Origin of the sequence: Pseudomonas hygromyciniae (assembly GCF_016925675.1) — a bacterium.
In the GTDB taxonomy this organism is placed as follows: domain Bacteria; phylum Pseudomonadota; class Gammaproteobacteria; order Pseudomonadales; family Pseudomonadaceae; genus Aquipseudomonas; species Aquipseudomonas hygromyciniae.
The window spans coordinates 4,652,688-4,883,373 of the sequence record NZ_CP070506.1 but is presented as its reverse complement, the minus strand read 5'-3'; the positions used below and the strand labels follow the sequence as shown (position 1 = coordinate 4,883,373).

200 protein-coding genes and 5 pseudogenes (2 of these 205 only partly in view) are annotated in these 230,686 nt (G+C 61.1%); 104 read left to right on the top strand and 101 right to left on the bottom strand.

What is annotated here, in order from left to right:
- From murC to lpxC, 6 genes are all read left to right on the top strand, one after another.
- On the top strand, nt 1–686 hold the 3' portion of the coding sequence (murC, locus tag JTY93_RS21815; protein WP_169994574.1) for a UDP-N-acetylmuramate--L-alanine ligase. It extends 766 nt beyond the left edge of the window; 686 of the gene's 1,452 nt are visible here — the last part of the coding sequence; its start codon lies off the left edge, out of view; the stop codon is at nt 684–686.
- Nucleotides 683–1,654, top strand: a complete 972-nt coding sequence (locus tag JTY93_RS21810; RefSeq protein WP_169994572.1) for a D-alanine--D-alanine ligase — start codon at nt 683–685, stop codon at nt 1,652–1,654. Before murC ends, JTY93_RS21810 begins: the two co-directional genes overlap by 4 nt.
- 4 nt (nt 1,655–1,658) lie before the next feature.
- A complete protein-coding gene (locus tag JTY93_RS21805) occupies nt 1,659–2,525 on the top strand; it encodes a cell division protein FtsQ/DivIB (RefSeq protein ID WP_029297835.1) in 867 nt (288 codons plus the stop codon).
- 15 nt (nt 2,526–2,540) lie between these two features.
- On the top strand, nt 2,541–3,800 hold the full coding sequence (ftsA, locus tag JTY93_RS21800) for a cell division protein FtsA (protein ID WP_029297837.1): 1,260 nt from the start codon (nt 2,541–2,543) through the stop codon (nt 3,798–3,800).
- Between the two features lie 65 nt (nt 3,801–3,865).
- Nucleotides 3,866–5,056, top strand: coding sequence for a cell division protein FtsZ (ftsZ, locus tag JTY93_RS21795; protein WP_169994570.1), 1,191 nt, complete (start codon nt 3,866–3,868; stop codon nt 5,054–5,056).
- A gap of 112 nt (nt 5,057–5,168) precedes the next feature.
- Nucleotides 5,169–6,080 (top strand): UDP-3-O-acyl-N-acetylglucosamine deacetylase, encoded by a 912-nt coding sequence (gene lpxC / locus JTY93_RS21790; RefSeq protein WP_029297841.1) that lies wholly within the window; start codon nt 5,169–5,171, stop codon nt 6,078–6,080.
- Between the two features lie 52 nt (nt 6,081–6,132).
- On the opposite strand, the gene JTY93_RS21785 is transcribed toward lpxC, so the two are convergent.
- The 6 genes from JTY93_RS21785 to JTY93_RS21760 all read right to left on the bottom strand — a co-directional run bounded on the left by JTY93_RS21785 (nt 6,133) and on the right by JTY93_RS21760 (nt 15,659).
- Complete coding sequence (locus JTY93_RS21785) at nt 6,133–7,644, bottom strand: sensor domain-containing diguanylate cyclase (RefSeq protein WP_205476913.1); 1,512 nt, start codon at nt 7,642–7,644, stop codon at nt 6,133–6,135.
- An 84-nt stretch (nt 7,645–7,728) separates the two neighbouring features.
- The gene (locus tag JTY93_RS21780) at nt 7,729–9,051 is read right to left on the bottom strand and encodes an OprD family porin (RefSeq protein WP_205476912.1); all 1,323 of its coding nucleotides are present in this window, start codon (nt 9,049–9,051) and stop codon (nt 7,729–7,731) included.
- A gap of 308 nt (nt 9,052–9,359) precedes the next feature.
- Nucleotides 9,360–10,724: a heavy metal sensor histidine kinase gene (locus tag JTY93_RS21775; RefSeq protein WP_205476911.1), complete on the bottom strand. Its 1,365-nt coding sequence runs from the start codon at nt 10,722–10,724 to the stop codon at nt 9,360–9,362.
- Nucleotides 10,714–11,391, bottom strand: a complete 678-nt coding sequence (locus tag JTY93_RS21770; protein ID WP_205476910.1) for a heavy metal response regulator transcription factor — start codon at nt 11,389–11,391, stop codon at nt 10,714–10,716. The genes JTY93_RS21775 and JTY93_RS21770 overlap by 11 nt, the downstream gene beginning before the upstream one ends.
- 9 nt (nt 11,392–11,400) lie before the next feature.
- On the bottom strand, nt 11,401–14,496 hold the full coding sequence (locus JTY93_RS21765) for a multidrug efflux RND transporter permease subunit (RefSeq protein ID WP_205476909.1): 3,096 nt from the start codon (nt 14,494–14,496) through the stop codon (nt 11,401–11,403).
- A complete protein-coding gene (locus tag JTY93_RS21760; protein WP_205476908.1) occupies nt 14,493–15,659 on the bottom strand; it encodes an efflux RND transporter periplasmic adaptor subunit in 1,167 nt (388 codons plus the stop codon). Before JTY93_RS21760 ends, JTY93_RS21765 begins: the two co-directional genes overlap by 4 nt.
- Nucleotides 15,660–15,874: 215 nt before the next feature.
- On the opposite strand from JTY93_RS21760, the gene JTY93_RS21755 reads away from it, so the two are divergent.
- The 4 genes and pseudogenes from JTY93_RS21755 to JTY93_RS30075 form a co-directional block, all read left to right on the top strand.
- The gene (locus JTY93_RS21755; RefSeq protein ID WP_029297855.1) at nt 15,875–16,108 is read left to right on the top strand and encodes a hypothetical protein; all 234 of its coding nucleotides are present in this window, start codon (nt 15,875–15,877) and stop codon (nt 16,106–16,108) included.
- A gap of 146 nt (nt 16,109–16,254) precedes the next feature.
- Nucleotides 16,255–17,466 carry a transporter substrate-binding domain-containing protein gene (locus JTY93_RS21750; RefSeq protein ID WP_205476907.1) on the top strand — a complete coding sequence of 404 codons (1,212 nt, stop codon included), beginning with the start codon at nt 16,255–16,257 and terminating at the stop codon, nt 17,464–17,466.
- A gap of 96 nt (nt 17,467–17,562) precedes the next feature.
- Nucleotides 17,563–17,844 (top strand): annotated as a pseudogene (locus JTY93_RS30080) (PAS domain-containing protein); the annotation flags it as partial.
- A gap of 300 nt (nt 17,845–18,144) precedes the next feature.
- Nucleotides 18,145–19,137 (top strand): annotated as a pseudogene (locus tag JTY93_RS30075) (methyl-accepting chemotaxis protein); the annotation flags it as partial.
- A 599-nt stretch (nt 19,138–19,736) separates the two neighbouring features.
- Here JTY93_RS30075 and JTY93_RS21740 read toward each other — a convergent pair.
- The 5 genes from JTY93_RS21740 to JTY93_RS21720 all read right to left on the bottom strand — a co-directional run bounded on the left by JTY93_RS21740 (nt 19,737) and on the right by JTY93_RS21720 (nt 24,563).
- Nucleotides 19,737–20,480, bottom strand: a complete 744-nt coding sequence (locus JTY93_RS21740) for a YkgJ family cysteine cluster protein (RefSeq protein ID WP_205476905.1) — start codon at nt 20,478–20,480, stop codon at nt 19,737–19,739.
- Nucleotides 20,481–20,588: 108 nt separating this feature from the next.
- A complete protein-coding gene (locus tag JTY93_RS21735; protein ID WP_205476904.1) occupies nt 20,589–21,071 on the bottom strand; it encodes a GNAT family N-acetyltransferase in 483 nt (160 codons plus the stop codon).
- 3 nt (nt 21,072–21,074) lie between these two features.
- Nucleotides 21,075–21,977, bottom strand: a complete 903-nt coding sequence (locus JTY93_RS21730; protein WP_169994550.1) for a chemotaxis protein CheV — start codon at nt 21,975–21,977, stop codon at nt 21,075–21,077.
- A 178-nt stretch (nt 21,978–22,155) separates the two neighbouring features.
- Nucleotides 22,156–23,130 (bottom strand): 2-hydroxyacid dehydrogenase, encoded by a 975-nt coding sequence (locus tag JTY93_RS21725; protein ID WP_205476903.1) that lies wholly within the window; start codon nt 23,128–23,130, stop codon nt 22,156–22,158.
- A gap of 464 nt (nt 23,131–23,594) precedes the next feature.
- Nucleotides 23,595–24,563, bottom strand: a complete 969-nt coding sequence (locus tag JTY93_RS21720) for a LysR family transcriptional regulator (RefSeq protein ID WP_029297870.1) — start codon at nt 24,561–24,563, stop codon at nt 23,595–23,597.
- Between the two features lie 181 nt (nt 24,564–24,744).
- Between JTY93_RS21720 and JTY93_RS21715 the strand changes: the two genes are divergently transcribed.
- Genes JTY93_RS21715 through JTY93_RS21700 form a run of 4 tightly spaced genes read left to right on the top strand, consistent with a single transcriptional unit; the run spans nt 24,745 to nt 29,513 of the window.
- The gene (locus tag JTY93_RS21715; RefSeq protein ID WP_205476758.1) at nt 24,745–26,256 is read left to right on the top strand and encodes an efflux transporter outer membrane subunit; all 1,512 of its coding nucleotides are present in this window, start codon (nt 24,745–24,747) and stop codon (nt 26,254–26,256) included.
- Nucleotides 26,257–26,267: 11 nt separating this feature from the next.
- A complete protein-coding gene (locus JTY93_RS21710; protein WP_205476757.1) occupies nt 26,268–28,451 on the top strand; it encodes an FUSC family protein in 2,184 nt (727 codons plus the stop codon).
- Entirely contained in the window at nt 28,441–28,641 is a 201-nt protein-coding gene (locus JTY93_RS21705; RefSeq protein WP_029297878.1) for a DUF1656 domain-containing protein, read from the top strand. Before JTY93_RS21710 ends, JTY93_RS21705 begins: the two co-directional genes overlap by 11 nt.
- Nucleotides 28,642–28,652: 11 nt before the next feature.
- On the top strand, nt 28,653–29,513 hold the full coding sequence (locus JTY93_RS21700; protein WP_029297880.1) for an efflux RND transporter periplasmic adaptor subunit: 861 nt from the start codon (nt 28,653–28,655) through the stop codon (nt 29,511–29,513).
- 146 nt (nt 29,514–29,659) lie between these two features.
- On the opposite strand, the gene JTY93_RS21695 is transcribed toward JTY93_RS21700, so the two are convergent.
- Nucleotides 29,660–30,064, bottom strand: a complete 405-nt coding sequence (locus tag JTY93_RS21695; RefSeq protein WP_205476761.1) for a DUF4440 domain-containing protein — start codon at nt 30,062–30,064, stop codon at nt 29,660–29,662.
- Nucleotides 30,064–31,245, bottom strand: coding sequence for an MFS transporter (locus tag JTY93_RS21690; protein ID WP_205476756.1), 1,182 nt, complete (start codon nt 31,243–31,245; stop codon nt 30,064–30,066). Before JTY93_RS21690 ends, JTY93_RS21695 begins: the two co-directional genes overlap by 1 nt.
- A 110-nt stretch (nt 31,246–31,355) precedes the next feature.
- Between JTY93_RS21690 and JTY93_RS21685 the strand changes: the two genes are divergently transcribed.
- On the top strand, nt 31,356–32,213 hold the full coding sequence (locus JTY93_RS21685) for a LysR family transcriptional regulator (protein ID WP_205476755.1): 858 nt from the start codon (nt 31,356–31,358) through the stop codon (nt 32,211–32,213).
- Here JTY93_RS21685 and JTY93_RS21680 read toward each other — a convergent pair.
- The 15 genes from JTY93_RS21680 to yaaA all read right to left on the bottom strand — a co-directional run bounded on the left by JTY93_RS21680 (nt 32,210) and on the right by yaaA (nt 51,981).
- Nucleotides 32,210–33,022 carry an SDR family oxidoreductase gene (locus JTY93_RS21680; protein ID WP_205476754.1) on the bottom strand — a complete coding sequence of 271 codons (813 nt, stop codon included), beginning with the start codon at nt 33,020–33,022 and terminating at the stop codon, nt 32,210–32,212. The two genes, JTY93_RS21685 and JTY93_RS21680, sit on opposite strands and share 4 nt — an antisense overlap.
- Before the next feature lie 19 nt (nt 33,023–33,041).
- The gene (locus JTY93_RS21675; protein WP_205476753.1) at nt 33,042–33,506 is read right to left on the bottom strand and encodes a multidrug transporter; all 465 of its coding nucleotides are present in this window, start codon (nt 33,504–33,506) and stop codon (nt 33,042–33,044) included.
- 272 nt (nt 33,507–33,778) lie between these two features.
- Nucleotides 33,779–35,230 carry a mannose-1-phosphate guanylyltransferase/mannose-6-phosphate isomerase gene (locus JTY93_RS21670; RefSeq protein ID WP_169994534.1) on the bottom strand — a complete coding sequence of 484 codons (1,452 nt, stop codon included), beginning with the start codon at nt 35,228–35,230 and terminating at the stop codon, nt 33,779–33,781.
- 220 nt (nt 35,231–35,450) lie between these two features.
- Nucleotides 35,451–36,104: an alginate O-acetyltransferase AlgF gene (locus JTY93_RS21665; RefSeq protein ID WP_205476752.1), complete on the bottom strand. Its 654-nt coding sequence runs from the start codon at nt 36,102–36,104 to the stop codon at nt 35,451–35,453.
- A 16-nt stretch (nt 36,105–36,120) separates the two neighbouring features.
- Entirely contained in the window at nt 36,121–37,311 is a 1,191-nt protein-coding gene (locus JTY93_RS21660; RefSeq protein WP_205476751.1) for an alginate O-acetyltransferase, read from the bottom strand.
- A gap of 11 nt (nt 37,312–37,322) precedes the next feature.
- The gene (locus JTY93_RS21655; protein ID WP_205476750.1) at nt 37,323–38,855 is read right to left on the bottom strand and encodes an MBOAT family O-acyltransferase; all 1,533 of its coding nucleotides are present in this window, start codon (nt 38,853–38,855) and stop codon (nt 37,323–37,325) included.
- A gap of 216 nt (nt 38,856–39,071) precedes the next feature.
- The gene (locus tag JTY93_RS21650) at nt 39,072–40,172 is read right to left on the bottom strand and encodes a mannuronate-specific alginate lyase (protein ID WP_275899055.1); all 1,101 of its coding nucleotides are present in this window, start codon (nt 40,170–40,172) and stop codon (nt 39,072–39,074) included.
- Nucleotides 40,173–40,180: 8 nt separating this feature from the next.
- On the bottom strand, nt 40,181–41,629 hold the full coding sequence (locus JTY93_RS21645) for an alginate O-acetyltransferase (RefSeq protein ID WP_205476748.1): 1,449 nt from the start codon (nt 41,627–41,629) through the stop codon (nt 40,181–40,183).
- A gap of 11 nt (nt 41,630–41,640) precedes the next feature.
- Nucleotides 41,641–43,230: a mannuronan 5-epimerase AlgG gene (gene algG, locus JTY93_RS21640; RefSeq protein WP_205476747.1), complete on the bottom strand. Its 1,590-nt coding sequence runs from the start codon at nt 43,228–43,230 to the stop codon at nt 41,641–41,643.
- Nucleotides 43,230–44,717, bottom strand: coding sequence for an alginate export family protein (locus JTY93_RS21635; RefSeq protein ID WP_205476746.1), 1,488 nt, complete (start codon nt 44,715–44,717; stop codon nt 43,230–43,232). The genes algG and JTY93_RS21635 overlap by 1 nt, the downstream gene beginning before the upstream one ends.
- Nucleotides 44,714–46,159 (bottom strand): alginate biosynthesis TPR repeat lipoprotein AlgK, encoded by a 1,446-nt coding sequence (algK, locus tag JTY93_RS21630; RefSeq protein WP_240344287.1) that lies wholly within the window; start codon nt 46,157–46,159, stop codon nt 44,714–44,716. Before algK ends, JTY93_RS21635 begins: the two co-directional genes overlap by 4 nt.
- Before the next feature lie 83 nt (nt 46,160–46,242).
- The gene (locus JTY93_RS21625) at nt 46,243–47,412 is read right to left on the bottom strand and encodes an alginate biosynthesis protein Alg44 (protein ID WP_029297907.1); all 1,170 of its coding nucleotides are present in this window, start codon (nt 47,410–47,412) and stop codon (nt 46,243–46,245) included.
- 37 nt (nt 47,413–47,449) lie between these two features.
- The gene (gene alg8, locus JTY93_RS21620; protein WP_178120295.1) at nt 47,450–48,931 is read right to left on the bottom strand and encodes a mannuronan synthase; all 1,482 of its coding nucleotides are present in this window, start codon (nt 48,929–48,931) and stop codon (nt 47,450–47,452) included.
- Nucleotides 48,932–49,014: 83 nt separating this feature from the next.
- Nucleotides 49,015–50,331: a nucleotide sugar dehydrogenase gene (locus tag JTY93_RS21615; RefSeq protein WP_205476745.1), complete on the bottom strand. Its 1,317-nt coding sequence runs from the start codon at nt 50,329–50,331 to the stop codon at nt 49,015–49,017.
- An 870-nt stretch (nt 50,332–51,201) separates the two neighbouring features.
- Nucleotides 51,202–51,981 carry a peroxide stress protein YaaA gene (yaaA, locus tag JTY93_RS21610; protein ID WP_205476744.1) on the bottom strand — a complete coding sequence of 260 codons (780 nt, stop codon included), beginning with the start codon at nt 51,979–51,981 and terminating at the stop codon, nt 51,202–51,204.
- 196 nt (nt 51,982–52,177) lie between these two features.
- Between yaaA and JTY93_RS21605 the strand changes: the two genes are divergently transcribed.
- From JTY93_RS21605 to moaE, 5 genes are all read left to right on the top strand, one after another.
- On the top strand, nt 52,178–53,302 hold the full coding sequence (locus JTY93_RS21605) for a polysaccharide deacetylase family protein (RefSeq protein ID WP_205476743.1): 1,125 nt from the start codon (nt 52,178–52,180) through the stop codon (nt 53,300–53,302).
- 347 nt (nt 53,303–53,649) lie between these two features.
- On the top strand, nt 53,650–55,044 hold the full coding sequence (locus JTY93_RS21600; RefSeq protein WP_029297919.1) for a PhoH family protein: 1,395 nt from the start codon (nt 53,650–53,652) through the stop codon (nt 55,042–55,044).
- Between the two features lie 150 nt (nt 55,045–55,194).
- Nucleotides 55,195–55,668, top strand: a complete 474-nt coding sequence (moaC, locus tag JTY93_RS21595) for a cyclic pyranopterin monophosphate synthase MoaC (RefSeq protein WP_169994509.1) — start codon at nt 55,195–55,197, stop codon at nt 55,666–55,668.
- Complete coding sequence (moaD, locus tag JTY93_RS21590; protein ID WP_205476742.1) at nt 55,665–55,907, top strand: molybdopterin converting factor subunit 1; 243 nt, start codon at nt 55,665–55,667, stop codon at nt 55,905–55,907. Before moaC ends, moaD begins: the two co-directional genes overlap by 4 nt.
- A 2-nt stretch (nt 55,908–55,909) precedes the next feature.
- Nucleotides 55,910–56,362 (top strand): molybdopterin synthase catalytic subunit MoaE, encoded by a 453-nt coding sequence (gene moaE, locus JTY93_RS21585; protein WP_092238136.1) that lies wholly within the window; start codon nt 55,910–55,912, stop codon nt 56,360–56,362.
- 68 nt (nt 56,363–56,430) lie between these two features.
- On the opposite strand, the gene JTY93_RS21580 is transcribed toward moaE, so the two are convergent.
- The 3 genes from JTY93_RS21580 to JTY93_RS21570 form a co-directional block, all read right to left on the bottom strand.
- Nucleotides 56,431–57,558 (bottom strand): NAD(P)/FAD-dependent oxidoreductase, encoded by a 1,128-nt coding sequence (locus tag JTY93_RS21580; RefSeq protein WP_205476741.1) that lies wholly within the window; start codon nt 57,556–57,558, stop codon nt 56,431–56,433.
- A gap of 145 nt (nt 57,559–57,703) precedes the next feature.
- Nucleotides 57,704–59,179 carry an ATP-dependent RNA helicase RhlB gene (gene rhlB / locus JTY93_RS21575; protein ID WP_205476740.1) on the bottom strand — a complete coding sequence of 492 codons (1,476 nt, stop codon included), beginning with the start codon at nt 59,177–59,179 and terminating at the stop codon, nt 57,704–57,706.
- 96 nt (nt 59,180–59,275) lie between these two features.
- Entirely contained in the window at nt 59,276–59,932 is a 657-nt protein-coding gene (locus tag JTY93_RS21570) for an alpha/beta hydrolase (protein ID WP_205476739.1), read from the bottom strand.
- A 344-nt stretch (nt 59,933–60,276) separates the two neighbouring features.
- On the opposite strand from JTY93_RS21570, the gene JTY93_RS21565 reads away from it, so the two are divergent.
- From JTY93_RS21565 to JTY93_RS21545, 5 genes are all read left to right on the top strand, one after another.
- Complete coding sequence (locus tag JTY93_RS21565; RefSeq protein WP_205476738.1) at nt 60,277–61,308, top strand: amino acid ABC transporter substrate-binding protein; 1,032 nt, start codon at nt 60,277–60,279, stop codon at nt 61,306–61,308.
- Nucleotides 61,309–61,380: 72 nt separating this feature from the next.
- The gene (locus tag JTY93_RS21560; protein ID WP_092238124.1) at nt 61,381–62,562 is read left to right on the top strand and encodes an amino acid ABC transporter permease; all 1,182 of its coding nucleotides are present in this window, start codon (nt 61,381–61,383) and stop codon (nt 62,560–62,562) included.
- Nucleotides 62,563–62,572: 10 nt separating this feature from the next.
- Complete coding sequence (locus JTY93_RS21555; RefSeq protein WP_205476737.1) at nt 62,573–63,670, top strand: amino acid ABC transporter permease; 1,098 nt, start codon at nt 62,573–62,575, stop codon at nt 63,668–63,670.
- A gap of 11 nt (nt 63,671–63,681) precedes the next feature.
- Nucleotides 63,682–64,446, top strand: coding sequence for an amino acid ABC transporter ATP-binding protein (locus JTY93_RS21550; RefSeq protein WP_169851116.1), 765 nt, complete (start codon nt 63,682–63,684; stop codon nt 64,444–64,446).
- A 489-nt stretch (nt 64,447–64,935) separates the two neighbouring features.
- A complete protein-coding gene (locus JTY93_RS21545; RefSeq protein ID WP_205476736.1) occupies nt 64,936–66,192 on the top strand; it encodes a CynX/NimT family MFS transporter in 1,257 nt (418 codons plus the stop codon).
- Here the strand turns inward: JTY93_RS21545 and JTY93_RS21540 are convergent.
- The 8 genes from JTY93_RS21540 to JTY93_RS21505 form a co-directional block, all read right to left on the bottom strand.
- Nucleotides 66,189–66,833, bottom strand: coding sequence for a DUF1120 domain-containing protein (locus JTY93_RS21540; protein WP_205476735.1), 645 nt, complete (start codon nt 66,831–66,833; stop codon nt 66,189–66,191). The two genes, JTY93_RS21545 and JTY93_RS21540, sit on opposite strands and share 4 nt — an antisense overlap.
- Nucleotides 66,834–66,856: 23 nt before the next feature.
- On the bottom strand, nt 66,857–67,993 hold the full coding sequence (locus tag JTY93_RS21535; RefSeq protein WP_205476734.1) for a DUF1120 domain-containing protein: 1,137 nt from the start codon (nt 67,991–67,993) through the stop codon (nt 66,857–66,859).
- Nucleotides 67,994–68,004: 11 nt separating this feature from the next.
- Nucleotides 68,005–70,425: a fimbria/pilus outer membrane usher protein gene (locus tag JTY93_RS21530; protein WP_240357233.1), complete on the bottom strand. Its 2,421-nt coding sequence runs from the start codon at nt 70,423–70,425 to the stop codon at nt 68,005–68,007.
- A 129-nt stretch (nt 70,426–70,554) separates the two neighbouring features.
- Nucleotides 70,555–71,259, bottom strand: coding sequence for a fimbria/pilus chaperone family protein (locus tag JTY93_RS21525; protein ID WP_205476733.1), 705 nt, complete (start codon nt 71,257–71,259; stop codon nt 70,555–70,557).
- 40 nt (nt 71,260–71,299) lie between these two features.
- A complete protein-coding gene (locus tag JTY93_RS21520; protein ID WP_205476732.1) occupies nt 71,300–71,923 on the bottom strand; it encodes a DUF1120 domain-containing protein in 624 nt (207 codons plus the stop codon).
- Nucleotides 71,924–71,990: 67 nt separating this feature from the next.
- On the bottom strand, nt 71,991–72,614 hold the full coding sequence (locus tag JTY93_RS21515) for a DUF1120 domain-containing protein (RefSeq protein WP_205476731.1): 624 nt from the start codon (nt 72,612–72,614) through the stop codon (nt 71,991–71,993).
- A gap of 37 nt (nt 72,615–72,651) precedes the next feature.
- The gene (locus JTY93_RS21510; protein ID WP_205518910.1) at nt 72,652–73,272 is read right to left on the bottom strand and encodes a DUF1120 domain-containing protein; all 621 of its coding nucleotides are present in this window, start codon (nt 73,270–73,272) and stop codon (nt 72,652–72,654) included.
- 32 nt (nt 73,273–73,304) lie between these two features.
- Entirely contained in the window at nt 73,305–73,919 is a 615-nt protein-coding gene (locus JTY93_RS21505; protein ID WP_205476729.1) for a DUF1120 domain-containing protein, read from the bottom strand.
- 502 nt (nt 73,920–74,421) lie between these two features.
- Between JTY93_RS21505 and JTY93_RS21500 the strand changes: the two genes are divergently transcribed.
- From JTY93_RS21500 to JTY93_RS21480, 5 genes are all read left to right on the top strand, one after another.
- Complete coding sequence (locus tag JTY93_RS21500; RefSeq protein WP_205476728.1) at nt 74,422–75,213, top strand: response regulator; 792 nt, start codon at nt 74,422–74,424, stop codon at nt 75,211–75,213.
- A 210-nt stretch (nt 75,214–75,423) separates the two neighbouring features.
- Nucleotides 75,424–76,059, top strand: a complete 636-nt coding sequence (locus JTY93_RS21495; protein ID WP_092238093.1) for a response regulator — start codon at nt 75,424–75,426, stop codon at nt 76,057–76,059.
- 228 nt (nt 76,060–76,287) lie between these two features.
- On the top strand, nt 76,288–76,758 hold the full coding sequence (locus tag JTY93_RS21490; RefSeq protein WP_205476727.1) for a nuclear transport factor 2 family protein: 471 nt from the start codon (nt 76,288–76,290) through the stop codon (nt 76,756–76,758).
- Between the two features lie 34 nt (nt 76,759–76,792).
- Nucleotides 76,793–77,077 carry a GIY-YIG nuclease family protein gene (locus JTY93_RS21485; RefSeq protein ID WP_205476726.1) on the top strand — a complete coding sequence of 95 codons (285 nt, stop codon included), beginning with the start codon at nt 76,793–76,795 and terminating at the stop codon, nt 77,075–77,077.
- An 81-nt stretch (nt 77,078–77,158) separates the two neighbouring features.
- Nucleotides 77,159–78,094 carry a glutathione S-transferase family protein gene (locus tag JTY93_RS21480; protein ID WP_205476725.1) on the top strand — a complete coding sequence of 312 codons (936 nt, stop codon included), beginning with the start codon at nt 77,159–77,161 and terminating at the stop codon, nt 78,092–78,094.
- Nucleotides 78,095–78,268: 174 nt separating this feature from the next.
- Here JTY93_RS21480 and JTY93_RS21475 read toward each other — a convergent pair whose 3' ends face one another.
- Nucleotides 78,269–78,619 (bottom strand): glutaredoxin family protein, encoded by a 351-nt coding sequence (locus JTY93_RS21475; RefSeq protein WP_092238083.1) that lies wholly within the window; start codon nt 78,617–78,619, stop codon nt 78,269–78,271.
- Nucleotides 78,619–79,623, bottom strand: coding sequence for a nucleoid-associated protein YejK (gene yejK, locus JTY93_RS21470; protein WP_029297499.1), 1,005 nt, complete (start codon nt 79,621–79,623; stop codon nt 78,619–78,621). The genes JTY93_RS21475 and yejK overlap by 1 nt, the downstream gene beginning before the upstream one ends.
- A 396-nt stretch (nt 79,624–80,019) precedes the next feature.
- Between yejK and JTY93_RS21465 the strand changes: the two genes are divergently transcribed.
- A complete protein-coding gene (locus tag JTY93_RS21465) occupies nt 80,020–80,301 on the top strand; it encodes an HU family DNA-binding protein (protein WP_122427998.1) in 282 nt (93 codons plus the stop codon).
- Nucleotides 80,302–80,411: 110 nt separating this feature from the next.
- Here the strand turns inward: JTY93_RS21465 and rlmF are convergent, their stop codons facing one another.
- From rlmF to JTY93_RS21440, 5 genes are all read right to left on the bottom strand, one after another.
- Nucleotides 80,412–81,428: a 23S rRNA (adenine(1618)-N(6))-methyltransferase RlmF gene (gene rlmF, locus JTY93_RS21460; protein WP_169994471.1), complete on the bottom strand. Its 1,017-nt coding sequence runs from the start codon at nt 81,426–81,428 to the stop codon at nt 80,412–80,414.
- 228 nt (nt 81,429–81,656) lie between these two features.
- Nucleotides 81,657–84,503, bottom strand: a complete 2,847-nt coding sequence (locus tag JTY93_RS21455; RefSeq protein ID WP_205476724.1) for a valine--tRNA ligase — start codon at nt 84,501–84,503, stop codon at nt 81,657–81,659.
- Between the two features lie 213 nt (nt 84,504–84,716).
- A complete protein-coding gene (locus JTY93_RS21450; RefSeq protein WP_038443104.1) occupies nt 84,717–85,100 on the bottom strand; it encodes a hypothetical protein in 384 nt (127 codons plus the stop codon).
- Between the two features lie 7 nt (nt 85,101–85,107).
- Nucleotides 85,108–85,536, bottom strand: a complete 429-nt coding sequence (locus JTY93_RS21445) for a DNA polymerase III subunit chi (protein ID WP_029297488.1) — start codon at nt 85,534–85,536, stop codon at nt 85,108–85,110.
- An 80-nt stretch (nt 85,537–85,616) separates the two neighbouring features.
- Nucleotides 85,617–87,107: a leucyl aminopeptidase gene (locus JTY93_RS21440; protein ID WP_205476723.1), complete on the bottom strand. Its 1,491-nt coding sequence runs from the start codon at nt 87,105–87,107 to the stop codon at nt 85,617–85,619.
- 282 nt (nt 87,108–87,389) lie between these two features.
- Between JTY93_RS21440 and lptF the strand changes: the two genes are divergently transcribed.
- The 10 genes from lptF to tadA all read left to right on the top strand — a co-directional run bounded on the left by lptF (nt 87,390) and on the right by tadA (nt 97,879).
- Nucleotides 87,390–88,508: an LPS export ABC transporter permease LptF gene (lptF, locus tag JTY93_RS21435; protein WP_169994464.1), complete on the top strand. Its 1,119-nt coding sequence runs from the start codon at nt 87,390–87,392 to the stop codon at nt 88,506–88,508.
- Entirely contained in the window at nt 88,501–89,580 is a 1,080-nt protein-coding gene (gene lptG, locus JTY93_RS21430) for an LPS export ABC transporter permease LptG (RefSeq protein ID WP_205476722.1), read from the top strand. The genes lptF and lptG overlap by 8 nt, the downstream gene beginning before the upstream one ends.
- Nucleotides 89,581–89,732: 152 nt before the next feature.
- A complete protein-coding gene (gene lepA, locus JTY93_RS21425; RefSeq protein WP_029297480.1) occupies nt 89,733–91,532 on the top strand; it encodes a translation elongation factor 4 in 1,800 nt (599 codons plus the stop codon).
- Nucleotides 91,533–91,537: 5 nt separating this feature from the next.
- Nucleotides 91,538–92,392: a signal peptidase I gene (lepB, locus tag JTY93_RS21420; protein ID WP_032859965.1), complete on the top strand. Its 855-nt coding sequence runs from the start codon at nt 91,538–91,540 to the stop codon at nt 92,390–92,392.
- Nucleotides 92,393–92,546: 154 nt separating this feature from the next.
- Entirely contained in the window at nt 92,547–93,236 is a 690-nt protein-coding gene (rnc, locus tag JTY93_RS21415; RefSeq protein ID WP_029297476.1) for a ribonuclease III, read from the top strand.
- Complete coding sequence (gene era / locus JTY93_RS21410; RefSeq protein ID WP_029297473.1) at nt 93,229–94,131, top strand: GTPase Era; 903 nt, start codon at nt 93,229–93,231, stop codon at nt 94,129–94,131. The genes rnc and era overlap by 8 nt, the downstream gene beginning before the upstream one ends.
- Before the next feature lie 206 nt (nt 94,132–94,337).
- Nucleotides 94,338–94,991, top strand: coding sequence for a DNA repair protein RecO (gene recO, locus JTY93_RS21405; RefSeq protein WP_205518909.1), 654 nt, complete (start codon nt 94,338–94,340; stop codon nt 94,989–94,991).
- Nucleotides 94,992–95,042: 51 nt separating this feature from the next.
- Complete coding sequence (pdxJ, locus tag JTY93_RS21400; protein ID WP_169994460.1) at nt 95,043–95,786, top strand: pyridoxine 5'-phosphate synthase; 744 nt, start codon at nt 95,043–95,045, stop codon at nt 95,784–95,786.
- Nucleotides 95,787–95,999: 213 nt separating this feature from the next.
- Nucleotides 96,000–97,379, top strand: coding sequence for a multicopper oxidase family protein (locus JTY93_RS21395; RefSeq protein WP_029297467.1), 1,380 nt, complete (start codon nt 96,000–96,002; stop codon nt 97,377–97,379).
- Entirely contained in the window at nt 97,379–97,879 is a 501-nt protein-coding gene (gene tadA, locus JTY93_RS21390) for a tRNA adenosine(34) deaminase TadA (RefSeq protein ID WP_169906201.1), read from the top strand. Before JTY93_RS21395 ends, tadA begins: the two co-directional genes overlap by 1 nt.
- 154 nt (nt 97,880–98,033) lie before the next feature.
- Here tadA and cmoB read toward each other — a convergent pair whose 3' ends face one another.
- The 5 genes from cmoB to lon all read right to left on the bottom strand — a co-directional run bounded on the left by cmoB (nt 98,034) and on the right by lon (nt 103,421).
- Nucleotides 98,034–98,990, bottom strand: coding sequence for a tRNA 5-methoxyuridine(34)/uridine 5-oxyacetic acid(34) synthase CmoB (gene cmoB, locus JTY93_RS21385; protein ID WP_205478980.1), 957 nt, complete (start codon nt 98,988–98,990; stop codon nt 98,034–98,036).
- Nucleotides 98,987–99,730, bottom strand: coding sequence for a carboxy-S-adenosyl-L-methionine synthase CmoA (cmoA, locus tag JTY93_RS21380; RefSeq protein ID WP_029297461.1), 744 nt, complete (start codon nt 99,728–99,730; stop codon nt 98,987–98,989). The genes cmoB and cmoA overlap by 4 nt, the downstream gene beginning before the upstream one ends.
- A 36-nt stretch (nt 99,731–99,766) precedes the next feature.
- On the bottom strand, nt 99,767–100,423 hold the full coding sequence (locus JTY93_RS21375) for a lysoplasmalogenase (protein ID WP_205478982.1): 657 nt from the start codon (nt 100,421–100,423) through the stop codon (nt 99,767–99,769).
- 1 nt (nt 100,424) lies between these two features.
- Nucleotides 100,425–100,817, bottom strand: a complete 393-nt coding sequence (locus JTY93_RS21370) for a protease inhibitor I42 family protein (protein ID WP_205478984.1) — start codon at nt 100,815–100,817, stop codon at nt 100,425–100,427.
- Nucleotides 100,818–101,000: 183 nt separating this feature from the next.
- Nucleotides 101,001–103,421, bottom strand: a complete 2,421-nt coding sequence (gene lon / locus JTY93_RS21365; protein ID WP_240344581.1) for an endopeptidase La — start codon at nt 103,419–103,421, stop codon at nt 101,001–101,003.
- Nucleotides 103,422–103,820: 399 nt separating this feature from the next.
- Between lon and JTY93_RS21360 the strand changes: the two genes are divergently transcribed.
- Complete coding sequence (locus JTY93_RS21360) at nt 103,821–106,157, top strand: putative bifunctional diguanylate cyclase/phosphodiesterase (protein ID WP_205478994.1); 2,337 nt, start codon at nt 103,821–103,823, stop codon at nt 106,155–106,157.
- A 375-nt stretch (nt 106,158–106,532) separates the two neighbouring features.
- On the opposite strand, the gene JTY93_RS21355 is transcribed toward JTY93_RS21360, so the two are convergent.
- The 3 genes from JTY93_RS21355 to JTY93_RS21345 all read right to left on the bottom strand — a co-directional run bounded on the left by JTY93_RS21355 (nt 106,533) and on the right by JTY93_RS21345 (nt 112,713).
- Entirely contained in the window at nt 106,533–108,944 is a 2,412-nt protein-coding gene (locus tag JTY93_RS21355; protein ID WP_205478996.1) for a glucose/quinate/shikimate family membrane-bound PQQ-dependent dehydrogenase, read from the bottom strand.
- A gap of 100 nt (nt 108,945–109,044) precedes the next feature.
- Nucleotides 109,045–110,382 (bottom strand): carbohydrate porin, encoded by a 1,338-nt coding sequence (locus JTY93_RS21350; RefSeq protein ID WP_205479000.1) that lies wholly within the window; start codon nt 110,380–110,382, stop codon nt 109,045–109,047.
- A gap of 312 nt (nt 110,383–110,694) precedes the next feature.
- Nucleotides 110,695–112,713 (bottom strand): TonB-dependent receptor, encoded by a 2,019-nt coding sequence (locus tag JTY93_RS21345; RefSeq protein ID WP_205518908.1) that lies wholly within the window; start codon nt 112,711–112,713, stop codon nt 110,695–110,697.
- A gap of 296 nt (nt 112,714–113,009) precedes the next feature.
- On the opposite strand from JTY93_RS21345, the gene JTY93_RS21340 reads away from it, so the two are divergent.
- Both JTY93_RS21340 and JTY93_RS21335 read left to right on the top strand, forming a co-directional pair.
- A complete protein-coding gene (locus JTY93_RS21340; protein ID WP_169994039.1) occupies nt 113,010–113,243 on the top strand; it encodes a VF530 family protein in 234 nt (77 codons plus the stop codon).
- Entirely contained in the window at nt 113,240–113,863 is a 624-nt protein-coding gene (locus JTY93_RS21335; protein ID WP_205480368.1) for a Pr6Pr family membrane protein, read from the top strand. Before JTY93_RS21340 ends, JTY93_RS21335 begins: the two co-directional genes overlap by 4 nt.
- A gap of 114 nt (nt 113,864–113,977) precedes the next feature.
- On the opposite strand, the gene JTY93_RS21330 is transcribed toward JTY93_RS21335, so the two are convergent.
- Nucleotides 113,978–114,745: a siderophore-interacting protein gene (locus JTY93_RS21330; RefSeq protein WP_169994033.1), complete on the bottom strand. Its 768-nt coding sequence runs from the start codon at nt 114,743–114,745 to the stop codon at nt 113,978–113,980.
- Nucleotides 114,742–115,314, bottom strand: a complete 573-nt coding sequence (locus JTY93_RS21325; RefSeq protein WP_169994030.1) for a PadR family transcriptional regulator — start codon at nt 115,312–115,314, stop codon at nt 114,742–114,744. Before JTY93_RS21325 ends, JTY93_RS21330 begins: the two co-directional genes overlap by 4 nt.
- Before the next feature lie 499 nt (nt 115,315–115,813).
- Here JTY93_RS21325 and JTY93_RS21320 point away from each other — a divergent pair, with 499 nt between their 5' ends.
- The 6 genes and pseudogenes from JTY93_RS21320 to JTY93_RS30070 all read left to right on the top strand — a co-directional run bounded on the left by JTY93_RS21320 (nt 115,814) and on the right by JTY93_RS30070 (nt 123,190).
- Complete coding sequence (locus JTY93_RS21320; protein ID WP_205480366.1) at nt 115,814–116,314, top strand: CS1 type fimbrial major subunit; 501 nt, start codon at nt 115,814–115,816, stop codon at nt 116,312–116,314.
- 122 nt (nt 116,315–116,436) lie between these two features.
- Nucleotides 116,437–118,956, top strand: a complete 2,520-nt coding sequence (locus JTY93_RS21315) for a TcfC E-set like domain-containing protein (RefSeq protein WP_205480364.1) — start codon at nt 116,437–116,439, stop codon at nt 118,954–118,956.
- Between the two features lie 216 nt (nt 118,957–119,172).
- Entirely contained in the window at nt 119,173–120,204 is a 1,032-nt protein-coding gene (locus JTY93_RS21310) for a hypothetical protein (protein WP_311136235.1), read from the top strand.
- A gap of 57 nt (nt 120,205–120,261) precedes the next feature.
- Nucleotides 120,262–121,023 (top strand): molecular chaperone, encoded by a 762-nt coding sequence (locus JTY93_RS21305; protein WP_205480349.1) that lies wholly within the window; start codon nt 120,262–120,264, stop codon nt 121,021–121,023.
- Between the two features lie 5 nt (nt 121,024–121,028).
- Nucleotides 121,029–121,511 (top strand): CS1 type fimbrial major subunit, encoded by a 483-nt coding sequence (locus JTY93_RS21300; protein ID WP_205480347.1) that lies wholly within the window; start codon nt 121,029–121,031, stop codon nt 121,509–121,511.
- A 528-nt stretch (nt 121,512–122,039) separates the two neighbouring features.
- A pseudogene (locus tag JTY93_RS30070) lies at nt 122,040–123,190 on the top strand (integrase core domain-containing protein).
- 178 nt (nt 123,191–123,368) lie between these two features.
- Here JTY93_RS30070 and JTY93_RS21290 read toward each other — a convergent pair.
- The 3 genes from JTY93_RS21290 to JTY93_RS21280 form a co-directional block, all read right to left on the bottom strand.
- Nucleotides 123,369–128,468 (bottom strand): NEL-type E3 ubiquitin ligase domain-containing protein, encoded by a 5,100-nt coding sequence (locus tag JTY93_RS21290; protein ID WP_205478034.1) that lies wholly within the window; start codon nt 128,466–128,468, stop codon nt 123,369–123,371.
- A gap of 108 nt (nt 128,469–128,576) precedes the next feature.
- Nucleotides 128,577–131,735: a transglycosylase domain-containing protein gene (locus JTY93_RS21285; RefSeq protein WP_205478033.1), complete on the bottom strand. Its 3,159-nt coding sequence runs from the start codon at nt 131,733–131,735 to the stop codon at nt 128,577–128,579.
- Between the two features lie 386 nt (nt 131,736–132,121).
- Nucleotides 132,122–132,580: an REP-associated tyrosine transposase gene (locus tag JTY93_RS21280; protein WP_205480976.1), complete on the bottom strand. Its 459-nt coding sequence runs from the start codon at nt 132,578–132,580 to the stop codon at nt 132,122–132,124.
- Nucleotides 132,581–133,435: 855 nt separating this feature from the next.
- Here JTY93_RS21280 and JTY93_RS21275 point away from each other — a divergent pair.
- The gene (locus tag JTY93_RS21275; protein WP_205478032.1) at nt 133,436–134,854 is read left to right on the top strand and encodes an amino acid permease; all 1,419 of its coding nucleotides are present in this window, start codon (nt 133,436–133,438) and stop codon (nt 134,852–134,854) included.
- A 36-nt stretch (nt 134,855–134,890) separates the two neighbouring features.
- Here JTY93_RS21275 and JTY93_RS21270 read toward each other — a convergent pair whose 3' ends face one another.
- Entirely contained in the window at nt 134,891–141,385 is a 6,495-nt protein-coding gene (locus JTY93_RS21270) for an NEL-type E3 ubiquitin ligase domain-containing protein (RefSeq protein ID WP_205478031.1), read from the bottom strand.
- A gap of 70 nt (nt 141,386–141,455) precedes the next feature.
- Nucleotides 141,456–142,589 carry an OpgC domain-containing protein gene (locus tag JTY93_RS21265; RefSeq protein ID WP_205478030.1) on the bottom strand — a complete coding sequence of 378 codons (1,134 nt, stop codon included), beginning with the start codon at nt 142,587–142,589 and terminating at the stop codon, nt 141,456–141,458.
- A 247-nt stretch (nt 142,590–142,836) separates the two neighbouring features.
- On the opposite strand from JTY93_RS21265, the gene JTY93_RS21260 reads away from it, so the two are divergent.
- Together JTY93_RS21260 and JTY93_RS29230 are read left to right on the top strand one after the other, a co-directional pair.
- Nucleotides 142,837–143,211 carry a GtrA family protein gene (locus JTY93_RS21260; RefSeq protein ID WP_169994060.1) on the top strand — a complete coding sequence of 125 codons (375 nt, stop codon included), beginning with the start codon at nt 142,837–142,839 and terminating at the stop codon, nt 143,209–143,211.
- Nucleotides 143,208–143,390: pseudogene (locus JTY93_RS29230) on the top strand (hypothetical protein); the annotation flags it as partial. The gene JTY93_RS21260 and the pseudogene JTY93_RS29230, both read left to right, overlap by 4 nt.
- A gap of 107 nt (nt 143,391–143,497) precedes the next feature.
- On the opposite strand, the gene JTY93_RS21255 reads toward JTY93_RS29230, so the two are convergent.
- Nucleotides 143,498–145,117: an FMN-binding glutamate synthase family protein gene (locus JTY93_RS21255; protein ID WP_169993992.1), complete on the bottom strand. Its 1,620-nt coding sequence runs from the start codon at nt 145,115–145,117 to the stop codon at nt 143,498–143,500.
- Between the two features lie 235 nt (nt 145,118–145,352).
- Here JTY93_RS21255 and JTY93_RS21250 point away from each other — a divergent pair, with 235 nt between their 5' ends.
- From JTY93_RS21250 to JTY93_RS21235, 4 genes are all read left to right on the top strand, one after another.
- Nucleotides 145,353–145,625, top strand: coding sequence for a type B 50S ribosomal protein L31 (locus tag JTY93_RS21250; protein ID WP_205478029.1), 273 nt, complete (start codon nt 145,353–145,355; stop codon nt 145,623–145,625).
- Nucleotides 145,626–145,775: 150 nt separating this feature from the next.
- Nucleotides 145,776–147,107, top strand: coding sequence for a response regulator c-di-GMP phosphodiesterase, NosR family (nosR, locus tag JTY93_RS21245; RefSeq protein WP_159908714.1), 1,332 nt, complete (start codon nt 145,776–145,778; stop codon nt 147,105–147,107).
- Between the two features lie 294 nt (nt 147,108–147,401).
- Complete coding sequence (locus JTY93_RS21240) at nt 147,402–147,815, top strand: NUDIX hydrolase (protein ID WP_205478028.1); 414 nt, start codon at nt 147,402–147,404, stop codon at nt 147,813–147,815.
- A 25-nt stretch (nt 147,816–147,840) separates the two neighbouring features.
- On the top strand, nt 147,841–148,479 hold the full coding sequence (locus tag JTY93_RS21235) for a LysE family translocator (protein ID WP_205478027.1): 639 nt from the start codon (nt 147,841–147,843) through the stop codon (nt 148,477–148,479).
- A 3-nt stretch (nt 148,480–148,482) separates the two neighbouring features.
- Here the strand turns inward: JTY93_RS21235 and metR are convergent, their stop codons facing one another.
- Nucleotides 148,483–149,400: a transcriptional regulator MetR gene (gene metR / locus JTY93_RS21230; protein ID WP_032859924.1), complete on the bottom strand. Its 918-nt coding sequence runs from the start codon at nt 149,398–149,400 to the stop codon at nt 148,483–148,485.
- A 182-nt stretch (nt 149,401–149,582) separates the two neighbouring features.
- On the opposite strand from metR, the gene JTY93_RS21225 reads away from it, so the two are divergent.
- From JTY93_RS21225 to JTY93_RS21205, 5 genes are all read left to right on the top strand, one after another.
- Nucleotides 149,583–150,602, top strand: coding sequence for an alpha/beta fold hydrolase (locus tag JTY93_RS21225; protein WP_205478026.1), 1,020 nt, complete (start codon nt 149,583–149,585; stop codon nt 150,600–150,602).
- A gap of 61 nt (nt 150,603–150,663) precedes the next feature.
- Nucleotides 150,664–151,317 (top strand): DsbA family oxidoreductase, encoded by a 654-nt coding sequence (locus JTY93_RS21220; protein ID WP_205478025.1) that lies wholly within the window; start codon nt 150,664–150,666, stop codon nt 151,315–151,317.
- Between the two features lie 219 nt (nt 151,318–151,536).
- Nucleotides 151,537–152,457 carry an arginase family protein gene (locus JTY93_RS21215; protein WP_205478024.1) on the top strand — a complete coding sequence of 307 codons (921 nt, stop codon included), beginning with the start codon at nt 151,537–151,539 and terminating at the stop codon, nt 152,455–152,457.
- Nucleotides 152,454–152,834, top strand: coding sequence for a DMT family transporter (locus JTY93_RS21210; RefSeq protein ID WP_205478023.1), 381 nt, complete (start codon nt 152,454–152,456; stop codon nt 152,832–152,834). The genes JTY93_RS21215 and JTY93_RS21210 overlap by 4 nt, the downstream gene beginning before the upstream one ends.
- 11 nt (nt 152,835–152,845) lie before the next feature.
- A complete protein-coding gene (locus JTY93_RS21205; RefSeq protein ID WP_205478035.1) occupies nt 152,846–153,244 on the top strand; it encodes an EamA family transporter in 399 nt (132 codons plus the stop codon).
- A 171-nt stretch (nt 153,245–153,415) separates the two neighbouring features.
- On the opposite strand, the gene JTY93_RS21200 is transcribed toward JTY93_RS21205, so the two are convergent.
- On the bottom strand, nt 153,416–154,180 hold the full coding sequence (locus tag JTY93_RS21200) for a MipA/OmpV family protein (protein ID WP_205478022.1): 765 nt from the start codon (nt 154,178–154,180) through the stop codon (nt 153,416–153,418).
- Nucleotides 154,181–154,410: 230 nt separating this feature from the next.
- On the opposite strand from JTY93_RS21200, the gene JTY93_RS21195 reads away from it, so the two are divergent.
- From JTY93_RS21195 to JTY93_RS21170, 6 genes are all read left to right on the top strand, one after another.
- Nucleotides 154,411–155,109: an MtnX-like HAD-IB family phosphatase gene (locus JTY93_RS21195; protein ID WP_205478021.1), complete on the top strand. Its 699-nt coding sequence runs from the start codon at nt 154,411–154,413 to the stop codon at nt 155,107–155,109.
- A complete protein-coding gene (locus JTY93_RS21190; RefSeq protein WP_029295153.1) occupies nt 155,102–156,496 on the top strand; it encodes an aspartate aminotransferase family protein in 1,395 nt (464 codons plus the stop codon). Before JTY93_RS21195 ends, JTY93_RS21190 begins: the two co-directional genes overlap by 8 nt.
- Entirely contained in the window at nt 156,493–157,347 is an 855-nt protein-coding gene (locus tag JTY93_RS21185; protein ID WP_092238001.1) for an alpha/beta hydrolase, read from the top strand. The genes JTY93_RS21190 and JTY93_RS21185 overlap by 4 nt, the downstream gene beginning before the upstream one ends.
- 138 nt (nt 157,348–157,485) lie before the next feature.
- Nucleotides 157,486–158,613 carry a GNAT family N-acetyltransferase gene (locus JTY93_RS21180; RefSeq protein WP_205478020.1) on the top strand — a complete coding sequence of 376 codons (1,128 nt, stop codon included), beginning with the start codon at nt 157,486–157,488 and terminating at the stop codon, nt 158,611–158,613.
- Nucleotides 158,610–160,388, top strand: coding sequence for a sensor histidine kinase (locus tag JTY93_RS21175; RefSeq protein ID WP_205478019.1), 1,779 nt, complete (start codon nt 158,610–158,612; stop codon nt 160,386–160,388). The genes JTY93_RS21180 and JTY93_RS21175 overlap by 4 nt, the downstream gene beginning before the upstream one ends.
- Nucleotides 160,378–161,775, top strand: a complete 1,398-nt coding sequence (locus JTY93_RS21170; RefSeq protein WP_205478018.1) for a sigma-54-dependent transcriptional regulator — start codon at nt 160,378–160,380, stop codon at nt 161,773–161,775. Before JTY93_RS21175 ends, JTY93_RS21170 begins: the two co-directional genes overlap by 11 nt.
- Before the next feature lie 119 nt (nt 161,776–161,894).
- Here the strand turns inward: JTY93_RS21170 and JTY93_RS21165 are convergent, their stop codons facing one another.
- The 11 genes from JTY93_RS21165 to JTY93_RS21115 form a co-directional block, all read right to left on the bottom strand.
- Nucleotides 161,895–162,224, bottom strand: coding sequence for a GlpM family protein (locus JTY93_RS21165; protein ID WP_205476539.1), 330 nt, complete (start codon nt 162,222–162,224; stop codon nt 161,895–161,897).
- 19 nt (nt 162,225–162,243) lie between these two features.
- Nucleotides 162,244–163,584 (bottom strand): two-component response regulator AauR, encoded by a 1,341-nt coding sequence (gene aauR / locus JTY93_RS21160; protein ID WP_169993947.1) that lies wholly within the window; start codon nt 163,582–163,584, stop codon nt 162,244–162,246.
- On the bottom strand, nt 163,581–165,482 hold the full coding sequence (gene aauS / locus JTY93_RS21155) for a two-component sensor histidine kinase AauS (RefSeq protein WP_205476490.1): 1,902 nt from the start codon (nt 165,480–165,482) through the stop codon (nt 163,581–163,583). The genes aauR and aauS overlap by 4 nt, the downstream gene beginning before the upstream one ends.
- 60 nt (nt 165,483–165,542) lie before the next feature.
- Nucleotides 165,543–166,277 carry an amino acid ABC transporter ATP-binding protein gene (locus JTY93_RS21150; RefSeq protein WP_205476491.1) on the bottom strand — a complete coding sequence of 245 codons (735 nt, stop codon included), beginning with the start codon at nt 166,275–166,277 and terminating at the stop codon, nt 165,543–165,545.
- Entirely contained in the window at nt 166,274–166,945 is a 672-nt protein-coding gene (locus tag JTY93_RS21145; protein WP_032859909.1) for an amino acid ABC transporter permease, read from the bottom strand. Before JTY93_RS21145 ends, JTY93_RS21150 begins: the two co-directional genes overlap by 4 nt.
- Complete coding sequence (locus JTY93_RS21140) at nt 166,945–167,691, bottom strand: amino acid ABC transporter permease (protein ID WP_205476492.1); 747 nt, start codon at nt 167,689–167,691, stop codon at nt 166,945–166,947. Before JTY93_RS21140 ends, JTY93_RS21145 begins: the two co-directional genes overlap by 1 nt.
- 192 nt (nt 167,692–167,883) lie before the next feature.
- Entirely contained in the window at nt 167,884–168,810 is a 927-nt protein-coding gene (locus JTY93_RS21135) for a glutamate/aspartate ABC transporter substrate-binding protein (RefSeq protein ID WP_205476493.1), read from the bottom strand.
- 316 nt (nt 168,811–169,126) lie between these two features.
- The gene (glpD, locus tag JTY93_RS21130) at nt 169,127–170,665 is read right to left on the bottom strand and encodes a glycerol-3-phosphate dehydrogenase (protein ID WP_205476494.1); all 1,539 of its coding nucleotides are present in this window, start codon (nt 170,663–170,665) and stop codon (nt 169,127–169,129) included.
- 294 nt (nt 170,666–170,959) lie between these two features.
- Nucleotides 170,960–171,715: a DeoR/GlpR family transcriptional regulator gene (locus JTY93_RS21125; protein WP_169993932.1), complete on the bottom strand. Its 756-nt coding sequence runs from the start codon at nt 171,713–171,715 to the stop codon at nt 170,960–170,962.
- 97 nt (nt 171,716–171,812) lie between these two features.
- The gene (gene glpK, locus JTY93_RS21120) at nt 171,813–173,318 is read right to left on the bottom strand and encodes a glycerol kinase GlpK (protein WP_205476495.1); all 1,506 of its coding nucleotides are present in this window, start codon (nt 173,316–173,318) and stop codon (nt 171,813–171,815) included.
- A 78-nt stretch (nt 173,319–173,396) separates the two neighbouring features.
- On the bottom strand, nt 173,397–174,251 hold the full coding sequence (locus tag JTY93_RS21115; protein ID WP_205476496.1) for an MIP/aquaporin family protein: 855 nt from the start codon (nt 174,249–174,251) through the stop codon (nt 173,397–173,399).
- 371 nt (nt 174,252–174,622) lie between these two features.
- On the opposite strand from JTY93_RS21115, the gene ybaK reads away from it, so the two are divergent.
- Nucleotides 174,623–175,093: a Cys-tRNA(Pro) deacylase gene (gene ybaK, locus JTY93_RS21110; protein ID WP_169993926.1), complete on the top strand. Its 471-nt coding sequence runs from the start codon at nt 174,623–174,625 to the stop codon at nt 175,091–175,093.
- 157 nt (nt 175,094–175,250) lie between these two features.
- Here ybaK and JTY93_RS21105 read toward each other — a convergent pair whose 3' ends face one another.
- Together JTY93_RS21105 and argF are read right to left on the bottom strand one after the other, a co-directional pair.
- On the bottom strand, nt 175,251–176,360 hold the full coding sequence (locus JTY93_RS21105; protein ID WP_205476497.1) for an ABC transporter ATP-binding protein: 1,110 nt from the start codon (nt 176,358–176,360) through the stop codon (nt 175,251–175,253).
- Nucleotides 176,357–177,277 (bottom strand): ornithine carbamoyltransferase, encoded by a 921-nt coding sequence (argF, locus tag JTY93_RS21100; RefSeq protein WP_205476498.1) that lies wholly within the window; start codon nt 177,275–177,277, stop codon nt 176,357–176,359. Before argF ends, JTY93_RS21105 begins: the two co-directional genes overlap by 4 nt.
- Nucleotides 177,278–177,712: 435 nt before the next feature.
- Between argF and JTY93_RS21095 the strand changes: the two genes are divergently transcribed.
- Together JTY93_RS21095 and grxD are read left to right on the top strand one after the other, a co-directional pair.
- Nucleotides 177,713–179,821 (top strand): molybdopterin oxidoreductase family protein, encoded by a 2,109-nt coding sequence (locus JTY93_RS21095; RefSeq protein ID WP_205476499.1) that lies wholly within the window; start codon nt 177,713–177,715, stop codon nt 179,819–179,821.
- A 103-nt stretch (nt 179,822–179,924) separates the two neighbouring features.
- Entirely contained in the window at nt 179,925–180,263 is a 339-nt protein-coding gene (grxD, locus tag JTY93_RS21090) for a Grx4 family monothiol glutaredoxin (RefSeq protein WP_032858447.1), read from the top strand.
- Between the two features lie 166 nt (nt 180,264–180,429).
- Here the strand turns inward: grxD and bfr are convergent, their stop codons facing one another.
- Together bfr and JTY93_RS21080 are read right to left on the bottom strand one after the other, a co-directional pair.
- Entirely contained in the window at nt 180,430–180,900 is a 471-nt protein-coding gene (bfr, locus tag JTY93_RS21085; protein ID WP_038442996.1) for a bacterioferritin, read from the bottom strand.
- 201 nt (nt 180,901–181,101) lie between these two features.
- A complete protein-coding gene (locus JTY93_RS21080; RefSeq protein ID WP_038442994.1) occupies nt 181,102–181,320 on the bottom strand; it encodes a bacterioferritin-associated ferredoxin in 219 nt (72 codons plus the stop codon).
- Between the two features lie 234 nt (nt 181,321–181,554).
- On the opposite strand from JTY93_RS21080, the gene JTY93_RS21075 reads away from it, so the two are divergent.
- Nucleotides 181,555–182,157, top strand: coding sequence for a peroxiredoxin (locus tag JTY93_RS21075; protein ID WP_032858443.1), 603 nt, complete (start codon nt 181,555–181,557; stop codon nt 182,155–182,157).
- A 71-nt stretch (nt 182,158–182,228) separates the two neighbouring features.
- Here JTY93_RS21075 and rnt read toward each other — a convergent pair whose 3' ends face one another.
- Both rnt and pyrC read right to left on the bottom strand, forming a co-directional pair.
- A complete protein-coding gene (gene rnt / locus JTY93_RS21070; protein WP_057958607.1) occupies nt 182,229–182,900 on the bottom strand; it encodes a ribonuclease T in 672 nt (223 codons plus the stop codon).
- Complete coding sequence (pyrC, locus tag JTY93_RS21065) at nt 182,897–183,943, bottom strand: dihydroorotase (RefSeq protein WP_205476500.1); 1,047 nt, start codon at nt 183,941–183,943, stop codon at nt 182,897–182,899. The genes rnt and pyrC overlap by 4 nt, the downstream gene beginning before the upstream one ends.
- A gap of 156 nt (nt 183,944–184,099) precedes the next feature.
- Here pyrC and JTY93_RS21060 point away from each other — a divergent pair, with 156 nt between their 5' ends.
- The 3 genes from JTY93_RS21060 (at nt 184,100) to JTY93_RS21050 (ending at nt 187,693) form a co-directional block, all read left to right on the top strand.
- Nucleotides 184,100–185,008: a flagellar protein MotY gene (locus JTY93_RS21060; protein ID WP_205476501.1), complete on the top strand. Its 909-nt coding sequence runs from the start codon at nt 184,100–184,102 to the stop codon at nt 185,006–185,008.
- Nucleotides 185,009–185,222: 214 nt separating this feature from the next.
- Nucleotides 185,223–186,440 (top strand): argininosuccinate synthase, encoded by a 1,218-nt coding sequence (locus JTY93_RS21055; protein ID WP_029295244.1) that lies wholly within the window; start codon nt 185,223–185,225, stop codon nt 186,438–186,440.
- 620 nt (nt 186,441–187,060) lie between these two features.
- On the top strand, nt 187,061–187,693 hold the full coding sequence (locus tag JTY93_RS21050) for a response regulator transcription factor (RefSeq protein WP_032858436.1): 633 nt from the start codon (nt 187,061–187,063) through the stop codon (nt 187,691–187,693).
- Between the two features lie 61 nt (nt 187,694–187,754).
- Here the strand turns inward: JTY93_RS21050 and JTY93_RS21045 are convergent, their stop codons facing one another.
- The 8 genes from JTY93_RS21045 to metG form a co-directional block, all read right to left on the bottom strand.
- Nucleotides 187,755–187,937: a PA3496 family putative envelope integrity protein gene (locus JTY93_RS21045; protein ID WP_169993893.1), complete on the bottom strand. Its 183-nt coding sequence runs from the start codon at nt 187,935–187,937 to the stop codon at nt 187,755–187,757.
- Between the two features lie 107 nt (nt 187,938–188,044).
- Nucleotides 188,045–188,683, bottom strand: a complete 639-nt coding sequence (gene nth, locus JTY93_RS21040; protein ID WP_205476502.1) for an endonuclease III — start codon at nt 188,681–188,683, stop codon at nt 188,045–188,047.
- A gap of 16 nt (nt 188,684–188,699) precedes the next feature.
- Entirely contained in the window at nt 188,700–189,200 is a 501-nt protein-coding gene (locus JTY93_RS21035) for an Rnf-Nqr domain containing protein (RefSeq protein WP_205476503.1), read from the bottom strand.
- A complete protein-coding gene (locus JTY93_RS21030) occupies nt 189,193–189,798 on the bottom strand; it encodes an RnfABCDGE type electron transport complex subunit G (protein WP_205476504.1) in 606 nt (201 codons plus the stop codon). The genes JTY93_RS21035 and JTY93_RS21030 overlap by 8 nt, the downstream gene beginning before the upstream one ends.
- The gene (locus tag JTY93_RS21025) at nt 189,795–190,787 is read right to left on the bottom strand and encodes an RnfABCDGE type electron transport complex subunit D (RefSeq protein WP_375373140.1); all 993 of its coding nucleotides are present in this window, start codon (nt 190,785–190,787) and stop codon (nt 189,795–189,797) included. Before JTY93_RS21025 ends, JTY93_RS21030 begins: the two co-directional genes overlap by 4 nt.
- Entirely contained in the window at nt 190,747–191,955 is a 1,209-nt protein-coding gene (gene rsxB / locus JTY93_RS21020) for an electron transport complex subunit RsxB (protein ID WP_205476506.1), read from the bottom strand. Before rsxB ends, JTY93_RS21025 begins: the two co-directional genes overlap by 41 nt.
- On the bottom strand, nt 191,952–192,503 hold the full coding sequence (locus tag JTY93_RS21015; RefSeq protein ID WP_205476507.1) for an Rnf-Nqr domain containing protein: 552 nt from the start codon (nt 192,501–192,503) through the stop codon (nt 191,952–191,954). Before JTY93_RS21015 ends, rsxB begins: the two co-directional genes overlap by 4 nt.
- Before the next feature lie 106 nt (nt 192,504–192,609).
- Entirely contained in the window at nt 192,610–194,661 is a 2,052-nt protein-coding gene (gene metG, locus JTY93_RS21010; protein ID WP_205476508.1) for a methionine--tRNA ligase, read from the bottom strand.
- Nucleotides 194,662–194,832: 171 nt separating this feature from the next.
- Here metG and apbC point away from each other — a divergent pair, with 171 nt between their 5' ends.
- The gene (gene apbC, locus JTY93_RS21005) at nt 194,833–195,927 is read left to right on the top strand and encodes an iron-sulfur cluster carrier protein ApbC (RefSeq protein ID WP_205476509.1); all 1,095 of its coding nucleotides are present in this window, start codon (nt 194,833–194,835) and stop codon (nt 195,925–195,927) included.
- 498 nt (nt 195,928–196,425) lie between these two features.
- Here the strand turns inward: apbC and fdxA are convergent, their stop codons facing one another.
- Both fdxA and mutS read right to left on the bottom strand, forming a co-directional pair.
- Nucleotides 196,426–196,749, bottom strand: coding sequence for a ferredoxin FdxA (gene fdxA, locus JTY93_RS21000; RefSeq protein WP_017738276.1), 324 nt, complete (start codon nt 196,747–196,749; stop codon nt 196,426–196,428).
- Between the two features lie 142 nt (nt 196,750–196,891).
- Nucleotides 196,892–199,483, bottom strand: a complete 2,592-nt coding sequence (gene mutS / locus JTY93_RS20995) for a DNA mismatch repair protein MutS (RefSeq protein ID WP_205518907.1) — start codon at nt 199,481–199,483, stop codon at nt 196,892–196,894.
- A 391-nt stretch (nt 199,484–199,874) separates the two neighbouring features.
- Between mutS and JTY93_RS20990 the strand changes: the two genes are divergently transcribed.
- The 23 genes and pseudogenes from JTY93_RS20990 to recX all read left to right on the top strand — a co-directional run bounded on the left by JTY93_RS20990 (nt 199,875) and on the right by recX (nt 215,414).
- On the top strand, nt 199,875–200,603 hold the full coding sequence (locus JTY93_RS20990; RefSeq protein WP_071610020.1) for a LexA family transcriptional regulator: 729 nt from the start codon (nt 199,875–199,877) through the stop codon (nt 200,601–200,603).
- Nucleotides 200,604–201,204: 601 nt separating this feature from the next.
- Complete coding sequence (locus JTY93_RS20985; RefSeq protein ID WP_032858418.1) at nt 201,205–201,537, top strand: phage holin family protein; 333 nt, start codon at nt 201,205–201,207, stop codon at nt 201,535–201,537.
- 21 nt (nt 201,538–201,558) lie between these two features.
- Entirely contained in the window at nt 201,559–202,071 is a 513-nt protein-coding gene (locus JTY93_RS20980) for a hypothetical protein (RefSeq protein ID WP_205476511.1), read from the top strand.
- Nucleotides 202,072–202,074: 3 nt separating this feature from the next.
- The gene (locus tag JTY93_RS20975) at nt 202,075–202,686 is read left to right on the top strand and encodes a phage baseplate assembly protein V (RefSeq protein ID WP_205476512.1); all 612 of its coding nucleotides are present in this window, start codon (nt 202,075–202,077) and stop codon (nt 202,684–202,686) included.
- 9 nt (nt 202,687–202,695) lie between these two features.
- The gene (locus JTY93_RS20970) at nt 202,696–203,028 is read left to right on the top strand and encodes a GPW/gp25 family protein (protein ID WP_205476513.1); all 333 of its coding nucleotides are present in this window, start codon (nt 202,696–202,698) and stop codon (nt 203,026–203,028) included.
- Nucleotides 203,025–204,020 (top strand): baseplate J/gp47 family protein, encoded by a 996-nt coding sequence (locus JTY93_RS20965; RefSeq protein WP_205476514.1) that lies wholly within the window; start codon nt 203,025–203,027, stop codon nt 204,018–204,020. Before JTY93_RS20970 ends, JTY93_RS20965 begins: the two co-directional genes overlap by 4 nt.
- Entirely contained in the window at nt 204,017–204,655 is a 639-nt protein-coding gene (locus JTY93_RS20960; protein WP_205476515.1) for a phage tail protein I, read from the top strand. Before JTY93_RS20965 ends, JTY93_RS20960 begins: the two co-directional genes overlap by 4 nt.
- Entirely contained in the window at nt 204,652–205,182 is a 531-nt protein-coding gene (locus JTY93_RS20955) for a phage tail-collar fiber domain-containing protein (protein WP_205476516.1), read from the top strand. Before JTY93_RS20960 ends, JTY93_RS20955 begins: the two co-directional genes overlap by 4 nt.
- 39 nt (nt 205,183–205,221) lie before the next feature.
- On the top strand, nt 205,222–206,067 hold the full coding sequence (locus JTY93_RS20950) for a hypothetical protein (RefSeq protein WP_205476517.1): 846 nt from the start codon (nt 205,222–205,224) through the stop codon (nt 206,065–206,067).
- Entirely contained in the window at nt 206,067–206,339 is a 273-nt protein-coding gene (locus tag JTY93_RS20945; protein ID WP_205476518.1) for a UBA domain-containing protein, read from the top strand. Before JTY93_RS20950 ends, JTY93_RS20945 begins: the two co-directional genes overlap by 1 nt.
- Nucleotides 206,340–206,430: 91 nt before the next feature.
- Complete coding sequence (locus tag JTY93_RS20940) at nt 206,431–206,634, top strand: hypothetical protein (protein WP_057444703.1); 204 nt, start codon at nt 206,431–206,433, stop codon at nt 206,632–206,634.
- A gap of 2 nt (nt 206,635–206,636) precedes the next feature.
- Nucleotides 206,637–207,803: a phage tail sheath protein gene (locus JTY93_RS20935; RefSeq protein WP_205476519.1), complete on the top strand. Its 1,167-nt coding sequence runs from the start codon at nt 206,637–206,639 to the stop codon at nt 207,801–207,803.
- Nucleotides 207,803–208,309, top strand: a complete 507-nt coding sequence (locus tag JTY93_RS20930) for a phage major tail tube protein (RefSeq protein WP_205476520.1) — start codon at nt 207,803–207,805, stop codon at nt 208,307–208,309. Before JTY93_RS20935 ends, JTY93_RS20930 begins: the two co-directional genes overlap by 1 nt.
- A 170-nt stretch (nt 208,310–208,479) precedes the next feature.
- The gene (locus tag JTY93_RS20925; protein WP_029295295.1) at nt 208,480–209,046 is read left to right on the top strand and encodes a phage tail assembly protein; all 567 of its coding nucleotides are present in this window, start codon (nt 208,480–208,482) and stop codon (nt 209,044–209,046) included.
- 128 nt (nt 209,047–209,174) lie between these two features.
- Nucleotides 209,175–210,539: a glycine zipper domain-containing protein gene (locus tag JTY93_RS20920; protein ID WP_205476521.1), complete on the top strand. Its 1,365-nt coding sequence runs from the start codon at nt 209,175–209,177 to the stop codon at nt 210,537–210,539.
- Nucleotides 210,539–210,922, top strand: a complete 384-nt coding sequence (locus JTY93_RS20915; protein WP_205476522.1) for a phage tail protein — start codon at nt 210,539–210,541, stop codon at nt 210,920–210,922. The genes JTY93_RS20920 and JTY93_RS20915 overlap by 1 nt, the downstream gene beginning before the upstream one ends.
- Nucleotides 210,915–211,127, top strand: a complete 213-nt coding sequence (locus JTY93_RS20910; protein ID WP_205476523.1) for a tail protein X — start codon at nt 210,915–210,917, stop codon at nt 211,125–211,127. The genes JTY93_RS20915 and JTY93_RS20910 overlap by 8 nt, the downstream gene beginning before the upstream one ends.
- Nucleotides 211,128–211,136: 9 nt before the next feature.
- Nucleotides 211,137–212,148: pseudogene (locus tag JTY93_RS20905) on the top strand (phage late control D family protein).
- Between the two features lie 20 nt (nt 212,149–212,168).
- Nucleotides 212,169–212,717: a glycoside hydrolase family 19 protein gene (locus tag JTY93_RS20900; protein WP_205476540.1), complete on the top strand. Its 549-nt coding sequence runs from the start codon at nt 212,169–212,171 to the stop codon at nt 212,715–212,717.
- Nucleotides 212,708–213,214, top strand: coding sequence for a lysis system i-spanin subunit Rz (locus JTY93_RS20895; RefSeq protein WP_205476525.1), 507 nt, complete (start codon nt 212,708–212,710; stop codon nt 213,212–213,214). The genes JTY93_RS20900 and JTY93_RS20895 overlap by 10 nt, the downstream gene beginning before the upstream one ends.
- Nucleotides 213,215–213,295: 81 nt before the next feature.
- A complete protein-coding gene (locus tag JTY93_RS20890; RefSeq protein ID WP_169954590.1) occupies nt 213,296–213,796 on the top strand; it encodes a CinA family protein in 501 nt (166 codons plus the stop codon).
- Between the two features lie 83 nt (nt 213,797–213,879).
- A complete protein-coding gene (gene recA / locus JTY93_RS20885; protein ID WP_029295312.1) occupies nt 213,880–214,938 on the top strand; it encodes a recombinase RecA in 1,059 nt (352 codons plus the stop codon).
- Between the two features lie 8 nt (nt 214,939–214,946).
- The gene (gene recX / locus JTY93_RS20880) at nt 214,947–215,414 is read left to right on the top strand and encodes a recombination regulator RecX (RefSeq protein ID WP_032858392.1); all 468 of its coding nucleotides are present in this window, start codon (nt 214,947–214,949) and stop codon (nt 215,412–215,414) included.
- Between the two features lie 163 nt (nt 215,415–215,577).
- Here the strand turns inward: recX and JTY93_RS20875 are convergent, their stop codons facing one another.
- Nucleotides 215,578–216,690: an LOG family protein gene (locus JTY93_RS20875; RefSeq protein ID WP_205476526.1), complete on the bottom strand. Its 1,113-nt coding sequence runs from the start codon at nt 216,688–216,690 to the stop codon at nt 215,578–215,580.
- Between the two features lie 269 nt (nt 216,691–216,959).
- Nucleotides 216,960–217,394: a PA3611 family quorum-sensing-regulated virulence factor gene (locus JTY93_RS20870; protein WP_070994807.1), complete on the bottom strand. Its 435-nt coding sequence runs from the start codon at nt 217,392–217,394 to the stop codon at nt 216,960–216,962.
- 193 nt (nt 217,395–217,587) lie between these two features.
- Between JTY93_RS20870 and JTY93_RS20865 the strand changes: the two genes are divergently transcribed.
- The 3 genes from JTY93_RS20865 to JTY93_RS20855 all read left to right on the top strand — a co-directional run bounded on the left by JTY93_RS20865 (nt 217,588) and on the right by JTY93_RS20855 (nt 219,547).
- A complete protein-coding gene (locus tag JTY93_RS20865) occupies nt 217,588–218,298 on the top strand; it encodes a tRNA-uridine aminocarboxypropyltransferase (RefSeq protein WP_205476527.1) in 711 nt (236 codons plus the stop codon).
- Between the two features lie 161 nt (nt 218,299–218,459).
- Complete coding sequence (erdR, locus tag JTY93_RS20860; protein WP_029295324.1) at nt 218,460–219,110, top strand: response regulator transcription factor ErdR; 651 nt, start codon at nt 218,460–218,462, stop codon at nt 219,108–219,110.
- Nucleotides 219,111–219,184: 74 nt separating this feature from the next.
- On the top strand, nt 219,185–219,547 hold the full coding sequence (locus tag JTY93_RS20855; RefSeq protein ID WP_029295326.1) for a diacylglycerol kinase: 363 nt from the start codon (nt 219,185–219,187) through the stop codon (nt 219,545–219,547).
- On the opposite strand, the gene JTY93_RS20850 is transcribed toward JTY93_RS20855, so the two are convergent.
- Nucleotides 219,544–220,470: a LysR family transcriptional regulator gene (locus JTY93_RS20850; protein ID WP_029295328.1), complete on the bottom strand. Its 927-nt coding sequence runs from the start codon at nt 220,468–220,470 to the stop codon at nt 219,544–219,546. The two genes, JTY93_RS20855 and JTY93_RS20850, sit on opposite strands and share 4 nt — an antisense overlap.
- A gap of 125 nt (nt 220,471–220,595) precedes the next feature.
- Here JTY93_RS20850 and fpr point away from each other — a divergent pair, with 125 nt between their 5' ends.
- Complete coding sequence (gene fpr / locus JTY93_RS20845; RefSeq protein ID WP_003172178.1) at nt 220,596–221,375, top strand: ferredoxin-NADP reductase; 780 nt, start codon at nt 220,596–220,598, stop codon at nt 221,373–221,375.
- A 182-nt stretch (nt 221,376–221,557) separates the two neighbouring features.
- Here the strand turns inward: fpr and tsaA are convergent, their stop codons facing one another.
- The 5 genes from tsaA to rimO form a co-directional block, all read right to left on the bottom strand.
- Entirely contained in the window at nt 221,558–222,253 is a 696-nt protein-coding gene (gene tsaA / locus JTY93_RS20840; protein ID WP_205476528.1) for a tRNA (N6-threonylcarbamoyladenosine(37)-N6)-methyltransferase TrmO, read from the bottom strand.
- A gap of 3 nt (nt 222,254–222,256) precedes the next feature.
- Nucleotides 222,257–222,718 (bottom strand): YehS family protein, encoded by a 462-nt coding sequence (locus tag JTY93_RS20835; protein WP_029295331.1) that lies wholly within the window; start codon nt 222,716–222,718, stop codon nt 222,257–222,259.
- A 66-nt stretch (nt 222,719–222,784) separates the two neighbouring features.
- Nucleotides 222,785–223,495, bottom strand: a complete 711-nt coding sequence (locus tag JTY93_RS20830; RefSeq protein WP_169993802.1) for an rRNA pseudouridine synthase — start codon at nt 223,493–223,495, stop codon at nt 222,785–222,787.
- Between the two features lie 187 nt (nt 223,496–223,682).
- Nucleotides 223,683–224,153: a GNAT family N-acetyltransferase gene (locus JTY93_RS20825; RefSeq protein WP_205476529.1), complete on the bottom strand. Its 471-nt coding sequence runs from the start codon at nt 224,151–224,153 to the stop codon at nt 223,683–223,685.
- Between the two features lie 102 nt (nt 224,154–224,255).
- Nucleotides 224,256–225,596 (bottom strand): 30S ribosomal protein S12 methylthiotransferase RimO, encoded by a 1,341-nt coding sequence (gene rimO / locus JTY93_RS20820; RefSeq protein ID WP_076961824.1) that lies wholly within the window; start codon nt 225,594–225,596, stop codon nt 224,256–224,258.
- A 303-nt stretch (nt 225,597–225,899) separates the two neighbouring features.
- Between rimO and JTY93_RS20815 the strand changes: the two genes are divergently transcribed.
- A complete protein-coding gene (locus JTY93_RS20815) occupies nt 225,900–227,801 on the top strand; it encodes a potassium transporter Kup (RefSeq protein ID WP_205476530.1) in 1,902 nt (633 codons plus the stop codon).
- An 80-nt stretch (nt 227,802–227,881) separates the two neighbouring features.
- Here JTY93_RS20815 and JTY93_RS20810 read toward each other — a convergent pair whose 3' ends face one another.
- Nucleotides 227,882–229,162 carry a virulence factor family protein gene (locus tag JTY93_RS20810; RefSeq protein ID WP_205476531.1) on the bottom strand — a complete coding sequence of 427 codons (1,281 nt, stop codon included), beginning with the start codon at nt 229,160–229,162 and terminating at the stop codon, nt 227,882–227,884.
- A protein-coding gene (gene mprF / locus JTY93_RS20805; protein WP_169993792.1) for a bifunctional lysylphosphatidylglycerol flippase/synthetase MprF crosses the window boundary here: on the bottom strand, nt 229,162–230,686 show its 3' portion. The gene runs 1,118 nt beyond the window's last position; the window shows 1,525 of its 2,643 coding nt (coding positions 1,119–2,643); its start codon lies off the right edge, out of view; the stop codon is at nt 229,162–229,164. Before mprF ends, JTY93_RS20810 begins: the two co-directional genes overlap by 1 nt.

The window sequence follows — 230,686 nt, the reverse complement described above, 5'->3', positions numbered from 1 at the left end:
GTGCGATCAATGTACGTCAGCAAGGCATGCAGACCTTCTTCACCGTGCTGCGTCCGGATCGCGAACCTTTGGATGTGTCGGTGAACATGCCGGGCAACCACAATGTGCTCAATTCCCTGGCGACCATCTGCATCGCCACCGATGAGGGTGTCAGCGATGAAGCCATCGTCGAAGGCCTGTCGGGTTTTGCCGGTGTGGGCCGGCGCTTCCAGGTCTACGGCCAGTTGCCGGTAGACGGTGGCGACGTGATGCTGGTGGACGACTACGGTCACCACCCGACCGAAGTTGCCGCCGTGATCAAGGCCGTGCGCGGTGGCTGGCCGGAGCGCCGCCTGGTGATGGTCTACCAGCCGCACCGCTACAGCCGCACCCGCGACCTGTACGACGATTTCGTCAATGTATTGGCCGATGCCAACGTATTGCTGCTGATGGAAGTCTACCCGGCCGGTGAAGAACCGATTCCGGGCGCTGACAGCCGCAAGCTGTGCAACAGCATCCGCCAGCGCGGGCAACTGGACCCAATCTATATCGAGCGTGGAGTCGACCTCGCGCCGATCGTCAAGCCGCTGCTGCGTGCCGGCGACATCCTGCTGTGCCAGGGTGCCGGTGATATCGGCGGCCTTGCCCCTAAATTGCTGGCGAGCCCGCTGTTTGCTGGCGCTGCTGCCCAGGGGAAGTCGAAATGACTACGAACTACGGCTCCCTGTTCTCCACCATCGCGCCTGCCGACTTCGGCCGCGTAGCCGTGCTGTTCGGCGGCAAGAGCGCTGAGCGCGAAGTGTCGCTCAAGTCTGGCAATGCCGTGCTCCAGGCACTGCAAAGCGCCGGTGTGAACGCCTTCGGCATCGATGTGGGCGATGATTTCCTCGCCCGTCTGCAGGCCGAGAAGATCGACCGCGCCTTTATCATTCTTCACGGCCGTGGCGGTGAAGACGGCAGCATGCAGGGCCTGCTCGAATGCGCCGGTATTCCTTACACCGGCAGCGGCATCCTCGCCTCGGCACTGGCCATGGACAAGTTGCGCACCAAGCAGGTGTGGCACAGCCTGGGCATTCCGACGCCGCGTCACAGTGTGCTGTGCAGCGAAGACGATTGTATTTCTGCGGCCAAGGAACTGGGCCTGCCTTTGATCGTCAAACCAGCCCATGAAGGCTCCAGTATCGGCATGGCTAAAGTGAACTCGGCCGCCGAATTGATCGACGCATGGAAAGCGGCAAGTACCTACGATTCGCAAGTGTTGGTGGAACAGTGGATCCAGGGTCCCGAGTACACCATCGCCACCCTGCGTGGCCAGGTATTGCCGCCCATCGCATTGGGCACGCCCCACACCTTTTACGACTACGACGCCAAGTATGTGGCCTCCGATACCCAGTACCGGATCCCATGCGGCCTCGATGCAACCAAAGAGCAGGAATTGATGGACCTCACGGCGAAAGCCTGTGAGGCGTTGGGTATCGCCGGTTGGGCGCGGGCAGACGTGATGCAGGATGACCAGGGGAACTTCTGGTTCCTTGAAGTCAACACGGCACCGGGTATGACCGACCATAGCCTGGTACCCATGGCTGCACGCGCAGCCGGCCTGGACTTCCAGCAGTTGGTGCTGGCGATCCTGGCGGCCAGTTATGTGGCCGGTAATGAAGAGGCACGAGGTTAAGACCATGCAAGGCGCATCGCTTCGTCATCAGCAACCCGCTCCCGGCCGCAAGCCGGTGCCGCGTGGTGCCAGTCGAATGGTGGCTAAAGAGCCGATGTCGGCGCGCCTGCCGAAAGCCAACTTTGGTTTTCTCAAGGCCCTGTTCTGGCCGGTGCTGTTGGTGGCGTTGGGCTTTGGTACCTATGAAGGTGCGCAGCGCCTGTTGCCGTATGCCGACCGCCCGATCACCAAGATCAGCGTGCAGGGCGACTTGAGCTACATCAGCCAGCAAGCGGTGCAGCAGCGGATCGCGCCTTTTGTGGCCGCGAGCTTCTTCACCATCGACCTGGCAGGCATGCGTGCCGAACTGGAACAGATGCCGTGGATTGCCCACGCCGAAGTACGGCGCGTGTGGCCGGATCAAGTGACGATCCGCCTGGAAGAACAACTGCCTGTAGCCCGTTGGGGCGACGAGGCGCTGTTGAACAACCAGGGCCAGGCGTTCAACCCGCGTGAGCTGGCCAACTACGAGCATTTGCCGCAGTTGTTCGGGCCACAACGGGCACAGCAGCAAGTGATGCAGCAGTACCAGGCTTTGAGCCAGATGCTGCGGCCACTGGGCTTCTCCATTGCGCGCCTGGAATTGCGCGAGCGGGGCAGCTGGTTCCTGACCACCGGGGCAGGCAGTTCCGGCCCGGGCATCGAGTTGTTGCTGGGACGCGACCACTTGGTGGAGAAGATGCGCCGCTTTATCGCCATCTACGACAAAACCCTGAAAGAACAGATTACGAACATTGCGAGCATCGACCTGCGTTACGCCAACGGCCTGGCCGTTAGCTGGCGCGAACCGGCTGCGCCCACGGCAGCGCAACCCGCTGTCGCGAAGAATTAAGAAGAGGCAGGACCCATGGCAAACGTGCAAAGCGGCAAAATGATCGTCGGTCTCGATATCGGCACCTCCAAGGTGGTGGCGCTGGTAGGCGAGGTCGCGGACGACGGCACGCTGGAAATCGTCGGTATCGGCACGCATCCGTCCCGGGGCCTGAAGAAGGGCGTGGTGGTCAACATCGAATCCACTGTGCAATCGATCCAGCGCGCCATCGAAGAAGCGCAACTGATGGCCGGCTGCCGGATCCACTCGGCGTTCGTCGGCGTGGCGGGCAATCACATCCGCAGCTTGAACTCCCACGGCATCGTGGCGATCCGCGACCGTGAAGTCAGCTCGGCCGACCTTGAGCGCGTCCTTGACGCCGCCCAGGCCGTGGCGATCCCGGCTGACCAGCGCGTGTTGCACACCCTGCCGCAGGACTACGTGATCGATAACCAGGAAGGCGTACGTGAGCCCCTGGGTATGTCGGGCGTACGTCTGGAAGCCAAGGTCCACGTGGTGACCTGCGCCGTGAATGCCGCACAGAACATTGAAAAATGCGTGCGCCGCTGCGGCCTGGAAATCGACGACATCATTCTTGAGCAACTGGCCTCGGCCTACTCGGTCCTGACCGACGACGAAAAAGAACTGGGCGTGTGCCTGGTGGACATCGGCGGCGGCACCACCGACATCGCGATCTTCACCGAGGGTGCGATCCGTCACACCGCCGTGATCCCGATTGCCGGCGACCAGGTGACCAACGACATCGCCATGGCGTTGCGTACACCGACCCAGTACGCCGAAGAAATCAAGATCCGCTACGCCTGCGCCCTGGCCAAGCTGGCCGGTGCCGGTGAAACCATCAAGGTGCCAAGCGTGGGCGATCGTCCACCGCGCGAACTGTCGCGCCAGGCCCTGGCCGAAGTGGTCGAGCCGCGCTACGACGAACTGTTCACCCTGATCCAGGCTGAACTGCGCCGCAGTGGCTACGAAGATTTGATCCCGGCCGGCATCGTGCTGACCGGTGGCACCTCGAAGATGGAAGGCGCGGTCGAACTGGCCGAGGAAATCTTCCACATGCCGGTCCGCCTGGGCGTGCCCCATGGCGTCAAGGGCCTGGGCGACGTGGTGCGCAACCCGATTTATTCCACCGGTGTGGGCTTGCTGTTGTACGGCCTGCAAAAGCAGACCGACGGCATTTCCCTGTCGGGCATTGGCAGCCGCGAAAGCTACAGCAGTGACGAGCCTAAAGCGCCGTTGCTGGAGCGCCTGCAAGCCTGGGTGAAAGGCAATTTCTAAAGATTTACCGCAACACCGTTTCAAGCAGTAGGCGAAAAAACTAGAGAAATGAAAGGAGAGGGAAAATGTTCGAACTCGTAGACAACATCCCCGCAAGCCCGGTTATCAAAGTAATCGGTGTCGGCGGTGGCGGCGGCAACGCTGTCAACCATATGGTCAAGAGCAACATTGAAGGCGTTGAATTCATCTGCGCCAACACTGATGCCCAGGCGCTGAAGAGCATCGGCGCGCGGACCATCCTGCAATTGGGCACTGCGGTGACCAAGGGCCTGGGCGCTGGCGCCAATCCGGAAGTCGGCCGTCAAGCCGCCCTGGAAGACCGCGAGCGTATTGCTGAAGTGCTGCAAGGCACCAACATGGTGTTCATCACCACCGGCATGGGCGGCGGTACCGGTACCGGTGCGGCACCAATCATTGCCGAAGTGGCCAAGGAAATGGGGATCCTGACAGTCGCGGTCGTGACCCGTCCGTTCCCGTTCGAAGGCCGCAAGCGCATGCAGATCGCCGACGAAGGTATCCGTCTGCTGTCTGAAAGCGTGGACTCGTTGATCACCATCCCCAACGAGAAACTGCTGACCATCCTCGGTAAAGACGCAAGCCTGCTGTCGGCTTTCGCCAAGGCTGACGACGTACTGGCCGGTGCCGTTCGCGGTATCTCCGACATCATCAAGCGCCCGGGCATGATCAACGTCGACTTTGCCGACGTACGTACTGTCATGAGCGAAATGGGCATGGCGATGATGGGCACTGGCTGCGCCAGCGGTCCTAACCGTGCACGTGAAGCGACCGAAGCGGCCATCCGCAACCCGTTGCTCGAAGACGTGAACCTGCAAGGCGCACGCGGCATCCTGGTGAACATCACCGCCGGTCCCGACCTGTCCCTGGGTGAGTACTCCGACGTGGGTAGCATCATTGAAGCCTTCGCTTCCGAGCACGCGATGGTCAAGGTCGGTACCGTTATCGATCCAGACATGCGCGACGAACTGCATGTGACCGTGGTTGCCACTGGTCTGGGCGCAAAAATCGAGAAGCCTGTGAAGGTTATCGACAATACCGTGCACACCAGCCAGGCCACAGCCGCCGCTCCAGCACCTGCTCGCCAGGAACTGCCGTCGGTGAACTACCGTGACCTGGATCGTCCGACCGTGATGCGCAACCAGGCTCAGGCCGGTGCTGCGGCGTCCCGTAGCCCGAATCCGCAAGATGATCTGGATTACCTGGACATCCCGGCTTTCTTGCGTCGTCAGGCCGATTAATGGAATGTATCAGGGCTATGAAGGTGATTGGTGTTCAGCAAAGGTCTGGTCTGTTATTATCGCCAGCCTTTGTTGATACCAGTTCGCAATTTGCGCTGAAGCGGTCCAAGCCATGATTAAACAACGCACCCTGAAGAATATTATCCGTGCCACAGGTGTAGGTCTGCACTCCGGGGAGAAGGTATACCTGACCCTCAAGCCCGCACCTGTCGACACCGGCATCGTGTTTGTTCGTGCCGACCTGGACCCTGTGGTGCAGATTCCTGCTCGCGCGGAAAACGTTGGCGAAACCACCATGTCGACCACATTGGTCAACGGTGACGTCAAAGTGGACACGGTGGAGCACTTGCTCTCGGCCATGGCTGGCCTGGGCATCGATAACGCCTACGTCGAGCTCTCCGCGTCTGAAGTCCCGATCATGGATGGTAGCGCTGGACCTTTCGTATTCCTGATTCAATCTGCCGGCCTGGAAGAACAGGACGCAGCCAAGAAGTTCATTCGCATTCTGCGGGAAGTGACAGTAGAAGACGGCGACAAGCGCGCCACCTTCGTCCCGTTCGAAGGCTTTAAAGTGAGCTTTGAGATCGATTTCGATCACCCGGTATTCCGTGACCGCACCCAAAGTGCAAGCGTGGATTTTTCCAGCACTTCGTTCGTAAAAGAAGTCAGCCGCGCCCGTACCTTTGGTTTCATGAGTGACATCGAGTACCTGCGCAAGCACAACCTCGCACTCGGCGGCAGCGTGGAAAACGCCATCGTGGTCGACGCGGATGGTGTACTGAACGAAGACGGCCTTCGCTATGAAGACGAGTTCGTGAAGCACAAGATCCTCGATGCAATTGGTGACCTCTACCTGCTGGGCAATAGCCTGATAGGCGAGTTCAAAGGCTTCAAGTCGGGCCATGCACTGAACAACCAGCTCCTGCGCAAGTTGATTGAGCAGAAAGATGCTTGGGAAGTTGTGACCTTCGAAGATGCCAGCACCGCACCGATCTCTTACATGCGTCCCGTTGCGGCGGTGTAAGTAACAACTCTCTTTCTTTAGTTTTTAAAGGCTGCCTTCGGGTGGCCTTTTTTTATTGGCAAACTGTAGGAGCCGGCAGTGTGGCCGCGTCGACGACGCGGTTGCGTCCGCTGTTTTTCGCTTCATACAAGGCCCGATCCGCACTGAGCAACAATTGTTCCAATGACGCGCTGCTGCGTTTGTCCCAGGTGTTGAGGCCGATACTCACGGTAATCGGCTGGCTATCGCCGGCAACCGGCGGCAGGAGCTGGATGCCCTGACGGATATGTTCGGCAATTACCCTGGCGCCGTTGGCATCAGTGTGCGGCAGGATCACCGCAAATTCTTCGCCGCCATAACGCGCCGCCAGGTCCGCCGGGCGACGGATGTGGCTGCTGATCACCTGCGCCACGCTGCGTAGCGCTTCGTCGCCGCCCAGGTGACCATGGCGATCGTTGAAGGCTTTGAAGTGGTCGACATCGATCATCAGCAGCGCCAAGGGCTCGGCCGAGCGGCGGGCACGGTCCCATTCCAGGCTCAGGCGCTGGTCGAGGATACGGCGGTTGGCCAGGCCAGTCAGGCCGTCGGTGGCTGCCAGTTCTGACAGCACCTTCTCGGCGCGGTAACGTCGCCGTAGTTCCAGGCGCAACATCCAGCTCAGCCACAACAGGCCCACACACAATACCCCGGTGGCGCCCGCCGTCAGCCATGCGGCGCGTTGCCAGGCGGCGAATACATCGTCGCTGGCCAAGGCCACCACTACAATCAATGGCAACTGGCCGACATTGGTAAAGGTGTAGAGCCGTGGGATGCCGCTGATCGCAGAGATGGCCCGGAAGCTGCCGCTGCCCTCTTGCAGCATGCGCTTGAAGTTGGGGCGCGAGCTCAGGTCCTTGTCGATCATGTCCCGTTCGAGCAGGGGCTGCTGGGCCAGCAGGATCCCCTGGTTGTTCAGCAGGTTGATGGTGTTGCCGCTACCAATGGTCAGGCTGCTGAACAACTGGTCGAAATACGCCAGGCGCATGGTCGCCACCGCTACCCCGGCAAACTCGCCATTGGGGCCGGTCACGCGGCGGCTGAAAGCGATGCGCCAGATTTGCTCGCAGTCACAGCGGATCTTGAATGGACGGCTGATAAACAGGCCGGCCTCGGGGTTTTGCAGATGGACCTGGAAGTAGTCGCGGTTGGCGAAGTTGCGCCGGGTGGGGGTCTGCGTCGACGAGTCGGCCAGCACTGCGCCCTGGGCATCCAGCAGCAGTACTTCGCCTTTGTAGGGCGCCGCGGTGGACTGGTCGAATTGCAGTTGGTGGCGCACATCGCTCGGCAGGCCCGACAAGTCCTTGCCTGCCGCCGTAATCAGACCTTGCAGTGCCAGGTCATAGAGCTCGACGTTGCGCAGCACATCGGCATTGATCAACTGGGTGATATTGCTGGTGGAGCGCTGGGCGGTCTGCAGCGTGCTGGCATGCTCGCGGATCAGCAGCACAGCGACGATGATCAGAATCAGCACAGCGGTGAGGCCACTGCCCAGAATCAGCAAAAGCTCCGGGCGTGCAGGCAGGTTAAGGACGCGGCGTTGACTCATCGGACTGACTTCGGCGGTGACGATAATGGCAGTTTAATTCCGCGCGCCTGAAATTAAGTCATCGCCGAAAAAGATAATTCGCCGTCAGAACACATTGATCGGGTAGTCGACGATCACCCGGTACTCATCCACATCACGGTCCACCGCCGAGTAGCCATTGCTGCCACGGTTGGTCGCCCATTGCAGGCGCACCGCCAGGTCCTTGGCCTTGCCACCCTGCACGACGTACTTGAGGTCGATGTCCCGCTCCCAGTGCTTGGCGTTCTTACCGTCGGCGCTGTACCAGGCCGAGTAGCCGCGGCTGTTGGGGTCGACCTTGGTCAAGTCGGTCTTGCCGCTGATGTACGACACCGCCGACGTCAGGCCGGGTACGCCGAGGCCTGCGAAGTCATAGGCGTACTTGAGCTTCCACGAGCGCTCGTTGGGACCGTTGAAGTCCGAGTATTGCTGGGAGTTGTCCAGGTACACGCTGTCGCCCTGGGCAATGTAGTCGAACGGGGTGTTGCCATTGACCCGCTGATACGCGGCCGTGATGGCGTGATTGCCCACGCCCACGGTGAAATGCAGGCTGTAGGTGTTGTTGTCGATATCCCCCAGCAGGGCATTGCCGGTTTCTTGGGTGTGGTAGAAGTGCAGGCCGGGGTTGAGGCTGACCAGGTCATTGAGCGCGTAGGTGTAGTCCAGGTCGTAGTAGTACTGGTTCCACACATCTTTGAGTTCGGAGGCGTACAGGTTGCTGGTCAATCCTGGCAGGCCACTCCAGGCCACGCCGGCCCAGTTCATGTGCTGGCTGTCCTGGCCCTTGGGCAGCGCGCCATAGCTGGTGCCGATACGCCCGTGGCCGCTCTGGTTATAGAGCTTGGCAAAACTCGCCTGGCCGCCTTCGAACATCCAGCCATCAAGGCTGTGATTAGTCAGGCTGACGCCACGAAAGGTCTCGGGCAGCATGCGGGTCATGCCACCGGCAATCACCGGGTTGTTGAGAAATAGGTCACCGGCTTTGAGTTCGGTGTCGAAGGCGCGCATTTTCAGGGTGCCGCCACCGCTAGAAAACGAGCCCGGCGCTTTGCCGTTGCCGCTGCCGTACGGCAGGATGCTGGAGCCGTCGGTACCGCCGCCACCGTCCAGTTTCAGGCCGAGCATGGCATGGACGTCCAGGCCAAAACCCACGGTGCCTTGGGTGTAGCCGGACTCGAAGATCCCGAGAAAGCCTTGGCCCCACTCTTTGCTGTCATCAGTGTGGATGTCGCGGCGGTCGCGGTTCATGTAGTAGTTGCGGGTGTTGATTGTGAGGCTGGAGCCTTCGACGAATCCGTCGGTGGGAGGGGCATCTGCGGCATGGGCGAGAGGGGAGATAGTTGCTGCAATCGCGAGGAATAACGGGGTGAATGTCAGCGCGGTTTTCACCGGGGGAGCTCCTTTGGGTAAGTCTAAATGGCCAATGTTGTGGGGTGTTCCTGGCCTTTTTTACGGCAAAAAAAAGCCGCTGAAGTCAGCGGCTTTAAGACAGATTCCCAGTGTAGAGCCCTGGAAATAAGTCGAGGGAAATAGCAGGGCGGGTCGGCTGTCTTTGCCGTCTCGCTCGTCGATGCGACATATTGGCGCAGGCGAGCGGTACGGTACAGAGTGTAACAAGATAATGACTGTTGCCCAAATCGCAACAGTCGAGACGGCGATCTACCTATGGGTATGGGCTTGTGTGGTGGTTTAAAAAATCACATGGGCAGGGTGATACCAAAGGTATTGCCACCGTGTTCACTGCGCACGAACACATCCCCGCCATGCATCAATGCAATCGCCTTGACGATGGCCAGCCCCAACCCATGATTGGCCCCGCTGTTACTGCGCGAGGCGTCGACGCGGTAGAAACGCTCGAACAACCGGGGCAGATGTTCGCTGGCAATCAGCTCCCCTGGATTGGTCACGCCGATCAGCACCTGTTGCTCCTGCACTTCAATCCGCACCTCGATCACCTGCCCCGGCGAGGTGTGTTGCACGGCATTGTTCAGCAGGTTGATCAGGGCCCGGCGCAAATGGGCCTTTTCGATCTGGACCTGGGCATCGCCGATCACTGCAACCCGCACCTGGGCGTCTTCGAGGATGAAGTCCAGGTAGTCGAGGGTCGTCGCCACTTCATCGGCCAGGGAGCATTCAATCAGTTTGGTGGCCTTGCTGCCTTGGTCGGCGCTGGCCAGGAACAGCATGTCGTTGATGATCGAGCGCAGGCGCTCCAACTCTTCCAGGTTCGATTGCAGCACTTCGAAGTAATGCTCGGCCGAGCGGCCACGGGTCAGCGCCACCTGGGTCTGGCCGATCAGGTTGGTCAGTGGCGAGCGCAGTTCGTGGGCCACGTCGGCATTGAAGGACTCCAGGCGTGAGTAGGCGGTTTCCACCCGCTCCAGGGTTGAGTTGAAGGCGTTGACGAACTGCTTGAGCTCCGGTGGCAATGGCGACAACTGCAAGCGCCCCGAGAGTTTTGGCGGTGCCAGTTTTTGCGCCTCATCCGACAGTTTGATCAGCGGTTTGAGACCGATGCGCGCGACCCAGAAGCCCAGCAGCGAAGCCAGCACGACGCCGACAAACGCCAGGCTGATCAGCGCCATCAGCAGATGGTGCTGGGTGGCGCGGAAGTTGGCGGTGTCGATGGCGATCATAAAGCGCAGCGGCGGGCGCTGGTCCTTGGCCGGGAACTGACTGACCAGCACCTTGAACGGATAGGCGTGGCCCGGCAGGTACAAATCTCGTTTGCCCGTGGGGCCGGCGGCGAATTCGCGGATGCGTGCGTCGGGTTTGCCGTATTCGTAGGTCGGGTCACTGCTCACCACCCAGAAACGAATGCGTGTGTCCTCTTCCCCCAGCAGCTTGAGTTTGCTGGCCATCTTCACCCAATGATCCGGCGTGCCGAAACGCGTGATCGACGATTCCAGCACGCTGTAGCGCGCATCCAGTTCGGCCCCCGGCAACAAGCCCAGGCCACGGTCCACCTGCTGGTACAGCGCGCCACCGATCAACAGGAAAATCACCAGCGCCACCAGGGTGAACATGCCGCTCAGGCGCAGGGCAATGGAGTTACTCGACACTGCGATTCTCCAGCACATAGCCCATGCCGCGGATGGTGTGCAGTAGCTTGTGCTCAAATGGCCCGTCGAGCTTGGCCCGCAGGCGCTTGATCGCCACTTCGACCACATTGGCATCGCTGTCGAAATTGATGTCCCAGACCATTTCCGCAATCGCTGTCTTCGACAGGATTTCGCCCTGGCGCCGGGCCAGGACGCTGAGCAGCGAGAACTCCTTGGCCGTCAGGTCCAGGCGCAAGCCGGCGCGGCTGGCCTTGCGGCTGATCAGGTCGATCCACAGGTCGGCGATGCTCACCTGTACCGGCTCATGCCCACCGCTGCGCCGGGTCAGGGCTTGCAGGCGCGCCACCAGTTCGAGGAAGGAAAACGGCTTGCCCAGATAATCGTCGGCACCTTCGCGCAGGCCGCGAATACGGTCTTCCACACGCTCGCGGGCGGTGAGCATGATCACCGGGGTCTGCTTGCGGGCCCGCAGTGCGCGCAGCACGCCAAAGCCGTCGAGGCCGGGCAGCATCACATCGAGCACGATCACCGCGTAGTCGCTTTCCAGGGCCAGGTGCAGGCCTTCGATGCCGTCGCGGGCCACGTCTACCGTGTAGCCTTGTTCCGTCAGCCCGCGATGCAGGTAGTCGGCGGTTTTTTCTTCGTCTTCAATAATCAGGACGCGCATGACCCCGCCTCAATGTGTGGTCGCCAGCCCGAGGGCCGGTTTGGGTCTGTGGAAAAGTTTCTCAAGGTACAAGTATATGACCGGCGTGGTGAACAACGTCAGCGCCTGGCTCACCAGCAACCCGCCGACCACCGCGATCCCCAGGGGCTGGCGCAGTTCCGCGCCGGGGCCTGCGCCGAGCATCAGCGGCACCGCGCCCAGCAGGGCGGCGAGGGTGGTCATGATGATCGGCCGAAAACGCGTGACACAGGCTTCATAAATCGCGTCGCTAGGCGCCAGCCCACGCACGCGCTGGGCTTCCAGGGCAAAGTCGATCATCAGGATGCCGTTTTTCTTGACGATGCCGATCAACAGCACCAGGCCGATCAACGCCATGATGGAAAAGTCCTGGCCCAGCAGCCATAGCATGATCAGCGCGCCCAGGCCGGCCGAGGGCAGGGTCGAGATGATCGTCAGCGGATGCACGAAGCTCTCATACAGCACGCCGAGGATGATATAGACCGCCACCAGCGCCGCGAGGATCAGCCATGGCTGGCTGGCCAATGAACTCTGGAACGCCTGGGCCGCGCCCTGGAAGTTACCGATGATGGTGCTTGGCATGCCGATCTCGTTCTTGGCCTGGTCGAGCATGATCACCGCATCGCCCAGGGCCACGCCCGGCGCCAGGTTGAACGACAGGTTGGCCGCCGGGAACATCCCGTCATGGCTGATGGACAACGGCCCGACGGTCGGCGGATCGACCTTGGCCAGGGCCGACAGCGGCACCATCTCGCCACTGAGCGGCGAGCGCAGATAGAAATAATTCAGGCTCTCGGCCTTGCCCCGTTGCTGGCTGTCCAGTTCCAGCACCACCTGGTACTGGTTGGTCTCGGTCTGGAATTCATTGACCTGACGTTGGCCGAACGCATCGTACAGCGCCTGATCCACATCGGTGGCGGTCAGGCCGAAACGCGCGGCGGCCTGGCGGTCGATGCTGATGTGGGTGATGCTGCCGCCCAGTTGCAGGTCGTTGGACAGATCGCGAAAGGCCGGGTTGGCGCGCAGTTTTTCGGTCAGGCGCTGGGTCCAGGTGTTCAGGGTCGCGCCGTCGTTGCTCTTGAGCACGTACTGGTACTGGCTGCGGCTGGGCCCGGAACTGAGGTTGATGTCTTGGCCGGCGCGCAGGTACAGCACGATCCCCGGGACCTGGGCCAGTTTGGCGCGGATCCGGTCGATAAACTGGCTGGCCGACACGTCACGCTCGCCACGATCCTTCAAGGCAATCCAGAAGCGGCCATTGGCGATGGTCTGGTTGCTGCCGGTGACACCCACGGAGTGGGAGAAGTTTTCCACCGCCGGGTCAGCCTTGATGATCTCGGCCAGGGCTTGGTGCTTGGCCACCATATCCGGGTAGGACACATCGGCCGCCGCCTCGCTGGTGCCAAGAATAAAGCCGGTGTCTTGTACCGGGAAAAATCCCTTGGGAATAAACACATAACCGGCCACGGCCAGGCCCAGGGTTACGGTGAAAATACCGAGCATCGTGCGCGGATGGGCCAGTGCCCGGCGCAGGTTGCGCGCATAGCCGGCCAGCAGGCGCTCGCCAAAACCCGGCTTGTCATGGGGATGGTGGGTGGGGGCGCGCATAAACTGCCCGGCCAGCATCGGCGCCAGGGTCAGGGACACCACCACCGAAATCAGGATGGTCGAAGTTGCGGTCAGGGCAAATTCCTTGAACAGACGCCCGACCACACCGCCCATGAACAGCAACGGGATAAACGCTGCCACCAGCGAGAAGCTGATGGACACCACGGTAAACCCGATCTCGCCGGCGCCCTTGATCGCGGCTTCGCGCTTGTCCAGGCCGGCCTCAAGGTGACGGTGGATGTTCTCCACCACCACAATCGCATCGTCCACCACAAAACCCACGGCGATGACGATGGCCACCAGGGTCAGGTTGTTCAAGCTGAAACCCATCACGTACATCAAGGCAAAAGTGGCCACCAGCGATACTCCCAGCACGCTGGAAACAATCAGGGTTGCCGACCACTGGCGCAGGAACAGCGCCATCACCGCCACCACCAGCAACACGGCGATCAACAGGGTGATTTCCACTTCATGCAGCGAGGCGCGAATGGTCTTGGTGCGATCCGACAGCGAACTGACTTCTACCGACGCCGGCAGCATCGCCTGCAAGTGCGGTAACTGGGCCTGGATGCGGTCCACGGTGTCGACGATGTTGGCCCCCGGCTGGCGGAAAATCACCAGGTTGACCCCCGGCGTATCACCGGACCAGGCCTGCACGTAGGCGTTCTCCGAACCATTGATCACCCGGGCCACATCGCGCAATTGCACCGGCGCGCCGTCCTTGTAGGAAACGATCAGGTCGCCGTATTCCTCGGGGTGAAACAGTTGATCGTTGGTCGACAGCGTCGACACGCTGTCGCGCCCATACAGCGCGCCCTTGGCCAGGTTCAGGCTCGATTGCTGGAGCACCAGGCGGATGTCGGCCAGGGTCAGGCCGATGGCGGCGAGCTTGTCCGGCGAGGCCTGTACGCGGATCGCCGGGCGTTGCTGGCCGGTGATGCTGATCTGGCCGACCCCGTCGATCTGGCTGATCTGCCGGGCCAGCAGGGTTTCCACATAGTCGCTCAGTTCGGTGCCGGGCATGTTGTTGGAGCTGATGCTAAGGATCAGCACCGGGCTGTCCGCCGGGTTGACCTTGCGCCAGGTTGGCAGGTTGGGCATATCGCTGGGCAACTTGCCGGCCGCGGTGTTGATCGCCGCCTGTACTTCCTGGGCGGCGGTATCGATGCTCTTATCGAGGGTGAATTGCAGGGTCAGGAGGCTGGAACCCAGGGCGCTGCTGGACGTCATCTGGGTCATGCCGGGGATGGCGCTGAATTGCACTTCCAGGGGCGTTGCCACCGAGGACGCCATGGTGTCGGGGCTGGCACCGGGCAGTTGGGCGGTGACCTGGATCGTCGGGAACTCCGCCTCCGGCAAGGGCGCGACTGGCAGGCGCGGGAAGGCGATCAACCCCAGCAGCACCAGGGCAAAAGTCAGCAGCAGGGTGGCGACTGGATGGTCGACGCACCAGGCCGAAACCGAGCCACGGCCCTTCATGGCTGGGCCTGCGCTTGGGCGGTCTGGATCACTTGCGGCGGCTCCTTGAGCACCTCCACCTGGGCGCCGGCCTTGAGGCGTGACTGGCCGTCACTGACCAGCACATCACCGGGCTGCACGCCGGTGACAATCGTCAGGTCGCTGTTCTGGTAGGTCACCTGCACGGGCACCACGTCCACCTTGTTGCCATTGAGGCGGTACACGAAGTGCGAGTCCATGCCGCGCTGGACCACCGTCGGCGGCACCACCAGGGCGGCCTGGTCGAGGGCGGTCTGAATCTTCACCGTGACCAATTGCCCCGGCCACAGTGTTTGCGCGGTATTGCTGAACTCGGCCTTGGCGCGGATGGTGCCGGTGCTGGCGCTGATCTGGTTATCGATCAGGCTCAGGCGGCCCTCGCCGAGCAGGACCGCCGCCGGGCTATCGGTGTCGGCACCCAGGAACGCATCGACACTGGCCGGGTGTGGCGCGGCGATCAGGCCTTGCAGGGTGGGCAGCATCTGCTGTGGCAGGGAAAACTCCACTGCGATCGGGTCGATCTGCGTCACCGAGAACAGGCCTTGGGTGTCGCTGGTACGCAGGAAATTGCCTTCATCCACATTGCGAATCCCTACCCGACCGCTGACGGGGGAGCGAATCTGTGTGTAGGAAAGCTGGACCTGGGCCGCATCAATCGCCGCCTGGTTGCCCTGGGCCGTGGCCTTGAGCTGGTTGACCAGGGCTTGCTGCTGGTCGTAAGTCTGCTTCGACACACCATCGTCGATGCTCAACGCCTTGTAGCGCTTGAGATTGACCTGCGCCACCTGCAACTGCGCCTGGCTTTCGCCCAACTGGGCCTTGGCCTGGTCGAGGCTGGCGCGGATCGCCCGGTCATCGATGCTCGCCAACAGGTCGCCGGCTTTGACCAGTTGCCCTTCCTTGACCCGCAATTGGGTGAGGATGCCGTCGACTTGCGGGCGAATCACCACACTGTGCAGCGACAGCACCGAGCCGATGCCGCTGACAAACCGCGGAACGTCCTGCTGAGCGACACTGACCACCCGCACCGGGATCGCGGTGGCGGCGGACAGCTTGGTCTTGGCCGGCCGGGTCGCGACCCAGGCCACGACCGCCAGGGCCACGACGGCGAGCACAATCAAGGTGGTTTTGCGTTGAATGTGCATGGGCTCGCGACGTCCGGACAGAGAATGGGAAGAGTGAAGGCTCTTTATAGCCGGCAAACCCGGTCAGCAGAGTGACCGTTAACTGACAGCGCTGTCAGCAAAGGTCGACCATTCGTACGGGCAGAGGTTAAAGAACCAGGGCGCGCAGGTATACTGCGCGCCAGTGTGGCCCGCAAGTCGGGCCCGCGTCATTTTTTGCACGTTCCGGAGCTTCCATGAATTGCCCCACACAACCGCCTGTTGAAAGCGCCGAACTGGCTGATCCAGACAGCCTCGACAGTGAAGCCAAACCGGTGATCCCGGCCTTCAAATTCCCTTTCAAACCGGGTGAACTGGCCGGGGCGAAAGACAGCAATCAGCCGTGGTACAAAAACGGCGCGAAGAACGGTCACACTAAAACCCCGGGTATGGCGCCGCCAGGCACCCGTCGCTCGATGGGTAAACGCTGACGGCGGTTGTGCCTACAGCCATTGCTGACTTTTCGTCTTGTCGGTCCACGACCTTTTCTTGAAAGCTTGCCTGATACCCCTTTGCCGCGCCTGGTTGGCAGCAGTACCGGTTGAAGGCGTTGATCTTTCAAGAAAGGGATGTCTGCATGGCTTTGGCAAAGATCTTTGTATTGTCTGTTGGGTCGCTGCTGTCGAGCGGCTTTTTTGTGGGGGCGGTGGCTGATACTGCGCCGCGCAGCGAGATCCGCTTCGCAATCTCCCCGCAGTTCCCGCCCTATGAAAGCCGCAATGCCCAAGGGCAGTTGGTGGGCTTGAACATCGAACTGGGCGATGCCCTATGCGCCCAGCTCGATGTGCGCTGCACCTGGGTCGACCAGGTATTTACCCGCAGCATCGATGCCCTGGAAAGCCGGCGTTTCGATGCAATCATGGGCATGGCATCCACTCCCCAGCGCCGGCAGTTGATCGACTTCACCGACGACCTCTATCCCCTCACCACCCACCTGGTGGCCCGCAAGTACTCTGGGCTGCTGCCCACGGTGCGCGCCCTCAAGGGCAAGCGCATCGGGGTGCTGACCGGCAGCAATCGTGAAGCCTTCGCCCTGGCGCAATGGGCGCCCGCCGGGGTGATCATCAAGAGCTTCTGGCTCAACGACCAGTTGATCCGCAGCCTGGTAGCCGGTGATATCGACGCCACGTTGCAAGGCAAGGCCGAAATCCGCCAGGAGTTGCTCGACACTGAGCGGGGCCAGACTTTTGATTTCGTCGGCCCACCGGTGACCGGCCAGCAGATGGGCACCGCCGTGGCCATCGGCGTGCGCAAGTCCGACCCCGAGTTGCGCAGCGAGCTGAACCGCGCACTGGAGCAGCTCAAGCAGAGTGGCGAGTATCAGCGCATTCTCCAGGGTTATCCACAGGAGGAACCTGACGCCGCCAACGCCCAGGACCAGGACGGGCCGCAGTTTTACCCCGGGGACCTGGACCTGCCGTTTTCCGAGGCCGTGCGGGTCGGTAGCATGCTGTACACCTCCAGCATTGCGGGGGTGGATGCCAGGCTCAACCTCGTGAAGGGCGGCACGGGCGCGCAGATGAGGCAGGTGATGAACACGCTGCGCGAACTATTGTCGCGTCATCAGTCCTCGCTGGACCGGGTGGTCAAGTGCACCTTGATGCTGGTCGAGCTGGAGGACCTGAACCTGGTCAACGACGTGTACCTGGGTTATTTCGCCCGAGGTCGGCTGCCCGCCCGCAGTGTGCTGACCGTGCGCCGGCTGCCGCACGGCGCACGGGTGGCGGTCGAGTGCGTGGCCATGGTCGAGGATCCTCCCGGATCCATGGCCGGGGCACCGGGCAACTAAATGCGTGGAACATGAGCTGGATCAGTATTTGCTCAACCGGTGCGCTTAGAGTCGGTGCCCCTGCCGACTCCTCCAATAATCCCGAGCGCGCTTTCCATGAAGATCAATCTCCCGGTCACGGGTCGAAGTGTGGACATTGCCCAAGACGCCAACATCCTTTCGACCACTGACCTAGGCAGTTCGATTACTTACGCCAACCAGGACTTTATCGACGTCAGTGGCTACAGCCGTGAGGAGCTGCTGGGCGCGCCACATAATCTGCTACGCCATCCGGACATGCCGTCGGCGGCTTTTGCCCACATGTGGCAGACCCTCAAAAGTGGCCGCTCGTGGATGGGCATGGTGAAAAATCGCTGTAAGAACGGTGATCACTATTGGGTCAGCGCCTATGCCTCGCCGGTCACACGTGACGGTGTGGCGGTGGAATACCAGTCGGTGCGCACCAAGCCCGATGCGCGGCGGGTGTTGGCTGCGGAGCGCGCCTATGCGCGTTTGCGCGCAGGTTCCCGGCGCTTGCGGCCAGTGCTGGAAATGCCTATGAAGTTGTCGCTGGTCACTGGCGCGACGTGCGCGCTGACCTGGGGCGTGGGGGCCGGGTTGGCCAGTTATTCATGGGCGTTGCAGGTGCTGGGCCTGGCTGCGGTGGGCGCGGCAGGCGTCTTGGGCATCAATCTTTTGTTGCGGCCCCTGAGGCAATTGAGCGAGCGGGCGCGGCAGATTGCCGACAACCCCGTCAGCCAGGCGATCTACACCGGACGCGCGGACGAGCTGGGGCAAATCGAATTTGCCATGCAAATGCTCGAAGCCCAGGTGGGCGCAGTGGTTGGGCGGATTGGCGATGCGTCGCAGCGTTTATCAGGGCACGCCGCCGCCCTGGCCCAGCAACTGGACAGCAGCCACACCAGCAGCCTGGGCCAGCAGAGCCAGACCGACCAAGTGGCGACCGCCATCCAACAGATGGCGGCCAGCGTGGCGCAAGTCGCCAACCACGCCCAACAAGCCTCGAAAGCGGCAGACCAGGCCGGCAGCGAGACCCGTGAAGGCCATCAGCGCGTGGACGAAAGCCGCGATGCGGTACTGCGCCTGTCCCAGGAACTGGCCAGGGCCACCAGCGTGATCCATCAACTGGAAAGCCACAGCGGGGATATCTCCAGCGTGCTGGAAGTGATCCGGGCGATTGCCGAACAGACCAACCTGTTGGCCCTCAACGCGGCCATCGAGGCGGCGCGGGCTGGCGAGCAGGGCCGTGGCTTTGCGGTGGTGGCCGACGAAGTGCGTGGCCTGGCGCAACGTACCCAGCAATCGACCAATGAAATCCAACGCATGATCAGCACCTTGCAGGGCGGCGCCCGTGATGCGGTGATGGCCATGGAACAAAGCAGCCAGCATGTCGAAGTCAGCGTCGACCATGCCCAGCGCGCCGCGTCGGCCCTGGATGGCATCAGTCAGCGGGTCAACCAGATCACGGCCATGAGTGTGCAGATTGCGGCGGCGGTGGAAGAACAGAGCGCGGTGAGCGAGGACATCAATCGCAATATCGTCGGCATCCGCAATGCGGGCGAGGCGACCGTCAGCGCCGGTCAGCAGAGCCAGCTCAGCTCCGGCGACGTGGCGGCGCTTGCGGAAGACCTGCGGCGCTTGGCGGAAGAGTTCTGGGGCAAACGCCGCTAACCTGTGGCAGTGGCGAGCAAGCGCTCTGGTTGTGGCGAGCGGGCTTGCCCCGCGCTGGGTGGCGAAGCCGCCCCAAAACCTGCTGGCTCGGTGTATCTGCAACAACGGCGGTGCTTGGATTGGGTCTGCTACGCAGCCCAGCGCGGGGCAAGCCCGCTCGCCACAGGAAATCTACAGTCCAAAAAAACTGTTGTGCTGCAGCTATCCCCAAAAAAATCTCGACCTGCCGCAAGCGCTTGTTGTGGCGAGCGGGCTTGCCCCCGCGTTGGGTGGCGGAGCCGCCCCAAAACCTGCTGGCTCGGTGTATCTGAAACAACGGCGGTGCCTGGGGAGGGGCTGCTACGCAGCCCAGCGCGGGGCAAGCCCGCTCGCCACAGGAAATCTACAGTCCAAAAAACTGCTGTGCTGCAGCCCCCCCAAAATCTCGACCTGCCGCAAGCGCTTGTTGTGGCGAGCGGGCTTGCCCCGCGTTGGGTGGCGAAGCCGCCCCAAAACCTGCTGGCTCGGTGTATCTGCAACAACCGCGGAGCCTGGAGTGGGTCTGCTACGCAGCCCAGCGCGGGGCAAGCCCGCTCGCCACAATGACAGGTTGACGACCCTCAGGCAGCGCGTAGCGAGATAAACGCATAGTTGGCGGGTACTTCAGTGGCTATCTGCGCGCCGGCGTCCAGCAACTGTTCGGCAATATCCATCCCGGATACATGAAACACCCATTCGTGGGCCATGGCCGGTTGTTCTGCGGCCAACTCAATGGCCTGGGCGAAGGCGCTCATATCCGGCAGGTAGGCGGTAAACCCATCGCCCTTGAGCGCTGTCGTCCGAATACCCAACAGGGCGCACACCGCCTCCTTGGTCTGCACATCATCACGGTCGGCCTGGCGCGAGCGGCGGATCAATTGCGCCAGTTCCTGATCTATCAGTTCACCGCCGACGATCAGCGCCGGGCCCTGTTCCCAGGATTGCGGCGGGCAATCCTTGGCGGCCGGGTTCAGCGGGATATGCGGGTTGATCTCCATCGGGTAGATGCGACAGACCAGCGGCCTGCGCTCATAGATGCCACAGCGGTTGTCTTCGTCAAGATTCCGGCAGCGCCCGGCGTTGTAGGCGGCAAAGGTGATCGCCACGAACGCCTGGGTGTTACCGCTGGGCACTACCACCGAACGCCGTTCGGCATGCTCGCGTTGCTGCAGTGGCAGGCCCAGGCCATTGCCCAGGAAACCTTCCACCAACACGATGACATTGCCGCCATCCGCCGCCCACTGGCGGGCTTCGTCAAGGGTCAGGGGGACATGATGGTCGGTGCAGCATTTGCCGCAACCAACGCAGGAAAACTGGGTATTCATGGAGGATCTGCTACCAGGCCAGGTCAGAGGGCGCTCTTGCGCGGTGACGGGTTTTTACCTCTATCCGCCGCTCGCAGACTCTGGAAGCAAGTTATGCGCCAGCGCCGCTCAGTCTTCGCTGACCACGTCGCGCAGCACCAAGACCATGCCGGCGCTCTCATACAGTTGGCGTGCGCGCTGATTGCTTTCCAGCACCTTGAGGTCCACGTAGGGTTCGCCACGCTGCTTGAACACCTGGAAGCTATGGAGCAACAAGGCGCGCCCCAGGCCCTGGCCCTGGGCGCAAGGGTGGATGCAAAGGTGCTCGATAAAGGCACTGGTCCAGCATTGGGCTACGCCGAGTATGCCGTCGGCATTGCTCGCCACCAGGCACAGCGTGGGGTCGAACTCTGCATCAGTGATGAACTGCTGCTGCCAGGTGTCCAGGTTGGCTACGTGGCCGCCGCCCTGTGCCTGGGTCATGCGCAATACTGCATGGATCGCCGGGGCCAGCTCATTGCGGTAATGATCCAGACGGGTGTCGGCTGGCCACTGCGGCGCGGGCAGGCTGCCGGTGAGGTCGCGGCGCAGCAGTTGGTAATACGCTGTCACTATTTACAGGCCTTTTTTCGCCACGGTCTGGGCCGCGACCACCAGGCATTTGGTCAGCTCGGGCGACGAAAACTTGGTCAGCACCGAGTCGGCCCCGGCCAGGCGCGCTTTTTCGCTGTTCATCGCGCTGTCCAGGGAGGTGTGCAACAGCACGTAGAGGTCCTGGAAGTCTGGGGTTTCACGCAGGGTGCGGGTGAGGGCGTAACCGTCCATTTCCGACATTTCGATGTCAGACACCACCACATTGATCTGCCCGGCGGTACCTTGCAGCTCCAGCAGCACATCAATGGCTTCCTTGGCACTGCGTGCGGTGTGGCAGGTCAGGCCGAGGTTGCGCAGGGTGTGCACCGATTGCTGCAGGGCCACTTGGCTGTCGTCCACCACCAGAATGCGCGCATGGCCGAGCACTTCGGCTTCTTCCATGGTCAGGTCGGTGGGCGCGACTTCGATTTGCGCGGGGGCAATGGCGTGGATGACTTTTTCGATGTCCAGCACTTGCACCAGCACGCCGTCCACCTGGGTCACGCCGGTGATAAACGAGCGCGTGCCGCCGGAGCCAAAGGGCGGCGGGCGGATGTCCGTGGTCAGGCAATGCACGATCCGGCTCACTGCCTGCACATGCAGGCCCTGCTTGGAGCGGCTGACATCGGTAACAATCAGGCAGCCGCCGTCGGGGTCTTGCAGGGGCATCTCGCCCAGGGCACGGCTGAGGTCGATCACCGACAGGGCCGCGCCACGCAGGGTGGCGATGCCTTTGACGTGGGGGTGGGACTCCGGCAGCTTGGTCAGCGGCGGGCAGGGAATGATCTCGCTGACTTTCAGCAGGTTGATGGCCATCAGCTTGCCGCTGCGCAAGGTAAAGAGCAGAAGCGAGAGTGAATCTGCGCGGGCTTTGGTGGTGGACATAAAAACCTTCTGTGGATCGGCGATAACAATCTTCTATGGCAGGTTATCGACGCCGGCCCAAAAAACTGTAGGAGCGAGCTTGCTCGCGAAAAACCCGAGTACGCTGCGTTTGTTCAGGATAGACGCGTTATCGTTAATGTTTTTCGCGAGCAAGCTCGCTCCTACAGTGGGTTGTGTCTTAGCCCTTCCACACCTGCGGGTTCACCAGATCCTGCGGGCGTTGGCCCAACAGGGCGCTGCGCAGGTTGTCCAGGGCGCGGTTGGCCATGGCTTCGCGGGTTTCATGGGTGGCCGAACCGATATGCGGCAAGGTCACGGCATTGCTCAGTTGGAACAGCGGCGACTCAGCCAGGGGCTCGCGCTCATACACATCCAGCCCGGCGCCGCGAATGCGCTGGGTTTGCAGGGCCTCGATCAGCGCCGGCTCGTCCACCACCGGGCCACGGGAAATATTCACCAGGATCGCACTGGATTTCATCAGGCCCAACTCGCGATGGCTGATCAGGTGCTTGGTCTTTTCACTCAAGGGCACCACCAGGCACACGAAATCCGCTTCGGCCAGCAACTGGTCCAGGCTACGAAACTGCGCGCCCAGTTCCTGTTCCAGCGCAGTCTTGCGGCTGTTGCCGCTGTAGAGGACCGGCATGTTGAAGCCCAGGCGCCCACGGCGAGCAATGGCTGCGCCGATATTGCCCATGCCGACGATGCCCAGGGTCTTGCCGTGCACATCACAGCCGAACAACGGCGCACCGACGCTGGCTTTCCACTGCCCGGCCTTGGTCCACGCATCCAGTTCGGCCACCCGGCGGGCGCTGCTCATCAACAGGGCGAAGGCCAGGTCGGCGGTGCTTTCGGTCAACACATCGGGGGTATTGGTGAGCATGATCCCGCGTTCGTTGAAGTAGTCCACGTCGTAGTTGTCATAACCCACCGAGACGCTGGACACCACCTCAAGCCTGCTCGCCCCTTCGAGCTGCGCACGGCCCAGCTTGCGGCCCACCCCGATCAAACCGTGGGCGTGGGGCAGGGCTTCATTGAACTGCGCGTTGATATCGCCTTGCTTGGGATTGGGGACGATGACCTCGAAGTCCTGTTGCAGGCGTTCGATCATCTGGGGGGTGACACGGCTGAAGGCGAGGACAGTCTTTTTCATCGCAAGTGGGGCTCATCGACAGGGAAGAATGCCAAGCAAGCTAACATTCCTGCACCCACTTGTCAGGACACCGCATCACCAATGTGGGAGTGGGCTAGCCCGCGATGGTGGTGTGTCCGTGGATAGATTGCGTACTGATCCTCCGCTATCGCGGCATGCCCGCAGTCAGGCATTGCTCCGTGGGCCCGCCGCGATCGGCCATCCATGGCCGTGTCGCGGCTACCCCGGCATCCTGCCGGGGTGCCCACTGCGCAATACCTGCCTGCGGCCAGCGTGGTTTAACGGGGCGCTTAAGATCAAAAGCAACAGCAACGCAAGAGTGCGGAGCTGGCTGCTTACTTGTGGGAGCGGGCTTGCTCGCGAAGACGTCGGCCCAACAAACATTGATGTTGACTGACCCACTGCTTTCGCGAGCAAGCCCGCTCCCACAGGGGACTTTCAATATTGGGGGGCTGTGTTCCAAATCAGGTTGTAAGGCGCACCGCCCCCAAACTGCCACTTAGCTCATACGCCGCGAGTTCCGCCTGGTGCGCCGCGAGGATCTCCGGCAGCGAGCCACGCAGGTATTCCACCCAGGTTTTGATCTTCGCATCCAGGTACTGACGCGATGGGTAGATGGCGTACAGGTTCAGTTCCTGGGAGCGGTAAGTCGGCATCATCCGCACCAGGGTGCCATTGCGCAGGCCTTCGATGGCCGCGTAGACCGGCAGCAGGCCAACGCCCATGCCGCTGATGATCGCGGTCTTCATCGCGTCGGCGGAGTTCACCAAAAATGGTGAGCTGTTGATGCTCACGCTTTCCTGGCCATCGGGGCCGTTGAACACCCATTTGTCCAATTGGATCACCGGGCTGACCAGGCGCAGGCACGCATGGTTGAGCAAATCACTGGGCCGCTGCGCGCAGCCGTTGGCTTTGACGTAGGCCGGCGAGGCACAGACGATGCTGTAGGTGATCCCCAGGCGCTGGGAGACAAACCCCGAATCCGGCAACTCGCTGGCGAGCACGATGGACACGTCGTAGCCCTCGTCCAGCAGGTCCGGCACGCGGTTGGCCAGGGTCAGGTCGAAGGTCACATCGGGATGGGTGCGGCGGTAGCGGGCAATCGCATCGATCACGAAATGCTGGCCGATGCCGGTCATGGTATGCACTTTGAGCTGCCCGGCGGGGCGCGCATGGGCGTCGCTGGCCTCGGCCTCGGCTTCCTCGACATAGGCCAGGATTTGCTCGCAACGCAATAAATAGCGCTTGCCAGCCTCGGTCAGGGCGATGCGGCGGGTCGTGCGGTTGAGCAAGCGGGTTTGCAGATGGGCCTCCAGGTTGGAGACCGCGCGCGAGACGTTGGCTGTGGTGGTGTCCAGTTGCACCGCGGCGGCGGTGAAGCTGCCGGCTTCGGCGACACAACTGAAGGCGCGCATATTTTGCAAAGTGTCCATGGGGTGCTCTCAAGGGAGATGGCAAATTGTGACACGAAGTTACGGTGGCCAGTGACCCCGACCAATGGATTATCGCCTGAACGGTAACAAAGATTCACAGGAATCCCACCTTATCGCCATTCCTCGCGCCCCCTAGAATTGCCGCACCGTCCCCGCAACACCACCTCAGGAATTCGCAGCAGTGCCGCGTCGCATCAGCAGAGAGCTGAAGACTCTCAGTGTTTGGGCTTTATCGTTAGCAATCAGCGGCTGCATCGGAACCGGAGCAATTGCCCCCCAAGGCAAGAGTCTCGCCGCCAATACCTTGGCCACCGACGACGCAATCCAGAGCGCCGCCAGGGATGCGAACTGGCCGACCACCCAGTGGTGGCAAGCCTACGGTGATCCGCAACTCAACCATTGGATCGACCTCGCCGTTCAAGGCAGCCCCAGCATGGCCGAAGCCGCCGCCCGGGTGCGCGAAGCGCGGGCCATGGCCGGGCTTGCCGAGTCCGCCGAGGCCGTGCAGATCAACGGCGATGCCACGCTCAAGCGCCACAACTGGCCCAGCGATCAATTCTACGGCCCCGGCAAACTGGACAACGCCACCACCTGGGACAACAACGCCGCCCTGGGCCTGAGCTACGCCCTCGACCTGTGGGGACGCGAGCGCAATGCCAGCGAGCGGGCGGTGGACCTGGCCCATATGAGTGTGGCCCAAGCGCGCCAGGCCCAGTTGGAACTGCAGAACAACGTGGTACACGCCTACATCCAACTGTCGCTGCATTACGCCCAGCGCGATATCGTCGCCGCCACCCTGGCCCAGCAACAGCAGATCCTCGACCTGGCGCAAAAGCGCCTGGATGGCGGCATCGGCACCCACTTTGAAGTCAGCCAGGCCCAGACCCCATTGCCCGAAACCCATCGGCAACTGGACGCCCTCGACGAAGAAATCGCCCTGACCCGCAACCAACTGGCGGCCTTGGCCGGCAAGGGCCCGGGGGAGGGCGCGAAATTGCAGCGGCCGACCCTGGCCCTCGGCGCGCCGCTGAAATTGCCATCGGCACTGCCCGCGCAACTGCTCGGCCAGCGCCCGGATGTGGTCGCCAGCCGCTGGCAAGTGGCGGCCCAGGCCCGGGGCATCGACGTGGCCCATGCCGGTTTCTATCCCAATGTCGACCTGGTGGGCAGTCTCGGCTACGTCGCCACCGGCGGCGGCATGCTGGGCTTTCTCACCGGCAAGAAACTCAACTACAGCGTTGGCCCGGCGATCACCCTGCCGATCTTCGACGGTGGCCGCCTGCGCGCGCAATTGGGCGAAGCCAGCGCCGGCTACGACATTGCCGTGGCCCGCTACAACCAGACCCTGGTCAATGCGCTCAAGGGCATCAGCGAACAACTGATCCGCCGTGAATCCATGGCCAAGCAGCAGACCTTCGCCGCCGAATCGGTGGCCTCGGCGCAGAAAACCTATGACATCGCGATGATCGCCTACCAGCGTGGCCTGACCGATTACCTCAATGTGCTCAATGCCCAGACCTTGCTGTTTCGCCAGCAACAGGTCGAGCAGCAGGTCCAGGCCGCGCGCCTGAGTGCCCATGCCGAACTGGTCACTGCCCTGGGCGGCGGCCTCGGCGCAGGCAACGATGCGCCGGCGGCAGGCACCACCGTCGCGAACAAGACCCCGGCGGCGTTGGCCGTGTTCGATCACTGATCAGGTTTCCCATGACTCCCTTGCCTGCACCGCTGCGTTGGCTGCATTCCCTGGAATGGCGCCGTGGCTTTTTCGACTGGGCGCGCAGTGATGGCGTGACCTGGGTCTACATCTTCAAAGTGCTGATCGCCGCGTTCCTCACCCTGTGGCTGGCCATGCGCCTGGAACTGCCGCAACCGCGCACCGCCATGATCACCGTGTTTATCGTGATGCAACCGCAAAGCGGCCAGGTCTTTGCCAAGAGCTTCTACCGCTTCCTCGGCACCCTGGCGGGGTCGGCGGTGATGGTGTTGTTGATCGCGCTGTTTGCGCAAAACACCGAGTTGTTTTTGGGTGCGCTGGCGATCTGGGTGGGCGTGTGCACGGCCGGCGCCACGCGCAACCGCAACTTCCGCGCCTATGGTTTTGTACTGGCCGGCTACACGGCGGCGATGGTGGGCCTGCCGGCGCTGGCCCACCCGGACGGCGCGTTTATGGCGGCGGTATGGCGGGTGCTGGAAATCTCCCTGGGGATTCTCTGCGCGACCCTGGTCAGCGCCGCGATCCTCCCGCAGACCAGCAGCGCGGCCATGCGCAACGCCTTGTACCAGCGTTTCGGCACCTTCGCCCTGTTCGTCACCGACGGCCTGCGTGGCCGCAGCCAGCGCGAAGGTTTTGAAAGTAGCAACGTGCGCTTTATCGCCGAAGCCGTGGGCCTTGAAGGGCTGCGCAGTGTCACCGTGTTCGAAGACCCGCATATGCGTCGGCGCAATGGTCGGCTCAGCCGCTTGAACAGCGAATTCATGGGCATCACCACGCGCTTCAACGCCCTGCACCAGTTGCTTGAACGCCTGCGCAGCGATGCTGCCGACCATGTGGTGGCCGCGATCAAGCCCGGTTTGCAGGACCTGGCCGAACTGCTCGATGGCTTCAGCGGGCGCGCCTTGACCAGCCCCGATGCCACGCGCCTGGTGAGCCAACTGACGGCCTATAAAGAGAGCCTGCCCGCCAAGGTCCGCAGCCTGCGGGCGCAGTTCCAGGAGAGCGGTCCGAGCGATGCCGAGCAGTTGGATTTCCACACCGCTTATGAGCTGCTGTACCGCTTTGTCGACGACCTGCACAACTACGCGCAGACCCACGCCTCCCTGGCCGAACACAGCCACGAACGTGAGCACTGGGACGAGCCCTACACGCCGAAAACCAACTGGCTGGCCTGCGCCGCGTCGGGGATTCGTGCCTCATTCATTCTGGTGGTGCTGGGCAGTTACTGGGTGGCCACCGCCTGGCCCAGTGGCGCCACCATGACCCTGATCGCAGCGGCCACCGTGGGCCTGTCGGCTGCCACGCCGAACCCCAAGCGCATGGCCTTTCAAATGGCCTGCGGCACCTTGATCGGCGCCCTGGTGGGGTTCGTCGAGATGTTCTTCGTGTTTCCCTGGATCGACGGGTTCCCTTTGCTCTGCGTGATGCTCGCCCCGGTAATCGTGCTCGGCGCGTTCCTCTCCTCGCGTGCGCAATACGCTGGGGTCGGCCTGGGCCTGCTGATTTTCTTCAGCACCGGCTCCGTGCCGGATAACCTGACGGTCTACAACCCCTACACCTTTATCAACGACTACATCGCCATGATCATCGGCATGCTGGTGTGCGCAGCGGCGGGGGCGATCATCCTGCCGCCCAACAGCCCCTGGCTGTGGCGCCGCCTGGAGCGCGACCTGCGTGAGCAAGTGGTGTTTGCCATCAGCGGCAAGCTCAAGGGCCTGGCCTCGGGGTTCGAGAGCCGCACCCGTGACCTGCTGCACCAGGCTTATGGCCTGGCCGCCGGCCAACCACAGGTGCAACGCAACCTGCTGCGCTGGATGTTTGTGGTGCTGGAAGTCGGTCACGCGATCATTGAGCTGCGCAAGGAGCAGGCGATCCTGCCGGTGCATCCGGCGTATGCCGAGTCCCAACCGTGGCGCCAGGCGATCCGGGTCATGGGGCGTTCGCTGGTGCGGCTGTTCCTGCAACCGAGCCAGAGCAACCTGGAACGCGCCCTGATCGCGGTCGATCACGCCATCAGCCGCGTGCAAGCCACCGACGAACCCTTCGCCCCACACTTCGACACCTCGGCCCTGCGCCGGGTCAAAAGCTACCTGCACTTTATCCGCACATCCCTGCTGGATCCGCAATCGCCCCTGGCTGCCCTCAAGCTTGAAGGAACCGTTCATGCCGCGTGAAATCGCCTTCCATGGCATCTACATGCCGACCATGACCCTGATGTTTTTCATCGCCGCGGGACTGGCCTGGGCCCTGGATCGCTTCCTGGCCGGCTTTGACCTGTACCGTTTTTTCTGGCACCCGGCGTTGCTGCGCCTGAGCCTGTTCACCTGTCTTTTCGGCGCCATGGCGCTGACCGTCTACCGTTGAGAATGCCCCCGATGAAAAAGTTTTTCAGCCTGCTCGCAACTCTACTGGTGTTGGCCCTGGCGATCTGGATTGGCCGCACCCTGTGGGTGCATTACATGCAGACGCCATGGACCCGCGATGGCCGGGTGCGTGCCGATATCATCAACGTCGCCGCCGACGTCACCGGCGAAGTGGTCGACGTGCCGGTGCGCGATAACCAGTTGGTGAAAAAGGGCGACCTGCTGATGCAGATCGACCCCGAGCACTACCGCATTGCGGTCAAACAGGCGCAGTCCCTGGTCGCCTCACGCAAAGCCACCTGGGAAATGCGCAAGGTCAACGCCCACCGCCGCGCCGACCTTGATGCTTTGGTGATCTCCAAGGAAAACCGCGACGACGCGAGCAACATCGCCGATTCCGCGCTGGCTGATTACCAACACGCGCTGGCGCAACTGGAAGCCGCCGAGCTGAATTTGAAACGCACGCAAGTGCTGGCGGCAGTGGATGGTTATGTCACCAACCTCAACGTGCATCGCGGCGACTACGCGCGTATAGGCGAAGCCAAGATGGCCGTGGTCGATATGCACTCGTTCTGGGTGTATGGCTTCTTCGAAGAAACCAAGCTGCCCCACGTCAAAGTCGGCGACAAAGCCGATATGCAACTGATGAGCGGCGAGACGTTAAAAGGCCACGTAGAAAGCATCTCCCGGGGCATCTACGACCGCGACAACCCCGAGAGCCGCGAACTGATTGCCGATGTGAACCCGACGTTCAACTGGGTGCGTTTGGCCCAGCGGGTGCCGGTGCGCATTCATATCGATGAAGTGCCGGAGGGGGTGTTGTTGGCGGCGGGGATTACCTGCACCGTGATCGTCAACCAGGCACAGAACTAAACAAAGGGCATCAGGCACATCGCCTATCGGTTCGCCGATTCCTGTAGGAGCCGGCTTGCCGGCGAAGAACCTGAGCGCAACGCGAGGTACTTGGTGCCCCGTGTTAGCGTTGACGATTTTCGCCGGCAAGCCGGCTCCTACAGGGGTTAATGGCCTTGGATGTAGGTCTCGTGCAGATGCCGCCACAGCAACGCGCCGCTTGCCTGTTTCTCGAACACCACGGTGGCGCGGCGGTCTGTTTGGGTGCCGCTGTCATCGATCTGGTGTTCACGGTAGGTCACCGTGGCGCCCCGTGCATGTCGGTCAATGCCGGTCAGTTCGCTCAAGGTGATTTTCAACCCCGGACGCATGCCGCCCAGGCGGGTGAACAGGGCGTTGACCCCGGCTGTATTGACCCGTGCGCCGGTGGCGGGAGCGATCATGCTGAACTCGGGGGAGAAGCGCGCCAGCAGATTCTGCAGGGTGCCTTCGGGGGCTGTGCCGGCAAACCATTGCTCGATCTCGATGTGGGTCTGGATCACTTCTTCAAAAAAGTCGCTGTAATCAATCATCATTGAGGCTCGCTGGCTGGGTGAAGCAGTGCGCGAACCCTGGAGGTATCCAGGCTCAGCACTGCCAAGAGCGGCAGCAGTGTCAGGGCTGCCGCGATCAAGAAGGTCATGGTGAAGGAATCCGAGGCCGATAGCACGGCGCTGAGTGCCGCTGCACCGAGGCAAAAGCTCAACTGCCGATTGATATTCCATAGCGCACTGGCGTAGCCCATGCGCTGGGCGGGGATATCGAGAAAGGCCAGGGTCTGTGCAGTGCTGCTGCACAGGCTGCCGCCCAGGCCCATCAGGCCGTAGGCGAGAATGATCAGGGACGGCTCGTTGAGCAACAGGATACCGCCGCATTGCAGGCCCATGCCCGCCAGCAACAAGGGCTTGGGGCCGCAGCGGTTGAACAGCTGCTTGCTGAGGAAGATGGCCAGTGCCGATGCCAATGCCCACGGCAGCATCAGTGCGCCGGTGCGCGTGGCGTCATAGCCCAGGCCGCGCAGGTAGAGGATGGCGATCAGGCTGGTGCCGATAAATACACCGGGGATGCACACGTAGACCAGCATCGCGATGCGCAGCATCGGGTTGCCGATCTGTTTGAACAGGTTGCCCATCTCCAGGGTGGGGCGCGCAGTCGCCGGCGCGTCCGGTTTTATCCACAGCCACGCCAGCAGCAGGGTGAACAACGCCAACGGCAAGTTGGCGTAGAAGATCCAGCGCCAGGACACCATATCGACCAGCAACCCGCCCAACGCCGGTGACAGCGCCGGCACCAGCAGTGCCACCGACATCACCCGGGCGGTGAGTTGGCTGCGTTCTGCGGCGGGAAAGTGTCGATAAGCCAAGGCCTGCCCCACCGGGATCAGCAGACCACCGCCCAAACCTTGCAGCAAGCGCCAACCGATCAGCGCCTCGATCGAGCCGGCCTGACCAACCATCACTGAAGCGCCCGCGAACAGCAGCAGGCTGGCGGCAATCAAACGTCTTTCTCCGAGCATTGCCGCCAGCCATACACTGAAGGGAATGATCACGGTCAACCCGAGCAGGTAGGCATTGCTGACCCACGCCAATTGCGTGACCGAAGCCTGTAGCTCGCGGGCGATATCCGGGTAGGCGACGGTGGCGACAAACATGTTCACCAGGTCGAGGGCGAAGCCCAGCAAAAAGATCCAGGCGATTTTCGAGCGGTAGGTCATGAACATGATCCTGCGAGTGAGGCGCGCAGGGTAGGCGTGCTGCAGGGCTTGGGATACCTCGGTTTGCCTGCTAGTTTGTCAAATTCATTTTGACAAAGGGGCCGGTGACCATGGTCAGCCTGGACCGATTCGATACATTCAAGGCCGTGGTCGAGGCCGGCTCGTTGACGGCTGCTGCCGAGCTGCTGGGCCAGACCCGCGCGGTGGTCAGTTTCAACCTCAAGCGCCTGGAGGCCGAGCTGGGCGTTACCCTGTTGACCCGCAGCACCCGTCAACTGGCGCTCACCGACGCCGGCGAACGCTTTTATTCACGCTGTACGCGCATGCTCGAAGAAGCGCGGCTGGCGGTGGAAGAGGCCCGCAGCGAACACGCCCAACTCAAGGGCACGCTGCGTATCACCACCACCGTGGAATATGCGCTGGCGGTGGTTGCACCGAAAGTGGAAGCCTTTCGGCGTCTGCATCCGGACCTGCATGTTCACTTATCCACATCCTCCACCCATGCCGATTTGATTTCGGAGCGTTTTGACGTGGCGATTCGGCTGGGACGATTGCTCGACTCCAACCATCGTGCGGTGCAGTTGTCGACGTTCGAGGTGTTTGCGGTGGCAGCGCCTGCATTTGCCGGGATTCGCACGCTCGATGAGCTGGAACAAGTGCCCAAGCTGGGCCATGGCCGCCTGACCGAGCTAAGCCTGAGCGACCCGGCCGGTGGCGAGCATCAATATCGCCCCGGCCCCACTGCACTGACGGCCGACAGTGCGTCTGTGCTTCAGGCGTTTGCCCTGCGCGGCCATGGCGTAGCAGTGCTGCCACAATGGCTGGTGCAGGAGGATCTTGAGGCGGGCAGGTTGGTGCGCCTGCTGGCGGACCATCGCTTCGCCCCCCAGGGGATTTACGCCATGTACCCGGATACGCGGCATTTGCCCCTGAAGGTGCGGGCGTTTATTGATTTTATGAAGGGCTAGAGTGAACCCGAGAGCCCGAAGCGCTTCTTCAAGACTTTCTCCAGTAACGCTTTAGGCAACAACGCTGACATCAACGGCAACGCTGTGCTGCCATTGCCCGCACGCAGCAGCCGTGGCGGTTTGGGTTGTTGCACCGCCCTCAGCACTTGAGCGGCAAATTGCTCGGCCGAAGTCGGGTTGTTCTGTGAAGCCTGGGAGCGCGCCCGAATACCGTCACGCAACGGCCACCACGGCGATTTTTCGTTGATCAACAATTCAGCCTGGGCCCCGGCGTTTTTCGCAAAGCTTGTATCAATGGCCCCCGGCTGCACTTCCATCACCCGCACGCCAAATGGCGCCAGCTCCATGCGCAATGCGTCGCTCAAGGCATGCACGGCGGCCTTGGAGGCGCAGTAGGCGCCGGCGAATGGCGTGACCAGCACCCCGGAAACACTGCCGATATTCACCACTAGGCCTTTGCGGGCGCGCAGTGCGGGGAACAGGGCCTGGGTCACGCCGACGATGGAAAACACGTTGGTCTCGAACTGGCGCTGCATCGCCTCGGTGCCGCCGTCGAGCAACGGGCCCATGGCGCCGTAGCCGGCGTTGTTGATCAGCACATCCAGCTCGCCCCACTGTTCGGCCAGGTGTTGCAGGGCGGCGCTGTCGTTGACGTCCAGGTTCACCGCATTAAAACCTGCAGCGGCGAGGGCGGCGACGTCGTCTTCACGACGGGCGCTGGCCCACACCTCGAAGCCGGCGGACTTGAACGCGTCAGCCAGGGCACGGCCAATGCCGCTGGAGCAACCGGTGATAAGCACGTTGGGCATGGATCAATCCTTTGTCGGGTCAGTCGGCGAAGCTGCCTTGCAGGTGCTCGGCGCGAAATTCCAGGGTTTGCGGGCGATAGCCGGGACGCAGCGGCGGTACGGGCAGGCAGTCTTCCCAATCGGCACCGGCCTGCAACTCGCCGGGGCCGCGGTAGCGGGGGGCCGCATAGACGTTATCGGCCAGGTTCACCGTGTCACCCGGCGCGTAGGCGGCGACGCGCCAGCGCAATTCGGTCAGGGGCACGTCGTTGCCGTTGTTGAGCTTGAGCTGCAAGGGGCGGTCGGCGGGGCACTGCTCGGGGGCGTAGCTGATGCGCAGCTCCAGGCGCGATAGCTGCGAGGCTTCGCGGTTGTCCAGCCACACCACCCACATCGCCACGAACCCCAGGCCCACGGCGGCCGCCAGGGAAACCGGCAAGGCCTTGGCGGGGTAGCGCAGCAGCAGGATCAGCCAGGTGATGATCAGTAGAACGCCGAAGAACATGGAGACCACCTCAAATAAGGAACGAGCATCCTAACTGAAGCGTAGGCGTGATTGGCTACCTTAAGAGGTGTGTTGGCTGGGCTGACGCCTTCGCGAGCAAGCCCGCTCCCACAGGTTGACCGTATTCCAAGGATGGACACGGCCCAACTGTGGGAGCGGGCTTGCTCGCGAAAAGGCCCTCAGCATCACCCAAAACCCCAAAAAAGCCCCCACCCAGCCCACTGCGGATAGGGGACGCAATGGGCTGGATAGGGGCTTCTCGTACGACTGTTTTACTGCGCGATGGTTTTCACCGACACGCCACGCTCAACCGGCGTCGAGCGCCCGTAGATATCTTCAAACCGCTCGATATCGTCCTCGCCCAGATAGCTGCCCGATTGCACTTCGATAATCTCCAACGGGATCTTGCCCGGGTTGCGCAGGCGATGCACCGAGGCAATCGGGATGTAGGTGGACTGGTTCTCGCACAGCAGGAACACGTTCTCGTCGCAGGTCACTTCAGCGGTGCCACTGACCACGATCCAGTGTTCGGCGCGGTGATGGTGCATCTGCAGCGACAGGCACGCGCCCGGCTTGACCGAGATGTGCTTGACCTGGAAGCGCCCACCCATGTCCACCGAGTCGTAGGAACCCCACGGGCGGTAGACCTCGCAGTGGTTCTGGGTCTCGCTGCGCCCCTGTTCGTTGAGGGTGTTGACCATCTGCTTGACGCCCTGGACCTTGTCCTTGTGGGCAATCATCATCGCGTCCTTGGTTTCCACCACCACGATGTTTTCCAGGCCGATCACCGACACCAGCTTGCCGTTGCCGTGGATCATGCAGTTCTTGCTGTCCTGGATCACCACGTCGCCCTTGGTCACGTTGCCGTTGGCGTCTTTGTCATTGACCGCCCACAGCGAGGCCCAGCAGCCCACGTCGCTCCAGCCGGCACTGAGCGGCACCACGCAGGCGCGCTGGGTTTTTTCCATTACCGCGTAGTCGATGGAATTGTCCGGACAGCAGGCGAAGGTGGCTTCGTCGAAGGTCACGGTGTCGGCGGTGTGTTCGCTACGCTCCAGGGTCAGCACGCAGGTGTCGTAGATGTCCGGGTCGTGCTTTTTCAGCTCTTCGAGGAAGCGGCTGGCGCGGAACAGGAACATGCCGCTGTTCCAGAAATAACCGCCGCTTTTGACGAACTCCACCGCACGTTTTTCATCCGGCTTCTCGACGAACTGCTGCACCCGGCTGACGCCTTCGGGCAGCAGTGAGTCGTTGGTGGACTTGATGTAGCCGTAGCCGGTCTCCGGGCGGGTGGCCGGCACGCCGAACAGCACCATTTCGCCACGCTCGGCGGCCACGGTGGCCAGGGCCAGGGCGCGTTGCAGGGCTTTCTGGTCGTCCAGTACATGGTCGGCGGGCAGGACCAGCATCAGCTCGTCACGGCCTTCATTGACCAGCATCATCGCGGTCAGGGCCACGGCCGGCGCGGTGTTGCGGCCAAAGGGCTCCATCAGGATGCGCTGGCTCTCCAGCTTGCGCGTGCTCAACTGCTCGTTGACGATGAAGCGGTGGTCTTTGTTGCAGACAATGATCGGTGCGTCCATGCCTTCAAACACCAGGCGCTCCAGGGTTTGTTGGAACAGCGTGTGTTCGCCGGTCAGGGCCAGGAACTGCTTAGGGAACTGTTTGCGGGAAAGCGGCCAAAGACGTGAGCCGCTACCACCGGAAAGGATTACTGGGATCATGGGTTTCTCCTTGAATCTGTATGGGTTAGAGCAACGAAATTCAGTCGTTTCACTCTTGTTTTTGTCTCGGTCCGAACTGCCACTTTGATCCCCTGTAGGAGCGAGCTTGCTCGCGAAGCACTTCCAGACACCGCGTTCATGCAGACTGCCCGCGTTATCGTTGGCGATTTTCGCGAGCAAGCTCGCTCCTACAGTGGGTAGCCGTCAATTCAGGAAATCATCAGCGGGTCGACACGGGGCGCTTGACCCACACCGGCGACAGGCTGCTGCCGGAACCGGTGACATACAGCACCGCCGCCTCACCACGCTCCAGCGCCACCGGCTTCACGTCGCCGACTTTTTTATCGCCGTCATACAGCGCCAGGCTGACCTTCACCGGGTTGATCTCGCGCTCGCCACGGCCTTTGGCGGCCACGGCCTTGACCACGTCGGTCTTGCCGTCGGCGGTCTTCAGGGTCAGGGCTTTGTCGCTGAGGTTCTGCACGCGCACCAGGGATTTCTGCTTGTTCTTGAACGGTGGTTCTTCGATCAGTTGCGGCTGGCCAGTGCCGCTGTTGACCAGGGTGTAGTAATGATCGGCGGCCAGCTTGACCGTGACGTTCTGGCTGCCGACCTTGGCGCTGTAGTCACCGCCCGGCAGGAAGCTGAAGTCGCTGCTGGCCAGGGGCGCCACATCGCTCAACGCGGTGTTGCCGACGCTGGCGCTGACTTCCTGGTTGCTGGCGTTGAACAGGCGCACGAAGCTCGAGCCTTTTGGCGCGATGGGTCCGTAGAGGGCGGCGTCGCCGGCGAAGGCGGACATCGACACGAAGCTCAAGCCGGCGGCCAGGGCCAGGGTCTTGGCGAGACGACGCGGAGTAGTAGTGAAAGTCATGTGAGTTACCTCTCTTTCAGTTTTGCGCCCGGTCGGGCGTCTCGGATTTCTGGGTTTTAACGGGTGTGTTGATTGCCATGTTCTGTTGGCGTGTACCGGCTTGCTTGAGTTGCGCAACCCACTTGGGGTCGGCGTCGCCGATTTCGTTGTTCACCGGCAGATAGCGTTCCGGGAACTCCCAGATCAGCACTTGTGGCGGGCTGTTCTTGAAGTCATCGCTTTTCAGGTAACTGAGCATCGGCAGGATCGGGCCGTGGCCGTCTTCGGAGTAGTTCACCACTTCGCTGCCCAGGGCTTGCTTGAGGGCACCGACGAAGTTCCAGTTGGGGTTGGCGCTGTAGCTGGTGCCCACCAGGGCCACCGGCATTTCGCTGTCGGCGAACAGTGCGTCATCGCCGGCTGCCTGGGCTTGCACCGCGTGGGTCACGCGTTTTTGCAGGGGCTCCTTGGGCGGCATCAGGTTTTCGAACAACGGGTCCAGTGGCAGGAACAGGCGCAGGTCACCGCTGTGGGGGGCGATGCTTTCGGCGTCGGTGACAAACCGCTGGGGCTCGCCGCTGAGCAGGGTCTTGGCGTTGATCACGCTGGCCAGTTGCTTGGCGGCGACTTCGGCGCCATCCGGGGTCCAGTGGGTGTCGGTGCGCAGGAACACTTGCTGGCCGTGGAGCTTGGCTTGTTGCAGCGGGCCCAGCAGGTCGGGGGCGATGATCTTGTCGGCGGCAACCCGGGCATGGAAGTCCTGGTAGAGCCCGGCGTGAATGCTCGCCGGTTGTACTTCACCCAGGTGCTCGGGGTACAGGCGCACCTTGGCCGGGACAATTGCCATCACCAACTGCACGCCCTTGGCCTTGAGGGTCTGGCGCACGCCTTCGACCAGGGCGTAGTTGTCTTGCAGGTTCTGCTCTTCGTTGACGGCGGGGTTGAATTCCTCGTCGCTGTACAACCAGTGATCGCGGCCCAGCACCACGCCTGGGCGGCCTTCGTTGAACAGCTTGTAGTCCAGCGCCGCCCAGAGGTTGGTGCCCAGGCGCTTGATCGGGAACTCATCGTCGTAATGGGTCTCGACCGCCTTGGCCCAGCGCCCGTTGAGCACGGTGGCGTCGGCGTTGGTATTGAAACCGAAGAAACTGCGCACCGACCACGCGCCCAGGGCCATAAGCAGGGCCATGAACAGCGCGGTGTAGAGGATGCGGAATGAACGGGTCATGGTCGGCTCCCTCAGAATTGGAAGTAAAGGAACGGCGAGAAGCTTTGCGCCGAGAGTTTCAGAATCGACGCCACGAACAGCAGCAGAATCAGGGCGCGCATGGCATAGCGTGGCCAGTCGGCAGTCCAGTAGGCCGGTTGCACGGCGGCGTTGCTGCCGACGCTGAAACCCGGTTCCTGGATGCTGCCGGGGTTATCCCCAGGCACCGCCTTGATCAGGCTCGGGTCAGCCGGCTTGGCCTTGTCGGCCGGGCGATTGCGGTAGAAGTCGCGCAGGCCGAAGAACGCCAGCGTGGCGTAGGCCACCACCATGGTTGCCACTTGCAGGCCGGTGAGGTTGGCGCGGTTGAGTTCCGACAGCGACCACTCGCCAAAGCTGAACATCGCGCCGTACATGCGCCCGGCAACGTGCAGGTTTTCGGCGCGGAAGATCACCCAGCCCATCACCACCAGCAGGAAGGTGAAGGCCCAGCGCACCGGGTTGAAGCTGCGTGGCGAAGTGTTGAGGCCGATGGCTTTTTCAATCGCCAGCCACATGCCGTGCCAGGCGCCCCACACGATGTAAGTGATGTTCGCACCGTGCCACAGGCCGCCGAGCAACATGGTCAGGAACAGGTTGCGATAGGTGGTCAGCGTGCCTTTGCGGTTGCCACCCAGGGTGATGTACAGGTAGTCGCGCAACCAGGTAGACAGGCTGATATGCCAGCGCCGCCAGAACTCGGTGATCGACTGGCTGATATACGGCTGCTTGAAGTTTTCCATAAAGCGGAAACCCATCATCAAGCCCAGGCCGATGGCCATGTCGCTGTAGCCGGAGAAGTCGAAATACAGCTGCGCGGTATACGCCAGCGCGCCGAGCCAGGCATCGCCCGTGGTGGGGTTTTGCAGGGCGAAGCAATGGTCGGCCACCACCGCCAGGGTGTCGGCGATAAACACCTTCTTGATAAAGCCCTGCATGAACCGCGTGCAGCCCTCGGAGAATTTATCCAGGGTGTGGGTGCGGTTGTTGAACTGGTCGGCCAGGTCGCGAAAGCGCAGCACGGGGCCGGCGATCAGGTGTGGGAAGATCGCCACGAACGCCGCAAAGTCGATGAGGTTGCGGGTCGCCGGGGTGTCGCCGCGGTACACGTCGATGATGTAGCTGATGGACTCGAAGATGTAGAACGAGATCCCGATCGGCAACAGCACGTGGGTGAGGATAAACGGCTCCAGGCCCGCCGATTTCATCATCAGGTTGATGCTGTCGACACCGAAGTTGGCGTACTTGAAGTAGCCCAGGATGCACAGGTCAACCGCCACCCCGAGCAACAGCCAGCGCTGCGCCGGCTTGGTGCGCACGCCAGCGGCACCGACCTTGAGGCCGATCCAGTAGTTCCACAGGGTCACGGCGGCGAACAGCGCCAGGAAGTCCACCCGCCACCAGGCGTAGAACACGTAGCTGGCAATCAGCAGCAGCAGATTGCGATAGCGTTGCCCGCTCAAATAGTACAAGCCGAGAAAGATCGGCAAGAACAGAAACAGGAACACATTGGACGAGAAAACCATCCCGATCTCTCCATGTTTAACCAACAGTCAAGGGCCAACGGCCCCCCAAACCCCCCACGAAAAACCGGGGAGGGCGGTACTACTTTTTCACTGTCGAAACCGGCCCAAAATGTGGGAGCTGGCTTGCCTGCGATAACGGTGTGTCAGGTGACATCAATGCTGAATGTCAGACCGCTATCGCGGGCAAGCCCGCTCCCACATTGGGAGCCCGTTCCATCAACGGCCTTTTTCGTGCGCCGGGTCGTAGACCTTGGTCAGGTCGCCGCCCAGGCGGAAGGTCTTGAACGGTTGCATGTCGTGCTTGCGTTCGATCACTTCCGGGGCGCAGGTGTAGAGGGTGCAGAAGGGTTCGAGCCAGGCGAATTTCATGTCCTGCTTCAAGTCCTTCATGTCCTGCTCTTTGCCGTTCTTCTGCTCGAAGATGTCCGGGTCCTTCACCCCGGCCAGCACTTTGTCGCCCAGGCGCTTGAGCGCGCCGTTGTTCTCACCGCGCACATCCACGCCATTGACCAGGGCAAAACTGGCGATCATCGCCAGCGGCGGCAGGGCGTAGTTGTGGTAGGCCAAGGCCCGTTGCTGGCGCTTCAATTCGTTGGGCAGGTAGCCCTGGGCGTCGACCTGGTTGGCGCCGACCTTGTATTCCTTGACGGCCCAATCGAACAGGTCGCGACGGTTGGTGGCGACGGACGTGGCCATCACCGACCAGGCGGCCCAGTACGAGTGGTTGTTGGTTTTTTCCAGGGGCAGGTTGTCCCAGTCGCTGACCACTTGCTCGGCCAGTTTGTTGAACCAGGCTTCGATCAGTTGCGACTCCTGCGGGTACTTGGCCAGCGGTTGCGACTCGGAGAACTTCAGGCGCACATAGGCCGAAGCCATGCTGCCCAGCGCCCATTTGCGCATGGATTTGCCGGTGTGGTTGAAGTCCTTGGACATCAACGCATCGGCCTTGGCCCAGCTCACCAGCCAGTTCAGAGTGCATTGCAATTGCTCCGGGCGACCGTCGCGCATGAACTGCATCACCCGCTTGCTGGTGTCCTTTTCCAGTTTGGTGATATCGGCGGTGCTGTCGCGAAAGGCTTTTTCCGACTGCACGTTCAGGGTCGAACGGGCTTTATCGGAGCCTTCATATTTGCTGCGAAACTGCAGCGAGCCGGTGTAGGGCGCCGGCATGGCGTCGCAGTCGTTCTTGAAGTCGCCGGTCTTGAACGCTTCAATCGGCGCGAAATAGCCCTGGGGCGGGCGCAGCGGCGCGGCGGCGTTGACTTGGCCTGCAAACATCGCCAGGCCCAGCAGCGTTGGAATCAGTAACTTGTGCATAGGTAACCTCATTGCCCAAGTTGCGCGGTCTGCTGACCGCCGCTTGGGAACACGTTGCGTGTGCAAATTTTCGCTTCGACTTTCTGCGCGGCAGCGCCCGCTTCGGGGCCCTGCACTTCCACGGCCAGCAGGTTCTGCGAGGCCCAGTCTTCATCGGTGCGCAGTTCAAAGGCGAAACGCCCGTCTGTCTCGGATGTTTCGGGTTTGTCGATCTTGATGTCCTCGTGGCGACCGTTCATGTACCAGAGGGTGGCTTGCAGGGTTTTCACCGAAGGATCGGCGAAGCGAATGTCGACCTGATGGCGGCTATTGCGCAGGTCCATGTTCTTGCTGTTGACCATCAGCTCGTTCTTGCCGGGCTTGAGGGTGGTGCTGGCGCTCATCTGCGCCGGCTTGCCTTCGCAGCCGTTGTCGAGCAGGGCCATCATCTGGCGGTAGATGGTTTCCTGGTCGAGGCGATACAGCGGCGAGAACTCCCAGATCAGAATCTTCGGTGGGCTTTTCTGGAACTCTTCGCTGCCCAGGTACTGGATCATCGAGCCTTCCAGGCCACCGCCGGGGAAGGCGACGTTAAGGATGTCGGCGCCGATTTCCTGTTCCAGGAAGCCGGCGAAGTTGTAGTTTTTGCCGCTGTGGCTGGTGCCCACCAGGGTGATCTGCGGGTTGCCGGAATCGCCGAACAGGTCGCCGTCCGCCGCCTCGCCCTTGGGCTCGGTGCTGAACTGGTCCATGTACTGGATCGCGTAGCTGGTGCCGCACAACTGCCCGGCCATGTTGTGCAGGGTGCCGGTCTTGCCCATGCGCCCGGATTTCTTGGTCTCGAATTCACGCTGGGGGATCCCGGCGAATTCAGGCATGGCCCGCACCTTGGCCCCGACGATTTTCGCGGTGCGCTGGGCGCCATACGGCGTCCAGTGCTGGTCGCCACGGAAGTAGAAGTCGTGGGCCGGCATCGCGTCGGGCAACTGCTCGTTGGTCAGCGGCGACAGGTCCGGCACCACGTAGCCCATCTTGGCAAAACGCCCAAGCATGGTTTTGTAGTTGCCCAGGGCCTTGTCGAAATCAAAGCGCGCTTTTTCTGCCGGGTTGAGCTTGTTGCGGTTTACCAGGCCACGGGTCGGCTGGTAGACCACCACCAACTCCACGCCTTTGCTCTTGAACGCATCGTGCAGTTGCTGCATGCGCTTGTAGCCGGCCGGGGTGGTGTCGAATTCGGTGCGCAGGTCTTCCTGGGTACGGAACAGCCAGTCGCCCTGGGCCTGTACCAGGGTGGTGAAGTTCTGCTGGTAGCGGGTGGTGTAGTTTTTTGCGTCGTGAGCCTCGGGGCACAGGTTGCAGCACGGCTCGGCGGTAAAGTTCGGCGCCTTGATTTCATCGGCGCGCACGCCGCTGCTGGCGGCCAGGATGCCGAGGGTCAAACCCGAGAGGCTGAGCAGCTTGATCATGTGTGGGTGCATAAAGGTCATCCTCAGTCCTGCAATGGGGTCTGGCGTTCGACAGGGTCGATCAGCACGGCTTTTTTCTGGCGTACCAGCAAGTCGAGAATCTCTTCCTGGCGCTCACCAAGAACGCCGGAGAAGCTGATGCCACTGGATTTGGTCGGCGCGAGCATCGACACGCGGTACAGCTCGATGCTCAACGGCGAGTCGATGGACAGCGGCCCGCTGCCATTGGCCGCCAGCTCGCCGCCGACCACGATCAGCGAGACCTGGGCGTCGAACGGGTCGAGCTCAATGTCGCGGTCGGTATCGGTCAGGTCCTTGATATGGCCGTAGACGCCGGTCAGGCCGTTGGCCATGGCGAGGTTCTCGTACAGGCGGATATTCACGCTGTTACGGATCCGAATGCCGTGGCGACGGTTGCTGATCACCTTGTTGCCCCACAACAGGTTGTCGCCGCTCTCATAGAGGGTGATGCCGTCGGTGTGGTTGCGGTAGATCTCGTTGTCGGCGATCAGGTTGTTCACGCTGTTACGGTCGATCACCAGGCCCGACAGCTTGTTGTCGTAGCTGCGGTTGTTGAAGATGAAGCTGTCGTTGACCTCACGGGAAATAATGATGCCGTGCTTTTTCTTGGTGCCGTAGACGGTGTTGTCGGCAATGATCAGGCCGTGGGAACGGTCATGGGGGTCGATGCCGTAGACGATGTTGTCTTTGTAGGTGCTGCCCTTGATCACAAAACCGGTGGTCTCGTAGCAGTAGAACCCGTACCACATGTCCGAGAACTCGGAATCGACGATCCAGCCGGTGGGTTCCGGGCGCTTGAGGACCTTGGCCATGTTCGGCGTGTACTGGGAAATACTCACGCCGTAGGACTTACTGTTGGCGTAGCCGAAGCTGGCCATCTTGCTGTTGACGATATAGGTCTGGGTGCCGCCCCAGGCCAGCAGGAACGGGCGGAATTCCTTGGGCGAGCGAAAGGTCGCCGGGCCGTTGGCCTTCTCGCGCCAGCCGGTGATCTTGGTGTCGCGCACAAACAGCTGGCCGTCGTTGACCAGGAACGAACCGGCCTCCTGGGACAGGCGCAATTCCTGGGTCTGGTTATCGATCTCGAGGATGCCCTTTTCGCCGACCACAATCGGCAGCCTGGCCAGGAATACCCCGGGCGAGGTTTCGCTCAGGTATTGCTTGGGCACCTTGTTGAGCAGGTCCTTGAGGTTCATGTAGCCGTCGTCGATAAAGATCGCCTGGGGGATGCCGTGCTGGCGCACCACCCATTCGGCCATCTTGTTGTCGCCGCCGATAAAGTCCTTGAGGGCGTTTTCCTGCATCATCCGGCGCACGCTGACCTTGCCGGCCTTGCTGCGCACGATTTTCTTCGCCACGGCTTGTGCGGTGTAGCCCGAGAGGTCCGGCAGCTCAGGCTTGGCCATTTCCAGCGGCGCGGTGGGCGGGCTGGTGATGGTGTAGGTCTTGGCCTGTTGCAGTTCTTTGGCGATGGTGGGCGCCTTGACCTGCGGCTCGACATTGGCAAAGGCCGGGGCGCACGCCAGCAGCATTGCCGCAGCGAGCAGGGCCGAGCCTTTGAGGGCGTGAGGATTCATTGCGCAGGCTCCCATCAGAAACGCCAGATCACATCGACAAAGGCGCGGTGCATGTACGAGTCGACTTGCTTGCCATAGGCGTCGCCCGGTTTGAACACGCCGCCACGAAAGCGCACCAGGGCCGACGGTTCGTCGATCGACTGGCTCAGGGCTGCGGGCAGCAGGCCTTTCTTGAAGTACTTGGTGACCACCAGGTCCATCTCCTGGCCAAGGTCTTTGTTGCCGTCTTGCAGCGGCAGGGATGCGCTGGACAGTACGGCGCCGGTGACGTCGTCGTAGTTGTTGTGCAGCGCATCGATGCCATTGCTGCCCACCGGCTTGTTGCCGTCCACGCGCCAGAACTTGTGGTAGACCAGGCTGGCGTCGTAGTCATCGCGCAACTGCCAGGAGCCGAACAGGCTCATGGACTGCATGTTGTTCATCTCGCCGCGAAACGCCTCGCCAAAACGATGCACCCGCGACTGGGTGCCGGTGAAGTTCGAGCGGTTGCTTTGCAGGCCGTTCTGTTCGTAGTCGGCGCTGGCGCGGGCATAGGCCGCGCCCACTTGCCACTGCGGGTCGAGGCGCAGGCGCACGCCGAGGTCGGTGGCCCAGCCATCCACATCGGTGTTGCGCTTGGCGGCGGCCGGGCGGCTGCCGTCGTTGTTCAGGGCGTTGATGTTGCTGCGCTCGCCCTGCATACCGGTGACGCTGGCCCAGTAGTTGACGGTGTTGGTGTTGCGCCAGTTATAGGCGTCGCTGTTGGCCTCGATACCGAGCCAGCTCAGGTCGCCATTTTGGCGCTTGTCCAGGGAGTCGGCGGCCACACCCGGTTGCGGGTAGTCGAGCTTGCCGTCGTCATGGGTGTGATGCCCGCGCAGGCCGACCCAATGGCCGGGAGTCCACTGATAGGCCGCATCGGCATAGAAGTGCTGGCGGTCCTTGTCTTCGGGAGACAGTTCCTTGAGGTCGGTGCGGTACTCGCTGAAGCGTTCGGCAGCGCCGACATTGGCCTTGAGCAGGGTGGTGTCGAAGGTCCAGTTCAGCGCTTCGATATTGGTGTCGCGCCATTGCCCATCGTTATTGCGCAGGCGCTGGCGGCCGAGCTTGAGGATCTCGCCAGGGTAGGGCGTGAAACCGCTGTAGCCGACCCAGAACTCGCGCAGGGCCAGGTAGTTCTTCTTGGTCTTGCGGTCGTTGTTGCTCGACTGCTCGGTGGTGTCGCCATCGGACTGTTGCAGGGTGTCGGTCTCGATGATGTCGCTGGAGGCCACCGCCTGGCCCATGGCGTAGGCGCTCCAGGCGCCGCGTTCACCGTAGATCCACGGGCGTACATCCAGGCCGATGCCGTTGACGTCGCCGCCTTTTTGCGTGCCCAGGTCGCGGTCATCTTCGGACTGGCCGGTGACTTTCACTTCCAGGCCAAAGTTCTTGTCTTCGGTCAGCGCGGCCAGGGTCGGGCACGACCACAGCAGGGCGAAGGTCAGGCCAATGCCGGCCTTGACGAATGGATTGAGTTTCATAGGGATTCCTCGCCGTCTTCTTCTTGCAGGGCGTGCAGTTGCAGCGTGCTTTGGCTCAAGGCGCCACGGGCGGCCAGTTCTTGTTGCAGCAGGCGCTGGGCTTCGGCGCGCTGGGCAGGCGGCAGTTGTTGTTCCAGTTGCGCGGCCAGTTCATTGGCCTGCGGGGTGTCCTGGATCTTTGCCAGTTGGCTGAACACATAGGCGTTCAGTGGGTCGGGCCGGGTGCCCTTGCCTTGGGAAAATAATTGGGCGATAGCGAAGTCGGCGCTGTTCTGGCCGTTGCGCGCGGCGGTCAGCAAGTGGTCCAGGGCCTTTTGCGAGTAGACCTGGCCCAGGTAGCCCCGGCGGTAGATCTGGCCGAGGTAGTAATCGGCAGCCACTTCCTGGCCCTGGGCTTTCTGGAAGTGCGCTTCGGCGGCCTTGGCATCGGCCGGTACCCACTTGCCTTCGTAGTACAGCTTGCCCAGCAACAATTCGGCGCGGGGCTGGTCGGCGGCACGGCCGTTGTCCAGGTACTTCATCATCTGCTCGACATCGCCCAGTTCCGGGAAGTCGTAGAGCAACTGCGCGAGGCTGACCCAGGACGCCGGGTAGCCCGGGGCGATTTTTTCCAGCAGGGCCTGGGCGGTTTTTTCGTCAGTCTTGCCCAGCGAAGCATCGCCCAGCACACGGGCCACACTGTCGACCCGCTGGGCGGTGACGGTGCCACGGCTATAGCCGGCTTCCATCTGCTTGAGCAGTTCGGCCTGTTGCTCCGGTTGCTCGCGTTTCTGGTAGACGGTGGCCAGTTCGACGTAGCAGATATCGGTGCTGCTGAGCGCGGCCTTGCAGATTTTCTCGATGTCATCCAGGTGCTGGTCGTAAGTGCCCTGGGTGCGATACAACAGCACCTGCGCCAGGCCCGCTTCGGGGTAGCCGGCGGTGCGCCAGGTATCGATCTGCTGCTGCGCGTTGACGCTGGGAAAATCGTGGGGGTATTGCAGGTACAGCATGGCCAGGGGGATCAGGGTGTTGCCTTCGCCATTGGCAAAGGCTTTTTTCAGCAGGTTTTCGGCTTCATGGTGTTCGGCTTCGGTGGCACCGGGCTTGGCTACCAGCAGGCGGCCGAGACGGGCCTGGGCACGTGATGATGTATCCGCTGCTGCACGGTAGGTGGCTTCGGCCTGCTTGATCTGCGCCGGGTCGCGGCTGCCGACCTGGATATCGGCCAGACCGACCTGGGCCTCGCTGTAACCCAGGTCTGCCAGTTGCTGGTAGTTCTGCGCAGCGGTGGCGGTATCGCCACGCTTGAGGGCTTCATTGGCCAGGCGCTGGTCGGGCAGGCCGGCGCAACCGGCCAGGCTGACCGCCAATGCCAGCAGCGCCACAGGGCGGATGTGGGAGCGCGCTTTTGTGGGAGCTGGCTTGCCTGCGATGGCATCGCCGCGGTTTGTCTGATGCATCGCGTCGCCTGCATCGCGGGCAAGCCCGGCTCCCACAAAAGGCGGTTCCCACAGCAATTGCGGTGTTTTTAGAGTCTTCATAGTTACAGACCAGCAGCCATGGCTTTATCGATCAGCCAGTTCAGGGACGGGCCACGGTCGCTGGTCACTTCCACCGGGCGGCCGGCGTAGGCGCTGTCCAGCGGGGCATCGGGCTTGATCTGCACGCGGATATCCGAGGACAGGTCGGCGCTGTTGAGGCTGGTGCTGCTGACGATGGTGCCGGTGCGGGTCTGTTCTTCGTCGGCGACCTGGAAGCTCACCGGGGTGCCTGGGCGCACATCACCGAACTGGCGATAGGAGAAACGCGCCTCGACGTTGGCCTGGCTGCCACGCGGCACCAGTTGGAAGATCACATCACCCTTGCTTGCATATTGACCGTCGGCCACCAACTGCTGGGCGACGATGCAGTCGCAAGGCGAGGTCAGGGTGCCGGTCATTTGCTTGCCGAACAGCTCTTCGACCTTGGCCGGTTGCAGTTGGTCTTCGTCCAGGTGGCCTTTGAGCACATCAAGCATGCTGGTGCTGAAGGTCGCCAGTGGCGCGCCTTTGGCGGCCACGCCGTTGTCCTTGATCAGGCTTTGCACGGTGCCGTCGCGGGGCATTGTGACGTTCATCCCCGGCACGCTGACCAGGCCGGCCTGGGCATGGCTGACGAAGTACATGCCGTACACCGACTTGAACACAAACCCGAACGCGGCCAGGCCTACCAGGAAGATTGCCAGGCTGAAGGTCACGGCGCGCAGGCGGCCAAAGGCGCTCATGCCGCTGCCGCTGTCCTTGACCTTGCGCGCCTTGGTGAAGTTGTCGCGCTGCAGGGTCGCCAGTACGTCGCCCATGGTCACGATATCGCCGGAGAGGTGCGAAGTGATCAAGTGCCGCAGGGTGGAAATATCCTGGGCATCCAGGTTCTGGAACTGGCAGCCGGTGCGGCCGGTCTGGCGGTCGTGGGAGCGGATCAACAGCTCCACGTCCATCGCCAGGCCGAGGTTGTCGATGACAAACTGCAGGCGCGCTTTATGCACATCGCCGACCTTCAGCGGTTGCTGGGCGGCATTGAAAGCCAGGCCGCCGGCGGAGAGGTCGATGACCCGCACTTCCATGGGCGTGCGGTCGGCACCGAAGAAGCGCAGCTTGGCCGGGATTTTCACCCGGGCATGTTGGCGCTGGGCTTCGGATTCGTGGACAACGTTGGCGTTTACTTGACTGTTCATCAGGGCATTTCCTTAAGTTAATTCAGGCTTGGCAGGGTCAGACCATCATCAGCAACACGGCGACGAAAATGCTGCCGGCGGAGAAGGTCATGGTCCGAGACGACCAGGTGTTGAACCAACGTTGAAAGCTGGCCAAATCGCGGGTCAGTTTGGTGTCCTGGCGGGTCCAGGACTGTTGATCAAGGCGGAAGAACACGTAGATCTTCACCAGCGCGCCCATGATCTGGTTGTAATAGAGAATCGCCGGGTAGGCGGGGCCGATCCTGTGGCCGGAGCACGACAACAACAGGGTCAGGATCAGGCGCGTGATGCCAATCCACAAAAGGTAAGCGAGGATGAACGCGCCGCCGTACTTGAAGGTGGCGATGATCGCCACGGTCAGGCCCAGCAGCGAGGTCCACATCGACACACGCTGGTCGAACAGCACCACGCTGGTGAACAGGCCCAACCGCTGCATACCCAAGCCCAGGGCCCGGGAGTTCTGGCGCAGGTTGTTGCCGTACCAGCGGAACATCAGCTTGCGGCTGGCCTTGATAAAGCTCTTTTCCGGTGGGTGTTCTACGGTGTTGATTGCTGCATCGGGCACGTAGAAGGTGTCGTAGCCCAGGCGCATCAGGCTGAACCAGCTGGACTTGTCATCCCCGGTGAGGAATTTGAAGCGGCCCAGGCGCCAGTGCTGCAGCGAGTCGCTTTCCACGTCGGCGATAAAGCCGGGGTCGGTGACTACGCTGGCACGGAACACCGACATGCGCCCGGTCATGGTCAGCACACGCTTGGACAGGGCCATGGAGCACATGTTGATGTGGCGCTGGGCGAAGCGCAGTTTGTGCCACTCGCTCATGATGTAGCCGCCGCGTACTTCGCAGAACTCGTTGGTGGTCAGGCCGCCGACATTGCCGAACAGCTGGAACCACGGCACGGTCTTGCGTACCACGCCTTCGCCGAGCACGGTGTCGCCGTCGATTACCGCAACCACGGCGCGGTCGTCCGGCAGGTGGCGGGAGATCGCCCGAAAGCCGAAGGCCAGGCCATCGCGCTTGCCGGTGCCGGCGATACGCACGAAGTCGAGCTTGACGTGATCCGGTGGGTTCATCTTTTCCCAGAGGCTCTTGACCAGCAGCTCATCGGACATTTCCACCAGGGAGCAGACCACGGTGGTGGGGAAGCCGCACTCAATGGCCTCGCGAATCACCGAGCTGTAGACCTGGGCGGTGGTCAGCGCGTCGATGCGAAAACTGGTGACCATCAGGAACACATGGGAGGGGTCCGCCGCCTTGCCCAGCTTGCGCACTTTGCGCCGCAGGTGCGGGTAGACGACGTACAGGAACAGCATGCCGCGAAAGAAATGCGTCGCCCCCATCGAGTAGCGCCAGATACCCACGGCGCCAATCAGGAAAATAAAATTCTTCGACTCGGAGTCGAACGTACTCGCCGGTAGCAGCAGGGCGAGTCCCATCAGCAGGCTCAGGAAGAACAGCCAGCCGGCGGATTGGAGCAGTACGTGTTTTAACTTGGACATAAGCGTCATCCGAAGGTGAAGAAGGCTTCAAGCTGCAAGCGCTGGGGATCAGGACACTTGCAGCTTGAAACTTGCCGTTGCTGTTACCAGCAAATGCCTTCGGTACGGCCATTCACACTGGTGGCCTGGGACATGAAGCCCACCAGGTCGATCACTTGCTTGCCGTGCGGGGCGTTCTGCGCCAGGGCGCGGAATTTCTCGTCGCGGTTGCCGAGGATGATCACGTCGCTGTTGTTGATTACATCGTCGAAGTCCGAGTTGAGCAGGGACGACACGTGGGGGATCTTGCCTTCGATGTAGTCCTTGTTCGCCCCGTGCACACGGGCGTATTCGACATTGCTGTCGTAGATGCTCAGGTCAAAGCCCTTGCCGATCAGCATTTCCGCCAGCTCTACCAGTGGGCTTTCGCGCAGGTCATCGGTGCCGGCCTTGAAGCTCAGGCCCAGCAGGGCGACCTTGCGCTTGTCGTGGCTGGAGACGATGTCGAAGGCGTTCTGCACCTGGGATTCGTTGCTGCGCATCAGCGAGTTGAGCAGCGGCGCCTCCACATCCAGGGAGCTGGCGCGGTAGGTCAGGGCGCGCACGTCCTTGGGCAGACACGAGCCGCCGAAGGCAAAGCCTGGGCGCATGTAGTACTGGGACAGGTTGAGGGTCTTGTCCTGGCAGACCACGTCCATCACTTCGCGACCATCGACGCCCACGGCCTTGGCGATGTTGCCGATTTCGTTGGCGAAGGTGACTTTGGTGGCGTGCCACACGTTGCAGGTGTACTTGATCATCTCGGCAACAGCGATGTCCTTGCGGATGATCGGTGCATCGAGCTCTTCGTACAGCGACTGCAGGACGTCGCCCGAGGCTTTGTCCAGTTCACCGATCACGGTCATCGGGGGCTGGTCGTAGTCGGCGATGGCGGTGGATTCGCGCAGGAACTCCGGGTTGACCGCGACACCGAAGTCGACGCCGGCTTTTTTGCCGGAGCAGTCTTCGAGGATCGGGATTACCACGTTGGCCACGGTGCCGGGCAATACGGTGCTGCGCACCACGATGGTGTGGCGAGTGGTCTTGTCACGCAGCACAAAACCGATTTCGCGGCATACCGCTTCGATGTAGTTGAGTTCCAGGTCGCCGTTTTTCTTGCTGGGCGTGCCGACGCAAATCATCGACAGGTCGGTATCGCGGATGGCGTCGGCGAAGTTGGTGGTACCGCGCAACCGGCCGGTGGCAATGCCCTGGCTCAACAGTTCGCCCAGGCCCGGTTCAACGATGGGGGATTTGCCCGCGTTGATCAGGTCGATCTTATCCTTGGAAATGTCTACACCGACCACTTCATGGCCCCGTGCAGACAGGCAACCGGCACAGACTGCGCCCACGTAACCCAAACCAAATATGCTGATGCGCATCGCATTTACCTCTATCTTTATCACGCCATTAGATGGCCGGAGTTCATGTTTTCAAGCGTCACTCATGCACTAGGTAATACCGTGAATAGACACGGTAATCTCATGTGCAGGCATGTTAAAAGTCGAGTGACTAACTAATGCACTCAAGTTGTGCGCAACTTGGCCTTATTGTTGGGGCTTGCCCTGAAATGCAGCCAGCCTTCGCGGAGAAGGATCTGGCGTCAGTGCCGCAAAGCCTTGATATGGACGTTTAGCCCATAACTATCAGTGCCTTGGGTTGTATCACTGGCTCATTTAGGTAGGCTTTAGCCTTGGCCTTGTAGGGGATGGTCATGCAACCTGATCGCCCGCCCTCAACTAAACAGTTGGTAATTAGACCGAGGAGTCAAAGTTGTATGTGACAACTTTGCTACTTCCGTTGGTCGGTGTGTAAGTCATATCGCACAAGAACAGAGATAATCGTTACCGGTGGTATGAGCGGCACTTTTTGGCATAGTTCCTGGCCGCTCATCCTGTTTCTCGAAATTTCTTGAAATATTAGGAAAGATGGCACTAGTACTATATTGATAGCACTTGCAGATTTGGCGAGTGGATATAGGGAGTTGGCGCGGGGATATAGTTTTATGCCACTACTGTTTTAAAAAAGTGGTGCCACTACGAAAAAAGCTGACGAATGTCGAGTGAAAGAAACGTTATGAATTCTGAAGAAATATTTTTGGCGCCAAAATAATGACGATTCTACTGAAGGAATGTAGGGCAAATGTGGGAGCGGGCTTGCTCGCGAAAGCGGTGCTTCAGTCAATCTATCCGGTGACTGATACACCGCTTTCGCGAGCAAGCCCGCTCCCACATTTTAAGCCGGGTGCAGCCTCAATCCGGTGCGTGATCGCGCAAAAACACCAGGTTGTCCGGCTTGGATTGCTCGGCATTGAAGCGGTAACCCTGCACATCGAACTGCTTTAGCTGGGCCGGGTCGTTGATGCGTTCTTCGATCACGAAGCGGCTCATCATGCCCCGGGCCTTCTTGGCGTAGAAGCTGATGATCTTGTACTGGCCGTTCTTCAAGTCCTTGAACTCGGTGTTGATGATCCGCGCATTGAGCGCCGGGCGCTTGACCGCCGAGAAGTACTCGTTGGAGGCCAGGTTCAGCAGCACGTCATCGCCTTGCTCGGCCAGGGCTTCATTGAGCCACTCGCTGATGCGTGTGCCCCAGAAGGCGTACAGGTCCTTGCCACGGGCATTGGCCAGCTTGGTGCCCATCTCCAGGCGGTACGGCATCATCAGGTCCAGCGGGCGCAGCAGGCCGTATAGGCCCGAGAGCATGCGCAGGTGGTCCTGGGCGTAGGCGAAGTCGGCGTCGTTGAAGGTCTGGGCATTGAGGCCGGTGTAGACATCACCCTTGAAGGCCAGCAGCGCCTGCTTGGCATTGGCTGGGGTGAAGGCTGGGGTCCAACTGCCGAAACGTGCGGCGTTGAGGCCGCCGATCTTGTCGGAAACATGCATCAGCTCACTGATCTGCGCCGGGCTCAGCTCGCGCAGCTGCTCGATCAATTCCTGGGAATGGTCCAGGTACTGCGGCTGGGTGAAGTGCGGGGTTGCCGGCGGGGTCTCGAAATCGAGAGTTTTGGCTGGGGAAATCACCATCAGCATGAAGTTGGCTCCTGTAATCGTCGGGGGATTCTAGGGGGTTGGGGAGTTGGACTCCACCTATCACGCCTATAGCGACGCTTTTTTGTAGGAGCGAGCTTGCTCGCGAAAAGCGCCGGGGCACCGCGTGCATGCCGGATGCCAGTGTTATCGTTGACGTTCTTCGCGAGCAAGCTCGCTCCTACAGAGGGGACCCGTTGTGCGAATTGCGCTTTTATTGTGCGCCTGGCTGACGTGCCTGGGCGCTCAGGCAGCCAGTGTGGATGTCGCCAGCCTGGACCGTGGCACCTGGCCGGAAAAACTCAGCAGCCCGGCGCTGTTTGATGTGGCGTCACGCGCCGAAATCCTCATGTTTGCCAACACGCTGCTGGCCAGCGAGGCCCTGGATGAACCGGCTCTCAAGCAGCGCCTGGGGCTGAAGATCATCAACCAGGGCGCCATCGACGACTTGCGTCGCCAGCTCTGGCAACGGTTGCTGGAGAACTACGGATTTGCCCAGCAAAGCTGCGAACAGGACGCCTCGTTCTGCTACCTGGTGGAGAACATGGACGACCTGCGCGAGCAGGCCGGCAAGTTCGAAGTGAGCGAGCAATCTTTCTATATAGGCTGGGCGGGGCCCAGTCGCGCGTTTCACCAACGCTACCTGGATGAGCTTCTACGCAAGGCTGCCTTGTTCCCGCAAATCAGCAGCGAAGTGGCGCGTTTTGGGGATTTCGAGCGCAATGGCGATGAGCTCAACGACCGCCTGTTTCTATTGACCTTCGATGGCGGCCCAGCGCCACTTAACGGTCAAACCGATTGGCTGGCCGATTACCTGCGCAAGCAGAAAATGACGGCGACCTTCTTTGTCCTGGGCAACAGCCTGCAAACCCGCCTGGAAAAGACCTCGGCCGCCGATGTGCAAGCGTTGTACCAAGGCCAGTGCGTGGGCATCCAGGGCTGGCAGTACCGCTCCCACAGCCATTGGCTCGACTGGCAAAGCTCCATCACCCGCAGCGCCTCCTTGACCCAGAACCTGCTGCCGGAAAACTACGTGCCGCTGTTCCGCCCGCCCTATGGCCAGCGTCGCGCCGACAGCCAGGGCTTCTTCCAGGCCCAGGGCCTGCAAGTGGCGCTGTGGGATATCGACTCTCAGGATGAACCCGGCCTGCTCAAGGCCGACGAGTCGGCCCAGCGGGTGCTGACGCTGATGTTGTTGTGGCGCAAGGGGGTGATTGTATTCCACGACACCCAGGACAAGGCGCGGGTGGCATTGCCCCTGTTGCTACAGGCAACGGCGCAAAGCGGGCTGGGTTGGCAGGATTGTCGGGAGGCGTTTCGCTGAAAAGCGCAAATGCCCGGCCCTGTTGGGGATGAGGGGTTTTTGGGGCGATTTGCTGCGACATTTCGATGCAGGCGGACTTCCGACTTTAGCGGTGTGAGTGGCGCCCCGCCAGTGCTATTCGTCATCCTGAAAAATAAACTTCAAAAAAGCGTCAAAGTGCTTTTTCCTGTCATGGGTTTTGCGGTATTACGAAGACAGATCGCCGAAACCTGCACCACAGGTGGCGTCTTCCCAGACTCCTCAGGTGGGCAATGCACTTGACGTCCCTCAGGTGCATTCGGTGGTCGAATCGAGGCGCAGCACTGTTGTGGTATTGCGTCGACTGGCTCCCACAAAGGTGACCGAGTATGGATGATCATGGACGTACCCCTTCTTCCGACCAGCCAATCCTTTATGTGCTTGATACCAATGTTTTGATCCACGATCCAAACGCGTTGCTCAATTTCGAAGAACACCACGTCGCCATCCCGATGATCGTGCTCGAGGAGCTCGATAAACTCAAAAGTGGGCACCACAGCGTCGCCGCCGAATGCCGCCAGGCGATCCGCCTGATCGACAAGACCCTGGGTGAAGCCTCGCCCGAGGACGTTGAAGTCGGCGTACCGATCCAGCGTGGCAAGAGCGGGCCCAAGGGCTTGCTGTCGATCCTGATGAGCAAGCGCAGCGAACCCAACAGCCTGCTGCCGGAAAACCTCAACGACAACAAGATCATCAACCAATTGATCGACCTGCATGCGCGCGATAAGGACCTGCGCCTGGTGCTGGTGACCAAAGACATCAATATGCGCCTCAAGGCACGAGCATGTGGGATCGCTGCCGAGGACTACAGTACCGACCAACTGGTCGACGACGTGTCGATGCTGTCCCGTGGTTATCACACCATGACCGGCTCGTTCTGGGACCGCGTCAGCAAGGTTGAGACCCGCCAGGACCATGGCCGCACCTGGCACCAGGTACAGCTGACCGACAACCTGCCGGCGGTGCATATCAACGAATTCATCATCGACGAACAGGGTTTTGTGGGCTGGATCAAAGAGATCCAGGTCGACAAGCTGCTGATCCTCGACCTGCATCAGGAACCCCTGTTGCACCAGGAAGCCTGGGGCCTGAAACCGCGTGATATCTACCAGAGCCTGGCGCTGTACGCGCTGCTCGACCCGGACATCCACCTGGTCAACCTGACCGGCGCTGCGGGCTCGGGTAAAACCATCCTCGCCCTGGCGGCTGCCATCGAGCAGACCATGGTCACCAAGCGCTACCGCCGCATCATTGCCACCCGCAGCGTGCAGGGCCTGGACCAGGAAATCGGCTTTTTGCCCGGCACCGAAGCAGAAAAAATGGAGCCGTGGCTGGGGGCGATCACCGACAACCTCGAAGCCCTGCACATGGATGACGAAAACACCCATGGCAGCGTCGACTACATCCTCAGCAAAGTGCCGTTGCAGTTCAAATCCCTCAACTACATCCGAGGTCGCAGCTTCCAGCAGAGCCTGATTTTGATCGATGAATGCCAGAACCTTACGCCGCACCAGATGAAAACCATCATCACCCGTGCCGGTGCCGGTTCCAAAGTGGTGTGCCTGGGCAACCTGGCACAGATCGACACCCCTTACCTGTCCGCGACCAGCTCCGGGCTGACCTACCTGACGGAACGCTTCAAGGACTTCCCGAACGGCGTGCACATTGCGCTGCAAGGGGTACCACGCTCGATTCTGGCCGAATACGCCGAATCCCACCTGTAACCGCGTTCAGTGTGGGAGCGGGCTTGCCCGCGATAGTGGTGGTTCAGTCGATGATAGGTTGACTGACACAGCGCTATCGCAGCCAAGCCAGCCCCCACATTTTGGTCGGCGTTGGGTTTACAATCGGGGCTTCTGATCAGGAGTATCCCCGTGCTGACTCATCTCGATTCCCAGGGCCGTGCCCATATGGTCGACGTCACCGAAAAAAGCGTGACGTTCCGTGAAGCCGTGGCCGAAGCGCGGGTGCGCATGCTGCCCCAAACCCTGCAAATGATCGTCGACGGCGCCCACCCCAAGGGCGACGTGTTCGCCGTGGCCCGCATTGCCGGGATCCAGGCGGCGAAAAAGACCAGTGATCTGATCCCTCTGTGCCATCCGCTGATGCTGACCGGGGTCAAGGTTGAGCTGGCCGCCGAAGGGGAAAATACCGTGCATATCGTCGCCCGCTGCAAGCTGTCCGGGCAGACCGGCGTGGAGATGGAAGCGCTGACGGCGGCCAGTGTCGCCGCGCTGACCATCTACGACATGTGCAAGGCGGTGGACCGTGGCATGACCATCGAAAACATTCGCCTGCTGGAAAAACTCGGTGGCAAGAGCGGGCATTTCAAGGCGGACCAGGCATGAGCATCAACGTACTGTTTTTTGCACGCTACAGCGAAGCGGTGGGCCTCGATTCCCTGGAGGTGGAAGGCGACTTCGCCACAGTCGATGCGTTGCGTCAGGCGCTGGCCGCTGACCCGGGCTTCGAGGTGCTTAACGAGAGCAGCCTGATGTGTGCGCGCAACCAGGAGCTGTGTGGCCTTGACGAGCCTCTGCAGGCCGGCGACGAAGTGGCGTTTTTCCCGCCCGTGACCGGAGGCTGACCGTGGCTATTCGTGTGCAAGCCCAACCGTTCGATCCCGGCGCCGAAGTCAACGCCATGCACGCCGCCAACGTTGGCGTAGGCGCCGTGGTGAGTTTTGTGGGCTATGTGCGCGACTTCAACGATGGTCTCGACGTGGCAGGAATGTTCCTCGAACACTACCCCGGCATGACCGAAAAGGCCCTGGCCAAGATCGCGGTCGAAGCCGAGCAACGCTGGCCGTTGCTCAAGCTCGAGGTGTTGCACCGCATCGGCGCCTTGGAGCCCGGTGAACCTATTGTGTTCGTCGCCGCCGCCAGTGCCCATCGTCAGGCCGCGTTTGATGCCTGTGCGTTTGTGATGGACTACCTGAAGACCCGAGCGCCGTTCTGGAAGAAGGAAAACACCAGCGAAGGGGCGCGCTGGGTGGAAGGGCGGGCCAGTGATCATAGGGCGGCTGATCGCTGGAAGGCGTGAGTTGTCCCCCCCAGTGCCAGCCGCACCCTATCGTCTGGCCGCTGTATTGGACGAGTCCAGCAGCACGATCAACCCAGGCGAGCAGGCGATAACATCGCCTCGGTCATCCCGGCGCGTTGCAAAGGCTCGGGCAATCCGAGCCCACGTACTAGCGCCGCGCTGGCCTGGCCCATCGCCGGCGAGGTCTGGATCCCGTAGCCGCCCTGGGCCGCGATCCAGAAAAAACCCTCTACCTGCGGATCAAAGCCACAGACCAGATCGCCGTCGCTGACAAAACTGCGCAGCCCCGCCCAGGTCCGCGTCGGGCGGCGGATGCTCAGGGTGGTGGCTTCTTCGATGTGATAGATGCCTGTGGCGATATCCAGCTCTTCAGGCTGTACGTCGTGGGGCTCCACTGGGTCGGCATTGGCCGGTGAGCCGAGGAACATCCCCGCGTCGGGCTTCATATAGAACGAACCGTCGAGGGCGGCCAACTCCGGCCATCCATGGATATTCATTTCAGCCGGCGGGGCGAACACAAAGGCACTGCGGCGCTTGGGTTGCAGGCCGATTTTTTGGGCGCCGGCCAGTTCGCCGATGGTATCGGCCCAGGCTCCGGCGGCGTTGATGATCACCGGCGCGCTGAAGCGCTGTTGCGAGGTGCGTACCTGCCACTGGCCTTGATCGTCGCGGGCCAGTTTCTGTACCTCGTTGTCGGTGTGGATCTGCCCGCCATTGCGCCGAATGCCGCGCAAATAGCCCTGATACAACGCATCGGTGTCGATATCGCAGACCGTCGGGTCGTAGATCGCGCCGTGGACTTTTTCCCGGCGCAGGATGGGCAGCATCCGCAGCGCTTCTTCGGTGTCCAGCAGGCGTGTTTCGGGTACCAGCGCCTTGGCGCTCAGGTATTGGCGCTGCAGCTCTTCTGGGTCGCCAAGCAGATCCACCAGCACTTCGCCACGGGGCGTGAGCAAAGGGTGCTCGGTAAAGCCTGCAGGTGGGTGATCGAAGAAGTCGCGGCTGCCCAGGGTCAAGGCGCGCACTTGTGGCGTGCCATAGGCGGCGATATAGAGGGCGGCGGAGCGGCCAGTGGAGTGATAACCCGGCATGGACTCACGCTCCAGCACGATGACGCGGGCGTGTCGGGACAGCCAGTAACCGGCACTGGCACCGGCAATGCCGCCGCCGATGATGAGGTAATCAGCCTGGTTCATGTGGTCCTCCTTGAATTTGAAAGCGCTGAAGGCAAATGTGGGAGCGGGCTTGCTCGCGAATGCGGTGTGTCAGTCTCTGGATATAGTGACTGATCCATTGCATTCGCGAGCAAGCCCGCTCCCACATCTTTTTCCGCGCTCCAGCTTAAGGGCGTTTGCGCTCCACGGGACGCAGCAGATGCGTCGGCGGCGTCTCGCAACTGATCTTGCGCCCCAGCAGCGTTTCGATCGATGGCAACTGGTACGAGTCATCTTCCCCGGCAAAGCTGATCGACACACCCGCAGCGCCGGCGCGACCGGTACGGCCGATGCGGTGCACGTAGTCGTCCGGTACTTCCGGCAGGGTGAAGTTGATCACGTGGCTGATGCCGTCGATATGAATCCCACGGCCCGCCACGTCGGTGGCCACCAGCACGCGGATCTTGCCTTCGCGAAAGCCTTCCAGGGTCTTGATGCGCTTGTGCTGCGGCACGTCACCGGACAATTGCGCGGCGTTGACGCCATCGCGTACCAGGCGTTCTTCAATGCGCCGCACTTCGTCCTTGCGGTTGGCAAACACCATGACCCGCTCCCAACCATTGTCGTTGACCAGGTTGTAGAGCAGCTTGTACTTGTCGGCACCGGCCACGGCATAGATATGCTGTTCGACGTTTTCGCTGGCCACGTTCAGCGCTTCGATCTCGACGATGGACGGGTCGGTGGTCCACTGCTTGGCGAGGTTCATCACGTCTTCGGTGAAGGTCGCGGAGAACAGCAGGGTCTGGCGCTCGTTTTTCGGTGGGGTCTGGCGAATGATCTGGCGCACTTGTGGGATAAAACCCATGTCGAGCATCCGGTCGGCTTCGTCCAGCACCATCACCTCGACCATGTCCAGGTGCACGTCGCCGCGCTGGTTGAAGTCCAGCAAACGGCCCGGGGTGGCGACCAGGATGTCGCAGTGTCGCGCTTCCAGGTGCTTGAGCTGTTTGTCGAAGTCCATGCCGCCGACGAACGTCATGACGTTGAGGCCGGTGTACTTGGTCAGGTCGGCGGCGTCCTTGGCGATCTGCACCACCAGCTCCCGGGTCGGGGCGATGATCAGGGCCCGTGGCTCACCCATGTAGCGCTCTTTGGGCGGCGGGGTCTGCAGCAGTTGGGTGATGATCGAGATCAGGAACGCAGCAGTCTTGCCGGTACCGGTCTGGGCGCGGCCGATGGCGTCTTTGCCGGCCAGGGTAAAGCCCAATACCTGTGCCTGGATCGGCGTGCAATACGGAAAGCCCAGGTCCTGGATGGCGTGCATCAGTTCCGGGGCGAGCTTGAAGTCGTGAAAGCGCGTCTTGCCCTCTTGGGGCTCGACCACGAAGTCTTCCAGCTTCCACGGCTTTACCACCGGTTTTGGCGCGCGTTCGCGGCGCGGTTTTTCTGCACGCGCCGGTTCTGCTGCGGGCTGGGTGGCGACAGGGGCCGGGGCAGCAGTGGTTACGGGCGCAGGTTTTGGCGAGGCAACAGGCGCTGTTCGGCCAGGCTGTTTACCGTCATTGCGGCTGCCGGACGTCTGGACAGGGGCGCTGGGAACAGGGGCGAGTGGTTCAGCCTCGCTTTTACCGAACATCTTCTTGAGTGCTTTGAGCACGGTCATCTCATCAATTGGTTAAGGAATGTACGCCGGCCAGTGTAATGCAAGAATCGGGCGCGGCGTAGTGCGTTGGTCATGCGGCTACACAATGGCGGGTTTTCAGCCCAGGCGGGCGGACAACCAGGTGCCGATGTCGCGAATTTCCTGGGGTAACACTTCGTGGCCCATTGGGTATTCCTGCCATGTCACGTTGATACCACGCTGCTTTAAATGCTCATAGGCGCTACGGCCCATGGCGTTCTGCACTACGTCATCGTACTGGCCGTGCAGGCACAGGGCCGGAATGCGCTGTTGGCTGGCGGACAGTTCCAGCTCATCGCTGAACGTGGGCGCATAGGTGGAGAGGGCAAGCACGCCACCCAGGGGCCCTTGCCATTTCACAAACGCGGCGTGCAGGACTACGGCGCCACCCTGGGAAAAGCCAGCCAGGAAAATCCGCGAGGCGTCTATCCCGTCGGCTTTTTGTTTCTCGATCAAATCGATGACCATTTTGGCCGACTCAACCAGCTGTTCGCGGCTGATGGCCCGCGCCGGACTCATGGCCAATATGTCGTACCAGCTTGGCATCTCGTAGCCACCGTTGACGGTCACCGCACGGGTCGGCGCCTGTGGCAATACGAAGCGTGTGGACGTCAGGGTTTCCTGCAGCGCTTCGGCCACCGGCATGAAGTCGTAGCGATCGGCACCCAGGCCATGCAACCAGATTACGCAGGCGTCTGCGGGCTTGGCGGGCTGAAGAATCAAGGGTTCGGTCATGTGTGCTCCAAAAATGTGCGTGCGCGCCGATGGGAGGCGTCGGGGCGGTGCGTGGAAGGTGGCTCAGTTAACAAGATGTCGCATGGTTGACTGTTTTGCGATAGATCCCGGGCTGAAACGGCTCAGCCGACACTCTGGTACGGCGCTTGCTATGTGTAGGTCGATGTCAGAACTATCCGGGGACGGTAACACTATCAGTGACTGCCGCCTCTGGGATAGCCGCTGCAATGACAGCGACAGCCTCTGCTGCTTGACCCCAAAAAAAGCCAACACGGGTCGATATCGCCTCACAAGGGTGCGCAAAGGTTCGAGCTCCGACACAACAAGAGCAACTGGAGGTTTGAATGAAGGTATTGAAATCCACCCTGGCCGTCGTGACTGCGGCGACCGTATTGGGGATCAGTGGTTTGGCCCAGGCCGGTGCCACCCTGGATGCCGTGCAGAAGAAAGGTTTTGTGCAATGCGGCGTCAGTGACGGCCTGCCGGGTTTCTCGGTGCCGGATGCCAGCGGCAAGATCCTCGGGATCGACGCTGACTACTGCCGCGCCGTGGCCGCTGCCGTGTTTGGCGATGCGACCAAGGTCAAGTTCAGCCAATTGAATGCCAAGGAGCGTTTCACCGCGCTGCAATCGGGCGAAGTCGACATCCTGTCGCGCAATACCACCATGACCAGTTCCCGCGATGCGGGCATGGGCCTGAAATTTCCGGGCTTTATCACCTACTACGACGGCATCGGCTTTTTGGTCAACAGCAAGCTGGGGGTAAAAAGTGCCAAGGAACTGGACGGTGCAACTATCTGCATCCAGGCCGGTACCACCACCGAGCTGAACGTTTCCGACTACTTCCGTGGCAACAACCTCAAGTACACCCCGATCACCTTCGATACCTCCGATGAAAGCGCCAAGTCCCTGGAGTCCGGGCGCTGCGACGTGCTGACCTCCGACAAGTCGCAACTGTTCGCCCAGCGCAGCAAGCTGGCCGCGCCGAAGGACTACGTGGTGCTGCCGGAAACCATTTCCAAGGAGCCCCTGGGCCCGGTGGTACGTAATGGCGATGACGAGTGGCTGGCCATCGTGCGCTGGGTGGGCTACGCCATGCTCAACGCTGAAGAGGCCGGCATCACCTCGAAAAACGTTGAAGCTGAGGCCAAGTCCACCAAGAACCCGGACGTCGCGCGCCTGCTCGGGGCTGACGGCGAATACGGCAAAGACCTGAAAGTGAAGAAGGATTGGGTCGTACAGATCGTCAAGCAGGTCGGTAACTACGGCGAAGTGTTCGAGCGCAACCTGGGCAAGAGCACTCCCCTGGAAATCGACCGTGGCCTGAACGCGCTGTGGAACAACGGTGGCATTCAATACGCACCCCCTGTGCGCTGATCGCTGATGGTTCTATCACCCGGTGGGCCAACCGCCGGGTGATGTTCTGTTCCATTACTTCTGGGGCACTTAATGCAAACTCAAATCGGCGCACCAAAACAGAAGCTCAGCTTCAGTGATCCAAAAGTGCGTGCGTGGCTATTCCAGATCATCACCATCGTCGCGGTGGTTTCGTTGGGCTGGTATCTGTTCAACAACACGCAAACCAATCTTCAGCACCGGGGCATTACCTCCGGTTTCGACTTCCTGGAGCGCAGTGCCGGTTTTGGCATCGCTCAACATTTGATCGACTACACCGAATCGGACAGCTATGCCCGGGTCTTTGTGATCGGCCTGCTCAACACGTTGCTGGTGACCGTGATCGGTGTGGTCCTGGCGACGCTGCTCGGTTTCATCATTGGGGTGGCGCGCCTGTCACCGAACTGGATGATCAACAAACTGGCGACCGTGTATGTGGAAGTGTTCCGCAACATTCCGCCGTTGTTGCAGATCCTGTTCTGGTACTTCGCGGTGTTCCTGACCATGCCGTTGCCGCGCAACAGCCATAACTTGGGCGATACATTCTTTATGAGTGCCCGGGGCCTGAATATGCCGGCGGCGCTGGCGGCTGACGGTTTCTGGCCGTTTGTGGCCAGTGTCGGAGTGGCCATCGTGGCAATCGTGCTGATGGCGCGTTGGGCCAACAAGCGCTTTGAGGCCACCGGCGTACCGTTCCACAAGTTCTGGGCGGGCCTGGCGCTGTTCATCGTGATTCCGGCGTTGTGCGTCTTGATCTTCGGTGTACCGCTGCACTGGGAAATGCCAAGGCTTGCGGGTTTCAACTTTGTCGGTGGCTGGGTATTGATCCCCGAACTGCTGGCGCTGACCCTGGCGCTTACCGTCTACACCGCTGCGTTTATTGCCGAGATCGTGCGCTCGGGCATTGAGTCTGTGAGCCACGGCCAGACCGAAGCCGCGCGCTCCCTGGGCCTGCGTCCGGGGCCTACGCTGCGCAAGGTCATCATCCCGCAAGCGCTGCGGGTGATCATCCCCCCGCTGACCAGCCAATACCTGAACCTGGCGAAAAACTCATCCCTGGCCGCCGGCATCGGCTATCCGGAAATGGTCTCGCTGTTTGCCGGCACGGTGCTCAACCAGACCGGCCAGGCCATCGAGGTCATTGCCATCACCATGAGCGTGTACCTGGCGATCAGCATCAGCATTTCCCTGCTGATGAACTGGTACAACAAGCGCATTGCGCTGATCGAGCGGTGAGGAAACCTGCATGACTTCCCATACTTTCAAACCTGACATGCCGCCACCGAACAAAGTGTTCGGGCCGATGGCATGGATGCGCGCCAACCTGTTCTCCAGTTGGTTCAACACCCTGCTGACGTTGCTGGCGATTTACCTGGTCTATCTGGTGGTGCCGCCGATTTTGCATTGGGCGATCCTCGACGCCAACTGGGTCGGCACTACCCAGGCCGATTGCACCAAGGAGGGCGCCTGCTGGGTGTTTGTCCAGCAGCGCTTCGGGCAATTCATGTACGGCTATTACCCCGGCGACCTACGCTGGCGCGTGGACCTGACCGTGTGGCTGGCCATCGTCGGTGTGGCGCCGTTGTTCATCTCGCGTTTTAAACGCAAGGCGATCTATGGCCTGGGCTTTCTGGTGTTGTACCCGATCATTGCCTTTTTCCTGCTGCATGGCGGGCTCTTTGGCCTGACCAACGTCGCGACCAGCCAGTGGGGCGGCCTGATGCTCACCTTGGTGATCGCCACCGTCGGTATCGCAGGCGCCTTGCCGCTGGGTATCGTGCTGGCGTTGGGGCGGCGCTCCAATATGCCGGCGATTCGCGTGATCTGCGTGACCTTCATTGAGTTCTGGCGCGGCGTGCCGTTGATCACGGTGCTGTTCATGGCGTCGGTGATGCTGCCGCTGTTCCTGCCTGAAGGCATGAACTTCGACAAGCTGCTGCGGGCGTTGATCGGCGTGATCCTGTTCCAGTCGGCCTACGTGGCAGAAGTGGTGCGCGGTGGCTTGCAGGCCATTCCCAAAGGCCAGTACGAAGCCGCGGCGGCGATGGGCCTGGGTTACTGGCGCAGCATGGGCCTGGTGATCCTGCCGCAAGCGTTGAAGCTGGTGATACCGGGCATCGTCAACACCTTTATCGCGCTGTTCAAGGATACGAGCCTAGTGATCATCATCGGCCTGTTCGACCTGCTCAACAGCGTCAAGCAAGCCGCCGCCGACCCGAAATGGCTGGGCATGGCCACTGAAGGCTATGTGTTCGCGGCCCTGGTGTTCTGGATTTTCTGTTTTGGTATGTCGCGCTATTCCATTCATTTGGAACACAAGCTCGACACTGGCCACAAGCGTTAGGAGTTGTTGTTATGAGCGAAGCGATCAAACAGCCGGTGAGCCCTGAAGGCATTATCCAGATGCAGGGCGTCAACAAGTGGTACGGCCAGTTCCATGTATTGAAAGACATCAACCTCAACGTCAAGCAGGGCGAGCGCATTGTGCTGTGCGGCCCCTCGGGCTCGGGCAAGTCCACCACCATCCGCTGCCTCAACCGCCTGGAAGAGCACCAGCAGGGGCGCATTGTGGTCGATGGCGTGGAGCTGACCAACGACCTCAAGCAGATCGAGACCGTGCGCCGCGAAGTGGGGATGGTGTTCCAGCACTTCAACCTGTTCCCACACCTGACCATCCTGCAGAACTGCACGTTGGCGCCGATGTGGGTGCGCAAGATGCCCAAGCGCAAGGCCGAGGAAATTGCCATGCACTACCTGGAGCGCGTGCGCATCCCGGAGCAGGCTCACAAGTTTCCGGGGCAATTGTCCGGCGGCCAGCAACAGCGCGTGGCGATTGCCCGGGCGTTGTGCATGAAGCCCAAGATCATGCTGTTCGATGAGCCGACCTCGGCCCTCGACCCGGAGATGGTCAAGGAAGTCCTCGACACCATGATCGGCCTGGCCGAAGACGGCATGACCATGCTCTGCGTGACCCATGAGATGGGCTTTGCGCGCACCGTGGCCAACCGCGTGATCTTCATGGACAAGGGCGAAATCGTCGAACAGGCGGCGCCGAACGACTTCTTCGACAACCCGCAGAATGAGCGGACCCGGTTGTTCCTGAGTCAGATCCTGCATTGACCTAGCCCCCCGCTGTGGTAAGCCTGCTTGCTTGTGGCGAGCGGGCTTGTTGTGGCGAGCGGGCTTGCCCCGCGCTGGGCTGCGCAGCAGCCCCAAACCTCCCCCTGGTTACACCTGACACTCCTCGGTGATGCTCTTGGGGCTGCTACGCAGCCCAACGCGGGGCAAGCCCGCTCGCCACAGCAAACCTGCGTGAACCCGTCGAACAGGCGGCGCCGGTTGTTTCTCAGTCAGGTTCTGCATTGATCTAGATCCCTGTTGTTGTGGCGAGCGGGCTTGTCCCGCGCTGGGCTGCGCAGCAGCCCCAAACCTCCCCCCGTTACACCTGACACGCCTCGGTGATGCTCTTGGGGCTGCTACGCAGCCCAACGCGGGCGATGCGGCGTTCCGACAAGCCCGCTCGCCACAACAAGCCCGCTCGCCACAAAGTGGTGCAGGGCATTACCATGGCTCCCTCGCGCACAATCCCGCCTTGAACCCGAGAGCACCATGCCCCGCCCAGAAAATGCACTTGAAGAATTGCTGATCGACGCCGAAGCCGATGATGACCAGGTGCAGCACAGTCAGCCGGTCGTCAGCCGGGCCTGGCTGTTGCTGCTGGGGTTGGTGCTGGTGGCGTTGAACCTGCGTCCGGCATTGTCGAGCATGGCGCCCTTGCTCAACGACGTGTCCGACAGCCTCGGTCTCTCGGCGGCCAGGGCCGGGTTGCTGACGACGCTGCCGGTTCTGTGCCTGGGCCTGTTTGCGCCGTTGGCGCCGATCCTGGCCCGCCGCTTCGGCGCCGAGCGGGTAGTGCTGGGGATTTTGCTGACACTGGCGGCGGGGATCATCCTGCGCAGTTCGCTGGGCGCTGTCGGGCTGTTCGCCGGCAGCCTGCTGGCCGGGGCCAGCATCGGCATCATCGGCGTGCTGTTGCCCGGGATCGTCAAGCGTGACTTTGCCCGGCATGCAGGGGTCATGACCGGTGTCTACACCATGGCCCTGTGCCTGGGCGCGGCGCTCGCCGCCGGTGCCACGGTGCCGTTGAGCCAGCATTTTGGCGACAGCTGGAAAATCGGCCTGGGCTTCTGGATGGTGCCGGCACTGCTGGCGGCGCTGTGCTGGTTGCCTCAGGTCGGACAGAAGCAGGGTGGCCATCAAGTGGCCTATCGAGTGCGCGGTTTGTTGCGTGATCCCCTGGCCTGGCAAGTGACGTTGTACATGGGCCTGCAATCCTCCCTGGCCTACATCGTGTTTGGCTGGCTGCCGTCGATCCTGATCGACCGTGGCTTGAGCGCGACCCAGGCCGGGCTGGTGCTGTCGGGATCGGTGATCGTGCAACTGGCCAGTTCCCTGGCCGCGCCGTGGCTGGCCACCCGTGGCAAGGACCAGCGCCTGGCCATTGTGGTGGTGATGCTGCTGACCCTCGGCGGCCTGTTCGGTTGCCTGTATGCGCCGCTCGACGGCCTGTGGGGCTGGGCGATTGTCTTGGGTCTGGGCCAGGGCGGTACGTTCAGCCTGGCGCTGACCTTGATCGTGCTGCGCTCACGCGATGCCCATGTGGCCGCCAACCTGTCGAGCATGGCCCAGGGCATCGGTTACACCCTGGCCTCCCTTGGCCCGCTGGCAGTGGGCCTGGTGCACGACTGGACCGGTGGCTGGGCGGCGACCGGCTGGATTTTCGCGCTGCTGGGCGTGGGAGCGATCATCGCCGGCCTCGGTGCCGGGCGCGCCCGTTATGTTCATGTCACCAGCCAGAGGCTCTAGAGGTACACCACTTCCAGCGTCGCCGAGCCATCGAGGTCGGTTTCAACGCTCAAGTCCAGGTTCTGCCGGGCATTGATAACCGTGTGGATCTGCACGGTGGTGCTCAGGGTGGTGATGGCTGACGGCCCGGCGACACTGCCCTCGATGTCGGTAAAGCCCAGGTAGCTGTTGGCACCGATGTCGATGGGGTTCAGGTTGGCGGTGCGCCAGCCCAAGCCGCCGGTGGTGGATTCGGTGCCGTAGATCTGCGCAGTGCTGTCGGCCTGGGTCTGGCGCGGGTCGAAGCTCATGGAGTACAGGCCGAGGCGATTGCCGGCGGTGTCGAATCCCAACCCGTAGTAAATCTCGCTATTGACCGTGGCCGAGCCGTCGCGGTTGTCGCGCATGCGCAATGCATAGCGACTGGGCCCGGTGCAGTTGACGCTCAGGTGCAGGGTTTTGAGCGGCAGGCGCGTGCCTTGCGCAAGGTTCAGGTCTTGGCGGGAGATCTTGCCGTGGTCGATCAGACCGCCGCTGGACAGCAGCGGCGTACAGGCGCTGGGAATGATCTGGCCGTGGACGCTCAGGTCCACCGTCGACACGGCCAGGGCCGATTGCGCACAGGCCAGCAGCAACAGGTGGGGTAGGGCAACGAGTTTCATGGCGCACGCCTCGTGGGGTCGGGTTACAGGTAGATGATTTCGAGAGTGCCGGAACCGTTGATGTGCACCACCTGGCGCAGGTCCAGCGACTGCATGGGGGCCAGGTAGGTCTTGATCCGCACGGTGCCGGCCAGGGTCTGGATCGCCACGGGGCCGGTGGTCAGGCCGCTTCTGTCGGTAAAGCCCATATAGCTGTTGGCGCCCATGGGAATCTGGCGTGCGCTGGAACTGCTCCAGGCCGCGCCGTTACTGGTGGAGTCAGTCCGGTACAGGGTGCCCAGGGTGTCGGCACTGAACTCTGCGGGGTCGATGGTCATGTAAAAGCGCCCGATTTTGTTGTGGCTGGCGTCCAGGTCCAGGCCATAGGAGGTTTCATCGGTGCCGCCGGTGGCCGAGCCATCGCGGTTGTCATGCATGCGCAAGGCAAAGCGCGTTTGTGCATCGCACGTCACACCCAGGCGCAGGGTGCGGATGGGCAAGGGCGTTTCGCTGGTGGGGTTGAGGTTCTTGGCGAACAGAGTTCCGTAGTCCACCACTCCTTGGTCGGACAACGACGGGTGGCAGGCGACCGGGGCAAAGTGCGCCCGCAGCGCCAACTCCCGATAGCGCCCGTGGCTGGCGCTGAACAAGAGGCCAGAGACTTCCCAGGTGGTAGCGTCACGCACATGGGTGGCCGCAGGATCGGCCCAGGCGCGCAGGGTCAATTGCAGCGACAGGTTTTTGCCCGCCCGCACGGCCCCGTTTTCGAGCGGTGCGATCCCATGCCCGCTGCGCCAGTTGAGCACGGTGCCGCTACTCACCGGTGGCTGGCGCAAGCCTGGAATCAGGCCCAACTCCACCGCCTGCCCGTCCAGGGTGCCGTGACTGACCTCGATCTGGTAGCTGCCGTGCTCGGTAAATTGCAGGCGCTCAGTCGAGGCTGCGAGGGCGCGGTAGAACAGACTCAAGTCGCCGGCCTGGGGGCAATTGAACGTCAGGTTCAGCCGACGCTCGCCCAGCAGGCGTTCGGGCGCGCTGTCGTTTTGGGACAGGCGGCTCATCAGGCCGAAATCCACCGACGGTTCGCTGAGGTTGAGTTGGCATTCCTCCAGCCCATGGGCGGTGCCGGCAATGCCGATCAATAGCCAGAAACTCAAGTGGCGCAAACGGGTAAGGGGCATGGCAGTCGTCCTCAAGGCGCGTGGCAACGGGCCGGGGCAGTTTCGAAATACACCGAGGGGTCGGCCTTTTGCGCAAGTGTGTAGCGCAGTTGGCAGCGTTGGCCCCCCGGCAGAGTTATCCACAGGGGCGGTTGATCGATGACGTTGGGCAGGAACACCTGGCTGCCTTCCTGGACCAGGGTGATGAACTCACCCTCGGCAGTATTGACTGACGCGCCCGCCGCCAACGGTGTGCCCTGCTCGGTGCTGACGGTGAGCAGGACGCGGCGGGTCAGGCCCACGCCAAATTCGACCCGATCCACCGCTCCGCGCCCGGCCGTAATCATGGCCAGGCCATTGGTGATATCGGCGTTGCGCGGCAGCGAGCGGGTTTGGACTTCCACCGGGCTGCGGCCATAGGCGTTGACCTGCGACACCACCGCCTGGCCTTGCCAGTCGGTCCAGACCGGGCCGCTGGGGGTGTTGATGCGGATACCGCTCATGTCGCCCACGGACACCAGGGCAAAGGTGTCGCGCACCGGATAGGGGGAAAACGTCACGCCGCTGCCATGCATCACCACTCCACCCCGAGCGCCGCCCTGATAACTTGAACGCTCGGCGTCGGAACGGCTGTAGCTCAGATCCAACTGGCTGTAGCGCGGCAATGCCGACAGGCCTACGGAGGTTTCGACCTGACGATCGCGCGAATCCCGCTCGGCGCTGACGCGATAGCTCAGTTGCTCGTCGATCTGTTCGGTCAGCCCCAGGCCGCTGCGGTTTTCGCCGCCGTTGTGGCGTAGCCAACTGCGTAACCTGCGGTTCTCGCCCAGGGGCGCGCTGATGTTCAGGTACACCGCGTTGTCCTGTTGTGCGTGGCCGCCCATTTGCCATTCGGCGCTGGCCGACAACGAGACCGCACCGACGCTGGCACCCCAGGACAGCAGGGCACGGCTGCTGCTGTCTCCGGCGAAGTTGGCCGAGCGCGAAAACCCGGCACTGAAGGCGCCCAGCCGAGGGTAGGACCAGCCCAGGTTGAGGCTTTGTTGATCGCGATAACGTGAGCGTTGCGACTGCTCGTTGCGTGCGTAGGTGCTTTCTTCCAGCTCGCGATAGCCCGCGCTGCGCCAGGAGTTACTGGCACTCAAGGACCACCGTTCACTCAGGCGCTGGGACCAGGCAAGGTCGGTCTGCACGCCGGACACCTTTTCCCGGGCATGGGCGTTGGACAGTTGCGTCGACAACTGCAATTGGCTGTCCAGCCACGGCAGCCAACCCAGGCTCAAACCTGCCGAACCGTATTCGCTGGCCGCCAATACCCCGCCGCCCAGGGTCAGTTGCGGATGCACGGCGCCTGTCCAGCCGGCACTTGCCACCCACGGCGCGTCGCCCTCGGTGTCGCCGAGATTGCGCACCCGACCGACCGCCACCGCGTAGCCCGGTGCCGGCAACCCGAGGCCGAGCATCGCGGCGGGTACGGTAAAGCGCCGGTCACCGCCGACACTTTCCCTGACTGTGACTTCGACATCTGAACGGGTATTGAGGCGGCGCACATCGTTGAGGGCAAACGGCCCGGCGGGCACCACCGTGGAATGAATCAACGCACCGTTCTGCCGTACTTCCACTTGTGCCGGGCTGTTGGCAATGCCCTCGATCACCGCGCCCTGGCCTTGCTCTTGAAGGGCGTGTTCGGTGAGGACCTGCACGCCGGTAATCTGCGCCCCGGCCAGCACCGGGTTGTACAGGCTGATCTGCCCGGCCTGGAGCACTGCCTGGTGGCTGGCGAACGTGCGCTGGGCGTAGGCCTCCAGGTGGGTGCTGCTGGACTGGCCATCCTGCCAGGTCTGGACCTGGCGGCTGCGCACGATCCAGTCACCGGCATTGAACCCCACCTCGGTGTTGGCCGAGCCAAATCGACTGGCGTCGTCGCCATAGCGGTTGTAGAAGCCACTGAGGTCGTAATTGAGCAAGCCGGCGAAGCCGCCGGTTTCATAGCCCGAAATATCCTGTGGCACCGGACGCAGGGCGTCGGTCGGCACCACCAGCGCTACGCTGAGCGTGGCCGGGTCTGGCTCCACCAGGCTTTGTGGATACTGCGCGAGGAAGTCATGGCAATGCGCAGTGCCATCAGGGATGACCAGGTTGGCCGCGTCGAGCAGGGTCCGATCGAAGCACAGGTTGCCCTGTTGATCGAAACTGACCTGCAGTCGACCGCGCCGCTGGCCGTTGACCTGCAGGCTGACGGCATGCTGCCCGGCGCTGAAGCGCGGGGCGTCCAGCAACAGGTTGGCCAGTTGCGGATCAATGCCGCGCTGCTCCAGGGTTTGGGCGTCAAAGCCGGTGGCCCAGGTCGGGGCCATTGGCAGCAGCCACAGCAGCAATGCCATGGGCACAGCTTGGCGCGCAGGTAGGCCGGGCACGGCTACGCCGTCACGGTAATTCAATACTGTTTTCACGCAAGGCACTCACAGGGTGAACGTCCTGGCCCGGTTGTCCCGGTGCTGGCAGGCGTTGCGGTGACGGTCGATGCGCCGTCACTTCTATATCCAGCGCCGATCTGTTGTGCGGCGTCTGTGGTTATTCCGTCAGAGGCTCAGAGGTGCTTCGTAGGCTTTGACGGCAAACCCGTACACCGTGGCCGGCTGCAGCCGGACTTTGGTGGCTGGGCCGCCGGTGGCCGGCACACTCAGGTTTTCGCCCGGTAACACATAGTTGCGCGGCAGCATGGCCCTGCCATCGCCGGGCAGCAGGCGCAGGTCCTGGGCCATGCGCACCACGTAGGGCGTGTCGTTGCGCACGTGCAACTGGCCGTCGCGCAGGGTCCAGGTCAGGTCGGTCCAGGGTGTGCGATTCGGTGGCAGGCCCTTGGGGTGCACGATCAGCGGCAGATTCTGACGCACGGTAACACCCACTCGGGCGTGCCCGGCCGCCGGTGCGGCGCGGCCCACGGGCATGCCTTCAAACACCACACGCTTGAGGCGCTGGGTGCGCAGTGGTGTCTTGTTTTGCAGGATGAAACGCACCAGTTGCGATTTGGACGCCTCTACCCGGGCCAGCGGTGGCGTCACCAGCAACAAGGGCTCGGTGTCTTCGGGAATGTCTTGCAAGGTGACGTGCAGCAGCGACAGTTGGCTGTCGGTATTGGTCACCGACACGGAGGTTTCGCCGTCGGCTTCATGAACGATCACCACGGAGGTGTCGGGCACCATGCCGTCGGCTTTCACTTGATTACCGAGCACGAGCAGCAAAGCAATGAGACCGGCAGCGGTCGTTGAGAATGTCGTGGTCATGACAGCGGTTTCCGTTGGGGCAACATAAAAAGGGCGGGAGTCAGAGGTAGCGCAGGTCCAGGACGATGGAGCCGTCCAGCGGCACTTCCTGATCCAGGGTCAGGTAGCGTGCGGCATTGATGGCGGTATCCACCCACAGTTGGGTAAACAGTTGGCTGATGAACTCCGGCTGGCGCGCTCCGGCCGGGGCAAAGCCCATATAGGCATGGGGATGGGCATTGGCCTGTGGGGTCCAGGTTTCGCCGTTGTCGCTGGAGGCCAGCACCTGCATCGGTTGCAAATCCCCCAAGGTGGCGCGATAGGTCAGGGTCACGGCACCCAGCGCCTGGTCCGGGGCATGAATGTTCACACCCAGGCCGAACGTGTCGGCGGACGGCGACGAGTCTTGGCGATTGTCGATGCCGACCAGCGCGAACAGCATCGGCCTTGCACAGATCACCGTAAGGTCCAGCATCTGGCTGGGCAACGCCGTGGGTTGGTGAGCATTGAGCCGGTAGGTGGGGATTTCTCCGTGTTCGATTGTCCCTTGGTCAGATAGCTCGATCTGGCAAGCATCCGGGGTCAAGCGGCCGGTCACCGTGAGGTCAACATGGGACATCGCATTGGCCTCGATCGTGACGGCCACAGACAGCAGCACTGCAACAAAATGGGCGCGTGTGTTCATCGGTCGGTCCCTGGCACAGGTAGGCACAGCCCATGCTGGGACAAGTCCAGGGCATGGGCAGGCATGGTTACAGGTACTTCACTTCAAGGGTGGCGGAGCCGTCGATGTTCACTTCATTGCTCAGGTCCAGGCCGTCGGTGCGCGCGATGGTGCTGATTACCTGCAGGTCCAGCCTCAGTTTCTCGACCGGCAGGGGTTGGGTGTCGTCATCCATCGAGGCCGCAGACATGTATATGCCAGGTTCCCAGTGGTTTTCGCGGTACCAGATATTGCCCTGGTCAGCGGAGGCAATCGGTTGCGCCACGATGCTGTCATTGACCACCAGGTTGAGCATTTGCAGGTTGTACCAGCCAAGTTTCTGGTCGCCGTTGATGAACCCCAGGCCATAGAGCTCGCGCGTCAATGACGAGGCGGCGCGGTTGTCGATGGAATGCAGGGCAAACAGGATCGGCGCGTCGCAGTCGACCGTCATCGTGAGCACGTGGTTGCCGATTTGTGTCGGGTTATCCGGGCGCAGGTCCTTGGCGGAGATCTTGCCGTGGTCGATCACGCCACCCCTGGACAGCTCGGGGGTGCAGGCCGCAGGAATGATCTTGCCCTTGACGACCAGGTCGACCGTGGAGGCGGCGAAGGTGGCGGTGGAACCGAGCAGCAGCACGCTGGTGGCAAGGGTGGTCAGCAGGATTTTCATCGGGGTGAGTTCCTTTCAAGTGGGGCTGTTCAAGCCGTCAGAGGTAATTGACTTGCACGGTGGCGTTGCCATCGAGGGGGACTTCGTCAATTAGCGTCAGGCTTCTGGAGGGGGCGATGTGGGTGAACAGCGAAAGCTGTGCCTTCAGCACCTGCACGGCAATGGGCGCCAGCTCGCCGTCGGTGGCGACAGCCGTCAACACCTGGGGGCTGACAAGCGAGGCGCGCTGCCAGGTCATGCCGCCGTCCGTTGAGATAATGGGGCGTCTGCTCACGTTATCGGCGACCAGTTGGTAGATACCAAATCCGGCCCCCCCCAGTTTTTCGCCGTTGGGTGTCATGCCCAGGCCGTGATAGCTCTCGTTGTGGGCAGAGGTGCCAGAGCGGTTATCAATGGTGTTGAAAGTGAAAAAGGTCGGTCCCTCGCACAGCACTTGAAAATCCAGGGTTTCCCGAGGCAGGCTGGTGTAGGCGTCGGTATTGAGTTGCTTGACTGACATTTTTCCAAAATCGATCAACCCTTCGCCGGAAATCATCGGTTCGCAGGCGCTGGGAGTGATCGCCCCCTTGACGACCAGCTCGGTGTCACTGGCGGCCACCGATAGCGACGCGGTGGCGAACAACAGTGCAACCAGAGGTATTGCGCTGGAGAGTTTCATCCAATGGACCTTCCTTGTGAGTGAAACGGGGGCTACAGGTACACCACTTCCAGGGTGCCGGAGCCGTCGATGTCGAGCTCTTCGCTCAGGTCAAACTGATCGGCACGGCCGATGGTGGTACCGACCTCAAGGTCTATCTCCAACACTTTGGATGGCAGCAGGGTGGACGCGTCGTCCATGGTGCCCGCACCCCACAGGGTCAACAGTTCCCATCGCCATTCGGCATACCAGGTGTTGCCTCCGTTGCTTGATGCGATTGGCTGCACGGCGATACCGTCGGCCAGCATGTTCATGGGCGTCAGATAGAAGCTGCCGAGCTTTTTGTCGCCGTTGACAAATCCCAGGCCGAAGTTGAAGGGAGAGGTGGAGGTGCCGATGCGGTTGTCGATGGGCTTGATCGCGAAAAGCGTGCTGGCCTCGCAGGTGACCGAGAATTTCACGTTGGCCTTGGGCAGGTACGTGGGATTGTTTTGCACCAGGTCTTTGGCGGCGATTTTTCCGTGTTCGATGATGTTGCTGCCGGCGAATGCTGGCGTGCAGGCGCTAGGGGTGATCTTCCCCCTGACGGCCAGGTCGATGGAACTGGCTGCAAATACCGAAGGTGTGACCAGCAACGCGAGCATGAGGCTAGAGGCAAAAGTCTTCATGGTTACAGGACCTGATCCGCGGGTGTCGAAAGGACATTGGGGGTGGCGCTCATCAGGTATCGGGAGGTGTTCATTTCAATTGTCCACTGCAAGGCTGATTGATAAAAAAGATGCACGGCAAGGCCTGGCCTCAATGGGCGGGCGCTTTGCGGGGGCAGGGTTTGTTGGTGGCTGGCACGACGGGTGGCGAGCCGTCCCTCTCTGGGGTGGGGGCGCAATTTAGCGAGGGCTTGGCGAGGGGCAAATACAACAAATACGACAATGGGGCGTCTTGCGGGAAGTCTGTAAGAATAAGTTTTCAGTGCTGTAGGAAAGTTGTTTTTCGTAGTTGTTGTATCGGCTTAGGAACATCCCAAAGGCTATATTTTTGCGGCGATGATAGTTACATGCGTTCTTTTCGCGGTGCTGCACCGTGGCGTCTTGCCTATTACGCCAGCGCTGCCGGAGGTTGTGATCTCTGGGGGCTGCCAGTCTTCAGTCCGATAGCGCGCAAGGGGTGTACATGGGCTCTCTGGTCCGTTCAACCACCGGGGAGGGCCGAGCGTCGGAGCCTCCCCCCGTAGCGCACCTGAACGTATTGGTGGTGGATGACCACTCCGCTTATCGCGCGCTATTGGGCTACTTTCTGCAAAAGCTGGGCGTTGGGCATGAAGCCGTGGGCGATGGCTGCCAGGGGCTGTTGGCGGTTATCAAGCGGCCTTTCGACCTGATTATCAGCGACTGCCAAATGCCGCAGATGGATGGCTATCGCATGGCCCGCGCCATTCGCCAGCATGAGTGCCGCAAGGGGCTCAAGCGCGTGCCGATCATTGCCTTGACTGCCAATCTGCAAAATGACGATCCGCAACGGTGCCGCGACGCCGGCATGGACGCCTGGCTGCTCAAGCCGCTGGCGCTGGAGCAACTGCAAGCGACATTGGCGCGCTGGCTGCCGGGCATCGCGCCGGTGTGGGGCAGGCCCACGGCGGGGGCATGGCCAACGCGTGCCCACCTGGTGCAAACCTTCGGTAATGAGCGGGTCGTCGACCAGATGCTCGCCAGCCTGCTGGATGAGGCCTGGGAAGACTTTGCGTTCCTCGATCAAGCCTGTCGCACCTTGAGCACTCCATTGACCACCCAGCGGCTACATCGCCTGGTAGGCAGTCTGGCTTTTTTGGGGGGAGCAGACCTTGAGTTCAGAGGTGTGAAGCTGATTGAGCAAATTCACGCCGACGGCGTGTTGGCGAACGCTTCAGCGCTGCAGGCATTCCGGGCGGACTTGCGGCGGTGCCTTGAGTATTTGCGCAGTTTGTAAGCGCTGTGGGTGTGACTTGTGTCGATAAATATTTGGCAATCTGACTGCCTGGTTTTTGGCTGTAGGGTTTTTCCTTTTGTTATGTAAGGAAAGAATTAGTAACTACAAAACACTGGACGCGGCCTTGGGGGACTCATCCTGGACGGTTGTTGAGGATCGCCTGCGGGGTTATTTTGCGCGGATTCAATTTGCCATCATCCGTGGGTATCTATGCTTCGAGTAATTATTGCTGACGATCATCCCATTGTACGTATCGGGCAGAGAGTGGTGATCGAGGCGAACGGTCGCTGCAAAGTGGTGGGGGAGGCCGATGGCCCCGACGCGCTGCTCAGGCTGTTGAGTACCACGCCGTGCGATGTTCTGGTCACCGACTTCGCCATGCCCGGAGGGCAGCAGGCTGATGGCTATGGCTTGTTGAGCCTGCTGGCCCGTCAGTATCCGGACTTGCCGGTTATCCTGGTCACCATGTTCGCCAATGTCGCCACCCTGCGTGCCTCCCTCGCCCATGGCGCCCGCGCCATCGTGGCCAAGAGCGCGTCGGCCAGGGAGTTGCCGCAGGCCATCAACGCCGTGATCGGCGGCCAGACCTTTGCCAGCGAGTGCCTGCGGGTGCAATTGGTGGAAGCCGGGACGGGGGATCAGTCACAACTGCCGCAGTTGTCGGGCAAAGAGCGGGAAGTGGTGCGGATGCTGGCCAGCGGCCTGACCGTCAGCCAGATCGCCGCACGGGTCAATCGCAGTATTTCCACGATCAGCAAACAGAAAAGTACCGCGATGCAACGCCTGTGCATTTCCACCGATGTGGATTTGTTTGCCTATGCGCGTAACTGCGGGATGGTGCCTTAGGTGGATGTTGGCAAGGGGGCAGTTTTTTTGTGGCGAGGGGGCTTGTCCCCCGCTGGGCTGCGCAGCAGCCCCAAACTCAAACCCCAACCCGCCGAGGTTCTTCAGGCAAACCGAGTTGGCTGGTTTTGGGTCTGCTGCGCAGTCCAGCGCGGGGCAAGCCCGCTCGCCACGGTCCGCTCGACACGGGTACAGTGCTTGGCTTGACTACCTCTCTTTTGGAAGCTGCCCATGAGTGATGCCCACAACGCCCTGATTGTCGAGTTCTACAGCGCCTTTGAACGTCTGGATGCTGACGCCATGAGCGCTTGCTACACCGACGACGTGCTGTTCAGCGATCCTGCATTTGGTGAACTGCGTGGACGCGATGCCGGCGATATGTGGCGCATGCTCACCACCCGGGCCAAGGACTTTTCCCTGACCTTTGACCAAGTGCGCAGCGACGACACCACCGGCAGCGCCCATTGGGTGGCGACGTACCTGTTCAGCCAGACCGGCAACACCGTGGTCAACGATATCCAGGCACGCTTCGTATTCCGTGATGGCAAGATCTGCGAGCACCACGATCACTTTGACCTGTGGCGCTGGTCGCGCCAGGCGCTCGGTACCAAGGGCCTGTTGTTGGGCTGGACGCCACTGGTACGCAACGCCGTGCGGGCACAAGCATTGAAAGGCCTGAAAGCGTTCCAGGCCGGTCGTTGATAAGATTGGTGCTCTTTTCGCTGGCCAATACTTCGTGAACAGTTCGCCTGAACCCACCGTATCGAAACCCTGGTTTGTCTACCTGGTCCGTGCCGCCAATGGCTCGCTCTATTGCGGGATCAGCAATGATCCGGTGCGCCGCTTTGCGACCCATCAAAGCGGCAAGGGCGCGCGGTTCTTTCTTTCCAGCCCGGCGGTGGCGCTGGTGTATACCGAGGCCTGCGCAAGCAAGGGCGAGGCCTTGCGCCAGGAACGCTTGATAAAAAAACTCAAGAAAAGCGCCAAGGAGTGTCTGGCGCGGGCTTATCAATCTGACTGATCGGTTCCCATCAGGCCAAAGGGTAGGCCCCTGGGGTTTTGCACGATAAGCTGGCGGTTCCTTCATCTGGCGGAGTCCGGCATGTCTGAGTTGATCCTGCACCACTACCCCCAATCCCCCTTCGCGGAAAAAGCCCGCCTGCTCCTGGGCTTCAAAGGGCTGTCCTGGCAATCGGTGACCATTCCCCCGGTGATGCCCAAGCCCGACCTGACGGCCCTGACCGGCGGCTACCGTAAAACCCCGGTGCTGCAGGTCGGTGCGGATATTTATTGTGACACTGCGTTGATCGCACGCCGCCTGGAACAGGAAAAGGCCACGCCTGCGCTGTTTCCCGAAGGTCAGGAGCTGGTCAGCCAGAGCTTTGCGGCCTGGGCCGATTCGGTGGTGTTTTCCCACGCCGTGGCCCTGGTATTCCAGCCTGAATCCCTGGCCGTGAAATTTGCCAAGGTGCCGCCGCATTTGCTGCAGGTACTGGTTGCAGACCGCAGCAAGATGTTCGGCGACGGTACTGCCACCCGCGTGCAACTGGACGTGGCCCTGCACCAGTGGCCGGCCATCATTGCGCGGCTGGAGCAACAGTTGCAGCGTCAGTCGGGGGATTTCCTGTTTGGCGAGCCGTCGATTGCCGACTTCTCCATGGCCCATCCGTTGTGGTTCCTCAAGGGCTCGTCGGTGACGTCGCCGCTGGTGGATAACTATCCGGTTGTCGGCGCCTGGCTTGCCCGGGTGCTGGGCTTTGGGCATGGCACCGCCAGCGAGATGAGTGCCAGCCAGGCCTTGGAAATTGCCCGTGACAGCGCGCCTGCGGCGTTGCCGGATGAAGTGTTTGAAGATCCCAACGGGTTCAAGGTGGGCCAGCCAGTGAGCATCGCTGCGACCGACTACGGCGTCGACCCGGTGATAGGCGAGTTGATATTTGCCGGTCGCGAAGAACTGATCCTGCGCCGCGAAGATGAGCGCGCCGGCACCGTGCATGTGCACTTCCCGCGCCTAGGGTTCGGTATCCAGCAGCTGTAGGTTGGATTATGTGTATCTGTGGTGCAGGTTGGATGTTTCAGTGGCGAGGGGGCTTGTCCCCCGTTGGGCTGCGCAGCAGCCCCAGTAAGACCGCCGCTTTTTATCAGGCAGACCGCAGCGCCTGGGTTTAGGGCTGCTGCGCAGCCCAACGGGGGACAAGCCCCCTCGCCACAGTTATTTGAGGGCAGACAGGATCGCGTCCGGGTTGTATTCGCGAATCAGCGTGCCGTTCACATCCACAAACGGAATCCCGCCACCGCCCAGCGCCTGATAGGCCTTGCGGCCTTCGGGATCCTTGTCGATATCGACGCTCTTGTAGGGAATGCCCTTCTGATCTAGGAATCGCTGGATCTGCTTGCAGTAGCCACACCAGTCGGTGGCATACAGCACCACCCGCGCTGACGCCCGGGTTTGCTCCGGGACCACCTGCGAGGGGTTGAACAGCCGCTCGATCTTGCCCCAGTTCTGGATCGCCACCACCACCAGCAATACCAGCAGGACTTTCTTCAGAACCCCGCCAAGCATCAGTTACGACGCTTGAGCTGGTCGGTGAGCTGGGTCGGCAGGCCCTTGATGATCAAGGTGCCGGCGGCTTCGTCATACTCGATCTTGTCGCCCAGCAAGTGCGCTTCAAAGCTGATCGACAGCCCTTCGGCGCGCCCGGTGAAGCGGCGGAACTGGTTGAGGGTGCGTTTATCCGCCGGGATTTCCGGGGACAGGCCGTAATCCTTGTTGCGGATATGGTCGTAGAACGCTTTTGGCCGATCTTCATCGATCAACCCCGACAGCTCTTCCAGGCCCATGGGTTCGCCGAGCTTGGCCTGACTGCTGGCGTAGTCCACCAGGGTCTTGGTTTTCTCGCGGGCGGACTCGTCTGGCAGGTCTTCGCTCTCGACGAAGTCGCTGAAGGCCTTGAGCAGGGTGCGGGTCTCACCTGGCCCATCGACGCCTTCCTGGCAGCCGATAAAGTCGCGGAAGTACTCCGAGACCTTCTTGCCGTTCTTGCCCTTGATAAATGAGATGTACTGCTTGGACTGCTTGTTGTTCTGCCATTCGGACACGTTGATGCGCGCGGCCAGGTGCAACTGGCCCAGGTCCAGGTGGCGCGAAGGCGTCACGTCCAACTCGTCGGTCACTGCCACGCCTTCGCTGTGGTGCAGCAGGGCGATGGCCAGGTAGTCGGTCATGCCTTGTTGATAGTGGGCAAACAGCACGTGGCCGCCGACGGAGAGGTTGGACTCTTCCATCAGCTTTTGCAGGTGTTCCACGGCAATCCGACTGAAGGCGGTGAAATCCTTGCCGCCATCAAAGTATTCCTTCAACCAGCCGCTGAACGGGTGCGCGCCGGACTCGGCGTGGAAGAAACCCCAGGCCTTGCCTTGTTTGGCGTTATAGCTCTCGTTGAGGTCGGCGAGCATGTTCTCGATGGCAGCGGACTCGGCCAATTCAGAGTCGCGGGCATGGAGAACTGCGGGCGTGCCGTCGGGTTTTTTGTCGATCAGGTGGACGATGCAATGACGGATCGGCATGGGCTTCTCGGCTGGTTGAGCGGGAGCGGTTGGCCTCCCGGAAAAAGTCGCCAGTGTACCGCACCCGTTGGTCGCGGCGTCGTTTGAAGCGGTTTCGGGAGGCCTCTGACGACCCATATGCCTTTTTTTCACGGTTTAGAGCGATAAAGCTGACCAAATGGGTAGGTAGAAGCGGATATTTCCCCGTCTCTGTGCTAGTTTTGCCCCGTCTTACGCGATGTCTCGGCGTTAAGCGTGCATTCAGCATTTGTCAGGTCGAACCAAACCCCGTTTCAAGCATCTATAACCCCGATCTCTCGCGGTTATGGCCAGGGGTGCCAGGCCATGACGGTCGGGCTCGATGGCTGACACTGCACTCTGCAATCCAAATGAATTTGATAGGGAAGGAACACCACAATGGCTATTACTAAAGACCAACTGATCGCTGACCTGGCTGAAGCAGTAGACGCACCGAAAACTACCGTGCGCGCTCTGCTGGACCAACTGAGCCAAGTTGTTGCTGACCAGCTGGAAAACGGTGGCGAAATCACTCTGCCAGGTGTTGGCAAGCTGAAAGTGACCGAGCGTCCAGCCCGTACCGGCCGTAACCCTTCGACTGGCGCTGCCATCGAAATCGCTGCCAAGAAAGTGATCAAGCTGGTTGTGGCCAAAGGCCTGACCGACGCGATCAACAAGTAAGACGCAGTAAAAAAAACCGTGCACCGGAGCGATCCGGGCACGGTTTTTTGTTGCCTGCAATTTGTGCCTTATCTGTAGGAGCGAGCAAGCTCGCTCCTACAAATGCAGGGTCAGCGCACCCAGCGCTGGCGCCAGATCTGCTGCTCGTTCTTGGTCTGGAAGGTCCAGGCCACAAAACGGCTTTGTTTCTGGCCCTGGGACATCTCCACCACCTGGCTTTCCAGGACACCGGCTTTTTTCAGGGCGGTCTCGATGGCAGGCAGGTTGGAGGCTTTTGACACCAGGGTGCTGAACCACAGCACTTTATGGGCGAAATGCGCGCTTTCGGCGATCAATTGCGTGACAAACCGCGCTTCACCGCCTTCACACCACAGCTCTGCCGACTGGCCGCCGAAGTTCAGCACTGGCAACTTGCGCTTGGGGTCAGCCTTGCCCAGGGCGCGCCATTTACGCTCGCTGCCTTTGGTCGCTTCGTCCATGGAGGCATGGAAGGGCGGGTTGCACATGGTCAGGTCAAACCGCTCACCCGGCTCCAGCAGCCCCAGCAGAATATGCTTGGGATTGGTTTGCTGGCGCAGTTGGATAACCTTGCTCAGGTCATTGGACTGCACGATGGCCTTGGCAGCGGCGACGGCTGTCGGGTCAATCTCGGAGCCGAGGAAGTTCCAGCGGTAGTCCATGTAGCCGATCAGCGGGTAGACGCAGTTGGCGCCCATGCCGATGTCCAGCACCTTGACGATCGAGCCACGGGGAATCTTGCCGTCGTTGACGCTGGCCAGCAGGTCGGCGAGGAAGTGTACGTAGTCGGCACGCCCTGGCACCGGTGGGCACAGGTAGTCAGCCGGGATATCCCAGTGCTGCACACCATAAAACGCCTTGAGCAGCGCCCGGTTGAACACCCGCACCGCGTCCGGGTTGGCGAAGTCGATGCTTTCCTTGCCGTAGGGGTTGAGGATCACAAACTGGGCCAGTTCTGGCGTGGTCTTGATCAGCGCGGGGAAGTCGTAGCGGCCCTGGTGGCGGTTGCGCGGGTGCAGGGTCGCTTCCTTGCGCGGCACGACGGGCTTGGCCGTGGCTGCGGTTTTAGGCTTCTTGCGCGGAGGTTTTGGCGTGCTGGGGGCGGTCATGGGCTACGTCGATTCTGGGGTTGCTTCAAAAGTGGTGGGTATTGTCACACATTCCGAAGTTGATCTCGGTTAAATGTGGGAGCGGGCTTGCTCGCGAATGCAGTGTGTCAGTTATTGGGTATGTGTCTGATATACCGCATTCGCGAGCAAGCCAGCTCCCACATTGATTGGGGTTTCAACACCCAAAAAAAGAGACCCGAAGGTCTCTTTTTTTACGCGGGTTGCCTCTTACAGGCTGGAAATCCGCGCATGTTGCTCCGCCAGCTTGCCCAATGCCTGTTCGGCTTCGGCCAGCTTGGCGCGTTCCTTGTCAATGACTTCGGCCGGGGCCTTGTCCACGAAGGCAGCGTTGGACAGCTTGCCGCCCACGCGCTGTACTTCGCCTTGCAGGCGCAGGATTTCCTTGTCCAGACGCGCCAGTTCGGCACCTTTGTCGATCAGGCCGGCCATCGGCACCAGCACTTCCATCTCGCCCACCAGTGCGGTAGCGGACAGCGGTGCTTCGGCGCCAGCCGCCAATACGGTGATCGACTCCAGCTTGGCCAGCTTCTTGAGCAGCGCGTCGTTCTCGGTGAGACGGCGCTGGTCCTCGGCACTGGCGTTCTTCACGAACACCGCCAATGGCTTGCCCGGGCCGATGTTCATCTCGGCGCGGATGTTGCGCGTGCCAAGCATCAGGGCCTTGAGCCATTCGATATCGCTTTCGGCAGCCTCGTCGATGCGTGCTTCATTGGCCACTGGCCAAGGTTGCAGCATGATGGTCTTGCCTTCGATACCGGCCAGCGGCGCCAGGCGCTGCCAGATTTCTTCGGTGATGAACGGCATGAACGGATGCGCCAGGCGCAACGCCACTTCCAGCACGCGCACCAATGTACGGCGGGTGCCGCGCTGGCGCTCGATCGGCGCGTTCTCGTCCCACAGCACCGGCTTGGACAGTTCCAGGTACCAGTCGCAATACTGGTTCCAGATGAACTCGTACAGCGCCTGGGCGGCCAGGTCGAAACGGAACTGGTCGAGTTGGCGCGTTACTTCGGCTTCGGTGCGCTGCAACTGCGAGATGATCCAGCGATCAGCCAGGCTCAGTTCAAAGGCTTCGCCGTTCTGGCCGCAGTCTTCGCCCTTGTCCAGCACGTAGCGCGCTGCGTTCCAGATCTTGTTGCAGAAGTTGCGATAGCCTTCGACGCGGCCCATGTCGAACTTGATGTCGCGACCGGTGGAGGCCAGCGAGCAGAAAGTGAAGCGCAGGGCGTCGGTGCCGTAGCTGGCGATACCGTCAGCGAACTCGTCGCGGGTTTGCTTCTCGATCTTTTTCGCCAGTTTCGGCTGCATCAGGCCCGAGGTGCGCTTTTGCACCAGGGTTTCGAGGTCGATGCCGTCGATGATGTCCAGTGGGTCAAGGACGTTGCCCTTGGATTTGGACATCTTCTGGCCCTGGCCGTCGCGGACCAGGCCGTGTACGTACACGGTCTTGAACGGCACCTGCGGGGTTCCGTCCTCGTTCTTCACCAAATGCATGGTGAGCATGATCATCCGGGCAACCCAGAAGAAAATGATATCGAAGCCGGTGACCAGCACGTCGGTGGAGTGGAATTTCTTCAGGAACTCGGTCTGCTGCGGCCAGCCCAGGGTGGAGAAGGTCCACAGGCCAGAGCTGAACCAGGTGTCCAGTACGTCGTTGTCCTGTTGCAGCGCCACGTCCGGGCCGAGGTTGTGCTTGGCCCGCACTTCGGCTTCGTCACGACCTACATAGACCTTGCCCGACTCGTCGTACCAGGCCGGAATCCGGTGGCCCCACCACAGTTGACGGCTGATGCACCAATCCTGGATGTCACGCATCCACGAGAAGTACATGTTTTCGTACTGCTTGGGCACGAACTGGATACGGCCATCTTCCACGGCAGCAATCGCAGGTTCTGCCAGCGGCTTGGTGGAAACGTACCACTGGTCGGTAAGCCACGGCTCGATCACGGTGCCGGAACGGTCGCCTTTCGGCACCTTCAGGGCGTGATCATCTACGCTGACCAACAAGCCGGCGGCATCGAAGGCGGCAACAATCTGCTTGCGCGCTTCGAAACGGTCGAGACCGGCGTATTCGGCCGGGATCTTGCCGTCGATGCTGTCGTTCAGCGTGCCGTCGAGGTTGAACACCTGGCAGGCCGGCAGAATGGCGGCGTTCTTGTCGAAGATGTTCAGCAGCGGCAGGTTGTGGCGCTTGCCGACTTCATAGTCGTTGAAATCGTGGGCCGGAGTGATTTTCACACAGCCGGTGCCGAATTCAGGGTCGCAGTAATCATCGGCGATGATCGGGATGCGCCGGCCAACCAGTGGCAGTTCGACGAATTTGCCGATCAGTGCCTGGTAGCGCTCATCGTTCGGGTTAACGGCCACGGCGGAGTCGCCGAGCATGGTTTCCGGACGGGTGGTGGCGACGATCAGGTAGTCATTACCCTCGGCGGTCTTGGCACCGTCGGCCAGTGGGTACTTGAGGTTCCACAGGAAGCCTTTCTCGTCGTGGTTTTCCACTTCAAGGTCGGAAATCGCCGTGTGCAGCTTGGTGTCCCAGTTGACCAGGCGCTTGCCGCGGTAGATCAGGCCATCTTCATGCAGGCGTACAAAGGCTTCCTTGACCGCTTCCGACAGACCGTCGTCCATGGTGAAGCGCTCGCGGCTCCAGTCTACGGACGAGCCGAGGCGACGGATCTGACGGCTGATGTTGCCGCCGGATTGGTCCTTCCACTCCCAGATCTTCTCCAGGAATTTCTCGCGGCCCAGGTCGTGACGGCTCTGGCCGGTGGCTTCCAGTTGGCGTTCCACCAGCATCTGGGTGGCGATACCCGCGTGGTCGGTGCCTGGCTGCCACAGGGTGTTGCGGCCCTGCATACGGCGGAAACGGATCAACGCATCCATGATCGCATTGTTGAAGCCATGGCCCATGTGCAGGCTGCCGGTGACGTTCGGCGGCGGAATCATGATGGTGTAGGACTCGCCCGCACCTTGCGGAGCGAAATAGTTCTCGGACTCCCAGGTTTGGTACCAGGAAGTTTCAATAGCGTGCGGCTGGTAGGTCTTATCCATGCGCGGCGGGACCCTAGTTGGCATTTATTCAGGAAAGCCGGCAAGTATAACGAGGGATAGGGGAGAGGGCGAGACGAAGAGAGGGGCTAAGGCTGGCGCGGGGCAAATGTGGGAGCGGGCTTGCCCGCGATAGCGGTGTGTCAGTCATCGACAAATCGACTGATTTACAGCCATCGCGGGCAAGCCCGCTCCTACAGGGGATATCTATGTGGCTTAGGACTGGTACTGGCTAAGCAACCGCTCCATGCGCGCATCCATCCGGCGCTTGATCTCGGTTTCGATATGCGGGGCAAAGTCGTCGATCACGTCCTGCATGATCAATTGCGCAGCGGCGCGCAGTTCGTTGTCCAGGTGCAGCAGCAGGGCATCGGGGGCTTTTTCGGCGGCGGGCTCTGCCTGGACGACGGGCGGCTCGACAGGCTCGGCTGCGGCGGGCTTGGCGCCGACCATATCGAACAGCAGGGGGATCTGTACCTCTTCCGCCACGGTATCGGTCAGCAGCGGCGGTTGCAGGTTGTCATCACCGAGCAACTGACGGATCGACTCAAGGTCGTCCAGCAGGTGGTCAGAGGGTTTTAGCGGATTTGAAGTGTCCATCATGTGCTCAGAGTCGCTGTAATCGGTGATCTTGCAGAGAATAGCCCTGTTCGCGGTAGAAACGGAAACTCTCCCGCGCGGCCTGACGAATAGCCGGATCTTCCACCACTACTTCCGCCACGCGGGCAAAACCCTTGGCGAAGGCCGGCACTTTCAGGTCCAGGTTGACCAATAGGTCATGGTGATCACCACAACTGTCGCCCAAACCCAGCACCACCAGCCCCTCTGGCTCCGATTCTGCGGGGCCGTGGGGCACAAAGCTCTCACCCTTGAAGCGCCACAGACGGGCATCGAGGTCGTCGCGTTGGGCGGCATCGCTGCAATGCAGGTAGATACGGTGGCCCATGCGCCAGGCTTTTTCCGTGAGTTTGCAGGCAAAGTCCAAGCGAGCCGAGGGATCGGCGCTGGGCAATATATAGAAGTCGACTTGGGTCATTACATGTCCTGCAGCAGCCTGCATGCTTTACCTGTAGGAGACAAACTCGCTCCTACAGGGTCAAGCAGTGGCCGTGATGTTTAGGCCTTGGCGCGATCCAGCAGGTACTGGGTCAGCAGCGGAACCGGACGACCGGTAGCGCCCTTGTCCTTGCCGCCGCTGGTCCAGGCGGTGCCGGCGATGTCCAGGTGGGCCCAGTTGAAGTTCTTGGCAAAGCGCGACAGGAAGCAGGCGGCGGTGATGGTGCCGGCCTTTGGCCCGCCAATGTTGGCGATGTCGGCGAATGGGCTGTCCAGTTGTTCCTGGTACTCATCGAACAACGGCAGTTGCCACGCGCGGTCGTCGGCAGCCTTGCCGGCGCTGAGCAGTTGCTCGATCAACTCGTCGTTGTTGCCCAGCAGGCCCGAAGTGTGGGAGCCCAGGGCGACGATGCAGGCACCAGTCAGGGTGGCGATGTCGATCACTGCTTGCGGCTTGAAGCGTTCGGCGTAGGTCAGCGCGTCGCACAGCACCAGGCGGCCTTCGGCGTCGGTGTTGAGGATTTCCACGGTCTGGCCGCTCATGGTGGTCACGATGTCGCCTGGGCGCGCAGCACCGCCGCTCGGCATGTTCTCGGCACAGGCCAGGATGCACACCAGGTTGATCGGCAGCTTGAGTTCCAACACGGCGCGCAGGGTGCCGAAGACACTGGCGGCGCCGCCCATGTCGTACTTCATCTCGTCCATGCCGGCGCCCGGCTTGAGGCTGATGCCGCCGGTGTCGAACGTGATGCCTTTGCCGACCAGGGCGAACGGCTTGTCGGCTTTCTTGCCGCCGTTGTATTGCATGACGATCAGGCGTGGTGGCTGGTCGCTGCCCTGGCCCACGGCATAGAACGAGCCCATGCCCAGGTCCTTGATCTTCTTCTCGTCCAGGACCTCGACTTTCAGGCCCTTGAACTCTTTGCCCAGGGCCTTGGCCTGTTCGCCGAGGTAGGTGGGGTGGCAGATGTTTGGTGGCATATTGCCCAAGTCGCGGGTGAACGCCATGCCGGCCGCGATGGCCTGGGCGTGGGTGGCGGCGCGCTGCACTTCAGCCTGGGCAGCCTTGATGGTCAGCAGGGTGATTTTCTTCAGGGCGCGGGGTTCGGCTTTCTGGCTCTTGAACTGATCGAAGGTGTAGCCGCCATCCAGCAGGGTTTCGGCCAGCAGGCGGGTCTTGCCGTAGCTGTCGCGGCCCTTGACTACGATTTCGTCCAGCGCCAGTGCTGCATCGCCGCCGCCCAGGCCCTTGAGGGTGCTGAGGATACCGCTGATGATCTTGCGGAACGGGCGGTCGCCCAGTTCGGCGTCCTTGCCCACGCCTACCAGCAATACGCGGTCGGCCTTGAGGTTGGGCAGGCTTTGCAGCAGCAGGCTTTGCCCGACCTTGCCCGCCAGGTCGCCACGCTTGAGCACGGCGCTGATGGCGCCACCGCTCAGCTCATCGACTTGCTTGGCAGCAGCGCCGAGCTTGCGGCCTTCGCCGATGGCGACCACGAGGGTGGCGGTCTTCAACGTTTCGGGGCTAACGCTTTTTACAACCAATTCCATGTTCGTGTCCCTTATATAAGGTCAAAGAGCCTGGAGTCTGTACTCCGGCCTGTAGGCTGGGCCACCTGTGGGTGACCGCGACAAAGCCCGCAGTTTGTACCGCGCCGCCCGAGCCTGACAACCCTTGAAGCCAGCTTTGTGCGCCGGTATGAGCAAGCTCCGTGACAGGCGCCGACAATCACAGGATAATGCGCCATCTTTTTCGCCGGCCCGTGTCAACGGGGCGACTTGATATGCTTGCTTGTTTGGCCGCCTTAGCCTGACAACCCTGGAGTGTCTGGTTTGATCGTCTTCCGTTATCTGTCCCGCGAAGTCCTGCTGACCCTGAGTGCCGTGAGTGCGGTATTGCTGGTCATCATCATGAGTGGTCGCTTCGTCAAATACCTGGCCCAGGCTGCCTCGGGTGCCCTGGATCCGGGGTCGCTGTTCCTGATCATGGGCTTTCGCCTGCCAGGCTTCCTGCAACTGATCCTGCCCCTTGGCCTGTTTCTCGGGATTCTGCTGGCCTATGGCCGGCTCTACCTTGAAAGCGAGATGACCGTACTGTCGGCCACCGGCATGAGTCAGCAGCGCCTGTTGGCCATGACCATGGTCCCGGCCACCGGCGTGGCGCTGGTGGTGGCCTGGCTGAGCCTGAGCCTAGCCCCCCAGGGCGCCATGCAATTCCAACTGGTGCTCAACAAACAGGACGCCATGACCGAGTTCGACACCCTCGAGCCGGGCCGCTTCCAGGCGCTCAACGATGGCACCCGGGTGACCTACACCGAGCGCATGACCGATGATCGGGCCAACCTCGGCGGCGTATTCATCTCCGAGAAGCGCCTGGGCCAGGACAAGAAGGACCGTGGCATTTCTGTGTTGGTGGCCGATAGCGGGCGCCAGGAAGTGCGTCCGGACGGCAGCCGCTACCTGATCCTGGAAAACGGCTACCGCTACGACGGCAGCCCCGGCCAGGCCGACTACCGTGCCATCAAGTACGAGACCTACGGTGTCATGCTGGCCCGGCCGGATGTGAGCAACGAGGTCACCGACCGCGATGCCATTCCGACCCAGGCCTTGATCGGCAGCAAGGAACTGCGCTCGATTGCCGAGCTGCAATGGCGTATTTCCCTGCCGTTGCTGGTGTTTATCGTCACCTTGATGGCGGTGCCACTGTCCCGGGTCAACCCGCGCCAGGGCCGCTTCCTCAAGTTGCTGCCGGCGATCCTTTTGTACATGGCCTACCTGACCATCCTGATTTCCGCCCGTGGCTCCCTGGAGAAGGGCAAGCTGTCGCCGACCCTGGGGTTGTGGTGGGTCCACGGCATCTTCCTGGTGATTGGCCTGGGCCTGCTCTATTGGGAACCGATTCGTTTGAAAATGCAGAGCCGTCGCGGCATGAAGGAGATGGCTCGTGGGTAAGTTGGATCGCTACATCGGTAGCAGCGTACTGGTCGCCATCCTGGCGGTATTGGGCATCATCCTCGGCTTGGCCTCGTTGTTTGCCTTTATTGATGAAGTGGGCAACGTCACCGATACCTATACGGTCACTGACGTATTGAGCTACGTGGCGTTGACCGCGCCGCGGCGGCTCTACGACATGATGCCGATGGCCGCGCTGATCGGTTGCCTGATCGGCCTGGGCAGCCTGGCCAGCAACAGCGAACTGACCATCATGCGCGCGGCCGGGGTGTCCATTGCCCGCATCGTCTGGGCCGTTATGAAACCCATGCTGCTGCTGATGGCTGCCAGCGTGCTGATCGGCGAATACGTGGCGCCACCGGCTGAAACCACTGCCCAGGCCAACCGTGCGCTGGCCCAGGGTTCGGGCGATGCCCAGAGCTCCAAGCGGGGCCTGTGGCACCGCCAGGGTGACGAATTTATCCACATCAACGCTGTGCAGCCCGGCGGCCTGCTGGTGGGTGTCACCCGTTATCGCTTTGATGACGAACGCCACATGCTGTCGTCTAGCTTTGCCAAGCGGGCACAGTTCAGTGACAACCAGTGGGTGTTGAGCGATGTCACCACGACCCATTTCCGCAATCCTGGCAAAGGTACCGAGGCCAGCACCGAGGTCATCAACGAGCCGACCCAGGCCTGGGATATTGCCCTCAAGCCGGAACTGCTCAATACCGTGGTAATGATCCCGGAAAGCCTGCCGATCTCCGGTTTGTGGAGCTATATCCACTACCTCAAGGACCAGGGCCTGAACAACGGCCGCTACTGGCTGGCATTTTGGGTCAAGGTGTTGCAGCCGGTGGTGACCGCCGCGCTGGTGCTGATGGCTATTTCGTTTATTTTCGGCCCGTTGCGCTCGGTGACCTTGGGCCAGCGCGTATTTACCGGGGTGCTGGTAGGTTTCACCTTCCGTATTGCCCAGGACCTGCTGGGGCCGTCGAGCCTGGTATTCGGCTTCTCGCCGCTGTTTGCGGTGCTGGTGCCGACCGGCATCTGTGCCCTGGCCGGGTTCTGGCTGCTGCGGCGGGCCGGTTGATCCGCGTGTGTTGAACAAAAAATGCCCCGTTCGCAAGAGTGGGGCATTTTTGTTATTGGTCGCCAAAGATGACGTCTGGCCTGAGCATCAGGTACAATTCCCGGCTATTTTTCAGCGGGCAATCTGCCTGCAGCCTTTTTGAGTGTTGACCCGTGAGTGATTTGAGTCATATCCGCAATTTCTCCATCATCGCCCACATTGACCATGGTAAGTCGACGCTGGCCGATCGATTCATCCAGATGTGCGGCGGCCTTGCCGAGCGTGAAATGGAAGCCCAGGTCCTGGACTCCATGGACCTCGAACGCGAGCGCGGGATCACCATCAAGGCCCACAGCGTTACCCTGTACTACACCGCCAAAGACGGTATCAAGTACCAACTGAACTTCATTGACACCCCGGGCCACGTTGACTTCACCTACGAAGTCAGCCGTTCCCTGGCGGCCTGTGAAGGCGCGCTGTTGGTGGTGGACGCGGGGCAGGGCGTAGAAGCCCAGTCCGTGGCCAACTGCTACACCGCCATCGAGCAGGGCCTGGAAGTCATGCCGGTGCTGAACAAGATCGACCTGCCACAGGCCGATCCGGACCGGGTGAAGGAAGAAATCGAAAAAATCATCGGCATTGACGCCACCGACGCCGTCGAGTGCAGCGCCAAGACCGGCCTGGGCGTCGACGAAGTGCTCGAGCGCCTGGTCAAGACCATTCCGGCCCCCACCGGCAACATCGAAGATCCGCTGCAAGCGTTGATCATCGACTCCTGGTTCGACAACTACCTGGGCGTTGTGTCCCTGGTACGCGTGCGCCATGGCCGGGTGAAGAAGGGCGACAAGATCCTGGTCAAGTCCACCGGCAAGATCCACCTGGTGGACAGCGTCGGTGTATTCAACCCGAAACACACCGCCACCGTTGACCTGAAAGCTGGCGAAGTGGGCTTCATCATCGCCGGCATCAAGGACATCCACGGTGCTCCGGTTGGTGACACCCTGACACTCAGCTCGACGCCGGACGTCGACGTGCTGCCAGGTTTCAAGCGCATCCAGCCACAGGTCTACGCCGGCCTGTTCCCGGTCAGCTCCGACGACTTCGAGGACTTCCGCGAAGCCCTGCAAAAGCTGACCCTCAACGACTCGTCGTTGCAGTACACCCCGGAAAGCTCCGACGCCCTGGGCTTCGGCTTCCGCTGCGGGTTCCTGGGCATGCTGCACATGGAGATCATCCAGGAGCGCCTGGAGCGCGAGTACGACCTGGACCTGATCACCACCGCGCCAACGGTTATTTTTGAGCTGGCGCTGAAAACCGGTGAAACGATTTACGTCGACAACCCGTCCAAGCTGCCGGATCTGTCGTCCATCGAAGACATGCGCGAACCGATCGTGCGCGCCAATATTCTTGTGCCGCAGGAACACCTGGGCAACGTCATTACCCTGTGTATCGAAAAGCGTGGCGTACAGCACGACATGCTGTTCCTCGGTACCCAGGTACAAGTGACCTATGATTTGCCGATGAACGAAGTGGTCCTGGACTTCTTTGACCGTCTCAAATCCACCAGTCGCGGCTATGCTTCGCTGGATTACCATTTCGACCGTTATCAATCGGCCAATCTGGTGAAGCTCGATGTACTGATCAACGGTGACAAGGTGGATGCCCTGGCGCTCATCGTCCACAAGGACAATGCGCACTACAAAGGCCGCCAGCTTACCGAGAAGATGAAGGAACTGATTCCGCGCCAGATGTTCGACGTCGCGATCCAGGCCGCCATTGGCGGGCAGATCATTGCGCGGACCTCCGTCAAGGCACTCAGAAAGAACGTACTGGCCAAATGCTACGGTGGCGACGTGAGCCGTAAGCGCAAGCTGCTTGAGAAGCAAAAGGCCGGTAAAAAACGCATGAAGCAAGTGGGCAACGTGGAAATTCCACAAGAAGCCTTCCTTGCGGTGCTCAGGTTGGATAGTTAGGTCCTATGTCACTAAATTTCCCGCTGTTGCTGGTCATCGCCGTTGCCGTCTGTGGTCTTCTGGCGCTGCTCGATCTGCTGTTCTTCGCCCCGCGTCGTCGGGCGGCCATCGCGTCCTATCAGGGCAGCGTCAGCCAGCCCGATGGCGTGGTGATCGAGAAGCTGAACAAAGAGCCCTTGCTGGTTGAATACGGCAAGTCGTTCTTCCCGGTGTTGTTCATCGTGCTGGTGCTGCGCTCGTTTCTGGTAGAGCCGTTCCAGATTCCTTCGGGCTCGATGAAACCAACCCTGGATGTTGGCGACTTCATCCTGGTGAACAAGTTTTCCTACGGGATCCGCTTGCCGGTGATCGACAAGAAAATCATCGAGGTGGGTGATCCGCAGCGCGGCGATGTGATGGTGTTCCGCTATCCAAGCGACCCGAACGTCAACTACATCAAGCGTGTGGTCGGCCTGCCGGGTGACGTAATCCGCTACACCAGCGACAAGCGCCTGTTCGTCAACGGCGAGTCGGTGGCTGAAAAACTCATCGGTTCCGAGCCGAACACTTTGGGCAGCGCCGAGCTGTACGAGGAAAAACTCGGGGCGGTAGAGCACCAGATCCGCAAGGAAATGAGCCGCTACCGTTCGCCGCCCGACAACCAGTGGACCGTGCCTGCCGGGCACTACTTCATGATGGGCGACAACCGCGACAACTCCAATGACAGCCGCTACTGGGACGATCCAAGCATTCCCAAGGAGCTGCTGGGCATGGTTCCCGACCAGAATATCGTCGGCAAGGCCTTCGCGGTCTGGATGAGCTGGCCGGAACCCAAACTCAGCCACCTGCCGAACTTCTCGCGGGTGGGGCTGATCAAGTAATCCATGCGGCGCTGTGAACACAGCGCCGAATGCTTTTCTGGGGCTTGGACATTGGTCCGGTCTCGAGCAGCACACAGCATTGCCAGGATTTGAATTTGAACACAGCGTTAATCGTCGATGGCCTTTGCCGCCACGTACTGAAAGTAGGTAAACCGTGAGCGTTTCTTTGAGTCGTCTTGAGCGTCAGCTCGGCTACACCTTCAAGGACCAGGAATTGATGGTCCTTGCCCTCACACACCGCAGTTTTGCCGGGCGCAACAACGAACGCCTGGAATTTTTGGGTGATGCCATTCTCAACTTCGCCGCTGGCGAAGCCTTGTTCAACCGCTTCCCCCTGGCCCGTGAAGGCCAGCTGTCGCGCCTGCGCGCGCGCTTGGTGAAAGGCGAGACCCTGGCCGTGCTGGCCCGTGGTTTTGACCTGGGCGAGTACCTGCGTCTGGGGTCCGGCGAGTTGAAAAGCGGCGGTTTCCGTCGCGAGTCGATCCTGGCCGATGCCCTGGAAGCCTTGATCGGTGCGATCTATCTCGATGCCGGGATGGAAGTGGCCAAGGAGCGGGTCATGGCTTGGCTGGCGTCGGAAATCGACAGCCTGACCCTGGTGGACACCAACAAGGATCCCAAGACCCGCCTGCAGGAATTCCTGCAGTCGCGCGGCTGCGAACTGCCACGCTATGAAGTGGTGGATATCCAGGGTGAGCCGCATTGCCGTGTGTTCTTCGTCGAATGCGAAGTCACCTTATTGAACGAAAAAAGCCGAGGTCAGGGTGTGAGCCGTCGTATTGCCGAACAGGTAGCGGCCGCTGCAGCACTGATTGCCCTGGGCGTGGAGAATGGCCATGACTGATTCAACCGCAACACGCTGTGGCTATGTTGCCATCGTCGGCCGTCCCAACGTGGGCAAGTCCACGCTGCTGAACCATATCCTGGGGCAGAAGCTGGCGATCACCTCGCGCAAGCCGCAGACCACCCGCCACAACATGCTGGGTATCAAGACCGAAGGCAACGTGCAAGCGGTCTACGTCGACACTCCAGGCATGCACAAAGGCGGCGAGAAAGCCCTGAACCGCTACATGAACAAGACCGCTTCGGCGGCGTTGAAAGACGTCGATGTAGTGATCTTCGTGGTTGACCGCACCAAGTGGACCGATGAAGACCAGATGGTGCTGGAGCGTGTGCAGTACGTCACCGGCCCGCTGATCGTCGCGCTGAACAAGACCGACCGCATCGAAGACAAAGCCGAGCTGATGCCGCACCTGAGCTGGTTGCAGGAACAACTGCCGAACGCCCAGATCATGCCGATCTCGGCCCAGCACGGGCACAACCTTGAAGCCCTGGAGCGGGTGATCGCAGGCTACCTGCCGGAGAACGAGCACTTCTTCCCGGAAGACCAGATCACCGACCGCAGCAGCCGTTTCCTCGCCGCCGAGCTGGTCCGCGAGAAAATCATGCGCCAGATGGGCGCCGAGCTGCCGTACCAGATCACCGTTGAGATCGAAGAGTTCAAGCAGCAGGGCAAGACCCTGCATATTCATGCGCTGATCCTCGTCGAACGTGACGGCCAGAAGAAAATCATCATTGGCGACAAGGGCGAGCGCATCAAGCGCATCGGCACCGAAGCGCGCAAGGACATGGAATTGCTGTTCGATTCCAAGATCATGCTTAACCTGTGGGTGAAGGTTAAGGGTGGCTGGTCCGATGACGAGCGCGCACTGCGCTCCCTGGGCTACGGCGACCTGTAATCAGTCTCCAGTAACACAGCAGGACAAAATGTGGGAGCGGGCTTGCTCGCGAATGCAGTGGATCAGTCACCGGATGCGTTGGCTGGCCCACCGCATTCGCGAGCAAGCCCGCTCCCACATTGGATAGTCGTTGTTTTCCAGACCGTGTTCCCGCAGCGAGAACCCAATGTCCCAATCCCCACCCCCCCCCCAGCCAACCCGCCTACGTGCTGCACAGCCGCGCCTACCGCGAGACCAGCGCCCTGGTGGACTTCCTCACGCCCCAAGGCCGCCTGCGGGCGGTGTTGCGCAGTGCGCGGGGCAAGGCGGGTACGCTGGCACGGCCATTCGTGGCCCTGGACGTGGAGTTTCGTGGCAAGGGCGAGCTGAAAAACGTCGGGCGCCTGGAAAGCATCGGCACGTCTGCCTGGCTCAATGGCGAGGCGCTGTTCAGTGGCCTCTACCTCAACGAGCTGCTGATCCGCCTGCTGCCCGCCGAAGACCCGCACCCGGCGGTCTTCGATCACTACGCCGCCACCTTGTTGGCCCTGGCCGAAGGCCGTCCGCTGGAGCCGCTGTTGCGCGCGTTCGAATGGCGCCTGCTTGACGACCTGGGCTACGGCTTCGAATTGAGCAATGACTTGCACGGCGAACCGATCGCCAGCGACGGCATGTACCGCCTGCAAGTGGATGCCGGGCTGGAGCGGGTCTACCTGCTGCAACCGGGCCTGTTCCAGGGCACTGAGTTGTTGGCAATGGCTGAGGCCGACTGGAGCGCACCTGGCGCCCTGTCTGCCGCCAAGCGCCTGATGCGCCAGGCCCTGGCCGTGCATCTGGGCGGTCGGCCCCTGGTCAGTCGCGAGTTGTTTCGAAAGCCCTGACATCCCCGTGTATGCTGTGCGCCGATTCTTTCCCTTTTCAGGAGCGCTTCCGTGACCACCAGCAATCGCATTCTTCTTGGCGTCAACATCGACCACGTCGCCACCCTGCGCCAGGCCCGGGGCACCCGTTACCCTGATCCGGTCAAGGCCGCGCTGGACGCCGAAGAAGCAGGCGCCGACGGGATCACCGTGCACCTGCGCGAAGACCGCCGGCACATCCAGGAGCGCGACGTGCTGGTGCTCAAGGACGTGCTGCAGACCCGCATGAACTTCGAGATGGGCATCACCGAAGAAATGATGGCCTTCGCCGAGCGCATCCGCCCGGCGCACATCTGCCTGGTCCCGGAAACCCGCCAGGAACTGACCACCGAAGGCGGCCTGGACGTGGCAGGCCAGGAAGCGCGGATTAAAGCAGCGGTCGAACGCCTGTCGCAGATCGGCAGCGAAGTCTCGCTGTTTATTGATGCCGACGAACGGCAGATCGAAGCCTCGCGCCGCGTGGGTGCCCCAGCGATCGAACTGCACACTGGCCGCTACGCCGATGCCACCACCCCGACCGAAGTCGCCGACGAACTGCAACGCATCATTGACGGCGTGGCCTGCGGCCTGCGTGAAGGCTTGATCGTCAATGCCGGCCATGGCCTGCACTACCACAACGTTGAAGCCGTGGCGGCGATCAAGGGCATCAACGAACTGAACATCGGCCACGCGCTGGTCGCCCATGCGCTGTTTGTCGGCTTCAAAGGCGCAGTTGCCGAGATGAAAGCGCTGATCCTGGCCGCCGCCAAGCCCTGACCGTCGATCAACCTGTAGGAGCGAGCTTGCTCGCGAAAAACCTGAGAACAGCGCGGGGGGCCAGGCTCCCCGCGTCATCGTTAACGACCTTCGCGAGCAAGCTCGCTCCTACAGGTGTCATGCGGCAATGCGAAGCCTTACTGTTTAGCCTGTGGGGGTGTATCGTATTTGCCCTTTGCGGGCCTTGCGCCCGCGCAGATACGTGAGGTTGTTGTGTCCCGATCCTTTTCCCGTCGACAAATCCTAGGTGGCCTCGCCGGCCTGGCAGTGGTGGGCGTGGGTGCCGGTGGCGCCTATCGCTACTGGCTGGGGAAAGTTGCGGACGCCAGTGCCGGGCGCGATTACGAACTGATCGCCGCGCCGCTGGACGTGGAACTGGTACCGGGGCACACAACCCAGGCCTGGGCGTTCGGCCCGTCGGCGCCGGGTACAGAGTTGCGCGTACGCCAGGGCGAATGGCTGCGGGTACGGTTTATCAACCACCTGCCGGTCGCCACCACCATTCACTGGCACGGTATCCGCCTGCCCCTGGAAATGGACGGCGTGCCCTACGTCTCGCAATTGCCGGTATTGCCCGGCGAGTATTTCGACTACCAGTTCCGCGTGCCGGATGCCGGCAGCTACTGGTATCACCCCCATGTGAGCAGCAGCGAAGAGCTGGGCCGTGGCCTGGTCGGCCCGTTGATTGTCGAAGAGCGCGAGCCCACCGGTTTCAAGCATGAGCGCACCCTGAGCCTGAAAAATTGGCATATCGACGAACAGGGTGAGTTTGTTGAGTTCAGCATCCCCCGCGAAGCAGCGCGTGGCGGTACCGCTGGACGCCTGTCGACCATCAATGGTGTGCCTCAGGCAGTCATTGACCTGCCGGCCGGGCAAATCACCCGGGTGCGCCTGCTCAACCTCGACAACACCCTGACCTATCGCCTGAATATCCCCAACGCCGAGGCGCAGATCTACGCCCTGGACGGCAATCCCATCGAGCCACGGCCCCTGGGCAAGGAGTACTGGCTGGGCCCTGGCATGCGTATTTGCCTGGCGATCAAGGCCCCGCCGGCCGGCGAAGAGCTGTCGATCCGCAATGGCCCAGTGCGCCTGGGCACCTTCCGCTCAGTGGCCAACACCGATGCGCCCGGCGAGTGGCCGCCAGCCTTGCCGGCCAACCCGATTGCCGAGCCAGACCTGGCCAATGCCGAGAAGCTCAACTTCAATTTCGAATGGGTCGGTTCGGTCTCGGTCAATGTCGAGAACAGGCCGCCGAGCCTGTGGCAAATCAACGGCCAGGCCTGGGACATAACCGACAAGACCTGCGCTGACCGGCCGATTGCCAAGCTCGAATTGGGCAAGAGCTATATTTTTGAATTGAAAAACATGACCCAGTACCAGCACCCGATCCACTTGCACGGCATGAGTTTCAAGGTGATCGCCTCGAACCGTCACAAGGTCACGCCGTATTTCACCGACACTTACCTGCTGGGCAAGAACGAGCGTGCCCGCGTAGCGTTGGTGGCGGATAACCCCGGGGTGTGGATGTTTCATTGCCATGTGATCGACCATATGGAAACCGGCCTGATGGCCGCCATCGAGGTGGCGTGATGCGCCAGATCCGCCCGACGGCGATCATCGACCGCAGCCGCGACCAGGACTTTATGCGCGAAGCCCTGGCCCTCGCCGCCCAAGGCGCGGCACTGGGTGAAGTCCCGGTGGGCGCGGTGCTGGTGCAGGACGGTGAAATCATCGGGCGCGGCTTCAATTGCCCGATCAGCGGCAGCGACCCGAGCGCCCACGCCGAGATGGTCGCCATCCGCGCGGCCGCCCAGGCCGTCAGCAACTATCGCCTGCCGGGCAGCACCCTGTATGTGACCCTGGAGCCGTGCAGCATGTGCGCAGGTTTGATCGTGCATTCGCGCATCGCCCGGGTGGTGTACGGCGCGCTGGAGCCCAAGGCAGGGATTGTGCAGAGCCAGGGGCAGTTCTTTACCCAGGGTTTTTTGAATCATCGGGTGATGTATGAAGGCGGGGTGCTGGCCGAGGAGTGCGGGGCGGTGTTGAGTGAGTTCTTCAAGGCGCGCCGGGCTAAACCCACGCTCGACTAACACCTGACCTCAATGTGAGACCCAATCAAGTGTGGGAGCGGGCTTGCTCGCGAAGGCGGTGTATCAGCCAACGAATCAATTGACTGACACACCGCCTTCGCGAGCAAGCCCGCTCCCACATGTTTGATCTTCATTTTTTCAGCGAGATTGAGGGTTATTTCTTGGCGATAATCACCGCCCGCATCGGCGCCGGCAGCCCTTCAATCGTCTTGCTGTGATCCTCAGGGTCGAGGAAGTCACTCAGGGATTGATACTTCATCCACTCGGTCCCGCGTTGTTCCTCGACCGTGGTCACGCTGACATCCACGCAACGCACCTCACTGAACCCGGCACGCCGCAGCCACAGCATCAACGCCGGCACCGAAGGCAGGAACCACACATTGCGCATCTGTGCGTAACGGTCTTCCGGCACCAGCACCTGCTGTTGATCACCCTCGATCACCAAGGTCTCCAGCACCAGTTCGCCGCCCTTGACCAGGCAATCCTTGAGTGCCATCAAGTGCTCGATCGGCGAGCGGCGGTGGTAGAACACGCCCATGGAGAACACGGTGTCGAAACCTTCCATGTTCGGCGGCAGGTCTTCGAACGGGAACGGCAGGTGCCAGGCGTTGGGAGCCGACAGGTAGCGCTGCACCGCCTGGAACTGGCAGAAGAACAGCCAGTTCGGGTCCACGCCAATCACGCTGTCGGCACCGGCGCCGAGCATGCGCCACATGTAGTAGCCGTTGCCACAGCCCACATCGAGGATGCGCTTGCCGGTAAGGTTCAGGTGCGGCGCGACCCGCGACCATTTCCAGTCCGAGCGCCATTCGGTGTCCACATGCACCCCGAACAGGTCGAACGGCCCTTTGCGCCACGGGCTCAGGCCCATCAGCGCGGCATGCATCTGTGTGCGGGTGGCGTCATCGCAATCGGTGTCGAGGATCAGGCCGTTCAGCAGATCGATTTTGCTGGGCAGGATCTTGGGCAGGGCATCCAGTGCGCTTTGCCAGCGCGCCAGGTCGCCATGGCCCTTTTCCATTTTTGCATCGAGTTGTGCTTGCAGGCCTTGGGCCCAGACGGCCAGGGGAGTGCCGACCAGATGGCGGGCGAGGGGAGACAGATCAATCATGGCAAGGCAATCAACGAGGCAAAGTTAAGACACTGGAACCACGGCACGACTTTCGAGAACCCGGCCGCCAACAGGCGTTCGCGGTGTTCTTCGAGGCTGTCGGGCTTCATGACATTTTCGATGGCGCTGCGCTTCTGGGCGATTTCCAGTTCGCTGTAGCCGTTGGCGCGCTTGAACGCCACATGCAGGTCGGTGAGCAGTGCATGTTCTTGGGGATCATTGAAGCGCAGTTTTTCCGAGAGAATCAGCGCGCCACCGGGCAGCAGCGCCTGGCGGATCCGCCCAAGCAGCGCCAGGCGCTCCTCGGGGGCGATAAATTGCAGGGTGAAGTTCAGCGCCACCACCGAGGCCGGCTGGAACTGCAGGGCGAGAATATCGCCGTCGATCACCTCTACCGGCAGCAGCTCCTGGAACATGGAGTCCTGGCCGTTAAGGTATTCGCGGCAGCGCTCGACCATCGCCGCCGAGTTATCCACAGCGATCACCCGGCAACCGTCGGTGCGCACGTGGCGGCGCAGGGCCTGGGTCACCGCGCCGAGGGACGAGCCCAGGTCATACAGCACGCTATTGGGCTGGGCAAACTGCGCGGCGAGCACACCGAGGTTCTCGACAATGGTCGGGTAGCCCGGCACCGAGCGCTTGATCATGTCCGGGAACACCCGCACCACGTCCTCGTTAAAGGCGAAGTCCGGCACCTGGGGCAAGGGCTGGGCGAATAGGCGATCGGGTTCTTTGCTCACGGCTGTTCCGGCGACGAAGGGGAAAAGGCCGGCATTTTAGCCAACTTGCTCCTTGGATGCGCGGGTTGTCTGATGGAACGCCGACGCGGTGATACCCCACTGGCCCAACCAATACGTAATGATCAACAGATACGGCGCGGCATCGAAGGTCAGCACAAAGCGATTGATGCCGATCAGTGTGTCGGAAAACACAAACAGCGCCGCGCCAATGGCCGCCAACTGCGCCGAGCGCTTGGGCACATCGCTGCCCAGGCGAGCCAGTGCACGCCAGAGCATGGCGCTGATCACCAGCGCATACACCACCACCGGAATCAGCAAGTCGCCCAGACCGTGGGAAATCAGGATGCTCAACAAGATCGCCCCAACCCCCAGCGCCAAGGCCAACGGCAACAGCGCTGGGCGGCGGCAGTCGCTGAAGTAGGCCTTGAGGTACGCCAGGTGCGCGAACAAAAACGCGCCCAGGCCAAAGATAAACAGATCGCCCGGCCAGGCCAGCAACACATCGCCGACCAGGGAGAAGATCAACCCCAGGCTGATCCAGCGTCGATAGTCGCTGGGCGGCGCGTCATGCAGCCATCCCAACATCGCCAGCACCGGCAGCGGCTTGACCAGCAGGCAAAGTAACGTGGCGTGCGTGCTCAAACCGTAGATAAAGGTACCCGCACCCATCAACGCAAGAATCATCCATGGCATATCAGTTCACCGTAATGGCGCAGTCAAAGGTATCCACCGGATTCACTTCCGGGGCCCAGGGTTGTTGGGAGGTCAGGCGCAGGCGGCCGCTACCGGCGGTAAAGGCCTGGAAGCGCCAGGTCGATTGCCCCGCGGCACCGACCACACCGGCATCCTCGGGATTGCTGTAGACCTCGGGGCCGAGGCTGCGCAGCACGCCGCCGGCCGAATCCTGGATCGCCCAGCGATAACCGGTGGTGGGGTTGCTCGGTAAGGTCAGGGTCAGGTTTTGCCCGGCCTTGAGCTTGAGCGGGCAGGCGCTCTGTTTTTCGACGGTGACGTTTTGCTTAGGTGCACTGGCGCAAGCCGCGAGGAGGGCGAGGTTTAGCGCAAGAAGCAGGCGGGCAGCGGTCATGAAGGCTCCGTTTATTGGCGACGAAGGGCGAGCATAACCGAAGATGAGACAAGGTGTTACAGCAGGAGATTTATGTTGGCCGTGCTGGCCCTATCGCGGGCAAGCCCGCTCCTACAGTTGGAATGCGTACCCTGTAGGAGCGGGCTTGCCCGCGATGAGGCCAGTGCAGGCGCTATATTTCTATCAGAACAACACTTTCGCCACATCCGCAAACCGCTTGGCAAAGTGCACCGTCATGCCCTCTTTCAGATAGTCCGGCAACTCCTCGAAGCTGCCACGGTTCGGCTCTGGCAGGATCAACTCGTGAATCTTCTGGCGCCGCGCCGCAATCACCTTCTCACGCACGCCGCCAATCGGCAGTACATGCCCGGTCAGGGTCAGTTCGCCAGTCATGGCCACGCCTTTTTTCGGCGGCTGGTTACGTGCCAGCGACAGCAACGCACTGGCCATGGTCACCCCGGCACTCGGGCCGTCTTTGGGCGTGGCGCCTTCCGGTACGTGCAGGTGCACGAAGGCTTCGTCGAAGAACTTCGGATCACCGCCAAACGACTTCAGGTTGGAGCTGATGTAGCTGTAGGCGATTTCGGCGGATTCCTTCATCACCTCACCCAACTGCCCGGTGAGCTTGAAGCCACGGTTGAGCGTGTGGATGCGCGTCGCCTCGATCGGCAAGGTCGCGCCGCCCATGCTGGTCCAGGCCAGTCCGGTGATCACACCGGTACCGGACAGCACTTGCTCATTGCGGAACACTGGAATGCCCAGGGAGCTTTCCAGGTCCTTGTTGCCGATCTTGATTACCGAATCCGGCTCATCCAGCAGCTTGACCACCGCCTTGCGCACCAGTTTGCCCAGTTGTTTCTCCAACTGACGCACCCCGGCTTCGCGGGCATAGCCGTCGATCAGGGCACGCAGGGCGCCGTCGGTGATGCTCAGGCTGGTCTTGGCCACGCCGGCCTTTTCCAGTTGTTTTGGCCACAGGTGACGCTTGGCGATGGCGACTTTTTCTTCGGTGATATAGCCCGACAGGCGAATCACTTCCATGCGGTCCAGCAACGGGCCCGGGATCGAATCCAGGGTGTTGGCGGTACACACGAACAGCACTTTGGACAAGTCCAGGCGCAGATCCAGGTAGTGGTCGAGGAATTCGACGTTCTGTTCCGGATCGAGGGTTTCCAGCAACGCCGACGCCGGGTCGCCCTGGAAGCTCTGGCCCATCTTGTCGATCTCGTCGAGCATGATCACCGGGTTCATCACTTCGACATCCTTGAGCGCCTGCACCAGCTTGCCCGGCAGGGCACCGATGTAGGTGCGGCGATGGCCCTTGATCTCGGCCTCGTCGCGCATGCCGCCGACGCTGAAGCGGTAGAACGGCCGCCCCAGGGACTCGGCAATGGATTTGCCGACGCTGGTCTTGCCCACGCCCGGCGGGCCCACCAGCAGCACGATGGAACCGGCGACTTCGCCTTTATAGGCACCGACGGCGAGGAACTCGAGGATGCGGCTCTTGATGTCATCCAGGCCCGCATGGTGTTTATCCAGGACTTTGCGCGCGTGCTTGAGGTCGAGTTTGTCCTCGCCATACACGCCCCACGGCACCGAGGTGGCCCAGTCCAGGTAGTTACGCGTCACCGCGTATTCCGGCGAGCCGGTCTCGAGGATCGACAGCTTGTTGAGTTCTTCATCGATGCGTTTCTGCGCCTGGGCCGGCAACACCTTGCCTTCCAGGCGTTGCTCGAACTGCTCGACGTCAGCGCTGCGATCGTCCTTGGTCAGCCCCAGCTCCTGCTGGATCACCTTGAGCTGTTCCTTGAGGAAGAACTCGCGCTGGTGCTCGCCGATCTTGCGGTTTACCTCGGCGGAAATTTCCTTTTGCAGGCGCGCGACTTCAACCTCTTTGCGCAGCATCGGCAGCACTTTTTCCATGCGCTTGAGCATCGGCACGCAGTCCAGCACTTCCTGCAACTCGTTACCGGTGGCCGAAGTCAGCGCGGCGGCGAAGTCAGTCAGGGGCGACGGATCGTTGGGGCTGAAGCGGTTGAGGTAGTTCTTCAACTCTTCGCTGTACAGCGGGTTGAGCGGCAGCAGTTCCTTGATCGCATTGATCAGCGCCATGCCGTAGGCCTTGACCTCATCGGTCGGCTCGCTGGGCTGGTGCGGGTATTCGACTTCCACCAGGTACGGTGGGCGGTGGTGCTTGAGCCAGGTCTTGATGCGCACACGGGTCAGGCCCTGGGCGACAAATTGCAGCTTGCCGTTCTCGCGGCTGGCGTGATGCACCTTGACCAGGGTGCCGTACAGCGGCAGGGCGGAGGTGTCGAAATGCCGTGGGTCTTCGGGCGGGGTGTCCATGAAGAACAGGGCCAGGGAGTGATGGTCGGATTTGCTCACCAGCTCCAGGGTCTCGGCCCAGGGCTCTTCATTGACGATCACCGGCAACACTTGCGCCGGGAAGAACGGGCGGTTGTGGATCGGGATGATATAGACCTTGTCCGGCAGGTTCTGCCCAGGCAGGGCCAGGCCGGTGTTGGACGACGCAGTTTCGGCGTTTTCGGGGTCGGCGTAGTCGTTGAGGTCGATATCGGGGAATTCTTGCTGGTCGCTCATGGGGCACCTGCATGGTGAAGTATGGAGGTTAGATGGGGCAGGTCAGTGGTGGTTTCAATGGCGGCGCGTGGTTAGCAACAAATTGCATGACATTTTCGAATTTCACTGCACTAGCCCCTTGGGAGCGGGCAAGTTGAATTGGCGCGCCGCACCGACACCAAACAAGGGGCGTTTTGCGGCCAATCCGGACCTTTTAGACGGTGATCTGTCGTCAAAATAATGTCGGCCAATCTCCCGTGTTTATTAGGTTTACTTCTGCCCGGCGGGGACTAATCTGGGTTTTCCGAATGTCCTGAAAAAAGGGACGTTTATTTGACACCGGGTCTGCAGTCGTGAGGGATGCTTATGACAAAAGGGCGCTTGAGCTGGGGCGCGGGCACGCTGACAGGAGGCAAACGGATGAAGTGGCGTCACGCCTTCCAGACCCGTCTGGCGGGGGTGTTGGCGTTACTGCTGCTGGTCGTGGTGGGCGCGGTGTATTTCGCCGTCCAGGGCGCTACCTCCCGCGCAGTGGAAAACCAGGCCCTAGTGCAATTGGAGACCGGCAGTCGAGTGTTCGAGCGCTTGCTGGACTTGCGTGGCCGCCGCCTGGAATACGGGCTGGACTGGCTCACGGTGGACGAGCAGTTTCGCCGCGCGGTTGCCGCAGGCCAGCCGGCACAGATTCTCGCGGCCCTGCAGCGCCATGGCGCGGGGATCCGCAGCAGCGAGGTGTTTGTGCTGGGGCTCGATGGGCAGGTGATCGTCAGTACCCTCGATGGGGTGCCCGCCCAACAAGCCTTTCCCTATGCTCAAGCGTTGCGCCATGCCCGGCGCAATACCTTGCAAATTCTCATCGTCGCCCTGGCCGGCCGCCCTTTCTTGTTGGTCCAGGAAGATGTCCTCGACCCGCTGCCCATCGCCCGGGTGGTCATGGGGTTCGCCATGGATGAGGTATTCGCCGCCGAATTACGCTCCCTGAGCAATCTGGAAGTGTCGTTCATGAGCGTGGACAACGGCCAGCCAGGTGCCTTGGTCAGCACCCAGCCCGCGGCCGACCGCCCGGCCATCATCCAGGTGCTGCTGGACTCGGGCACCAACGAATTGGCGCAGATGAGCGAATTGCGCGGCCAGCGTTTTCTCAGCCAGGTGCTGGCCCTGGCCAACACCGGCGATGGCGGGCAAGTCATGGCTTTGCTGCAAAGCCCGCTGGACCATGCCCTGCAATCCTTCGCGCCGCTGGACCGGCAATTTCTCGGGATTGCCCTGGCGGCCTTGATGGTTTCTCTGGCGGGTGCACTGTTGATGGCGCGCCGCGTATCGCGCCCGCTGGATGCCCTGGTGCAGGCGGCCGAGCGCATCGGCGCCGGTGATTACCGCACACCCGTTGCGGTGCGTGGCAAGGATGAGTTCGGCCTGCTGGCCCGTGGCTTCAATGCGATGCAGAGCGGCATTGCCGTGCGTGAACGGCAACTGGCCCATAACGCCTTGCACGATGCCCTGACGGGGCTACCCAACCGCGCCCTGGCCATGGAGCGCCTGGGCAGTGCGATCAGTGCGCGGCGGCCGGTGGTGTTGCTGTACCTGGGGATTGAAAACTACCGGGTGATCAACGAAGGCTTCGGTCCCCAGGGCGTCGAGGAAATGCTGCGTGAAGCCAGCCGCTGCCTGCTATCGAGCCTGGCGGCGGGGGATTCGGCGGCGCGCATTACCGGCAGCGAATTCCTCGTGTTGCTGGAAAACACCAAGCTCGACAGCGCCGTGGCCCGCGCCGACCGCCTCTACAGCCTACTCACCGAGCCACAGCGGGTCGGCGGCGATGAGCTGCGCCACGAAGTGAGCATGGGCATTGCCGCCTACCCCGAAGATGGCCTGCAGGTTGAAGAACTGATCAGCCGCGCCGCCATTGCCCGCCACGATGCCGCCGCGCTGCCCGGCTACTTGCAGATCTATCAACAGGACCGTGACCTTGCCCATCAACGCCAGATCAGCCTGATCCGCGACCTGCGGCGTGCCGCCATCGAAGACGAATTGTTCCTGTGTTATCAGCCCAAGCTCGACCTGCGCCACGGCTACGTGCGCCAGGCCGAAGCGCTGTTGCGCTGGGAGCACCCGACCCTGGGCCTGGTGTCCCCCGCCGAATTCATCCCCTTGGCCGAACGCTCCGGCAGCATGGCCAGCCTGACTCACTGGGTGATTGAAGAAGCCATCCGCCAGTTGGCAGAGTGGAGCGTGCGCGGGCTGGAGGTGCAACTGTCGGTGAACATCTCGGTAGACGACCTGGGCGACGAAGGGCTGGCGCCGCGCGTGACTGAGCTGCTGGAATTGCACGGGGTGTTGGCTGGGCAATTGATTTTCGAGATTACCGAAAGCGCGATCATGCACAACCCGGAACAGGCCTTGCGCATCCTCGAGCAACTGCGCGGCTGTGGCATCAGCCTGTCGGTGGACGATTTCGGCACGGGCTATTCGTCCCTGGCCCAATTGCAGCGCCTGCCGGTGCAGGAACTGAAGATCGACCAGTCCTTCGTGCGCAACCTCGACAGCACCAGCGGCGACGCGGTGATCGTGCGTTCGACCATCGAGATGAGCCACAACCTGGGGCTCAAGGTCGTGGCCGAAGGGGTGGAGTTCGAGCCGAGCCTGAGGCTGCTTAAACAATGGAATTGCGACACGGCCCAGGGCTACCTGATCAGCCGGCCACTGAATGCCATGGCCTTTGAGATATGGATGCGCCGCGACCGCAGTACCGTTTGAAATGTGTGGGTTTGTGTGGGAGTTGGCTTGCGTGCGGTAGACATAGCTATCCACACAACTTAAAACCAAGCAGACAGGGCTGTTGTGGCGAGCGGGCTTGTCGGAACGCCGCATCGCCCGCGCTGGGCTGCGAAGCGGCCCCAGTAAGTCGAATGCGGTGTATCAGATGTACCGCAGCGGCTGGTTTGGGGCTGCTTCGCAGCCCAGCGCGGGCGATGCGGCGTTCCGACAAGCCCGCTCGCCACAGGAGAATTCGTCAGTTTCTGAAAGTTGTGTGGATAACTATGTCTACCGCACGCAAGCCAGCTCCCACAGTTGGGTTGTATTGCAAATAAAAAGCCCCGGAATTCCGGGGCTTTTTTGTTGCTGGCCGGTTTAGTCGGCCAGTTTGAACGCCATCACATAGTCACCCTGCTTGGTCCCCAGGGAACCATGACCGCCCGCCACGACCAGCACGTACTGCTTGCCGTCCTTGCCGGTGTAGGTCATCGGGGTGGTTTGCGCGCCTGCAGGCAGGCGGCCTTCCCACAGCTGTTTGCCGTTTTTCACGTCATAGGCACGCAGGTACTGGTCGAGGGTGCCGCTGAGGAAGGACACGCCACCGGCAGTGGTGAAGGTCCCGCCCAGGCTTGGCACGCCCATGCTCAGCGGGATGGGAACCGGCGAGCTGTCGCGCACGGTGCCGTTCTTGTGCATCCAGATGGTCTTGTTGTTGGTCAAGTCCACGGCTGCCACATAACCCCAGGCCGGAGCCTGGCACGGCAGGCCCATGGGCGAGAGCATCGCTTCCAGGACCACGCCATAAGGGGTGCCTTTGTTCGGCTGAACGCCTTCGGTCTCGCTGACACGCGGGCCCATGGCGGCGATTTTCTCGGCCGGGATCATGGTCGATTTGAACGCCATGTAGCTTGGGTTGACGAACGCGATCTGGCGCACCGGGTCAACCGAGATGCCGCCCCAGTCGAACACGCCGAAGTTGCCTGGGTAGACAATCGAGCCTTGCAGCGATGGCGGGGTGAACGGGCCGTCGTAGCGCAGGGACTTGAAGTCGATCCGGCACAGCAGTTGGTCGAACGGGGTCACACCCCACATGTCACGTTCCTTGAGGGGCGGTGGCATGAAGTTGAGGTCGGACTTGGGCTGGGTTGGCGAGGTGTGATCGCCCGCGACCGCGCCTTGCGGCACAGGGATCTCATTGATCGGCACCACTGGCTCGCCGGTCGCACGGTCCAGCACGTAGATGCTGCCTTGCTTGGTCGAGGTCATCACGGCTTGCTTCACGCCGGCAGCGGTTTTGATGTCGATCAGGCTCGGCTGGCCGCCCACGTCCATGTCCCACAGGTCATGGTGGGTGAACTGGTAGTGCCAGCGCACTTTACCGGTGTCGATATCCAGCGCGGTCAGGCCGGCAGCGTGCAGCTCCGACGCAGGCGTGCGGTAGCCACCGAACTGGTCCGGGGTCTGGTTGCCCATCGGCAGGTAGAGCATGCCGAGTTTTTCATCGACGGCGAACATCGACCACATGTTGGGGGAGTTGCGGGTGTAGGTCTTGCCCTCGGCAATCGGCGTGGTGTCGTCCGGGTTGCCGCTGTCCCAGTTCCACACCAGCTTGCCGGTGTGCACGTCGAACGCGCGGATCACGCCGCTCGGTTCGTCGGTGGAGACGTTATCGGTGACGTGACCGCCAATCACCACCAGGTTCTTGGTGACGGCAGGCGGCGAGGTGGAGTAGTAGCCACCTGGGGCGAAGGTGCCGATGTTGGCGCCCAGGTCGACCTGGCCTTTGTCGCCGAAGTCTTCGCACATCTTGCCGGTGTCGGCGTTCAGTGCGATCAGGCGGGTGTCGGCGGTCGGCAGGAAGATCCGGCGCGGGCAGGCATTGGCGGCTGGCGCGGCGGCGTCAGTGGCCGGGCTTTGCTCGGTGGCGGCATAGGCGGCGTCGTCGTGATAGGTCACGCCACGGCAGGTCATGTGGGCCCAACCCTTGAAGTTCGCGGCTTTTTGCGTCGAGAGCTTAGGGTCGAAACGCCAGATTTCCTTGCCGGTATCCGGGTCAAGGGCAATCACCTGGCTGTGCGGCGTGCACACGTAGAGCATGCCGTTGACTTTCAGCGGGGTGTTTTCCGCGGTGGTTTCACCGGGATCGCCCGGGCCAGGCAGGTCGCCGGTGCGATAGGTCCAGGCGGGTACCAGCTTGTGGGCATTTTCCGGGGTGATCTGCGCCAATGGCGAGTAACGATCACCGAAGGCCGAACGGCCATAGGAGTTCCAGTCGCCATCGGCCTGGGCCGGCGCGGCATTGGTCATGCCCGGTACCGCATCGCGGTCCAGTTGGCCCTTGATTTCACCGGGGTTGGTGAACTGGCTGGCCACGGCGGTTGCACCGGCCAGCACCACGGCCACGCTCAGCGCGGCGGTGCCCAGCGGGGCAGGTTGACCGCGCAACAGGGGGCGGCGGAACCACGGCAGCAGCATGACGACGCCCAGGCCGAACAGCAGGGCCAGGCGCGGCACCAACTGCCACCAGTCCAGGCCAACTTCCCACAGGGCCCACACGGTACTGGCGAACAGCACCAGCGCGTACAGGCCCAGCGCCGCACGGCGGGTGGCCAGCAGCAGGACGCCGGTCAGGGTGATGCCGATACCGGCCAGCAGGTAGTACAGCGACCCGCCGAGCATGCTCAGCTTGATGCCCCCGGCCAACAAGGCCAGGCCCATAATCAGCAGCAAGATCCCCAGCAGCCTGGGCAGCAGGCGGCTTGGACTTGAAGCACCATCAGTGCTCATAGTGTGATTCTCCGTGACGTTTAAAGTAGTCCCGCGCTTGTTCACTGTAGATGACGTTTGCACGCGGGCTTGGTTCAGGGCTAATTGCGTTTATTGCGATTCAGAAGGACGCTTGCAGCTTGATCCCGCCGACCAGCGCGTCATCCACCTGGGCGACGGCCCCTGGATGACGGATGTATTGCAGGTTCGGGCGCACCGTCAGCCAGTTGCTGACGTGCACGCCGTAATACAGTTCGGCGCTGTATTCGGTGTCTTGCACCGGCAGGTAGGCGGCGTCGTCAAAGTCGTAGACCGCGCGGGACTGGTTACTGGCCTGGGCGTTCTTGCGATACGCCGGGTTGACGTGGACGCGGGCCACGGCAAAGCCGATATCGTCCTTGGCGCGGGCATCGAAGGGACCTTTGTAAACCACCCCGGCCTGGACATAGTTATCCACAGCGTTGGTTTTTTTATCGTGCATCGTCGCGTTGGCGAACACGCTCAAGCCACGGCTGTTGTCGCTGGCCAGGCTCGTGACCTGCTGCTGCACGCCCAACCACACACCGTGCTTGCTGGAGGCGCTGCGATAGGCCTCGCCACTGACGGCGGCGGGCTGGTCGTTGCGGTCCTTGTACACATCGCTGGCCTTGGCGCTACTGTAGTAATAGCCAGCGCGGTATTCGCCTGGCAGGCCGTTGAGCTTGGGCGTCCACACCAGCTCCACCGGCAGCAGGGCGCCTTGGGTGCCGCTGCCGCTGAGCTTGAAGCCATTGCCGCGATCGAGGTTGGACGGGTTCTGTTCATAGGCGCCGATCTGCGCGTACAGCTCGGGCGTCAGGTGGTATTTGACCCGCAGTGCCCACTGGCTGACGGGCCAGTTGTACCAGATGCCGCCGACCCAGTTGCCCACCTGGGAGCCACAGAACGCCAAGTTCTGGAAGTCGCAGGGGAAGCTGTTGAAGTCCTCGCCTTCGCCAAAACGCCCGGCCTTGATATCCAGCTTCTGGTCGAAGAATTTCTGCTGGTACCACATCTGCGTCAGGCGCCAGGTCTGGCCACGGCCCCAGACTTCCTGGGACGAGGTAAAGCCACCGACCCGTGGGTCGTTGATGCGGTCGTTGCTGATGTTATTGCCACTGCGCTCGGTGATCGTCAGTTGGAACTCGGCGTCATGCCAGCCAAGGATCTTCTGCAAGTCCAGGTGACTGCCGAAGGCCCATTGATCGCTGTAGCGCGCAGTGCGGTCGTGGTTCGAGCCGCCGTGCAGGTTGCTGCCCATCTCGCCGGTGTAGTCGATCTTGAAGTCGTAGCCTTGTTCAGACAGCGCTGTCCGGGAACCGCCGAAATCGCCCAGCATCCACGGCGACTCGCGGTCAAAGGCAGGGGCGGCCTGGGCACAGGTGATCAGGCACAAAGGCAGCAGCGCAGCGCACAGGCGCAGTGTTGGGAAAGCAGGCATAGGCAAGGGCAGGTCTTAATAGTTTTTGGTTTTAGTACGCAAACGGCGACCGGCGGGGTGCCAGCGCGTCAGGTTTGAGCGGCAGATGAAACGTTTCAGGTTGTTGCCGACAAGGATAAAGCGCCGGCTCGGGGAGAGAAAGCGCTAATCGCAAGATGGATTCTTTCGGATTTGGTAACAGTGCGACGCAATACCGCATATCTCATGTGTGAGCGGGCTTGCTCGCGAAAGCGCTGGGTCAGTCACTCTATTTGGCGACTGACCCACCGCTTTCGCGAGCAAGCCCGCTCCCACAGGGTTAATCAGTGTCTGTTAGAAGGTCGTGCGCAAGCCCACCTGCACACTACGCCCTGGCGCCGGCGCAATATCGCGCAGGATCGAGCTGGCATAACGCACGGTCTGGTTGGTCAGGTTCTCGCCATTGACGAACGCCAGCCATTGGCTGCCACCCAGGTTGAAGCGATACCCGGCGCTGGCGCCCAAGGTGGTGTAGCCGTCGGTCCCGCTTTCGTTGCGGGGCACACGGCCCTGGCCGGCGGCATGCTCGACATCAATGCGCGCCTGCCAGCGGTCCAGTTCCCACAACAAACCACTGTTCAAACGCAGTGGGGCGATACGCGGCAAGGCTTCGCCGGTGTCCAGGTTGGTGGCGCGGGTGTAGTCGCCCGACAGTTCCAGGGCGAACTTGCCGTAGGCCCCTTCGCTGAGTTTCCAGTGATCCTGGGCTTCGAAGCCGACGAAACGTGCGCGCACGCCCGAGTAGGTGTACTCCGGGATGCCGTCGGCGTCTTCTTCGCCCTCGTCATTCAAGGTGCGACCGCTGTTCAGCAGGCCGATGTAGTTGGAGAAGTGGCTGTAGAACACGCCAAAACTGCCCTTGTGGGTGCCATTGTCAAAGCGCAGGGCCAGGTCGCTGGCTACGGCTTTTTCTTTCGACAGCTTGGCGTCGCCTACTTCATAGGTGCCGGTGGCGACGTGGGCGCCGTTGGCATACAGCTCGTAGAAAGTCGGCGCGCGCTCGGTGTAGCCCAGGGTCGCGGCCAGCGACCAGATGGGCGTCAGCGTATACACCGCACCCGACGACAGGCTGCCGGCGGTGAAGCTGCTGGAGCGGTTGGCATTGGCGAAACGCTCGTTGCCTTTGCCGTCCGGGTCGACGGTGGTGTGTTCCAGGCGCCCGCCCAGGCTCAGTTTCAGGCGCTCGGTGGCCTGCATTTCTTCGAGGATAAATAGCGCGCCGGCATTGGTCTCGGTCTGCGGTACGAACGCTTCCTCGCCCAAGGCGGAGAATTCGCTGCGGCTGACTTGGGCGCCGACGATGCCATCGAAAGGCCCCAGTGGCTGGTGGCGCGCTTCGATGCGGGCTTCATAGCCCTTGTTCTTGAAGGTGCCGCCGGTTTCGCCGCCTTCGATTTCGCGGTGTTCGTAATCGGTGTAGCCAGCGTCGAGTTTGACCGAGGTAAACGGGCCTTGCAGGTTGCGAATCTCTGATGCGAAGGCGTAATGCTCCTGCTGCATGCGGATGCGTACATCCTGTTCGGCGGGGGAGCCGTAGTTGCTGTCGGAGTTGCTGTAGGACAGGCCGGCATAACCGTCGTCCCAGGTGTAGGAACCGCCCACCGCGCCGCCGTCCTGGCGTCCGTCGCTGTTGCCCAGGCGGCCGTTTTTGCCGGGGCCGTTTTCGCTTTGGGGGGCGTGGCGGCTGCGGGCGTAACCGGGGATTTTCAGGTCGTTGAATTCCCGCGCGCTGGCATCCAGGTGCAGGGCGAAGGTGCCGTTGCCGGCTTCCAGTTTGCCGGCGCTGCTGCGGGTGGTGTCGGCGCCGCCGTAGCGCAGTTCGCCCGCGCCGTGGATGCCTTCGATGGCTTCGGTGGGGATGCGATTGTCGAAGGTGTTGACCACACCGCCGATGGCGCTGCCGCCGTAGAGCAGGGCCGCCGGGCCACGCACGATTTCGATGCGCTCGACGTTGACCGGGTCCAGCGGCACCGCATGGTCATAGGACAGCGACGAGGCGTCCAGCGCGCCGACGCCATTGCGCAGGATACGGATGCGGTCGCCATCCTGGCCACGGATGATCGGGCGGCTGGCGCCAGGGCCGAAGTACGACGACGACACCCCTGGCTGCTTGTTCAGGGTTTCGCCCAGGCTGCCTTTTTGTTGCAGGGTCAGGTCATCGCCTTCCAGCACCGTCGTGGGCGAGGCCAGTTGCTGGCTGCCCAAGGGGTTGCCGGTGATGACTTGGGGTTGCAGTTCCAGGGCGTGGGCATGGGAGCCGATCAACAGGGCAGCGGCCAGCGGGGTCAGGCGCCAGAGAGGGGAGAGGGGCATCGGGGGTTCCTTGGCAGAGCAGAGAGGGTCAGAAAATAATAGTTACAATATAACATCTCTTTTTTATCAGGAAAGCGGAACTTTTTATAAGTCCCTGTAGGAGCGAGCTTGCTCGCGAAAAACTTCAGGCCGCCGCGTTAAACCTGATGCCCCGCTTCAGCGTTGACGATTTTCGCGAGCAAGCTCGCTCCTACAGGGGGGCGGGGGTGGGGCTACAATCAAGGTCGTGCTTCCACCGGCCTGGCACCTCGGCTAAGGTGCGCGGCTTCTTCTTCAATTCTTGGCAAAGGCCCGGCATGACCGCATCGAACAACAACCCACTGCACGGCGTTACCCTCGAACAGGTGCTCACCGCGCTGGTCGCGCACTACGAATGGCAAGGCCTTGCCGAGCGCATCGACATTCGTTGCTTCAAGAACGACCCGAGCATCAAGTCGAGCCTGACGTTCTTGCGCAAGACGCCGTGGGCGCGGGAAAAGGTCGAGGGGTTGTACGTCAAGTTGATGCGCACCAAACGCCCACTGGAATGAGGGCGTATGTGGCAGGGGCCGCGCTGGCTGGTTGGGCCGGGCTGGGGATTCAGCAGTACCTGATTGTCTATTCGCGCTGGATGGCCGATGCCAGCCTGTTGGGCGGCTTGGTGACCTTCTTCAGCTTCTTTACGGTGCTGACCAACACCCTGGCGGCGGTGGTGTTGAGTTATGCCCTGGTGAATCGTCCTTCGGCCGCCCGCCGGTTTTTCCTGCGCCCGGCGGTCAGCAGCGGCATTGCGGTGAGCATGGTCGTGGTGGGCCTGGCGTATAGCTTGCTGCTGCGGCATTTGTGGAGCCCCGAGGGCTGGCAGTTTATTGCTGACGAACTGCTCCACGATGTGATGCCGTTGCTGTTCCTGGGCTACTGGTGGTTCTGTGTACCCAAGGGCACGTTGCGCCTCAAGCACATCGGCTACTGGGTGATTTACCCGTGGGTGTACTTCGCTTATGTGCTGCTGCGCGGGCATGAGCTGGGGCAGTACCAGTACCCGTTCATTGATGTGGGGACGCTGGGTTATCCACAGGTGTTCATGAATGCCGGGGGGATACTGTTGGGGTTTGTGTTGGTGGCATTGGCGCTGGTGGGTCTGGACAAGGTCCTGAAGCCGGCAGCGTAGTTAAAAAACAGACGAACTCCCCTGTGGCAAGCCCGCTCGCCACAACAAGCCCGCTCGCCACAACAAGCAGGCTCGCCACAGCAGGCCCCTTCGTCACGGCCAGCCACGCAAGTTTTACTCTTCGCTGCTGCCGTCGGCACGCCAGTAACCCACGGCCTTGACGAACTCATCATTGAGCTTGTGCTCATCCAGCAGCACCCTGCGTACCTGGCGCGACAGTTTGGTCTCGGTGGCGACCCAGGCATACAACGAGCCTTTCGGCACCTGCAGTTCGCGCACTGTAGCGAGTAACTCATCCTGGCCACGCACCACCCAGATCACCTGCACATCGGCTGCGCTGTCGAGTGCCTGCTGTTCATGGGCGTCGGCAATCTCAATCACCGCCAGCACCTTGCGCCCGGGCGGCAGTTCTTCCAGGCGGCGGGCAATGGCCGGGATGGCGGTTTCGTCGCCGATCAGCAGGTAGCTGTCGAACATATCCGGCACGATCATCGACCCGCGGGGGCCGGCAATGTGCAGGTGTTGGCCGGGCTTGGCCTGTTCGGCCCAGGTGGAGGCGGGGCCGTCGCCGTGCAGTACGAAGTCGATGTCTAATTCACCGCGACTCAAGTCAATGCGGCGCGGGGTGTAGTCGCGCATCGCCGGCTGTGGCCCCTCGCCCTTGACACTGAATGTCGGGCTTTCCAGTGCCGCCTGCTCGGCAGCGTTCTGCGCGAACAGCAGCTTGATATGGTCATCGCTGCCCAGGCTGACAAAACCGGCCAACTGCTCGCCACCCAGGGTGATACGGCGCATGCGCGGGGTGATGTCGACCACGCGCAGCACCTCCAGGCGCCGGCGTTTGATCTCGTGGCTCACGCGGTGAATGCCAGGCGTACTCATACGTTTTTCCCCTGTACAGGTGGGACGGCGGGGCCATCCACAATGGCTTGGGCGGTGCTGTTGAGCAGCGCCGCGACCCGGGTGATTTCTTCCGGGCTCCAGCGCCCGTGGTGCAACTGCAAGGCATGGCGCAGGTTGTGCACCGCCTCGTGGATTTGCGGCGGCCGGTCGTGGCCGCGCAGTGAGCGTTTGCTGACATCAATGCGCATGCGCACACCGTCCAGCGCAATGGCTTGCTCACTTAAGTACAGACGTCCGGCGTCGGTGATTGTGTAGCGTTTTTTTCCACCTTCGGCGTCGCCGGTGATCAATTCGCTTTCTTCAAGGAAGGTCAAGGTGGGGTAGATCACCCCAGGGCTGGGGCTGTAGGCGCCGTCGAACAGGCCTTCGATCTGGCGGATCAGGTCGTAGCCGTGGCACGGCTGTTCGGCGATCAGTGCCGGTAACAGCAGTTTCAGATCGCCAGGGGCGAATACCCGGGGGCCACGGCCACCGCGTTCGCGGCCAGGGCGTTTCTCGAAGCCGTCGCGGTCGTCACCGGGTTCACGGTGGGAATGAGGGTCTCTCATTGTCATGCTCTCTGTGTGTGTTTTAGACATAACTTAAGATATATCTTAAGTCTCGGCCAGAGGTAGGCGACCAACGGTCAGACGAGGATTCAGTGCCGCTCTCAAATTTTTGATTAAGACTCACGCGGTGGAAATTTATAACTAGTATTAGAGTGAAAACTCAAATTCCACTTGTCTTTTAAGTGCCTGGGACTAGTTTGTTTTGTGGTATTGTTCTTACGGACTTTTCATGCGCTTGGCTTCTTGGTAGTTCATGTAGTCCATATCTTACGGACACTCATAAAGTTTTGGCAAAAAGCCATATTTTTCCTTAGATACCAGTATCCATTGGCTACAGTTGCGTGGGAACTGGCTTGCATACCTGTTTTGTTAGTTGCTGGACAATTCGTCTCGTGTTGCGCTGGCTTTAACTTTTAGTGCGACGGATCTCATTGCGTGTTGAATCTTATTTTCAACTTTCAGTGGGTCACTAACTTGTCCGAGAAAACAGGAAACCACCATGTTCAAGAAGTTCGCAATTGCTGCCCCTCTGGCCCTTCTGGCGCTGAACTCGTCGATGGCCTTCGCTGCTGGCGAAGCCAACCACACCGTCAACATCAAGGCGAATATCCCGACAACCGTGTTCCACGCACAGCCACGCGACCCTAACTTCGGTCGCGATGAAAGCATGAGCTACAACCTCGTCAGTGGTGAGCTGGCCCCGCTGACCGCCATCTACGACGTGAAAAACACCAACGGCTCAGTCCACGCCTACATCGAAGGTGGCCCGGCGGTCCTGTTCAACGGTAACACCGCGCAGAACATCGCGCTGACCACCACCTTTCACGGTGTTGAACTGACCGGCACACCAAAAGAAGTAGTGACTGAGGCCGATTCCACCCCGGGTGTGGCTGCTGAACTGCGCATTGCCGCGGCCAAGCCTTCGGCCACCCAGCGTGGTGCCTACACCTCCGCCGTGGCGCTGGTGTTCGACGCAGTGCTGCCAACCCCAGCACCTTGATGGTGTAGATGCCCGCCGGGCGTTCACGTCCGTGGGCATTTGCGTTCGGGCCGGCCGACTCTTTCCCCATTTGGCCGGCCCGCGTTTTCACCTTGTTTTCTGGCCCTCAGAGTATTCCTTCCATGTTCCCGATGACGCCCATCGCGGTTGCGCTTGCGCTGGTGATTTGTACGAGTGTCTTGGCCGCACCCACGCCAGGTACCGTCACGCCTGCCAGCCTGCTGACCCAGGCCCAGGGCTTGCCTGCCGGGTTCAGCGACCATTTTTTCGACGTGCCGTTGGCGGTACAGGCTGAACTGGATCAGCAACCGCTGGGTGAGGCCCTGATTTCCTTGTCCAAGGACGAGACGGTGACGCTGCTGGAGTTCACCGACACCGGCGACAGCAAAGTCCCCGCGGCCACCCGCGACACCTGGCAAGCGATATTGGAGGGCGGCGTGCCCCTCGGCGCGTGTAGCCAGTCCTGCCCGCAGCAATTGGTGTCCGTGCACTACAACCTGGAAAGCTCGCTGCTGTCGATCATCACCCAGAATGTCGAACGCACCAGCGATGCCCCGCGTTTTCACCAGCAGCCCGAAGGCGGCAGCCGTGGCCTGATCATCAACAACCAGCTCAACCTCAACGGCGGCCAGGACGAAGACCTGGGCGGGCGTTATGGGTTGCAGGCCAGTGCCAGCCTGGGCAATTGGACCCAGGTGTTCAATTTGCAGCTGGCGCGCCAGAGCGGCGACGAAGAACAACTGCGCCATGCGATCCACGAGCTGTATACCCAGCGTGAACTGGAAGGCCAGTTCCTGCGCCTAGGCCATTTCACCCCCAATTCCGACGGCCTGACCCGCCAGTTGCGCAGCTTTGGCGCCAGCCCCGATACGGCGCTGGGCGTCATGTACGGCAGCTCTGACAGTCTGGCCATCAACAATTCCAAAGCCAGTGTTTACCCGATCTACGTCACCGCCAATCGCCAGGCCGCCGTGGAGATCTACCGCAATGGCCTGCTGATCAACACCCAAGCCGTCGCGGCGGGGTTGCAGACACTGGACACGCGGCCCTTGCCCGGTGGCATCTATGAAGTGGAAGTGCGCCTGGTCGAAGACGGCCTGACCGTCAGCACCACCCAGGAGCTGGTGTACAAGCCCAGCAACTGGCGCAACGTCGATGACCGCTGGCGCTACAACCTGTTTGCCGGGCGCGAAACCAAGTTGTTCAGCAACTGGGATGAACAGGCCTCCGGCGCGATCACCGCCGGCGCTTCCGTGAACTACCTGGTCCACCCACGGGTGATTCTCGGCCTGTCGGCGCGGGAAGTGCGCGAGCAACTGCAATACGGCGGTTCGGTGGACTGGACGGTGGCCAACAACACCAGCCTCTACACCAACGTCTACCAGACCCGCGAACACGGTACCGGCATGGACGTGCAGGGCCTCTACACCTTTGGCGCGACCAACCTGGTGCTCAGTCATAACCGCAGCTGGCTCGATACCCGCGACACCTATGAAACCCTGCCCGACGGCACCCGCCTGCGGCGCAATACCTTTGTCGGCCAGACCAGTAATTCGGCGCTATCGGTCAACCATCGGGTTAACGCAAAAAACTCCTGGAACCTGCGCCTGTCCCACAGCGAAGGCAACACCGAAGGGGCCGGGCTGGACGTGGGCTGGAGCCGCCGCGATACCTTCTGGGGCAGCGACGCCAACTGGCGGTTCTCGGTGTTCGACCGGCCGGCGACTTCCGGCACCGGCGACAAGCGCAACCGTGGCGTGGACCTGTCCGTGAGCCTGGCCCTGGGCGGCGATGGCCGGCAGATCTCCGGCAGCATCGGCACCCGCACCGACCGCGACGGCGGCCGTGACAACAATGCCTCGGTCACCTACCGCCAGGACCTCACCGACCACCTGCTGCAAAGCGTTTCGGCCACGGCGATCACCGACACCTACGGCGTCGGCCTGTCGGGCATGGCCAGCTTTGACAGCGACGTCGTCAGCGGTGACGGCTTCATCCAGCGCAGCTCATTCAATGGCGACTTCAGCGGTGGCCTGAACCTGCACAGCACCTTCGTTGCCGGTGGCGACCAGATGCTGATGACCAGCCAGTACCAGAGCAATGGCGCGGGCATGATCGTCGACGTCGAAACCGATCTGGATGAGATCAGCCTGCGTGCCGACGACTTCAGCGGTGGCGGCGCGATCCTGCGTCCCGGGCGCAACTTCGTCCCGGTGGCGGCCTACAAGAGCAGCACGGTGAACTTCGACTTTGAAGGCAACCACCCACCGGCGGCCAATATCCAACCGGGGCGGACCACCTACCACCTGAACAAGGGCGGGGTGGACTACCGGAAAATCACCGTCATGAAAACCGTGTCGGTGCTCGGGCGCCTGCTCGATGCCCAGGGCCAGCCGCTCAGGGGCCATCACGTCATCAACCACGCCAGCCGTGGGGTCAGCGAGGCCGACGGGTTCTTCTCCATGGAAATGAGCGCCAGCTCGCCGACCCTCGAAGTGCGCTACCGCAACCAGTTGCTGTGCCAGTTCCGTCTGGACCCGGCCACCGCCGCCAATGAACACGACGTGTTGATGATCGGTGACCTGCGTTGCACGCCGGACACCTTGGCTGAAAACACTTTCCAGACCGAGACCGCTGGTTAAGGACGTCTTATGAAAAAGCAGTTTGAGCGAAATGTATTTGGCCTTTTGTTAGCGGGGTTACTGGGGGCGTTGTCTGCTGAACCTGCGAGCGCGATCAGCCAAAACATTACCGCCGTCTTCCGACCTGATCCGGCAAACCCGATGAAAAACGAGTTTGTGAACACGACGCCAGTGACGGGTATTTGCGCTGGGCACATGCCTGCACGATGCAAACAGATGGGGATTTTCACGATCCGCATTGATGACTCGTTTCGAGCGGACGCTATTGCGCCCATTGAGGCCTATCACGAAGACCCACGCAAAGGCGCCATGTGGCAAGTGCCTTCGCAGTGGCGCGATGTTCCGGTGACCCATACGCGCACCGGTGAAGTCGAGACAGTGCAGGTGCGGATCGCCGGAATCGGGCACCGTTGGGATATTCGGCCAAATACCAGCGCGTGGGCACGGCCAGGTGTTTCCTGGCAGGGACAGTGGCTGAGCGCGCCCGCGCCTTGCCAGAGTACGGGGTTCCTTACCGGGCATTCGACGTTAGCTTTGTTCTTCTGGTTGGTACCGGAAAATGCGGGTGTATGCAGTCGTTTTCCCGGAACCAGCATCACCTTTTTTCAATATCGCACGCTCGAATTCGCCTATGCGCTCAAGACCCCGAACCCGCTGGGCATGTCATCGGGTGAGTACACGGGCAGCCTGACTTACACCATGGGGCCAGGACTGGACTTTGACTTCGGCGACGTAGTCATTCCGAATGACTCGCAACTGACGCTGAATTTTAATCTGTCGGTGGAGCACGACCTCAAAGTCGATCTCCCACCCGGCGGCGACCGCATCGAACTGATCCCCGAGGGTGGCTGGCAAGCCTGGCTCAACCGTGGCCGTGCGCCGACGCGCCTGTACCGCGACCAGACCTTCCGCATCGCCGCCAGTTCGCGTTTCAAGATGCAGTTGGAGTGCTCGATCGTCATGGGCAATACCTGTGGCTTGCGCAACGCCAATGGCGATGAGGTGCCGCTGCAGATTGCCGTGACCCTGCCCAGTGGCATCGATGGCAGCGGTAGCCAGGCTGTGTTCAAGCGTCCGTTGCGCCTGGATGGTAACGGCACCGAATTGTTCCAGCCGCTGTTCTACGTCAACGACCGTCCCGGCACCTTGCACTTTGAAGTGCTGCGCGACGACATGGCCGACATGCTCAACCAGCCGGGCAGCACCTATTCGGGCGTGGTAACGGTGATCTGGGATTCAGATATCTAACCTGCCGCAGCACGGCGGGCCGGGCCCGCCGCATTCAATCAATGAGGCGTAGTCAACATGAAACAAGCAGTGTTATGGATCGGGTTATGCCTGATGTCACTTACCGCCCAGGCCGGGCCGCTGATCAACGTCGGGGTGGTGTATGACTACCTGGAAGGCAGCCGCAGCTCTTACCTCAAGCGCGTGTTCAATGGCGGCACCAGCACCGCGTTCATCAAGGTCAACGTGTTGGAAATCCTCTACAACCCGGACGGCACCACCCGCGAAGTGCCGGTAGCCTCGATCGCCAACGACAAGGGCACCACCAGCAGTCGCGACGGCCTGATGGCCAGCCCGTCGCGCTTGATCGTGCCGGCGAATGGGCGCCAGGGCACCCGTCTGTTGTTCATGGGGCAACGGGACAAGGAGCGTTATTTCCGTTTGCGCTTTATCCCGGTGGTCCCGGAAAAAGACGACAACTTTGGCATCAGCGATGAGGAGCGTGCCGAGTACAAGGACCACCTTGCTGCCGGGATCAATGTGATGGCCGGCTACGGCACCGTGTTTTTCGTGCGCCCCAAAGACACGCGTTTCGACACGCGGATCAACGAGACGGTCGAGCAATACCAGGTGCGTAACGCTGGCAACAGCACGGTGGTGCTCGACGAGTTCCATGATTGCTCGATCGCCAACGCCACGGACTGTGTGCCCACCACCAAGCACCACATCCTGCCTGAGCGCCAATTGACGTTCGAGAAAAAGCCGGGCCGACGCTACAGCTTCGTGCTGGTGGAAGGGCTGGATAAAAAACCGCTGAAGGTCGAGAAGACTAACGGGTGATGATGATGTTCAAGCAGCTGACAAGACTCGGTGTACTCGCGGCCTGCATATTGGCGGCGAACCACACCGCGGCGATCCAGGAGCGTCACTCGTTCGACGTCTCGGTGACCATCCCGGTGCATGAGGCGTATGTGCTGCCGTCCGAGCCGGACTGGATGGGCCAGGAGCAACTGCTGGCCTGGAACCTGGTGACGTCGCAATTGGGCCGACTGCGCAAGAACTTCGACGTGAAAAACCTCAACGGCGGCGTCGCAGCGCGCCTGGGGGCCGAGCCCTACTTGTACAACGGGCGCAACCGCATCGACTTGCAAGTGCAATTCAACCGCGTGGCATTGACCCTGGACCCGATCGAAGTGGTCAACGCCAATGAGGCACGCGTGGGCCGGCGTGCCGAACTGGACATCGCGGCGATAGAGCCCGAGGGCGGCTATCGCGGCGGGGAGTACTACGGCACGGTGCATCTAGTGTTTGACTTCCTGGCACCGTGATCCGCTGTGGAGAGGGGGCTTGTTGTGAAGAAGGGGCTTGTTGTGGCGAGGGGGCTTGTTGTGGCGAGGGGGCTTGTCCCCCGTTGGGTGGCGAAGCCACCCCAAAACCTGCCTGCGCGGTGTGCCTGGAGAAACTGGGGTGGGTTTGTTGGGGCTGCTGCGCCGCCCAGCGCGGGCGATGCGGCGTTCCGACAAGCCCGCTCGCCACAATAGGACCTCTGCCCACAATAGGCAGGCTGGCGCGGTAAATGTGGCGAGGGGGCTTGTCCCCCGTTGGGTGGCGAAGCCGCCCCAAAACCTGCTTGCTCGGTGTACCTGGAGTAACCGGAGTGACCTTGTTGGGGCGGCTGCGCCGCCCAGCGCGGGACAAGCCCGCTCGCCACAATAGGACCTCTGCCCACAATAGGCAGGGTTGCGCGGTAAATGTGGCGAGGGGGCTTGTCCCGGTACAAACCGGGGACATCGTTTACATTTCTAACCGGGGACATGGTTTACAGGTTAATACGCATGGTCAGGAGGTATCTGATCATGCCCTGGAACCAAGAGTCCCCCCATGAACCAACGAATCAAACTGGTCGCTGACTGGCTTTCTGGCAACTACACGAAAACCCAGTTGGCACACCGATTCAATGTGAGTCGGCCTACCGTCGATAAATGGATTGCCCGGCATGACGGCGATTTGAAGTCGTTGTCCGAGCTCTCCCGACGACCTCATAACAGTCCAAACAAAACCGACGATGAGATCTTGGCCCGCGTGGTGGCCATGAAGGAAGCCCACGATAAATGGGGGCCGAAGAAGCTTCTCGAGCTATTGCGAATCGAGGATCCAACCATCACCTGGCCTGCCCCCAGCACGGCAGGGCAATGGCTTGATCGGCTTGGATTGGTCAGCAAACGGCGCTTCAAGCGTCGACACGGCACTTCCCACGCCCCAATGCGAGAAGCCAACGAGCCCAACAAGACGTGGTGTGCTGACTACAAAGGGCAGTTCAAGATGCTTAACGGGCAGATGTGCTTTCCTTTGACCGTGACTGACCACGCATCGCGCCTGATTCTGGCGTGCAGGGCCCACCCCAAGATCATGACACAGCCTGTAAAACAGGCATTTGAGAGGCTTTTTTCAGGAATACGGCATGCCGCAAGTCATTCGTTCTGACAACGGTGTTCCATTTGCCTCTCCTGGTCTGGCAAGAATGTCTACATTGGCGGTTTGGTGGATCCGTCTGGGCATCTACCCCGAGCGAATCATGCCTGGAAGACCCGCGCAGAACGGTCGCCACGAGCGAATGCACCGCAGCTTGAAATTCGAGTTGCCTTTAGGACGCGACTTGCTTGAGCAACAGCTGTTGCTGGAGCATTTCAGGAATGAATTCAATTATATACGACCACACGAAGCGCTCGGCATGAAACGTCCGGGAGAGTTGTATGTGCCATCTACTCGGCCTTACCCCGGATGCTTACCCGCCGTGGAATATCCGGCAGACATGCAGGTTCGAAGTGTCAGACAGGACGGCTCTATCTTGTGGAAGAACAAGCTGATATTTGTCAGCGAGGCTTTATCTGGAGAACGGATAGGGCTTAAAGAGGCTGAAGAGGATGTTTGGGATCTGTACCTATGTGACTATCCCTTAGGCAGACTTGGACGCGGCAAGAGCCGCATCCAAGCTTCAAATGTGTAAACGATGTCCCCGGTTTCAGATGTAAAGGATGTCTACGGTTCTACACCCCCGTTGGGTGGCGAAGCCGCCCCAAAACCTGCTTGCGCGGTGTGCCTGGAGAAACTGGGGTGGGTTTGTTGGGGCTGCTGCGCAGCCCAGCGCGGGCGATGCGGCGTTCCGACAAGCCCGCTCGCTACATTTAACCGAGCCGTGTCAGGGCCTGGCGGGTCAGGCGGCGGGCCAGTTCGTTATAGTCATGCTGGATATGCTCATAAAGGCCCAGCACGGTGCTGTCTGATAACACCTGGTCGGCAAGCACTACGCTATACGGGATAACCAGTTCGTCGGCCAGGGCCACTAATTGTTCGCGCAGGCGTGCCTTGGCTTCGGCGGGCAGTTGCCCGGTGGCCCATTGCTGTTGCAGTTCCAACAGCTCCTGCAGTTGGCTGCCGGCCTTGTCGCGTTGTTCGCCCTGGGCATTGAAGTCTTGCAGGTAGGCGTCGTGCAGGTAGTCGCTCCAGAACGGCTGTTCCAATAGGCCATTGACCAGGCCGTCGCCGTGCTGCATCTGGCGAATCGTGCGCGCGGCTTTGTCGAGGTGGGCCTGGGTCACCTTGGCCGTGTTGCGGTACACCATGTGTTCCGACACCCAGGGCAGGTTCAGGTGTGTCTTGAGCCCGCTCTGGTAGGCGAGGTACACCTGCACGTCATCCACCTGGCCTTCGTCGGTGCCAAAGGTCTGCCCCAGGCCACCTTCGCTGGTCGGCGTGAGCCGATGCCGGACTTCTTCACGGGCCAGGCGGTTGACCTGTTCCAGGCGCCAGGCCTGTCTGGCCAGGCTCACCAGCCGGTTTTCGCGTTGGCGCAGGGCTTGCGGGGAGTTGTCCTTGAGGATCTGTTCGAGCAAGGTCTCGATCCCCAGGCGGTTGAAAATATGCGCGCCGGCATCCGCGCAATTGGCCGGGGTCGCGGCCAGGCTGAAGATGCGCTCGCGAAACTGCGGGTTTTCATCCGCCGCAAACAGCAGTTGCCAGACCCGTATGGCCAGGTCTTCCTGACCTGCGCTGAACAGTTGCGCGTCGGCCTCGGTCTGGAAGCCTTCAGGTGGGCGCAACAGCTTGAGGAGGTCGAACAACCCCTGGGAGCCATGTTCTTTTTCCACATCGTCCCAAACCTTGATGGCCACATTGCGCTCTTCGCCGCTCAGGCCGGACAACCAGTATTGCCGGTCGGCCGCCCCCCCGCGTGGCACGGTGCGATAGGGGTCGAAACCAAAGGCCCGCCGGTAGCTGACGAAGCGGGTTTCATCCTCCGGTTCAAGTTTGCTGCGATCGAGCCAACTGCTGGCCACTATGCGCGCGCCCACCGAGTCTTCGGCGAACGACGGAACGCTGCTGATCGCGGTGCTGGTCATATCCAGTTCGGTGATGGCCAGCCTCGGGGCCTCCATGCCGGCTGGCCATTGGGTAATACCGCTTCGGCGCAGAACCAGCCGGCGCAATTCGGGCATCAGGCTCAGATCCGGCGGCACTTGCAGCAGGGTGTGACCTTCCAGGTTCAATGAGCGCAACTGCGGCAAACGCTTGAGCACTTCGTAGTCATAGTTCACCCACCTGATCGGGTTAAGGCTCAGGTTCAACGTGGTCAGGCTTTTCAAATCGGTCAGTTGAGGAGGAATACCGGTCAGATTATTGTCGGACAGGTCCACGATGCGCGCGTTGGGGAAGTTGTCGAGAAAGCCCATCTCCTGATCCAACAGGTGTGTACCGCTCAGGTTCAGGCGCGTGACGTGGCTGAAGTCGGCGCGCAAGGGTGCCATGTGGTGGACATAGCGGCCCAGTACCAGTTCACTCAAATCCAGCAGGGTGCCGCGGGCAGAGGGTTGCGGGGGCAGCATGCTCAAGTAGGCTCCTTCTTCCCAGCAGGTACGCAGCTCCCTGACGATCAGTTTGCGCATCAGCAGTTCGTTTTCTTCGAGCACGCTGCCTGGCATGCCGAGCGTGCGGCTTTTGCGAATGCGCCGCAGGTCTTCGAGCAGCAGCCGGTGGTCGGCTTCCAGCTTGCTCAGCAATTGCTTGCCGGGTGGGGTGTTGAGAAATGGCGTGACCTGCTCGATCTCTTGCTCGTTGAGTAAGGGACACAGTTTGCCCAGGGTTTCCTGAAGCGTTGGGGGTGGCGCAGGCTGGCGTCGAAACAAGCGTCGAAACGCCTCGAAGCCGGGTTTTTGCAGCAGGCGTTGCAGCGTGCGGTCGTCGGCCTGACGCCGGCTGGGCTCTTGCAGCACGGTGCGGCGTGCGGCCATGGGTTCAAGTTGCTCCCTGAGCCAGGCACGCAATATTTCGCCTTGGCCCGGCCGGTAATCGACGGCATCGCTGGGCAGCACGCGCAGCAAGGCTTCGTAAAAACTGTACTGCGCGCTGGGCGGTGCGAGCTGCGGATCATGGATCTGGTAGCGCCCGGGGCCTTTGTACAAGAGTATTTTTTGCGTGCCCGCGTCAGCCGGGCCTACCTGACAACGCAAGGCGCCGTCGGGTGATTGCTCATAAATGGCGAGGTTCAGGTCGCCCAGCGCATCGGTGTTCAGGCGCACGATATTGAGGGCCATGCGTTCAGTGTCTGGCGTTAGCAGGGCGTCTTCGTGCAACCCTTCGGCGGCGTGGCTGGCGCGTACTTCGTTGGCCAGCTCGCGCGCGAGGTTTTTCAGGCGCAGAGGGATTCGCTGTTCTTGGCTCATCACCTCCAATTCCTGAAGTGAGGTGCGCAGCAGCAAAGTGCTCACCAGGTCGGCGGGCAGTTCCGGGAACTGCTGTTGAATCAGTTGGCCGTGGGGCGTATCAAGCACTTCGCGCACGCTGTAGAGGTGATTGAAGATCGTGGTCTTCTGCGCCTCCAGGCGTTTGGCCAGTTGCTCGCGCAAGGCCTCGACCCGCGCGGATGCGGTGGCTGGCAGTGGCATTGGCAGCAGCGCCTTGAGCTGCGCCTCGCTGAGAAATTCTACGACCTGCTCGGGCAGCTTGCCGGCGCGTACGTCGTCATGGCGGATTGTCAGGGTGTTGGCCGGTGTGGCCTCGCTTGCTCCGTAGCGCATGGCATAACCGCTCAAGTCGTGATTGATAAAGACATCGACGGCTTTGTCCGCCGGCCAGCCGGGAAGCTCGCTGGTGGTTTGCACTGCCCAGTTGGTGGGCAAGTCCGGCGCGCCTGCGGTGCGCATGAGCTGCGGCGCAGCTCTGACCTGGCGGCGTAGCTGCAGGCGTGTGAGGCTGTCGGCCAGCAGCGGCGGGGGCGGTTCGCGGTGGGCGTACATCATGCGCAAGGCGCCGTCGTGGGTGCCGCTGGTGGCGCAGGCCTGCTCGCGTTCGGCGGGGGAGAGCCCTTGCACCAGGGGGCCGAGGCGGTTGCGCAGGGTTTCGCTGTCCCAGGTGCGTGGGTCTTCGCCTTCGTGGAGCCAGGCGCCATGGTCGTTATGTTCGAGCATGGGTGCATACGCTTGCGGCCGCGTCGGGTGTTTGATCCGGTAGGTATCGCTGGCGGGATCGTGCTCGAGCGCATAGTGCCGCTCATCCAGGCGCAGGATGGGTTGCTCGTTGTGTGAATGCAGGCCCAAGGCATCGGGCTGCGCGTCGTGTCGCAGTTGCAGGTCGTTGCGCGCGTAGGGCGCCAGGTCGGGGTGCCACAAGCGTTGTTGCACGCCGACGTCGACCTTGCGCAGGCCATCGACAAACGCCGAGCGTTTGAAGGCGCCGCCAAGGGTCGTACCGGCGGCGAAGATTGCCAGTTGCACGATATCGGTGGCGACGCTGATGAGGTGTTCGCCGGTCTCCCTGAATTGTCCTTCGCTCAGGTCCAGCAGGCCTTCGATGACATCGCTGCTCAGTTGATAAGCGGTATAGGCCAGCATCAATTCGCCGAGAAACGGCACGAAAGGTGTGACCACCATCAGGGCGATGTTGAAAATGTCCGCGACGATTTTTGTCAGGTTGTCCCACCAGGCCCAGCGTTGTGCGCTGTCGGCATCGGCGGTGGAAACGACCAGGGTGCGCCCGTCATTGAGGATCTTGTTGAGAGCTTGCTGATAGAGGTGTTCCCACAGATCACCGTCGATGCGCACCGCCGAAAACTGCAGGCGGGGGTTGTCCAGGGGCGTCTCGCGCCAGTGCGGGCGCGGGTCCAGGGGCGCTTTTTCATGCCACTGCACCTGGCATAAACGCTGGTCCAGCCCGGCAAAGAAATGCCCGCGCAGGCTATGGTCGACAAACTGGCTGAAGAACTGTTGGTACGTCTGCTGGTCCCGTGAGGGGATGGGCGCGTTGGTTTGCAGTTTGCGCGTCAGGTCGCGCATGAAGGCCAGGCTGGAGTCGTATTCCTTGACCGGGCTTTCGGGGTCATGGGGGATATAGGCGATCACTTTCGACACGCCGGATATTCGGTCCAGGTCTGCGGCAATCAGCAAGATCCCGGTCAGTTGCGCATCCAGGATGCTCAGTTGGTAGAACTGCATCAACCCCCGTTCACCCCGTAATGCACGCATCAGCGTCCCGTAGGCTGCGGCGCCCAGGTCGGGGGCTTGTTGGCCATTGGTCTTCAACGCGGCCAGTTGCGCGGCGACTTTGAGCGCGGCCTTCTGACTGGCGATGACGTTGTGCTTGAGTGTGGCGCGGGTGGTGGGGTCGGTGGGCAGCAGGTGGCTGTTGAGGTGCTGCTGATAGCGTGCGCCCAGGTCCAGTTCACGGCACAGCACCTTGAATTGCGCGATGGTCATCTTGTCGTGCAAGGGTTGGATCGTGAAGTGACCGCGATAGTCCGGCTGGGAGATGTAGCAGGAGTCATCTTCAACGGTTTCGCCGGCGGCAAAGTTATGCAGCGCCGCATCCAGCAGTGACACTTTGCGGCTGGTGACTCCCGGAGAAATATTGAGCGCGTACCAAGGTAGCGTCTTGGCGATAAACAGGTTGAGAAACGTCGTTTTTACATCCAAGTGCAGGCCGTATCGGTCGCCGATGGCTTTTTTCAACAAGGGTTCGGCAAACGCATACACATCTTGTACTTCGCCCAACTGCCGATCCACCTCGTTCTGGGTGCGCCAGCCTTCGGCATTGGTACGTTGCAGGACTTCATGTTGGTGGGGGGAGGCGCTGGCGTACCAGGCGGGACGGGATAGTTCGGCGCTGCTCAGCGAGGCGATTCTGGTTGGGGTGGCGGTGGTGAGCCAGAGGGGGATTTTCTGTTTTATCAGTGCATAGTGAGGCCCTTTGTGGTGCGTTGGGAAAGAGGGCGCGGGTCGGGGCAATTCGGACATGCAATAAAGCTCGCTAAATGGTTTTAAGCATTAGCGTATCCGTTGAAGTTCAGAACAAAAGTTCAAAATCCTGCGGTCAATGCACGTGTGAAGTGCGGCAAAAATTCATTATTCAAATGCATGATCTACATAGCTGACGCCCTGTTGCAGCGCCGGCGTGTAGTGCGCCTGGCGGGGTGGCGGCGCCTGGCACAAGGTGTGCGCGCCCGGTTGCAGATATGGGGTGAGGAACGGCGCCATGCCCTTGAGCACTTGCACGGGCAGGGCCGAGGTGAAGGTGAAATTCTGCGCCGAGGTGCCCGGTACAAACGCCGTCAGCGTACCGAAGTGCTGTTCGCCGATGTAGAACACAAAGGTGGCCGTGCGGTTGATGGACTTGGAGCTGAGAATGCGGCCACCGGCACCCACGGCTTCGATGCGGTTGTCGCCGGTGCCGGTCTTGCCGCCCATGGTCAAGGGCGTGCCATCGGCGAGCTTGAAGCTGCCGGCCACGCGTTTGGCTGTGCCGGCATCCACCACTTGCGACAACGCCCCGCGCAAGGCCGTGGCAACAGCGCTGGGCATCACCCGCTTGCCCCGGTCGGGGTCGTTGACCACGCGGGTTTCATAGGGCGTGTCGGCGGCAAAGTGCAGGCTGTCGATGCGCAGGGGCGGCTGGCGCACACCATCGTTGAGGATCGTGCCGACCAGCTCCGCCAGCGCTGCGGGCCGGTCGCCCGAGCTGCCAATGGCGGTGGCCAGCGACGGCACCAAATGGTCGAACGGGTAGCCGACCTGCTGCCAGCGCTGGTGAATGTCCAGGAACGCTTCGATCTCCAGCATGGTACGGATGCGACTGTCGCGGGCGCTCTTGTGCCGGCTCTTGAACAGCCAACTGTAGACTTCCTGGCGCTCATGCTCGCTGGCGGCAACGGCCTGGCTGAAGGTGGCGTCGGGGTGGTTGAGCAGGTAGCCCAACAGCCATAGATCCAGCGGGTGGACCTTGGCGATATAGCCCTGGTCGGGCAGGTCATAGGCCCCGGGGCCGTAGTTGATATAGAGCGTGTCGAGGCGTGCATCGGTGAGTTTTTCGGCGCTTTTGGTCGCCGGCAGGTGGGCCCGTACGAAGCTGTTGAAACTCTGCTGGCTGGCCTGTGGCAACAGGTAACGGTGGACCGCGGCCAAGCGCATGGCCGTGGGATGCATGCTGTCGAGGAAGGTCTCGAGCCGGGCCTGAGTGTCTTTGTTGCGGTACTTTTTCCAGAAGCGCAGCAAGAACGTGGTGCCCTCGCGGTCGGCAAAGCGGGCCAGGTATTCCTGGCGGCGCGGGTCGCTGTCGTCCTTGAGCAGCTCGGCGCTGTTGTTGGGCCCCTGATAGGTGCTGTAGCGCACCAGGTCACGCATCAGGCGAATGAACGGCAAGTTGATCGACTCGCGCAGGGCATCGCGCAGAGTCGGGTTGCGGCCGTTGTCTTCATTGCGAAAGTTGTGGAAGCGATGCAAGCCGCCCCCTGTAAAAAAGGCTTCGCCGGGGCTGGCCGAGTATTGCCGGTCGAGTGCCGCATCGAGCATGTTCGCCAGGCTGTGATCGCTGTGTTGCAGCAGGTAATCCACGACCCATCGGGTCAGGCGATCCTGGTCGTTGACTTCGATTTTTTTCAGTGCGGCGGGTGTCTGGCCGGCAAAGCGCTCGTGCAGTTCACTGATGATTTGCAGGTAGGTGGTCAGCACCCGCAGCTTGGCGGTAGAGCCCAGTTCCAGCTTGCTGCCTTCGTTGATATCGAAGGGTTGGTCGGTGCTGTCGGTCTGCACCCGCACCCGCGCGCCGTCGGCGGTCATCTCGTACAGGTTGAAGCTGTAGCGCACCTGGGCGGTGCTGGTGGGCGTCAACAGACGCGGGCCGATCAGCCCCAGTTGCGCGGCGAACGCCGGGTCTGCCAGGCGTTTGAGGTAGTCGGTGGCCTGGGTTTGCAGCTCGCTTTGCAGGGTGCTGGTGGCGGCCAGGTCCAGCCGATCCAGATCGTACAACGGACGGTTGAGCAGGGTGGCCAGGCGGCTGCGCACCACGCTGATACCTTTGTTGGTTTCGATCGGTTGGATCGTCGGCTGTTGCTGCCAGTCGCGATAAGTCACCTTGCTCGCCAGGGCGGCGCTGACCAGCGCCGGTTCGATCTGGCCACTTTGCCCCAGCAGGCGCAGGTGACTGTCGGTGAGGCTGGCCAACTCGTCACGGCCCTTGGACAGGTAATGGGACGGGCGGCGCTGGGCGATCATCAGCGACAACACTTCGCGCAGGGCCAGGCCTTTTTGCGCCAGGGTTTTTGGATCGTCGGCTGCCAGCAGGGCGTTGGTCTGATTGAAGTCGGCGCCATACCAGACCCGCAGGCCTTCGGCGATGCCATGCACTTCACCGTGACCTGGAACGGCGGACAGCGGCACGCTGTTGAGGTAATCACGCACGATATTTTGCCGGGCGGCCAGGGTTTGGGGGCCGCCTTGATAGGTGCGCACGCTGGCGGAAATCATCTGACGGATCTTCTCGCCGCCGGAAAGCGTCAGCCCATCGGGCGAGTGGCGGTATTTTTCCAACTGTGTGGCCAGGGTGCTGCCCCCAGCGGTCTGGCCTGGAAGGTGCGCCAGCTTGGCCAGTTGGGACCAGGCGGCCTTGGCAAAGCGCGGCCAGTCCACGGCGGGGTTGGCCTGGGGCTGCGCGGGGTCGAGCAGGTCACGGTTTTCTACAAACAGCAGACTGTTGACGATTACCGGCGGGATGGCGCTGAAGGTCGGATAGAACTGTTGTGGATAGTTGAACTGATACAGCGGTTGCGCACGGCAGTCGCTGATCGACAGGCCGGCCTGAATTTTTTCGGCATAGGGTACGAACAGGCCATGGCGGGTGTAGTCCAGCAAGTCCTGGGAAAAATGGGCCTGGCTCTGGATCACGTAATTGCGCTTGAGCAGTCGCGGCAGGAAATCACCCAGTGCGCTGTAGCCCAAGCGTTTGTCGAAGGGACCGTCTCCTGGGTACACAATGGCGTCGCTGGGGCCCGGCTGCACCGTGTACACCAAAGTCGCCGCCACACGGCTGAACTCACGAGCCTGCCACTTGGCGCTACGCACCTCCCGGGAGGCGGCATACGCGAGCGCGACCAGCCCCACTCCCAGCAAAAGCCAGAACCAGCGCCATCCGCGCCTGCGTCTACGGGGATTTTGTGGCAATGGCTGATCGTCCGGGCTGTCGGTGGGTTGCGCAGCGGTGGTCGAACCGGTTTGCCATAACGCGCCCATAGTCGATTGATCCATTCACGCAGATTGATCGGACTTGCCTGAAGCTTAGACGCTGGTTGGCGGGTAGGCAGAATTTGTATGTGGTCGTGGAGGGCGCCGCCCCAAAACCTGCTTGCGCGGTGTGCCTGGAGAAACTGGGGTGGGTTTGTTGGGGCTGCTGCGCAGCCCAGCGCGGGGCAAGCCCGCTCGCCACAATAGGCCCTCTGCCCACAATAGGCAGGCTGGCGCGGTAAATGTGGCGAGGGGGCTTGTCCCCCGTTGGGTGGCGAAGCCGCCCCAAAACCTGTTTGCTCGGTGTGTCTGGGGTAACTGAGGGGGGCTGCTGCGCAGCCCAGCGCGGGGCAAGCCCGCTCGCCACAACAAGCCCGCTTGCCACAGTAAGTGGGCTAAAGCCAGGCGACATCCCAGAGGGGGTAGTCACCGATGTGGTCGACCAACCCGGCACGCAGGGGGTTGGCGACGATGTAGCGTGCAATTGTGCGAATGTCTTCTTCGGCGCGGACTGCGCGGTCATGGTAGCCACTTTGCCAGAAGCGTTCCTTGCTGCCCCGTGCGCGGTTGATGGTCAGTGTGCTGCGGGACTTTGTCCTGCCGACGACCCGGGACAAGGGGGCGTCGCCTAGCTCAAATAACCAATGCAGGTGATCCGGCATGATGACCCATGCCAGTGAGTTGACCAGGCCCAGGTCATGGGTGTGTTTGAGCTCTGCCACCAATAACCGGCCTAGGCGCAAGTCGCAGAATAGTGGATAGCGTTGGTGGACCACGGTGGTGATGAGATAGGCCCGACCTGGCTCGCAATAGCGGCCCAGGCGTAACAAGTGGGAGTTGGGTTTCTGGGGCAATCCTTTGCTCCTTGAGGTACTGGCGGAAGGTTTATTGACCCTAGTACTTGGTGTTGGAACGAGTTCCTGAAATCGGTGTGCAGATGTATCTGTGAAGGGATGTATGCCCTATGGCCGGAGCGTTATGGGGGGACGCTGCCCCAAAACCTGCTTGCTCGGTGTGTCTGGAGAAACTGGGGTGGGTTTGTTGGGGCTGCTGCGCAGCCCAGCGCGGGGCAAGCCCGCTCGCCACAATGAGTGCTATGGCCACGGTAGATAGGCTGGCGCGGTAAATGTGGCGAGGGGGCTTGTCCCCCGTTGGGTGGCGAAGCCGCCCCAAAACCTGCTTGCGCGGTGTGCCTGGAGAAACTGGGGTGGGTTTGTTGGGGCTGCTGCGCAGCCCAGCGCGGGCGATGCGGCGTTCCGACAAGCCCGCTCGCCACAATAGGTCCTCTGCCCACAATAGGTAGGCTGGCGCGGTAAATGTGGCTAGGGGCACGGCAACAGGGCGATTGCTCTGGAATGGCTGTTCTAGAGCCTTTATGACAGGTAAATCCACCGAAGGTAGGGGCATGACGGCGCACCCTCCCTGTGCAATACTCGCCGGCGTTTATTGAAGGCGATTCCTACATGTCTCAGGGAATGCTCCTCTGCAGGACCGGGGTTTTCCGAGATTTATCGCTGATCTTTACTGCTTATTGAGTGAAAAGCCCTGCTTGTGGCTTTTTATACTGCACCGCCGCCGAGCTGGCCGGTTTACCCGGGCCAGACGGGCTTGTCCAAAAGGCGAGCCTGGTACGACGTCCTCATGGCGACCCGCCGTGTGGGTGGACACTGGGTGGTTCCTATCCAATAACAAGATGAGGTTGTACCCCTATGCCCGTTGGCAATCACCTGCCCCACGGCGAGACCGCTTCCGGCGGCCCGCTCAAACGTGAACTGGGCGAACGGCATATTCGCCTGATGGCGCTTGGCGCCTGTATCGGTGTCGGCCTGTTCCTCGGTTCCGCCAAGGCCATCGAAATGGCCGGCCCGGCAATCATGCTGTCGTACATCATCGGCGGTCTGGCGATCCTGGTGATCATGCGGGCCCTTGGCGAAATGGCGGTGCATAACCCCGTCGCCGGTTCGTTCAGCCGTTATGCCCAGGATTACCTCGGCCCGTTGGCGGGCTTTCTCACTGGCTGGAACTATTGGTTCCTGTGGCTGGTGACCTGCGTGGCCGAAATCACCGCCGTCGCCGTGTACATGGGCGTCTGGTTCCCCGATACGCCTCGCTGGATCTGGGCCCTGGCGGCCCTGGTGAGCATGGGCACGATCAACCTGATCGCGGTCAAAGCGTTCGGTGAGTTCGAGTTCTGGTTCGCCCTGATCAAGATCGTCACCATCATTGCCATGGTCATTGGCGGCGTCGGGATCATCGCCTTTGGTTTTGGCAATGACGGTGTGGCGCTGGGCATTTCCAACCTGTGGGCCCACGGCGGCTTCCTGCCCAACGGTGTGCAGGGCGTGTTGATGTCCTTGCAGATGGTGATGTTCGCCTACCTCGGCGTGGAGATGATCGGCCTGACTGCCGGCGAAGCGAAGAACCCGCAGAAGACGATCCCGAACGCCATCGGCTCGGTGTTCTGGCGGATTCTGCTGTTCTACGTCGGTGCGTTGTTCGTGATTCTGTCGATCTACCCATGGAACGAAATCGGCACCCAGGGCAGCCCGTTTGTCATGACCTTTGAGCGTCTGGGCATCAAGACGGCGGCCGGTATCATCAACTTCGTGGTGATTACCGCGGCGCTGTCGTCCTGTAACGGCGGGATCTTCAGCACCGGGCGCATGCTCTACAGCCTGGCGCAGAACGGCCAGGCCCCAGCGACATTCGGCACCACCTCCAGCAACGGCGTACCGCGTCGTGCGCTGCTGCTGTCGATCTTCGCCTTGCTGCTGGGCGTGTTGCTCAACTACCTGGTGCCTGAAAAAGTGTTCGTGTGGGTGACGTCCATCGCCACCTTCGGCGCGATCTGGACGTGGGTGATGATCCTGCTGGCGCAGCTCAAGTTCCGTAAGAGCCTGAGCCCCGCCGAGAACAAGGCGTTGAAGTACCGCATGTGGCTGTACCCGGTCAGTTCGTACCTGGCGCTGGCCTTCCTGGTGTTGGTGGTGGGCCTGATGGCGTACTTCCCGGATACCCGCATTGCGTTGTATGTCGGCCCGGCCTTCCTGGTGCTGCTGACCGTGTTGTTCTACGTGTTCAAGCTGCAACCGACCCAGGCTACCCAGGGTTCGCCCCGCTCGGCTTGATGCACCGTGCCCCGGCCGCAATGGCCGGGGCAGGGATTACGTGCGTTGCAATGCCGCCTGGGTGGCAACGGTCAGTTGTCGCACCAGGCGATTTTGTTCTGACTGCTCCAGATCTATCAGGGACTGGCGCCGTTCCAGGTACTCGTCCGATTGCCTGTCCGCAACCTCCTGCTCCAGCAGTCCGACTTTGTAGCGGATGGTGTCCTTGACGGTCGCAAAGGGCTCTGGATGGCTCCTGGCCAAGTATTCGATCCAGAACCCCTCCATCAATAGCCACTCTTGCAGGGCCGGGCTTTGACCGAGCCTGCGCAGTTGCGCGCGTGTGTCGTCGAGGACCTGCGTCGTTACATAGTCCTCAACCGTGTACAGCAGCTCAAGCGGTTGAAAGGGCAGTTTGAACTCATTGGCCAACTGCGCACGGAAGTAAATCGTGACCTCGGCCGGGTCGACTTCCTGGCCGGCCACCTCCCGATCATGAATAAACTTGTCGGCAATGTAGTCCAGTTGATTCAGGTAGAAGCGCCCGGTGGACAAGCCGATCAGCTCACGATCACTGGCATAGCTGCGGCTCTGCTCCTTGGCCAGGTGGATCTGGTGCTCAAGCTCCATGTTGGTGAAAGCCAGCAGCACGCTGTCGCCACAGTCGCCTGACCCGTAGGTGTTGAGGAACACGTTGTTGCGCAACTCGGTGGATTCACCCATGGCCTGCAACAAGGTCCAGACGCGTTGGGTCAAGACGTTGCGCGATGCGCCCCCTTCGATGTAGGCATAGGTTTGGGTCAGGTCTGTCAGCACCCTGAAGGCATCCTCAGAACTTGCGCCTTCATGGGTTTTGAGTTGTTCCCACAGCGCCCTGCGCGCCGGAATGTCGGCAGCCGGCACGCCGCTCAACCATTGGGAGGCGCCGTCAACCACGGCGGGATGATGCCTGTGTGTCAATGCGCCACCGATCCTGACGCCCGTGTTGCGCCGGTGTTCTTCAAGGCGTTCCAGGGCGTTAGGCGAGAGCGGGTTGTCGTGCAGCAGGATGTCGCGGCGTTGTGAATCGGTGCGTTGATGGGTGAATACGGCTTCCGGGATCTGGGTGATGGCGTTTTCCTGCAGGTGCAGATCCTCCAGGCGCAGGAGCGCTTCTGCTCCGATCGGCCATTGGGTCAACCCGGTATTGACCAGATACAGTCGGTTGAGGTTGGTCATGCGGCTGACGTCCGGAGGCACGCCCAGATTCGGGTTGTTGTCCAGAATCAGCTCGTTCAGGTTGACCATGGCCGCCAGGCGCTGGGCCGAAGCGTCCGTCAGTCGGATGTCGTTGTGGCGCAGGTTCAGGTGCGTGAGTTGCGTCATGTCGGTGATAGCGGTGGGCAACTCGGTCAAGCGGCAATCCAGTTGCAGGCCTCTCAACCCGACGAACTTGCTCAGGAAATCACTGCCCGTTGGAGGGAAGTGATTGCCCGCGATTTTCAGGTAGTCGATGTGCGCAAAACCCTGGGTGCCGCTGATGAAGTCGGCGGGGGGCAGATCGCCGTCATCCAGTTGCAGGTCCAGGAACTGGGCATCCAGTACCCCTGCCAGCCAGAGCGAGCGATTTTCACGACGCCAGGCCGCACACAGCTGTTGGGCAATGTAACGACGACTGGCCAGGCGCATACCCAGGGGGTCATGCAGTTGCTCGTCGGCGCTCTGTGGTGTGTCGGCCCAGCGTGACAGCGCCGTGTCCATGGCCTGGTATTCGGTGCGCCGCCGTTCGATTTCAATCAGCGCCGCCGGCTCGCTCAGGTTCAGCGACCGGATGAATTGCCGGGCGAGGTCGTTGTCCATCCGTGGGTAGAGCTCCTGGACTTTGCTGACCAGATCGGGCGGACGATTGCCGCCAAATGGCCAGAGCTGGCTCCAGAACGGGTACACCAGGAATGTGCGGTCACCGCCCATTGGAGGCACCATCCAGGGTTGCAGGTGTTTAAGGTCCAGCAGGCTTTTGATCTCGACCCGCTGGCTGAGTGCCAGGGTGAGAATCTGCTGGCGCAACCCGGCGATCCCCGCCTCATCGGTCACCTGCAGCGTGCTTTTTTTGCTGTCGGACAAGGTTGAAACAATCACCTCCAACAACAGGTTTGACGGCTGCCCCAGGGGGGTGCCCGTCGCGTCATAGGCCTGGTAGCCGTGCGGGGTCTTGGCGATCTGCCGCCGCTGGCGACCGTCGAGGGGGCCTGCGCTGTGCAGCAGGCGCCCGCTGTTATCCCCTTGGTGGATGTCGATGCGCAGGTCCGCGGGCCACGTGGGTACATCCTTGAGCAGATGCAGGGTGATCCGGTCGCTGTCGGCGTTGCGGCAGGCGTCGCTATACAGGCCCTCATAGGCGCGGTTCAGGCGTACATCATCGGCAGACAGGCGCGCCTGCTCCGCGAGGCGCAAGCCGGGTGTTTTCTTTTGCTGCAGTTGCTTGAGTTCCCGGGGTGTGGCTTGGCCGAGAATCGCCTCGACGCTGCTGGTGGGCAATTGGGGGTGATGGACCTTGAAGTGACGCACCAACTCGCCGCCATCGTTTTCACTGCGCTGGTAGATCGATTTGAGTAACTGAGGTTTTTCTTTTTCAGTGAACTCGACGATCAGTTTGACCAGCTTGAACAGGCGGTCATCGCGGGACGCTGGCAGTTCACCCAGCAAGGCCTGGGTCACTTCATCGTGGGTGATAACGGTGTCTAGCAGCCTGGCGTTTTCATAGTCGGTTTTCTTGACCAGCAATGCCTGGTCGTTTGAGTGGTTGCCCTCGGGGTATTGCTGGAGCACCCGGTTGTCGGCATCGACCACGCGGATGGCGTGGCTGTCGGGCCAGCTGGGCAGGCTGGAAAGCACCAACAGTTGCAAGTCGGGGCGGGCAATGCGTGACATCGGGGTGTTGCCCAGCGCTTGGATGAACTGCTGGATCTGTTGTTCGATCTTCAGGCGCTTGCAGGTGTCGGTCAGCAGCGGTGGAGCGGCCAGCCCGCCGCTATGGACGTGGCGCAGAAGCCTGGGCGGGGTGTTGGTGAGGGCGAGGATATTGGCCGACTCTGCTTCGGTAAACGCGTAGGTGTGGTTGCCCAGGCGGTACAGCAGTTCGTGGTTGTCCCAGGTCATTGGGTTTTCCTTGGCCAGGCGCCAGGCACCTTGGCCGTTGTGCGCCAGCACGGGGGTGTCGACGCCGACTTTTTCTGGGTGGGCCAGGCGCCATTTGTGCAGGTTCTTGTCAAACACGATCCGGTACAGCGAGCCGTAGAGCGGCAGGTACTGTTGGGCATGCCATTGAAAAATCCCCTGGCTGTCAGGTGCCAGGTCGGTGGGCAGTTTCAGGGTCTGTTCGTACTGCATCAGCGAGCCGTCGACCAGGCTGACAAAACCTGCCGCGCTGCGCTGGCTGCTCATGTAGTCGCCCAGCCGGGTGCGCAGGCCCTGGGCATCCGTGGCACTGGTCATGCCCAGCAACTGGCGTTCGTGGGGTTGCAGCACCGAGCCGATGGCCAGGTAGAAACTGTCCACGCTGGCGGCCACGGGAATCGTCCCGCCGTTGAGCATGTCGTAGGCCTCATAGACGCCGTTGCCGTAATGGCGCAGTTCCACGGTCGGGTCCTCGGGACCGCTGGAAACGTAGGGTTTGGCGACGTGCCCGGCGACCACTTCGGTGACCACGAAGGGGCGCTTGAGGGTGTTGCGCACCAGCGCCGAGGCAAACTCCCGGGCCCATTGGTCAATGTCGCCATTGTAGGGGCGGGGGTGGTACAAACCGTCGATGGCGGCATCGATGCGCAGCGCGGTGCGGTGATTTTCCAACGGCTCAAGAAACGCACTGGGCAGCACGCCATGTTGCAAGTAGGCCTGTTGCTGACGGGGTGTCAGGGGATGCTGCTCCAGCAGGCGCTCCAGGTTGGCCGGGGACAAGGGGGGATTGAGATCGCGCAGTTTTTTCAGCAACGGCGTGACGACGACCTGCGGTGGCGAGGCCTTGGTGGGGAGAAAACGGCGCACATGGGCTGGGGCAAGGTGCTCGCTTTTTTCGTACCCGGCGTAATTGACCAGGGCGCTGAACAGGGTCAAGCGCTCTTTACCGACCAGGGTGCTGACGTTTCGGCGCACCACACTGATACGTTGCGCGGTGGTCTGCACGGCATGGCCTTCCAGGCCCAGGCGCGAGGTACTCGGTTGCAACGCGATCACTAGGCTCAGCAGCGGCTCGTCGGTATCGGCTGGCAGGTGCGCCGCGTTCAGGGCGCTGTAGTTGCCATCATCGTCGCGGATAATGTCGATGGCGTGGCTATCGGGCGATGGCAACTCGGTTTTGCTGTAGCTCTCGATCACCGTGCGCTGTGGGTCGCTGATGCTTAAGGTGGCGTTGGCTGGCCAGTCGGGCAGTTGTGTCAGCACACAGAGCACCGCACTGTCGCCGTGGGGGGGCAGGTAGCCGGACTCGGTGAAGCGATCGATCATCAGTTGTAGCAGCCGGTCGACCTGCAAACGCCGAACCCCTTCGGTCAGGTTCAAGGGCGCGGGCTCCGAGCGCCAGACCTTGTCCAGGGTCTGACGGGTCGTGGCGGTGCTGCGCAGCATGGTTTCCATGTCTGTTGCCGGCACCCCGGAAGAGCCGTCGGGCAACATGCGTTGCAGTAACTCGATGTCGGAAAGGGTGCGGACATTGTGCAGGTCGAACACCCAGGTCTGTTGCGCCGGGTTGAACACGATTGGCGGGGTGTAGCCGTTGTTGCGTTGGTGCTGGAGCACGAAGCGCAGTTGCTGATCGTCGTGCTTGACCTTGGCCACCAGCACTTGTTGATCCTGGCTCAGCTTGACGTATTGCTCGCCATCGACGTTGAAGACCCCGAAGGCGTCCGGGCTACGGCCGTCGAGCAGCGACTGGCGATCGTGGGCGTAGGGTTTTGCATCGGGTTTCCACAGTCGGTGGCTGCCGCCTGGGTGAATGATCTTGCGCGGGTTGCCTATTTTCTGCATCAGCGCGTGTACGCGCTGGCGCTGCAAGCGGCTTGCGGTGGTGGTCAGCCGGCCACTGACAATCAGGTCGGCCACGTCTGTCAGACTGTTGGCAAAGGCACTGGCGTCGCCCTTGATCGCCTGGTCCAGGCCTTCGATCACGGCGTAGGTCAGGCTGCCGAGAATCAGCAATTGCGTGGTGCGCATCATGCCCATCACACCGCCGGGGAGCGGGGTCAGGAGTAAGCCGAGGATCTCCGCCTTGATCTCCTGCGCGGCGTCCTTGAGGGCTTGCCAATCGGCTTCGGAACGGTCGACGGCGAGCGTATCCAGGTCTGCCTGGCAGCGTTGGATCTGCCGGTAAGTCAGTGCCTGCACCAGGCTCACGGGCCGCTCGGTCTTGGGGTCTGCGCTAAAGCGGATATCGTCAAGCGTGCGGGCCGGGAAGGCTTTGTGAAAGCCGTCGTAGAGCTTTCCGGCAAGCCAGCTCATGCCGTCTGGCCGGGGTTTGCGGGTGATCAGTTTGCTGAAAACGGACATGCCCACCAGGGGCAATTGCCGGGAAAACCACCCCAGGTCTTCTTGTTGATGGCTGTCGAGCAATTGCTGGCGGAAGTCTTGCTCTGCGCTGCGTGCGTCCGGGTGATAACGCAGCGCCCCGCCTGGGCGGAACGGAAAGTACGACAGCACGCCCAGGGCTGCGACGCGAATCAGCAGCAGGGGGATTGGAATGATGTTGTCCCAGGGCACGAATGGAACGGCCACCACCAGCGTAACGCCCGATGTCACGCCCAGGGACTCAATCTCCGGTTGTGTCCCGCTGCCTTCGATCGCCGCGTTCAGGTGCTCGTACATCTCTTGGGTCAGGCCGCTTTCGGTACGGTTGCGCCAGGCTTCCAGCACGTCGAATTGCAGGAGCGTACGGGCCGAAACCTCCATCAGACGGCGCAAGGTACCGTCTTCTCCCAAGATGGCATTGATGCTTCTTTTCAGTTGGCCGCCCAGGTCCAGCTCACGCGCCACATCGATAAACTCTTGCGCGGTGAGACTACGGTCATCGCCTGGGCCAATGACCTTGCTGGCCTGGACCAGGCTGTAGCCAGACTCGGTGATCCGGCCATAGGTGAAGCCAAAATTGAGGCAGGCCGCTTCCCACAGCGACATGCTTTTGACGTGGTCGATGTAATGCCAATCTTCAGTGTAGGAGCGGCGGCGATAGCGTGGGCGTTCGGCGGGCTGAGGCTCCCAGGGGAAAGGTTTTTCGACTTTCTCCCGGTAAGTGGTCTGGAATTGAAAGGCTTCGGGATCGCGATCGCCAATGCGGCTGCGTAACTGCTCCATGCCTTCGGACTTGAAGGTCTGGACCACGCGTTCTTTTTCGGTTTCGACGGCCGCCAGAGCGGCCAGGGCATCGCGCTGCAGTTGGATATAGCGCTTTTTTTCCGCGAGGGTGAGGTTGCCCAGCGCCTGGGTCAGGTTATGCCGTATCTGATCCACGGCCTCCTGTTGGGCCCAGGTAATACTCGATTGCAGGTTGCCGGATAAGCCGTTGGCTAACTGATGGGTCGGCATGAGGGGTTGGCCTTTCACAAATAAAGTGGAAGGCCGATCTAATCACCCCGTGTTTGGCGCCCGGGGCTAACTATTTATCCGTAGCAAGGCATGCGTGCCGGGCGCTATCGAGGTTTTTGTTGAACTCAAGCCAAGCGGCCAGTGCCGCCATCAGTGCCAGGCCGAGCAGTGCACTGAACACCTGCATCGGCCAGGCATCATTGACCTGGGCATTGAGCATGTCCGCCAGAGGCGCCAGCAATACGCCCAGGCAAAACACTTCCAGGGAATAGCGGCCCATGCGACAGCTCTGCTGCGCCAGCCAGTTTTGCGTCCAGGCACGACCCGGCAGCAGCTTGGCGGTGACATAGGCCAGGGCGAGGAAGTGCAACAGGCGCACCGGTGACAGATCGGTCTTGCTGATGGGGTACAACCAATCGCTGACGACGGCGGGCATCACGGCATCGTGGATTTCGGGCCAGCGCCAGGACAGGGTAATCACCGCGGCCAGCAGGCTGTAGGTGGCTGCGCCGATAAACAATGGTTGCTGGCGCAACCGCCGCGTATCAGGCACTCGGGGCCGGCTGGCATGCACCGCCGCCGCACCGCCGAGGATGAACAGGAACTGCCAGGTCACCGGGTTGAAATACCAGACACCGTCGGCAATCGCCGCCAGGTTCCAGCCCAGGCGCGGCGCCAGCAGGTACACCGTCAGCGATACACCCACCACCGCCCACGGCTTGCGCAGCAGCAGCGGCAATACCAGCGGCAGGCCCAGCAACAGCACGATGTAGAGGGGCAACGGGTCCATCAGGTTGGGCTTGAAGCGCAGCAGCAGCTCATCGGTGAGGGCTTGTTGCGGGTTGGTGATGAAGTGCGTCAGCCCCATCTCCTGCACCAGGTCGCGGGTTTCCACCTTGCTGTTGGCGAAGAACACGATGCCCATCAGCATCGCCAGCAAAAAGATATGCACCACATACAACACCCAGGCCCGGCGCAGGATCTTCAGGCTGGCCATCCAATAGCCTTCGCCCTGCAGGATTTTGCCGTAGGCCAGCACGCAGGCGTAGCCGGCGAGAAACACAAAGACCTCGGCGGCATCGCTGAAGCCGAAGTTGCGTAGGGTGATCTGGCCCAGTGGGTTGTGGGGGACGTGATCCCAGAAAATGAAGATCAACGCCAGGCCCCGAAAAAAATCGATGCGCGGGTCGCGTCCGTTAAGCATGGCTGCGGGCTCTTGAACAATGGATTAAATAGCGACGCGAATGGTCCTGCCGTGCGTCGGGCGGGCGCAGGTTGGCGGTATTTGTAAGCAATTGCAAAGGCTGGGTATTACTGAATGTCTCAATTTTACGGAGGGTTTTCTACCGCTGGTCGTAAATCAGGGCTGGACTGTCATTTCTCACAGTAGACGCGTCGGCCAGTCGATGGCTTGCTTGAATCCGGTCATGACCGATGGAGCGCAATGCCGAATGAGTAAGTTATGGATGGGCTTTTCCAGCTACACGGTGATTGGCATTGCCAATACCGTGATTCATTGGCAGGTCTTTTTCGTGCTCAGGGCTGCCCTCGATCTTAGTCAGGCGTGCAGCAACTTCCTGGCTTTCTGCCTGGCCGCTTCCTTTTCTTTTTATGCCAACGCGCTTTACACCTTCGACATGCGCGCGACGTTGGGCCGCTACCTGCTGTTTATGCTGTGCATGGGCGGCTTGAGCCTGCTGGTAGGTGCGATGGGGGATCGCTGGCAACTGCCCGGGCTGCTTACAGTCGTGGCGTTTTCGCTGATCAGCCTGATTGTTGGATTTCTGCTATCCAAGTACCTGATCTTTCGCACAGGTGGGGCATGAAGCTGTCGCTGATTGTGCCGGTCTTCAATGAAGAGCAGGTCATCGGCGTGTTTCACCAGGCGGTGCGCCGGGCTTGAATACGCCACCGGCGATGCCGTCATACCGATCGACGTTGACCAGCAGGGCCCCTTGGAGTGGTTGCACAGTTGGTCGACCAATGGCGCAAGGGCGCTGATGTGTATTGAGTGGCTCCAATACTTTGCTGCATCCACAGTTCATGACGAGGCTTGGTATTAATAATGAACGTTGGAAGAGGCGCCGAAACTCGGCGCCAGCGACTTGTTGGTCAAGCTGCTTCTACTTCATGGGGCTCAAAACTATCCGCCCGCGCCATCTGCCACATCCGCGAATAGAACTCGCCGTTCACCTCGCCAGTGAGCAATTCACCGGGCTTGAGGAACACGTGCAACTGCGAGAACAATTTGATCTCGGTGGCCGACATACGCCGTACCAGGTGCTTGGCCGACAGCTGCGAAGGGTGATCCAGGCCAGCCGCCGCGAGCATTTCGGCCAGGGCCTTGAGGGTGTTGCGGTGGAAGTTGAACACGCGTTGGGCTTTGTCCGGCACTACCAGCGCTCTTTGGCGCAGCGGGTCTTGCGTGGCAACGCCGGTCGGGCATTTGTTGGTGTGGCAGCTTTGCGACTGAATGCAGCCGATGGCGAACATAAAGCCTCGGGCCGAGTTGGCCCAGTCGGCACCGATGGCCAAGACGCTGGCGATATCAAAGGCGCTGACGATCTTGCCACTGGCGCCGAGCTTGATCTTGTCGCGCAGGTTCAGGCCCACCAGGGTGTTGTGCACAAACAGCAGGCCTTCACGCAGGGGCACGCCGATATGGTCGGTGAACTCCACGGGGGCGGCGCCGGTGCCGCCTTCCTTGCCGTCGACCACGATAAAGTCCGGCAGGATTCCGGTTTCCAGCATGGCCTTGGCAATCCCCATGAACTCCCACGGGTGGCCCAGGCAAAATTTGAAACCCACCGGTTTGCCGCCGGACAGTTCACGCAATTGAGCGATGAACTGCATCAACTCGATCGGCGTGGAAAACGCGCTGTGGCGTGATGGTGAGATGCAGTCTTCGCCCATCATGATTCCGCGGGTCTCGGCGATTTCCTTGGTCACCTTGTGCTTGGGCAGGATCCCGCCGTGGCCCGGTTTGGCGCCCTGGCTCATCTTGATTTCGATCATCCGCACTTGCGGGTTTTGCGCCTGCACGGCGAAGCGCTCCGGGTCGAAACGACCATCGCTGGTGCGGCAGCCGAAGTAGCCGCTGCCCAGTTCCCAGGTCAGGTCGCCGCCATGTTCGCGGTGATAGGGGCTGATGCTGCCTTCGCCGGTGTCGTGGGCAAAGTTACCGAGCTTGGCCCCTTGGTTAAGGGCGCGAATGGCGTTGGCGCTCAACGAGCCGAAGCTCATTGCCGAGATATTGAACACCGACGCCGAATACGGCTGTGTGCATTGCGGGCCGCCGACGATCACGCGGAACGCGCTGGGATCGCTCAGCGGCGCCGGGCGCATGGAGTGGCCGATAAACTCGAAACCGGACTGGTACACATCGATCAGGGTGCCGAAGGGTTTGTCAGCCGTTTCGTTTTTCGCCCGCGAATACACCAGCGAGCGCTGGGCCCGGGAAAAGGGCAGGGCGTCGCTGTCGGATTCGAGCAGGTACTGGCGGATTTCCGGGCGAATGCCTTCCACCAGGTAACGGATATTGCCCAGGATCGGGTAGTTGCGGCGCACGGCGTGCGGGCTTTGCAGTAGGTCGAACACGCCGATCAGGCTCAGTACGGCGGTGACCAGGGTAATCGGCCATAACCATTCGTGTTGGATAAAGGGCAGGCTGGCAAGGGTGAAAATGACGCACAGGGCAAAGAATGCATAACGGCTAAGCAACGACAGGCTCATACGGTTTCCTTGGGTTCGGACTCTCTATGACCTGTAGGAGCCGGCTCCTACAAGGTTCTTTTCTTTAGGCGGGTTCACGGTTCAAGACTGAGTCCCAGCTTACGGGCGAGTTCCTTGCCAGGGCAACCGCATAGAACCTGGGCATCTATCGGTATTGCAATGCGTTCTCGTTTGGGTGCATTATTTGCGTTACTGTATAACGTATTGATCTTGCCCAGATGCCCCCGGAGGCCCTATGAAAGCTGGTATCCATCCCGCCTATCGCACCGTACTGTTCCACGACACTGCCGCCGACGTGTTCTTCCTGATCGGCTCCACGGTCGATACGGACCGCACCCACCAACACAGCGATGGCAATACTTATCCTTATATGGCTCTCGACGTGTCCAGCGCTTCCCACCCCATCTACACCGGGCAACAGCGCAAGACCCAGGTCGAAGGGCGGATTGCCGGCTTCAACAAGCGCTTTGCCTCGTTTGGTTCCTCCAGCAGAGCCGCCGAGGCCTGACCGGTTCGAGGCTTCAGACGCGGTAGTGGCAAATAGCATTATTAGGCCACTACCGGCTAAAAAACTGACTAAACTGCTAGGTAATAGCCAGGAGGCTGTTACCTTGACCGTAGGAAGCGCACACCGACGCGACTAGATCCGAGGTGTCCCGTGGGAGAGTCCGTTACCTTTTCTGAAACCGATCGTCCCGTGGTGCTGTTGATCGACACTCACCCGGACGTGCATGACCGCCTCGCGCAGTTATTGCGCCTGGAACCCTTTGAACTGTGCAGCGCCACCACGGCAGTAGAAGCGTTAGCCACGCTGGCGCGCCAGCCTGTGGACCTGGTGATGAGTGCTGCACGCCTGCCGGATATGGATGGGGCCACGTTGCTGGCACAGATCCATCACGACTACCCCCATACCGTGCGCCTGCTGTTGACCGGCGAAACCGACCTGACCCTGATCATCAAGGCCATCAACGAAGGGCAGATCTACCGCTACCTGAGCAAACCCTGGAAGGACGAAGAGTTGCTGCTGGCGCTGCGTCAGTCGTTGGCCCACCAGCATTCCGAGCGTGAGCGCCTGCGCCTGGAACAACTGATCCGCCAGCAGAACGAGGAGCTCAAGCAGCTCAATGCGTCCCTGGAAAAGCGCGTGGTCTCGCGCACCAGTGAATTGCAGCAGACCGCCGACATGCTCGACCTGGCCTACGAAGAACTCAAGCACAGCTACGCCACCGGCACCGAGGTGTTCTCGCTGCTGGCCAACCTGCGCCTGCCGCGCAGCAAGCAGACCAACCGCCAGATCATCGAGCTGGTGCGCACTTGGTGCGTGCTCCATGGCCTGGACGACGCCAGCAGCCGCGATCTGACCATGGCGGCAGCGCTGTACAACATCGGAAAGCTGAGCTGGAGCGACAGCATGATGGTCGCGCCCTCGGACTTGCTGCACAGCACCGACCGCGAGCGTTTTCGCGAGTACGCCACACAGAGTGAATCGTTGTTGATGACCCTGGAACCCATGAAGGACGCCGCCCGGCTGATCCGCCATCACCAGGAGCGCTGGGACGGCAGTGGTTTCCCTGATCACCTCAAGGGCGAGGCCATTCCTTTTGGCTCGCGCTTGCTCAAGCTGGCGGTGGATTTTATCGAGCTGCAGCGCGGCTTGATTCTTGAGCGGCAGATGAACAGCGACGAGGCGCTGCTGTATATCCGCAAATACGCCGGGCGCCTGTATGACCCGGACATGGTGGAAGACTTCGTCCAGGCCTGCGCGGCCTTCCTCAGCGACGTGACCCTGGGCGACCCGACGGTCAGGGTGCTGGGCACTCGCGAGTTGGCCGAAGGTATGGTCCTGGCGCGCAACCTCAATGCCGACAACGGCATGCTGCTGCTCAACGCCGGCAAAGTGCTCAACCTGCCGCTGGTGGACAAGCTGATCGCGTTTGAAGCGATGGAAGGCGCCAAGTACAGCGTATTCATCAAGGAACCCGAAGAGTAAGCCAGTTGTGGCTGTGGCTGTGGCTGTGGTTGTGACTGTGGTTGTGGCGAGCGGGCTTGCCCCGCGCTGGGCTGCGAAGCGGCCCTAATCCGTTCACTGCGTTCTTTCAGTTAAAACTCATTGGCAGGTCTGGGGCCGCTTCGCAGCCCAGCGCGGGCGATGCGGCGTTCCGACAAGCCCGCTCGCCACAGCTACAGCCACAGCCACAGTCACAGCCCGCTCGCCACAAGGTGGCATTGCAGCACGGAGCACAGTCATGTGATCCTTCGCGCCTTTATTCAAGGCGTTTATTTCATGTCCAAGACCATCCGTATTGCCGCCGCCCTGTTGATCGGCCGCGACGGCCAGACCCTGCTGGTGCGCAAACGTGGCACCCAGGCCTTTATGCAACCGGGCGGCAAGATCGATGCCGGCGAGCAACCGGCGCAGGCCTTGGCGCGTGAGCTGCACGAAGAGCTTGGCCTGCAGATCGACCCGGCAGCGGCGCAGTACCTTGGGCATTTTTCGGCACCGGCGGCCAACGAGCCGGGGTTTACCGTGGAGGCCGAGCTGTTTGAAGTGCGTATCGACGTACCGGTGACACCCGCCGCCGAGATCGAAGAAGTGCGCTGGATCGACCCGGCAGGCGACGGCGGCCTGCAGTTGGCGCCCTTGACACGTGATCTGATCCTGCCGTTCTATCGAGCATCGCTGACCACCACTGCCTGAGCTGTCGGGCACAAAGGACTGAGCCGTGATCCCCCTCAACGAATTGCTGATTTTTGCCGCCGCCTCGCTGCTGCTGGTCCTGACCCCGGGGCCGAACATGATCTATTTGATCTCCCGTTCGATTTGCCAGGGCCGCAAGGCCGGGGTGACGTCGTTGCTGGGGGTGGTCGCGGGGTTTTTTGTGCACCTGTTCGCGGCGGCCGCCGGTTTGACCGCCGTGTTTCTCACCGTGCCGCTGGCCTATGAAGTACTGAAGTGGGCCGGTGCGCTGTACCTGCTGTGGTTGGCCTGGCAGGCAGTGAAACCGGGCGCGCGCTCGCCGTTCGAGGCCCAGCAACTGCCCGCTGACTCGCCGCGCAAGCTGGTGACCATGGGCTTTCTGACCAGCGCACTGAACCCGAAAATCGCTGTGTTCTACCTGTCGGTGTTCCCGCAGTTCATCACCCCGGAGCACGGCTCGATCTTCACCCAGAGCCTGATGCTGGGCTTTACCCAGATCAGCGTCAGCTTTGTGGTCAACCTGCTGATCTCGCTGTGCGCCGCCAGCATCGCCGCGTGGTTTATCCACAACCCCACGTGGCTGGCGGTGCAGCGCTATTTCATGGGATTCGTGCTGGCCGCCCTGGCGGTGCGCCTGATGCTCGAGCAACGGCGCAACGCGTGAACATCAACGGACCGCGCTGACCCCATCCAGGGTTGAGAACGAGGTGTCCTTGGCGGTCAGCAAAAAGTCGCGCATGTACGGCGCATCCAGCATATCCGCACGGATCCCGGCGTACAGCGTGGCGAACAAACCTTTCTCCCCCAGCCGCTTGGCCTTCACATAACCCCGCGAGCTGTATTCATGCAGCGCCCAGTGGGGCATGCCGCACACGCCGCGACCGCTGGCCACCAACTGCATCATCATCACCGTCAACTCCGAGGTACGCACCTGGGCGGGTTCGACGTCGGCGGGTTCCAGGAAACGGGTGAAGATATCCAGGCGATCACGTTCCACCGGGTAGGTGATCAGGGTTTCGCTGAGCAAATCCTCGGGCACGATATACGGCTTGTTCGCCAGCGCGTGCTGGTTGGCCACGGCGAGCATTGCTTCGTAGGTGAACAGCGGCACATAGGTGATGCCCGCCAGTTCCAGTGGGTCGGAGGTCACCACCAGGTCCAGGTCGCCACGGGCCAGGGCCGGCAGCGGGGCGAAGGCAAAGCCGGAGGCCAGGTCCAGCTCGACCTCTGGCCAGGCATCGCGGAACTGATCGATGGTCGGCATCAGCCACTGGAAGCAGCTGTGGCATTCGATCGCCATGTGCAAGCGCCCGGCGGTGCCCCCGGCCAGGCGCGCGATATCCCGTTCGGCCCCGCGCAGCAGCGGCAGGGTGGCATCCGCCAGTTGCAGCAGGCGCAAGCCGGCGCTGGTGAAGCGCACGGGCTTGGTCTTGCGCACAAACAGCGGCATGCCCATGCGTTCTTCCAGCTCCTTGAACTGGTGGGACAACGCCGACTGGGTCAGGTGCAGGCGTTCGGCGGCTTCCACCAGGCTGTCGGCCTCGCGCAAGGCATGCAGGGTCTTGAGATGACGGATTTCGAGCACGGGCTCTCCATGAAGATAACTTGTGACAAGTTCGAATGGCGTGAGTTTGTCTCATGTTGCCGAATCTGTCGACCATGACCGCTGGGCGCTCTTCATCAAACTGTCACGTAACTGTGGCAGCGCGCTTGAACAAACTTCATCAGACTCGCGCTCTACTGGGGTTCTGCGTTTCGGTGTTTTTCATGCGCGTGTTGCTTTTACTGGCCGCCTTACTGTTCGGCCTGCCGTCTTTTGCGGCGTCTCGATGTGATGTCAATGTCCCGACTGAGCGGGTCGATCTGGACCAGGTGAGCCTGGCGTACCAGAGCATTGGTCGTGCTTCCGATCCGGCCTTGCTGCTGGTGATGGGCCTGGGTGGGCAATTGATCCACTGGCCCGACGAAGTGGTGGTCGCGCTGTGCCAACAAGGTTTCCGGGTGATCCGCTACGACAACCGCGACGTCGGCCTGTCCACCTGGCGCCAGGCGCCCGCCAGCGCCAATCTGACCTTTGAAGTGCTGCGCTACAAACTCGGCTTGCCGGTGGCCGCGCCCTACACCCTGAGCGATATGGCCGACGACGCCCTGGGGTTGATGGATGCGCTGCAGGTGCGCCAGTTCCATGTGCTGGGCGCTAGCATGGGCGGGATGATCGCCCAGCACCTGGCGGCCATGGCCCCGCAGCGCGTGGAAAGCCTGACCCTGATCATGACCAGTTCCGGCGCCGAAGGCCTGCCCGCGCCGAATGCCGCGCTGGTACAACTGCTGTCACGGCGCAGCGCGCCCAACCGCGAAGTGGCCCTGGAGCAGCAGGCCGATTTGCTCGCGGCCCTGGGTAGCCCTGAGGTCAAGGATGATCGCCAGGCCTTGCTGCAGCAGGCGGCGCAGTCCTACGACCGGGCATTCAACCCCGAGGGTGTGAAGCGCCAGATCATGGCGATCCTTGCCGAACCAAGCCGGGTGCCATTGCTCAATCAATTGCGGGTGCCGACCCTGGTGGTCCACGGCACAGCCGACCCGTTGCTGCCGGTGATGCATGGCGTGCACCTGGCGGCGCATATCCCGGGCAGCCAGTTGCGGCTGATCCCGGGCCTGGCCCATCGTTTCCAAGAGGCGTTCAAGGCGCCGTTGCTGGCGGCGGTGTTGCCGTACCTGCAAGCCCACCGCGAGGATGTTCCGCATTGGGCGCGGGTTGAGCCGATAGCGCCGGCCAAGGTTTTATGAGATCGGCGTAGGGGTGTATGGTGCGAACTTTGTGGCGTGTAATGCCTGCGAGGTTGCGTAAATGAGTACTTCCCTGAAAATCGATTTTGTCAGCGACGTGTCCTGCCCCTGGTGCATCATCGGCCTGCGCGGCCTGACCGAAGCCCTGGACCAACTGGGCGCCGAAGTGCAGGCCGAGATCCACTTCCAGCCCTTCGAACTGAACCCGAACATGCCCGCCGAAGGGCAGAACATCGTTGAGCACATCACCGAAAAATACGGCTCCACTGCCGAAGAATCCCAGGCCACCCGCGCCCGCATCCGCGACATGGGCGCTGCGCTGGGCTTTGCGTTTCGTACCGATGGCCAGAGCCGTATCTACAACACCTTTGACGCCCATCGCCTGTTGCATTGGGCCGGCCTCGAGGGGTTGCAGTACAACCTCAAGGAAGCGCTGTTCAAGGCCTATTTCAGCGATGGCCAGGACCCTTCCGACCACGCCACCTTGGCAATCATTGCCGAAAGCGTCGGGCTGGACCTCAAGCGCGCTGCAGAGATTTTGGCCTCGGACGAGTACGCCGCACAAGTGCGCGAGCAGGGGCAACTGTGGGTATCGCGCGGGGTGAGTTCGGTGCCGACCATCGTGTTCAACGACCAGTACGCGGTCAGCGGCGGGCAGCCGGCTGAGGCGTTTGTCGGCGCGATCCGCCAGATCATCAACGAAGCCAAAAGCTAACAAACACCACCGCCCAAATGTGGGAGCGGGCTTGCTCGCGAAAGCGGTATATCAGCTAAGTATTTCTTAACTGACCCACCGCCTTCGCGAGCAAGCCCGCTCCCACACAAGCCAGTCCTCACATAAGCTCCCACATTGGCTCCTGGCCCATCCCTTGCATTACCCCCTTAAAGCCCAGCCGGCGTGCGGTTGGGCGCTGCCAAGGGGTGAAACATTACCTTGAATATCCTCGATCTCGACCACAGCCTTACGGCCCAGGCGCCGATTGCCCTGCGTCTGGCCAGCGGTCACGCCACGCGCCTGGACCTGCTCGACCTGGGCCCGAAATTGCGCCTGTGGTCCACCGAAAAAACCTGGAAACGCTTTGCCCAGCGCCTGGCCCAACGGCCCAGGCCGACCACGGCGCGACCCGAAATCTTCTTTGTCGGCTCTGGCGATTATCACCACCTGACTCCGGCCTTTCTCGCCGAAGTGCAGGAGCCCATCAGCCTGATCCACTTCGATAACCATCCCGACTGGGTGCGCCTGGCACCGCGCCGGCACTGCGGCTCGTGGGTCAACCAGGCCCTGAAGATGCCGGCGATCAAGCGCATCGTCACCCTCGGTCCGTGCAGCGATGACCTGCATAACCCGCAACTGCGCGGCGGCAATCTGGGCGCACTTAAGCGCGGGCACTTGCAGTTGTTTCCCTGGCAACACGCCCCGTCGAAAGTCTGGGGCCGGGTAGGGGATGGCGCCGGCCATGCGCAGCAGGAAAATCACCTGCACTGGCGCAACCTCGCTGAGCTCGATTGGCCCGTATTCCTTGAGCAAATGATCGCCAGCCTGCCCACTGAGGCCGTGTGGATCACCCTCGACAAGGACGTGCTGGCCAGCGAAGACGCCGCCACCAACTGGGACCAGGGCGGCATGCGCCTGACGCACCTGCTGCAAGCCCTGCGGGCGTTGGCGGCGAGCAAGCGGATCATTGGCATCGACGTGTGTGGCGAGTTCGCCGCGCCTGCATTCAGCAACGCGTTCAAACGCTGGGAAGCCAAGTCCGACCAGCCGCCGGCTGAGCGCTGGAGCGCGGACGATTTGCTGCGCAACGCGGCGACCAATGAAGCGTTGATCAACCTGTTTGAGGAGCTGTTCCCGTGACCCTGACCGTGGTGGTGTTGGTGGCCTTTTCCATCGTGCTCGATGTGATCGGCCAGTTATGTTTCAAGCTGGGCCTGGACCGCTTGCCGGAGCTTTCTGGCGGGTTTCGCCTGAATGCCTTTTGGGGCCAGGTATTCAATGCGCCGTTGTTGTGGGCGGGGATCGGCGCCTATGTCATCGAATTCTTCGTCTGGCTCGAGGCCTTGTCCCGCGCGCCGTTGAGTTTGCTGTTCCCGGCCGCTGCGCTGGCCTATTGCGGGGTGGTGCTGGCGGGCAAAGTGGTGCTGGGGGAGACCGTCAGCCGCCGGCGCTGGCTGGGCACAATGGTGATTACCGCCGGTGTGATGTTGGTGGCTATAGCAGGAGCACAATCATGAGTTCGCAAGAGATGACCATGCGCCCAGTTGGCTGGCTGCATGGGCGCCTGGGCACGGTGGTGCTATGGGCGTTGTTGATCCTCACCGAAAGCGCTGGGCAGCTGTTTACCAAGGTAGCCGGCGATCAAATCGGGCAGATGGATTTCAATTGGCAATGGTTGGCAGCGGTAGCGGTTAATCCGGGGATCCTGGCGGCCATTGCCTGTTATATCGGCGCGTTCTTTGTGTGGATGCTGATCCTGCGGCGCAGCAGCCTGTCCCTGGCTTTCCCCCTGAGTTCGCTGGTGTTCGTGGTGGTGTTGCTCGGCTCGTGGCTGGGCCTGGGCGAGCACATCAGCTTCCTGCATTGGGTGGGCGTGGTGGTGATCATTGGCGGGATCGCGCTCTTGGCCGAGGGCGAAGAAAACTAATCCCAGGCTGGAATGCCGGACAAATGTGGGAGCGGGCTTGCTCGCGAAGGCGGTGGGTCAGTTAAGTAATTCCAGGCTGACACACCGCCTTCGCGAGCAAGCCCGCTCCCACATTTTTGACCGTATTCCCACAGGATGGACGCGGTCGAATGGGGCTTGGGCTTTGGACAATCAATCGAAGCTATAGCTGATCGCCGTCTGTACCTGCCCCTGGTTCACCTCGCCGGTCTGGCGCACGATGCTGCTATCGGCCGCCGAACCTGTCAGGTGTACCCAACTGGCACTGGCCAGCAGCGACCACTTGGGTGCCAGCGGGATCTGCAGGCTCTGGGTCAATGTCAGGTTCTGGAACCCGCCGCTGGCGTTGTACGGGCGAATTCCCGAGGCTTGCGACTCATGCTCATCGACCCCGAAAAACGTCTGGGTCAGGTTATCGTCGGCAAAGTGCGCCACCAGTCCCGTACTGCCAATGACCCCGCCGCCCAGCGGATAACCCAGTTCGCCGCCGAGCTTGCCGAGTACGCCGCTCTGGTCACGAGCGCCACCAACGCTGCGCCCCAGCTGCGCATAGACCCGCCAGAAATCGGCCGGCGCATACTGGATAAACCCGCCGACCTCGGCCATGTCCGACACGTCCCGCAGGCCCTTTAGCGGCCCGTTGGCCGTGCGTCCCGGCAGGTAATTTAGGTACGGCCCGGCACTCAAGCCGTTGCTGTTGAGCGCGCTCCAGGTCAGGCCGTCATCGGTATCGAGGCTGACGTCTCCCCAATCGAGGTCGAAGTACGGCACCGGCACTGTCTGATAGCGGCTGGCGGTGGGTTCCCGTGGCTGATAGCTCAGGCCCAGGCCCAGCTCGCCGCTGATGCCGGCAGCCGCTGCCGAGCCCGTCCATAACCCCAGGACGCCGGCGCACACCAGCGAAGTCACCCTGAACATATTGCTTGCTCCTCTTGCAAAACATGCGCGCATGAACGCGCAGGCGCGGGTGCTTATGCAAGCACTCATATTGTTTGTAGCGACCTACAAAAATTGTAGCTTCGCCGCAGCCTTTATCACCCTGGCATGCCCGCGAGCCCCAGCCCTGCTGGGTTTTGCCCACTTGGCACAGTCCCTGCTCTATCCCTGGTAACGGCGCATCAGCGCGCTAGCATCCAAGGTAAACGCAGATGAATGACTGGCATATCGTGTGTGACTTCGATGGGACCATCACACCCACCGATGTCATCGACAACGTTCTCCAACGCTTCGCAGGCCCCGAATGGGAAACCATCGAGCAGCAATGGCTGGACGGCCATATCGGTTCGCGTGAATGCCTGAGCCGCCAACTGGCGCTGATCAAGGCGACACCGGCCGAGCTGCTGGCGTACTTCGACACGGTCGAGATCGATCCGGACTTCCCGGACTTCGTCGACCATGTCCTTGGCCTCGGTGCTTCCCTTGAGGTGGTCAGCGACGGCATCGAGCAGGGCATCGCGCGGATCCTCTCGCGCAACTACGTGACCCTGTTGCCGATCATCGCCAACCGCCTGCGCCAGGTTGACCAAAACAGCTGGCGCATCGACTTCCCGCACACCAGCGATGCCTGCCGTGCGGCCTCGGGCAACTGCAAATGCAAGTCCACCCCGCGCAACAAGCGGGTGTTGGTGATCGGCGACGGCAAGTCCGATATGTGCGTATCGACCACCGCTGATTTCGTCTTCGCCAAGGGCAGCCTGGCGCAGTACTGCCAGGCCCACGCCATCCCCCATCTGCGCTTCGACACCTTTGCCGAACTGCCGGCCTTGCTGGCCAAGCTGCCCCAGGGCATTGCCGCCAACGCCACCCATTTCATTTCAGAAAATCAGGAACTCTTTCATCATGTCTGATATCCGTATCGCTACCGCCGAAGACCAGGTTCTGCTGGATAAAGAAGCCAAATACTGCTCCTACGGCGACACCGTCCACTACATCGACCCACCGCGTATCTTCAGCCGCTGCGAAGGCTCCTATGTGTGGGACACCGAAGACCAGGCCTACCTCGACCTGCAAATGTGGTACTCGGCGGTCAACTTCGGCTACGCCAACCCGCGCCTGAACAATGCGCTGAAACAGCAGATCGATACCCTGCCGCAAATCGCCAGCCAGTACCTGCACAAGGGCAAGATCGAGCTGTCGGAAATGATCGCGGTGGATGCCAAGAAAAAATTCGGCCTCGATGGCCGCGTGCATTTCAACGTCGGCGGTTCGCAGTCCATCGAGGACTCCCTGAAGGTGGTGCGTAACGCCTGCAACGGCAAGAGCCTGATGTTCGCCTTCGAAGGCGGCTACCACGGGCGCACCCTCGGCGCGTCGTCCATCACCTCCAGCTACCGCTACCGTCGCCGCTACGGCCACTTTGGCGAGCGTGCCAACTTCATCCCGTTCCCGTACCACTTCCGTGGGCCAAAGGGCATGACCAAGGAAGAATACGGCAGCCACTGCGTGCAGCAATTCGCGCGCCTGTTCGAGACCGAATACAACGGTGTCTGGGACCCGAAAGTCGGCCAGAGCGAATACGCAGCGTTTTACGTCGAGCCGATCCAGGGCACCGGCGGCTACGTGATTCCGCCGATGAACTTCTACAGCGAACTCAAGCAAGTGCTCGACCAGCACGGCATCCTGATGGTGGTCGACGAAATCCAGATGGGCTTCTGGCGCACCGGCAAGTTGTGGTCGATCGAGCACTTCGATGTGCAACCGGACGTGATCGTGTTCGGTAAAGCCCTGACCAACGGCCTCAACCCATTGGGCGGCATCTGGGCCAAGGAAGAGCTGATCAACCCAAAACTGTTCCCGCCGGGTTCCACTCACTCCACCTTCGCCTCCAACCCGCTGGGCACGGCGGTGGGCCTGGAAATGTTCAAGATGACCAGCGAAGTCGACTACGGCGCGATGGTCATGGCCAAGGGCAAATACTTCCTTGAAGGCCTGCAAGACTTGCAAAAGCGCTTCCCGATCATCGGCGATGTGGATGGCCTGGGCCTGGCCCTGCGCTGCGAAATCTGCGGCCCCGATGGTTTCACCCCGGACAAGGCGACCCTGGACTACATGGTTGAGGAAGGCATGAAAGGCGACATGCTGGTAGACGGCCAGAAACTCGGGTTGATCCTCGATGTGGGCGGCTACTACAAGAACGTCATCACCCTGGCGCCGTCCCTGGAAATCAGCTACCCGGAAATCGACCTGGGCTTGAAGCTGCTGGAGCAACTGCTGACCCGAGCGATGAAGCGGTGAGTCTGGCCGATATCGATCTCGGCGAAGGCAACGCCGGCTTCGTTCTCGGCAACGGTCCGGTCGGGGTCTTGTTGATCCACGGCCTGACCGGCACCCCGACCGAGTTGCGTCGGGTTGCCCAGGGCCTGGTCAAGGCGGGTAATTGCACGGTGTACGTGCCCACCCTGGCCGGGCACTGCGGGGGCAACGAAGACCTGCAGGCCACCGGCTGGCGCGATTGGTACGAGGGGGTGCGCAAGACCTTTGTCGGCGTGCAGCAGCGTCATGCGCAAGTGTTTGTCGGTGGCTTGTCCATGGGCGCGGTGATGTCGATGTACCTGGCTTCGGAGTTTCCGGGCCAGGTCGCGGGGTTGCTGATGTACTCCACGACCCTCAAGTACGACGGTTGGAGCATCAACAAAATGGCGTTCATCACGCCGTTGCTGATCCGTATTCCGTTCGGCGTGCGCCTGTTCCGCTTTACCGAGAAGCCGCCCTACGGCATCAAGAACGAACGCCTGCGGGCCATCGTCGAGCGGCAGATGAAAGAGGGGGAGAGCAGTGAAGCCGGGCTGTTGACCATGGAGGGCGTCACCGTGCGCGAGTTGCACTGGATGAACGCCGTGGTGAAAAAACGCATGCCATCGATCAAAACCCCGGCGCTGGTGCTGCACTCCATCGAGGACGACATCACCAGCCGCTGGAACGCCGACTACGTGGAACGCCACCTTGGCGGCCCGGTGACCAAGATCCTGTTGGACAACTGCTACCACATGATCACCGTGGACCTGCAATACCGGCGGGTGATCGAGTTGAGTGCCGACTTCATTGAGCAGCACACCACCCCTGTGGACGAATATCGCCGGGCCTGACACCGCCCCCTGTAGGAGCGGGCTTGCCCGCGATGGTCGTTAACGATGACACGTACTGTCTGGTTCAACGCGGCGCCCTTGAGTTTTTCGCTGGCAAGCCAGCTCCTACAGGGGTTGGCGTTAGATTAAGGAACTGCTGTGATCAGCGCTAAAGCCTATTCAACCATCCACGCCATCGAACGCAGTGCCTGGAACGACTGTTTTCCCCAAGCGCTGGAGGATTGGGATTACTACGTCGCCGTGGAAAACGCCGCCATCGACGATTTCCAATGGCGCTACCTGGCCCTCTATGAGGATGGGCGGCTTCTGGCGGTGGCCCCGGCGTTCATCACCCATTACCGCCTCGACACCACCATCTCGGGCGTGGGCAAACGCGTTACCCAACGCCTGGAGCGCTGGTGGCCCGGGGTGTTGCGCCTGGGCCTGTACGCCATCGGTTCGCCGGTGGCCGAACAGTGTCATGCCGGTGTCGCCAGCCATGTGCCGGCGGCGCGTCGTGGCGCCTTGCTGCAACAACTGCTGGCCGCTGCACGGCGCGATGCCGATGCGTTCGGCATCGGTTTGCTGGCGGTCAAGGACGCTCCGACCCGGGATCAGGACTGGGCCGACAGCTGCAAGGCTGCCGGCCTGCACAGCATGCCGAGCCTGCCTACCGGGTTGCTGCCGCTGCCATACGGCTCGGTGGATGCCTACCTGGGCTCCCTGGGTAAATCCACGCGCAAGGACTTGCGGCGCAAGCTGCGTGCGCCGGGACCGCAGGTGGAGTGGCGAGACAATGTGGATGACGTGTTGCCGGAGATCATGCGTCTCTACGAAGCGACCCTGGCCCGCGCCGACCTGCAATTCGAACGCCTGCCCGCCGGTTATTTCAGTCAGGTGCTCGCCCAGCTTGAACAACGGGCGCGCTGTGTACTTTACTGGGTGGACGGGCAATTGGTGGCGTTCAACCTGGTGCTGCTCGACCAGCACCGCCTGATCGACAAGTTCTTTGCCCATGACCTGGCCCACAGCCGCGAACACAACCTGTACTTTCGCAGTTGGCTGACCAACGTCGACTACTGCATCGAACACAATATTGCGCTGTATGAGTGCGGGCAGGCCGGGTATGCCAGTAAGCTACGCCTGGGCTGCGAGTTCGCCGGCAATACGCTGTTTTTCCAGCACCGCAACCGCTTGCTCGATACCCTGCTCAAGGTGGTAAAAGTGTTTATTCGCCCGGACCGATCCGACCCTGCCATGGCTGCTGCAATAAGCGAAACCCGATGATTGCCAAAACCCGCCAGAAAGCCCGCCCGTTTGCCATTTCTCGCTGGAGCCTGCAGCGCAAGCTGGTGTTGGCGTTCTGGCTGGTGACGGTGATCCCGACGATGATCGCCGCAGAGCTGGCGGCCACCACCCTGTCGCAGATTTTCGACAGTAACGTGCGCATCTGGCTGCAAGAGTCGACCCGCATCGTCAAGGACGAAGTCAGCGACATCCTGCACGACAACGCCCGTGTGGCGCAGATCTTCCTGCGTTATGTGCGTCCGCCCTCCAGCCATGAAGCAATGCGGCATGACCGTTTGATCGCGGACATTGCCAGCGCCACTGATATTGACGTGGTAACGCTGATTCGCAGCAGTGACAACAAGGTGATGTTCAGCACCGTGGGCGATGATGTGGTGAAACAAATCAGCCTCGCGCCCAATGCCGTATTGCAAACCGTGCAGGTCGGCGGCGTGGCCACCGGGGCGGTGATTTCCTCGTTCGAAACCACTCAGGACGGCGTCGATTACGAACTGGTGGTGGGCACGTACCTGGACAGCAGCTTCCTGACCAGTGTCGCCGAGGTCCACTCCTTGGACTTGCGCCTGTACCTGGCCAATACCGAGGGTTTCTCGGAGATCTTCTCGACCCAGCGTTTTGAAGACCACCCGACCCGTGTGCCGAAATCCGTGGAAACCCTGCTGCGCAGCACCAAGCAGCCTAGCGAGCAGTTCACCAGCAACTACAGTGGCCTGTACTGGCCGATCTTCAATGACACCGGCGAGTTGCAGGGCGTGATCTTCAGCGGCCTGCTACGCCACACCAGCCTGGTGGGGCTGGTGAACCAGAGCAATCTGTTCGTGCTGATCTTCCTGCTCAGCTCCGCCTTGTCCCTGGGCGCCGGCGTGCTGGTTTCACGGCACCTGACGCGGCCGCTGCGCGAGTTGTCCCAGGGCGTGAGTGCGGTGATCAGCGGCAATTACCAGCACCGCGTGGCCGTTACCGGCGGCGACGAGCTGGCGCAACTGAGCAGCACCTTCAACCATATGACCGAGCGCCTGGGCGAGTTGCATCACCTTGAAGCCCAACTGCGCCGCCGCGACCGCCTGCATGCGCTGGGCGAAGTGGCGATGGGCCTGGCCCATGAAATCCGCAACCCCCTGGGTATCATCAAGACCGCGACGCAGTTGCTGCACCGGCGCACGGACCTGCCGGAGACCGACAAGCGCCACTTGGAATATGTGGTCAGCGAAGTCAGCCGGATCAATGACTTGATCACCGATTTTCTCGATTTCGCCAAACCCAGCGAGCCCCTGCGCAGCCAGCAACTGGCGCGGCCGCTGGTGGAAGAAATCCTCGGGTTCTGTGCGCCGGAGCTGGCGAGCCACGCCATCGACGCCCATCTCGATGACCAGGCGCCCGGCGCGACCCTCTATGTGGACGCCAAGCAATTCAAGCAGGCGTGCCTGAACCTGATTCTCAACGCCATCGATGCCATGCCCCAGGGCGGGCGCCTGACGTTAAGCATCAGCCGCGCGGATCAGTCCACGGTGATCAGTGTCAGCGACAGCGGGCAGGGCATCCCGGCAGAGATGATCGAGCGGATCTTTACCCCCTTCGTCACCACCAAGGCCTCGGGTACTGGCCTTGGCCTGGCGAAAGTCTATTCGATCATGGAAAGTCACGATGGCCGCATCGAATGCACCAGCGAGAAGGATGCCGGCGCCACCTTCAGCCTGTACATTCCGGCCAACGGTGAAGATGACGGCGACGACGAGGACAGTCATGACGCATAACATATTGGTGGTCGATGACGAGCCCAAGCTCTGCGATTTGCTGGCGTCGGCCCTGAGCCAGAACGATATCCAGGTGTTTATCGCCGGCAATGGCCTGCATGCCCTCAAGGTGCTGGAGCAGGAAGATATCGACCTGGTGATCAGCGACTGGCGCATGCCCGGCATGGACGGCCCGCAGCTGCTGGCCGAGATCAAGGTGCGCTACCCGCAGTTGCCGGTGATCGTGATGACGGCCTACAGCACCGTAAAAAATGCCGTGCAGTCGATGCGCAATGGTGCCTACGACTACATTGCCAAGCCCTTCGATATCGACGAGCTGGACATCACCGTGGCCAAGGCCTTGCAGTTTCGCGACATCATGCGCGACAACGCACGGCTGCGCGCCGAGCTCGACGAGCACGCGCAGTTCGACAGCCTGGTGGGCGACAGCCCGGCGTTCCGCCGTGTGTTGCAGGCGGTGGATTCGGTGCGCGAAAGCAACGCCACCATCCTGTTGACCGGCGAAAGCGGCACCGGCAAGGAAATGGTCGCCCGCGCCATTCACAAGCATGGCAATCGCGCCGATAAACCCTTTGTCGCGGTCAATTGCGCCGCGATCCCCGAAGGCTTGCTGGAAAGCGAAATGTTCGGCCATCGCAAGGGCGCCTTTACCGGCGCCGTGGCCGACCGGGTAGGGCGTTTCATGCAGGCCGACAAGGGCACGCTGTTTCTCGACGAGGTGGGCGATATGCCCCTGGCGTTGCAGGCCAAGATCCTGCGCGCCTTGCAGGAACGGGTGATTGAGCCGGTGGGTGACCCGCGCGAGCGCAAGGTGGATGTGCGGGTGATCGCCGCCACCAACAAGAACCTGTTGGAAGCGGTGGCGAACAAGGAGTTTCGCGAGGACCTCTACTACCGTCTCAACGTGTTCCCAATCCCGCTGCCCGCCCTGCGCGAGCGTGTCGAAGACATCGCCCCGCTGGCCCGCCACTTTGCCCGCAGCTTGAGCGCCAATGCCGGTAAACGCATCACCGGCTTCAGCGCAGATGCCTTGCAGGCCATGGCCGCCTACAGCTGGCCGGGCAATATCCGCGAGCTGCAAAACTGCGTGGAGCGCGCGACCATCGTGGCCGCCAGCCCAGTGATTGAAGATATCGACTTGCCGGCCTATCTGTTCGCGTCCCAGCCGACGGCGGGCGATGTAACGACGATCCTCAGCGAAGGCCCGGGCGTGCCTCAGGACCTGGATGCGGCGCTGGCAGAAGTGGAGAAGGCGTACATCCTGGCGGCGCTGCAGGAGAGCAATGGCGTGCAGGCGGCGGCGGCGACGAGAATCGGAATCTCCGAGCGCAGCTTTTGGTACCGTTTGAAAAAGCTCGGGATCCAGATCGACAAGATCGTGCGCTGAAACGCTGATCAAAATGTGGGAGCGGGCTTGCTCGCGAAAGCGGTGGATCAGTCAATTTAGATGTCGACTGATACACCGCTTTCGCGAGCAAGCCCGCTCCCACATTTGATTGAGGTGAATCAGGCGTGGATGCGCACCCACACGCTGACCAACACCGTCGCGGCCATCAGCCAGGCTACTGCAGCCACTGCCAGCGAGGCCTCCAGGCGCATGCGGTCGACCATCACATACAAGGTCGCCAGGTACACGAAGTACGGAATGATCGACCACATGCCGAACACAATCGTGGTTTTCAAGTCGTCCACCGAGCGGCCCTTGCCGACGATGTAGTGGGCGATCAAGGCAAAGGTCGGAAACAGCGGCACCAGGCCGGCGATGTAGTAGTTCCTGGTCTTGGCCAGCACTGCCAAAAGCAACACCACCGCCGCACCGAGGGCGGCCTTGAAGATTAAATCCACGCAGTACTCCTCAGTGGCTCAGGCCGTATTTCTTGACCTTGTCGAACAGGGTGGTCTTGGCCATTCCCAGTTCCAGGCTGGCCTGGGTCAGGTTGCCGCCGCTGCGCTGCAGGGCGTCGCTGAGCAGGTTGCGCTCAAAGGCTTCCACCGCCTCGGTAAAGGCCAGGCCATGGTTATCGGGGCTGGTGCCGCTTTTCTTGAAGGCCGGCAGGCCCAGGGCAAACCGTTCGGCGACGTTGCGCAACTCACGCACGTTGCCGGGCCAGTCATGGCTCATCAGGCTGGACAGGGTCTGGTTGTCCAGCTCCGGGGCGATGCGGTCGAAGCGCAGGGAAGATTGCTGCAGGAAGTGTTCGAACAGTTGCAGGATATCTTCGCGACGCTCGCGCAGCGGCGGCAGCTCCAGGGTTACTACGTTCAGGCGGTAGTACAAGTCGCTGCGGAACTGGTTGGCGCGGCTCAATTCGTCGAGATCGGACTTGGTGGCGGCGATCACCCGGCAATCCACGGCCACGCTCTGGTTCGAACCCAGGCGTTCCAGGGTGCGCTCCTGCAAGACCCGCAGCAGTTTGATCTGCAGGTTCATCGGCATGCTTTCCACTTCGTCGAGGAACAGCGTGCCTTCGTGGGCGTGTTCGATCTTGCCGATACGCCGCTTGCCCGCGCCGGTAAAGGCGTTGGCTTCGTGGCCGAAAATCTCGCTTTCAAACAGGTTTTCCGGCAGGCCGCCGCAGTTCAGGGCCACGAATTGGTGGGCGTGGCGGCGGCTGAAGTCGTGCAGGCAGCGGGCGACCAGTTCCTTGCCGGTGCCGGTCTCGCCTTCGATCAGCACGTTGGCCGAGGTATCGGCGACGTTGGCGATCAATTCCCGCAGGTTCTGCATCGCCGGCGAGCGCCCGATGATCCGGCCTTCCAGGGAGTCACGCTCGGCCAGTTGCCGGCGCAGCGCCCAGACTTCCCGGGCCAGGCCGCGCTGTTCGAGGGCGCGGCGCACCACGTCCACCAGGCGCTCTGGGGAAAAGGGTTTTTCCATGAAGTCATAGGCGCCATTGCGCATCGCACCCACGGCCATGGAGATGTCGCCGTGGCCGGTGATCAGCACCACCGGCAGGCTTTTATCCAGGGCCTTGAGGCGGGTCAACAGCTCCAGGCCGTCGATGCCGGGCAGGCGGATGTCACTGATCACAATGCCGGCAAAGTTCTCGCCGACGCGCTGCAGGGCCTCTTCGGCACTGGCCACGCCGACGCTGGGAATATCTTCCAGGGCCAGGGCTTGCTGGCAGCCGAGCAACACATGGGGATCGTCTTCGACGATCAGCACGGTCAGTTCGGTATTGGGTTGGCTGTTCATATCGATTCGCCGGGTTGATGGCCTGCCAGGGGCAGGCTCAGGACAAAGGCCGTACCACCATCGGCCGGGTGCTCGACGGCCAGATTGCCGCCGGTGGCCGCAGCGAGGCTGGCCGACAGGGTCAGGCCCAGGCCCAACCCTTGCTCGCCGGGTTTGGTGGTAAAAAAGGGTTCGAACAAATGCTTGCGGGTCTCAGGGGCGATGCCATGCCCGTTGTCCCGCACCCGCAGGCGGTATTTGCCTTCATGGATATCACTTTCCAGCCACAGCTCGGGGGCGGGTTGGGCGTGCATCGCATCCAGGGCGTTGCCGATCAGGTTGACCAGGATCTGCTCCAGGCGCGTCTGGTCGATCTGCAACGTGGCCTGGCTAAAGCCGCGGTGCACGGTCAGCGGCAGGCTGTCGAGGCGGCTGCCCAGGACCTGGAACGCTGCGTCCACGGCCTTGCCCAGGCTAGCTTCACCCTGGTCGTCGCCACGTCGGGCGAACGAGCGCAGGCTGGCGGTGATGCGGCCCATGCGGTCGATCAGTTCATTGATGGTCTTGAGGTTGGTGCTGGCAGTATCCAGAGCGCCGCGTTCGAGAAAGCGCACGGTGTTGCCGGACAAGGTGCGCAAGGCTGCCAGGGGTTGGTTCAGTTCATGGGCAATGCTGGTGGACATCTGGCCGATGGCCGCCAGCTTGCCGGCCTGGACCAACTCGTCCTGGGCCCGGCGCAGGGTCTCTTCGGCCTGGCGTCGTTCGCGGATCTGCGCCTTGAGCCGTTCGTTGCTGGCGCGCAGGTCGGCGGTGCGCTCGGCGATCCGCCGCTCCAGTTGGTTGTTGGCTTCCTGCAGCGCCTCACGGGCGGCCAGGCGTGTGGCGATGACCTTGCGCCGCTCATTCCAGGCAATCAGCAGGAACGCCACCAGGGCAAAGGCCACCGCCACGAGGATGCCCTGGTTGATCGCTGCCTGGCGCAGGTCGTTGAGCGGGGTGAGCAGGGTGAAATTCCACGGTGTGTCGTTCAGCGGCCGGGTCTGGGCCAGGTAGGTGACCTCCTGGTCGTCGGCCACTACTTCACTGTTGGCAGGGAAGGTCAGCTTTTCGGTGCCGGCGTCGAGGTGTTCGCGGGCCAGGGGTTGCAGTTCGTTGAGGGTCGCCCAGTAATACTGCAGGCTGCGGGCCAGGCGCTCCTTGGTTTCGTCGCTCAGCGGGCGCACGGCCTTGAGCCGGCGCGCCGGGTCACTGGAGAGGATGATGATGCCGTTCTCGTCGCTGACAAAGGCTTCCAGGCGCGCGCGCTGCCAGCGTTCTTCCAACGCTTCCAGGCGCACCTTGACCACCGCGACGCCAATGATCTTGCCGCGTTCTTCCAGGCCATGGGCCAGGTAGTAGCCGGGTTCGCCATTGGTGCTGCCGATGCCATAGAAACGGCCTGGCTGGCCACGCACCGCATTCTGGAAATAGGCGCGGAACGACAGGTCTTCACCCAGGTAACTGTCGACATCGCGCCAGTTACTGGTGGCCATCACGCGGCCGGTGGTGTCCATCACATAAATCGCCCGACTGCGGCTGCGCCGGTTCAGGCCTTCGAGGTATTCATTGACTGCTTGACGGTGTTCCGGATTGGGTTCGGCCAGCAGTTTGGAAACGCTGGACTCCAGCTCCAGCAGGCTGGGTAGGTAGGTGTATTTGCTGATTTCACTTTCGACCGTGCGCGCATGCAACTCTAACTGACGCTCACCGTTCTCGCCCAGGGTGCGGATGCCGTAGTACTCGCTGGTCCAGAAGCCGATAAAGCCCAGGCCGATCATCAACAGGATGATCAGGGGCGGCAGGAACAATTGGCGAATCAGACGGGGCTTCACGGCAAGTGATGGCGGCGCGGCGCGATAGAGGGTGGGGTCGCATTTCATCACAGATGCCTTGGGTCAGCTACAGCTTGCCTGCTCTTGTAGGAGCGAGTTGCGGCTTTTTTAGTGCTGCAGGATTTTCTCGAGGAAGTGCTGCGCACGTTCGGAGCGGGCGCTGATATCTCCGAAGAACTCTTCTTTCGGGCAGTCTTCGATGATTTTGCCGGCATCCATGAAAATCACGCGGTCGGCCACTTTACGGGCGAAGCCCATTTCGTGGGTCACGCACATCATGGTCATGCCTTCCTGGGCCAGTTGCACCATCACGTCCAGCACTTCGTTGACCATCTCCGGGTCCAGGGCCGAGGTCGGTTCGTCGAACAACATGACGATCGGGTCCATGGCCAGTGCACGGGCAATCGCTACGCGCTGCTGCTGGCCGCCGGACAGTTGGCCCGGGTGCTTGTGGGCGTGCGCCGAAAGACCGACGCGCTCCAGCAGTTGCAGGCCTTTCTTCTCGGCTTCTGCCTTGCTGCGGCCCAGCACCTTGATCTGCGCAATCGTCAGGTTTTCGGTGATGGTCATGTGCGGGAACAGTTCGAAGTGCTGGAACACCATGCCCACGCGTGAGCGCAGTTTCGGCAGGTTGGTCTTCGGGTCGGCAATCGAGGTACCGTCGACCACGACGTCACCCTTCTGGAACGGTTCCAGGGCGTTGACGCACTTGATCAGCGTGGATTTGCCCGAGCCGGACGGCCCGCACACCACGATCACTTCGCCTTTCTTGACCTCGGTGCTGCAATCGGTCAGCACCTGGAAGTCGCCATACCACTTGTTGATGTTCTTGATAGAGATCATACGGCAAACCTTTTTTGCAGACGCTTGACCAGCAGCGAGGCGGCAAAGCTGATGATGAAGTAGACGACACCGGCGAAGATCAGGAACTCATTGGACCGACCGATGATGTCGCCATTGGCGCGCGAAGCATTGAGGAAGTCCACCAGGCCGACGGTGTACACCAGCGAGGTGTCCTGGAACAGGATGATGCTCTGCTGCAACAGCAGCGGGGTCATCTTGCGGAACGCCTGGGGCAGGATGATCAGGCGCATGGTCTGACCGTAGGTCATGCCCATCGCTTGTGCCGCTGCCATCTGGCCCTTGGGGATCGACTGCACGCCGGCCCGCACGATTTCGCAGAAGTACGCGGCTTCAAACATCATGAAGGCCACGACGCAGGAGGTGAACGCACCGATTGGCGTGTCTTCGCCGGTGATCCAGCGCAACACGAACGGCACCGCCAGGTAGAACCAGGTGATCACCAACAGCAGCGGGATCGAGCGGAAGTAGTTCACGTAAGCGCCGGCCACGCGGGACAGCAGTTTGCTGGAGGACAGGCGCATCAGTGCCAGGATGGTACCGAGGATGATGCCGCCGACCACGCCCATGACCATCAGTTTCAAGGTCATGACCATGCCGTTCCACAGGCCAGGGATGGCCGGGATAATGCCGCTGAAATCGAATTCCATTATTTGCCCCCCACGGAAATCAGGCCGGGCACTGCGACTTTCTTCTCGACCACGCGCATCAGCAACATCAGGCTCATGTTCAGGGTGAAGTAGATCAGCGTAGCCAGGGTGAAGGCTTCAAACAGGTTGGCCGAGAACTCGGCGGTCTGCTTGGTTTGCGCCAGCAACTCCATCAGGCCGATCAAGGACGCCACGGAGGAGTTCTTGAAGACGTTGAGGAATTCCGAGGTGAGCGGCGGAATGATGATCCGGTAGGCCTGGGGCAACAGCACGTTCCAGTAGATCTGTGACAGGCTGAAACCCATGGCGCGGGCGGCGGCTTCCTGACCGTGGGGCAGGGCCTGGATACCGGTACGCACTTGTTCACATACGCGGGCGGCGGTGAACAGGCCCAGGCACACGACAACGCTCAGGTAGGCCGAGGTGGTCGGGTTCAAGTCTTGTTTGTACCAGTCCTGCAGGTTTTGCGGCAGCAGGTCGGGTACCAGGAAGTACCAGATGAACAGCTGTACCAGCAGTGGCACGTTACGAAACAGCTCCACGTAGCAGGTGGCGATGCCGGCCACGAGCCGGTTAGGCATCGTGCGCATCACGCCCAGTACCGAGCCCAGCAGCAAGGCGACGATCCAGGCCACGACGGCGATGGCGATGGTCCAGCCCAAACCGGAGATGAACCAGTCGAGATAGGTCTCGCTGCCCACGCCGGTGGACTTGAAGAATACGCCCCAGTCCCAGTTGTAATTCATTAGGGTCTCCCCCGAAATCGATCGATGTACAAGCACCCGCTTGGGGAAGATCCATTCCCGCCTGACGGTGAACGTCAGGCACACACGATCGGCTCGCAAACCGCCAGGTCGAGTGTTCCAAATAATGCCAGCAGGTAGTAACAGGCACCTGAGGGAGGGTTGGCTCCCTCAGGGGATAAGGTTAGTTCGGAATCAGGACTTTTTTTCAGCCGTTTTGTCGTCGGCTGCTTTGTCGGTCGGATTGGCGATCAGGGCCTTGAGTTCGTCGCTCATCGGGAACATCAGGTTCAGGCCTTTTGGTGGGATCGGCGACTGGAACCACTTGTCGTAGATCTTGTTGATCTCGCCCGACTTATAGGTAGCAACGATTGCATCGTCCACCGCTTTCTTGAACGGCGCATCGCCTTTGCGAACCATGCAGCCGTAGATTTCGTAAGACTGAGCAGTGCCCGTTACAGACCAGTCTTCTGGCTTCTTGGCCTTGGCCATTTCACCGGCCAGCAGTGCGTCGTCCATCATGAAGGCAACGGCACGGCCGCTTTCCAGCATCTGGAAGGATTCACCGTGGTCCTTGGCGGAGATGACGTTCATGCCCATCTGCTTGTCAGCGTTCATGGACTTGAGGATGCGCTCGGACGTGGTACCCGCGGTGGTTACGACGTTCTTGCCCTTGAGGTCAGCGAAATCCTTGTAGGTCGAGTCTTTTTTGGACAGCAGACGGGTACCGATTTCGAAGATGCCGACGGAGAAGTCGACTTGTTGCTGGCGCTCGACGTTGTTGGTGGTGGAACCACACTCAACGTCTACGGTGCCGTTCTGCACCAGCGGGATGCGGGTTTGAGAGGTGACCAGGTTGTACTTGACCTTGAGGTCCGGCATGTTCAGGTCTTTCTTGATGCCTTCGACGATGGCCAGTTGAATGTCGTGGGAGTAGCCCACTGGCTTGCCTGAAGCGTCCGCGATGTAGGAGAACGGGATGGAGGCGTCGCGGTGGCCCAGGGTGATGGTGCCCGACTCTTTGATTTTCTTCAGCGTGCCGGTCAGTTCGGCGGCGAAGACTGGAGTGCTAATCAGAGCGGCAGCGATGGCTGCGCCCAAAATATGGGGAACGATACGCATCAATACTTCCTCGACATTTGTTTTTTTTATGAAGCCTGGACGGCTCTTTCGATACAGCGAATGCCTGTGACGGCTCCTGAAGCATCTCAGGCAAACACGTCCCAAGTGTAGAGCATGAGTCGTGCCAGACTGTGAATAAAGATCTAACTATATGATTTATATGGTTATTAACTTTATGTGACGGTGTTTATACGGCGTTTAAGTCCGGCAAACCGAATAGGTGGCGCGATAGCGTTCGGAAATCCGAATTTTGAGGGGGGGAGAAGGTAGTAGCCAAAAAAAGCCCCTGGACCTTTCGGTGCAGGGGCTTGGTGAGTCAGGCTGCTTCGATCTTGCTGCGGTTCTGCTCCACCTTGATCAGGTAACGCTGCAGGTTCTCCTGTTCCTCAGGGGTGGTGAACAGGCCGAGCTTGGTGCGGCGCCACAGGATGTCGTAGGCCTGGGTCGCCCATTCCTCGGCGCACAGGTAGTCGACTTCCCGGGTATACAGGCCGCCACCCAGGTGTTCGCCCAGGTCGGCCAAGGATTGCACGCCTTCGAGCAGGCGCCAGGTGCGGCTGCCATAGGTGGTCGACCAGCGGCGGGCGATTTCGCTGGGGATCCACTCGAACTTGCTGCGAATGTCCGTGGCCAGGGCTTCTGGCGTGGTCATTTCTTCGCCGCCGGGCAGGCTGGCCTTGGCGGTCCAGCTTGGCTTGATATGGGGGAAGTAGGGGGCCAGTTGCGCCAGTGCCGACTCCGCGAGCTTGCGGTAGGTGGTCAGCTTGCCGCCGAACACCGACAGGATCGGTGCTTCTTCGCCAGTACCCGACAGCGCCAGGGTGTAGTCGCGGGTGATGGCCGACGGGTTATCGGACTCGTCGTTGCACAGCGGGCGCACGCCGGAGTAGGTATGGACGATGTCGTCGCGGCTCAACTGCTGCTTGAAGTGGGCGTTGACCACCTTGAGCATGTAGTCCGTTTCACCTTCGGTGATCGCCACTTTTGCTGGATCGCCGGTGTACTCGCGGTCGGTAGTACCGATGATGGTCAGGTGATTGAGGTACGGAATGGTGAAGACGATGCGCCCGTCTTCGTTCTGCAGGATGTGCGCGTGGGCGCCTTCGTACAGTTTCGGCACGATCAAGTGGCTGCCCTGGATCAGGCGGATGCCGTAAGGCGAGTCGAGCTTCAGGTCATCCTTGATGAACTTGGCAACCCACGGGCCGGCAGCGTTCACCAGGGCCTTGGCACGGATCGAGAACAGGCTGCCATCGGCGCGCTCCAGGTGCAGGTGCCACAGGCCCTTGCTGCGACGGGCGCTGACGCAACGGGTCTGGGTGTGGATATGCGCCCCTTTTTCCCGGGCGGCCATGGCATTGAGTACTACCAGGCGCGCATCATCGACCCAGCAGTCGGAGTATTCGAAACCCTTGGTGATTTCGCTTTTCAGCGGGCTGTCGGCGCCGAACTTCAGGCTTTTGGAGCCAGCGAGCTTTTCGCGCTTGCCGAGGTGGTCATACAGGAACAGGCCAGCGCGGATCATCCACGCCGGGCGCAGATGTGGGCGATGGGGCAGAACAAAGCGCATCTGCTTGACGATGTGCGGCGCCTTGGCCAGCAGCACTTCACGTTCGGCCAGGGCTTCGCGCACCAGACGGAATTCGTAATGTTCAAGATAGCGCAGGCCGCCGTGGATCAGCTTGCTGCTGGCGGATGAGGTGTGGCTGGCCAGATCGTCCTTTTCGCAAAGGAATACTGACAGGCCGCGACCGGCTGCATCTGCCGCGATCCCCACACCATTGATCCCGCCACCGATAACGGCAACATCATAGACTTCGGCAAGGGGTTGAGCAGGCAAGGTAGAAGGGGTCATCGGCTGGCCTCGCGATCTTTATTTATATTTGAATTCGAACATTAATGTTCATTTGCGAAAATGGTAGCTCATAAACGCGGGCACAGCCAGCTGACTTCGATTGAAAAAAACTCATCGAAGGGCGGGAAAAGGAAAATTTGTGAACATTGAGCCTTGTGCTGGCTCAAGAGAGTTGTTGCCTTATGGGCCGATTTCGCGGGCAAGCACGCTCCCACAGTTGGAATGCGATCAACCTGTGGGAGCGGGCTTGCCCGCGAAGGCGGTGGCCTAGGCGCCAGAGATCTCAGAGATAGATCAGACGACTTCCAGGCGAATCTTATGCTGATTGAGCAACTGCACCAGCGCCGGCACCGGCTGCTGATCGGTGACCAGGCAATCAATCAAACTGATTGGCCCCAGGCGAATCATGGCATTGCGCCCGAATTTGCTGGAGTCCGCCGCCAGGATCACCTTGCGCGCATTGGCAATGATCGCCTGGGAAACCCGGACTTCCTGGTAATCAAAGTCCAGCAGGCTGCCGTCCTCGTCGATACCGCTGATCCCCACCAGGGCGAAGTCAACCTTGAACTGGTTGATAAAGTCCACGCTGGCCTGGCCCACCACACCGCCGTCACGGCGCACATTGCCGCCGGTCAGCAGCACGTCGAAGTCGTCCTTGGCGCTGAGCATCATGGCGACGTTGAGGTTGTTGGTGATGATCTTCAGGTGGCTGTGGTTGAGCAGCGCCCGGGCGATGGATTCGGTGGTGGTGCCGATATTGATGAACAGCGAGGCATGGTCAGGGATCTGTGCGGCAATGGCTTCGCCGATACGCTGTTTTTCATCGCGCATCTGGTCGGCACGCATGGCGTACTCGGTGTTTTCGACGCTGGAGTCATAGGCGGCGCCGCCGTGGTAGCGACGCAGCAGATTGGCATCCGCCAGTTGATTGATATCGCGGCGGATGGTTTGCGGGGTAACAACGAACAACTGCGCCATTTCCTCGATGCTGACATAGCCGCGTTCGCGGACCAGTTCGAGTATTTGCTGCTGACGGGGAGGCAGATTCATGGGGCGTCCTTTGGGCTGCCGTACAAAAAAGTGGCCCATGATGACGCAGGAATCTGCTCCCTGCCAGTTACAACCCTAAGCGGGTCCGGCGCTTGGCTTATTCAGCGCCTTCGTGGGGTTCCCAGTCGCGGGTGCGGCTGACCGCTTTTTTCCAGCCTGCGTAGAGTTTTTCTTTGGCGGGCTCGTCCAGTTGCGGTTCGAACTCGCGCTCGATTACCGACTTGCCGCGCAGCTCATCCAGGCTGCCCCAGAAGCCACAGGCCAGGCCAGCCAGGTAGGCCGCGCCCAATGCAGTGGTTTCGCGCATTTGCGGGCGCTCGACCTGGGTGCCGAGGATGTCGGCCTGGAACTGCATCAAGAAGTTGTTGGCCACGGCGCCGCCGTCTACCCGTAGGGATTTGAGGCGTTCGCCGGAGTCCTGTTGCATGGCGTCGAGCACGTCGCGGGTCTGGTAGGCAATCGACTCCAGGGCTGCGCGAATGATGTGGTCGACACGTACGCCACGGGTCAGGCCGAACAGTGCGCCACGGGCGTAGGGGTCCCAGTATGGAGCGCCGAGGCCGGTGAACGCCGGCACCAGGTACACGCCGTTGCTGTCCTTGACCTTGTTGGCGAAGTACTCGGTGTCATGGGCGTCATTGATGATTTTCAGCTCGTCACGCAGCCACTGTACGGTTGAGCCGCCATTGAACACCGCGCCTTCCAGGGCGTAGGCCACTTCGCCACGGGGGCCGCAGGCGATGGTGGTGAGCATGCCGTGCTTGGACTTGACCGCCTTGTCGCCGGTGTTCATCAGCAGGAAGCAGCCGGTGCCGTAGGTGTTTTTCGCCTGGCCAGGCTCGACGCACATCTGGCCGAACAGGGCGGCTTGCTGGTCGCCAGCGATACCGCCGATGGCAATCCCGCTTTTGGTGCGGCCGTAGATTTCCGAGGAAGATTTAACTTCTGGCAGCATCTCGCGCGGGATGTCCAGCACCTCCAGCATCTTGGCATCCCACTCCAGGGTGTGGATGTTGAAGAGCATGGTGCGCGAGGCGTTGGTGTAGTCGGTGACGTGGGTCTTGCCGCCGGTAAATTTCCAGATCAGCCAGCTGTCGATGGTGCCGAACAGCAGTTCGCCATTGCGCGCGCGTTCGCGGCTGCCTTCGACGTTATCGAGGATCCACTTGAGCTTGGTCCCGGAGAAGTACGGGTCGGTGACCAGGCCGGTGGTGTCGCTGATGTATTGCTCGTGGCCGTCGCGCTTGAGCTGCTGGCAGATCTCGGTGCTGCGACGGCATTGCCAGACGATGGCGTTGTAGATCGGGCGGCCGGTGATCTTGTCCCAGACCACCGTGGTTTCACGCTGGTTGGTGATGCCGATGGCGGCCACCTGATCGTGGTGCAGGCCTGCTTGCGCCAGGGCCTCGACCATCACGGCGCTCTGGGTGGCGAAGATTTCCATCGGGTCATGCTCGACCCAGCCGGCTTGTGGGTAATGCTGGACGAATTCACGTTGGGCGGTGCACACCACGTTGGCGTCACGATCAAAGATGATCGCCCGGGAACTGGTGGTGCCCTGATCGAGGGCAATGATGTAGTTCTTATTCTGTGTGTCGGTCATGTCGATTGCCTTGGACGGAAAAAGGGAGTGGGTAAGTAGCCTGGGCCGCAAAGGGCAGAAGGGCTCAGGCTACCGCTTTCAGGAAGTTCGGGTGTTACCGCTGGCGGCGGTTTCGGCTGCATCAGTTGTAGCAGGTGCGACGTTGGGCAGATGGCGGGCAATCAACCCGCGATAGGCCGCAGCGCCGAGGCAGGCACCGACAATCGGTGCAAGGATCGGAATCAGGAAATAAGGAATATCGCGCCCGCCGGTGAAGGCCATTTCACCCCAACCGGCGAAAAAGGTCATCAGCTTGGGCCCGAAATCCCGGGCCGGGTTCATGGCAAACCCGGTCAGCGGGCCCATGGCGCTGCCAATCACGGCGATCAGCAAACCGATCAGCAGCGGGGCCAGAGGGCCACGGGGCAAGCCGTTGTTGTCGTCGGTCAGGGCCATGATCACACCCATCAGGATGGCGGTGATGACCATCTCCACCAGGAATGCCTGGGCGGTATTCAGCAGGGCGTGGGGGTAGGTGGAGAACACCGAGGCCAGTTCCAGGCTGGCAGCCGAGCCACGGACCATGTGGTGAGTTTGTTCGTAATCGAAAAAAAGATTGCTGTAGAGCGTGTAGACCAACGCCGCCGAACAAAAGGCGCCGGCGACCTGGGCGATGATATAGAAGGGCAGTTTGCGCTTGTCGAAATCGGCAAAGATGCACAGCGCGATACTGACGGCTGGATTGAGATGAGCCCCGGAAATGCCGGCGCTCAGATAGATCGCCATGCTTACGCCGATCCCCCAGATGATGCTGATTTCCCACAAGCCAAAGCTGGCACCCGCGACCTTGAGCGCAGCGACGCAGCCTGTGCCGAAGAAGATCAGCAGCGCGGTGCCGAGGAATTCGGCCATGCATTGGCTTGAAAGTGAAGGCTGTTGAAGAGCAGTTGTCATTGAAAACCTCGATTTTTTTTCTTGTCTGGCGCTCTGCCACAACGGGCCATGCGCGATTTTCACCGTAAACAGAATCCCCATTCTGGCCACGGCTTACTGCTCGGATACTGCGAGTGTATTCCTACAGTATTCGGAAACGAAAAAATATAGACAAGAAACACCGCTGTCAAAGGTCGAAAGTGAACGGTCGGTCATTTTCAAACTATTAATGTGATGAATGATCGCGACAATACGTCGTCGCAACGGGCGGCAAGCGTGCCCAGGATCTGCGCGGATTCGTCGCACGGTGCCCTGCACTAGAGCCTTTTGCCTGGGTTTGTCCTAGAATCGGTGGCCTGCTTTTCCACGTTTCCCCCAAGCCTGGAGCCCCCATGACACCCGCATTGGACTTGTTGAAAAAAGTTCGCGCCGAACATCGCATCCACAGTTACGAACATGACCCCAAGGCCGCCTCTTATGGCCTGGAGGCCGCGGAAAAACTGAGCCTGGACCCGGCGCAGGTATTCAAGACCTTGCTCGCCAGTAGCGAAAAAGGTGAATTGTTGGTGGCGGTGGTGCCGGTCGTCGGAAGTCTGGATTTGAAGGCCCTGGCGCATGCGGCGGGCGTGAAGAAGGTCGAGATGGCCGACCCGGCGGCGGCGCAGCGCTCTACCGGTTACTTGTTGGGGGGGATCAGCCCGCTGGGGCAGAAGAAGCGCTTGCGCACGTTCATCGATGTGAGCGCACAGCCTTTTACGACAATTTTTGTCAGCGCTGGCAGGAGAGGGCTTGAGGTGGAGTTGGCGGCGGCGGTGCTGGCAGAGCACACCCAGGCTACATTTGCGCCGATTGGCCGGGTGTGATTTCAACAGTGGGAGTCAAATGTGCAAGCCAGCCTCTGTGGGAGCTGGCTTGCCTGCGATAGCATCACCCCGATGCAGCTGACAGACCGAGGCGCCTGCATCGCGGGCAAGCCCGGCTCCCACACAAGCCCGCTGCTAAATGTCGGATCGGGTTTATTCAACTGGCGGTGCTATAGCGCCGCACACCGGATTCCACCTGCACAATCTGCGCCGCCGTGCTCCCCGAGGCCTGGAACAGCACCAGATGCTCTGCCGCCACGCGGATCCCCACCTGTGCACCTACCTGATGGTCGGCATGGCTGGGGAAAATCGATTCCAGTTGGGCACCGGTCGGCAACTGCAAGCGGTACAGGGTTGAGGCACCGAGGAAAGTCTTGCCGACGATCTGCGCTTTCAAGGCGCTGTCCGGCGCATACACGATGTCATCCGGGCGCAGCAATACATCCACCGCGCTGCCCGTCGGCCAGGTATAGGCACGATTGCCGCGCAACTCGCCCAGTTCGGTGCTGACCGATTCCGGCGAACTCAACTGCCCGCGGATGAAGTACCCCTGGCCAATAAAACTTGCCACATAAGGCGTCAGCGGTTCGTGATAGAGGTTGTAGGGCGTGTCCCATTGCTCCAGCCGGCCTTCCTTGAACACACCTACGTGGTCGCTTACGGCAAAGGCTTCTTCCTGGTCATGGGTCACCAGGATCGCACTGGTGCCACGGGCCTTGAGGATGTCCCGCACTTCATGGCTGAGCTTGCGTCGCAGTTCACCGTCGAGGTTGGAGAAGGGCTCGTCCAACAGCAGCAACTGCGGCTCCGGAGCCAACGCACGGGCCAGGGCCACGCGCTGTTGCTGGCCGCCGGACAGTTCGTGGGGGAAGCGCTTGCCCAGGTTCTTCAGGTTGACCAACTCCAGCAATTCAGCCACCACTCGCTCTTTTTGCGGGTGTTTGCGAATGCCGAAGCCGATGTTGTCGGCCACGCTGAGGTGCGGAAACAGTGCGTAGTCCTGGAACACCATGCCAATCCGACGTTTCTCCGGTGCCAGGGTAAAACCTGCGCTGGAGATCACTTCGCCCGCCAGGTTGATTTCGCCTTCGTGGACCGGCTCAAACCCGGCAATCGCACGCAGGGTGGTGGTCTTGCCGCAGCCCGAGGAGCCCAGCAGGCAACCGATATCGCCGGCATTCAGGTGCAGGTTGAGGTTCTGCACCACCCGCTGGTCCTGATAGCCGCATGCCAGATCGCGGAGTTTCAGCAGAAGTGGCTGGCTCATGCGTGGTGATACGCCGGTGGGACCAGGAACTCCAGCAGGGCCTTCTGGGCATGCAGGCGGTTTTCTGCCTGGTCCCAGGCGACGGAGCGCGGGTCATCCAACAGGTCGAGGCTGATTTCTTCGCCGCGATGCGCCGGTAGGCAGTGCATGAACAACGCGTCTGGCGCGGCGAGGTCGAGCAATTCACGGGTGACTTGATACGGTGCAAACAGGGCCAGGCGCTTGGCGGTCTCGTCTTCCTGGCCCATGGAGGTCCAGACGTCGGTACTCACCAGGTGCGCGCCGACCACGGCGTCTTTCGGGTCGCGCACGATTTGAACGCGGGCGTCGGCCTTGGCCAGGAATTCGGCGCTGGGCTCGTAGCCCTCGGGGCAGGCAATGCGTAAGTGGAAGTCGAACTGGATCGCCGCTTCTATATAGCTATTGCACATGTTGTTGCCATCGCCGATCCAGGCAACGGTTTTGCCCTGGATCGAACCGCGATGTTCGAGGAACGTCTGCATATCGGCCAGCAACTGGCACGGATGCAGGTCATCGGACAGCCCATTGATCACCGGCACTCGCGAGTTGGCGGCAAATTCGGTGAGGATGCTATGGGCGAAGGTACGGATCATCACCGCATCGAGCATGCGTGACATGACAATGGCGCAATCGCTGATTGGCTCGCCACGGCCCAGTTGGGTGTCCCGGGGCGACAGAAAGATGGCTTGGCCGCCGAGCTGGATCATGCCGGCTTCGAAGGACAGGCGGGTACGGGTGGACGATTTCTCGAAAATCATCCCGAGTACGCGGTTTTTCAAAGGCTCGAACAGTACGCCGCGATTACGCAGGTCTTTAAGCTCAATGCCTCGACGGATCACGCTGACCAGCTCTTCGGGCGTGCAATCCATCAGGGAGAGAAAGTGCCTTGCGCTCATCATTAACTACCTTTTTGCAACAGACCGCAGATACTCAAAGCCTTGTTTATTGTGACAACGGGCGAGACCTGCGGCGAAAGCCGCACGGGGCGACGAAATAGGGGAAGGCGCGATATTGACATTAAATGTCGCGTCTTACCAATAGGCTACGGTTTTTTAGGGGTGTTCAAAGGGGCGGGAATAGCACTTTTGAAGCCTGTTTACGGACAGCAGCGGGTCATTTGTACACTGGCGTCGAGACCTTTTGCAATGCGTGATGGCGGCACGGGGCCAGGTTTCGTCGGTTTCAACGGGTGTACGGGAGGTTTCTGAAACATTTGCTCATGCTTGCCCATGGCTTGGCCTGATGCCCGTTGATTCACGGGGCGAACCTTGCTGGCGCCGCGAGTGGGCGCGGCCCATAGTCGGGCCAAAGCCCTAATAAAGAGACTGGCCATGACCAAGACTCTCCATCACCGTGCCTGCCACCTGTGCGAAGCCATCTGCGGCCTGACCCTGGAAACCACCACCTCGGACGCAGGCAGCATTGCCATTACCTCGATCAAGGGCGATGCCCTGGACACCTTCAGCCGTGGCCATATCTGCCCCAAGGCCGTGGCCCTGCAGGATATCCAGAACGATCCCGATCGCCTGCACCAACCGATGCTGCGGGTAGGCAGCGAGTGGCAACCGATCCCCTGGGACGAGGCCTTCGCCCTGGTGGCCGAGCGGTTGACGGGCATCCAGGCGCGGCATGGGCAGAATGCGGTGGCGGTGTATCAGGGCAATCCGAGCGTGCATAACTATGGCTTGATGACCCACAGCAACTATTTTCTTGGGCAGTTGAAAACACGCAATCGTTTTTCCGCGACATCGGTGGACCAATTGCCCCATCACCTCACCAGCCACCTGATGTATGGGCATGGGCTGTTGCTGCCCATCCCGGATATTGACCAGACCGACTTCATGCTGATCCTGGGCGGCAATCCACTGGCTTCCAATGGCAGCATCATGACCGTGCCGGATGTGGAAAAGCGCCTGAAGGCGATTCAGGCGCGCGGCGGCAAAGTGGTGGTGGTCGACCCCCGGCGCAGTGAGACGGCGGCCATGGCCGACCAGCATCTGTTTGTGCGCCCTGGTGGGGACGCGGCGTTGCTGTTCGGGGTGCTTAACACGTTGTTCGAAGAACACCTGACCCGTGACAGCCACTTGCCGGTGGACGGTTTGGACGAGGTACGCCGCGCCCTCGCGAGCTTTACCGCCGAGGCCATGAGCGCTCAATGCGCGGTGCCGGCCGAGCAGATTCGCCAGTTGGCGCGGGACTTTGCAGCCGCGGACAAGGCGGTCTGCTACGGACGCATGGGGGTGTCGACCCAGGCATTCGGCACCTTGTGCCACTGGCTGGTGCAGTTGATCAACCTGGTCACCGGCAATCTGGACCGGGTGGGCGGCGCCTTGTGCACCGAGCCTGCGGTGGACCTGGTGGCAGCCACGTCAGGCGGGCATTTCAATCGTTGGCAGAGCCGGGTTTCGGGGCGGCCCGAATACAGCGGCGAGCTGCCGGTATCGGCCCTGGCCGAAGAAATGCTTACCGCCGGTGAAGGGCAAATCCGCGCGCTGGTCACCGTGGCTGGCAATCCGGTGTTGTCTACGCCTAACGGTCGGCAACTGGAGCAGGCGCTGGATGGCCTGGAGTTTATGGTCAGCGTGGACCTGTATATCAACGAGACCACCCGCTATGCCGACTTGATCCTGCCCTCGACGTCGGCCTTGGAAAACGATCACTACGACACGACCTTCAATATGTTTGCGGTGCGTAACGTCACGCGCTTCAATCGGGCGATTTTGCCCAAACCCGAGGGGGCGTTGCACGACTGGGAAATTTTCGTCGGTCTGGCCCAGGCGTTTGCGGCCCGCACCGGCAACCCGCTCAAGCCGACGATGGCGCCAGCGCAGATGATTGATCTTGGCTTGCGGGCGGGCGCCTATGGCGACGCCTCCACTCACAAGCTGTCGGTGGACATGCTGGCCGATCATCCCCATGGCCTGGACCTGGGGCCGCTGAAGGCCAATCTGGCGGGGCGTTTGAAAACTGCCAACGGCCGGGTCCAGGCGGCTCCGCCCGTGATCCTGGCGGACCTAGCGCGGTTTGCGGCCTTACCGCTGCCTAAGGTCGACGAGTTACTGTTGATCGGTCGCCGGCATGTGCGCAGCAATAATTCGTGGATGCACAACTATCACCGGCTGGTGAAGGGCAAGCCGCGGCATCAACTGTTGATGCACCCGGATGATCTCGCCAGCCGCCAACTGAGTGACGGGCAGCGGGTGCGGGTCAGTTCGCGGATCGGCATGATCGAAGTGCAGGTGTTGGCCAGCCTGGAAATGATGCCTGGCGTGGTCAGCCTGCCCCACGGGTGGGGCCATGATCGGCCGGGTGTGCATATGAACATCGCCAGCGCGCAGCCTGGGGCGAGTGCCAACGACCTGACGGATGAGCGGCAGTTGGATGAGTTGTCGGGCAACGCAGCATTGAATGGTGTGCCGGTGCAGGTCGCGGCGGCGTGACGCAGTGAGTCTGTCGGGGAGCCCGAGCACCACGCTCGGATTTTGCGTTACAATGCGCCACCGTGCCGACCTGTGAGTCGCAAAGTTCCAGCCGAGGTGTTCCATGGATATCATCGAAACGATTAAAGAGCAGATTGCTAACAACACCATTCTGCTTTACATGAAGGGCGCACCGAATGCCCCGCAGTGCGGCTTCTCCGCAAAGGCTTCCCAGGCCGTGATGCAGTGTGGCGAAAAGTTCGCCTACGTCGATATCCTGCAAAACCCGGAAATCCGCGCCAACCTGCCGAAGTACGCCAACTGGCCAACTTTCCCACAACTGTGGGTGGCCGGTGAACTGGTCGGCGGTAGCGATATCATCACCGAAATGGCGGCTGATGGTTCGTTGCAGGCGCTGATCAAGGATGCTGCTGAAAAGGCGGCGGCCAAGACCGAAGCCTGATTCGCGCACAATAAAAAGCCCCGCTTCTCATTCGAGAGCGGGGCTTTTTCGTACCTGTAGGAGCGAGCGTGCTCGCGAAGGGCGTTAACGATAACGCGAGCATTCTGAATGAACGCGGCGCCTTCACGCTTTTCGCGAGCAAGCTCGCTCCTACAATATTTAGAGATTACTCACCCATCTGCGATTGCAGGTAGTTTTCCAGAGTTACTTTGTCGATCAGGCCAACTTGGGTTTCCAGCCAGTCGATATGCTCTTCCTGGTCTTCCAGAATATCTTCCAGCAGCTCACGGCTGCCGAAGTCGCCCTTGGTCTCGCAGTGGGCGATGGCGGCCTTGAGGTCGGCATGGCTCTTGCGCTCGAAGCCCAGGTCGCTGTTGAGCATTTCCAGGGTGTGCTCGCCGATATTCAGCTTGCCCAGGTCCTGTACGTTCGGCAGACCTTCGAGGAACAGGATGCGCTTGATCAGCGCGTCTGCGTCCTTCATGGCCTTGATCGATTCCTTGTACTCGCGCTTGCCGAGCTTTTCCAGGCCCCAGTCGTCATACATGCGCGCATGCAGGAAGTACTGATTGATCGCGACCAGTTCATTGGCAAGGATTTTATTGAGTTGCTGGATGACTGAGATGTCGCCTTTCATGATTGGGGTCCTGCCTTGTATTCGTTGTATATAAGGCGGAGTTTGAGCTGCACGATTACTAGTGTCAAACCTAAGTTATTGAATAATAAATGAAAATTAATCGGAATAAGAATGTTTGTGTTCCGCGTCTTGGACCTAACTATTTGAATTGCAGGCATAAAAAAACCGGACGCTAAGTCCGGTTCTTTAAAATAGGTTGTTTCAGGCGTGTGTAAATTCTGCCGAGTAGGGGATCGCGGCCTGGGCTACCTGCAGTTTAGTCAAGGTTTCCCGTACCACTTGCTTGGCAAGGCAAGCACATTTGCCGCATTGGCTGGCAACGCCGGTAGTTTCACGCACTTCCTTGTAGCTGCAGCAACCTTCATAGATCGCTTCGCGGATTTGTCCGTCGGTGACGCCAGTGCAGAGGCAGACATACATAAGGGAGAACCATCGCGGTTTAAGGCTTAAGTGCGACGGATCTTAATGTTAACGAGAATGATTGTCAAAGTGCTTTCTCAAACTATTGCTCGCCATGGCGCCCTCACTGACGAACGGTTTTTTTCAGGTATGATGGCCGGTCTTTACGAAGCGTGATCGCGTCACAGGCCTGTCGTCAATTCACGGCAGACTCGGGGCGGTCCATTTACTTCAAATACCATCAGGAGATAACCAATGAGCGTACTCGTCGGCAAACAAGCCCCGGATTTCGACGTACCAGCCGTCCTCGGCAATGGCGAAATCGTTGACAGCTTCAAGCTGTCTGAAGCCATCAAAGGCAAATACGGCCTGGTGTTCTTCTACCCGCTGGACTTCACCTTCGTCTGCCCGTCCGAGCTGATCGCCCTGGATCACCGCATGGACGATTTCAAGGCGCGTAACGTTGAAGTGGTTGCCGTTTCCATTGACTCCCATTTCACCCACAACGCCTGGCGCAACACCGCTATCAATGATGGCGGCATCGGCAAAGTCAAATACACCATGGCTGCCGACATGAAGCACGACATCGCCAAGGCCTACGACGTTGAGTCCGAAGGCGGCGTGGCTTTCCGTGGCGCGTTCCTGATCGACGACAAGGGCGTTGTGCGCTCGCAGATCATCAACGACCTGCCGCTGGGCCGTAACATGGAAGAGCTGATCCGCCTGGTCGACGCTCTGCAATTCCACGAAGAGCACGGCGAAGTCTGCCCGGCCAACTGGAAAAAAGGCGACAAGGGCATGAACGCTTCGCCAGCAGGCGTTGCGGCTTACCTGACCGAGAACGCTGGCAAGCTGTAAGCCAGATTCGCGGTGAAAAAAAACCGGCCTGAGAGGGCCGGTTTTTTTATGCGTGGGATTTGGCGACGTAATCAGTCGCTGAAATCTTCCCAGCCGCCCATCTGTTTCCAGCGGTTAACGATGCCGCAGAACAGATCGGCGGTCTTCTCGGTGTCGTAGCGAGCCGAGTGGGCCTCGCGACCGTCGAAGTCGATACCGGCTGCCTGGCATGCTTTGGCCAGTACGGTCTGGCCATAAGCCAGGCCAGCCAGGGTGGCGGTGTCAAAGCTGGAGAACGGGTGGAACGGGTTGCGCTTCATGTCCAGGCGTGCCACGGCGGCGTTGAGAAAGCCCAGGTCAAAACTGCTGTTGTGGCCGACCAGGATCGCGCGTTTGCAGCCGTTGGCCTTCAAGGCCTTGCGTACGCCACGGAAGATGTCGGTCAACGCCGCTTCTTCGCTGACGGCCATGCGCAGTGGATGGTCGAGCTTGATCCCGGTGAACTCCAAGGCTGCGGCTTCGATATTGGCGCCTTCAAACGGCTCGACGCGGAAGAAGTGGGTGTGTTCTGGATACACAAAACCCTGTTCGTCCATACCGATGGTGGTCGCCGCAATTTCCAGCAGTGCATCGGTGGCGCAATTGAAGCCGCCGGTTTCTACGTCGATAACGACAGGCAGATAGCCGCGGAAACGCTCGGCCATTGGGTGGCGCGAACCGCCGCCACTGTGTTCCTGTTCGTCGTCGTAATGGTCTTCACTCACTTGTGTTCCTCCAGCAGGCGCCAGCGCAGTGTTTCACCGGCGCGCAGCGGGATAACGGTCAGCTCGCCAAATGGCAGGCTGGTGGGGGCGGTCCAGTCTTCACGGACCAGGGTAATACGGTCGGTATTCGCCGGCAGGCCATAGAAACGTGGGCCATTGAGGCTGGCGAAGGCCTCGAGTTTGTCCAGGGCGTTGCGCGATTCGAAGGCTTCGGCGTACAGCTCGATCGCCGCATAGGCGGTGTAGCAGCCGGCACAACCGCAGGCGGCTTCCTTGGCGTGCTGGGCGTGGGGCGCCGAGTCGGTGCCGAGGAAGAACTTTGCGCTGCCACTGGTAGCCGCATCGAGCAACGCCACCTGATGGGTGTTGCGCTTGAGGATCGGCAGGCAATAGAAGTGCGGCCGAATCCCACCCACCAGCATGTGGTTGCGGTTGTATAGCAGGTGGTGCGCGGTGATGGTTGCGCCGACGTTGGCCGAAGCCTCGGTGACGAACTGCACGGCGTCTGCGGTGGTGATGTGCTCGAACACGACCTTGAGCGTCGGGAACAGCTCGACCACACGGCGCATGTGCTCGTCGATGAAGATCTTCTCGCGATCAAACACATCCACATCGCCACGGGTGACTTCACCGTGGATCAGCAGCGGCATGCCCACTTCGGCCATGGCTTCGATGGCGGGCAGGATCTTGTCGATACTGGTTACGCCGGAGTCGGAGTTGGTCGTGGCGCCGGCCGGGTACAGCTTGGCGGCGTGCACGAAACCGCTGGCCTTGGCTTCGCGTATTTCGGCGGGCTGGGTGCGGTCGGTCAGGTAGAGCACCATCAACGGTTCGAAGCGGCTACCGGCCGGTCGCGCAGCGAGGATGCGCTGGCGATAGGCGTCGGCTTCAGCGGCATTACGCACCGGAGGTACCAGGTTAGGCATGATGATGGCACGGCCAAACGTGCGCGCAACATCGGCCACGGTTTGGGGCAACGCAGCACCATCGCGAAGATGAATATGCCAGTCGTCGGGACGCAGCAGGGTCAGGCGGTCGGACATTGGGGATTCCAGGCGGGTCAATCTGGTGGGAATGCTACCGGAAAAGACTCTTGCAGGCACTCGCTATCAAGTTTTGCAGGACGCGACCGATATCCCTGGGTATGCCTTAACGATGTATGACGCCTTGATGTGTTGTAGAAACCAGTGGAGCCGCCCGTGCGCCAGCAATATCTAGCCCTGCTCAGCGTGTTCGCCAGCTTGCCCGCGATGGCCCTGACATTCCAGACGCGCCTGGAGAATGTCGAGTGGAAGGTGGAAGGCGACAAGTTCGAGTGCCGCTTGAGCCAGCCTATCGCCGATTTTGGCTCGGGTGAGTTCGTGCGCAGGGCCGGCGAGCAGGCGACATTTCGCCTGAAAGCCTACAATAGTGCGCTGGGCGTCGGTTCCGCGACGTTATTGGCGGCGGCCGCGCCGTGGCAGCCGGGGCGCGGTGATATCAACCTCGGTGCCGTGCGTGCGGGCAGCGGCGATGTGCTGTTCAACAGCTCTCAAGCCCAGGCCGGACGCCTGTTCAATGGCTTGCTGGATGGCCGCACCCCTACCGTGCGCCACTATTCCAGGGACGGCGGCTATTCGGAAATCCGTCTGCTGCCGGTGCGATTCAATAAGGCCTATAGCGACTACCAGTTGTGTACCGCGAAGTTGCTGCCGATGAACTTCGAGCAGGTCAAGCAGGCTGAAGTCGGTTTTCCGGGCGGGGGGATTGACCTGGATCCGGCAGCCAAGGCCAAGCTGATGGTGATGCTTGAATTCATCAAGGCCGACCCTACCGTCAACCATATCGAACTGGACGGCCATTCGGACAACAGCGGCAACCGCCTGACCAATCGTGACCTGTCACGGCGCCGGGGTCTGGCGGTGATGGACTTCTTCAAGGCCAACGGCATCCCTGAGTCGCAGATTGTCCTGCGTTTTCATGGTGAGCGTTATCCACTGGTCCCCAACACCAATCCGGCCAACCGGGCGAAGAACCGGCGGGTCAATATCCACCTCGACCGCGTGCCTGCCCCCGAAAAACCGGCGCCCCAGGCCACGGCCCCGGCGAATGCGGCAGCGACCTCCTGATACTTCTCTGTGGGAGCTGGCTGGCCAGCGATGCTCGTCAACGATGACGCTAGGCATCTGATTCCCCACAGCCAAGGCGTTTTAAGGTGCGGCCATTCGTCGCTCGCCCGACATAATCTGTCGCTTTATCTTCATTTGCTGTCGCGCCCCTGTAATTTCACGGTTTTGATCGGTAGAATCGACGCCTTTCCGTAAAACCCCGTGGAGTGATGGCATGGCCGACGTAAACAAGGTCGTTCTCGCGTATTCCGGCGGCCTGGACACTTCGGTGATCCTCAAGTGGCTGCAGGATACTTATAACTGTGAAGTGGTGACCTTTACCGCTGACCTGGGTCAGGGTGAAGAGGTCGAACCTGCACGAGCCAAGGCGCAAGCCATGGGCGTCAAAGAGATCTACATTGACGACCTGCGCGAAGAATTCGTCCGCGATTTCGTTTTCCCGATGTTTCGCGCCAACACCGTCTACGAAGGCGAGTACCTGCTGGGTACTTCCATCGCGCGTCCGCTGATCGCCAAGCGCCTGATCGAAATTGCCAACGAAACCGGCGCAGACGCCATTTCCCATGGCGCCACCGGCAAGGGCAACGACCAGGTGCGTTTCGAACTGGGCGCCTATGCCTTGAAACCCGGCGTAAAAGTGATTGCCCCTTGGCGTGAGTGGGACCTGCTGTCCCGCGAAAAACTGATGGATTACGCTGAAAAACACGCAATCCCGATCGAGCGCCACGGCAAGAAGAAGTCCCCGTACTCGATGGACGCCAACCTCCTGCATATCTCCTATGAAGGCGGCGTGCTGGAAGACACCTGGACCGAGCACGAAGAAGACATGTGGAAGTGGACCGTCTCCCCGGAGAACGCTCCCGACAAGCCGCAGTACCTTGAGCTGACCTACCGCAACGGCGATATCGTTGCGCTGGACGGCGTCGAAATGACCCCGGCCACCGTACTGGCGACCCTGAACCGTATTGGTGGCGAGCACGGTATCGGTCGTCTGGATATCGTAGAGAACCGCTACGTGGGCATGAAGTCCCGTGGCTGCTACGAAACGCCAGGTGGCACCATCATGCTGCGCGCTCACCGCGCCATCGAGTCCATCACCCTGGACCGCGAAGTGGCGCACCTCAAGGATGAGCTGATGCCCAAGTACGCCAGCCTGATCTACACCGGCTACTGGTGGAGCCCTGAGCGCCTGATGCTGCAACAGATGATCGACGCGTCCCAGGTCCATGTGAATGGCGTTGTGCGCCTGAAACTGTACAAGGGTAATGTGATCGTTACCGGTCGCAAGTCCGATGAGTCGCTGTTCGATGCCAATATCGCCACTTTTGAAGAAGATGGCGGTGCTTACAATCAGGCTGACGCTGCGGGTTTCATCAAGCTCAACGCACTGCGCATGCGCATTGCGGCGAACAAAGGCCGCAAGTTGTTCTGAAGTATCTGTAGCCTCATAAAAAATGGTTCCTCGTAAGAGGGGCCATTTTTTTTGCCTGAAATCAGGTGAGCGTTTATTGATGTTTAATATTGTTCCCGGGAGTGGGGCTGTCGGTGTTTATTGGTTTTTTATGCTTGGATTTTGTATCTGGAAGTTGGTCTGTCAGGTGTCTGGCGTTATTTGTGTTTAAATTCATTCGGTTATTAAGTAGGACGGATGAAGCGTTTTATTTAGTTTGTGGAATTATCTGTCAGATAATTCCAGGTATTGTCAGTGGCTGTTGCACGTGGGAACTTTTTGGAAACGCCTTGGGAGGGCTGCGGCCCCCGTACAAGCTGGCTGTGCAATAGGTATTTGCTGTGAATGGCGTGCGTCCCGTTTACGTTTCCGGGGCGCAGGGGGCTTTTTTGGCTCAAAATATGTTTGCCCACGGAAAGTTCTGAAAGGCCGAACAAAAACCGACACATCCATATAGGCGTTTTTTTGTAGGTCTATTCTCATAACTTTGTGGGTTGGGTCTCTGCTTGTCGTTACTTGGGGGGGAGTGCTATGCCAAGGAGGAAACGACTAGGCTATTGTGCTGGTTCTGAATAATTCGAACAGCGAAATTGGACTTGCCCATGAATAAAGTGCTGATCGTGGATGATCATCCCGTCATTCGTCTTGCTGTACGCATGCTAATGGAGCGTCATGGTTATGAGGTCGTTGCAGAGACCGATAACGGAGTCGACGCGTTGCAACTAGCGCGGGAGCATATGCCGGATATTGTCATCCTGGATATTGGAATTCCCAAACTTGACGGTTTGGAAGTTATTTGTCGCCTGTCTTCCACAAAGCAGGCGCAACCGTTCAAGGTACTGGTGCTGACGTCACAGGCGCCAGGCCACTTTTCCATGCGCTGCATGCAGGCAGGCGCAGCGGGCTATGTGTGCAAGCAGCAGGACCTCACCGAGTTGCTGAGCGCGATCAAGGCGGTGCTGTCTGGCTACAGCTACTTCCCCAACCAGGCACTCAACTCGGTACGCTCCACACAGGGCAACACCAGCGAAGCCGATATGGTCGAGCGGCTGTCAGGTCGGGAGATGATGGTGTTGCAGCAATTGGCCCAGGGAAAGACCAACAAGGAGATCGCTGATGGCATGTTCCTCAGCAACAAGACTGTGAGCACGTACAAGACGCGCTTGCTGCTCAAGCTCAATGCAAGGTCCCTGGTGGACCTGATCGAGCTCGCTCAGCGCAACGGCCTGGTTTAAGACGCAGGGAGCAACAGGCAGGAAAAGCCTCCATGGCGGAGGCTTCTGTGTGATCGTTTGGCTAGAGATCGAAATCGTAATCGGCCAACTGTTTTTGCAGGCGTCGCTCTTCCAGAAGGTTGTCGATGGTGCGGCGTTTGCTCAAATTGGTCTTGGCAACTTCTACAGGTGCCTCGGCTGCCTCGTCAGGGTCCGTGGCCACGAAGTCATCTTCTACATCCAGTTGTTCTTTGCCAGTGCTCATAAGGTTAACTCCAGGCTAAGACTGCCGTTGGCGCTCCTTATATCGACAATCGTGCACCGGGTAAAAAAGATTTTTTCAATCGAGTGATCAATAAAACCAATGATTGCTCAATCGTCCGATGTCTTTTCCTTGTATTCACACAAATCTTCGATGCGACAGCTGCCGCAGCGCGGCTTGCGGGCCTGGCACACATAACGACCGTGCAGAATCAACCAGTGGTGTGAGTCGAGCAGGTACGGCTTGGGCACAAACTTCATCAGTTGTTTCTCCACCTCCACCACATTCTTGCCCGGAGCGATTCCGGTGCGGTTGCTGACGCGAAAAATGTGGGTGTCCACCGCCATGGTCAATTGCCGAAAGGCAGTATTGAGCACCACATTGGCCGTCTTGCGGCCCACGCCAGGCAGTGCCTCCAATGCTTCGCGGGTCTGTGGCACTTCACCGCCATGCAACTCGACCAGCAGGCGACAGGTTTCAATGACGTTTTTCGCCTTGCTGTTGTAAAGGCCAATGGTCTTGATGTATTGCGACAACCCTTCAACCCCCAGGGCGTGGATCGCGGCCGGAGTATTGGCTATGGGAAACAGCTTGGCCGTGGCCTTGTTTACGCCCACGTCCGTCGATTGCGCTGACAGGATCACGGCAATCAGCAACTCGAACGGCGACGAGTAGGCCAACTCGGTCTTGGGCTCCGGGTTGTCCTCGTGAAACCGGCGAAAGATCTCCAGGCGTTTTGCGGCATTCATGGGGCGAGCGGTTCCTTCATTGTGGTTTGCGGCGTTGGGTCCAGGCCTGCCACCCGGCAAGCAACAGCCCGAGCAGGATAAACCCTGTGGGGGCTAGGGGGGCGATGCCACTGCCGAGTAAATAGCGCAATAGGGCGATTGCAAGCAGCAACCCGGCGAATACGGCGAACAGTTGGAGCCGCGCCCTACGCCGGTCGGTGGCGAACAAACCAGCATGCTCAAGCAGTACGCATTGCATACCGATCAGCGCCAGGTATGCCCCCAGGTGCGTAGACGAGCCATAGGCCAGAGCCTGCGCCACCAGATATGCGCAACTGGCCCAGGTGGTGGCCAGCAACACATTGGCAGTCAGCCGCCAGTGGTCACTGAGGCGATTGCGCACCCAGCCGCAGCTCCAGCCATGGAGCGTCAAGACCAGTACCCATAGAGCCCAGAAGGCTGCTGCGTTCGCCAGCGTAGCGCTGACACTCAGCAGCGCAGGCAACAGCAGGCTGCCGAGGGCGAACGGCTTAGTCATGGGCGGTGGTCTCCAGCAGTGCCTGACGATGTTCGTCAAAGTAACGCAAGGCATCATGGATCGCGTTGATCACTGCGCGGGAAGTGATGGTCGCGCCGGCCATCTGGTCGAACTGACCGCTGTCTTTCTTTAGCGCCCAAGCCTGTGGGTTTCCCCGCGACAGACCCTTGAATGAGGCCAGCCACGCATTGCCAGGCTCGCCAATATGCCCGCCCAGGCTCGGCGTTTCCGCGTGCGCCAGGGTCTTTACCCCGAGCAGCTTGGCGTTGTGGTCGATGGCAATCAGCAACTCTATGCGCCCACCATATCCATCGACCTGTGAGCGCAGCACAACCGCATTGGGTTTGCCGGCCAAGGTCGCGAGGTAACCACCCTGCAGTTGACTGTTGTCCAGCATTGGCGAGGTGATGCCCAGTGGGCGCTCCAGCGGTTGATTGTCATAACTGCCAACGGGCAGCACATCCAGCAGCGCCCGACTCTGCATCTCTCGCTGCTGCGCAGCAATCGACTTGGCGGTCAGCTGTTGCAGGCCGATCGTCAGGCCCACCGCGCCGGTGGCGATCAGCAGCACGATCACTGTTTGAGACGTGCGCTTCATGCATTCACCGCCTGCGGCCGCGTCCAGCGCTCCAGTGCCGGCACCGCCAGGTTCATCATCAGCACCGCAAACGCCACGCCATCCGGGTAGCTGCCCCAGGTGCGGATCAGATAGGTCAGCAATCCAACGCCCACACCAAACAGCAGGCGCGCCCGTGCACTTTTCGCACCCGACACTGGCTCGGTGATGATAAAGAACGCCCCGAGCATGGTGGCCCCAGTCAACAGATGAAACAGCGGCGAACCGTGGGAGTCAGAACCGGAGCCGTTCCAGCACAGCAAGCTGATAACAAACAGACTGGCGAGCATGCCCACCGGTGCATGCCAACTGAAGACCCGCTGCTGCAGCAAAAAGAGGCCGCCCGCGAGAAACGCCAGGTTCACCCACTCGCTGCCTTTACCGGCGATCTGGCCGAAAGCCGGGTGGCGGGCGAATAGCTCATCGATGGTCAGGCTGTTATTGATGCGCAAAGCGTCCAGCGCCGTAGCCCTGGCCCAGGCATCGGCGGTCTCGCCGTGCAGGCCCATTACCTGTTGCAGGCCTGCCAGCAGATCCAGCCCGTGGGACGCCGGCCAATGGGTCATGGGTTGGGGAAAGGCCAGCAGCATCAGCGCATAACCGAGCATGGCCGGGTTGAAGGGGTTCTGCTTGCCGCCATACAGGTGTTTGCCCAACAGCAATCCACTGCTGACCGCGCCAAGGCATAACCACCACGGGCAATAAGGCGGCAGCGCCAGGGCCAGTAGCACCGCGCTGACCAGGCCGCTCAGGTCGCTGGAGCCCTTGCCCCGCAAGCGACGTACTCCGGCTTCCACAACCCAGGCACAGGTGCCGGCCAGCAATAGATTGATCAACACGCCCCAGCCATACAGCCAGAACAGCACCAGCAAGCCAGGCGTTGCCGCCATTAATAGGCGCTGCATGGCCTGTTGCTGGCGCTCGACAACGTCAGGCGCCGACATGTTCATCCACCAAACGCTGGGCGTCATCCAGACGCTGCCTGGCGTTCATCAAGTCGGTTGTACTGCTGGCGGGCTGTCGTTCGAGTTTGCTCAGGTCGGCGCGGGCATAGGCCAGCGCCGTTTTCAATTGGCGAAGCTGGCTGTCGATCGGCCGCTTCTCGACACGTTGCAGGTCGGGCCGGGGCTGCTCGGAGCTTTCCTCGGCTGCATGCAAGGCTTGTTCAGCGGCAGCCAGGGCTGCGCCCAGCGCGGCCAACTGTTCGGCGTCGGCCAGGGTGTCCTGGGCTTTTTTCAGCTCGGCGCGGCGCATGGCCAGCTGGATTTTTGCACGCTTGAGCTCGGGATCTTTATTGGCCTGGGGCATCGCCACAGTTGGGGCGTTTGCTTCGAGCGAGGTCAATGCCCGTTCGGCGGCTTCAAATTGCTGTTGCAGGATGATCAACTGCGACTGCTGCTCAAAGGTTGGCGGATGGCCAAAGGCTTTCAGGGATTTGTGCAGTTGTGCCCGGCTCATCGCCAGGTTGATCTTGGCTTTTTTTAGCGCCGCGTCGATGTCTGCGGTTTTTTGCGCGCGCACGCGTTCGATGGCGGCCTGTAACGGGTTGCTGCTGGCCTCTGCGCTGGGTGCTGGGCGTGTGCTGCGGGCCAGGCGTTCGGTCAGTTTGTGCTCTTCCTCACGCTGCAGCCGCGCATTGCGCTGCTCGAAGCGACGTCGGGCTCGATCACGCTTGGTCGCCCGCGCCTGGCGCTCCTCGGCCGTGCTGGCATAGCCCGCGACAATCGGCAGTACCGTGGCCTGGGGCAGTGGCAGCATGTCGATGCAATCCACCGGGCAAGGCGCTACACACAAGTCGCAGCCGGTGCATTCATCAACGATAACGGTGTGCATCAGCTTGGCCGCGCCGACAATCGCGTCCACCGGGCAGGCCTGGATGCACTTGGTGCAGCCGATGCACTCGGCCTCGCGGATGAAGGCAATCTGCGCGGGGGCTTCGCCACGGGCGCTGTCCAGCTCCAGGGGGGGCAAGCTCAGCAACTGGGCCAGCTCGGCAATGGTCTCGGTGCCACCCGGCGGGCACTTGTTGATGGCCTCGCCCTGGGCGATACCCTCGGCGTAGGGTCTGCAACCCGGGTGCCCGCATTTGCCGCATTGGGTCTGGGGCAGCAGGGCGTCGATACGTTGAATCAGGCTCATGGTTTGATCATTGCGTTTAAGCCCAGGAACGCCACGGCCATCAGTCCGGCGCTGAGCAGGTCCACGGGCAGGCCTTTAAAGGGCCGGGGGATATTGTTTTCGTCGATTCGCTGGCGCAAGTCGTCGAACAGGCTGAGGGCCAGCCAGAATGCCGGGCCGATGCCCAGGCTATAGATCAGCTCGCTGGCGTTGCCCGGGCCCAGGAGGGCCACGCTGAGTACGCCGGTGCTAGCCAGTAGTGGCACCCATAACCCATCGAAGGGCAGTGCGGGCACGCGGCGGGAGAGCACATTGAGCAACGGCTGGCTCACTAGGATCGTCACGGGCACATAGGCAAACAGCCATAACGCGCCCAGCGCCAAGGGTTGTAATACAAAGTTATCAAGCAGCCAGGCCGATAGGCCGCTGAATGCGAGCAACAGCGTGGTCGCCAACCCAAGGGCATGCACCCGCCGCCGCTCCAGCTGTGGATCACCGGGCAGCGAAAGACGCAGCATGTAGTGGCTGATCAGGGCGGCGCTGAGAAGGGCGACAAGCAGTTCGGTCATGGTCGAGCCGGTTAAGCAAACAGGGCCTGATTATCCGGCAAGCAGGAAGAGGGTACTAGCGCAAACCGCCCTGTCGCGGCCAATCACCGCGACAGGGCACTTCGGGTTACTTGATGCGCTGGCCAGGCTTGGCGCCGCTGTCCGGGCTGAGCAGGTAGATTTCCTCGCCGCCGGGACCGGCTGCCATCACCATGCCTTCAGAAATGCCGAATTTCATTTTCCGTGGCTTGAGGTTGGCGATCATCATGGTCAGGCGACCATCGAGCTTGGACGGGTCCGGGTAGGCACTCTTGATCCCGGAGAACACGTTGCGTTGCTCGTCACCGATATCCAGGGTCAGGCGCAACAGCTTGTCGGCGCCTTCCACGGCTTCGGCCTTGATGATCAGCGCGACCCGCAGGTCCACCGCGGCGAACGTGTCGAAATCGATTTCGGGCGACAGCGGATCCTTGGCCAGCTCGCCATTGCCCGCCGGGGCGGCTTCGCCGGTGTCGGTTTGGCTGGCGGTCAGGTCTTCCTTGGATGCGTCTGTCATGGCTTGCACCTTGACCGGGTCGATACGGGTCATCAGCGGCTTGAACTCATTGAGCTGATGGTTGTTGAGCAGGCTGGTGTGGTCATTCCAGGTCAACGGTGCAACGTTGAGGAACGCCTCGGCGTCAGCGGCCAGCAACGGCAGCACCGGCTTGAGGAAGATCACCAACTGGCGGAACAGGTTGATGCCGGTGGCGCAGATGGCCTGGACTTCATCCTGCTTGCCTTCCTGCTTGCTCAATGACCACGGCGCCTTGTCGGCGATCCATGCGTTGGCACGGTCGGCCAGGCCCATGATCTCGCGCATGGCGCGGGCAAAGTCACGGGCTTCATAGGCATCGGCGATGCTTGGCGCGGCCGCCAGGAAGGCGTCGGTCAGTTCCGGCGCGGCGTTGACCGGCACCATCACGCCAGCATTGCCCTTGTGGATAAAACCGGCGCAACGGCTGGCAATGTTGACCACCTTGCCCACCAGGTCCGAATTGACCTTCTGCACGAAGTCTTCGAGGTTCAGGTCCAGGTCGTCGACGCCACGGCCCAGCTTGGACGCGTAGTAGTAGCGCAGGTATTCCGGCGACAGGTGGTCCAGGTAAGTGCGCGCCTTGATAAAGGTGCCACGGGACTTGGACATCTTCTGGCCATTGACCGTCAGGTAACCGTGCACGGCGATGCCGGTTGGCTTGCGGTAGCCCGAACCTTCGAGCATCGCCGGCCAGAACAGGGCGTGGAAGTTGACGATGTCCTTGCCGATGAAATGGTACAGCTCGGCGGTGGAGTCCTTGCCCCAGAAAGCGTCGAAGTCCAACTCAGGCGTACGGTCGCAGAGGTTCTTGAAGCTGGCCATGTAGCCGATCGGCGCATCCAGCCATACATAGAAGTACTTGCCCGGCTCATCGGGGATCTCGAAGCCGAAATACGGCGCATCGCGGGAGATATCCCACTGTTGCAGGCCGGCATCCAGCCATTCGGCGATCTTGTTTGCCACGGCGTCCTGCAGGGTGCCGCTGCGGGTCCAGGTCTGCAGCATTTCCTGGAAATCCGGGAGCTTGAAGAAGAAGTGCTGGGAATCCTTGAGCACCGGGGTGGCGCCCGAGATCGCCGACTTCGGATCCTTCAGGTCGGTCGGCGCGTAGGTGGCGCCGCATTTTTCGCAGTTGTCGCCGTACTGGTCTTCAGTGCCGCATTTGGGGCAGGTGCCCTTGATGAAGCGGTCGGCCAGGAACATTTTCTTTTCCGGGTCGAAATACTGGGTGATCGAGCGGGTGGCAATGTGCCCGGCGTCACGCAGCTTCAAGTAGATCTGGCTCGACAGCTCGCGGTTTTCTTCGGCATGGGTCGAGTGGAAGTTGTCGAAATCCACCAGGAACTCGGCAAAGTCGGCGCTATGTTCAGCCTGGACGTTGGCGATCAGTTGTTCCGGGGTGATGCCTTCCTTTTCGGCGCGCAACATGATGGCCGAACCGTGGGCGTCGTCCGCGCAGACATAAATGCATTGATTGCCGCGATGCTTCTGGAAGCGCACCCACATATCGGTCTGGATGTACTCAAGCATATGGCCAAGATGGATGGAACCATTGGCATAGGGCAGGGCGCTGGTGACGAGGATCTTGCGTGGCTCGGACATGGGGCTCGGCTACTTGATGAAACGGAGGTCGGCCACTATAAAGCGCCGGGAAATTTATTTCACCCCGTGAGGCCGTTTCAGCGTTTTCCAATCTCGCGAAAGCATGCCCCTCAAGCGCCGGAACGGTTAGGATAGCCGCCTGTTTTAGTCTGTCTTTTCCGGGAGTAGCCCATGAGCGCCGTCAATCGCGCAGCGGTGGAAGCCGTTCTTCGCCAGTACACCGATCCCTATCTGAACCAGGACCCGGTCAGCGCCGGCTGTGTCCGGGCCATTGATGTGCAGGGCGATCAGGTCACGGTCCAGCTTGAACTGGGCTACGCCGCAGGTTTGTTCAAGAGTGGCTGGGCACAGATGCTGCAAATGGCCATCGAAGGCCTGGATGGCGTGCGTTCGGCCAAGGTCGACATCCAGTGCGTGATCGCCGCGCACAAGGCCCAGGCGCAGATTCCTGGCCTGGCCAACGTCAAGAACGTGGTGGCCGTGGCGTCCGGCAAGGGCGGCGTGGGCAAGTCGACCACGGCGGCCAACCTGGCCCTGGCCCTGGCCCGTGAAGGGGCCAGGGTGGGGATTCTCGACGCCGATATCTACGGCCCCAGCCAAGGCGTGATGTTTGGCATTGCCGAAGGTTCACGGCCCAAGATCAAGGAGCAGAAGTGGTTCGTGCCAATCCAGGCCCATGGCGTGGAAGTCATGTCGATGGCGTTCCTTACGGATGACAATACGCCGATGGTCTGGCGTGGGCCGATGGTCTCCGGTGCCTTGATGCAGTTGGTGATGCAGACCGATTGGGGCAACCTCGACTACCTGGTGATCGATATGCCGCCAGGCACCGGCGATATCCAGCTGACCTTGGCGCAAAAAGTCCCGGTGGCGGGCGCAGTGATTGTCACCACGCCCCAGGACCTGGCGCTGCTCGACGCACGCAAGGGGGTGGAAATGTTCCGCAAGGTCAACATCCCGGTGCTGGGTGTGGTGGAAAACATGGCGGTGCACATCTGCTCCAACTGCGGTCATGCCGAGCATCTGTTCGGTGAAGGCGGCGGGGAAAAGCTCGCCACCCAATATGGCGTTGAGCTGCTGGCATCGCTGCCGCTGTCGATGGGCATTCGTGAGCAGGCCGATGGTGGTAAACCGACGGTGATCGCCGAGCCCGATGGGCAGATCACCATGGTCTACCAGGAACTGGCCCGTCACGTGGGCGCGCGGATTGTCTTGCAGGAAGCCGGTTCCCAGGCAATGCCGACCATCACTGTCAGCGACGACTGATCGACTTGAAGGGAGAAAAGCCTCGACCTTGTCGGGGCTTTTTAATGTCTGGCGTAAACCTTTTGGGAGGCTGAGTACGCATTTCCCTAATCGGCCATGTAAGCATTCACTTACTTTTTCGTAAGTGTTTGGTTTTTTAACCGCGCCGAGACGTCTCGAATTACTTGGATATATTTCTATATCATTGAAAAATAACGACTATTTATTCTTGGTCGAGAGCGATTGGGTGTTGTGCTTGGGAATGGATCCCGTTGAACTTGTTCGGGAAGTCTCTAATATCAGTCCTGTGTCCACGGATTGACACAGTCATCAAGGAACGATGACTCAGGGAACCTCGCAGGATGCGATTCATCAGGACGATGAAAAGGAACACAGGGACTAGGGAAAAAATGTGGGCGGGTCAAACCGCCCCTTTTTTTGCCTGCAGAAAAGTAAATCACCGGCTCCCGGAAACGCAAAAAGGCCCGCAAGGGGCCTTTTAGAGGGGGCGCGACGCGATTAGCGTTCGAGGTCTTTGATCTTGCCTTTTACGCCATCCCACTCGGCTGCGTCGGGCAGCGAGTCTTTCTTCTCGGTGATGTTTGGCCAGATTTCCGCCAGTTCGACGTTCAACTGAATAAATTCCTGCATCTCAGCCGGGACTTCATCCTCGGAAAAAATCGCAACGGCCGGGCATTCTGGCTCACACAGGGCGCAGTCGATGCACTCATCCGGGTGGATTACCAAAAAGTTCGGGCCTTCGTAAAAGCAGTCCACCGGACACACTTCTACGCAGTCGGTGTACTTGCACTTGATGCAGTTGTCGGTGACGACGAAGGTCATTTCTAATTCTCTCCTCAGGCGGCGGCAGCGAAACCCCTTGTGGCAGGGCTCGCGAGGTTCGGGAGCGATAGTCTGCAGGCCAGGCTAAAAGCCCGCAGCATCCCAAACCGCGCGAGAGTCTACCAGCTTGCAAGCGTCTGCGTTATATCCGAGTCTTCAGTGCATATAACATTTCGAGCGCTTTTCGTGGTGTCAAGTCATCCAGGTCAAGCTTTGCCAACTCATCCAGTACCGGGTGGGGCAGGCTGGCGAACATATCGCTCTGGTGCGGTGCCGCAGGTTTGCTAGCGGCCTTGGCTGGGCTGGCAACCACGGTTTCATGGGGCAGGGCCGTGGTTTCCAGGCGGCTGAGGTGCTCGCGGGCACGCAGGATCACGTCGTTCGGCACACCGGCCAGTTGTGCCACGGCCAGGCCGTAACTCTGGCTGGCCGGCCCAGGCAGCACATGGTGCAGGAACACGATGCGCTCGTTGTGCTCGGTGGCATTGAGATGCACGTTGGCCACCAGCGGCTCGCTTTCCGGCAGCACGGTCAGTTCGAAGTAGTGGGTAGCGAACAGCGTATAGGCCCGCAGGTGCGCCAGGCGCTCGGCGGCAGCCCAGGCCAGGGACAGGCCGTCGAAAGTGCTGGTGCCGCGCCCCACTTCATCCATCAGCACCAGGCTGCGGTCAGTGGCGTTGTGCAGGATATTGGCGGTCTCGCTCATTTCCACCATAAAGGTCGAACGGCCACCGGCCAGGTCATCGCTGGAGCCGATCCGGGTGAAGATGCGGTCCACCAGGGACAACTCGCAACTGGCCGCCGGCACGAAGCTGCCGATATGGGCCAGCAACACGATCAATGCGGTCTGGCGCATGTAGGTGGATTTACCGCCCATGTTCGGACCGGTGATCACCAGCATGCGCGTATCGTCATCCAGCGACAGGTCGTTGGCCACGAACGGGGTGGTCAGCACTTGCTCCACCACCGGATGGCGACCCTGGACAATGCGCATGCACGGCTCGCTGACAAAGCGCGGGCAGTTCAGGTCAAGGTTCAGGGCGCGTTCGGCCAGGTTGCTCAGCACATCCAGCTCGGCCAGGGCCGCGGCGGTGTCCTGCAACGGTGCCAGCTTGCCGATCAGGTCTTCGAGCAGGGCCTCGTAGAGCATCTTTTCTCGGGCCAGGGCGCGGCTCTTGGCCGACAGTGCCTTGTCTTCGAATTCTTTCAGCTCGGGTGTAATAAAGCGCTCGGCACCTTTGAGCGTCTGGCGGCGCTGGTAATCGATCGGTGCCTGTTCGGCCTGCTTGCTCGGCAACTCGATAAAGTAGCCGTGCACGCGGTTGTAGCCGACCTTCAGGTTGGCCAGGCCGGTACGGGCTTTTTCGCGGGCTTCCAGGTCGATCAGGAACTGCCCGGCGTTCTCGCTCAAGGCTTGCAGCTCGTCCAGCTCGCTGTCGTAGCCGGTCTTGAGCACGCCGCCGTCGCGGATGATCGCCGGCGGGTTATCGATAATGGCTTTTTCCAGCAACGCAGCCAGTTCCGGGTAGGTGCCGGCGGTGACGGCAAGCTGCTGCAGGTGCGGCGCTTCCAGTTCGGTCATCGCCTGTTGCAGCTCGGGCAGTACGCCCAGTGCGTCACGCAGGCGCGCCAAGTCTCGCGGGCGGGCATTACGCAGGCCGATTCGCGCGAGAATCCGCTCGATATCGCCGATTTCCTTGAGCTGCGGTTGCAGCTTTTCAAAGCGGTAGCCGTCCAGCAGGCAGGTAATAGACGACTGGCGTGCCTGCAGCACGGTCAAGTCGCGCAGCGGGCGATTCAGCCAACGGGTCAGCAAGCGGCTGCCCATGGCGGTCTGGCAACGGTCCACCACCGATTGCAGGGTATTGTCGCGCCCACCGGCCAGGTTGGTGTCCAGCTCCAGATTGCGTCGGCTGGCCCCATCGAGCACCACCGTGTCGTCCAGGCGCTCATGGCGCAGGCTGCGCAAATGGGGCAGGGCGGTGCGCTGGGTTTCCTTGGCGTAGTTGAGCAGGCAACCGGCGGCGCCGATGGCCAGGGTCAGAGTCTCGCAACCAAACCCCTTCAGATCCTGTACGGAAAATTGCTGGCACAGACTTTTCAGCGCCGAATCGCGCTCAAAGTCCCACGGCGCACGACGCTTGGCCCCACGGCGTTTTTCTGCCGGCAAGTCCTTGGGCCAGTCATCCGGGATCATCAATTCCACCGGATTGATGCGCTCCAGTTCCGCCAGCAGATTTTCCCAACCCTGGATTTCCAGGACCGTGAAATTGCCACTGGTGATATCCAGCACCGCCAGGCCGAACAGCCGCTCATCCCCCAGCACCGCCGCGATAAGGTTGTCACGCCGCTCATCCAGCAGCGCCTCATCACTTACCGTCCCCGGGGTAATGATGCGCACCACCTGACGTTCCACGGGGCCCTTGCTGGTCGCCGGGTCGCCGATCTGCTCACAGATCACCACCGACTCACCGAGCTTGACCAGCTTGGCCAGATAACCTTCCAGCGAGTGATAAGGAATCCCACACATCGGAATCGCCTGCCCAGCCGACTGCCCGCGCGCGGTCAGGGTGATATCCAGCAGCTTGGCTGCCTTCTTCGCGTCTTCATAGAAGATCTCGTAGAAGTCGCCCATGCGATAGAACATCAACTGATCAGGGTGCTGGTTTTTCAGGCGCCAGTACTGCTGCATCATCGGGGTGTGGGAGGACAGATCAGACGTGTTTTTACTCATTGGATAGTAGGCAAATTCGTTGAAAGTGATGGGGCAAAGGGGGCGCTTGGCCCAGCATTTTTTGCGATGGCGACAAGGTTAACATGCGAGGTCAGTGCTTCGCAGTTCACAAACGGCTAGGTAAAACGCACCAGGCGTACGCCTAACGCCGATCTTGACTGTAGGAGCGAGCTTGCTCGCGAAGAACGTCAACGATAATGCGTGCTTGCTGGGTAAACGCGGTGCCCTGAGGTTTTTCGTCGGAACGTCGCCCGGAGACAAGCTCGCTCCTACAGAAAGCCGGCATGTAGGTGTGGATGTGCGTGGTCAGTACTTTACAGTTCATACGCCATGCACAAAATATGCAAATTAGCATTTGCCAACCCCAAAAACTCCCGTCACTATCCCGATTATGCAAAAACGCAACGTTTCAATCGTCTTAAGAGAGCTGCTCGATCGCGACGGGATCTCCCCCACGGAGCTTCACCGGCGTACCGGCGTGCCTCAATCCACTCTGTCCCGGATTCTCAGCGGCAAGATCGTTGATCCGTCGGACAAGCACATCTCGCGTATCGCCGATTATTTTCGGGTCAGCACCGACCAGTTGCGTGGGCGCGCGGGGTCGGCGTGGCAGGAAGAGCGCGACCCGATGCATTCGGAGCTCAAGGATATAAGCCTGTGGGACGACGACACGCCCGTTAATGATGACGAGGTGTCGATCCCCTTTTTGCGCGAGGTTGAATTGGCTGCTGGATCAGGAAGATTCGTCATCGAGGAAAGCGAGAAGGCCAGCCTGCGTTTTGGCAAGCGCAGCCTGCGGCATAACGGTGTGCAGTTCGACCAGGCCAAGTGTGTGACGGTGCGTGGCAACAGCATGCTGCCGGTGTTGCGCGATGGGGCGACGGTGGGGGTGAACGCCGGTAAGAGCGGGATTGGCGATATCGTGGATGGTGACTTGTATGCCATCAACCACAACGGTCAACTGCGGGTCAAACAGCTCTATCGCCTGCCTTCGGGGATCCGCCTGCGCAGTTTCAATCGCGATGAGCATCCGGATGAGGACTACAGCTTCCAGGATATCCAGGAGGAGCAGATCAGCATTCTCGGCCACGTTTTCTGGTGGGGCATGTACGCCCGCTAAACCTTATCTGTAAGAAACGGCCCGCCTGAGAGCGGGCTTTTTTTCGCCTGTGGAAAACCGCCAAGTGCCCGCTGCCCAAGGAATTAATGCGTTTGTGCATTTCAATTGCAAAATTAAATGCATTTATGCATTGACTGTATATGCATACATGCATATTCTCCATCTCAAGCCAGCCAACAAGGCCTGGTGGAGGTGGCAAGGATGCTGCCAAGGAAGACAAGGAAGGCACGCAACACTGGCATGGACGCCATCGAGTGATGGCAAGGACGCCAGGCAACACCGGCAAGGATGCCGACGCTCTTTAGTTTCACGGTTTTACAACAGGCAGCGATGAACCGGCCTTGACGGTTCAGAGGGTTGGCAACTGACCCGGGTGTGCAGCGTAAAGCACCAGAAGCAGTTATCCGGCAGACAGGGATCGTGGTCGGAAAAACATCGAGGAAAGATCCGTACCGCGCCAGTAGCGCCGAAAGATCGCACGGACCGCATTACTGAAAAGCCCGGGCCTCCGGGCTTTTTGGAATGCCTACCGATACACCCAACCACTTATTTATCAAAGCACCGGCCACCTGCCGGTTTTACGCATTCCAGGAGGCGTGACATGACAAACGAGCAGCAAGCGTTGGCAGAAATGCCTATCTGGCTGGTGATTATTCTGGCCCTGATCGGCGGCGTGTCCGGGGAAATGTGGCGGGCCGACAAGGAGGGCGCCCGCGGTTGGTCGCTGGTCCGCCGCCTGGCCCTGCGTTCCGGGGCATGCATGGTGTGCGGGGTTTCCGCGTTGATGTTGCTGTACGCCGCCGGCATGTCGATCTGGACGGCCGGCGCTCTGGGGTGCTTGACCGCCATGGCCGGCGCCGATGTTGCCATCGGCCTGTATGAGCGCTGGGCCGCCAAGCGCATCGGGGTCAACCAGCCTCCGGATTCAAAGTGATTGTTGCAAGGAAGCCACACCATGACCCTCATTGAAAAACCTTCACAACTGCCGATAGCCATCGGCCAGGCGTTGCGTGCGACGTTCCCCGAGCTACGGGTGGGCAGACCGCCGGGCGTTCTGGCGGCGGATCAAACCGGAGTGGCGATCACGGTCGAGCGTAATGGCCCGGGCGTACGCTCCCTTGAAGGGCGCAAGGCCCATGTGTTGTCGATTTCACTCAAGGTCATGGCCGCTCAGGGCGCACAGCCCTTTGAGGCCTGCGACCTGGCGAGCCAGTTAATGGACCTGGTGCTGGATAACCGTTGGCAGTTGCCGGCGGCCCAGTGCGATGTGCCCGTGAATATCGTCGCGCTGCCGTCGACCCTGGCGGGGGCCGACATCAACTACGACAGTTGGACCGTGTCCTTCAACCAAACCCTGTACCTCGGCCCGCCGCTGCTCGACGACCCCATCGGCAAGCCGCTGTTTGCTTGCACCTGGGAAGTGTCGAATATCGACGATCCCGATCAATACCGGCCATTGCAGGAGTAGCCCATGTTCGATGCTCTGTTACGCCTGCAACTGGCACCCATCGTCGAGCGCCTGGCGCAAATGGAAACCCAGCTTGAAGACCTCTATCGGCGAGCCGAGAGCTTTTGCCGGATCGGCGTGTGCCAGGAGGTCGACGCGGCCAGCAATACCTGCAAGGTCAGCCATGGCGAATTGCTGACCCCGGCGATTCGCTTCTTCAACCCCAGCGCCGGGGCGCAGACGGAAACGCGGATCCCCACGGTGGGTGAGCAATGCCTGCTGCTCAACTACGGCGGCGGCGAGGGCGGCGGGCAGTCGGTGGCGTTGTTTGGCCTCAACAGTGATCGCTTCCCGCCGCTGTCCCGTGTGGCCAGCCTGACGAGCCGGCGTTATCAGGACGGTACGCAAAGCGCCTACGACGCCGCAGGTCACGTCCTGGATTGGAACAACGGCCCCACGGCATTCAGCGGCTCTCGCGAGCACGTGGAAATGAGTTTGGGCGCCGCCCGTTTGGTCATGACCGCCGCAACCATCAGTGTGCACGTCGGAGCCGTCGGCATGCTGCTGGATGCGTCCGGCGTGCACTTGAGTGGCCCGGTGGTGGATCACCAGGGCCGAGTTATCAGCACGGCATAAGGATTTGCCATGATCGGAATTGAGAGAAACACCGGGGCCGTGTTGGACGACTGGCCGCAATTTGTCCAGCGCGCCACCCGGGCCCTGACCACGCCTTTGGGCACACGGCAGAAACGCCCGCTGTACGGTTCGCTGATCCCGCAACTACTGGGGCAGAACCTGGGCGACGATCTGTTGATCCTCGCCCAAAGCCACGCCGCCCAAGCCTTTTACAACCCGCAGAACGGCATCGGCGATTTTGTGCCGCAAGTCATCGTCGCCAATCGCCAGGGCGCTGGCTTGTTGCTGCGGTTTGCCGGCACCTGGAAAAACCGCAAGCAATCCTTCGAGGTGGTGACATGAGTATGTTGATCCCCGGGCAGAACCAATTGGCGCCGCCCGACCTGATCGCTGTCGATGAGTTCGAGCCGCTGCTGGCGCAGTTCAAGGCGTTTGTCGTCGACTATGTGGCCGCTCGCGCCCCACAAAGCGCGGCCAAGCTCAGGGTCAGCCTGGACAACGAAAGTGAGTTGCTGACCCTGGCCCTGGAAGCGTTTTGTGTGCGCCTGCAAACCCATGAGCGCAAGTACAACGCGCGTATCCAGCAGATGCTGGCGTGGTGGGCCACTGGCAGCAACCTGGATGCCCGCCTGGCCGATATGGGCCTGGAGCGCCAGGTGCTCGACCCAGGCGACCCGGCGGCGTTCCCGCCTGTGCCGCCGACCCTGGAAAGCGATGACGATGCCCGGCTGCGTTACTACCTGGCACCCCACGCGCCGGCTGCCGGTTCGCGCATGCAGTACCGGCGTGAGGTGTTTACCCTCGGCGAGCGGCCTGCGGTGAAAGTCCACAGTACCGCTGCGGGTCTGGTCACGGTCAGCTATACCTTCGACCCGGATGGCTATGCCGCCCAGGTCAAGGACGGCAACGCCCGGCGCACCGCGCCAGGGGAAGTGATGGTCACCGTGCTGTCCCGTGCCGGCAATGGCACACCTTCGGCAGATTTGCTTGAAGGGGTGCGGCGCCATTTCGCCCGGCCCGATGTGCGCCCGGAAACCGATTGGGTCACGGTGCAGGGCGCGCAGATCGTGCCTTACAAAATCCGCGTGGTAGCCAAGATCAACGCCGGCCCGGACTCGGGGCTGACGCAAGTGGCGGCCCAGCAGTTGTTGCAGACCTATGCCGAGTCCTGTCACTGCCTGGAAGGGCGCGTGGATCCGAGCTGGATCGACTACACCATCCACACCGCGGGGGCGGCGCAACTGGAGATCCTTGAACCGCTGGCGCCGATTATCACCACGGCGTTCCAGGCCCCGTATTGCACGGGTGTCGAGGTGGAGGTGCGCAGCTTATGAGTGAACAGTCTCCCAGCCTATTGCCCGCCAACAGCTCACCACTGGAGAAGGCGTTGGACCTGGGCTTTGGCCGCCTGCTCGAACGGGTCGTGCCGCCATTTCCAGCGCTGATGAACCCACTGCAAACGCCAGCGCCGTTCCTGCCTTACCTGGCCGCCGACCGTGGCGTCAGCGAATGGAATGCCGATGCTAGCGAAACCGAAAAACGCCTGACGGTGGCGCTGTCCTGGCAAATCCAGCGCCAGGCCGGCACGCCCAAGGCCTTGAGCCACGCGGTCGAATCCTTGGGGTTCACCCCCAACATCCTGGCCTGGTACCAACAGCGCCCGCTGGCCCAGCCCTACACCTTCGACGTGCAGGCGATCATCGGCCGCAGTTGGTCCAGTGGCGACCACAACCGCTTGATCCGCCGCATCAATGCGGCCAAGAGCGAGCGCGACCTGGCCACCATCACCCTGGTGCATGAAGTGCTCGGTGGGCTGCCGATCACCGGCGTCGCCCACCGGGCGCTGAACGACGGCGAGTTGTCGCTGTGGGGCGCGCTGCCGGAACTTGTATTGAGTTCAAGGCTTAACAGTGCGGGCGTTGCCCAGCACTACACCATTAACGACTACGACCTCAGGGCGCAGCCATGACCGATGACATTACGCGCCTGGTGCGCTTCACCTCCAAGGGATTGGATGAAGTGCTGCAGGCAAAGAACCAAGGCTTGAAAGGCGAAATCACCCACATCGCCGCCGGCACCGGCCGCTACAACCCCACGGGCAACGAAACCGCCCTGCGCAATGAGCGCCAGCGCGTGGCGATTGTGGATTACGAAGACCTGGGCCAGCGCCAACTGCGCATGGCCGCGCTGTTTGATGGCGATGGCGAGTATGAGATTGGCGAGTTTGGGTTTTATCTCGCCAGTGGCACGTTGTTGGCGGTGTATTCGGTGGCGGGGAAGTTGCTGACGTATAAGGCGGCTGCTGCGCGGGTGTTGCAGAAGTTTACGTTGGATATTTCGCCGTTGCCGGTGGATAGCGTGACGATTGTGGTTGGGAGTGAAAATTTGAATGTGTTGTTGACCGAGGAAATCGCAGAGCTAGCTACGGCCAGCGTTGACAATATGACTCGGCATGTAGGTGTTCTATTTCGAGTCATGGCTCTGGAAGCCAAGTGACGAACAGATTCACAAGATAAGCAATATAGGGAGTTGAATATGAGTATGGAAACTACGATCGCTAGTTTGGTCGCGGCTGCAAATAAGTTAACCAGCGTGGTCAATGGTAAAGTTGCTGAAATAGATGCTTCTGTATTGGCGGCTGTTCGAGCTATCCCTGACATGTCCAGATTGCTTCATGTCGACGCGATAGCCGGTAGCGACCTCGCGTTGGGTACGGTTGAAGCGCCGATTAAAACAATTAAAGAGGCGATGAGTCGAACTAAAACAACACCTTTTGTAATGATCGCCCTGAAGGCTGGTCAGACGCATGAATATGCAGCGCCTACTGATCAGACTCCATATTGGTCAGTCTCTAATAAGCTGGTTTTTTACAAATATGGCGGGGGAAGTAATCCGGTTTTCTACCCGAAAGTTGGCGAGTATATGGCTGGCCGCTCCAATATCCACTTTTTGTCGCTTGAAGGTGGCAGTGTCTACTTTCGCAGCGTTGATGTCGTTATGCCCACTGTATTGAAGGCAGAAACTTCCGATTGGTATTCCTTCGGCTCATCTCTATTTTATCGTGCACATGGTGCTGACTCTTCGGTACAGGGGTCGGTGACTTTTTCAGGGAATAAGGTGAAGCTGGGAGCGCTTAATATTTTTCACTCAGGGTATTCTGCGAACTATAGGGTGGATCTTACGTATTCTGTTGTAGATGCTGAACTTTCAACGAAGTTTGCGGACTTGTCCGGCGGTACGATGGTGCTGTCGGTGTTTGCTTCGTCAATCACCCAAAATAGGACTTGGGCACATCTTGTTGGCGGTGTGGTTAAGGATTCTGGTGGGAGTTTGTCTAACTTGCTGAGTAATGTCGGCAACGTCGTAGCGGCTGGAGTTTGATGATGATTAAAGAATTCAGAAATAAAGATCAGACTTTTTACAATGTAACTGTAGAACAGTTGCTTGATATGGGCTTCTCTCAGGCCGAAGTCGACACTGCTTTGCAGGCCGAACAGGCCGCTGATGTGGCATTCAATCGTCGCCTGGCTTACCGAACGGATTCGGACCCGCTCTATATGGAGTGGCAGTACGATCAAACCGAGGCCAAGGAGAAAGCGTGGCGGGCTAAAGTCGCCGAAATCAAGGCGCGTTTCCCACTGCCGGGTGAGTAAACCGGCAGCAATCATAAACACCGCGAAAGCGGTTTTTTTTCGCATCCAACAAAGCCCCATCGCTGGGGCTTTCGCGTTTCTGGAGTCCCTCATGGCCAACCGCCAAACCTACACCGTCCTCATCCCATTCCCCACCGGAGGTGGCCACTGGTCCGCCGTCGGCCAGGAACTGGACCTGCTGGACGTCGAAGCAACCGCCCTGCGCACTGCTGGCCGACTGGAACTGACCAGCGTGCTGGCTGCCGCCCAAGACACCCCACCGGCCAAGAAGGCCGTCACCAAGAAGGCTGAATAATCATGGCTGAGGTTTTGAACTTCGAGCATAACGGCATCACCGTCAATGCCAGCGAATCCCCCGAGGCCATGGGTGGCCTGGGTGACAACGTGATCGGTCTGGTCGGCACCGCGCCCAATGCGCATCTGTCGATCCCGAAAAACGCTCCGTTCCGCATCAACAGCTTCACCGCCCAGGCACTGCTGGACCCGACCGGCGCCGAGTCGGGCACGCTGTTTCATGCGGTGTACCAGATCCTCAAAGTGGTCAAGGTGCCGGTCTATGTGGTGATCGTCGAAGAGGGCAGCACCCCCGCCGATACCCTCAACAACGTGATCGGCGGCAATGAGCCGGTGACCGGTCGCAAGCTGGGCCTCGCGGCGCTGAGCAGCGTCCCCGAAGACCTGACCATCATTGGCGCCCCAGGCTTTACCGGGACCAAGGCCGTGGCCGGTGAGTTTGCCGCTTTCGGCAAGCGCATCAAGGCCCGTGTGGTGCTGGACGGCAAAGACGCCAGCGTCGCCGACCAAGTGACCTACAGCGGCGAGCTGGGCGGCGCCGACCTGGGTTTCGATCGCTGCCTGCTGGTACACAACATGCCGTCCGTGTACTCCAAGGCCGCGAAGAAAAACGTGTTCCTCGCGCCGTCGTCCCTGGCCATCGCCGCCTTGGCCAAGGTCAAGCAATGGGAGAGCCCAGGCAACCAGGTGACCTTCGCCGAAGACGTGTCGCGGGTGGTCGAGTACAACATCCTCGACACCTCCACCGAGGGCGACCTGCTCAACCGCTACGGCGTGAGTTACTACGCCCGCACCATTCTCGGCGGCTTCTCGCTGCTGGGTAACCGCTCCATCACCGGCAAGTTCATCAGCTATGTGGGCCTGGAAGACGCCATCAGCCGCAAGCTGGTCAAGGCCGGGCAGAAAGCCATGGCGCACAACCTGACCAAGTCGTTCATGGATCAGGAAGTCAAGCGCATCAACGACTGGCTGCAAACCCTGGTGGCCGACGAAACCATTCCTGGAGGCAGCGTGTACCTGCACCCGGAACTCAACAGTGTCGAGAAGTACAAGAACGGCACCTGGTTCATCGTGATCGACTACGGGCGCTACGCGCCAAACGAACACATGGTTTATCAACTCAATGCCCGCGATGAAATCATCGAGCAGTTTCTGGAGGACGTTCTCTAATGTTTACCAACCGAGTCAGACAGGCCATTGCGGCCACCCTCCAGGGCCTGCCGCTGTCGGCGACCGTCGAGGAGTTCTCCCCGCCGAAGATCGAGTTCGAGATGGAGCCCATGTCCGGCGGGCGTTTTATCGCCGAAGAAATGGCCAAGAGCGCCAAGGTGCTGAACGCCAAATTGGTGCTGCAAGGCGCCGGTCCTGAAATCATGCTGGCCCTGGGCGTGCGGCTGGGTGAAGACATTTTGCTCAACGTGCGTGAAGCGGGCCAGGACCAAGACGGCAAGACTTACTTCACCTACCACACCGTCGGCGGCAAGCTCAAATCCCTGGAAGAAGCCAAGCTGAAGATGGGCGAAAAGGCCACCATCACCCTGGATCTGTCCTGCCGCACGTACCAGCGCCTGGACAACGGCGTGCCGGTGATCGACATCGACGTACGCACCCAGAAGTTTGTGCTCAACGGCGTCGATATCCTCGGCGATGCCCGGCGTGCGGTGCTGATGCCGTAAGCCTTTTCACGGATCTGAAATAGGCACGGTCAGTGTGGGAGCTGGCTTGCCTGCGATGGCATCACCTCTGTTCAACTGAAAGACCGCGCTGCCTGTATCGCGGGCAAGCCAGCTCCTACATTGACCGTGCCCACGACGGGTCCAACATTTTTACTCAAGGAATTTCGCCCATGGCCTGGAAGCCACCCCTGCACATCCTGCTGGCGCCCATCACCGCCGACAGCGGTGCGAGCATCGAGCAGATCCAACTCAAACCCTTGTTCTACGCCGCGCAAAAACAAGCGCTGGCCCGCGCCGGCGAGGACGAGGACGACCAGTTCTTCGAGCTGGCCAAACTGGCCACCGGCCTCTCGGAAAAGGAGCTGGACCAACTCAAGCGCCCGGACTACGTGAGCATTGCCCAGCACGTACACGATATGTCGACGCGCCCGACCTCGTTCTTTCTGGGCGACTCCACCGAGCCCGGCGAGCAGGTGCAACTGCTGTTGCCGCTGGAAGTGGCCGGCCGCGTGTTGACCAGCGTCACCCTGGAAATGCCCGCCCTGCGTGCCACCAAGGTGATGAAAAAACTCGCCACCAACAAAGAGCGTGCCGAGTTCATCACCTCCCACTGCACCGGCCTGATGATCCCCGACCTGGACGGCCTGGCCGTGCCCGACTGGACGCAACTGCAGGAGCGCATCGACGATTTTTTAAACAAACCGGCGGACTTCTTTCGCAGCGCGACATCGAAGTAATCCTCGACGTCGTCCCGCTGGTTTACTCGGTAAACGAAGCGGAAATTCTCGAATGGAATGCCGCCAAAGCATTGCGCCGCTACGACATCGCGATTAATCGCCTTGGCGTCAAATAGGAGTAGAGCGAGATGCAAGACGCTCGATATACGCTCAAGCTTGCCGATGAAGATAAGCGCTGGATGACCTTTCCCGGGCTGGCCGAAAGTGGAGCCTTGCAACTGCCGGGCCTGCTTGAAGCACAGGACGAAAGTCTGGTTGGCGCCTCCAGTGTGGGCGGCGCAACCGAGCCGCCGTCTGAGCTGAGCCTGGCCCTGGCCAACGCCAGCCTGCATATCCACGCGTTGACCGAGGAACAGGTGCGCCTGCGCGAGAGCCTGGAAACCCTCAATGGCACCCTGTTTATCACGGGTGGACCGCTGGGCGGCACGGTCGCTGAAGCCATGACCAGTGCGCCGCAAGCTGCGCCCGAAGACAAGGCTTCGGCGACTGGGTCCTGGTTGAGCAAGAGTTCCAAATGGGTGGGTGAAAGCTTGCTTGATACGGTCAAGAGCCGGGTATCGGGCAAGGTAGTCGATGCAACGCTGGGCAAGTTGCCCTACGTCGGGAAATTGTTCCGGGACGATAGCAAGGACTGCTGCTGCCCAGGCGCCAGCGAACCCTTGACCGGGCGGGCTCGTTACGGGCCCAAAGGGTCACGAAAAACGGTGAGGCAAAACGGCACTGGCCGCACCAGCCCACCGATGCCGAGAAAAACCTCAGGGACCGGCAGCAGCGCCACTGGGCCCATGGCAATCATGAGGAGCCTGGGCGAGCGCGCAGGCAAGATGTTTGACGGCCTGAAAACGGGGTTCCTGGCGCGGGTGACTTCGGTAAGCGCCAGCCTGCGAAGGGTTTCTACCCGTGGGTTGAGCGCAGGCAAGGCGTTGCTATTAAAGAGTGCATCAGCCCTCGGCCTGCGCAAGGCCCCAGCCTCCCGCCTGGTCCCAACCCTGAGCCGGCTGGGGTCCATCGGCGTGCGCAGGTTGACGCCATTGCGCTCCGCCGATGCCGTCATCAACGTCGTCCGGGGCGTGCGCAGCGGCAACATGCGAGCCGTCGGCAGCGGCCTCGGTACCGCCGGTGCCGCATGGGCCGGCGCGTCTGCCGGAGCGGCCCTTGGCACCCTGGTATTCCCTGGCGTGGGCACTGCGGTGGGCGGCGTTATCGGCGGCCTGTTGGGCGGCGAGGGCGGTAGTTGGCTCGGTGAAAAATTGTTCGGCCCCAGTGACCGCCTGCCATCGCCCGATGCAGTGAGCAAAGAGCTCAACAGCGCCCGCTCGGACAACGTCCAGGTCACCCTGGCACCGAGCATCCAGATCACCGGCGTCAACCCCGCAGACGCTCAGCAGGTGGTCGACCGGGTTCTGCAATCCCTGCAAAACCAATGCGTGCCGATGCTCACCGACTCTTTGGCGGTTCGGCGCAACGCGGCACTGACCGATGGAGGTGATTAATGCGACAGCAGATGGTGCTGGGCGACTTTATTTTCGGGCTGTCCCGAGGGTTCGCCTATTCCACGCTCCAGCGCAGCAGTGATGGCGGCTGGGGCGACCTGGAGATTATTGCCAGCAAGCCCCAGTCGCGACAGAACGGCCAGAAGCTGGAAAAACTGACCTTCGCCGGTGCCGCCACGGCGGCCGTTGGCATGCAGCGCCTCGACCAGTTGCGCGCCTTGCAGGATGCACGGGCGCCGCTGCCGCTGGTCGATGGTATCGGCCGCAACTGGGGCCTGTGGCGCATCACGGCAGTCATCGAAAACCAGGCCAATGTGATCGATGACGGCACCGCCATGGTGATCAGTTGGTCGCTGGTGCTGGAGGAGTTCGTCAATGCGTAGAGTGCGAAGTATTGCCGGTGATTCGGTCAACCTGCTGCTTTACCGCGAGCTGGGGCGTTGCGATGACGCGGCCGAAGAAACCCTCTGGCGCTTGAACCCCGGGCTTGCCGAGCATGGCCCGGTGTTGCCGGCGGGCGTATGGGTGATCGTGCCCGAGATGGACACGAAACCGGGTGTCGCAACACCCGTTTCGGCCTGGGATTAAGGAGGCAGCATGGCAATGGGATTTACCCCGGTCGTGGAAATCTATGGCGCCAACGCGGCGTTGATCAATCCACGGCTGATGCAGTGGAAACACACCGACGCGGCGGGTATCGAATCCGACCGCCTGGAACTGACCATCAATATCGAGGGCCTGGAAGGCCTGCCGAGCCTGGGCGCCAAGATCGGCCTGCGCGTGGGGTATCGCGAGTCGGGGCTGGTGGAGAAAGGCGAGTTTGTGATCACCCAGCGCACCCCCTACCTGTTTCCCATGCGCCTGGCGATCGTGGCCACGGCGGCGCCGTTCAGCGTGCAGGACCCGAGCGGGTACCGCCAGCGCCGTTCCGCCAGCCATGGTCCCACCACCCTGGGCGCGCTGTTTCGTCAACTGGCCACGCGGCACGGGTTTTCACCCAGGGTAGCGCCGGCACTGGATGGAATCGCGATTGAGCATATCGACCAGTCCAACGAGACCGACATGGGCTTTATCACCCGCCTGGCCGGGCGCTACAACGCGGTGACCAAACCGGTCAACGAGCTGTATGTGCTGGCTGAAAGCGGACAGGTCAAATCGCTGTCGGGCCAGCAGCTACCGGATGTGCGGCTATCGGTAACCCAGGATAATCGCCCCGGCGAGCAGGCATTTATCAGCGCCCGGATTGATGACAACGCGCGGGCCAAATATCAGGGCTGCCGAGTCAGTTGGTGGGATGCCGCCGCGTCTCGCCAGCGCGTGGTCGAGGTAGGGATCGCGCCGTTCAAGACCTTGCGCCAGCGCTGCCAGAGCGAAACCGAAGCGCGGTCCGTGGCCGAGGGCGAGTTGCGCCGGGTCGGGAGGGAAGGGTTGACCATCGCCATCGATTGCCCCGGCAACCCGTTGCTGTCTGCCGAAGGGTTGCTGCTGCTGGATGAAACCTGGCCGGGGTATATGCAGGGGGAGTTGGTCGATCGACAAGGTGACCCACGCAGGCGACACGGTGACAGGCTATCGCAGTTCGATCATGGCCCGTGGATTGGCCTCTTAGACCGTTGGAGATCAAGGATGATGACACTCACGCAACTGCAACAGATCCTGCCCAACGCCCGCGCCCAAGCGGGCGTTTTTCTATCTGCGCTGAACGCGGCGATGCTCCATCACCGCATCACGGCACCTAAGCGTATGGCAGCCTTTATCGCCCAGGTCGGCCACGAGTCCAGTGAGTTGCGCTATGTGCGGGAACTGGGTGGCGAGCAATACCTGAGCAAGTACGACACCGGCACCTTGGCCGCGCGCTTGGGTAACAGCCCCGAAGCCGACGGAGACGGCCAGAAGTTCCGCGGCCGTGGCCTGATCCAGATTACCGGGCGGCGCAATTACCTGGCCTGTAGCCGGGCGCTGTTTGGCGATGAGCGCCTGCTGCACTTTCCTGAGTTGCTGGAGCAACCGCAATGGGCAGCCGAATCCGCCGCTTGGTTCTGGCTCAGCAATGGCTTGAATGAGCTGGCGGATCAGGACCAATTCACCGCGATCACCCGCCGGATCAATGGCGGCCTCAATGGGCTGGAACATCGCCAGCAATTGTGGGCGAAGGCGAGGGCGGTGCTATGCAACTGAGCTGGCGCATGCTGGCTGCTGCCTTGCTGATGCTCATCCCGGCGGCGGCCAGTTGGCAGGTCCAGGCCTGGCGCCATGGCCTTGCCTTTGAACGCCAGGCCGCGCGGCATTCACAGGTGCTCAACCAGCAAAGCCAGGCGGCACTGGTTCAGCACCAGGCCGAACAACGCAAGCGCCAGGTCCTGGAGCAACAACTGCGCGCCAGCGACCAACAGCACACACGGGAGTTGAGCGATGCACAGCGTAACCAGGTCTATCTGCGTGATCGGTTGGCCACTGCTGATGTGCGCTTGTCAGTCCTACTCGACGCCACCGACCCCGGCGACAGCCCCGCAATGCCAGCCACCACCGCCACCCGCAGCGTGGTTCATGGAGCCCCGCGAGGCCGACTTGACCCGGCGCATGCTCAACGAATTATCGGCATCACCGACGCCGGCGATAACGGATTGATCGCATTGCGGGCCTGCCAGGCATATGTTCGGGGCGTCGCCCGGTAATCTGTTGACGCCGTCTGCAGCTTGCGTGGCCGATGGGCTCCTGTAGGGTAGGCAAACCCCCGCACTTTCCTGGAGACGACCGTGAAGGAAATTACCCAACTCGCCGCCGAACTTGGCCGGCGTTTGCAGGTGCTCAATGCCCACGTCACCACCGCCGAGTCCTGCACCGGTGGCGGTATCGCCGAAGCCATCACGCGGATTCCCGGAAGTTCGGCCTGGTTCGAGGCCGGCTACGTGACCTATTCCAATCGGCAGAAGACCCGCCAGCTGAATGTGCCGCAAGGGTTGTTCCCCAAGGTTGGCGCGGTGAGCCGTGAAGTGGTCGAGGCCATGGCCCGTGGCGCCCAGGAAAAAAGCCTGGCGCGGTTTGCCGTGGCGGTCAGCGGCGTGGCGGGTCCCGATGGCGGCTCGCCGGATAAACCGGTGGGTACCGTCTGGCTGGCCTGGGGTGTCGGCGAAGAGGTTACGGCCGAGTGCCAGCACTTCCCTGGCAACCGCGACGAGGTCCGCCGACAAACGGTAAAGGCCGCATTAGAGGGGCTGTTGCGACGAGCTGCAGCAGAAATAGAAAATCAGGGGTAGGCGATCCCCGATCTTTATGGAACAATACTGTCTACTTATACAGGTGTTGGCCGTCAGGCCTTATTGATTACGTGAGGACTTTAATGGACGACAACAAGAAGAAAGCCTTGGCTGCGGCCCTGGGTCAGATCGAACGTCAATTCGGCAAGGGTGCCGTAATGCGTATGGGCGATCACGACCGTCAGGCGATCCCGGCTATTTCCACTGGCTCTCTGGGTCTGGACATCGCGCTCGGCATTGGCGGCTTGCCAAAAGGCCGTATCGTTGAAATCTACGGTCCAGAGTCTTCTGGTAAAACCACCCTGACCCTGTCGGTGATTGCCCAGGCACAAAAAATGGGCGCCACCTGCGCGTTCGTCGATGCCGAGCACGCCCTGGATCCTGAATACGCTGGCAAGCTGGGCGTCAATGTCGACGACCTGCTGGTTTCGCAACCGGACACCGGCGAACAAGCCCTGGAAATCACTGACATGCTGGTGCGCTCCAACGCCATCGACGTGATCGTGGTCGACTCCGTGGCGGCCCTGGTGCCGAAGGCAGAGATCGAAGGCGAAATGGGCGACATGCACGTCGGCCTGCAAGCCCGTCTGATGTCCCAGGCCCTGCGTAAAATCACCGGTAACATCAAGAATGCCAACTGCCTGGTGATCTTCATCAACCAGATCCGGATGAAGATCGGCGTGATGTTCGGCAGCCCGGAAACCACTACCGGTGGTAACGCGCTGAAGTTCTACGCTTCGGTCCGCCTGGACATCCGCCGTACCGGCGCGGTGAAGGAAGGTGATGAGGTTGTCGGTAGCGAAACTCGCGTCAAGGTTGTGAAGAACAAGGTGGCGCCGCCATTCCGTCAGGCTGAGTTCCAGATTCTCTACGGTAAGGGGATCTACCTGAACGGCGAGATGATCGACCTGGGCGTGCTGCACGGTTTCGTCGAGAAGTCCGGTGCCTGGTATGCCTACAACGGCAGCAAAATCGGTCAGGGCAAGGCCAACTCGGCCAAGTTCCTGCAGGACAACCCCGATATTGCGGCGACCCTTGAGAAGCAGATCCGCGACAAGCTGCTGACCCCAGCGCCAGACGTCAAGGCCGCTGCCAACCGCGAACCTGTTGACGATATGGCAGAAGCCGACGCTGATATCTGAGCCCAACGATGACCGTTGTACTCGATACGCTGGTTGCCGTACGGCGTACGGCAATGGACCTGCTCGCACGACGCGAGCATGGTCGTGTCGAGCTGACGCGTAAACTGCGTCAGCGTGGCGCCCCTCCCGAAATGATTGAAACAGCCCTCGATCGCTTGACGGAAGAGGGGCTGCTTTCAGAAGCGCGTTATCTCGAAAGTTTTGTTTCCTACCGGGCACGTTCGGGCTACGGTCCGGCGCGGATTCGCGAAGAGCTGAGCCAGAGAGGCTTGCAACGCGCCGATATCGATCTGGCGCTGCGTGAGTGCGGCATCAGTTGGCAAACGCAACTGGAAGACACCTGGCGTCGTAAGTTTGCCGGCCATTTGCCGATTGATGCTCGTGAGCGTGCCAAGCAAGGGCGTTTTTTGAGCTATCGCGGATTTTCGATGGAGATGATCAGCCGCTTGTTGAGCGGTCGCGATCTGGACGACTGAAGGCACCCTTGTAGGAGCCGGCTTGCCGGCGATAGCGGTGGTCCAGGTATCAATACAATGACTGACAGACCGCTATCGCTGGCAAGCCAGCGCCTACAAGGATTTTGCGTTATACAAAAAGGCCCGCTATGAAAATAGCGGGCCTTTTTTGCATTTTACGGCATCACGCGGGCTCCGGCGTCAGCCGTTGCTGTGTTTTACCCTGGGCCTGCGCCCAGTTTTCCGGCAAGTTGATGTAATCCACCAACTCCCGCAACCGCCCCTGGTTCCTCCCGGTGAAGTTGAACACCAACCGCGTCAGGTGGCTGAAGCGTGCCTCATCGTGCTCTTCACCTCCATAGGCCGATTGCTGGAAGTCATCACTCAGGCGCAGGTCAGCGAATTCGGTCTGTATATGCGCCAATGCGCGCTCACTAAGCGGGTGATTCATGCGTACCACAAACTGGCGCTTCAGCCAGCGGGTGGAATGGAAGTTGGCATAGAACTGGTTGATTTCATTCACGGCCTCTTCCGCGCTGTGCACCAGGCGTACCAACTTGAGATCGGTAGGCAGGATGTAGCGATTGGCTTCCAACTGGCTGCGAATAAAGTCCAGGGCACCTTGCCAGAATCCACCACCGGGCTCGTCCAGCAGAACCACGGGAACCAGTGGGCTTTTGCCGGTCTGGATCAGGGTCAGGACTTCCAGCGCTTCATCCAGGGTGCCGAAGCCACCCGGGCATAGCACCAACCCATCGGCTTCCTTGACGAAAAACAGTTTGCGGGTAAAGAAGAAATGGAATGACAGCAGGTTGTCCGTGCCATCAATGGTCGGGTTGGCATGCTGTTCAAAGGGCAGGGTGATATTGAACCCCAGGCTGTGCGCCAGGCCAGCGCCTTCGTGGGCGGCAGCCATGATGCCGCCACCGCCGCCGGTGATGACCATCAGGTCTGAGCGGGCCAGGGCCGCGCCCACTTCCCGGGCCAGGGCATAGAGCGGGCTTTCGACAGGGGTACGGGCCGAGCCGAAGACGGTGACCTTGCGGCGGCCCTTGAACTGTTCGAGCACACGAAACGCGTGGTCCAGTTCATTAATGGCTTTCAAGGTGATCTTCGCGTTCCAGCGGTCACGGTCGTCCTGGGCCATGCGCAGCACGGTGAGGATCATGTCGCGATAAAGAGGAATATTCGGGCTGCTGGGGGCAATCAGGTTAAGTTGCGCTTCGACCTGTTGCGTGAGGTCGGCCCCGTTTTCTGGAAAATGACGGGTCAGGAGGTCATTCGGTTGATCAGGCATTCAGCTTCTCCTTCGTTACAGAGCCCCGGCGTCTTATTGCAGGCTACTGGCGGCGACGAAACAGGCTCTGTATGTTCCTTGTGATTAAAAACCTTGGCACTGCAAGTCACGCGAGGGCAACCTTTTTTACCCTGGGAATGTTATCGGATCACTCGATCATGAGCCCCTAAAGTCTTGTCTGGCAATAACTTAATGGGATTGACGAGGGTTTTGCAGGGGGAATTGTGGTGAGGGGTGTACCCCTCGCCACAGGGTTCTCGGGGAGGGGCTTACTTTTTCTTCTTGGCTGGGGCCGGGCAATCAGCTTCAACGAACTTGACCGACGCCACCGGGCGATTGGTCTTGTTCTCGGTGATTTCGTAGCGCATCACGGCGCCCTTGGCCATCAACTCGCGATAGCCTTTGTTCAGGCAAACGCTTTGCCCCAGCTGGAAATACACAGCCTTGGGGTTGGCACGCATTTGCTCGGCCCGTTCGGGCAGCACGCTCAGGTGGTCAATCAGATGCATGCCTTCGACGGTGTAGGCCACCTCCAAGGTTTGCTCATCAATTTCCCTGGGCAGGTCTTTGTTGCTTTCCGCTGCGACGCTTTGCAGCTTCTTGTTCATTTGCAGCTCCACCAGGGAGGCTGCCTGGGCGCCCAAGGGCAATACCAGCGCCAGGGCAACTGTGGGGGCGGCAAGACGCAACATAAGACGCAGCATGAAACTCTCCTGATTCGGTTACTGGTCCATAGACCCGTCACTGCGCAGTGCGTTCAGTGGCGCAGGATTATAGGTGACCTCTAGCTGCGACGGCCAGGCGTATTGGCTGGGCGGCTCTGCTAAACTGCCGGCACTTTTGCTGCCCCCGAGTTTTCTCCGTGTCGACTTTCATCGCTTCACAACGGCACCCGCTATGAGCCACGCGGTGTTCCGTCTGCGTACCCAGCGCCTGGCCCGTGCCGTGAGCCCCTTTGTTGCCCGTGGCTCGCGTGCCGAACGTTGCCCCAGGTGCCGGGTCATCCCCGAATATTGTCTGTGTGCCTGGCGCCCCAAGGTCGCGGCCAAGTCGGCCATGTGTCTGTTGATGCATGACGTGGAACCGATGAAACCCAGTAATACCGGTTGGCTGATCGCCGATGTCATCGACGATACAAGCGCTTTCCCCTGGGCGCGCACCGCCGTTGAGCCTGAGCTGCTGGCGCTGTTGGCCGACCCGCAATGGCAACCCTACATCGTCTTTCCCGGCGAGTTTGTAGCGCCACAGCGGGTGGTCAACGAGGTCAAGGTGGCGGATGGCAAGCGCCCGCTGTTCATCCTGCTGGACGGCACCTGGAGCGAAGCGCGAAAGATGTTCCGCAAGAGCCCGTATCTGGAGCATCTGCCGGTACTGAGCCTGGAACCGGAGCAGCTATCGCGCTACAAGTTGCGCCGTTCCAAACGCGATGACCATTTCTGCACAGCCGAAGTGGCGGCCTTGTGCCTGGAGCTGGCCGAGGACCAACAGGCCAGCGAAGTGCTGGATGCCTACCTGGATGTGTTCAGTACCCATTACCTGGCGGCCAAGTTCCAGTTGGCCCTGGACCCGACGGACAGCGTCCACACGCGTCTTGCCCCTTATCTGTAGGCATTGGGGCCAGATGACCTTTGCATGATGGCACTGCAACGCCTGAGCCGGCTAAAATGCCATCAAGCGTAACTGTTCGTGACAGCCGCTGGCTGGCACCTCGTACGTTGGTGAGCACCGAACCCATCGGTGCTCCCATAAAAAACAGGATCATTTAATAAATGGCCACATACGAAATCCTGATTGCCGATGACCACCCACTTTTTCGCAGCGCGCTGCACCAGGCGGTCACACTGGGCCTGGGCCCGGATGTACGCCTGGTGGAAGTGGGCAGCATCGCGGAACTGGAAGCCCGCCTGACTGACAAGACCGATTGGGATCTGGTGCTGTTGGACCTGAACATGCCTGGTGCCTACGGGTTTTCCGGCCTGGTGCTGTTGCGCGGGCAATATCCGCAGATTCCGGTGGTGATGGTGTCGGCCCAGGAAGAGGCCGATATCGTAGTGCGTTCCCGGGAGTTCGGGGCCAGTGGTTTTATCCCCAAATCCAGTTCCATGGAGCAGATTCAAACAGCGGTGCGTACGGTGTTGGACGGTGACGTCTCGTGGCCGCCCCAGGCCTTCGAAGAAATCAACGTGTCCGCCGAAGCCAAGGCTGCCCAGGAAGGGCTCGCCAGCCTTACGCCCCAGCAGTTCCGTGTGTTGACCATGGTCTGCGAAGGCTTGCTGAACAAGCAGATCGCCTATGAATTGAGCGTGTCCGAAGCCACTATCAAGGCGCACGTCACCGCGATTTTCCGCAAGCTGGGTGTGCGCACCCGGACCCAGGCGGCGCTGCTGTTGCAACAACTTGAGTCAATTTCCCACTCGTAGGGTGGCTCGATTCACGCTTTTTTGACCAGGCGTGCTCTAGCTTCCTCCCATCTTTTTTGCTCAGTTGCCTACCTATGTCGCCTTTCAAGGGTCAAACCGGTATCAAACGTATCTTCAACGCAGGGGGCTACTCCCTCGATGGCCTGCGTGCGGCTTTCACCGGCGAGGCGGCCTTTCGCCAGTTGGTCTTGCTCAATGTCATCCTGATTCCGTTGAGCTTCTTCCTCACGGTCAGCCGCGTAGAGCGCGCACTGCTGATTGCCGTGTGCCTGCTGGCGTTGATTGTGGAGTTGCTCAACTCGGCTGTGGAAGCGGCAATCGACCGGATTTCCCTGGATCGCCACCCCCTGTCGAAAAACGCCAAGGACATGGGCAGCGCCGCGCAATTCGTGGCGCTGACCATGATCACCGTAGTGTGGGCCGTGATCCTGATCTAGGCGATGTTCGGCAGGACGATCTCGTCGCTGCGCTGCACCCCGGCGGTGAAGGCGCGGCACAGTTCGAGGAACTCGCGCATGGCCGAGGTCTGGTACTTCTGTTTATGCCAGATAAAGTAGAACTGCCGGGCCAGGTCCAGGTCCGGCGTCTCTACTGGCACCAGGCTGCCACGGCGGAACGCATCTCGTAACGCCAGGCGCGAAATGCAGCCAATCCCCAATCCCGACTCCACCGCCCGCTTGATCGCCTCGGTATGCTCCAGCTCCAGGCGGATATTCAGCGCGCTGCGATGATGGCGCATGGCTTGATCAAAGGTCAGGCGTGTCCCGGAGCCCTGTTCCCGCAGGATCCATGCTTCATGGGTCAACTGCTCCATGGTCGCCTGACCGCGCTGGGCCAGGGGATGTTGCGGCGCGCAGAACACCACCAGTTCATCCTCGACCCAGGTTTGCACCTCGATGTCCGGGTGGCTGCAGTCACCTTCGATTAGACCCAGATCAATTTCGTAATGCGCAACCTGATGCACGATATGCGCAGTGTTCTGTACATGCAGCTTCACCTGGCTCTCGGGATGCTGCTGCATGAAACTGCCGATCAGCAGGGTGGCCAGGTAATTGCCGATGGTCAGGGTGGCGCCGACCGCCAGGGAACCGAAGCCGGACTTGCCGTTGAGCAGGTCTTCGATCTCCTTGGCCTGGTCCAGTAGCGCCACCGCCTGGGGTAGCAGTTGATGGCCGAGGGCGTTGAGGCTCAGGCGTTTACCGGCGCGGTCGAATAATTGACAGCTGGATTGGCGCTCCAGCTCGGTGATCGAGGTGCTGGCGGCGGATTGAGATAAGGCCAGAAGGCCAGCAGCGCGTGACACACTTTCCTGCTGGGCGACGGCGACGAAGACTTGCAGTTGACGGAGAGTAAATCGCATATCGATATAACCGATAACCCTTATCTTAATAATCCAGTTAACAGATATTGTCGCCGCCATTAGAATACTGTGCAATTGCGCACCTATCATTTTGGCGCAGACCCATTTCCAGGAGTTCCCCGTACATGAGCAACATGAACCACGAGCGTGTCCTCAGTGTTCATCACTGGAACGACACTCTGTTCAGCTTCAAGTGCACCCGCGACCCGGGCCTGCGCTTCGAGAACGGTCAGTTCGTGATGATCGGCCTGCAACAGCCTAACGGCCGCCCGCTCATGCGCGCTTACTCCATCGCCAGCCCGAACTGGGAAGAGCATCTGGAGTTCTTCAGCATCAAGGTCCCGGATGGCCCGCTGACTTCCCAATTGCAGCATTTGAAGGAAGGCGACGAGATCATCATCAGCAAAAAACCGACTGGCACCCTGGTGCTGGACGATTTGAAGCCGGGCAAGCACCTGTACCTGCTCAGCACCGGTACTGGCCTCGCCCCATTCATGAGCGTGATCCAGGACCCGGAAACCTACGAGCGCTTTGAAAAAGTGATCCTGTGCCACGGCGTGCGTTACGTCAACGAAGTCGCCTATCGCGAATTCATCACCGAGCACCTGCCGCAGAACGAGTTCTTCGGCGAGGCGCTGCGTGAAAAGTTGATCTACTACCCGACCGTGACCCGCGAGCCCTTCGAAAACGAAGGCCGCCTGACCGACCTGATGCGCAGCGGTAAGCTGTTCAGCGATATCGGTCTGCCGCCGATCAACCCCGAAGACGACCGCGCCATGCTGTGCGGTAGCCCAAGCATGTTGGATGAGACCAGCGAAGTGCTGAACAGCTTCGGTCTGAAGGTTTCGCCACGGATGCGTGAGCCGGGTGACTACCTGATCGAACGCGCCTTCGTCGAGAAGTGACCTCGGGACACCTGTAGGAGCGAGCTTGCTCGCGAAAGTCGTCAACGATAACGCGGTCATGCAGAGTTGACGCGTTGCCCTTGGGTTCTTCGCGAGCAAGCTCGCTCCTACAGATGAAGGCGTTTGCAAAGAAAAGCCCGCATTGCCTGTGAAGGCAGTGCGGGCTTTTTCATTGCTGCGATTTACTGCGCGGCAACCACTTCAAGCACACAAATCATCCCCGCCTCGGGATAGTGCCAGCGCACATCCACATCCCAGAACCGCACGCCGTATTCGCGCTCTGGCCCGGGCGTCTGATAGGCCGGCCGCGGATCCTGCGCCAGGCATTGCTCAATCAGCTCCACCAACGGCTCGCCCAGGCGCTGGGCGTGGCCTTGCGCCTGGTGCAGGGCAGTCTTCAGCCACTGCACGGGAATCAGTTGCGGCGCGCTGCTGGCGATGCTGTTGGTAGCCGTGTCGACGATGTCGGCATAGGGCACATACGGTTTGATATCCAATACCGGCGTGCCATCGAGCAGATCAATCCCGGAAATCCATAGCCGGCCTGGCTCCACCTTGTCCAGTTTTACTACCGACTGGCCGATCCCATTGGGGCGATGGGTCGCGCGGGTTGCAAAGACACCCATGGATGTATTGCCGCCCAGGCGCGGTGGGCGCACTTTCAAGCGCGGCTTGTCTTCCAGGGCCTGATGAAACAGGAACAGCAGCCACACATGGCTGACCTGCTCCAGGCCTTGCACCGCCTCACCCTGGTCGAACGGTGCCACCAGCTCCAACACGCCCCGTGCGGCGGGCGCCAGTTGTGGCTGGCGCGGGATGGCGAACTTCTCCTTGAAGCAGGAGCGCACAAAGCCCACGGGCGAGACGTTGTAACTCATGGCTTACGCGCGAACCCGCAGGGTCAGGCCCTTGAGGAAGTTACGCAGCAACTGGTCGCCACACGGGCGATAGTTGGTGTGGCCGAACTTGCGGAACAGCGCGCTCAGCTCTGGCTTGGACACCGGGAACTCGGCCGCCTTGAGGATGGCGTGCATGTCGTCTTCCTTGAGTTCGAAGGCCACGCGCAGCTTCTTGAGGATGATGTTGTTGGTCACCGGGGTTTCGATCGGCTGCGGTGGACGGCTTTCGTCCTTGCCGCGCTTGAAGATCACCAGGCCATCGAGGAAGTGCGCCATGACCTCGTCGGGGCAGAACACGAAGCCTTCTTCCTCGTCCTTCTTGAGGTAGGTCAGCAGGTCTTCCTTGGACACTTCCATGCCGCCGATCTTGATGATCTCGACCATCTTGTTGTCGCTGATGTCGAGCATGTAGCGCACGCTGCGCAGTACGTCGTTGTGAATCATGGTGGGCAATCCTGGTATTCGACTGTGGACACCGCCCGGACGGGTGATGTCGATAGATAGGGCGACTTAGAACTTTTCTTTGCCGGACATGTAGCGCCACTGGCCAACCGGCACCTTGCCGATGGACACGCCGCCAATGCGGATCCGGCGAATGGCCACAACCTTCAGGCCAATGGCTTCGCAGAACAGGGCGATGATGCCGGGCTGCGGGTTTTTCAGGGCAAAGCGCAGGCGGTTCTCGTTCTGCCAGCTGGCTTTGACCGCCGGCAATTCCTTGCCTTTGTACATCAGGCCGTGGGCGAGGCGGTTCAGGCCGTGCTCTGCCACGTCGCCTGCGACCTCAACCACATACTCCTGCTCGATCTTGGCGGCGTCGGCCGTCAGCTTGCGCAGGATCTTCCAGTCCTGGGTAAACACCAGCAGGCCGCTGGCCTTGGCTTGCAGATCGGCGCTGGCGGTCAGGCGCAGGAAGTGGCCTTTGAGCGGGCGCTTGCTGAAGCGGTGCTCTTCGGACAGGGTCTCGGCGCTCAGGGACTGCATCGCACTGTCGACGTCTACGCCGGCCGGTGCATGAAACAGGATAGTCACCGGCTCAGGAACCGTGGCCTTGGCCTCGGGATCAAGTTCGACTTTTTGTGTCGTGACCTTGAACTGCGGCTCGTCGATCACTTCGCCATCCACCGAGACCCAGCCGCCTTCGATGAACAGTTCGGCCTCCCGACGGGAGCAACCGACCAGTTCGATGAGGCGTTTGGAGAGGCGTATGGGGTCAGTCATGACAAGGGCCGTAACAAAAGGGGGCCGCTATTGTACCTGCCTGGCGCCGGTTAATCCCGGCCCCATTTCAGTGCTCGCGCTTTTTGTGGGAGCTGGCTTGCCTGCGATGGCATCACCTCGGCATACCTGATGCACCGAGTTGACCGCATCGCAGGCAAGCCAGCTCCTACATTTGATTTGGGTTGTGTCAGCCGCTGCGTGTTTGTTGGGCCTGTTTCAGGCGCATGTGCAGCAAGGGATAGGGCTGGCCCATGCCGTCATGCTCGGTGCGCCCAATCACTTCAAAACCTTGCTTGATATAGAAGCCCAGGGCCTGTGGGTTCTGTTCGTTGACGTCCAGTTCATCGGCATTCATCGACGCAACGGCATAGTGCAGCAATTGCCGCCCCAGGCCCTGGCCCCGGTATTGCGGGTCGATGAACAGCATCTCGACCTTGCCTGCGGCGACGCCGGCAAACCCGGTGATCCGTTGGCGCGCGTCCTTGGTACAGATCAGCATCACCGCATCGAGGTAACGCGTCAGCACCAGGTGTCGCAGGCACTCGATGTAGCTTTGCGGCAGGAAGTCATGGGTGGCCCGCACCGAGTCCTCCCAGATCCGGGTCAGCTCCTGATAATCGCTGGGTTTAGGCGTGTGAATAACCGAGTGCTGGCCCATGCCCGCTGCTCCTTGCTGCTTGTTGGCGTTGATGGGGCAAACGATAGACCGAAAAAAGCCCCGCATCTTGTCCAGAAGCAGGGCTTTTTCAATTTTTTCAGCTTAGTCGCGTTTTTGCGCCCAGAGATCGTACTCGTCGGCGTCGGTGACCGTGCACCACACCTTGTCGCCTGGCTTGAGACCGCTGGCGTCGTCGATAAATACGTTACCGTCGATTTCCGGAGCGTCGAAGAAGCAACGGCCGACCGCGCCTTGCTCGTCCACTTCGTCGATCAGTACTTCGATTTCCTTGCCGATGCGCAGTTGCAGGCGTGCCGAGCTGATGGCCTGCTGATGGGCCATGAAACGCTCCCAACGGTCCTGCTTGACGTCATCCGGCACCACGGCCAGGTCCAGCAGGTTGGCTGGCGCACCTTCCACTGGCGAGTACTGGAAGCAGCCGACGCGATCGAGCTGGGCTTCGGTCAGCCAATCCAGCAGGTACTGGAAGTCTTCTTCGGTTTCGCCGGGGAAGCCGACGATAAAGGTCGAACGGATGATCAGCTCTGGGCAGATCTGGCGCCAGTTCTTGATCCGCGCCAGGGTCTTGTCTTCAAAGGCCGGGCGTTTCATGGCCTTGAGCACTTTCGGGCTGGCGTGTTGGAACGGGATGTCCAGGTACGGCAGGATCTTGCCGGCGGCCATCAGCGGGATCAACTCGTCGACGTGCGGGTATGGATAGACGTAGTGCAGGCGCACCCACACACCCAGGCTGCTCAAGGCTTCGCACAATTCGGTCATGCGGGTTTTCACCGGCGCGCCGTTCCAGAACCCGGTGCGGTATTTCACGTCGACGCCGTAGGCGCTGGTGTCCTGGGAGATCACCAGCAGCTCTTTGACGCCAGACTTGACCAGGCGCTGGGCTTCGTCCAATACATCGCCCACCGGGCGGCTGACCAGCTTGCCGCGCATCGATGGGATGATGCAGAAGCTGCAGCTGTGGTTGCAGCCTTCGGAAATCTTCAGGTACGCATAATGGCGCGGGGTCAGCTTGATGCCTTGTGGCGGCACCAGGTCGATCAGTGGGTTGTGGTCCTGGCGCGGCGGCACCACATCGTGCACGGCGTTGACCACCTGCTCGTACTGCTGCGGTCCGGTCACGGCCAATACGCTTGGGTGCACGTTGCGGATATTGCCTTCCTCCACACCCATGCAGCCGGTAACGATGACCTTGCCGTTTTCCTTGATGGCTTCGCCGATCACTTCCAGGGACTCGGCCTTGGCCGAGTCAATGAAGCCACAGGTGTTGACCACCACCACGTCGGCGTCCTGGTAGGTGGACACGACGTCGTAGCCTTCCATGCGCAGTTGCGTGAGGATGCGCTCGGAGTCGACCAGAGCCTTCGGGCAACCCAGGGAAACAAAGCCAACCTTGGGGTTGGCTTTTGCGATGGTGGTGGACATGTCTAACCTCGGTATTGAATGACGCCGCCAGTCGGGTACGACAGGGCTGCGGATGGGCACTTGATGTGCCTCTGATCAAAAAGTGCGCAATTCTAGCGGTGGGAAACGCGCTTGACCAGCTTTATGCAGGGAAATACGACGAGTGCTGCGCTATGCTTCGCGCCGTTGCATTTGGGTAAAGCCGATGGTCAACAAATCATCTGTTACTAGAAGTAAAACAGCGCATGCTGTGAACAGCTTAGGCTTAGCTGTACAGCTGTGTTGTTTATAAAAGACCTTAGGTCAAAAGGGCAGGAGTGGTTGATGGGTCAGGCAAATAGTCAGGCGGCGGATGCCGGGCATTCCAGCGCAAAGCCAATCGGCATGTTGGTGGCAGCTGTCGGGGTGGTCTACGGCGATATCGGTACCAGCCCGCTCTACACCCTTAAAGAGGTGTTTTCTGGCAACTATGGGGTTCAGGTCAATCATGATGGGGTGCTGGGGATCCTGGCGCTGATCTTCTGGTCGCTGATCTGGGTGGTGTCGATCAAGTACATGTTGTTCGTGCTGCGCGCCGACAACCAAGGTGAGGGCGGCATCATGGCCCTTACCGCACTGGCACGACGGGCGGCCGGCAATCACCCGCGGTTGCGCAGTTTCCTGGTGGTGTGCGGCTTGTGCGGTGCGGCGCTGTTCTATGGCGACAGCATGATCACCCCGGCGATTTCGGTATTGTCGGCGATCGAGGGCCTGGAGCTGGCGTTCGATGGCCTGGAGCATTGGGTCGTGCCCGTGGCGCTGGTGGTGCTGGTGGGGTTGTTCCTGATCCAGAAGCACGGGACAGACCGCATCGGCAAGCTGTTCGGGCCGGTGATGGTCACCTGGTTCCTGGTTCTTGGCAGCCTGGGCATCTATGGCATCGTCCAGCATCCCGAAGTGCTCAATGCGATGAACCCGATGTGGGGCGTGCGTTTCTTCATGGTTCATCCGGGTATCGGCGTGGCGATCCTTGGCGCGGTGGTGCTGGCCTTGACCGGCGCCGAGGCGCTCTATGCCGACATGGGCCACTTTGGCCGCAAACCCATTGCTCGCGCCTGGTTCATCCTGGTGCTGCCGGCCCTGGTGCTCAACTATTTTGGCCAGGGCGCGATGTTGCTGGGCGACCCTGAAGCTGCGCGCAACCCGTTCTACCTGCTGGCGCCAAGCTGGGCATTGCTGCCGCTGGTGGGCTTGTCCACCCTGGCGACGGTAATTGCTTCCCAGGCGGTGATTTCCGGTGCGTTCTCGTTGACGCGCCAGGCGATCCAGCTGGGTTACATCCCGCGCATGCATATCCAGCACACCTCCAGCGCCGAACAGGGCCAGATCTATATTGGCGCGGTGAACTGGTCGCTGATGGTCGGTGTGATCCTGCTGGTGCTGGGCTTCGAGTCCTCGGGCGCCCTGGCCTCGGCTTATGGCGTGGCCGTGACCGGGACTATGCTGATGACCACCATCCTCGTCTCCGCCGTGATGCTGCTGCTGTGGAAATGGCCGCCGGTATTGGCAGTGCCTGTTTTGCTGGGCTTTTTGCTGGTGGATGGCCTGTTCTTCGCGGCCAACGTGCCGAAAGTCGTGCAGGGCGGCGCGTTCCCGGTGCTGGCGGGGATCGTGCTGTTTGTGTTGATGACCACCTGGAAGCGCGGTAAGCAATTGCTGGTGGAGCGCCTGGACGAGGGCGGGCTGCCGCTGCCGATCTTTATCAGCAGCATCCGCGTGCAACCGCCCCATCGCGTACAGGGCACGGCGGTGTTCCTCACCGCCCGCCCGGACGCGGTGCCCCACGCCTTGTTGCACAACCTGCTGCACAACCAGGTGCTGCACGAGCAAGTGGTGCTGTTGACGGTGGTCTATGAAGACATCCCGCGCGTCCCGGCCCAGCGCCGCTTCGAGGTGGACTCTTACGGTGACGGCTTCTTCCGGGTGATCCTGCACTTCGGCTTTACCGACGAGCCGGACGTGCCCGAAGCCCTGAAGCTGTGTCACTTGGATGATCTGGACTTCAGCCCTATGCGCACTACGTACTTCCTCAGCCGAGAGACGGTCATCGCCTCCAAGCTCGAGGGCATGGCGCGCTGGCGTGAAGGGTTGTTCGCCTTCATGCTGAAGAACGCCAACGGCAACCTGCGCTTCTTCAAGCTGCCGGTGAACCGGGTGATTGAGCTGGGCACCCAGGTAGAAATGTAACCCAACAAAAAGCCCCCGTTGCCGTGCGGCAGCGGGGGCTTTTTAGTGCCTGAGGAAACTGGCTCCTACAGGATGGGCGATTACTCGGCCTTGGCCTGGCGCTTCTCGATGATATCCACCAAGCGTTTGGCCAGTGCCGGGTAGTTCTCGTCGAAGTGATGGCCGCCCGGTAGCTTCATGGCTTCACCCACCGCAGTCTTGTCGGTACAGCCACTCTCGTCGACTTCTTCCTCGCCGTAGATGCACACCACCTTGGCGGCTGGCAGCTTGGCCATTTCCGGGCCGGTGGCGGCTTCCTTGCCGGCATTGCCCAGCCAGCCTTCCACTTCGATCTCAAAGCTGCCGGTGCGAGCGAAGGCCAGCAGGATAATAGCGTCTACCCGTTGCTGCTCGGCTTCCGGCAGGCGGTTGTAGATGGCCGGCAGCACATCGGCACCGAACGAATAGCCGGTCAGTACAAAGCGCTTGGTGCCCCATTTTTGCCGATAGTGCTGCATCAGCTCGCTCAGGTCCTTGGCACTCTGCTCCGGGCTTTTGTGCTGCCAGTAGTAGCGCAGGGTATCGACGCCGACCACCGGATAACCGATCTTCGCCATCTCGCCGGCCACGTCGCGGTCCAGGTCGCGCCAGCCGCCGTCGCCGGAAAGGAACAGGGTCACGGTGTCCTTGGCCTGGCCGGCCGGTACTTCAACCACCGGGATCGCCAGGCCGCCATTGTCCGAACCCACCAGTTGCTTGCGCAGTTCGTTGTTCAGTACTTGTGGGTAGTTGATGTCGTAGTCGCTGATGCTGGTGGTGGCACGCGGGGTGTCGCGTACGAAGCTAGCACTTTCGTCGTCAGGGTTATCGTTCCAGGCCACCAACCAGTTGCCGTGGGCGGCGGTCTTGGGCAGTGGGTCCTTGCAGCCTTCCTGGACCAGGGCGAAGCCCACGGAGATGGCATTGGCCTTGTCGTCGTTCTGCGTTGCCAGCCAGCGCCAGGCCAGCGCGGCGCCAGGGCCGATGCCGCTGACCAGGGTGGCGGGGCCCTTGAGCTGGCCGAGGGCCGCCTGCAAGGCTTGCTCCTGCAGCTTGCAATCGTCCTTGGGCAGGATCACTTGCACGATCTGCGCGCTGCCGCCCTGGCTCAGGGCAATCAGTTGGCTGTCGGTCAGGCTGGCGTCGGCCATCACGGCTACCGCTACACGGGCCTTGGCGCTGGTGCCAGGGGTCACACGGGTCATGGTCGAGCCGTCGGCCTGGGGCAGTTGTTCCAGGGTCGGTTGAGGGGCGGGGCGATTCCAGTACCAGTAGCCGCCACCGAGGATCAGGGCCAGCACCACCAGGCTTGCCAATACATACCGCCAGGAGCGTCGAATCATCAGCGTTTCACCAATCCAGTCAAGCCGCCTGCGATCAGGGCGGCGGTATCGGCCAGTGCCACCAGCGGATCAAGTCCTGCGGGCACGGCCATGTAACGAGGTTCCCAGTCAGGCTGGAACTTGTCTTTGAAGCGGCGTAAACCTTGGAAGTTATACAGTTGCTCGCCACGGCGGAACACCATCGAGCCCAGGCGCTGGGTCAGCGGTGCGCCACGGCGCGGTTGCAGGCCCGACAACGGCACCATGCCAAGGCTGAAGCGTGCATAGTTGTGGCTCTTATAGTGCTGGATCAAGCCGATCATCATGAACTCCATGGTCAGCTTTGGCGCCTCGGGATGCGCACGCATCAGGTCCAGGCTGGCCAGGTCATGGCTGTAGGTCTCCAGCAGGTTGGCGAACGCCACCGGCTGCCCTTCGAAGCGAATCACCGCAATGCGAAAGTGCTTGAGGTATTCGTCGCTGAAACGTCCCAGGGAGAAGCCTTTTTCGCGCACATTCTTACCCGTCAACCAGGCATCGGAGATGACTTTCAGCGCCGCCATCGGCGCCTGGCCCGGCTCGAAGATTTCCAGGGACAGGCCGTCCCGCGTCCCGCGGTTCCAGGTGTAGCGCAGGTCTTTCATCTCCTTGCCCTTGGCCTCCAGGTCAAAGCGCTTGAGATCGACCCGGGCTTCTTCGCCCAGCTTGATCGCGGTCAGGCCGATGTCCATATAGAAGGGCAGGTTCTCCGCGCGCACCTGGTAGAACACCGGGCGGGCGTGGTGAATGTCGCAGAGGTCGCGGAACTGCCAGATCATCTCGGCCCGTGGCTGGGTCGGGCCGATCGGGTCGTACAGCGCCACCAGGCTGCGGCCGCGACGGGCGTACATCAGGAACGCTTCGTCGTTGGGGTGAAACAGCAGGGCCTTGTCGCCGGTCAGTGCCAGGCCGCCGTCGGGTTGCGACGAGGCCATCAGGATCTTGGTGGCACGTTCCAGCTCATCGGCGGTTGGCAGGTGGATCACTGGGCGGGCGGTGCGCAACAGCCAGGTCAGCGACACAATTACCAGCAGGATGGCGGCGCCCAGCAGCGAGCGCAGGCCGCGCGGGGCGTTGGCGTCGAGGGTGAATTGCCACCACAGTTGATGACTATAAGGTACATCCTGATAGGCAAATAGCAGCAGCCAGATCGACGCACCCAGCACGCACACGCTGGCCACCAGGTACAGCGGCGAAAACGGCAGCTCGGTCAGGCGGCTGGCGCGGTAGAACGAGCGCCGGAAGATCGCCAGCAGCACCGCAGTGGTGGTCATCAGGCTGGCTTCTTCCCAGTCGAAGCCTTTGAGCAGTGAGAGCAGGGCGCCCACCAGCAACAGCACCATGGTCAGCATCCAGGCTGCCGACAGGCGTCGACGCAGGCCCTGGGCCAGTAACAGGCACAGCACGCCGATCAGGCTGGCGCCAAAGTGCGAGGCGTCAATCAGGCGGTGGGGAATCAGGAAGCCGATGTTTTCCAGGCGTGAGTCAATTTCTGGGGTGGCGCCG

What these genes read in the sequence shown, in the direction of transcription:
- JTY93_RS21290 (WP_205478034.1), bottom strand. Translation starts at nt 128,468, where the DNA reads ATGTCCGAATTGCCCCGACCCGCGCCCTCTTTCCCAACGCACCACAAA.
- metG (WP_205476508.1), bottom strand. Translation starts at nt 194,661, where the DNA reads ATGTCCGAGCCACGCAAGATCCTCGTCACCAGCGCCCTGCCCTATGCC.
- JTY93_RS21710 (WP_205476757.1), top strand. Translation starts at nt 26,268, where the DNA reads ATGACTCCCTTGCCTGCACCGCTGCGTTGGCTGCATTCCCTGGAATGG.
- JTY93_RS21625 (WP_029297907.1), bottom strand. Translation starts at nt 47,412, where the DNA reads ATGAACAGTCAAGTAAACGCCAACGTTGTCCACGAATCCGAAGCCCAG.
- JTY93_RS21720 (WP_029297870.1), bottom strand. Translation starts at nt 24,563, where the DNA reads ATGGACACTTTGCAAAATATGCGCGCCTTCAGTTGTGTCGCCGAAGCC.
- JTY93_RS20950 (WP_205476517.1), top strand. Translation starts at nt 205,222, where the DNA reads ATGAGTATGGAAACTACGATCGCTAGTTTGGTCGCGGCTGCAAATAAG.
- JTY93_RS21560 (WP_092238124.1), top strand. Translation starts at nt 61,381, where the DNA reads ATGCAAACTCAAATCGGCGCACCAAAACAGAAGCTCAGCTTCAGTGAT.
- JTY93_RS21270 (WP_205478031.1), bottom strand. Translation starts at nt 141,385, where the DNA reads ATGCCGACCCATCAGTTAGCCAACGGCTTATCCGGCAACCTGCAATCG.
- JTY93_RS21690 (WP_205476756.1), bottom strand. Translation starts at nt 31,245, where the DNA reads ATGACCTACCGCTCGAAAATCGCCTGGATCTTTTTGCTGGGCTTCGCC.
- JTY93_RS21740 (WP_205476905.1), bottom strand. Translation starts at nt 20,480, where the DNA reads ATGAATACCCAGTTTTCCTGCGTTGGTTGCGGCAAATGCTGCACCGAC.
- recA (WP_029295312.1), top strand. Translation starts at nt 213,880, where the DNA reads ATGGACGACAACAAGAAGAAAGCCTTGGCTGCGGCCCTGGGTCAGATC.
- JTY93_RS21750 (WP_205476907.1), top strand. Translation starts at nt 16,255, where the DNA reads ATGGCTTTGGCAAAGATCTTTGTATTGTCTGTTGGGTCGCTGCTGTCG.
- JTY93_RS20895 (WP_205476525.1), top strand. Translation starts at nt 212,708, where the DNA reads ATGCAACTGAGCTGGCGCATGCTGGCTGCTGCCTTGCTGATGCTCATC.
- JTY93_RS21250 (WP_205478029.1), top strand. Translation starts at nt 145,353, where the DNA reads ATGAAAGCTGGTATCCATCCCGCCTATCGCACCGTACTGTTCCACGAC.
- JTY93_RS21770 (WP_205476910.1), bottom strand. Translation starts at nt 11,391, where the DNA reads ATGCGCGTCCTGATTATTGAAGACGAAGAAAAAACCGCCGACTACCTG.
- JTY93_RS21495 (WP_092238093.1), top strand. Translation starts at nt 75,424, where the DNA reads ATGCTTCGAGTAATTATTGCTGACGATCATCCCATTGTACGTATCGGG.
- JTY93_RS21205 (WP_205478035.1), top strand. Translation starts at nt 152,846, where the DNA reads ATGACCATGCGCCCAGTTGGCTGGCTGCATGGGCGCCTGGGCACGGTG.
- JTY93_RS21095 (WP_205476499.1), top strand. Translation starts at nt 177,713, where the DNA reads ATGACCAAGACTCTCCATCACCGTGCCTGCCACCTGTGCGAAGCCATC.
- JTY93_RS21285 (WP_205478033.1), bottom strand. Translation starts at nt 131,735, where the DNA reads ATGGGCGCGTTATGGCAAACCGGTTCGACCACCGCTGCGCAACCCACC.
- JTY93_RS21700 (WP_029297880.1), top strand. Translation starts at nt 28,653, where the DNA reads ATGAAAAAGTTTTTCAGCCTGCTCGCAACTCTACTGGTGTTGGCCCTG.
- yejK (WP_029297499.1), bottom strand. Translation starts at nt 79,623, where the DNA reads ATGCCGATCCGTCATTGCATCGTCCACCTGATCGACAAAAAACCCGAC.
- JTY93_RS21545 (WP_205476736.1), top strand. Translation starts at nt 64,936, where the DNA reads ATGCCCCGCCCAGAAAATGCACTTGAAGAATTGCTGATCGACGCCGAA.
- JTY93_RS21500 (WP_205476728.1), top strand. Translation starts at nt 74,422, where the DNA reads ATGGGCTCTCTGGTCCGTTCAACCACCGGGGAGGGCCGAGCGTCGGAG.
- rlmF (WP_169994471.1), bottom strand. Translation starts at nt 81,428, where the DNA reads ATGACCGCCCCCAGCACGCCAAAACCTCCGCGCAAGAAGCCTAAAACC.
- JTY93_RS21760 (WP_205476908.1), bottom strand. Translation starts at nt 15,659, where the DNA reads ATGCACATTCAACGCAAAACCACCTTGATTGTGCTCGCCGTCGTGGCC.
- JTY93_RS21580 (WP_205476741.1), bottom strand. Translation starts at nt 57,558, where the DNA reads ATGAACCAGGCTGATTACCTCATCATCGGCGGCGGCATTGCCGGTGCC.
- JTY93_RS21550 (WP_169851116.1), top strand. Translation starts at nt 63,682, where the DNA reads ATGAGCGAAGCGATCAAACAGCCGGTGAGCCCTGAAGGCATTATCCAG.
- JTY93_RS21540 (WP_205476735.1), bottom strand. Translation starts at nt 66,833, where the DNA reads ATGAAACTCGTTGCCCTACCCCACCTGTTGCTGCTGGCCTGTGCGCAA.
- JTY93_RS21725 (WP_205476903.1), bottom strand. Translation starts at nt 23,130, where the DNA reads ATGAAAAAGACTGTCCTCGCCTTCAGCCGTGTCACCCCCCAGATGATC.
- JTY93_RS20900 (WP_205476540.1), top strand. Translation starts at nt 212,169, where the DNA reads ATGACACTCACGCAACTGCAACAGATCCTGCCCAACGCCCGCGCCCAA.
- JTY93_RS21125 (WP_169993932.1), bottom strand. Translation starts at nt 171,715, where the DNA reads ATGAATCTGCCTCCCCGTCAGCAGCAAATACTCGAACTGGTCCGCGAA.
- JTY93_RS21705 (WP_029297878.1), top strand. Translation starts at nt 28,441, where the DNA reads ATGCCGCGTGAAATCGCCTTCCATGGCATCTACATGCCGACCATGACC.
- JTY93_RS21535 (WP_205476734.1), bottom strand. Translation starts at nt 67,993, where the DNA reads ATGCCCCTTACCCGTTTGCGCCACTTGAGTTTCTGGCTATTGATCGGC.
- era (WP_029297473.1), top strand. Translation starts at nt 93,229, where the DNA reads ATGACTGATTCAACCGCAACACGCTGTGGCTATGTTGCCATCGTCGGC.
- JTY93_RS20865 (WP_205476527.1), top strand. Translation starts at nt 217,588, where the DNA reads ATGAGCCACGCGGTGTTCCGTCTGCGTACCCAGCGCCTGGCCCGTGCC.
- JTY93_RS21240 (WP_205478028.1), top strand. Translation starts at nt 147,402, where the DNA reads ATGTCCAAGACCATCCGTATTGCCGCCGCCCTGTTGATCGGCCGCGAC.
- JTY93_RS21115 (WP_205476496.1), bottom strand. Translation starts at nt 174,251, where the DNA reads ATGACAACTGCTCTTCAACAGCCTTCACTTTCAAGCCAATGCATGGCC.
- cmoB (WP_205478980.1), bottom strand. Translation starts at nt 98,990, where the DNA reads ATGATTGATCTGTCTCCCCTCGCCCGCCATCTGGTCGGCACTCCCCTG.
- JTY93_RS20855 (WP_029295326.1), top strand. Translation starts at nt 219,185, where the DNA reads ATGTCGCCTTTCAAGGGTCAAACCGGTATCAAACGTATCTTCAACGCA.
- tadA (WP_169906201.1), top strand. Translation starts at nt 97,379, where the DNA reads ATGCGCCAGATCCGCCCGACGGCGATCATCGACCGCAGCCGCGACCAG.
- JTY93_RS21520 (WP_205476732.1), bottom strand. Translation starts at nt 71,923, where the DNA reads ATGAACACACGCGCCCATTTTGTTGCAGTGCTGCTGTCTGTGGCCGTC.
- JTY93_RS21465 (WP_122427998.1), top strand. Translation starts at nt 80,020, where the DNA reads ATGGCTATTACTAAAGACCAACTGATCGCTGACCTGGCTGAAGCAGTA.
- aauS (WP_205476490.1), bottom strand. Translation starts at nt 165,482, where the DNA reads ATGAAATGCGACCCCACCCTCTATCGCGCCGCGCCGCCATCACTTGCC.
- JTY93_RS20830 (WP_169993802.1), bottom strand. Translation starts at nt 223,495, where the DNA reads ATGACTGACCCCATACGCCTCTCCAAACGCCTCATCGAACTGGTCGGT.
- JTY93_RS21345 (WP_205518908.1), bottom strand. Translation starts at nt 112,713, where the DNA reads ATGCCCCTCTCCCCTCTCTGGCGCCTGACCCCGCTGGCCGCTGCCCTG.
- JTY93_RS21330 (WP_169994033.1), bottom strand. Translation starts at nt 114,745, where the DNA reads ATGAGTACGCCTGGCATTCACCGCGTGAGCCACGAGATCAAACGCCGG.
- JTY93_RS21355 (WP_205478996.1), bottom strand. Translation starts at nt 108,944, where the DNA reads ATGAGCACTGATGGTGCTTCAAGTCCAAGCCGCCTGCTGCCCAGGCTG.
- JTY93_RS20965 (WP_205476514.1), top strand. Translation starts at nt 203,025, where the DNA reads ATGAGTATGTTGATCCCCGGGCAGAACCAATTGGCGCCGCCCGACCTG.
- JTY93_RS21150 (WP_205476491.1), bottom strand. Translation starts at nt 166,277, where the DNA reads ATGATCTCTATCAAGAACATCAACAAGTGGTATGGCGACTTCCAGGTG.
- pyrC (WP_205476500.1), bottom strand. Translation starts at nt 183,943, where the DNA reads ATGTCCGACCGCCTGACCCTGCTGCGTCCCGACGACTGGCATATTCAT.
- JTY93_RS21145 (WP_032859909.1), bottom strand. Translation starts at nt 166,945, where the DNA reads ATGGAATTCGATTTCAGCGGCATTATCCCGGCCATCCCTGGCCTGTGG.
- JTY93_RS21570 (WP_205476739.1), bottom strand. Translation starts at nt 59,932, where the DNA reads ATGACCGAACCCTTGATTCTTCAGCCCGCCAAGCCCGCAGACGCCTGC.
- JTY93_RS21650 (WP_275899055.1), bottom strand. Translation starts at nt 40,172, where the DNA reads ATGCACAAGTTACTGATTCCAACGCTGCTGGGCCTGGCGATGTTTGCA.
- JTY93_RS21075 (WP_032858443.1), top strand. Translation starts at nt 181,555, where the DNA reads ATGAGCGTACTCGTCGGCAAACAAGCCCCGGATTTCGACGTACCAGCC.
- JTY93_RS21315 (WP_205480364.1), top strand. Translation starts at nt 116,437, where the DNA reads ATGTTCCCGATGACGCCCATCGCGGTTGCGCTTGCGCTGGTGATTTGT.
- JTY93_RS20970 (WP_205476513.1), top strand. Translation starts at nt 202,696, where the DNA reads ATGATCGGAATTGAGAGAAACACCGGGGCCGTGTTGGACGACTGGCCG.
- JTY93_RS21645 (WP_205476748.1), bottom strand. Translation starts at nt 41,629, where the DNA reads ATGCACCCACACATGATCAAGCTGCTCAGCCTCTCGGGTTTGACCCTC.
- JTY93_RS21350 (WP_205479000.1), bottom strand. Translation starts at nt 110,382, where the DNA reads ATGCCTGCTTTCCCAACACTGCGCCTGTGCGCTGCGCTGCTGCCTTTG.
- alg8 (WP_178120295.1), bottom strand. Translation starts at nt 48,931, where the DNA reads ATGTCCAAGTTAAAACACGTACTGCTCCAATCCGCCGGCTGGCTGTTC.
- ftsZ (WP_169994570.1), top strand. Translation starts at nt 3,866, where the DNA reads ATGTTCGAACTCGTAGACAACATCCCCGCAAGCCCGGTTATCAAAGTA.
- JTY93_RS21300 (WP_205480347.1), top strand. Translation starts at nt 121,029, where the DNA reads ATGTTCAAGCAGCTGACAAGACTCGGTGTACTCGCGGCCTGCATATTG.
- JTY93_RS21685 (WP_205476755.1), top strand. Translation starts at nt 31,356, where the DNA reads ATGGTCAGCCTGGACCGATTCGATACATTCAAGGCCGTGGTCGAGGCC.
- JTY93_RS20870 (WP_070994807.1), bottom strand. Translation starts at nt 217,394, where the DNA reads ATGCTGCGTCTTATGTTGCGTCTTGCCGCCCCCACAGTTGCCCTGGCG.
- tsaA (WP_205476528.1), bottom strand. Translation starts at nt 222,253, where the DNA reads ATGAGTTACAACGTCTCGCCCGTGGGCTTTGTGCGCTCCTGCTTCAAG.
- apbC (WP_205476509.1), top strand. Translation starts at nt 194,833, where the DNA reads ATGAGCGCCGTCAATCGCGCAGCGGTGGAAGCCGTTCTTCGCCAGTAC.
- JTY93_RS20850 (WP_029295328.1), bottom strand. Translation starts at nt 220,470, where the DNA reads ATGCGATTTACTCTCCGTCAACTGCAAGTCTTCGTCGCCGTCGCCCAG.
- JTY93_RS21135 (WP_205476493.1), bottom strand. Translation starts at nt 168,810, where the DNA reads ATGCGTATCGTTCCCCATATTTTGGGCGCAGCCATCGCTGCCGCTCTG.
- JTY93_RS21200 (WP_205478022.1), bottom strand. Translation starts at nt 154,180, where the DNA reads ATGTTCAGGGTGACTTCGCTGGTGTGCGCCGGCGTCCTGGGGTTATGG.
- JTY93_RS21510 (WP_205518910.1), bottom strand. Translation starts at nt 73,272, where the DNA reads ATGAAACTCTCCAGCGCAATACCTCTGGTTGCACTGTTGTTCGCCACC.
- JTY93_RS21195 (WP_205478021.1), top strand. Translation starts at nt 154,411, where the DNA reads ATGAATGACTGGCATATCGTGTGTGACTTCGATGGGACCATCACACCC.
- JTY93_RS20815 (WP_205476530.1), top strand. Translation starts at nt 225,900, where the DNA reads ATGGGTCAGGCAAATAGTCAGGCGGCGGATGCCGGGCATTCCAGCGCA.
- ybaK (WP_169993926.1), top strand. Translation starts at nt 174,623, where the DNA reads ATGACACCCGCATTGGACTTGTTGAAAAAAGTTCGCGCCGAACATCGC.
- mutS (WP_205518907.1), bottom strand. Translation starts at nt 199,483, where the DNA reads ATGAGTAAAAACACGTCTGATCTGTCCTCCCACACCCCGATGATGCAG.
- JTY93_RS21140 (WP_205476492.1), bottom strand. Translation starts at nt 167,691, where the DNA reads ATGAATTACAACTGGGACTGGGGCGTATTCTTCAAGTCCACCGGCGTG.
- JTY93_RS21015 (WP_205476507.1), bottom strand. Translation starts at nt 192,503, where the DNA reads ATGACCGAACTGCTTGTCGCCCTTCTCAGCGCCGCCCTGATCAGCCAC.
- JTY93_RS21050 (WP_032858436.1), top strand. Translation starts at nt 187,061, where the DNA reads ATGAATAAAGTGCTGATCGTGGATGATCATCCCGTCATTCGTCTTGCT.
- JTY93_RS21555 (WP_205476737.1), top strand. Translation starts at nt 62,573, where the DNA reads ATGACTTCCCATACTTTCAAACCTGACATGCCGCCACCGAACAAAGTG.
- aauR (WP_169993947.1), bottom strand. Translation starts at nt 163,584, where the DNA reads ATGAACAGCCAACCCAATACCGAACTGACCGTGCTGATCGTCGAAGAC.
- JTY93_RS21175 (WP_205478019.1), top strand. Translation starts at nt 158,610, where the DNA reads ATGATTGCCAAAACCCGCCAGAAAGCCCGCCCGTTTGCCATTTCTCGC.
- yaaA (WP_205476744.1), bottom strand. Translation starts at nt 51,981, where the DNA reads ATGCTGATGGTGATTTCCCCAGCCAAAACTCTCGATTTCGAGACCCCG.
- JTY93_RS20935 (WP_205476519.1), top strand. Translation starts at nt 206,637, where the DNA reads ATGGCTGAGGTTTTGAACTTCGAGCATAACGGCATCACCGTCAATGCC.
- JTY93_RS21340 (WP_169994039.1), top strand. Translation starts at nt 113,010, where the DNA reads ATGACCGCATCGAACAACAACCCACTGCACGGCGTTACCCTCGAACAG.
- JTY93_RS21225 (WP_205478026.1), top strand. Translation starts at nt 149,583, where the DNA reads ATGCGCGTGTTGCTTTTACTGGCCGCCTTACTGTTCGGCCTGCCGTCT.
- JTY93_RS21660 (WP_205476751.1), bottom strand. Translation starts at nt 37,311, where the DNA reads ATGACCCGTTCATTCCGCATCCTCTACACCGCGCTGTTCATGGCCCTG.
- fdxA (WP_017738276.1), bottom strand. Translation starts at nt 196,749, where the DNA reads ATGACCTTCGTCGTCACCGACAACTGCATCAAGTGCAAGTACACCGAC.
- JTY93_RS20980 (WP_205476511.1), top strand. Translation starts at nt 201,559, where the DNA reads ATGACCCTCATTGAAAAACCTTCACAACTGCCGATAGCCATCGGCCAG.
- JTY93_RS21810 (WP_169994572.1), top strand. Translation starts at nt 683, where the DNA reads ATGACTACGAACTACGGCTCCCTGTTCTCCACCATCGCGCCTGCCGAC.
- JTY93_RS21680 (WP_205476754.1), bottom strand. Translation starts at nt 33,022, where the DNA reads ATGCCCAACGTGCTTATCACCGGTTGCTCCAGCGGCATTGGCCGTGCC.
- JTY93_RS21305 (WP_205480349.1), top strand. Translation starts at nt 120,262, where the DNA reads ATGAAACAAGCAGTGTTATGGATCGGGTTATGCCTGATGTCACTTACC.
- JTY93_RS21325 (WP_169994030.1), bottom strand. Translation starts at nt 115,314, where the DNA reads ATGAGAGACCCTCATTCCCACCGTGAACCCGGTGACGACCGCGACGGC.
- JTY93_RS21445 (WP_029297488.1), bottom strand. Translation starts at nt 85,536, where the DNA reads ATGACCCAAGTCGACTTCTATATATTGCCCAGCGCCGATCCCTCGGCT.
- JTY93_RS21665 (WP_205476752.1), bottom strand. Translation starts at nt 36,104, where the DNA reads ATGACTTTCACTACTACTCCGCGTCGTCTCGCCAAGACCCTGGCCCTG.
- JTY93_RS21785 (WP_205476913.1), bottom strand. Translation starts at nt 7,644, where the DNA reads ATGAGTCAACGCCGCGTCCTTAACCTGCCTGCACGCCCGGAGCTTTTG.
- JTY93_RS20810 (WP_205476531.1), bottom strand. Translation starts at nt 229,162, where the DNA reads ATGATTCGACGCTCCTGGCGGTATGTATTGGCAAGCCTGGTGGTGCTG.
- rsxB (WP_205476506.1), bottom strand. Translation starts at nt 191,955, where the DNA reads ATGAGCCTGATTCAACGTATCGACGCCCTGCTGCCCCAGACCCAATGC.
- JTY93_RS20955 (WP_205476516.1), top strand. Translation starts at nt 204,652, where the DNA reads ATGACCGATGACATTACGCGCCTGGTGCGCTTCACCTCCAAGGGATTG.
- glpD (WP_205476494.1), bottom strand. Translation starts at nt 170,665, where the DNA reads ATGACCCCTTCTACCTTGCCTGCTCAACCCCTTGCCGAAGTCTATGAT.
- JTY93_RS21035 (WP_205476503.1), bottom strand. Translation starts at nt 189,200, where the DNA reads ATGACTAAGCCGTTCGCCCTCGGCAGCCTGCTGTTGCCTGCGCTGCTG.
- JTY93_RS21370 (WP_205478984.1), bottom strand. Translation starts at nt 100,817, where the DNA reads ATGACCGCTGCCCGCCTGCTTCTTGCGCTAAACCTCGCCCTCCTCGCG.
- JTY93_RS21670 (WP_169994534.1), bottom strand. Translation starts at nt 35,230, where the DNA reads ATGATCCCAGTAATCCTTTCCGGTGGTAGCGGCTCACGTCTTTGGCCG.
- JTY93_RS21490 (WP_205476727.1), top strand. Translation starts at nt 76,288, where the DNA reads ATGAGTGATGCCCACAACGCCCTGATTGTCGAGTTCTACAGCGCCTTT.
- JTY93_RS21635 (WP_205476746.1), bottom strand. Translation starts at nt 44,717, where the DNA reads ATGAAACTCAATCCATTCGTCAAGGCCGGCATTGGCCTGACCTTCGCC.
- ftsA (WP_029297837.1), top strand. Translation starts at nt 2,541, where the DNA reads ATGGCAAACGTGCAAAGCGGCAAAATGATCGTCGGTCTCGATATCGGC.
- JTY93_RS20930 (WP_205476520.1), top strand. Translation starts at nt 207,803, where the DNA reads ATGTTTACCAACCGAGTCAGACAGGCCATTGCGGCCACCCTCCAGGGC.
- argF (WP_205476498.1), bottom strand. Translation starts at nt 177,277, where the DNA reads ATGAGCGCAAGGCACTTTCTCTCCCTGATGGATTGCACGCCCGAAGAG.
- recX (WP_032858392.1), top strand. Translation starts at nt 214,947, where the DNA reads ATGACCGTTGTACTCGATACGCTGGTTGCCGTACGGCGTACGGCAATG.
- JTY93_RS21275 (WP_205478032.1), top strand. Translation starts at nt 133,436, where the DNA reads ATGCCCGTTGGCAATCACCTGCCCCACGGCGAGACCGCTTCCGGCGGC.
- JTY93_RS21170 (WP_205478018.1), top strand. Translation starts at nt 160,378, where the DNA reads ATGACGCATAACATATTGGTGGTCGATGACGAGCCCAAGCTCTGCGAT.
- JTY93_RS21335 (WP_205480368.1), top strand. Translation starts at nt 113,240, where the DNA reads ATGAGGGCGTATGTGGCAGGGGCCGCGCTGGCTGGTTGGGCCGGGCTG.
- JTY93_RS21220 (WP_205478025.1), top strand. Translation starts at nt 150,664, where the DNA reads ATGAGTACTTCCCTGAAAATCGATTTTGTCAGCGACGTGTCCTGCCCC.
- JTY93_RS21310 (WP_311136235.1), top strand. Translation starts at nt 119,173, where the DNA reads ATGGGGATTTTCACGATCCGCATTGATGACTCGTTTCGAGCGGACGCT.
- JTY93_RS20985 (WP_032858418.1), top strand. Translation starts at nt 201,205, where the DNA reads ATGACAAACGAGCAGCAAGCGTTGGCAGAAATGCCTATCTGGCTGGTG.
- JTY93_RS21695 (WP_205476761.1), bottom strand. Translation starts at nt 30,064, where the DNA reads ATGATTGATTACAGCGACTTTTTTGAAGAAGTGATCCAGACCCACATC.
- JTY93_RS20975 (WP_205476512.1), top strand. Translation starts at nt 202,075, where the DNA reads ATGTTCGATGCTCTGTTACGCCTGCAACTGGCACCCATCGTCGAGCGC.
- JTY93_RS21265 (WP_205478030.1), bottom strand. Translation starts at nt 142,589, where the DNA reads ATGCTTAACGGACGCGACCCGCGCATCGATTTTTTTCGGGGCCTGGCG.
- JTY93_RS21565 (WP_205476738.1), top strand. Translation starts at nt 60,277, where the DNA reads ATGAAGGTATTGAAATCCACCCTGGCCGTCGTGACTGCGGCGACCGTA.
- bfr (WP_038442996.1), bottom strand. Translation starts at nt 180,900, where the DNA reads ATGAAAGGCGACATCTCAGTCATCCAGCAACTCAATAAAATCCTTGCC.
- JTY93_RS21045 (WP_169993893.1), bottom strand. Translation starts at nt 187,937, where the DNA reads ATGAGCACTGGCAAAGAACAACTGGATGTAGAAGATGACTTCGTGGCC.
- JTY93_RS21765 (WP_205476909.1), bottom strand. Translation starts at nt 14,496, where the DNA reads ATGAAGGGCCGTGGCTCGGTTTCGGCCTGGTGCGTCGACCATCCAGTC.
- JTY93_RS21105 (WP_205476497.1), bottom strand. Translation starts at nt 176,360, where the DNA reads ATGAGCCAGCCACTTCTGCTGAAACTCCGCGATCTGGCATGCGGCTAT.
- JTY93_RS20945 (WP_205476518.1), top strand. Translation starts at nt 206,067, where the DNA reads ATGATGATTAAAGAATTCAGAAATAAAGATCAGACTTTTTACAATGTA.
- JTY93_RS20910 (WP_205476523.1), top strand. Translation starts at nt 210,915, where the DNA reads ATGCGTAGAGTGCGAAGTATTGCCGGTGATTCGGTCAACCTGCTGCTT.
- JTY93_RS20875 (WP_205476526.1), bottom strand. Translation starts at nt 216,690, where the DNA reads ATGCCTGATCAACCGAATGACCTCCTGACCCGTCATTTTCCAGAAAAC.
- JTY93_RS21455 (WP_205476724.1), bottom strand. Translation starts at nt 84,503, where the DNA reads ATGGATAAGACCTACCAGCCGCACGCTATTGAAACTTCCTGGTACCAA.
- lon (WP_240344581.1), bottom strand. Translation starts at nt 103,421, where the DNA reads ATGAGCGACCAGCAAGAATTCCCCGATATCGACCTCAACGACTACGCC.
- JTY93_RS21475 (WP_092238083.1), bottom strand. Translation starts at nt 78,619, where the DNA reads ATGCTTGGCGGGGTTCTGAAGAAAGTCCTGCTGGTATTGCTGGTGGTG.
- JTY93_RS21320 (WP_205480366.1), top strand. Translation starts at nt 115,814, where the DNA reads ATGTTCAAGAAGTTCGCAATTGCTGCCCCTCTGGCCCTTCTGGCGCTG.
- algG (WP_205476747.1), bottom strand. Translation starts at nt 43,230, where the DNA reads ATGGGAGCCTGCGCAATGAATCCTCACGCCCTCAAAGGCTCGGCCCTG.
- JTY93_RS20825 (WP_205476529.1), bottom strand. Translation starts at nt 224,153, where the DNA reads ATGGGCCAGCACTCGGTTATTCACACGCCTAAACCCAGCGATTATCAG.
- JTY93_RS20940 (WP_057444703.1), top strand. Translation starts at nt 206,431, where the DNA reads ATGGCCAACCGCCAAACCTACACCGTCCTCATCCCATTCCCCACCGGA.
- JTY93_RS21260 (WP_169994060.1), top strand. Translation starts at nt 142,837, where the DNA reads ATGAGTAAGTTATGGATGGGCTTTTCCAGCTACACGGTGATTGGCATT.
- JTY93_RS20925 (WP_029295295.1), top strand. Translation starts at nt 208,480, where the DNA reads ATGGCCTGGAAGCCACCCCTGCACATCCTGCTGGCGCCCATCACCGCC.
- lpxC (WP_029297841.1), top strand. Translation starts at nt 5,169, where the DNA reads ATGATTAAACAACGCACCCTGAAGAATATTATCCGTGCCACAGGTGTA.
- JTY93_RS21025 (WP_375373140.1), bottom strand. Translation starts at nt 190,787, where the DNA reads ATGACGCCCAGCGTTTGGTGGATGAACATGTCGGCGCCTGACGTTGTC.
- JTY93_RS21525 (WP_205476733.1), bottom strand. Translation starts at nt 71,259, where the DNA reads ATGACCACGACATTCTCAACGACCGCTGCCGGTCTCATTGCTTTGCTG.
- JTY93_RS21480 (WP_205476725.1), top strand. Translation starts at nt 77,159, where the DNA reads ATGTCTGAGTTGATCCTGCACCACTACCCCCAATCCCCCTTCGCGGAA.
- fpr (WP_003172178.1), top strand. Translation starts at nt 220,596, where the DNA reads ATGAGCAACATGAACCACGAGCGTGTCCTCAGTGTTCATCACTGGAAC.
- JTY93_RS20835 (WP_029295331.1), bottom strand. Translation starts at nt 222,718, where the DNA reads ATGATTCACAACGACGTACTGCGCAGCGTGCGCTACATGCTCGACATC.
- JTY93_RS20960 (WP_205476515.1), top strand. Translation starts at nt 204,017, where the DNA reads ATGAGTGAACAGTCTCCCAGCCTATTGCCCGCCAACAGCTCACCACTG.
- lepB (WP_032859965.1), top strand. Translation starts at nt 91,538, where the DNA reads ATGTCACTAAATTTCCCGCTGTTGCTGGTCATCGCCGTTGCCGTCTGT.
- rimO (WP_076961824.1), bottom strand. Translation starts at nt 225,596, where the DNA reads ATGTCCACCACCATCGCAAAAGCCAACCCCAAGGTTGGCTTTGTTTCC.
- algK (WP_240344287.1), bottom strand. Translation starts at nt 46,159, where the DNA reads ATGCATCAGACAAACCGCGGCGATGCCATCGCAGGCAAGCCAGCTCCC.
- JTY93_RS21255 (WP_169993992.1), bottom strand. Translation starts at nt 145,117, where the DNA reads ATGAGCCTGTCGTTGCTTAGCCGTTATGCATTCTTTGCCCTGTGCGTC.
- JTY93_RS21615 (WP_205476745.1), bottom strand. Translation starts at nt 50,331, where the DNA reads ATGCGCATCAGCATATTTGGTTTGGGTTACGTGGGCGCAGTCTGTGCC.
- JTY93_RS21600 (WP_029297919.1), top strand. Translation starts at nt 53,650, where the DNA reads ATGGATGATCATGGACGTACCCCTTCTTCCGACCAGCCAATCCTTTAT.
- JTY93_RS21450 (WP_038443104.1), bottom strand. Translation starts at nt 85,100, where the DNA reads ATGGACACTTCAAATCCGCTAAAACCCTCTGACCACCTGCTGGACGAC.
- glpK (WP_205476495.1), bottom strand. Translation starts at nt 173,318, where the DNA reads ATGACCGACACACAGAATAAGAACTACATCATTGCCCTCGATCAGGGC.
- rhlB (WP_205476740.1), bottom strand. Translation starts at nt 59,179, where the DNA reads ATGACCGTGCTCAAAGCACTCAAGAAGATGTTCGGTAAAAGCGAGGCT.
- JTY93_RS21030 (WP_205476504.1), bottom strand. Translation starts at nt 189,798, where the DNA reads ATGAAGCGCACGTCTCAAACAGTGATCGTGCTGCTGATCGCCACCGGC.
- erdR (WP_029295324.1), top strand. Translation starts at nt 218,460, where the DNA reads ATGGCCACATACGAAATCCTGATTGCCGATGACCACCCACTTTTTCGC.
- JTY93_RS21755 (WP_029297855.1), top strand. Translation starts at nt 15,875, where the DNA reads ATGAATTGCCCCACACAACCGCCTGTTGAAAGCGCCGAACTGGCTGAT.
- JTY93_RS20915 (WP_205476522.1), top strand. Translation starts at nt 210,539, where the DNA reads ATGCGACAGCAGATGGTGCTGGGCGACTTTATTTTCGGGCTGTCCCGA.
- JTY93_RS21375 (WP_205478982.1), bottom strand. Translation starts at nt 100,423, where the DNA reads ATGCCATGGATGATTCTTGCGTTGATGGGTGCGGGTACCTTTATCTAC.
- moaD (WP_205476742.1), top strand. Translation starts at nt 55,665, where the DNA reads ATGAGCATCAACGTACTGTTTTTTGCACGCTACAGCGAAGCGGTGGGC.
- grxD (WP_032858447.1), top strand. Translation starts at nt 179,925, where the DNA reads ATGGATATCATCGAAACGATTAAAGAGCAGATTGCTAACAACACCATT.
- JTY93_RS21805 (WP_029297835.1), top strand. Translation starts at nt 1,659, where the DNA reads ATGCAAGGCGCATCGCTTCGTCATCAGCAACCCGCTCCCGGCCGCAAG.
- JTY93_RS21360 (WP_205478994.1), top strand. Translation starts at nt 103,821, where the DNA reads ATGAAGTGGCGTCACGCCTTCCAGACCCGTCTGGCGGGGGTGTTGGCG.
- JTY93_RS21675 (WP_205476753.1), bottom strand. Translation starts at nt 33,506, where the DNA reads ATGTTCTTCGGCGTTCTACTGATCATCACCTGGCTGATCCTGCTGCTG.
- JTY93_RS21190 (WP_029295153.1), top strand. Translation starts at nt 155,102, where the DNA reads ATGTCTGATATCCGTATCGCTACCGCCGAAGACCAGGTTCTGCTGGAT.
- JTY93_RS21505 (WP_205476729.1), bottom strand. Translation starts at nt 73,919, where the DNA reads ATGAAGACTTTTGCCTCTAGCCTCATGCTCGCGTTGCTGGTCACACCT.
- JTY93_RS20990 (WP_071610020.1), top strand. Translation starts at nt 199,875, where the DNA reads ATGCAAAAACGCAACGTTTCAATCGTCTTAAGAGAGCTGCTCGATCGC.
- JTY93_RS21055 (WP_029295244.1), top strand. Translation starts at nt 185,223, where the DNA reads ATGGCCGACGTAAACAAGGTCGTTCTCGCGTATTCCGGCGGCCTGGAC.
- JTY93_RS21080 (WP_038442994.1), bottom strand. Translation starts at nt 181,320, where the DNA reads ATGTATGTCTGCCTCTGCACTGGCGTCACCGACGGACAAATCCGCGAA.
- JTY93_RS21655 (WP_205476750.1), bottom strand. Translation starts at nt 38,855, where the DNA reads ATGGTTTTCTCGTCCAATGTGTTCCTGTTTCTGTTCTTGCCGATCTTT.
- JTY93_RS21440 (WP_205476723.1), bottom strand. Translation starts at nt 87,107, where the DNA reads ATGGAATTGGTTGTAAAAAGCGTTAGCCCCGAAACGTTGAAGACCGCC.
- nth (WP_205476502.1), bottom strand. Translation starts at nt 188,683, where the DNA reads ATGAATGCCGCAAAACGCCTGGAGATCTTTCGCCGGTTTCACGAGGAC.
- JTY93_RS21730 (WP_169994550.1), bottom strand. Translation starts at nt 21,977, where the DNA reads ATGTCCACCACCAAAGCCCGCGCAGATTCACTCTCGCTTCTGCTCTTT.
- JTY93_RS21515 (WP_205476731.1), bottom strand. Translation starts at nt 72,614, where the DNA reads ATGAAAATCCTGCTGACCACCCTTGCCACCAGCGTGCTGCTGCTCGGT.
- JTY93_RS20920 (WP_205476521.1), top strand. Translation starts at nt 209,175, where the DNA reads ATGCAAGACGCTCGATATACGCTCAAGCTTGCCGATGAAGATAAGCGC.